General features: G+C 59.3%; 171 protein-coding genes, 4 tRNA genes and 1 pseudogene. 102 read left to right on the plus strand and 74 right to left on the minus strand.

The window, feature by feature from the left end; all coding sequences use genetic code 11:
• Nucleotides 1–97: 97 nt before the first annotated feature.
• Nucleotides 98–301 carry a SlyX family protein gene (locus tag VOY09_RS09990; RefSeq protein ID WP_322894920.1) on the plus strand — a complete coding sequence of 68 codons (204 nt, stop codon included), beginning with the start codon at nt 98–100 and terminating at the stop codon, nt 299–301.
• 18 nt (nt 302–319) lie between these two features.
• Here the strand turns inward: VOY09_RS09990 and dnaE are convergent, their stop codons facing one another.
• Nucleotides 320–3,895, minus strand: coding sequence for a DNA polymerase III subunit alpha (dnaE, locus tag VOY09_RS09995; protein ID WP_322894863.1), 3,576 nt, complete (start codon nt 3,893–3,895; stop codon nt 320–322).
• An 88-nt stretch (nt 3,896–3,983) separates the two neighbouring features.
• Here dnaE and VOY09_RS10000 point away from each other — a divergent pair, with 88 nt between their 5' ends.
• The 8 genes from VOY09_RS10000 (at nt 3,984) to VOY09_RS10035 (ending at nt 13,551) form a co-directional block, all read left to right on the plus strand.
• Nucleotides 3,984–4,280: a metalloregulator ArsR/SmtB family transcription factor gene (locus VOY09_RS10000; RefSeq protein ID WP_322894921.1), complete on the plus strand. Its 297-nt coding sequence runs from the start codon at nt 3,984–3,986 to the stop codon at nt 4,278–4,280.
• Between the two features lie 167 nt (nt 4,281–4,447).
• Nucleotides 4,448–5,803, plus strand: coding sequence for a xanthine dehydrogenase small subunit (gene xdhA, locus VOY09_RS10005; RefSeq protein WP_322894922.1), 1,356 nt, complete (start codon nt 4,448–4,450; stop codon nt 5,801–5,803).
• Nucleotides 5,800–8,148, plus strand: a complete 2,349-nt coding sequence (xdhB, locus tag VOY09_RS10010; protein ID WP_322894864.1) for a xanthine dehydrogenase molybdopterin binding subunit — start codon at nt 5,800–5,802, stop codon at nt 8,146–8,148. The genes xdhA and xdhB overlap by 4 nt, the downstream gene beginning before the upstream one ends.
• Complete coding sequence (gene xdhC / locus VOY09_RS10015) at nt 8,145–8,882, plus strand: xanthine dehydrogenase accessory protein XdhC (RefSeq protein ID WP_322894865.1); 738 nt, start codon at nt 8,145–8,147, stop codon at nt 8,880–8,882. Before xdhB ends, xdhC begins: the two co-directional genes overlap by 4 nt.
• The gene (locus VOY09_RS10020; protein ID WP_322894866.1) at nt 8,879–10,402 is read left to right on the plus strand and encodes an ABC transporter ATP-binding protein; all 1,524 of its coding nucleotides are present in this window, start codon (nt 8,879–8,881) and stop codon (nt 10,400–10,402) included. The genes xdhC and VOY09_RS10020 overlap by 4 nt, the downstream gene beginning before the upstream one ends.
• A 51-nt stretch (nt 10,403–10,453) precedes the next feature.
• The gene (locus VOY09_RS10025) at nt 10,454–11,533 is read left to right on the plus strand and encodes an ABC transporter permease (RefSeq protein ID WP_322894868.1); all 1,080 of its coding nucleotides are present in this window, start codon (nt 10,454–10,456) and stop codon (nt 11,531–11,533) included.
• Nucleotides 11,533–12,447 (plus strand): ABC transporter permease, encoded by a 915-nt coding sequence (locus VOY09_RS10030; RefSeq protein ID WP_322894869.1) that lies wholly within the window; start codon nt 11,533–11,535, stop codon nt 12,445–12,447. Before VOY09_RS10025 ends, VOY09_RS10030 begins: the two co-directional genes overlap by 1 nt.
• 27 nt (nt 12,448–12,474) lie before the next feature.
• Nucleotides 12,475–13,551: a BMP family ABC transporter substrate-binding protein gene (locus VOY09_RS10035; protein WP_322894870.1), complete on the plus strand. Its 1,077-nt coding sequence runs from the start codon at nt 12,475–12,477 to the stop codon at nt 13,549–13,551.
• A 50-nt stretch (nt 13,552–13,601) separates the two neighbouring features.
• On the opposite strand, the gene VOY09_RS10040 is transcribed toward VOY09_RS10035, so the two are convergent.
• Entirely contained in the window at nt 13,602–15,167 is a 1,566-nt protein-coding gene (locus VOY09_RS10040) for an alanine/glycine:cation symporter family protein (protein WP_322894871.1), read from the minus strand.
• Nucleotides 15,164–15,604 carry a universal stress protein gene (locus VOY09_RS10045; protein ID WP_322894872.1) on the minus strand — a complete coding sequence of 147 codons (441 nt, stop codon included), beginning with the start codon at nt 15,602–15,604 and terminating at the stop codon, nt 15,164–15,166. The genes VOY09_RS10040 and VOY09_RS10045 overlap by 4 nt, the downstream gene beginning before the upstream one ends.
• Before the next feature lie 314 nt (nt 15,605–15,918).
• Between VOY09_RS10045 and ettA the strand changes: the two genes are divergently transcribed.
• The 3 genes from ettA (at nt 15,919) to VOY09_RS10060 (ending at nt 18,448) form a co-directional block, all read left to right on the plus strand.
• Nucleotides 15,919–17,574 carry an energy-dependent translational throttle protein EttA gene (gene ettA, locus VOY09_RS10050; protein ID WP_322894873.1) on the plus strand — a complete coding sequence of 552 codons (1,656 nt, stop codon included), beginning with the start codon at nt 15,919–15,921 and terminating at the stop codon, nt 17,572–17,574.
• Nucleotides 17,575–17,792: 218 nt separating this feature from the next.
• Nucleotides 17,793–17,999 (plus strand): cold-shock protein, encoded by a 207-nt coding sequence (locus tag VOY09_RS10055; RefSeq protein WP_007205742.1) that lies wholly within the window; start codon nt 17,793–17,795, stop codon nt 17,997–17,999.
• Between the two features lie 239 nt (nt 18,000–18,238).
• Entirely contained in the window at nt 18,239–18,448 is a 210-nt protein-coding gene (locus VOY09_RS10060; RefSeq protein WP_322894875.1) for a cold-shock protein, read from the plus strand.
• Nucleotides 18,449–18,500: 52 nt separating this feature from the next.
• Here the strand turns inward: VOY09_RS10060 and VOY09_RS10065 are convergent, their stop codons facing one another.
• The gene (locus tag VOY09_RS10065) at nt 18,501–19,187 is read right to left on the minus strand and encodes an arylesterase (protein WP_322894876.1); all 687 of its coding nucleotides are present in this window, start codon (nt 19,185–19,187) and stop codon (nt 18,501–18,503) included.
• Between VOY09_RS10065 and VOY09_RS10070 the strand changes: the two genes are divergently transcribed.
• The 3 genes from VOY09_RS10070 to VOY09_RS10080 are packed head-to-tail and all read left to right on the plus strand — an operon-like array spanning nt 19,186 to nt 22,933.
• Nucleotides 19,186–19,875, plus strand: a complete 690-nt coding sequence (locus VOY09_RS10070) for an ABC transporter ATP-binding protein (RefSeq protein WP_322894878.1) — start codon at nt 19,186–19,188, stop codon at nt 19,873–19,875. The two genes, VOY09_RS10065 and VOY09_RS10070, sit on opposite strands and share 2 nt — an antisense overlap.
• Nucleotides 19,872–22,388: an ABC transporter permease gene (locus tag VOY09_RS10075; RefSeq protein ID WP_322894880.1), complete on the plus strand. Its 2,517-nt coding sequence runs from the start codon at nt 19,872–19,874 to the stop codon at nt 22,386–22,388. The genes VOY09_RS10070 and VOY09_RS10075 overlap by 4 nt, the downstream gene beginning before the upstream one ends.
• Entirely contained in the window at nt 22,385–22,933 is a 549-nt protein-coding gene (locus tag VOY09_RS10080) for a gamma-glutamylcyclotransferase family protein (protein ID WP_322894882.1), read from the plus strand. The genes VOY09_RS10075 and VOY09_RS10080 overlap by 4 nt, the downstream gene beginning before the upstream one ends.
• A gap of 191 nt (nt 22,934–23,124) precedes the next feature.
• On the opposite strand, the gene gltX is transcribed toward VOY09_RS10080, so the two are convergent.
• Nucleotides 23,125–24,450: a glutamate--tRNA ligase gene (gltX, locus tag VOY09_RS10085; protein WP_322894884.1), complete on the minus strand. Its 1,326-nt coding sequence runs from the start codon at nt 24,448–24,450 to the stop codon at nt 23,125–23,127.
• 140 nt (nt 24,451–24,590) lie between these two features.
• Between gltX and VOY09_RS10090 the strand changes: the two genes are divergently transcribed.
• Nucleotides 24,591–25,505, plus strand: a complete 915-nt coding sequence (locus VOY09_RS10090; protein WP_322894885.1) for an MBL fold metallo-hydrolase — start codon at nt 24,591–24,593, stop codon at nt 25,503–25,505.
• On the opposite strand, the gene VOY09_RS10095 is transcribed toward VOY09_RS10090, so the two are convergent.
• Nucleotides 25,506–27,167 carry an NAD+ synthase gene (locus VOY09_RS10095; protein ID WP_322894886.1) on the minus strand — a complete coding sequence of 554 codons (1,662 nt, stop codon included), beginning with the start codon at nt 27,165–27,167 and terminating at the stop codon, nt 25,506–25,508.
• 149 nt (nt 27,168–27,316) lie between these two features.
• On the opposite strand from VOY09_RS10095, the gene VOY09_RS10100 reads away from it, so the two are divergent.
• On the plus strand, nt 27,317–28,729 hold the full coding sequence (locus tag VOY09_RS10100; protein ID WP_416236759.1) for an MORN repeat-containing protein: 1,413 nt from the start codon (nt 27,317–27,319) through the stop codon (nt 28,727–28,729).
• Here the strand turns inward: VOY09_RS10100 and VOY09_RS10105 are convergent.
• Nucleotides 28,726–30,249 carry a cryptochrome/photolyase family protein gene (locus VOY09_RS10105; protein ID WP_322894887.1) on the minus strand — a complete coding sequence of 508 codons (1,524 nt, stop codon included), beginning with the start codon at nt 30,247–30,249 and terminating at the stop codon, nt 28,726–28,728. The genes VOY09_RS10100 and VOY09_RS10105 overlap by 4 nt on opposite strands.
• A complete protein-coding gene (locus tag VOY09_RS10110) occupies nt 30,246–30,911 on the minus strand; it encodes an SDR family NAD(P)-dependent oxidoreductase (protein WP_322894888.1) in 666 nt (221 codons plus the stop codon). Before VOY09_RS10110 ends, VOY09_RS10105 begins: the two co-directional genes overlap by 4 nt.
• A 244-nt stretch (nt 30,912–31,155) precedes the next feature.
• Here VOY09_RS10110 and VOY09_RS10115 point away from each other — a divergent pair, with 244 nt between their 5' ends.
• A complete protein-coding gene (locus VOY09_RS10115; protein WP_322894889.1) occupies nt 31,156–32,712 on the plus strand; it encodes a 2-isopropylmalate synthase in 1,557 nt (518 codons plus the stop codon).
• A gap of 70 nt (nt 32,713–32,782) precedes the next feature.
• Here VOY09_RS10115 and VOY09_RS10120 read toward each other — a convergent pair whose 3' ends face one another.
• Nucleotides 32,783–33,037: a hypothetical protein gene (locus VOY09_RS10120; protein ID WP_322894924.1), complete on the minus strand. Its 255-nt coding sequence runs from the start codon at nt 33,035–33,037 to the stop codon at nt 32,783–32,785.
• Here VOY09_RS10120 and VOY09_RS10125 point away from each other — a divergent pair.
• Genes VOY09_RS10125 through VOY09_RS10150 form a run of 6 tightly spaced genes read left to right on the plus strand, consistent with a single transcriptional unit; the run spans nt 33,003 to nt 39,524 of the window.
• Complete coding sequence (locus VOY09_RS10125; protein ID WP_322894890.1) at nt 33,003–34,040, plus strand: rod shape-determining protein; 1,038 nt, start codon at nt 33,003–33,005, stop codon at nt 34,038–34,040. The genes VOY09_RS10120 and VOY09_RS10125 overlap by 35 nt on opposite strands.
• 23 nt (nt 34,041–34,063) lie before the next feature.
• A complete protein-coding gene (gene mreC, locus VOY09_RS10130) occupies nt 34,064–34,987 on the plus strand; it encodes a rod shape-determining protein MreC (RefSeq protein WP_322894891.1) in 924 nt (307 codons plus the stop codon).
• Nucleotides 34,980–35,519 carry a rod shape-determining protein MreD gene (locus tag VOY09_RS10135; protein WP_322894892.1) on the plus strand — a complete coding sequence of 180 codons (540 nt, stop codon included), beginning with the start codon at nt 34,980–34,982 and terminating at the stop codon, nt 35,517–35,519. The genes mreC and VOY09_RS10135 overlap by 8 nt, the downstream gene beginning before the upstream one ends.
• Nucleotides 35,516–37,456: a penicillin-binding protein 2 gene (gene mrdA / locus VOY09_RS10140; RefSeq protein WP_322894893.1), complete on the plus strand. Its 1,941-nt coding sequence runs from the start codon at nt 35,516–35,518 to the stop codon at nt 37,454–37,456. Before VOY09_RS10135 ends, mrdA begins: the two co-directional genes overlap by 4 nt.
• Nucleotides 37,453–38,592: a rod shape-determining protein RodA gene (gene rodA, locus VOY09_RS10145; RefSeq protein WP_322894894.1), complete on the plus strand. Its 1,140-nt coding sequence runs from the start codon at nt 37,453–37,455 to the stop codon at nt 38,590–38,592. Before mrdA ends, rodA begins: the two co-directional genes overlap by 4 nt.
• Nucleotides 38,592–39,524: a glyoxylate/hydroxypyruvate reductase A gene (locus VOY09_RS10150; protein WP_322894895.1), complete on the plus strand. Its 933-nt coding sequence runs from the start codon at nt 38,592–38,594 to the stop codon at nt 39,522–39,524. Before rodA ends, VOY09_RS10150 begins: the two co-directional genes overlap by 1 nt.
• A gap of 68 nt (nt 39,525–39,592) precedes the next feature.
• Here the strand turns inward: VOY09_RS10150 and VOY09_RS10155 are convergent, their stop codons facing one another.
• Entirely contained in the window at nt 39,593–40,375 is a 783-nt protein-coding gene (locus VOY09_RS10155) for an SseB family protein (protein WP_322894896.1), read from the minus strand.
• A 4-nt stretch (nt 40,376–40,379) separates the two neighbouring features.
• On the minus strand, nt 40,380–41,249 hold the full coding sequence (locus VOY09_RS10160; RefSeq protein WP_322894897.1) for an NAD(P)-dependent oxidoreductase: 870 nt from the start codon (nt 41,247–41,249) through the stop codon (nt 40,380–40,382).
• Between the two features lie 282 nt (nt 41,250–41,531).
• Between VOY09_RS10160 and VOY09_RS10165 the strand changes: the two genes are divergently transcribed.
• The 5 genes from VOY09_RS10165 to VOY09_RS10185 all read left to right on the plus strand — a co-directional run bounded on the left by VOY09_RS10165 (nt 41,532) and on the right by VOY09_RS10185 (nt 46,025).
• The gene (locus VOY09_RS10165) at nt 41,532–42,185 is read left to right on the plus strand and encodes an ABC transporter ATP-binding protein (protein ID WP_322894898.1); all 654 of its coding nucleotides are present in this window, start codon (nt 41,532–41,534) and stop codon (nt 42,183–42,185) included.
• Nucleotides 42,169–43,701 (plus strand): capsule biosynthesis protein, encoded by a 1,533-nt coding sequence (locus VOY09_RS10170; protein WP_322894899.1) that lies wholly within the window; start codon nt 42,169–42,171, stop codon nt 43,699–43,701. Before VOY09_RS10165 ends, VOY09_RS10170 begins: the two co-directional genes overlap by 17 nt.
• Nucleotides 43,701–44,534 carry a 3-deoxy-8-phosphooctulonate synthase gene (kdsA, locus tag VOY09_RS10175; protein WP_322894900.1) on the plus strand — a complete coding sequence of 278 codons (834 nt, stop codon included), beginning with the start codon at nt 43,701–43,703 and terminating at the stop codon, nt 44,532–44,534. Before VOY09_RS10170 ends, kdsA begins: the two co-directional genes overlap by 1 nt.
• A gap of 65 nt (nt 44,535–44,599) precedes the next feature.
• Nucleotides 44,600–45,886, plus strand: a complete 1,287-nt coding sequence (locus VOY09_RS10180; RefSeq protein ID WP_322894901.1) for a mechanosensitive ion channel domain-containing protein — start codon at nt 44,600–44,602, stop codon at nt 45,884–45,886.
• Between the two features lie 64 nt (nt 45,887–45,950).
• Nucleotides 45,951–46,025 (plus strand) — tRNA-Gln (locus VOY09_RS10185).
• 128 nt (nt 46,026–46,153) lie between these two features.
• On the opposite strand, the gene VOY09_RS10190 is transcribed toward VOY09_RS10185, so the two are convergent.
• A complete protein-coding gene (locus VOY09_RS10190; protein ID WP_322894902.1) occupies nt 46,154–46,342 on the minus strand; it encodes a hypothetical protein in 189 nt (62 codons plus the stop codon).
• A 507-nt stretch (nt 46,343–46,849) separates the two neighbouring features.
• Here VOY09_RS10190 and VOY09_RS10195 point away from each other — a divergent pair.
• The 6 genes from VOY09_RS10195 (at nt 46,850) to VOY09_RS10220 (ending at nt 52,571) form a co-directional block, all read left to right on the plus strand.
• Nucleotides 46,850–47,275, plus strand: a complete 426-nt coding sequence (locus VOY09_RS10195) for a hypothetical protein (protein WP_322894903.1) — start codon at nt 46,850–46,852, stop codon at nt 47,273–47,275.
• A gap of 9 nt (nt 47,276–47,284) precedes the next feature.
• Nucleotides 47,285–47,794 carry an ImmA/IrrE family metallo-endopeptidase gene (locus VOY09_RS10200; RefSeq protein WP_322894904.1) on the plus strand — a complete coding sequence of 170 codons (510 nt, stop codon included), beginning with the start codon at nt 47,285–47,287 and terminating at the stop codon, nt 47,792–47,794.
• Nucleotides 47,795–47,802: 8 nt separating this feature from the next.
• Nucleotides 47,803–48,885 carry a beta family protein gene (locus VOY09_RS10205; RefSeq protein WP_322894905.1) on the plus strand — a complete coding sequence of 361 codons (1,083 nt, stop codon included), beginning with the start codon at nt 47,803–47,805 and terminating at the stop codon, nt 48,883–48,885.
• 123 nt (nt 48,886–49,008) lie between these two features.
• Nucleotides 49,009–50,505 carry an RNA-directed DNA polymerase gene (locus VOY09_RS10210; RefSeq protein ID WP_322894906.1) on the plus strand — a complete coding sequence of 499 codons (1,497 nt, stop codon included), beginning with the start codon at nt 49,009–49,011 and terminating at the stop codon, nt 50,503–50,505.
• A gap of 324 nt (nt 50,506–50,829) precedes the next feature.
• Nucleotides 50,830–52,200, plus strand: coding sequence for a primase-helicase family protein (locus tag VOY09_RS10215; protein ID WP_322894907.1), 1,371 nt, complete (start codon nt 50,830–50,832; stop codon nt 52,198–52,200).
• Nucleotides 52,200–52,571 carry an HNH endonuclease gene (locus tag VOY09_RS10220; RefSeq protein ID WP_322894908.1) on the plus strand — a complete coding sequence of 124 codons (372 nt, stop codon included), beginning with the start codon at nt 52,200–52,202 and terminating at the stop codon, nt 52,569–52,571. Before VOY09_RS10215 ends, VOY09_RS10220 begins: the two co-directional genes overlap by 1 nt.
• A 237-nt stretch (nt 52,572–52,808) precedes the next feature.
• Here the strand turns inward: VOY09_RS10220 and VOY09_RS10225 are convergent, their stop codons facing one another.
• From VOY09_RS10225 to VOY09_RS10245, 5 genes are all read right to left on the minus strand, one after another.
• The gene (locus VOY09_RS10225) at nt 52,809–53,387 is read right to left on the minus strand and encodes a hypothetical protein (RefSeq protein ID WP_322894909.1); all 579 of its coding nucleotides are present in this window, start codon (nt 53,385–53,387) and stop codon (nt 52,809–52,811) included.
• A gap of 381 nt (nt 53,388–53,768) precedes the next feature.
• Nucleotides 53,769–53,942, minus strand: coding sequence for a hypothetical protein (locus tag VOY09_RS10230; protein WP_322894910.1), 174 nt, complete (start codon nt 53,940–53,942; stop codon nt 53,769–53,771).
• Nucleotides 53,936–55,141, minus strand: a complete 1,206-nt coding sequence (locus tag VOY09_RS10235; protein ID WP_322894911.1) for a DUF6538 domain-containing protein — start codon at nt 55,139–55,141, stop codon at nt 53,936–53,938. Before VOY09_RS10235 ends, VOY09_RS10230 begins: the two co-directional genes overlap by 7 nt.
• Nucleotides 55,142–55,201: 60 nt before the next feature.
• Nucleotides 55,202–55,399 (minus strand): hypothetical protein, encoded by a 198-nt coding sequence (locus VOY09_RS10240; protein ID WP_322894912.1) that lies wholly within the window; start codon nt 55,397–55,399, stop codon nt 55,202–55,204.
• Nucleotides 55,374–55,559, minus strand: coding sequence for a hypothetical protein (locus VOY09_RS10245; RefSeq protein ID WP_322894913.1), 186 nt, complete (start codon nt 55,557–55,559; stop codon nt 55,374–55,376). The genes VOY09_RS10240 and VOY09_RS10245 overlap by 26 nt, the downstream gene beginning before the upstream one ends.
• A gap of 353 nt (nt 55,560–55,912) precedes the next feature.
• Between VOY09_RS10245 and VOY09_RS10250 the strand changes: the two genes are divergently transcribed.
• From VOY09_RS10250 to VOY09_RS10270, 5 genes and pseudogenes are all read left to right on the plus strand, one after another.
• Complete coding sequence (locus VOY09_RS10250) at nt 55,913–56,515, plus strand: hypothetical protein (RefSeq protein ID WP_322894914.1); 603 nt, start codon at nt 55,913–55,915, stop codon at nt 56,513–56,515.
• Nucleotides 56,512–57,465 carry a hypothetical protein gene (locus VOY09_RS10255; RefSeq protein WP_322894915.1) on the plus strand — a complete coding sequence of 318 codons (954 nt, stop codon included), beginning with the start codon at nt 56,512–56,514 and terminating at the stop codon, nt 57,463–57,465. The genes VOY09_RS10250 and VOY09_RS10255 overlap by 4 nt, the downstream gene beginning before the upstream one ends.
• A 181-nt stretch (nt 57,466–57,646) precedes the next feature.
• Nucleotides 57,647–57,721, plus strand: a tRNA-Gln gene (locus VOY09_RS10260).
• Between the two features lie 731 nt (nt 57,722–58,452).
• Nucleotides 58,453–59,623: pseudogene (locus tag VOY09_RS10265) on the plus strand (IS3 family transposase).
• A gap of 876 nt (nt 59,624–60,499) precedes the next feature.
• A complete protein-coding gene (locus VOY09_RS10270) occupies nt 60,500–61,375 on the plus strand; it encodes a hypothetical protein (protein WP_322895369.1) in 876 nt (291 codons plus the stop codon).
• 165 nt (nt 61,376–61,540) lie between these two features.
• Here VOY09_RS10270 and VOY09_RS10275 read toward each other — a convergent pair whose 3' ends face one another.
• The 6 genes from VOY09_RS10275 to VOY09_RS10300 all read right to left on the minus strand — a co-directional run bounded on the left by VOY09_RS10275 (nt 61,541) and on the right by VOY09_RS10300 (nt 68,204).
• Entirely contained in the window at nt 61,541–62,602 is a 1,062-nt protein-coding gene (locus VOY09_RS10275) for an ROK family protein (protein ID WP_322895370.1), read from the minus strand.
• 26 nt (nt 62,603–62,628) lie between these two features.
• Entirely contained in the window at nt 62,629–63,669 is a 1,041-nt protein-coding gene (locus tag VOY09_RS10280) for a sn-glycerol-3-phosphate ABC transporter ATP-binding protein UgpC (RefSeq protein WP_322895371.1), read from the minus strand.
• Nucleotides 63,669–65,162 (minus strand): argininosuccinate lyase, encoded by a 1,494-nt coding sequence (gene argH / locus VOY09_RS10285; protein WP_322895372.1) that lies wholly within the window; start codon nt 65,160–65,162, stop codon nt 63,669–63,671. Before argH ends, VOY09_RS10280 begins: the two co-directional genes overlap by 1 nt.
• A gap of 2 nt (nt 65,163–65,164) precedes the next feature.
• The gene (locus tag VOY09_RS10290) at nt 65,165–66,022 is read right to left on the minus strand and encodes a carbohydrate ABC transporter permease (protein ID WP_322895373.1); all 858 of its coding nucleotides are present in this window, start codon (nt 66,020–66,022) and stop codon (nt 65,165–65,167) included.
• Nucleotides 66,022–66,768 carry a sugar ABC transporter permease gene (locus VOY09_RS10295; RefSeq protein WP_323811278.1) on the minus strand — a complete coding sequence of 249 codons (747 nt, stop codon included), beginning with the start codon at nt 66,766–66,768 and terminating at the stop codon, nt 66,022–66,024. Before VOY09_RS10295 ends, VOY09_RS10290 begins: the two co-directional genes overlap by 1 nt.
• 194 nt (nt 66,769–66,962) lie before the next feature.
• Nucleotides 66,963–68,204 (minus strand): extracellular solute-binding protein, encoded by a 1,242-nt coding sequence (locus VOY09_RS10300; protein ID WP_322895375.1) that lies wholly within the window; start codon nt 68,202–68,204, stop codon nt 66,963–66,965.
• A gap of 283 nt (nt 68,205–68,487) precedes the next feature.
• Between VOY09_RS10300 and VOY09_RS10305 the strand changes: the two genes are divergently transcribed.
• Genes VOY09_RS10305 through nagB form a run of 4 tightly spaced genes read left to right on the plus strand, consistent with a single transcriptional unit; the run spans nt 68,488 to nt 73,828 of the window.
• The gene (locus VOY09_RS10305) at nt 68,488–69,741 is read left to right on the plus strand and encodes an ROK family transcriptional regulator (protein WP_322895376.1); all 1,254 of its coding nucleotides are present in this window, start codon (nt 68,488–68,490) and stop codon (nt 69,739–69,741) included.
• Nucleotides 69,742–69,759: 18 nt separating this feature from the next.
• On the plus strand, nt 69,760–72,114 hold the full coding sequence (locus VOY09_RS10310; protein WP_322895377.1) for a PIG-L family deacetylase: 2,355 nt from the start codon (nt 69,760–69,762) through the stop codon (nt 72,112–72,114).
• Between the two features lie 4 nt (nt 72,115–72,118).
• A complete protein-coding gene (locus tag VOY09_RS10315) occupies nt 72,119–73,006 on the plus strand; it encodes a DMT family transporter (protein ID WP_322895378.1) in 888 nt (295 codons plus the stop codon).
• Between the two features lie 33 nt (nt 73,007–73,039).
• The gene (nagB, locus tag VOY09_RS10320) at nt 73,040–73,828 is read left to right on the plus strand and encodes a glucosamine-6-phosphate deaminase (protein WP_322895379.1); all 789 of its coding nucleotides are present in this window, start codon (nt 73,040–73,042) and stop codon (nt 73,826–73,828) included.
• A 327-nt stretch (nt 73,829–74,155) separates the two neighbouring features.
• Here the strand turns inward: nagB and VOY09_RS10325 are convergent, their stop codons facing one another.
• The 3 genes from VOY09_RS10325 to VOY09_RS10335 form a co-directional block, all read right to left on the minus strand.
• Complete coding sequence (locus VOY09_RS10325; RefSeq protein WP_322895380.1) at nt 74,156–74,437, minus strand: SH3 domain-containing protein; 282 nt, start codon at nt 74,435–74,437, stop codon at nt 74,156–74,158.
• A 107-nt stretch (nt 74,438–74,544) separates the two neighbouring features.
• Entirely contained in the window at nt 74,545–75,015 is a 471-nt protein-coding gene (locus VOY09_RS10330; RefSeq protein ID WP_322895381.1) for a CIA30 family protein, read from the minus strand.
• Between the two features lie 60 nt (nt 75,016–75,075).
• Nucleotides 75,076–76,671 (minus strand): alpha/beta fold hydrolase, encoded by a 1,596-nt coding sequence (locus VOY09_RS10335; RefSeq protein WP_322895382.1) that lies wholly within the window; start codon nt 76,669–76,671, stop codon nt 75,076–75,078.
• A 203-nt stretch (nt 76,672–76,874) separates the two neighbouring features.
• Between VOY09_RS10335 and VOY09_RS10340 the strand changes: the two genes are divergently transcribed.
• From VOY09_RS10340 to VOY09_RS10350, 3 genes are all read left to right on the plus strand, one after another.
• A complete protein-coding gene (locus VOY09_RS10340; protein WP_322895383.1) occupies nt 76,875–77,414 on the plus strand; it encodes a sigma-70 family RNA polymerase sigma factor in 540 nt (179 codons plus the stop codon).
• The gene (locus VOY09_RS10345; RefSeq protein ID WP_323811279.1) at nt 77,414–78,100 is read left to right on the plus strand and encodes an anti-sigma factor domain-containing protein; all 687 of its coding nucleotides are present in this window, start codon (nt 77,414–77,416) and stop codon (nt 78,098–78,100) included. The genes VOY09_RS10340 and VOY09_RS10345 overlap by 1 nt, the downstream gene beginning before the upstream one ends.
• A gap of 134 nt (nt 78,101–78,234) precedes the next feature.
• Nucleotides 78,235–78,795, plus strand: coding sequence for a fasciclin domain-containing protein (locus tag VOY09_RS10350; RefSeq protein WP_322895385.1), 561 nt, complete (start codon nt 78,235–78,237; stop codon nt 78,793–78,795).
• Between the two features lie 72 nt (nt 78,796–78,867).
• Here the strand turns inward: VOY09_RS10350 and doeB are convergent, their stop codons facing one another.
• Together doeB and VOY09_RS10360 are read right to left on the minus strand one after the other, a co-directional pair.
• Nucleotides 78,868–79,887, minus strand: coding sequence for a N(2)-acetyl-L-2,4-diaminobutanoate deacetylase DoeB (gene doeB, locus VOY09_RS10355; RefSeq protein ID WP_416236768.1), 1,020 nt, complete (start codon nt 79,885–79,887; stop codon nt 78,868–78,870).
• A complete protein-coding gene (locus VOY09_RS10360; RefSeq protein WP_322895387.1) occupies nt 79,845–81,029 on the minus strand; it encodes a M24 family metallopeptidase in 1,185 nt (394 codons plus the stop codon). Before VOY09_RS10360 ends, doeB begins: the two co-directional genes overlap by 43 nt.
• A 169-nt stretch (nt 81,030–81,198) precedes the next feature.
• Between VOY09_RS10360 and VOY09_RS10365 the strand changes: the two genes are divergently transcribed.
• Together VOY09_RS10365 and gabT are read left to right on the plus strand one after the other, a co-directional pair.
• Nucleotides 81,199–82,578 carry an aspartate aminotransferase family protein gene (locus tag VOY09_RS10365; protein WP_322895388.1) on the plus strand — a complete coding sequence of 460 codons (1,380 nt, stop codon included), beginning with the start codon at nt 81,199–81,201 and terminating at the stop codon, nt 82,576–82,578.
• A 63-nt stretch (nt 82,579–82,641) separates the two neighbouring features.
• The gene (gene gabT / locus VOY09_RS10370) at nt 82,642–83,955 is read left to right on the plus strand and encodes a 4-aminobutyrate--2-oxoglutarate transaminase (RefSeq protein WP_322895389.1); all 1,314 of its coding nucleotides are present in this window, start codon (nt 82,642–82,644) and stop codon (nt 83,953–83,955) included.
• A 45-nt stretch (nt 83,956–84,000) separates the two neighbouring features.
• Here gabT and VOY09_RS10375 read toward each other — a convergent pair whose 3' ends face one another.
• The 3 genes from VOY09_RS10375 to VOY09_RS10385 all read right to left on the minus strand — a co-directional run bounded on the left by VOY09_RS10375 (nt 84,001) and on the right by VOY09_RS10385 (nt 89,277).
• Nucleotides 84,001–86,292 carry an arginine/lysine/ornithine decarboxylase gene (locus VOY09_RS10375; RefSeq protein ID WP_322895390.1) on the minus strand — a complete coding sequence of 764 codons (2,292 nt, stop codon included), beginning with the start codon at nt 86,290–86,292 and terminating at the stop codon, nt 84,001–84,003.
• 331 nt (nt 86,293–86,623) lie between these two features.
• Nucleotides 86,624–87,016, minus strand: coding sequence for a Cu(I)-responsive transcriptional regulator (cueR, locus tag VOY09_RS10380; protein ID WP_322895391.1), 393 nt, complete (start codon nt 87,014–87,016; stop codon nt 86,624–86,626).
• A complete protein-coding gene (locus tag VOY09_RS10385) occupies nt 87,016–89,277 on the minus strand; it encodes a heavy metal translocating P-type ATPase (RefSeq protein ID WP_322895392.1) in 2,262 nt (753 codons plus the stop codon). Before VOY09_RS10385 ends, cueR begins: the two co-directional genes overlap by 1 nt.
• 143 nt (nt 89,278–89,420) lie before the next feature.
• Here VOY09_RS10385 and VOY09_RS10390 point away from each other — a divergent pair, with 143 nt between their 5' ends.
• Nucleotides 89,421–89,615 carry a heavy-metal-associated domain-containing protein gene (locus VOY09_RS10390; RefSeq protein WP_322895393.1) on the plus strand — a complete coding sequence of 65 codons (195 nt, stop codon included), beginning with the start codon at nt 89,421–89,423 and terminating at the stop codon, nt 89,613–89,615.
• Here VOY09_RS10390 and VOY09_RS10395 read toward each other — a convergent pair.
• The 3 genes from VOY09_RS10395 to VOY09_RS10405 all read right to left on the minus strand — a co-directional run bounded on the left by VOY09_RS10395 (nt 89,607) and on the right by VOY09_RS10405 (nt 91,656).
• A complete protein-coding gene (locus VOY09_RS10395) occupies nt 89,607–90,335 on the minus strand; it encodes a DsbA family protein (protein ID WP_322895394.1) in 729 nt (242 codons plus the stop codon). The two genes, VOY09_RS10390 and VOY09_RS10395, sit on opposite strands and share 9 nt — an antisense overlap.
• A gap of 29 nt (nt 90,336–90,364) precedes the next feature.
• A complete protein-coding gene (locus VOY09_RS10400) occupies nt 90,365–90,940 on the minus strand; it encodes a L,D-transpeptidase (RefSeq protein ID WP_322895395.1) in 576 nt (191 codons plus the stop codon).
• A gap of 134 nt (nt 90,941–91,074) precedes the next feature.
• On the minus strand, nt 91,075–91,656 hold the full coding sequence (locus tag VOY09_RS10405; RefSeq protein ID WP_322895396.1) for a L,D-transpeptidase: 582 nt from the start codon (nt 91,654–91,656) through the stop codon (nt 91,075–91,077).
• A gap of 183 nt (nt 91,657–91,839) precedes the next feature.
• Here VOY09_RS10405 and VOY09_RS10410 point away from each other — a divergent pair, with 183 nt between their 5' ends.
• The 9 genes from VOY09_RS10410 to VOY09_RS10450 all read left to right on the plus strand — a co-directional run bounded on the left by VOY09_RS10410 (nt 91,840) and on the right by VOY09_RS10450 (nt 98,226).
• The gene (locus VOY09_RS10410) at nt 91,840–92,127 is read left to right on the plus strand and encodes an STAS domain-containing protein (RefSeq protein WP_322895397.1); all 288 of its coding nucleotides are present in this window, start codon (nt 91,840–91,842) and stop codon (nt 92,125–92,127) included.
• The gene (locus tag VOY09_RS10415) at nt 92,127–92,498 is read left to right on the plus strand and encodes a response regulator (protein ID WP_322895398.1); all 372 of its coding nucleotides are present in this window, start codon (nt 92,127–92,129) and stop codon (nt 92,496–92,498) included. The genes VOY09_RS10410 and VOY09_RS10415 overlap by 1 nt, the downstream gene beginning before the upstream one ends.
• On the plus strand, nt 92,498–94,534 hold the full coding sequence (locus VOY09_RS10420; protein WP_322895399.1) for a chemotaxis protein CheA: 2,037 nt from the start codon (nt 92,498–92,500) through the stop codon (nt 94,532–94,534). The genes VOY09_RS10415 and VOY09_RS10420 overlap by 1 nt, the downstream gene beginning before the upstream one ends.
• Nucleotides 94,518–94,985, plus strand: coding sequence for a chemotaxis protein CheW (locus tag VOY09_RS10425; protein WP_322895400.1), 468 nt, complete (start codon nt 94,518–94,520; stop codon nt 94,983–94,985). The genes VOY09_RS10420 and VOY09_RS10425 overlap by 17 nt, the downstream gene beginning before the upstream one ends.
• A complete protein-coding gene (locus VOY09_RS10430) occupies nt 94,982–95,884 on the plus strand; it encodes a protein-glutamate O-methyltransferase (protein ID WP_322895401.1) in 903 nt (300 codons plus the stop codon). The genes VOY09_RS10425 and VOY09_RS10430 overlap by 4 nt, the downstream gene beginning before the upstream one ends.
• Nucleotides 95,885–95,887: 3 nt before the next feature.
• Nucleotides 95,888–96,274 (plus strand): response regulator, encoded by a 387-nt coding sequence (locus tag VOY09_RS10435; RefSeq protein ID WP_322895402.1) that lies wholly within the window; start codon nt 95,888–95,890, stop codon nt 96,272–96,274.
• Nucleotides 96,271–96,630 (plus strand): chemotaxis protein, encoded by a 360-nt coding sequence (locus tag VOY09_RS10440; RefSeq protein ID WP_322895403.1) that lies wholly within the window; start codon nt 96,271–96,273, stop codon nt 96,628–96,630. The genes VOY09_RS10435 and VOY09_RS10440 overlap by 4 nt, the downstream gene beginning before the upstream one ends.
• Before the next feature lie 82 nt (nt 96,631–96,712).
• Entirely contained in the window at nt 96,713–97,699 is a 987-nt protein-coding gene (locus tag VOY09_RS10445; protein WP_322895404.1) for a chemotaxis protein CheB, read from the plus strand.
• The gene (locus tag VOY09_RS10450; protein WP_322895405.1) at nt 97,699–98,226 is read left to right on the plus strand and encodes a chemotaxis protein CheD; all 528 of its coding nucleotides are present in this window, start codon (nt 97,699–97,701) and stop codon (nt 98,224–98,226) included. Before VOY09_RS10445 ends, VOY09_RS10450 begins: the two co-directional genes overlap by 1 nt.
• A gap of 32 nt (nt 98,227–98,258) precedes the next feature.
• Here VOY09_RS10450 and VOY09_RS10455 read toward each other — a convergent pair whose 3' ends face one another.
• From VOY09_RS10455 to VOY09_RS10470, 4 genes are all read right to left on the minus strand, one after another.
• Complete coding sequence (locus tag VOY09_RS10455) at nt 98,259–100,130, minus strand: acyl-CoA synthetase (RefSeq protein WP_322895406.1); 1,872 nt, start codon at nt 100,128–100,130, stop codon at nt 98,259–98,261.
• 110 nt (nt 100,131–100,240) lie between these two features.
• Complete coding sequence (locus VOY09_RS10460) at nt 100,241–102,031, minus strand: ABC transporter transmembrane domain-containing protein (RefSeq protein WP_322895407.1); 1,791 nt, start codon at nt 102,029–102,031, stop codon at nt 100,241–100,243.
• 88 nt (nt 102,032–102,119) lie between these two features.
• Nucleotides 102,120–102,193: transfer RNA gene (locus tag VOY09_RS10465), tRNA-Gly, on the minus strand.
• Between the two features lie 149 nt (nt 102,194–102,342).
• Nucleotides 102,343–103,905 (minus strand): bifunctional metallophosphatase/5'-nucleotidase, encoded by a 1,563-nt coding sequence (locus tag VOY09_RS10470; protein WP_322895408.1) that lies wholly within the window; start codon nt 103,903–103,905, stop codon nt 102,343–102,345.
• A 139-nt stretch (nt 103,906–104,044) separates the two neighbouring features.
• Between VOY09_RS10470 and VOY09_RS10475 the strand changes: the two genes are divergently transcribed.
• Together VOY09_RS10475 and VOY09_RS10480 are read left to right on the plus strand one after the other, a co-directional pair.
• Nucleotides 104,045–104,377: a DUF952 domain-containing protein gene (locus VOY09_RS10475; protein WP_322895483.1), complete on the plus strand. Its 333-nt coding sequence runs from the start codon at nt 104,045–104,047 to the stop codon at nt 104,375–104,377.
• Entirely contained in the window at nt 104,374–105,426 is a 1,053-nt protein-coding gene (locus VOY09_RS10480) for a quinone-dependent dihydroorotate dehydrogenase (protein ID WP_322895409.1), read from the plus strand. The genes VOY09_RS10475 and VOY09_RS10480 overlap by 4 nt, the downstream gene beginning before the upstream one ends.
• Here VOY09_RS10480 and VOY09_RS10485 read toward each other — a convergent pair.
• The 3 genes from VOY09_RS10485 to VOY09_RS10495 are packed head-to-tail and all read right to left on the minus strand — an operon-like array spanning nt 105,403 to nt 107,655.
• Nucleotides 105,403–106,731: an MATE family efflux transporter gene (locus tag VOY09_RS10485; RefSeq protein WP_322895410.1), complete on the minus strand. Its 1,329-nt coding sequence runs from the start codon at nt 106,729–106,731 to the stop codon at nt 105,403–105,405. The genes VOY09_RS10480 and VOY09_RS10485 overlap by 24 nt on opposite strands.
• The gene (locus VOY09_RS10490; protein ID WP_322895411.1) at nt 106,724–107,218 is read right to left on the minus strand and encodes a PaaI family thioesterase; all 495 of its coding nucleotides are present in this window, start codon (nt 107,216–107,218) and stop codon (nt 106,724–106,726) included. Before VOY09_RS10490 ends, VOY09_RS10485 begins: the two co-directional genes overlap by 8 nt.
• On the minus strand, nt 107,215–107,655 hold the full coding sequence (locus VOY09_RS10495; protein ID WP_322895412.1) for a PaaI family thioesterase: 441 nt from the start codon (nt 107,653–107,655) through the stop codon (nt 107,215–107,217). Before VOY09_RS10495 ends, VOY09_RS10490 begins: the two co-directional genes overlap by 4 nt.
• 126 nt (nt 107,656–107,781) lie before the next feature.
• Between VOY09_RS10495 and VOY09_RS10500 the strand changes: the two genes are divergently transcribed.
• The 8 genes from VOY09_RS10500 to VOY09_RS10535 all read left to right on the plus strand — a co-directional run bounded on the left by VOY09_RS10500 (nt 107,782) and on the right by VOY09_RS10535 (nt 117,743).
• Entirely contained in the window at nt 107,782–108,150 is a 369-nt protein-coding gene (locus VOY09_RS10500) for a MerR family DNA-binding transcriptional regulator (RefSeq protein WP_322895413.1), read from the plus strand.
• A gap of 160 nt (nt 108,151–108,310) precedes the next feature.
• The gene (locus tag VOY09_RS10505; RefSeq protein WP_322895414.1) at nt 108,311–108,712 is read left to right on the plus strand and encodes a MerR family DNA-binding transcriptional regulator; all 402 of its coding nucleotides are present in this window, start codon (nt 108,311–108,313) and stop codon (nt 108,710–108,712) included.
• A 44-nt stretch (nt 108,713–108,756) separates the two neighbouring features.
• Nucleotides 108,757–110,535, plus strand: coding sequence for an acyl-CoA dehydrogenase C-terminal domain-containing protein (locus VOY09_RS10510; RefSeq protein ID WP_322895415.1), 1,779 nt, complete (start codon nt 108,757–108,759; stop codon nt 110,533–110,535).
• Nucleotides 110,536–110,844: 309 nt separating this feature from the next.
• Nucleotides 110,845–111,480: a glutathione S-transferase gene (locus VOY09_RS10515; protein WP_322895416.1), complete on the plus strand. Its 636-nt coding sequence runs from the start codon at nt 110,845–110,847 to the stop codon at nt 111,478–111,480.
• Between the two features lie 12 nt (nt 111,481–111,492).
• Nucleotides 111,493–112,704: an acetyl-CoA C-acetyltransferase gene (locus VOY09_RS10520; RefSeq protein ID WP_322895417.1), complete on the plus strand. Its 1,212-nt coding sequence runs from the start codon at nt 111,493–111,495 to the stop codon at nt 112,702–112,704.
• A gap of 12 nt (nt 112,705–112,716) precedes the next feature.
• Entirely contained in the window at nt 112,717–114,915 is a 2,199-nt protein-coding gene (locus tag VOY09_RS10525; RefSeq protein WP_322895418.1) for a 3-hydroxyacyl-CoA dehydrogenase NAD-binding domain-containing protein, read from the plus strand.
• Between the two features lie 99 nt (nt 114,916–115,014).
• On the plus strand, nt 115,015–116,643 hold the full coding sequence (locus VOY09_RS10530) for an AMP-binding protein (protein WP_322895419.1): 1,629 nt from the start codon (nt 115,015–115,017) through the stop codon (nt 116,641–116,643).
• Between the two features lie 83 nt (nt 116,644–116,726).
• Nucleotides 116,727–117,743, plus strand: a complete 1,017-nt coding sequence (locus VOY09_RS10535) for a hypothetical protein (RefSeq protein ID WP_322895420.1) — start codon at nt 116,727–116,729, stop codon at nt 117,741–117,743.
• 3 nt (nt 117,744–117,746) lie between these two features.
• On the opposite strand, the gene upp is transcribed toward VOY09_RS10535, so the two are convergent.
• The 5 genes from upp to VOY09_RS10560 are packed head-to-tail and all read right to left on the minus strand — an operon-like array spanning nt 117,747 to nt 122,233.
• Nucleotides 117,747–118,379, minus strand: coding sequence for a uracil phosphoribosyltransferase (gene upp, locus VOY09_RS10540; protein WP_322895421.1), 633 nt, complete (start codon nt 118,377–118,379; stop codon nt 117,747–117,749).
• A complete protein-coding gene (locus tag VOY09_RS10545; protein WP_322895422.1) occupies nt 118,376–119,365 on the minus strand; it encodes an adenosine deaminase in 990 nt (329 codons plus the stop codon). Before VOY09_RS10545 ends, upp begins: the two co-directional genes overlap by 4 nt.
• Nucleotides 119,362–120,537, minus strand: coding sequence for a phosphopentomutase (locus VOY09_RS10550; RefSeq protein WP_322895423.1), 1,176 nt, complete (start codon nt 120,535–120,537; stop codon nt 119,362–119,364). Before VOY09_RS10550 ends, VOY09_RS10545 begins: the two co-directional genes overlap by 4 nt.
• Nucleotides 120,537–121,838 carry a thymidine phosphorylase gene (locus tag VOY09_RS10555; RefSeq protein WP_322895424.1) on the minus strand — a complete coding sequence of 434 codons (1,302 nt, stop codon included), beginning with the start codon at nt 121,836–121,838 and terminating at the stop codon, nt 120,537–120,539. The genes VOY09_RS10550 and VOY09_RS10555 overlap by 1 nt, the downstream gene beginning before the upstream one ends.
• A 2-nt stretch (nt 121,839–121,840) precedes the next feature.
• Nucleotides 121,841–122,233 carry a cytidine deaminase gene (locus VOY09_RS10560; RefSeq protein WP_322895425.1) on the minus strand — a complete coding sequence of 131 codons (393 nt, stop codon included), beginning with the start codon at nt 122,231–122,233 and terminating at the stop codon, nt 121,841–121,843.
• Nucleotides 122,234–122,424: 191 nt separating this feature from the next.
• Between VOY09_RS10560 and VOY09_RS10565 the strand changes: the two genes are divergently transcribed.
• From VOY09_RS10565 to VOY09_RS10585, 5 genes are all read left to right on the plus strand, one after another.
• Entirely contained in the window at nt 122,425–124,704 is a 2,280-nt protein-coding gene (locus VOY09_RS10565) for an NADP-dependent malic enzyme (RefSeq protein ID WP_322895426.1), read from the plus strand.
• Nucleotides 124,697–125,494 (plus strand): hypothetical protein, encoded by a 798-nt coding sequence (locus tag VOY09_RS10570; protein WP_322895427.1) that lies wholly within the window; start codon nt 124,697–124,699, stop codon nt 125,492–125,494. Before VOY09_RS10565 ends, VOY09_RS10570 begins: the two co-directional genes overlap by 8 nt.
• Nucleotides 125,495–125,650: 156 nt before the next feature.
• Complete coding sequence (locus VOY09_RS10575; RefSeq protein ID WP_322895428.1) at nt 125,651–127,543, plus strand: propionyl-CoA synthetase; 1,893 nt, start codon at nt 125,651–125,653, stop codon at nt 127,541–127,543.
• A gap of 92 nt (nt 127,544–127,635) precedes the next feature.
• The gene (locus tag VOY09_RS10580) at nt 127,636–128,943 is read left to right on the plus strand and encodes an FAD-binding oxidoreductase (RefSeq protein ID WP_322895429.1); all 1,308 of its coding nucleotides are present in this window, start codon (nt 127,636–127,638) and stop codon (nt 128,941–128,943) included.
• A 110-nt stretch (nt 128,944–129,053) separates the two neighbouring features.
• Nucleotides 129,054–130,049 carry a hypothetical protein gene (locus VOY09_RS10585; RefSeq protein ID WP_322895430.1) on the plus strand — a complete coding sequence of 332 codons (996 nt, stop codon included), beginning with the start codon at nt 129,054–129,056 and terminating at the stop codon, nt 130,047–130,049.
• A 20-nt stretch (nt 130,050–130,069) separates the two neighbouring features.
• On the opposite strand, the gene VOY09_RS10590 is transcribed toward VOY09_RS10585, so the two are convergent.
• Complete coding sequence (locus VOY09_RS10590; RefSeq protein ID WP_322895431.1) at nt 130,070–130,834, minus strand: NAD kinase; 765 nt, start codon at nt 130,832–130,834, stop codon at nt 130,070–130,072.
• Nucleotides 130,835–131,017: 183 nt separating this feature from the next.
• On the opposite strand from VOY09_RS10590, the gene glyA reads away from it, so the two are divergent.
• Entirely contained in the window at nt 131,018–132,313 is a 1,296-nt protein-coding gene (gene glyA / locus VOY09_RS10595; RefSeq protein ID WP_322895432.1) for a serine hydroxymethyltransferase, read from the plus strand.
• Between the two features lie 39 nt (nt 132,314–132,352).
• Here the strand turns inward: glyA and VOY09_RS10600 are convergent, their stop codons facing one another.
• On the minus strand, nt 132,353–132,721 hold the full coding sequence (locus VOY09_RS10600) for a hypothetical protein (RefSeq protein ID WP_322895433.1): 369 nt from the start codon (nt 132,719–132,721) through the stop codon (nt 132,353–132,355).
• A 77-nt stretch (nt 132,722–132,798) separates the two neighbouring features.
• Here VOY09_RS10600 and VOY09_RS10605 point away from each other — a divergent pair, with 77 nt between their 5' ends.
• Nucleotides 132,799–133,536 carry an alpha/beta fold hydrolase gene (locus VOY09_RS10605; protein ID WP_322895434.1) on the plus strand — a complete coding sequence of 246 codons (738 nt, stop codon included), beginning with the start codon at nt 132,799–132,801 and terminating at the stop codon, nt 133,534–133,536.
• A 65-nt stretch (nt 133,537–133,601) separates the two neighbouring features.
• Nucleotides 133,602–133,715 carry an entericidin A/B family lipoprotein gene (locus tag VOY09_RS10610; protein ID WP_322895435.1) on the plus strand — a complete coding sequence of 38 codons (114 nt, stop codon included), beginning with the start codon at nt 133,602–133,604 and terminating at the stop codon, nt 133,713–133,715.
• Between the two features lie 264 nt (nt 133,716–133,979).
• On the opposite strand, the gene VOY09_RS10615 is transcribed toward VOY09_RS10610, so the two are convergent.
• The 4 genes from VOY09_RS10615 to VOY09_RS10630 all read right to left on the minus strand — a co-directional run bounded on the left by VOY09_RS10615 (nt 133,980) and on the right by VOY09_RS10630 (nt 137,802).
• Nucleotides 133,980–134,351: a hypothetical protein gene (locus VOY09_RS10615; RefSeq protein ID WP_322895436.1), complete on the minus strand. Its 372-nt coding sequence runs from the start codon at nt 134,349–134,351 to the stop codon at nt 133,980–133,982.
• A 341-nt stretch (nt 134,352–134,692) separates the two neighbouring features.
• A complete protein-coding gene (gene lepA, locus VOY09_RS10620; RefSeq protein ID WP_322895437.1) occupies nt 134,693–136,492 on the minus strand; it encodes a translation elongation factor 4 in 1,800 nt (599 codons plus the stop codon).
• A gap of 77 nt (nt 136,493–136,569) precedes the next feature.
• Nucleotides 136,570–137,388 (minus strand): DUF3800 domain-containing protein, encoded by an 819-nt coding sequence (locus VOY09_RS10625; RefSeq protein ID WP_322895438.1) that lies wholly within the window; start codon nt 137,386–137,388, stop codon nt 136,570–136,572.
• A gap of 117 nt (nt 137,389–137,505) precedes the next feature.
• A complete protein-coding gene (locus tag VOY09_RS10630) occupies nt 137,506–137,802 on the minus strand; it encodes a hypothetical protein (protein WP_322895439.1) in 297 nt (98 codons plus the stop codon).
• 52 nt (nt 137,803–137,854) lie between these two features.
• On the opposite strand from VOY09_RS10630, the gene VOY09_RS10635 reads away from it, so the two are divergent.
• The 4 genes from VOY09_RS10635 (at nt 137,855) to hrpB (ending at nt 142,082) form a co-directional block, all read left to right on the plus strand.
• Nucleotides 137,855–138,085: an arginine transporter gene (locus VOY09_RS10635; RefSeq protein WP_322895440.1), complete on the plus strand. Its 231-nt coding sequence runs from the start codon at nt 137,855–137,857 to the stop codon at nt 138,083–138,085.
• Nucleotides 138,086–138,129: 44 nt separating this feature from the next.
• The gene (gene meaB / locus VOY09_RS10640; protein WP_322895441.1) at nt 138,130–139,119 is read left to right on the plus strand and encodes a methylmalonyl Co-A mutase-associated GTPase MeaB; all 990 of its coding nucleotides are present in this window, start codon (nt 138,130–138,132) and stop codon (nt 139,117–139,119) included.
• 153 nt (nt 139,120–139,272) lie between these two features.
• Nucleotides 139,273–139,557, plus strand: a complete 285-nt coding sequence (gene rpmB / locus VOY09_RS10645) for a 50S ribosomal protein L28 (RefSeq protein WP_322895442.1) — start codon at nt 139,273–139,275, stop codon at nt 139,555–139,557.
• A gap of 119 nt (nt 139,558–139,676) precedes the next feature.
• A complete protein-coding gene (hrpB, locus tag VOY09_RS10650) occupies nt 139,677–142,082 on the plus strand; it encodes an ATP-dependent helicase HrpB (RefSeq protein WP_322895484.1) in 2,406 nt (801 codons plus the stop codon).
• A gap of 51 nt (nt 142,083–142,133) precedes the next feature.
• Here hrpB and argF read toward each other — a convergent pair whose 3' ends face one another.
• Nucleotides 142,134–143,039 (minus strand): ornithine carbamoyltransferase, encoded by a 906-nt coding sequence (argF, locus tag VOY09_RS10655; protein ID WP_322895443.1) that lies wholly within the window; start codon nt 143,037–143,039, stop codon nt 142,134–142,136.
• A gap of 14 nt (nt 143,040–143,053) precedes the next feature.
• Entirely contained in the window at nt 143,054–144,241 is a 1,188-nt protein-coding gene (locus VOY09_RS10660) for an aspartate aminotransferase family protein (protein ID WP_322895444.1), read from the minus strand.
• A 254-nt stretch (nt 144,242–144,495) separates the two neighbouring features.
• Here VOY09_RS10660 and VOY09_RS10665 point away from each other — a divergent pair, with 254 nt between their 5' ends.
• Nucleotides 144,496–145,650 (plus strand): sialidase family protein, encoded by a 1,155-nt coding sequence (locus VOY09_RS10665; RefSeq protein ID WP_322895445.1) that lies wholly within the window; start codon nt 144,496–144,498, stop codon nt 145,648–145,650.
• On the opposite strand, the gene VOY09_RS10670 is transcribed toward VOY09_RS10665, so the two are convergent.
• The gene (locus VOY09_RS10670; protein WP_322895446.1) at nt 145,647–146,450 is read right to left on the minus strand and encodes an ABC transporter permease; all 804 of its coding nucleotides are present in this window, start codon (nt 146,448–146,450) and stop codon (nt 145,647–145,649) included. The two genes, VOY09_RS10665 and VOY09_RS10670, sit on opposite strands and share 4 nt — an antisense overlap.
• 85 nt (nt 146,451–146,535) lie before the next feature.
• Between VOY09_RS10670 and VOY09_RS10675 the strand changes: the two genes are divergently transcribed.
• The 4 genes from VOY09_RS10675 (at nt 146,536) to VOY09_RS10690 (ending at nt 149,774) form a co-directional block, all read left to right on the plus strand.
• Nucleotides 146,536–147,147, plus strand: coding sequence for an SH3 domain-containing protein (locus VOY09_RS10675; RefSeq protein WP_322895447.1), 612 nt, complete (start codon nt 146,536–146,538; stop codon nt 147,145–147,147).
• A gap of 141 nt (nt 147,148–147,288) precedes the next feature.
• A complete protein-coding gene (locus VOY09_RS10680) occupies nt 147,289–147,897 on the plus strand; it encodes a GcrA family cell cycle regulator (RefSeq protein ID WP_322895448.1) in 609 nt (202 codons plus the stop codon).
• A gap of 64 nt (nt 147,898–147,961) precedes the next feature.
• A complete protein-coding gene (rimO, locus tag VOY09_RS10685; protein ID WP_322895449.1) occupies nt 147,962–149,362 on the plus strand; it encodes a 30S ribosomal protein S12 methylthiotransferase RimO in 1,401 nt (466 codons plus the stop codon).
• 139 nt (nt 149,363–149,501) lie between these two features.
• Nucleotides 149,502–149,774, plus strand: a complete 273-nt coding sequence (locus VOY09_RS10690; RefSeq protein WP_322895450.1) for a hypothetical protein — start codon at nt 149,502–149,504, stop codon at nt 149,772–149,774.
• Between the two features lie 67 nt (nt 149,775–149,841).
• On the opposite strand, the gene VOY09_RS10695 is transcribed toward VOY09_RS10690, so the two are convergent.
• The gene (locus tag VOY09_RS10695; RefSeq protein WP_322895451.1) at nt 149,842–150,939 is read right to left on the minus strand and encodes a class II histone deacetylase; all 1,098 of its coding nucleotides are present in this window, start codon (nt 150,937–150,939) and stop codon (nt 149,842–149,844) included.
• Nucleotides 150,940–151,007: 68 nt separating this feature from the next.
• A complete protein-coding gene (locus VOY09_RS10700; protein WP_322895452.1) occupies nt 151,008–151,241 on the minus strand; it encodes a hypothetical protein in 234 nt (77 codons plus the stop codon).
• Nucleotides 151,242–151,344: 103 nt separating this feature from the next.
• Between VOY09_RS10700 and VOY09_RS10705 the strand changes: the two genes are divergently transcribed.
• Nucleotides 151,345–152,064 carry a M48 family metallopeptidase gene (locus VOY09_RS10705; RefSeq protein ID WP_322895453.1) on the plus strand — a complete coding sequence of 240 codons (720 nt, stop codon included), beginning with the start codon at nt 151,345–151,347 and terminating at the stop codon, nt 152,062–152,064.
• Here the strand turns inward: VOY09_RS10705 and trhA are convergent.
• Nucleotides 152,061–152,699, minus strand: a complete 639-nt coding sequence (gene trhA / locus VOY09_RS10710) for a PAQR family membrane homeostasis protein TrhA (protein ID WP_322895454.1) — start codon at nt 152,697–152,699, stop codon at nt 152,061–152,063. The two genes, VOY09_RS10705 and trhA, sit on opposite strands and share 4 nt — an antisense overlap.
• Nucleotides 152,700–152,844: 145 nt before the next feature.
• Between trhA and VOY09_RS10715 the strand changes: the two genes are divergently transcribed.
• The 4 genes from VOY09_RS10715 to VOY09_RS10730 all read left to right on the plus strand — a co-directional run bounded on the left by VOY09_RS10715 (nt 152,845) and on the right by VOY09_RS10730 (nt 154,907).
• Nucleotides 152,845–153,204, plus strand: a complete 360-nt coding sequence (locus tag VOY09_RS10715) for a diacylglycerol kinase (RefSeq protein WP_322895455.1) — start codon at nt 152,845–152,847, stop codon at nt 153,202–153,204.
• 76 nt (nt 153,205–153,280) lie between these two features.
• The gene (locus tag VOY09_RS10720; protein WP_322895456.1) at nt 153,281–153,547 is read left to right on the plus strand and encodes a DUF6455 family protein; all 267 of its coding nucleotides are present in this window, start codon (nt 153,281–153,283) and stop codon (nt 153,545–153,547) included.
• 95 nt (nt 153,548–153,642) lie between these two features.
• Entirely contained in the window at nt 153,643–154,221 is a 579-nt protein-coding gene (locus tag VOY09_RS10725) for a nitroreductase family protein (RefSeq protein WP_322895457.1), read from the plus strand.
• Nucleotides 154,218–154,907, plus strand: coding sequence for an EI24 domain-containing protein (locus VOY09_RS10730; RefSeq protein ID WP_322895485.1), 690 nt, complete (start codon nt 154,218–154,220; stop codon nt 154,905–154,907). The genes VOY09_RS10725 and VOY09_RS10730 overlap by 4 nt, the downstream gene beginning before the upstream one ends.
• On the opposite strand, the gene VOY09_RS10735 is transcribed toward VOY09_RS10730, so the two are convergent.
• Nucleotides 154,894–155,181 carry a DUF1467 family protein gene (locus VOY09_RS10735; protein WP_322895458.1) on the minus strand — a complete coding sequence of 96 codons (288 nt, stop codon included), beginning with the start codon at nt 155,179–155,181 and terminating at the stop codon, nt 154,894–154,896. The two genes, VOY09_RS10730 and VOY09_RS10735, sit on opposite strands and share 14 nt — an antisense overlap.
• Nucleotides 155,182–155,220: 39 nt before the next feature.
• A complete protein-coding gene (gene mce / locus VOY09_RS10740) occupies nt 155,221–155,625 on the minus strand; it encodes a methylmalonyl-CoA epimerase (RefSeq protein ID WP_322895459.1) in 405 nt (134 codons plus the stop codon).
• Between the two features lie 169 nt (nt 155,626–155,794).
• On the opposite strand from mce, the gene VOY09_RS10745 reads away from it, so the two are divergent.
• The gene (locus tag VOY09_RS10745) at nt 155,795–155,974 is read left to right on the plus strand and encodes a hypothetical protein (protein ID WP_322895460.1); all 180 of its coding nucleotides are present in this window, start codon (nt 155,795–155,797) and stop codon (nt 155,972–155,974) included.
• A 140-nt stretch (nt 155,975–156,114) separates the two neighbouring features.
• On the opposite strand, the gene VOY09_RS10750 is transcribed toward VOY09_RS10745, so the two are convergent.
• Both VOY09_RS10750 and carB read right to left on the minus strand, forming a co-directional pair.
• Complete coding sequence (locus VOY09_RS10750) at nt 156,115–156,258, minus strand: hypothetical protein (RefSeq protein ID WP_322895461.1); 144 nt, start codon at nt 156,256–156,258, stop codon at nt 156,115–156,117.
• Nucleotides 156,259–156,892: 634 nt separating this feature from the next.
• Nucleotides 156,893–160,225, minus strand: a complete 3,333-nt coding sequence (gene carB, locus VOY09_RS10755) for a carbamoyl-phosphate synthase large subunit (protein ID WP_322895462.1) — start codon at nt 160,223–160,225, stop codon at nt 156,893–156,895.
• A gap of 211 nt (nt 160,226–160,436) precedes the next feature.
• Between carB and aspS the strand changes: the two genes are divergently transcribed.
• Both aspS and VOY09_RS10765 read left to right on the plus strand, forming a co-directional pair.
• Nucleotides 160,437–162,215 carry an aspartate--tRNA ligase gene (gene aspS, locus VOY09_RS10760; protein WP_322895463.1) on the plus strand — a complete coding sequence of 593 codons (1,779 nt, stop codon included), beginning with the start codon at nt 160,437–160,439 and terminating at the stop codon, nt 162,213–162,215.
• Between the two features lie 70 nt (nt 162,216–162,285).
• Entirely contained in the window at nt 162,286–163,404 is a 1,119-nt protein-coding gene (locus VOY09_RS10765; protein WP_322895464.1) for a beta-ketoacyl-ACP synthase III, read from the plus strand.
• On the opposite strand, the gene arsH is transcribed toward VOY09_RS10765, so the two are convergent.
• On the minus strand, nt 163,401–164,111 hold the full coding sequence (gene arsH / locus VOY09_RS10770; RefSeq protein ID WP_322895465.1) for an arsenical resistance protein ArsH: 711 nt from the start codon (nt 164,109–164,111) through the stop codon (nt 163,401–163,403). The genes VOY09_RS10765 and arsH overlap by 4 nt on opposite strands.
• A 105-nt stretch (nt 164,112–164,216) precedes the next feature.
• Between arsH and VOY09_RS10775 the strand changes: the two genes are divergently transcribed.
• A complete protein-coding gene (locus VOY09_RS10775) occupies nt 164,217–164,798 on the plus strand; it encodes a thymidine kinase (RefSeq protein ID WP_322895466.1) in 582 nt (193 codons plus the stop codon).
• Nucleotides 164,799–164,844: 46 nt separating this feature from the next.
• On the opposite strand, the gene VOY09_RS10780 is transcribed toward VOY09_RS10775, so the two are convergent.
• Nucleotides 164,845–167,037 carry a primosomal protein N' gene (locus tag VOY09_RS10780; RefSeq protein ID WP_322895467.1) on the minus strand — a complete coding sequence of 731 codons (2,193 nt, stop codon included), beginning with the start codon at nt 167,035–167,037 and terminating at the stop codon, nt 164,845–164,847.
• 84 nt (nt 167,038–167,121) lie between these two features.
• Here VOY09_RS10780 and fsa point away from each other — a divergent pair, with 84 nt between their 5' ends.
• From fsa to VOY09_RS10800, 4 genes are all read left to right on the plus strand, one after another.
• On the plus strand, nt 167,122–167,775 hold the full coding sequence (fsa, locus tag VOY09_RS10785) for a fructose-6-phosphate aldolase (protein ID WP_322895468.1): 654 nt from the start codon (nt 167,122–167,124) through the stop codon (nt 167,773–167,775).
• Nucleotides 167,776–167,888: 113 nt separating this feature from the next.
• On the plus strand, nt 167,889–168,584 hold the full coding sequence (locus tag VOY09_RS10790; RefSeq protein WP_322895469.1) for a DUF484 family protein: 696 nt from the start codon (nt 167,889–167,891) through the stop codon (nt 168,582–168,584).
• Entirely contained in the window at nt 168,581–169,495 is a 915-nt protein-coding gene (locus VOY09_RS10795; protein WP_322895470.1) for a tyrosine recombinase XerC, read from the plus strand. The genes VOY09_RS10790 and VOY09_RS10795 overlap by 4 nt, the downstream gene beginning before the upstream one ends.
• A gap of 42 nt (nt 169,496–169,537) precedes the next feature.
• Nucleotides 169,538–170,233: a CDP-alcohol phosphatidyltransferase family protein gene (locus VOY09_RS10800; protein WP_322895471.1), complete on the plus strand. Its 696-nt coding sequence runs from the start codon at nt 169,538–169,540 to the stop codon at nt 170,231–170,233.
• An 85-nt stretch (nt 170,234–170,318) separates the two neighbouring features.
• On the opposite strand, the gene ileS is transcribed toward VOY09_RS10800, so the two are convergent.
• The 5 genes from ileS to rpsD form a co-directional block, all read right to left on the minus strand.
• Complete coding sequence (ileS, locus tag VOY09_RS10805) at nt 170,319–173,306, minus strand: isoleucine--tRNA ligase (protein WP_322895472.1); 2,988 nt, start codon at nt 173,304–173,306, stop codon at nt 170,319–170,321.
• Nucleotides 173,307–173,484: 178 nt separating this feature from the next.
• Entirely contained in the window at nt 173,485–174,252 is a 768-nt protein-coding gene (locus VOY09_RS10810) for an extensin family protein (protein ID WP_322895473.1), read from the minus strand.
• Entirely contained in the window at nt 174,252–175,178 is a 927-nt protein-coding gene (locus VOY09_RS10815; protein ID WP_322895474.1) for a prephenate/arogenate dehydrogenase family protein, read from the minus strand. Before VOY09_RS10815 ends, VOY09_RS10810 begins: the two co-directional genes overlap by 1 nt.
• Nucleotides 175,178–176,263, minus strand: a complete 1,086-nt coding sequence (gene hisC / locus VOY09_RS10820; protein ID WP_322895475.1) for a histidinol-phosphate transaminase — start codon at nt 176,261–176,263, stop codon at nt 175,178–175,180. The genes VOY09_RS10815 and hisC overlap by 1 nt, the downstream gene beginning before the upstream one ends.
• A gap of 270 nt (nt 176,264–176,533) precedes the next feature.
• Complete coding sequence (gene rpsD, locus VOY09_RS10825) at nt 176,534–177,154, minus strand: 30S ribosomal protein S4 (RefSeq protein ID WP_322895476.1); 621 nt, start codon at nt 177,152–177,154, stop codon at nt 176,534–176,536.
• Nucleotides 177,155–177,608: 454 nt separating this feature from the next.
• On the opposite strand from rpsD, the gene VOY09_RS10830 reads away from it, so the two are divergent.
• Complete coding sequence (locus VOY09_RS10830) at nt 177,609–178,076, plus strand: DMT family transporter (RefSeq protein ID WP_322895477.1); 468 nt, start codon at nt 177,609–177,611, stop codon at nt 178,074–178,076.
• Entirely contained in the window at nt 178,073–178,495 is a 423-nt protein-coding gene (locus VOY09_RS10835; RefSeq protein ID WP_322895478.1) for a DMT family transporter, read from the plus strand. Before VOY09_RS10830 ends, VOY09_RS10835 begins: the two co-directional genes overlap by 4 nt.
• Nucleotides 178,496–178,507: 12 nt before the next feature.
• Here VOY09_RS10835 and VOY09_RS10840 read toward each other — a convergent pair whose 3' ends face one another.
• The 5 genes from VOY09_RS10840 to VOY09_RS10860 form a co-directional block, all read right to left on the minus strand.
• Nucleotides 178,508–179,344 (minus strand): NAD(P)-dependent oxidoreductase, encoded by an 837-nt coding sequence (locus VOY09_RS10840; protein WP_322895479.1) that lies wholly within the window; start codon nt 179,342–179,344, stop codon nt 178,508–178,510.
• 20 nt (nt 179,345–179,364) lie between these two features.
• The gene (locus VOY09_RS10845) at nt 179,365–180,567 is read right to left on the minus strand and encodes an FAD-binding oxidoreductase (protein WP_322895480.1); all 1,203 of its coding nucleotides are present in this window, start codon (nt 180,565–180,567) and stop codon (nt 179,365–179,367) included.
• A gap of 77 nt (nt 180,568–180,644) precedes the next feature.
• On the minus strand, nt 180,645–183,950 hold the full coding sequence (locus VOY09_RS10850; protein WP_322895481.1) for an error-prone DNA polymerase: 3,306 nt from the start codon (nt 183,948–183,950) through the stop codon (nt 180,645–180,647).
• 60 nt (nt 183,951–184,010) lie between these two features.
• The gene (locus VOY09_RS10855; RefSeq protein ID WP_322895486.1) at nt 184,011–185,477 is read right to left on the minus strand and encodes a DNA polymerase Y family protein; all 1,467 of its coding nucleotides are present in this window, start codon (nt 185,475–185,477) and stop codon (nt 184,011–184,013) included.
• Nucleotides 185,446–186,123, minus strand: coding sequence for a hypothetical protein (locus tag VOY09_RS10860; RefSeq protein ID WP_322895482.1), 678 nt, complete (start codon nt 186,121–186,123; stop codon nt 185,446–185,448). Before VOY09_RS10860 ends, VOY09_RS10855 begins: the two co-directional genes overlap by 32 nt.
• Before the next feature lie 192 nt (nt 186,124–186,315).
• On the opposite strand from VOY09_RS10860, the gene VOY09_RS10865 reads away from it, so the two are divergent.
• A tRNA-Ser gene (locus VOY09_RS10865) sits at nt 186,316–186,405 on the plus strand.
• Nucleotides 186,406–186,717 lie beyond the last annotated feature (312 nt).

The raw sequence follows: 186,717 nt of genomic DNA on the forward strand, positions 1-186,717 counted from the left end.
CCCTGCGATCCCGCTTTCGCTTCTTATTTCCCAAAATACTCAAAGACTGGCCTCGCCACAGGCTTTGCGCGCGCGCCAAGGCGGTGTATCAGGCGGCATGAGCAATATCGAACATCTCGAAGAAAAAATCGCCCATCTGACGCGCAGCGTCGATGATCTGTCCGATATCGTCGCGCGGCAGGACAAGGAACTGACGCTGCTGACACGCCGGGTCGCGTTGTTGATGGAGCGCGAAGCGTCGCGTGATCTCGATGCTGGCGGCAGCGTTGCCTTGGCCGATCAGCGCCCGCCGCATTGGTAAGGTGGACCCAGGTCCACCTTACGCGTCTTCTACCTCGATCACGCCAGTCAGACTGCGCAAAGCGCCTTTGATCTGCGGATTGACCGGAAACGGCTCGCCCAGATCAATCTCGACCTCGCCGGGCAGGTCATCGCCCATCAGGCAGACAAAGACCGATCCGCGCGCCGCGCGCACGCCATCGCGGGCGGCATTGGCGAGGATACTGGCGACCGTCGCAATTGCATCCGGCCGGTCGATGAACACCCGCAACCCGGCCGATCCTGCATCCGCCACGACAGAATCGATCGGCGACACCGACCGGCCCAGCAATTTGAGCTGATCCGCCTCCATCGTCGCCTCGCATTGCAGCACGATCTGGGATCCCGTCTCCAGATGTTCGCGGGCGAGCTCCAGCGTGTCGGAAAACATCGTCACCTCATATTGCCCGGTCGGATCGGATAATTGCACAAAGGCAAAGCGGTTGCCGCGCGCCGATTTGCGTTCCTGCCGCCCCGACACGGTGCCCGCCATCTTCACAATCGTCGCACCTTTTTCAGCGCGCGCGATCACCTCGTCCAGCGTCATCACCTGTTTGCGCTTCAGCGCAGACATGTAGTCATCCAGCGGGTGCCCGGACAGATAGAAGCCGATCGCCTTGAATTCCTCGGCCAGCCGCTCCGCAGGCAGCCAGTCATCGCCAAAGGCGAGGCGCGGTTCCGGCAGATCCTCGCCCGCGTCACCGAAGAGCGACACTTGGTTGGAGGATTTCTGGTCATGGATCGCCGCCGAATAGGCAGTCAACGCATCCAACGACAACATCACCCGCCGCCGGTTCGGGTCGAGCCCATCGAAAGCCCCGGCCCGTGCCAGCATTTCCAATGACCGTTTGCCGACGCGTTTCAGATCACAGCGGCGGGCAAAATCATAGAGGCTGACAAAGGGTTTGTGGGCTGCATCTCCGGGGCTTTCGCCACTGTGTTGCGGTCCCGGAGCAAGTCCGAAACTGCGTGGCTCTGCGTCGCCATCGCGCCCCGCGACGATCAGCTTCATCGCCTCGACCCCGACATTTTTCAAAGCACCCAAAGCATAGACCAATTTCTGATCCTGCACGTCGAACATCGCCTGCGAACGGTTCACGCAGGGCGGGATGTAATCGATCCCCAGCCCCTTTTTTACCTCTTGAAAATAGACGCCCAGCTTGTCGGTCAGATGGATATCGCAATTCATCACCCCGGCCATGAATTCGACAGGATGGTTCGCTTTCAGCCAAGCCGTCTGATAGCTGACCACGGCATAGGCGGCGGCGTGGGATTTGTTGAAACCGTAATTGGCGAATTTTTCCAGAAGGTCGAAAACCTCGCGCGCCTTTTTTGGCTCGACCCCGTTGTTCTTGGCCCCAGCCTCGAATTTAGGGCGTTCCTTGGCCATCTCCTCGGCAATCTTCTTACCCATCGCGCGGCGCAGCAAATCGGCCCCGCCAAGGCTATAGCCCGCCATGACCTGCGCGATTTCCATCACCTGTTCTTGGTAAACGATGATGCCTTGGGTTTCCTTCAGGATATGGTCAATTGAGGGATGGATCGATTCCAGCTCCTTGATCCCGTTCTTCACCTCGCAATAGGTCGGGATATTCTCCATCGGGCCGGGCCGATACAGCGCCACCAGCGCGACGATATCCTCGATACAGGTCGGCTTCATGCGCTTGAGCGCATCCATCATGCCGGAGCTTTCCACCTGAAACACCGCGATGGTCTTGGCGCTGGCATAAAGCGCATAGGATTTGTCATCATCGAGTGGGATCGCCCCGATGTCATATTCAAACCCCACGGGTGGCTGATAGAGCACATCACCATCCGCTGCGATATTCAGGCTGCGCCCGGCCTTGCGGATCAATTCCACCGCATTCTGGATTACCGTCAAGGTTTTCAGGCCCAGAAAGTCGAATTTGACCAGCCCGGCCTGTTCGACCCATTTCATGTTGAATTGCGTGGCAGGCATGTCGGACCGCGGGTCCTGATACAAAGGCACCAGCTCATCCAGCGGTCTGTCGCCGATCACCACACCTGCGGCATGGGTGGATGCGTTGCGCAGCAGCCCCTCAACCTGTTGGGCGTAGGTCAGCAGGCGCTGCACGACCTCTTCATTCTTCGCCTCTTCACGCAGGCGCGGTTCATCGGCCAAAGCCTTTTCGATGCTGACGGGTTTGACGCCCTCAACCGGGATCATCTTGGACAGACGGTCCACCTGCCCATAAGGCATCTGCAACACACGGCCCACGTCGCGCACGGCAGCCTTGGACAAGAGCGCACCGAAGGTGATGATCTGGCCAACCCGGTCGCGGCCATATTTGTCCTGCACATAGCGGATGACTTCTTCGCGCCGGTCCATGCAGAAATCGATGTCGAAATCGGGCATGGACACACGTTCAGGATTCAGGAAGCGTTCGAACAGCAAGGAATAGCGCAAAGGGTCCAGATCGGTAATCAACAGCGCATAGGCCACCAGGGAGCCGGCCCCGGACCCACGCCCGGGACCAACCGGAATGCCGTTATCCTTGGCCCATTTGATGAAATCGGCCACGATCAGGAAATAGCCGGGGAACCCCATGCCTTCAATAATGCCGAGTTCAAAATCGAGCCGTTTTTCATAGTCCTCCACAGGTGCCGCATGCGGGATCACGGCAAGCCGTGCTTTCAGCCCTTCCTGTGCCTGCCTGCGCAATTCGGCGACCTCGTCATCAGCGAATTTTGGCAGGATCGGCGCGCGTTTATAGGCTTTGAAGGCGCAACGCTTGGCAATCTCAATCGTATTGTCCAAAGCCTCTGGCAGATCGGCAAACAACGTCGCCATTTCACGGGGCGATTTGAAATAATGCTGCGGCGTCAGGCGGCGGCGGGGTTCTTGTTGATCGACATAGGCACCATCCGCGATGCAGATCAGCGCATCATGCGCCTCATAAAGGGCCGACTTGGGGAAATAGACATCGTTGGTCGCCACCAGCGGCAGCCCCTTGGCATAGGCCATTTCGATATGGCCGCGCTCTGACATGCGCTCCGCATCGGGCAGGCCGCCGTCGCCGGGGTGGCGTTGCAATTCAACATAAAGCCGTTCGGGATAGATCGACGCCATCTGATCAAACAGCATATCCGCCTTGGCCTGCTGGCCATGCCGCAACAAACGCCCGATGGGGCCATCAGGCCCGCCGGTCAGGCAGATCAGACCGGCGCTGTATTGCGCCAGTTCCGCAACAGTGACCTGCGGCAATTGCCCGGCGGCATCCAGATAGGCGCAGGAATTCAGCTTCATCAGGTTGAGATACCCAGCCTCATTCTGCGCCAGCAGGACGATGGGCGCAGGTGCCTCTGGCCGTTTACCCGGCTCGGGGGTCGTATAGGTCAGATCAATCTGGCAACCGATAATCGGCTGCACGCCCGCCTTGGATGCATATTCGGAGAATTCCAGCGCGCAGAACATATTGTTGGTGTCGGTCACGGCGACCGCCGGCATCCCCATGCCCGCCGCCAAAGGGGCCAGCGATTTGACTGGCACCGCCCCTTCGAGCAAGGAATATTCGGTATGTGTGCGCAGGTGGATGAATCGGGGATGATCTGTCATCGGCCAAAGGTAGCGGATGGGCGCGCAGGCACAAGGGCGTCCGGGCATCACGCTTGACTTGGAACGCCATCACCTGACACTCAGCCGGATGACTGACAAACTCGATTCCTTCTTTGGTGCGATGGCCGATCCGACGCGCCGCGCTGTGTTGCAACGCCTTGCCGCTGGCCCGGCCAGTGTCAGCGAGTTGCACAAGCCGCATAAAATGGCGCTGCCAACCTTCATGCGGCATCTCAAAGTGCTGGAGGACAGCGGCGTTGTCAGGTCCGTGAAACGAGGCCGGGTGCGGACTTGTCAGTTAGAGACTGAACCTTTGATCGAGGTGCAAGGCTGGCTCGCCTGGCAGCGGGCGATCTGGGAAAACCGGGATGCGCCCCTGCCCTGAGATCCGCCCAATGTTTGAGCGAAAGCAACGCTGTGTGGCATTCCGCGCCGAAAACCCTTGCAAAGCGGCCTGCCTGCCGGTTTGATACGCTCTAATCTCGGGCAGATGTCTACGCCGCATCGACATTTGGCACCCCTCGGGTCTGGTAAGGCGGCAGGTCTATGACAATGGAAGTGACGTTTCTTCTGAACGGGGAAACCGTCTGCGTTGCGGCGCAGCCGACGACGACCCTGCTCGACTGGCTGCGCAACGTGCGCGGGCTTTGCGGCACCAAGGAAGGTTGCAACGAAGGCGATTGCGGTGCCTGCACGGTGATGGTGACGGATGCAGGCGGGGCGAAATCGCTGAACGCCTGTATCCTGCTGCTGCCGCAATTGCATGGCAAGGCGGTGCGCACGGTGGAAGGGATCAGCGGCCCGGATGGCGCGCTGCATCCGGTGCAACAGGCGATGATTGATCACCACGGATCGCAATGCGGGTTCTGCACGCCGGGTTTCGTGGCGGCGATGGCGGCCGCGCATCTGGCGGGCCGGACAGATCATGACGATGTGCTGGCGGGAAATCTGTGCCGCTGCACAGGTTACGCGCCGATCATCCGCGCGGCCAAGGCGGCAGAGGATGCCCCGGTGCCGGGTTGGATGCAGGACAAGGCACCTGTGGTCGCGGCGGCAGCCTATGCGCCGGAAACACTTGATGAATTGGCGACGTATTTTGCTGCCAATCCGAATGCGACGCTGGTTGCCGGGGCGACAGATGTCGGCCTGTGGGTGACCAAGCAACTACGCGATCTGGACAAGCTCGTGTTCCTGCACCGTTGCGCGGATTTGCAGCACGTGACTTTGACTGATGAGGTGATCCATATCGGCGCAGGCGTCACGATGGCGCAGGTGTTGGGGATGATGGGTGAATATCACCCATCCTACGCGGAACTGATCCGCCGCTATGGCTCTGACCAGGTGCGCAATGCCGCGACGATTGGCGGTAATGTCGCCAATGGGTCGCCCATCGGGGATAACCCCCCGGCGCTGATCGCGCTCGGGGCGACGCTGCATCTGCGGCATGGAGAAACGACGCGCGAGATGCCGATTGAGGATTTCTTTCTGGAATACGGCAAGCAGGACCGCCAACCCGGCGAATTGGTGACCGGCGTCACCCTGCCCCGCCATGCGCCCGACCTGCGCTGCTACAAGATATCGAAACGGTTCGATCAGGATATCTCTGCTCTTTGCGGGTGTTTCAATGTCACAGTCGCGGATGGGATTGTGACCGCTGCCCGGATCGCCTTTGGCGGGATGGCGGGGATACCTGCGCGTGCCAGCAAGGTGGAGGCAGCGCTGCTCGGACAGCCTTGGACCCAGGCGACAATTGATCTGGCGGCCAAGGCTTTCGCCGAAGATTTCACGCCGATGACCGACATGCGCGCCTCTGCCAGCTACCGGCTGCAAACGGCACAGAACCTACTGCGCCGCTATTTCGCGCAAAGCCAGGGTCAGGCCGCCAATGTGCTGGAGGTCAGCGCATGAGCATCGCCAAACCTCTGCCCCATGATGCCGCGCATCTGCATGTCACCGGCACAGCGCGCTATATCGACGATATCCCGACGCCTGCCGGCACGTTGCATCTGGCCTTTGGCCTGTCGGAGATCGCCAAAGGTGTGATCACCGCGATGGGCCTTGATGCAGTGCGCGCGGCCAAAGGCGTTGTCGCGGTCCTGACCGCGGCTGATCTGCCTTTTGCCAATGATGTGTCACCCTCGGCCCATGATGAGCCGCTTTTGGCAGTTGAGCATGTGCATTACCTCGGTCAGCCGCTCTTTCTCGTGGTGGCCGATAGCCATCTGGCCGCGCGCAAGGCGGCGCGGTTGGGCAAGGTCACGATTGATGCGCAAGAGCCGATCCTGACCATTGATCAGGCCATGGTCGCGGACAGCCGGTTCGAGGATGGCCCGCGCATCTGGACCAAGGGTGATGTAGATGCGGCGCTCACCGCTGCGCCGCGCCGCTTGTCGGGCCGGATCGATATGGGCGGACAAGAGCATTTCTACCTCGAAGGGCAAGCCGCCCTCGCCCTGCCGCAGGAAGGCGGGGATATGGTGGTGCAAAGCTCCACCCAGCATCCGACCGAAATCCAGCATAAAGTGGCAGAGGCTTTGGGCCTGCCGATGCATGCGGTGCGCTGCGAAGTGCGCCGGATGGGCGGCGGTTTTGGCGGCAAGGAAAGTCAGGGCAATGCGCTGGCAGTGGCCTGTGCGGTCGCGGCGCGGCTGACCGGCAAGCCCTGCAAAATGCGCTATGACCGTGATGATGATATGATGATCACCGGCAAGCGGCATGATTTCCGCATCAGCTATGATGTCGGCTTTGATGATGACGGCCATCTGCTGGCGGTGGATTTCATCCAGATCGCGCGCTGCGGCTGGGCGCTGGATCTATCCTTGCCGGTGGCGGACCGGGCGATGTTGCATGCGGATAATGCCTATCATCTGCCGGTGGCGCGGATCACCTCGCACCGGCTCAAGACCAATACGCAATCGGCCACAGCCTTTCGTGGTTTTGGCGGACCGCAGGGGGTTTTGGGGATCGAGCGGGTGATGGATCATGTCGCGGCAGAGCTGGGGCTTGATCCGGTGCTTGTGCGACAGCGGAATTTCTATGCGCCAATGGCGGATGGGGGGCTGTCTGCCCCCCACGGTGCTGCGCACCTTCCCCCCGAGGATATTTCCACTCGGACGATGGAAAGGCAGACCACGCCTTATCACATGCCGGTGACGGATTTTATCCTGCATGGGCTGACGGAACGGTTGCTGGAGACGGCGGATTACCATGCGCGTGTGGCCGCAATTGCGCGCTGGAATGCGGATCAGCCGGTGTTGAAGCGAGGGATCGCCTTTAGCCCGGTGAAATTCGGGATTTCGTTCACGCTGAGCCATCTCAATCAGGCGGGCGCTTTGGTGCATGTCTATCAGGATGGCTCGGTCCATATGAACCATGGCGGCACCGAGATGGGGCAAGGTCTGTTTCAGAAGGTCGCGCAGGTTGCGGCAGCGCGGTTCGGGATCGACGTGGCGGCGGTCAAGATCACCGCGACGGATACGGGCAAGGTGCCGAATACCTCGGCAACGGCTGCGTCCTCGGGGAGTGATCTGAACGGGATGGCCGTAGCCAATGCCTGTGATATTATCCGCAACCGGATCGCCGCCTGTCTGGCGGAACTGCATCAGGCGCGCATTGAGGATGTGCATTTTGCCGATGGGAAAGTACATATCGGTGGCGAGGTGATGACCTTCGCCAAAGCCGCCCAAACAGCCTATTTCCAGCGCGTCAGCCTGTCGGCGACCGGGTTTTACAAGACACCGGGGTTAAGCTGGGACCGGATCAAAGGCGCAGGCACGCCGTTCTTTTATTTTGCCCAAGGTGCGGCGGTGACCGAAGTGGTGATCGATACGCTGACCGGCGAGAACCGGATTTTGCGCGCTGATCTGTTGCATGATGCGGGGGCATCGCTGAACCCCGCAATTGATATTGGACAGGTCGAGGGGGCTTATGTTCAAGGGGCGGGCTGGTTGACGACCGAGGAACTGGTCTGGGACGACAAGGGCCGTCTGCGCACCCATGCGCCTGCAACCTATAAAATCCCCGCCTGTTCGGACCGGCCTGATGTCTTCAACGTGGCGCTATGGGATCAGCCCAATCCGGCACAGACAATCTATCGGTCCAAAGCGGTGGGGGAGCCACCGTTCATGCTGGGGATTTCCGCGTTCCTCGCGCTATCGGCAGCGGTGCAGGCCTGCGGGCCGCATTATCCTGATTTGCAGGCCCCTGCCACGGCAGAGGAAATTCTGCGCGCTGTGCAAAGGGCGCGCGGATGATCCCGATCCGCATCACCGTGGCCAGCACCGCCGGATCGGCCCCGCGCGAGGCAGGCACACAGATGCTGGTCTGGCCCGACCGCACCGAAGGCACGATTGGCGGCGGCGCATTGGAGTGGGACGCGATGGCCGAGGCGCGGCGGATGCTGGCGGAGGGTCGCAGCAATCATCGGGCGGTGATCCCGCTGGGACCTGCCTTGGGGCAATGCTGCGGCGGGTCGGTGACCTTGCTCTGGGAACAGACAGCGGCGCTGGATGAGCCTTTGCGCCGGCCACTGTGGATTTATGGCGCAGGCCATGTGGGCCGGGCGATTTTGCATGTGATGCAGCCTTTGCCCGATTTTGCGATCACATGGGTCGATGTCGCGGCGGACCGGTTTCCGCAGACGGATGTGACGACGCTTGTCGCTGTCGATCCGGTGCAGGCTGTGCGCCATGCGCCGGATGATGCAGCACATCTGATCCTGACTTATTCGCATGCGCTTGATCTGGCGCTGTGCCATGCCATCTTGCAGCGCAGTTTCGACTCTGTCGGGTTGATCGGATCGGCCACCAAATGGGCGCGGTTTCGCACCAGATTGGCGGCTTTGGGGCATGCGCCGGCCCAAATCGCGCGCATTGCCTGTCCGATTGGTGACACATCTTTGGGCAAACATCCCGCAGCCCTTGCGCTTGGCGTGGCAGCCGCCATGATCAGACCGCAGACGCACCAAAGCAAGGAAAGCCGCGCATGACGACCCCTTTGTTGCGCCTTGACGGGCTGACCAAAGCCTATCCCGGTGTTGTCGCGAACAAGGATGTGTCCTTCGCGATCCAGCCGAGTGAGATCCATGCGTTGCTGGGCGAAAACGGCGCAGGCAAATCGACCTTGGTCAAGACGATCTATGGCTTGGTGAAACCTGACGCAGGGCAGATGCATCTGAACGGCGCATTGTTTGAACCCGCCGATCCTCGTGCGGCCCGGGCGGCGGGGGTCGCCATGGTGTTTCAACATTTCTCGCTGTTTGACGCGATGAATGTGGCCGAAAATATCGCCCTTGGCATGGAAAACCCGCCGCCCCAGCGCGAGATTGCCGCACAGGTGCGGCAGGTGTCGGATCACTATGGCCTGCCTTTGGACCCGACGCGGATTGTGGGTGAACTGTCAGCCGGGGAACGGCAAAGGGTCGAGATCATCCGCTGTCTGTTGCAGGACCCTAAGCTCTTGATCATGGATGAGCCGACATCGGTCCTGACCCCGCAAGAGGTGACGATCCTGTTTGCAACCCTGCGCCGCTTGCGCGAGGCGGGGACAGCGATCCTTTATATCTCGCATAAGCTGGAAGAAATCCGTGCGCTTTGTGATGCGGCCACGGTGCTGCAGCTGGGGCAGGTTGTGGGCACCTGCGATCCACGGGCGACCTCGACCCGCGAAATGGCAGAGCTGATGGTCGGCAGCAGCCTGCACGTGCCGCACAAGGCCGCGCGCCCGGAAGGCAAGGTCATCCTGACACTGCAAGGGCTGAGCGCGAATGCGCCGCACCGCTTTGGCACCGCTTTGCGCAATATTGATCTGACCGTGCGCCGCGGCGAGGTACTGGGGATCGGCGGTGTCGCTGGCAACGGGCAGGATGAATTGGTCGCGGCCCTGTCGGGCGAAATCCGCACCGGACGTGATATGGTGATGATGGCAGGCAAAAGCATCGGGCATCTGGGCCCGAATGCGCGCCGCCGTCTTGGCCTGCTGGCGGCACCCGAGGAGCGGATGGGCCATGCCGCCGCCCCAGATATGACGTTGACCGAAAATGCGCTTCTAACAGCGGTGGCGCGGCAGGATTTATCAAAGCGCGGTTTTGTCCGCTGGGGCAAGGCGCGGGATTACGCCAGCGCGGTGATCAAGGCCTTTGACGTGCGCACACCGGGGCCGGGCAATACGGCGCGGTCACTGTCGGGCGGCAATCTGCAGAAATTCGTGATCGGGCGCGAGATCATGCAGGACCCTTTGGTCTTTGTGGTCAACCAGCCGACCTGGGGGGTTGATGCCTCTGCCGCGGCGGCGATACGGCAAGCCCTGCTGGATCTGGCAGACAAAGGTGCGGCGGTCATCTGCATCTCTCAGGATCTGGATGAATTGATGGAAATCTCTGATCGTTTTGCCGCTTTGAACGGCGGACGGTTGACCGCGCCGCGCCCGGCGCAGGGGCTGAGCGTGGAGCAGATCGGCCTGATGCTGGGCGGTGCCCATGATATGGAGGTGGCGCATGTCGAGGGCTGACTTTTATGCCTCCGGCGGGGATATTTATGCTCGGAAGATGGAAGGGGTCGCATGATCCGGCTTGAGAAACGCACGGCACCTTCGCGGTTCTGGACTTATGCGGCCCCCGTGCTGGCGGTGCTGCTGACCATGGTCTGTGGCGGGTTGCTGTTCGCGGCGCTGGGCAATGATCCTTTCGTGACGATCCGCACGATTTTCTGGGACCCGCTGTTTTCGGAATTTGCCTGGTATTACCGCCCGCAACTGCTGATCAAAGGCGCGCCACTGGTGCTGATTGCCATCGGTCTTTCCTTCGGCTTCCGCGCGGGCGTGTGGAATATCGGGGCAGAGGGGCAATATATCCTCGGCGCGATCTGCGGCGCGGCGGTCGGGCTGGCGTTTTATCCCACGGAATCCGTTTTCATCTTGCCTTTGATGATCTTAGCCGGCGCTTTGGGTGGCTGGGCCTGGGCGATGATCCCCGGTGTGTTGCGGGTGAAATTCGGGACCAATGAAATTCTGGTCTCGCTGATGCTGGTCTATGTCGCGCAGAACCTGCTTGCCTCGATGGCTTTGGGCGCTTTGCGCAACCCCGAAGCGATGGGTTTCCCCGGCAGCCGCAATCTTGCACGTTATCCATCCGCCACAAGCTGGATCAATGAAAGCGCGGGGCTGCATTGGGGCGTCGTCTTTGCGCTGATTGCGGTAATTTTTGCCTATATCACCCTGTCGCGGCATATTTTCGGATTTCAGGTGCGGTTGTCGGGGCAAAGCCCGCGGGCGGCAAGATTTGCCGGGGTGAACCCCGGCCTACTCGTGCTGATCTGCATGGGGGTTTCGGGGGGGCTGGCCGGGCTGGCGGGACTGTTTGAGGTGGCGGGGCCATCGGGGTTGATCAGCATTGATTTCAACGCAGGCTATGGGTTTACCGCGATCATCGTCGCCTTCCTCGGTCGCTTGCATCCGGTAGGCATTGTCTTGGCAGCTGGGCTGATGGCGCTGACCTATATCGGCGGCGAGATTGCGCAATCGAACCTGCGCCTGCCTGCGGCGGCAATTCAGGTGCTGCAAGGCATGCTGTTGTTCTTTCTGCTGGCGGTGGATGTGCTGACGCATTACCGCGTCAGACTGACGGCCAGAGGGGTGGCGTGATGGATCTGTCGGCAATCAATCCGATCCTGCTGCTCGCCTCCTTGATGGTGGCGGCGACGCCGATCCTGCTGGCGGCGATTGGTGAATTGGTGGTCGAGCGTGCGGGCGTGCTCAACCTTGGTGTCGAAGGCATGATGATCACCGGCGCTGTCTGCGGGTTTATCGTGACGATCAATGCCGGATCGCCGATGCTGGGCTTTGCGGGCGCGGCCCTTGGCGGGGCTTTGCTGGCGTTGATCTTTGGCATCTTGACGCAGGTTCTGCTGTCCAACCAGGTCGCGACCGGGCTGGCGCTGACCCTGTTCGGGATCGGCCTCGCCGCGCTCTTGGGCCAAGGCTATATCGGGATCAAGGCACCCGTGATCCCGAAATGGCCGGTGCCGGGGCTGAGCGATCTGCCTTTCATCGGGCCAGTGCTGTTCAACCATGACCCGATTGTCTATCTCGGTATCGCCATTATCGCGGGCACCTGGTGGTTTCTGAAATATAGCCGCGCCGGGCTGATCCTGCGCGCAGTCGGCGAAAACCATGATGCGGCCCATGCTTTGGGCTATCATGTGATCCGTGTCAGACTGCTCGCGATCATGTTCGGCGGCGCCTGTGCGGGGCTTGGCGGTGCGTATCTGAGCCTTGTGCGCGTGCCGCAATGGACCGAAGGCGTGACCGCGGGCGCGGGCTGGATCGCGCTCGCCATCGTGGTTTTTGCCAGCTGGCGGCCATGGCGGCTTTTGCTGGGTGCTTATTTGTTTGGCGGTGTGACCGTCTTGCAGCTTAATCTACAAGCGGCAGGGTCTGCTCTGCCCGTCGCTTATCTTTCCATGGCACCTTATCTGGCAACCATTGTGGTTCTGGTTATGATGCGATCCGGACGGGCACCGGGGTCACTTGCCCAATCGTTCCACGCCTCACGTTAAGGCTTATCGACCACCAAGGGGATTATTATGACACTCAAAACATTACTTGCAGGCACCGGCATCGCTGTGGCGCTGGCCACCGGCGCTTTTGCGCAGGACGACCCGACGACGGTCGGTTTCATCTATGTTGGCCCCGTCGGCGACGGCGGCTGGACTTACGAACATGATCAGGCGCGCCAAGCAGTCGAAGAGCATTTCGGCGATGCCGTCGAAACTGTCTATGTCGAAAGCGTGCCGGAAGGCCCCGATGCCGAACGCGCCATCACATCCATGGCGCTGCAAGGCGCTGATCTGATCTTTACCACATCCTTTGGCTTCATGGATGCGACGGTCAATGTCGCCGAACGGTTCCCCAATGTGAAATTCGAACATGCGACCGGCTATAAGACCGCTGAAAACGTGTCGGTCTATAATGCGCGTTTCTATGAAGGGCGCGCCATCCAAGGTCATATCGCGGGCCAGATGACCGAGAGCAATATCATCGGCTATATCGGCTCCTACCCGATCCCCGAAGTGGTCCAAGGCATCAACTCTGCCTTCCTTCACGCGCGCGCGGTGAACCCCGATGTCGAATTCCGCATCGTCTGGGCCTATACATGGTTCGATCCCGCGAAAGAGGCTGAAGCCGCCTCTGTCCTGATCGAACAGGGCGCAGATGTGATCCTGCAACATACTGATTCCACCGCACCGCAAGCGGCAGCACAGGCGGCCGGCGATGTTGTGACCTTTGGTCAGGCATCGGATATGGCAGAATTCGCGCCCTTCCCGCGTGTCTCCTCGATCATCGACAATTGGGCACCTTACTACATCGAACGCACGCAGGCTGTGATCGACGGGACTTGGGAAACCAGCGATGTCTGGCACGGCATCCCCGAGGGCATGGTCGGCATCGGTGAGATCACCGATGCGGTGCCTGCCGAGGTGAAAGCCTCTGCCGAAGAGATGATCGCGGCGATTGATGCTGGCGAATACCATCCCTTCACCGGGCCGATCAATTATCAGGACGGGACGGTCTGGCTGGAAGACGGCGAGGTCGCCGACGACGCCACATTGCTTGGCATGAACTTCTTCGTCGAAGGTATTGTGGGCGACATTCCGCAATAAACGATCTGACATGATGGAAAGGCCCCGCAATCTGCGGGGCCTTTCTTGTTTTAGATCTTGGTCTTGATGATCGCGCCAGACCGCAGACGGGTGCGATAGCTGTGCAACTCACGCTTCACGATCGGCATCAGGAAATAGAGCGCGATGATATTCACAATCGCCATCGAGAACAGCATCGCATCCGAAAAGTCGATCACCGGCCCAAGGCTGGCCGCCGAACCGATCACGATGAACACACAGAAGATGATCTTGAAGATCAGCTCTTTCATCGCACCTTCGCCGAACAGATAGGTCCAGGCCTTCAGCCCGTAGTAAGACCAACTGATCATGGTGGAAAAGGCGAACAGCACCACAGCCACCATCAACAGGATCGGGAACCACGAAAACGCCGTGGCATAGGCTGCCGAGGTCAGGGCCACACCGCTGACATCGCCTGCCGTCGTGATCTGGCCCAATTCGGCGTTCCAGATATACAGCCCGGTTTCAGGGTCCTGCGCCAGCACGCCGCTGATCACGATCACCAATGCGGTCATGGTACAGATCACGACCGTGTCGATGAAAGGTTCCAGCAAGGCGACATAGCCTTCGCTGACAGGCTCCTTCGTGCGCACAGCAGAGTGGGCGATAGCAGCAGAACCGATCCCCGCCTCGTTCGAAAACGCCGCGCGCCGGAAGCCTTGGATCAAAGCGCCGGTAAAGCCGCCGACAATGCCAAGCCCGGTAAAGGCCCCGACAAATATCTGTCCAAAAGCCCACATGATCTGATCATAGTTGATCAACAGGATCATGATCGACACTAAGACGTAGAAAATGCCCATAAACGGCACGATTTTACTGGTCACGCGCGCGATGGATTGCAGTCCGCCTGCGATCACCGCAAAGGTCAGCAGCGCAAGCACCACGCCGGTAATCCAGCCCGGATAATCCCCGACGACATTTGCAATCTGCGCATGAGCCTGATTGGCCTGAAACATATTACCGCCGCCCAAAGCGCCCAGAATGGTGAAGATCGAAAACACCACCGCCATGGCCCCACCCAAAGGCAGGCCCCGTTCCTTGAACCCTTTGACCATGTAATACATCGGCCCGCCGGAGACAGAACCGTCAGGATATTCATTGCGGTATTTCACACCCAAGGTGCATTCGGTGAACTTCGTTGCCATGCCAAACAGGCCCGCGACAATCATCCAGAACGTCGCCCCTGCCCCGCCGATGCTGACAGCGACCGCGACGCCTGCGATATTGCCAAGACCGACCGTGCCGGACAAGGCTGTTGCCAGCGCCTGAAAATGGCTGACCTCCCCCGCGTCATTCGGGTCTGAATAATCACCTTTCACAAGCTTGATCGAATGGACAAATCCGCTGAACTGGATCGCACCGAAGTAAATTGTAAAGACCAGCGCGCCGACCACCAACCACAGGGCGATCCATGAAAAATCCGTTCCTGGAAACGGCGCAAAAATAAATGACACATACCAACCGGTATAATCGGCAAAGATCGTGTTGATCCGCTGGTCCAGACCGACAGCCTCTTGCGCAGTGGCCATTGCAGGCAGGAAAAAGGCGATCAGCGCCGCCACGATGTAATTGACTTTCGACATGATGTTTCCCCTCATGGAATGATCGTGACAGGCACAGAGGACGCGGCAGCCAATCGGCCAGCGACGCCGCCGAAGATGCGCGCCTTCAAGCCCCGCGCGCCGACCCGGCCAATGATGATCTGCTTGGCGGCCTTTTCACGGGCCAGACTGTCCAGAATCTCGGCTGCATCGCCGTGGCGCACCACGCCTTCGATGTCGAAACCTTCTGCCTTTGTCATGGTCAGTGACGGGTCAAGGACACGTTCCCGCGCCATCGCGATTTCCGCTTCACGGCGCTGGTGCCGCTTGGCGTTTTCCTCGGCGGTCTGAAAGGCGAAGGGCGACCATTCGATGACGTAACATATGATGATGGCGCAATCGCCATCGGCCTTGGCGCGGTCCTTGGCAAAGGCTAACGCACGCGCCCCCGCCTCTGACCCGTCAAGGCCGACGATAAAGGTAGTCTTTTCCATGTTTGTTTCCCCGTTTGTTATTGAACCGGATCGGAATGCACGGTCGTCCGCACTTGCAGGTTCTGTTGCCTGCATCCTTGCAACCATAAGGGATTTTGCGATTATGCATCACAAAAACTGATCCTTGTTTGATTTTCAGGAAATCCGATGAGAATCATGGCGAAAAACGGCCTGATCGCGTCACAGGTCGCCGTGATTCAGCGATTTTTTCTTCTGGTCGCCCCGCGTATACTGATCAGCAAGACCGATTGCCCCCGGCGCGTCGTTCCGATATCGACGTGTTCAATCCAGACCTGACAAAGCGGAGCAGCCCAATGGCAGCCTATCAATTCGTCTATTTCATGGACGGCGTGTCCAAGACCTATCCCGGCGGCAAAAAGGTGTTCGAGAACATCCGCCTGAATTTCCTGCCCGGCGTGAAAATCGGCGTCGTCGGTGTGAACGGCACCGGTAAATCCACCCTGATGCGGATCATGGCCGGTCAGGACAAGGATTTCGCGGGCGAGGCTTGGGCCGCTGAGGGCGCGCGCGTCGGCTACCTGCCGCAGGAACCCGAACTCGACCCTGCCCTGACAGTGCGTGAAAACGTCATGCTGGGTGTGGCGGGTAAAAAGGCCATTCTCGACCGCTATAACGAAGTGGCGATGAATTACTCCGAAGAAACCGCCGATGAAATGGCCGCCCTTCAGGATGAAATCGACGCGCAGAACCTGTGGGATCTGGACGCGCAGATCGACATCAGCATGGAGGCGTTGCGCTGCCCCCCGGACGATGCCGATGTGACCACCCTGTCTGGCGGTGAAAAGCGCCGCGTTGCCTTGTGCAAGCTGCTGCTCGAAGCGCCCGACATGCTGCTGCTGGACGAGCCGACCAACCATTTGGACGCCGAAACCATCGCCTGGCTGCAACAGCATCTGATCGATTACAAAGGCACGATCCTGATCGTCACCCACGACCGCTATTTCCTCGATGCGATTACCAGCTGGATTCTGGAACTCGACCGTGGCTCCGGCATCCCGCATGAAGGCAATTATTCCAGCTGGCTGGAGGCCAAGGCCAAACGGCTTGAACGCGAAGCCAAGGATGACAAATCCAAGCAACGCACATTGGAACGCGAACTCGAATGGATGCGGCAAGGCGCCAAGGCCCGGCAGGCGAAATCCAAGGCACGGATCAGCGCCTATAACGATCTGGCCAACCAGTCTGAGCGTGAAAAGATGGGCCGGGCGCAGATCATCATCCCGAACGGTCCGCGTCTGGGCAACAAAGTGATCGAGGTGGCGAATCTCAAAAAGGCGATGGGCGATAAGCTGCTGGTCGAAAACCTCAGCTTTGATCTGCCGCCCGGCGGGATCGTCGGCGTGATCGGGCCGAACGGTGCCGGTAAATCGACGCTGTTTTCGATGCTGACCGGACAGGCCCAGCCGGATGAAGGCACCGTCGAATACGGCGATACCGTCAAACTGTCCTATGTCGACCAGTCCCGCGACGCGCTGAACCCCGATGCAACCGTCTGGGAAGAGATTACTGGCGGTGCGGAAATCATCATGCTGGGCGATGCGCAGATGAACAGCCGCGCCTATTGTTCGGCCTTCAACTTCAAAGGTGGCGATCAACAAAAAAAGGTCGGCCTGCTGTCAGGCGGTGAGCGCAACCGAGTGCATATGGCCAAGCTGTTGAAATCAGGCGGTAATGTGCTACTCCTCGATGAGCCGACCAACGATCTGGACGTTGAAACGCTGCGCGCGCTGGAAGATGCCTTGGTCGATTTCGCTGGCTGCGCCGTGGTGATCTCGCACGACCGTTTCTTCCTTGACCGCATCTGCACGCATATCCTTGCCTTCGAAGGCGACGCGCACGTAGAGTGGTTTCAAGGTGGTTTCACCGATTATGAAGAAGACAAAAAGTCCCGCCTGGGTGCCGACGCGCTGGAACCCAAGCGGATGAAACACAAGAAATTCGTCCGCTGAAACGGGCCGTTTCACCTGCCGGTCGGTGCGTTGCAGAAGGCACCGACCGCAGGGTTCTAAAGTTTTGCTTGATTTGTGACAGGCTTTCCGTCATGTTGGTCCGGCAAACGTTATTCTTTTCGACCCACTGTTCTCCTTTCGGCTACAGTCCCTCGATCAAGTTCTGACTAAGCCAAGCTGCCGCAATCTCGTGGGCAGCACTATGAAGGAAAAATACGATGGCCAATGGCACCGTAAAGTGGTTCAACGCAACTAAAGGCTTCGGCTTTATCGCTCCCGAAGGTGGATCCAAGGACGTTTTCGTCCACATCTCCGCTGTTGAGCGTTCCGGCCTGACTGGCCTGAAAGATGACCAGAAGGTCACTTTCGACATCGAATCCGGCCGTGATGGCCGCGAATCTGCGATCAATCTCGCACTCGCATAAGCGATAGTATTCGAAAGAACGGCGCGCATATCCTGCGCGCCGTTTTTTTATGCGCGCTGTCCTGCCGGATACAGCACCCTGTTCGGAAAATTCATTGATTTTATAGCGAATCGTGGCAACATCACGATGCGACGGCAATAAATCGACCACTGTCTCCTTTCGGCCCAGTCATTCGATCTTACTTTGACCGAGCCGGTCCGCTGCATAAAGCGAGCGGAAAAGATAGGAAAGACAAGGACATGGCTTCAGGCACTGTCAAATGGTTCAACACCACTAAAGGTTACGGCTTTATCGCGCCCGATGGCGGCGCAAAGGATGTGTTCGTGCATATCTCGGCAGTCGAACGCTCCGGCCTGACCGGGTTGAAGGACAACCAGAAGGTCAATTTCGACATCGAAAACAGCCGTGATGGGCGCGAAAGCGCTGTGAACCTGACACTGGCCGACTAATCCCGGCCAAGCAGGCAATGATCAGGCTTCCGGCTGATCCCAGCCGGTGGCCCTATTGCGTGACGCCGACGATCACATCCAGGACCATCGGCCCGATCGCGGCCACGATCATCTGCACCCCTTCGGCGCTGGGATGAATGCCATCCGCCTGCATGAACTGGCGCATCGCACTTTGGGTTTCGCCTTCAGCGCGCAAAGCGGCGAACATATCGGGATAAAGCGGAATGCCATATTCCGCCGCCAGATCGACATACATACCTTCGAAATCACGTTTATATTCAGGGCCGTAATTCGTCCCGACCGCCAGCCCGACTAGCAGCATATCGACACCTGCCTCTTGCCCCGCCGCCAAAATCGCATCCAGATTGGCGCGACTGACCGCCGGATCAAGCCCGCGCAGATAATCATTGCCGCCCAAGGCCACGATCATCGCATCGACATCCGGCGTCAGGGTCCAATCGACCCGCGACAACCCGCCGGCTGTGGTATCGCCCGACACACCCGCATTCACGATTGTGACATCCGCGCCCTGATCCCGCATCCATGTTTCCAGTTGCGGCACAAACCCCTGCGCCTGATCCAACCCGTAACCCGCTGTCAGACTGTCACCCAAAGCGGCAATCGTCACAGTTTCGGCATGTGCGGCTGTCATGGTCAGCAAAACCGCCCCGCTCAGGTTGCGCATCCCGCGCAATGCCCCATATCCAGACCTGACCCCGCGACCAAAGGCTGCATGCATGACCGACCCTGTTCTGACGATCACCGACGCCAATTTATCCTTGGATGGCAATGCAGGCAGGGTGGATATTCTGCATGACATTTCGCTGACTGTTGCGAAAGGCGAAACGCTGGGTCTGGTCGGGCCGAGTGGATCGGGCAAATCATCTCTCCTGATGTTGATGGGCGGGCTGGAACAGGCAACATCGGGGCGGATCATGGCTCTTGGCCAGGATCTGACAGCGATGAACGAAGACCAGCTTGCGCGCTTTCGTAGGGATCATATGGGGGTGGTGTTTCAATCTTTCCACCTGATCCCGACAATGACCGCGCTGGAAAACGTCGCAACGCCGCTGGAACTCGCCGGTCACCGCGATGCGTTTACCCGGGCTGAGGCGGAATTGCGCGCCGTGGGTCTGGGTGATCGGATAAACCATTACCCCAGCCAGATGTCGGGTGGCGAGCAGCAGCGTGTGGCGCTCGCCCGCGCCTCTGCCCCGCGCCCGCAGATCCTGCTCGCGGATGAACCAACCGGCAATCTGGACGCGACCAATGGCGCGGCGATCATCGACATGCTGTTCGATCTGCGCGACCGGCATGGCGCGACGCTGATCATGGTGACCCATGCGGCCGAACTAGCCGCGCGTTGTGACCGCACTGTGCATCTGCGCGATGGCAGGATCGAAACTTTGGCAAAGGCTGCGGAATGAGCCTGCGCATCGCATCCCGATTTGCGTTGCGCGAATTACGCGGCGGTCTGCGCGGTTTTCGCGTGTTTCTGGCCTGCCTCGCGCTGGGTGTCGCCGCCATTGCCGCTGTCGGCACCGTGCGCGCAGGGATCGAGGCCGGGTTGACCCGCGACGGCGCTGCCTTGCTCGGTGGCGATGCCGAGGTGGAATTCACCTATCGCTTTGCCCGCGATGAAGAACTGGCATGGCTGGAAAGCATTTCCGACGATATTTCTGAAACCGTCGATTTCCGCTCTATGGCGGTGGTTGACCGTGATGGCATGACAGAGCGCGGCCTGACCCAGATCCGCGCGGTGGATGATGCCTATCCGCTGATCGGGCAGGTGCAACTGGACCCCGCGATGCCGCTGGATCAGGCATTGGCAAATCAGGGCGGCGTCATGGAACGGGTGCTGGCGGACCGTCTGGGGCTGGTCCCCGGTGACAGCTTTCGTTTAGGCGATGCCGATTTCACCCTGCGCGCCATTCTGGAACGGTTCCCGGATAATGCCGCCGCCGGTTTCGGCCTTGGGCCACGGACAATCGTGCTGACCGAAAGTCTGGCAGGTTCCGGCCTGATCGTTGAAGGCACGCTGTTTTCCACACAATACCGGCTGGATCTGCCCGAAGGCGCGGACCTCGCCGCCTTGGAACAACAGGCCGAAAGCCAGTTCCGCGATGCCGGGCTGCGCTGGCGCGACAGCAGGCGCGGCGCCGGTGGTGCGGAACAATTCGTCGACCAGATCGGGTCCTTTCTGATCCTTGTCGGGCTGTCAGGTCTGGCCGTGGGCGGTATCGGCGTCTCTTCCGCCGTACGCGCCTATCTGGCGGGCAAGACCAGTGTGATTGCCACGCTCAAGACCCTTGGGGCGACGCGGACCATTATCTTCCTGACCTATTTCATCCAGATCGGTGTGCTGACCTTGGCCGGTGTGGCACTCGGCCTGTTGCTGGGCGCAGCCCTGCCCGTCCTCTTCGCGCCGCTGATCGAGGCGCGATTGCCGGTGCCCGCTGTTTTCACCATCTACCCCGGCCCTCTGATCGAGGCTGCAGTTTACGGCATTCTGGCCGCGCTGATCTTCACCCTCTGGCCCCTCGCCAAGACCGAGGATATCCGCGCCGCGACCTTGTTCCGCGATGCTTTCGCTGCATCGCGGAGCCTGCCCGGCTGGCCTTATCTGCTGGTGATCGCGGGGCTGGTGGCCCTGCTGATCGGGGCGGCTGTCTGGTTCTCCGGCACCTTGCTCCTGACGCTCTGGACCGCAGGCGGGATCACCGGGTCGCTGGCGATCCTGATCCTTGCGGCCTTGGTGATCCGCTGGATCGCGCGGCGTTTGCGCAATACCGCGCGGGGCAATACCGCCTTGCGCATGGCGCTGGGGTCCATCGGCGCGCGCGGCGGCGAGGCAACGTCGGTCGTCCTCTCGCTGGGTCTTGGACTGACCGTGCTGGCCGCCGTGGGCCAGATCGACGGCAATCTGCGCAATGCTTTCGCCGATGATCTGCCCGCCGTCGCGCCGAGTTACTTCTTTGTCGATATCCAGCCCGATCAAATCGACGGTTTCCGCACGAGGCTGGATCAGGACACGGCTGTCAGCCGTTACGATTCTGCGCCAATGCTGCGCGGGATCATCACCCAAATCAACGGCCAGCCCGCGACCGAGGTGGCAGATGGCCATTGGGTCGTGCGCGGTGATCGCGGCGTGACCTATGCCGGGGCGCAGCCAACCGGCACCGACATCACCGAAGGCGCATGGTGGCCAGACGACTACGATGGCCCGCCGCAGATCAGCTTTGCCGCCGAAGAAGGGGCCGAGATCGGCTTGCAATTGGGCGATATGCTGACTGTGAATATCCTTGGCCGCGATATTACCGGCGAAGTCACCAGTTTCCGCAATGTCAGCTGGGAAGATGCAGGTATCGGTTTTGTGCTGGCGATGAACCAAAGCGCGCTGGAAGGCGCGCCGCATAGCTGGATTTCCACCGTCTATGCCACGCCAGAGGCAGAGGCGGCAATCCTGCGGGACCTCGCGACAGCCTATCCCAATATCACCGCGATCCGGGTGCGTGATGCGATTGATCAGGTGATTGATCTGGTCGGCGGGATTTCCGCCGCGACCCGCTATGGCGCGCTGATCACGCTGGTCACAGGGTTCCTTGTGCTGATCGGTGCCGCAGCGGCGGGAGAGCGGACGCGGACTTACGAGGCCGCCGTGCTGAAAACGCTGGGCGCATCGCGGCGGTCGATCCTCGCCAGTTTCGCGCTGCGCTCTGCCCTGCTAGGGCTGGCGGCGGGGATTGTTGCGTTGGGTGCAGGCATCTTGGGCGGTTGGGCCGTCTCCACCTTTATCATGGATACCGGCTATACCGTAATCTGGGGCAATGCTTTGCTGATCATCGGTGGCGGTATCATGGCCTCGCTGCTGGCAGGTCTGGGCTTTGCCCTGCGTCCATTGGCGGCAAAACCCGCGCAAGTCTTGCGGGCGCGCGAATGAGCGATCCGGCATTTTTCGGCTATGGCTCTTTGGTCAATCTGGCGACCCATAACAATACGAATGCCTTGCCTGCGCGGCTGGCCGGTTGGCGGCGGGTCTGGGTCACGACGGGCTTGCGGAATGCAGCATTTCTATCGGTAGAACCGGTCCCGACGTCGGTGATTGACGGGATCATCGCGCAGGTGCCGGGCGCGGATTGGGCCGCCCTTGACCTGCGCGAGGCGGCCTATGATCGTTATCCCGTCACCGTCCTGCAGGGCGGGACCGCGCGGGATGTCGCGGTCTATCAGGTCAGCCCGCATGTCCAGGCCAAGGACCGGGCAGATGCCCCGATCCTGCGCAGCTATCTGGATGTCGTGGTGCAGGGTTTTTTGCAGGTCTATGGTGAGGCCGGTGTGACAGATTTCTTTGCCACCACAGCGGGTTGGCGCAGCATTCGTGACGACCGCGCCGATCCGCAATACCCACGTCACCAGCGCCTCTCCTCGTCAGAAACGGCGCTGGTGGATCATTATGTAGAACGGATGATGCAAGACGAAATATAGCCTTTGCCACAATCGGCTGCCGCCGCATGACAAGGCAACTTATCCTTGAACAGCACCATTGAGATGCGGGGTAAATTCGGTTGAGCGCGGCCTGATCCACATCATCAGGATACGGACTAACACATTGATAAAAAAACATAATAGCAAATTGCCAATTGGCAACTTTCTCGTTTTCCTGCTGTCCAAGACCTCTATTGCGCGCGTGGTTTGACCTGTAGCAAGGGCATGACATCAGCCATTTCTGGCCCGCGTTCCAATCCGGTGACCGCCTTGCGCAACGGCATGAACAGGGTTTTGCCTTTGCGGCCTGTCGCCTCTTTCACCGCATTGGTCCAGTTGGACCATGTGTCCGCTGCATAGGGTGGCTCGCCCAGCAGAGTGAGAGCCTGCGCAATGAAGTCACGATCCTCATCCGCGATCAATGGTGTCGCCCCGTCGCGGAACATCGCCCACCAGCCTGCGACATCATCAAGCTTGGTGATATTGTCGCGCACCAGATGCCAAAACGGCGCAGCAAGCGGCGTCGGCACACCCGCCGATGTCAGGACATCGGCCACGTCAGTCGCGCTCAGGCTCGCCAGATAGCGGGCGGTCAGCGGATCAAGATCGTCAGCATCGAATTTCGTTGGCGCAGAGCCGAATTTCGACAGATCGAAACCCGCCACAACCTCGGCCACATTGGCGCGCAGTTCCACCGGATCGGCGGAGCCCAGCCGCGCCATCAGCGACAGGATCGCCTGCGGCGCGACACCTTTGGCGCGCAGATCGCGCAGGGACAAGGTGCCAAGGCGTTTCGACAAAGCCTCGCCATTCGGCCCGGTCAACAGTGAATGATGCGCGAAACGCGGGACAGTCCCGCCCAGCGCCTGAATGATCTGGATCTGGGTCGCGGTATTGGTCACGTGATCAGACCCGCGCACGATATCGGTGATGCCCATTTCGACGTCGTCCACAGGCGATGCGAAAGTATACAGGATCTGCCCGTCACCCTTGATCAGGATCGGATCGCTGACCGAGGCGGCGTCAATGGAAATGTCACCGATAATCCCGTCAGGCCATTCGATCCGTTCCAGATCTAGCTTGAAACGCCAATGCCCCTGACGCCCTTCGGCGCGATAGGCGTCTTTTTGCGCCTCGGTCAGATCCAGCGCCGCGCGGTCATAGACCGGCGGTTTGCCCATATTGAGCTGCTTTTTCCGCTTCAGATCCAGCTCTACCGGCGTCTCAAAGCATTCATACAAACGCCCCATCTCGATCAGCCGCTGCTTGGCTGCGGCATAGCGGTCAAGACGGCGGGATTGATATTCCATCCGGTCCCAGGTCAGGCCCAACCATGTCAGATCAGCTTTGATCCCTTCGATATATTCATCCTTGGACCGTTCGGGATCGGTATCGTCGATCCGCAGCACGAAAGTGCCACCATTCTGCCGGGCAATCGCATAGTTGAACAGCGCGGCACGCAGGTTGCCGATATGCAGATAACCGGTGGGCGATGGGGCGAATCTTGTCGTGGTCATAGGGTGATCTCCTGTTCGGTCCCGCTTTGTCATGCCGGGGGCATTTTGTCCATGCGCCGGGCTTTGTTCACAAAAGCGTGGGTTGGCGATGATGCAGGCCGAGCTAACTTTGCGGCACTTTAACCAGAAAGGATATCGTCATGCTGATTTCCCGCCGTCAGGCGCTTTTGTCCGGGGCCGCACTGCCCTTGGCCGCAGGCGCCCCGTCGCTGCTGCAGGCGCAAGCCGCTGCACCGACATCCACCCTGCCCACCCATCGCCATTTCACGCTGGGCGAATTTCAGGTCACGACCTTGCTGTCAAGCTCGCGCCGGGTCGAAAACCCGCAAGAGATTTTCGGCATGAATGTCGATGCTGACACCTTTGCCGAGGTCAGCGCCGAAAACTTCATCCCCACCGATGCGGCGCAATTCTTTTTTACACCGACCCTGCTGAACACCGGGTCGGAGCTGATCCTGTTTGATACCGGCAATGATGCCGCCGGGATCACCGCCGCGCTGGCCGCTGCCGGGCATACGCCGGATGAGATCACCCATGTTGTCATCACCCATATGCACGGCGACCATATCGGCGGCCTGACTGACGAATCCGGTGCGGAAACTTTCGCCAATGCCGCCTATGTCACGGGTCAGGCGGAATTCGACCACTGGGCCGCCGCCGAAAACGAAGGATTCGAGGCCAAGGTGCGGCCGCTGGCGGAAAAATTCACCTTCCTCGGCGATGGCGATGCCGTGCGCGGTGGTGTAACGGCGATGGCGGCATTCGGTCATACGCCCGGTCATATGGGCTATATGCTGGACAGCGGTGACCGGCAGTTGCTGCTGATGGTCGATACCGCCAACCATTATGTCTGGTCGCTGGCCTACCCCGATTGGGAAGTGCTGTTCGACATGGACAAGGAAGCCGCCGCCGCGACACGCCGTAGGGTGCTGGACATGGCCGCGACGGACCGCATTCCGTTGATCGGCTATCACATGCCTTTCCCCGGTCTGGGCTTTGTCGAAACCCGCGATGACGGGTTCCACTTTGTCCCGCATAGCTATCAGCTGATCTGATCAGCTCGGGTCGCGCCAGCGGTTGACGATCGGGTAACGCCGGTCCAGCCAGAAGGCGCGATCCGACAAACGCGGGCCGGGGGCAGACTGAAAGCGTTTATATTCGCTGATATAGACCAGATGTTCGATCTTTTTTACCGTCTCGCGGTCATAGCCTGCGGCGACACATTCCGCGACTGACGCGTCATCATCCACCAGCATCGTCAGGATACCATCCAGCACGTCATAGGGCGGCAGGCTGTCTTCGTCCTTTTGATCGGGGCGCAATTCAGCGGACGGCGGTTTGTCGATAATCGCGGTCGGAATCACCTCATCCGCCGGCCCCTGCATCCAGTCGCGGTGGTTTTCATTGCGCCAGCGGCAGGTCGCGAAGACGCGGGTTTTATACATATCCTTGATCGGGTTATAGCCACCCGCCATATCGCCATAGATCGTGGCATAGCCCACTGCGACCTCGGATTTATTGCCGGTGGTCAGCAGCATTTCCCCGAATTTGTTCGATTGCGCCATCAGCAACAGGCCACGGATGCGGGACTGGATATTCTCTTCGGTCAGATCAGCGGGCAGATCGCCGAACAAAGGCGCCAGCGCATCCGTCACTGCCGCGCGCGGCCCGGCGATACTGACGGTGTCATAGCGACAGCCCAAGGCCTGCGCCGCCGCCGCCGCATCGTCCAGTGATGCCTGCGAAGTGTATTCCGACGGCAGCATCACGCAACGCACATTCGCAGCGCCCAGCGCATCAACGGCGATCGCGGCGACAATCGCGGAATCGATACCGCCCGACAGGCCCAGCAGCACCCTTTTGAAACCGGTCTTGCGCATGTAATCGCGCAAAGCATTCACCATCGCGCGGTAATCCTGTTCGATGCTCCCCGGCAGCAGCGCCTTTACGCCGTCAAGTGCCACCCAGCCATCGCCGGTATCTTCAAAATCCACATGCGCGATGGCATCGTCAAACACGGGCGATTGCACCGCCAAACGGCCACCCCGGTTCAGCACAAAAGACCCGCCGTCGAACATCTGGTCATCCTGACCGCCAGTCATGTTCAGATAGACCAAAGGCACGTCATTTTCGACCACGCGGGCGATCATCGTCTGCAACCGGATTGCATATTTGTCGCGGAAATAAGGTGAGCCATTGGGGACGACCAAAATCTCCGCCCCGCTTTCGACCATGGTTTCGCAGACATCAGGATACCAGGCATCCTCGCAAATCGGGGTGCCGATGCGGGGGCTGTCGCCAAAAGTAACCGGGCCGGAAATATCGGCGCTTTTGAACAGCCGTACCTCGTCAAAAACATTAAAATTGGGCAGGAAATGTTTGCGGAACCGCGCGGTGATCTTGCCACCCGCCAGATAGACATAGCAATTATAGAGCCTGCCTTCGTCAAACATCGGCAGGCCGATGCCAAGGGCGGGACCATCCGCGCAATCCTGCGCCAGCGCGTCCAGATGGCGGGCAGCATCCGCGACAAAGGCTGGTTTACGCACCAGATCCTGCGTCTGATAGCCGGTCAGGAACATCTCGGGCAGGATAACCAGATCGCTGCCCGCGTCTTTGCCCGCTTGCCACGCCTGCCGCGCCAGCGCCGCATTGCCCGCCAGATCGCCGACGGTCGGGTTCATCTGTGCCATCGTCAGGCGAAATCTGCGCGTCATCATTCTGGTCCTATGCTGCTGGCCCTGATGTAGCAGAAAGACCGTCAGGGGAAAGCACCTTGCAGAGTTTCGCCGCCCTGCCCTTTCTTTGCGTTGTCAGCACTGGCCCTCTCTCTTAAGCTGGCGGCGAAACTGGATCGGAGACCGGAATGAAAACGCTCAGACCATCACATGGCTTGGCCATTGCCATCGCCCTGATGACGACCGGCCTGCAGGCGCAGACGGTCGAGACCAAGCAATATGATGACGGCGGCGTTTACGAGGGCACCTTTGTCGATGGCAAACAGGATGGCACCGGCACCTACAGTTTGCCTAATGGCTATGAATATACCGGCGATTGGGTCGATGGCGAAATCCGCGGACAAGGTGTGGCGCGGTTTCCCAATGGGTCGGTCTATGAAGGCAGCTTTGTCGCAGGCAAGCCCGAAGGTCAGGGCAAGATCACCTTTGCCGATGGCGGCACTTATGAAGGTGACTGGCTGGATGGCAATATCACCGGATCAGGCATCGCGACCTATGCCAATGGTGTGGTTTACGAAGGTGAATTCCGCAATGCCGCCCATCACGGCACCGGCACGATGACCAGCCCGGAGGGCTATCGCTACGCTGGCGCATGGGTCAATGGGGTGAAAGAAGGGCAAGGCACGATCACCTATCCTGACGGCGCTGTCTATGAAGGCAGCCTGCGCGCGGGTGAACGCGATGGCACCGGCACGCTGACGATGGCCGATGGGCTGATCTACAGCGGGTCATGGATTGACGGTCAGATCCATGGCACCGGCACGCTGACCCAACCCAATGGCGATGTCTATGAAGGCAATCTGGTCGCGGGCCGCCGCGAAGGCGAAGGCCGGGTTACCTATGGCAATGGCGATATCTATGAAGGCAGCTTTGTCGCTGACCGCCGCGAAGGCATGGGCACATTCCGCGGCGTCGATGGCTATGTCTATACCGGCGCTTGGGCCGGTGGCCAGATTTCCGGCATGGGCGAGGTGACCTATCCCGATGGGTCGGTCTATGTCGGCAGCTTTGCCAATGATCTGGCCGATGGCAAAGGCAAGATCACCTATCCTGATGGGTCCACCTATGAAGGTGACTGGGTCGCCGGTGTGATCAGCGGCACAGGTGTCGCGACCTACGCCAATGGGCTGGTCTATGAAGGTGAATTCGTAAACGCGCAGAACCACGGCCAAGGCAAGATGACCTATGCCGATGGCTATGTCTATGAAGGCGAATGGGCCGAAGGGCAGCGCAACGGGAATGGCACCGCCACCTATGCCGATGGCACGGTCTATGCCGGCGAATTCCTCAACGGCCAACGGTCCGGTCAGGGCGAAATCACCCTGCCCGATGGGTTCAGCTATATCGGCGGCTGGCTTGATGGGGAAATCAGCGGCTATGGCATCGCGACCTATGCCAATGGCGATGTCTATGAAGGCAATTTCAGCCGTGGCCGTCGTGACGGCGAAGGCACGATGCGCTATGCCAGCGGCGAGGAAAGCACCGGCATGTGGTCAGACGGGGCCTTTGTCACGCCCGCCGCTGGCGAAGCGGCGGATTAAACTGCCTGCCCGTCTTCCATCCGCGCCAGAAAATCCGCGGCCTCTGACAGCACCTGATCGCGGCGGGATGCCTCCATCTTGTCCCAGACCGCATACATATTGCCCATGCGGGGATTGCCCTTGAACCGGTCGCGGTGCCGGTCAAGGAAATGCCAGTAAAGCAGGTTGAACGGGCAGGCATCCGGCCCGGTCTTGTCCTGCACGCGATATGCGCAAGACCCGCAATAATCCGACATTTTATGGATGTAGTTACCAGATGAGATATAGGGTTTCGATGCGATGATCCCGTCATCGGCAAACAGGCTCATCCCGATCACATTCGGCGCCTCGACCCATTCATAGGCATCGACGTAAACTGCCAGATACCATTCATGCACTTCGGCCGGATCAATCCCGGCCAGCAGCGCGAAATTGCCGGTGACCATCAGGCGCTGGATGTGATGCGCATAGCCTTCGGTCTTGGTCTGGTCCACCGCCTTGGCGATGCAGTTCATCTTGGTTTCCGCGCCCCAATACATGCCGGGCAGCTTGCGGTTATGGCCCAGCGCGTTGCGGGTGACATAGTCGGGACCTTCGCGGAAATAGATACCGCGCACATATTCGCGCCAGCCGATGATCTGGCGGATGAACCCTTCCACCGCATTCAAGGGCGCATGGCCGTCGCGATAGGCGGCCTCGGCCGCCTGACAGACCTCCAGCGGGTCCAGCAGCCCGGCATTGAGGTAAAGCCCGACGACTGAATGATAGAGATAGCGATTGTCATTCAGCATCGCATCCTGAAAATCGCCAAACTTCGGCAGACCACCCTTAATCCAATGCGCCAGATGGCTGCGGGCTTGAGCGGTATCGGTGGCAAACCAGAAGGGGTGCAGATCGCCGAAATTATTGTCAAAACGGCTGGCGACGAGGGTCAGGACCTCTTCCACCACCTCATCAGGGGTGAATTGCATCGGCCCCGCGTAATCCACACTGTCAGGGGCCGGTTTGCGGTTGTCGTGATCGTAGTTCCATTTCCCACCTTCGGGCTGATCACCATCCATCAGCAAGCCGGTCTTGCGGCGCATATCGCGGTAGAAATATTCCATCCGCAATTGTTTGCGATCCTTCGCCCAGCCATCAAATTCCTGATGCGAGGCCAGAAAACGATCATCGGGTAGACTGTGGGATTTCAGTGGCATGTCCCCCAAGGCCTCGATCAACCGCCATTCGCCGGGTTCAGTATAGACGACGCCAGCGGCATCATATTCGCTGGCGCGCCGGATCAGTTCGCCGGTGATTGATCCGGCGTTGTCGGGGTCATCCAGCTTGGTATAGGCAACCCGCCAGCCATCATTGCGCAGGCTCTCCGCGAATTTGCGCATCGCGGCAAAGGTAAAGGCGATCTTCTTGGGGTGGTGCGGGACATAGGACGCCTCATCCCCGACCTCTGCCATGACCACGACATCGCTGGCCTTGTCGCATTTGCGCAGCGCCGAGAGATTGGGTGACAACTGATCACCCAGAACCAGAACCAACCTCACCAAGCCACCTCTTTTCCAGCGAAATCATAGAAATGCCCATTTTGCGCAGCTGTCAGCCCGGCAATGACATCGAGCAGATGCGAAGCCGCTTCCGCGGCGGACATCGTCTTGTGCCGCCCGGCGTATTCGGCGGTAAAAGGCGTCTCCACCGTGCCGGGATGCAAAGCCACACAAGCGGCCTGTTTATGGCTGCGCCCCAGTTCAATCGCGGCCCCCCGGATGATCTGGTTCAACGCAGCTTTAGAGGCGCGATAGGAATGCCAGCCGCCGATATTGTTATCCCCAATCGAGCCCACGCGCGCCGATAAGGTCGCGACGACCGCCGGGCGATCCTTGGCCAGCAACCTTGGCACATGGCGCAGGATCAGCGCAGGCCCGATGGCATTCACCGCCATGACCTGCGCCATATTGGCGGCCTCAATCGCCGACAGCGATTTCTCCGGCCCGGCACCTTCAGGTGCCAGAATACCCACCGCCACAAAGATCAGATCGAACGGCCCGTCCAGAGCCGCGAGATGCTGATCGACCGAGGCCGGATCAGTCACATCAAACCCGTCCTCGCGGCGCGACAGGCCAGTCACCGCCACGCCGCGTCGGTGTAACTCCTGCGCCACAGCCGCGCCGATGCCGCCAGAGGCACCAATGATCAATGCATTTTCCATGAAGGTCAGGATAGGCCGCCCGCCCTGCGTGACCAGCCCTTTGCCTCGCTTTGTGCCAAATACTCACTTTATGGACTTTTCAACAGGCGCGAGGTTTGTATAGTCACAGCCATGATCACCACGGCACACATCTCTGGCACTGCCCCCGCCCTGCTACTTCTTAGCAGCGCCTGAGCGTGCCTGTCGGCGCGACCGCTCGGATGGGACAGCGCCGGACAATGCCAAAGATCAAAGGAATACCCAAATGACCAAAGATAAAGTGTTGATTTTCGACACCACATTGCGCGACGGCGAACAAAGCCCGGGTGCGACCATGTCCCATGCCGAAAAGATCGAGATCGCCGAATTGCTTGACGATATGGGCGTCGATATCATCGAGGCGGGTTTTCCCATCGCGTCTGAAGGTGACTTCAACGCCGTCAGCGAAATCGCCAAACGTGCCAAAAGATCCACTATCTGCGGGCTGGCGCGCGCCAATTACAAAGATATCGACCGCTGCTGGGAGGCGGTGAAACACGCGTCCTCGCCGCGCATCCATACCTTCATCGGCACCTCGCCACTGCACCGCGCGATTCCTAACCTCGACATGGATCAGATGGCCGAACGTATCCACGACACTGTGACCCATGCCCGCAATCTGTGCGATAATGTGCAATGGTCACCTATGGATGCAACGCGGACGGAATGGGATTACCTTTGCCGGGTCGTCGAAATCGCGATCAAGGCCGGGGCCACCACGATCAACGTGCCCGACACTGTGGGCTACACCGCCCCCGAAGAAAGCGCCGATCTGATCCGCAAGCTGATTGCCACTGTGCCCGGCGCGGATGAGGTGATCTTTGCCACGCATTGCCATAATGACCTTGGCATGGCGACGGCGAATGCCTTGGCCGCCGTGATCGGCGGCGCGCGCCAGATCGAATGCACGATCAACGGTCTGGGCGAACGCGCCGGCAACACGGCCTTGGAAGAGGTCGTGATGGCCCTGAAGATCAGGGGCGATATCATGCCTTATGAAACCGGGATCGACACTCGCAAGATCATGAATATCTCCCGCCGTGTCGCCACTGTGTCTGGCTTTGCGGTGCAGTTCAACAAGGCCATCGTCGGCAAGAACGCCTTTGCTCATGAAAGCGGCATCCATCAGGACGGCATGCTGAAAAACGCCGAAACGTTTGAGATCATGCGGCCAGAGGATGTCGGCCTGTCCGGCACCAGCCTGCCTTTGGGGAAACATTCGGGCCGTGCGGCGTTGCGCGCGAAGCTGTCGGAACTCGGCTTCGATCTGATCGACAACCAGTTGAACGATGTTTTTGTCCGGTTCAAGGATCTGGCGGATCGCAAGAAAGAAGTCTTTGACGATGATCTGATGGCTTTGGTCACCCAGAACGACAGCGGCGAAGACCGGGTCAAGCTGACATCCTTGCGCGTTATCTGCGGCACCGAAGGTCCGCAGCAGGCGGATATGGTGCTGAATATCGACGGCGTAGATAGCACGACAAAAGCCACCGGCGACGGCCCTGTTGATGCGACCTTCAACGCAGTCAAGGCCCTGTTCCCGCATGGCGCGCGGCTGCAGCTGTATCAGGTGCAGGCCGTGACTGAGGGCACAGACGCGCAAGCCACCGTGATCGTGCGGATGGAAGAGGACGGGCGCATCGCCACCGGCCAGTCCGCCGATACGGACACTGTCGTCGCCAGCGCCAAAGCCTATATCAATGCGCTGAACCGGTTGCTCGTGCGGCGTGAAAAGTCAGCGCCGGGGCATGATACCAAAGGTGTCAGCTACAAGGACAGCTGATCTCTTGCGACTCGGCAACGCGATACAGGCGGCACCGGAAACGGTGCCGCCTTTTTCATTGCCAGTCACATCATCGCATGGCCAAAACAAGTAATGTTGCAAATATGATATTTTTATCCACTTTTAACCCACATAAAATCCATAAAAATTGCAAAATAACAACAAGCGACATGCCGCCAAAATGCCTGAATTGGAGGGCTTCTCTCCGCAGGCGCATGTCTCTATAACACCCACCAACCGGGCGCAGCGGGACGGCGCGGGATAGTGTACAATAAATGGAAGGCCACGGGATGTTTGGCTTGCGCGGGATTTTTTCCTCGGACATGGCGATCGATTTGGGCACAGCCAATACGCTGGTCTATGTAAAAGGCAGGGGGATCATTCTGTCCGAACCCTCGGTCGTGGCCTATCAGGTCAAGAACGGCGTCCGCAAAGTGCTGGCCGTGGGCGAAGATGCCAAGCTGATGCTGGGCCGCACGCCCGGCAGTATCGAGGCGATCCGCCCGATGCGCGACGGTGTCATCGCAGATTTCGACACCGCAGAAGAGATGATCAAGCATTTCATCCGCAAGGTGCATAAACGGTCGACCTTCAGCAAACCCAAGATCATCGTCTGTGTGCCGCATGGCGCGACACCGGTCGAAAAACGCGCGATCCGGCAGTCTGTGCTATCCGCCGGTGCCCGCCGCGCCGGGCTGATCGCCGAACCGATTGCCGCCGCGATTGGCGCCGGCATGCCGATCACCGATCCGACCGGCAATATGGTCGTCGATATCGGCGGCGGCACGACCGAGGTCGCGGTTTTGTCCTTGGGCGATATTGTCTATGCACGGTCAGTCCGTGTCGGTGGCGACCGGATGGATGAGGCGATCATCAATTATCTGCGCCGTCAGCATAATCTGCTGATCGGGGAATCCACCGCCGAGCGGATCAAGACCAGCATCGGCACCGCACGGATGCCCGATGATGGCCGTGGCCAGTCGATGATGATCCGGGGCCGTGACCTGCTGAACGGTGTCCCGAAAGAGACCGAGATCAATCAGGCGCAGGTCGCCGAAGCGCTGGCCGAACCTGTCCAGCAAATCTGCGAGGCGGTGATGACCGCGCTGGAAGCTACCCCACCCGATCTGGCCGCTGATATCGTCGACCGTGGTGTGATGCTGACAGGCGGTGGTGCGCTGCTCGGTCAGCTGGATCTGGCCCTGCGCGAACAGACCGGGCTGGCGATTTCGGTGGCGGATGAGTCGCTCAATTGCGTGGCTTTGGGCACCGGGCGGGCGCTGGAATATGAAAAACAACTGCGTCACGTGATCGATTACGACAGTTAACCAAAGCCAGAGGATTTTTGCCCTTGGCACGCGACAAGACCAGCGCCGATTTCTTCGCCCCCGTCCGCAGATTGCTGGTGGGGGTGTTGGTGTTGGCGCTGTTGGGCGTTTTCGCGGTCTGGCGCATTGACAGCCCCCGCGTCGAACGGGTCCGCATCGCCGTGATCGATCAGGTCTTGCCCGGGTTTGACTGGGTGATGGCACCGGTCCACAGCATGACCAATATGATTGTGGATTTCCAAAGCTATCAAAGGTTAGCCGCGCAAAATCAGGATCTGCGGCGGGAATTACAACAGATGAAAGCCTGGCGCGAGGCGGCGTTGCAGCTTGAACAGGAGAATGCAAAGCTGCTGGATCTGAACAATGTCCGCCTTGACCCCAAGCTGACCTTTGTCACCGGGGTCGTGCTGGCGGATAGCGGGTCACCGTTCCGGCAATCTGTCTTGCTGAATGTCGGCGCACGCGACGGGATTATCGATGGCTGGCCGACGATGGACGGCATCGGCCTTGTCGGGCGGATCGCCGGTGTCGGGCGCGAAACCAGCCGGGTATTGCTGCTGACCGATACATCCAGCCGGATTCCGATCACCATTCTGCCGTCCGGGCAACGGGCGATCCTTGCAGGTGACAACACATTGAACCCGCCGATAGATTTTCTGGAAGACCGCGCCGTCGTGCGCCCCGGCGACCGTGTCGTGTCATCGGGCGATGGCGGCGTGTTCCCTGCCGATCTGCTGGTTGGTCAGGTGGCGCTCGGCACGGACAATCGCCTACGGGTGCGTCTCGCGGCGGATTATCAGCGGCTGGAGTTCCTGCGCGTCTTGCGGGCGCAACCGCATGAAATCATCAATGATCCTGGGCGGCTTCTGACACCGGGGGCAGAATTCTTTGGCCCCGGCCTGCCCGACCCCGCGGCCTTATCCGCAGCCGAGGCGGCAGATGGCTGAGCTTGACGAGGCCCGCCTTTGGATCAGACGCGCAAGTTTTGTGGTATTGGCCTGTACGATCACGATTGCTCAGCTTGTGCCGCTGGACCTGCGGCCCGCGACATGGGCCCCGCCGGACCTGTTGCTGGCGCTCACCTGCGTCTGGGTCGCCCGCAGACCGGATTATCTGCCGGTTTATATCGTTGCAGCGGTCTTTTTTACGACAGATTTGCTGTTGCAGCGCCCTCCGGGGCTCTGGGCGGCGCTGGTCGTGCTGCTGACCGAGGCGATCCGCAACCGTCACCGTGACCTGCGCGCCATGCCGTTTCTTGCCGAATGGGGCTTTGTCGCGCTCGGATTGACGGTGATCACATTGGCGAACCGCTTTGTCCTTGCTATCGTCGTGACACCGCAGGCCCCGATCGGGATGACGCTGATGCAATTGGGTGCCACGATCCTGATCTATCCGGTGGCTGTGGTCGTGACAAAATATATCTTCGGCGTGGAGCGGCCCGCGCCGGGGGATCTGCGAAAGATTGGACAACGTTTATGAAGCGCCCTCCGAAGGATATCATTGCCAGTTCACGCATCATCGGGCGGCGCGCGCTGGTCGTGGGCGGTGTGCAGGCCGGTATCATGGGCGCCATCGGCTGGCGCTTGCGCGATATGCAGGTAGAACAGGCCGATCAATATCGCATGTTGGCCGAGGAAAACCGCATCTCGATGCGCCTGCTGCCGCCCGCGCGGGGCATGATCTTTGACCGCAACGGGATCGCCATTGCTGCCAATGAACAGAATTACCGCGTCGTCATGGTCCGCGAAGATGCGGGTGACATCGGTGAGGTTCTGGCGCGACTGACCGAGATCATCGATATCCCGCCCGAGGTTTTGACCCGCGCGATGGAGGAAATGCGTCGCCGCGCGCCCTTTGTCCCGGTCACAATTCTGGAACGTGTGTCCTGGGATGACGTGGCGCAGATCAATCTGAACACCCCCGTTCTGCCCGGCATTCAGGCCGAAGTTGGGCTGAGCCGTTATTACCCGATGGGCGAGGATATGGCCCATGTCGTCGGCTATGTCGGCCCGGTCAGCGATTATGATCTGAGCCAGATCGAAGATCCCGATCCGTTGCTGCAGATCCCCAAGTTTGAATATGGCAAGACCGGCGCCGAGAACCGTCTGGAAGAGGAATTGCGCGGCTCTGCCGGTAACCGCCGGATCGAGATCAGCGCCGCCGGCCGGATCATGCGCGAGTTGGACCGGCAGGAAGGCGTCCCGGGCAAGGATGTGCAGCTGACCATCGACAGCCATCTGCAAGCCTATGTGCAGGCCCGGCTGGAAGGTGAATCCGCCAGTGGGATTGTGATCGATCTGGAAAATGGCGATCTGCGCGCGGTCGTGTCGGCCCCCTCCTTTGACCCCAATATGTTCGTGCGCGGTATCTCGGTCGCAGATTGGCGCGCCCTGAATGAGAATATCTACCGGCCGATGGCCGCCAAAGCGGTGCAAGGGACTTATCCGCCGGGGTCAACCTTCAAGATGGTCACGGTGATGGCCGCGATGGAGGCAGGGATCATCACCGCCAATGATACCGTCTATTGCCCCGGCCATGCCGATGTGTCCAATATCCGCTTTCACTGCTGGCGGCGCGGTGGCCATGGCAACATGAACATGCATGAAGCGATGAAGCAAAGCTGTGATGTCTATTTCTATGATATCGCGCAGCGCGTCGGCATCGACAAAATGGCGGAAATGGCGCGTAGATTGGGCTTGGGCCAACGCTATGACCTGCCGTTGTCGGCCGTGGCGTCGGGCCTTGCGCCGGACCGCGAATGGAAATCGACGGTGCGCGGCGAAAACTGGCGCGTCGGCGATACGGTCAATGCCTCCATCGGACAAGGCTATGTGCTGACCTCACCATTGCAGTTGGCAGTGATGACGGCGCGTCTTGCGACGGGCATGGAAATCACACCGCGGCTGGTCCGGCTAATCGACGGTGTCGAACAGCCCAGCGGTATCGGGCCCAGTCTGGGGTTGAACGAAAACACGCTGCGGAGGGTGCGGGCCTCGATGGATGCGGTCTGCAATGAAGATCGCGGCACCGCTTACGGGTCCCGGATTGTGGCCGAGGGCCGCAAGATGGCGGGCAAGACCGGCACCAGCCAGGTGCGGCGGATCACGATGGAAGAACGCGCCGCTGGCGTGACCAGCAACGAGGATCTGCCATGGGAACGCCGGGACCATGCGTTGTTCGTGTGCTATGCCCCCGTCGAAAACCCCCGCTATGCTGTGTCGGTTGTCGTCGAACATGGCGGTGGCGGATCAGCAGTCGCAGCACCCATCGCACGTGACATCATCTTGCAAGCGCAATATGGCGGGCCGCCACCGCTTGAAGCCTATCCTGCAAATCTGCGCGACCAGATCGCCGAGCAACAGCGCCGGATCGCCGCCCGCATCCCGGCAGGGATGCGCAGTCAGAGCCGCGCATGAGCTATCTGGAATATAACACCAAATTCGTCCCCAGCGGGATGCGCAAGCTGCTGTATCTGCATTGGCCGCTGATCATGTTGCTGACGGCGGTCGCCTGTGCCGGTTTCCTGATGCTCTATTCCGTCGCCGGCGGTTCGGTCGACCCGTGGATGGAACCGCAGGTCAAACGTTTCGCGCTGGGTCTGGTGGTGATGATCGGCGTTGCCATGGTACCGATCTGGTTCTGGCGCAATATGGCCTTTGTCGCCTTTGGCGGATCGGTCGCGTTGTTGCTGGGGGTCGAGTTTTTCGGCGATGTCCGCATGGGTGCGCAGCGCTGGATCGACCTTGGTTTCATGCGCCTGCAACCGTCAGAGCTGACGAAGATCACTTTGGTCATGTTTCTGGCCGCTTATTATGAGTGGCTGCCGCTGAACAAAAAATCGCATCCGTTCTGGGTCTTGGTGCCGGTGATCGTGATCCTTGTGCCGGTGGCGCTGGTCTTGCAGCAACCCGATCTTGGGACTGCGTTGCTTTTGTTGATGGGCGGCGGCGCGATCATGTTTCTGGCCGGTGTGCATTGGGCCTATTTCGTAACAGTCGTCGGCGCGGGCGTCGGCACCGTCGTGGCCGTGTTGCAAAGCCGTGGCACCCCATGGCAGTTGTTGCAGGACTATCAGTATCGCCGGATCGACACTTTTCTGGACCCCAGCAATGATCCGCTTGGCGCAGGCTATAACATCACCCAAGCCAAGATCGCCCTGGGATCAGGCGGCTGGACCGGACGCGGGTTTATGCAAGGCACCCAGTCACGGCTGAATTTTCTGCCCGAAAAGCATACCGATTTCATTTTCACCACCTTGGCCGAGGAATTCGGTTTTGTCGGTGCCATCACTTTGCTGGCGCTTTACGCGCTGATCATCATTTTCTGTATCGCGTCTGCGATGACAAACAAGGATCGCTTTGCATCCTTGCTAACCTTGGGGATTGCTGTGACGTTCTTTTTGTTTTTCGCCGTCAATATGGCCATGGTGACCGGGCTGGCGCCGGTTGTTGGCGTGCCTTTGCCGATGGTCAGCTATGGTGGCTCTGCGATGCTAGTCCTGATGGCCGCTTTTGGTTTGGTGCAAAGCGCCCATGTCCATAGGCCGCGCTGATGCTGAAGGTTCTGTTTTCCGCCAAGCCCACAGCCTGGGACGCCTATGAAGCGCCGCTGAATGCCGCCTTTGCAAAGGCCGGTCTGGATGTCGATCTGTCCCGCGATCATGCGCCTGAAGCGACGGATTATATCGTCTTTGCCCCCAATGGCCCGGTCACTGATTTCGCGCCCTATACCAAGACCAAAGCGGTGCTGAGCCTTTGGGCCGGGGTGGAAACCGTGGTGGGTAATGCCTCGCTGACCCAGCCTTTGTGCCGGCTCGTTGACACGAGCTTGACGCAAGGCATGGTCGAATGGGTGACAGGCCATACATTGCGCCATCATCTGGGGATGGACCGGCATATCCACGGGCAGGACGGCATCTGGCGCGACGATACCTATCCGCCAATCGCCGATGACCGCCCGGTGACAATTCTGGGGATCGGTGCCTTGGGCGCGGCCTGCGGTCAGGCGCTGTCCGCGCTTGGGTTTCCAGTGACAGGTTGGAGCAGGTCACCCAAATCAGTGCCGGATTTGCGCTGTCTGCACGGCGATGATGGGCTGGTGCAAGCGCTAACCGGCGCACAGATTGTGATCCTGCTGCTGCCCTTGACGCTGGAAACCACCGATATCCTGAATACAGACAGGCTGGCCCTGCTGGCGCGCGGCGCTTTCGTGATCAATCCCGGTCGTGGCCCGTTGATCGACGATGCGGCCCTGTTGAAGGCGTTGGATATCGGTCAGGTCGCCCATGCGACGCTCGACGTGTTTCGGGTCGAACCTTTGCCTGTGGAACATCCGTTCTGGGCACATGCCAGCGTCACGGTGACCCCGCATATCGCCGCCACGACGCGGCCCGAAACGGCGGCAGGGATCATCGTGGACAATATCAAGCGCGGTGAGGCCGGTGAACCCTTCCTGAATGTCGTGGATCGCGGGCTCGGGTATTAGGATCAGGTTCACTGCGGAACCTGATGCGCGCCGTACGGGCATATTTTCACGCGGACGACGCGAGAAAATCATCGCAATTTGGGTGGCTTTGCCGGGTCCATACCGGGCGCGGACGGGGCCTGGTTTTTTTGCGGTGCGGGCTGGGGCAGATCGAAACGCAACCCGACCTTTGCCAGACGGGCGGCCATCGGGTCGCTGGCGCGCAGGAACAGGACATCCATCATGCCTGCCTCGATCCCCGAAAATGTCAGCGCCTCGCCTGCGGCAGAGGCCAGCGCCTTTTCCGCGCCGGGTGCGGCATCGATAAAGGCCAGCACGTGACCCTGCGCGCCGGTGTCATAGGTTGCGGCCACAAGATAAGCCGTCTGCGCCAAACCAGCAGCAATCGCCAGTTTGCGGCCCAGTCCGGTGACCACGCTTTGCGGCAGATGACGCGGGGCGGCGACAGACGTCAACCGTGCCTCAGTTTCGGAGGGGGCATGCAACAGGGTCTGCGCCAGCCAATCCACCGCATCGGCGGGGATCAGCATGGCAGAAGGCGCAACTTCAAGGTTCAGCCCAAGCCCCACGCCCTGCCCGGCCAGCATCTGCACCAGCGCGCGCCCCGGCAAGGCAGCATAGGGCGCGATCCGGCCCACGAAATCAGACAGCCGTTCTTCACCGTCGAAGATCAGCGCATATTTACCGCCTTCGACATCGAAAAGTGCGGGCGTGATCTGATCGCCCTCGGCTTCTTCGCCCAAGAGCAGAAATATCTCACTATCGGCAAGCCGTTCGTAAAACCGCAGGCGGGCGGCATCGTCATCCGGTGCCGCCTCCATCGCCGCATGGGCGGCATCAAGATCAGTCATCGCGTCACAAAGCCTGCAGGCGTTTGAACAGGGCCGACGTATCCCAGCGCCCACCGCCCATTTTCTGCACGTCCTTGTAGAATTGATCGACCAGCGCGGTCACCGGCAGGCTCGCGCCATTTTCATCGGCTGTATCAAGGCAAATCCCCAGATCCTTGCGCATCCAATCCACGGCGAAACCATGCGTGAAATGATCATCCAGCATCGTTTCAAACCGGTTGTTCATCTGCCAGCTACCGGCAGCCCCCTGGCTGATCACCTCGACCACGGCGCGGCCATCAAGCCCGGCCTTATCGGCGAAATGCAGCGCCTCTGACAGGCCCTGCACCAGACCCGCGATGGCGATCTGGTTGCACATCTTGGTCATCTGTCCGGCACCGCTGTCACCGATCCGACGGGCGAGTTTGGCGTAAACCTCGATCACCGGGCTGATCTGGTCGTAATGTGCCTGATCGCCCCCACACATGATCGACAATTGCGCGTTTTCCGCCCCCGCCTGCCCGCCCGAGATCGGTGCATCGACAAAACCCAGCCCTTGATCCTTGGCTGCGGCGTAAAGTTCGCGGGTCACCTTGGCTGAAACGGTGGTATGATCGACAAAGATCGCGCCCTTCGTCATCGTGCTGAAGGCGCCGTCAGCTCCGGTGCAGACGGCGCGCAGATCATCATCATTGCCGACACAGGCCAGCACAATTTCTGCCCCTTCTGCCGCTGCCGCTGGCGTGTCGGCGGCCCGCCCACCGTGCTGGGCAACCCAGGCTTCGGCTTTGGCACGGGTCCGGTTGTAGACGGTTACATCATGTCCCGCTGCTGCGAGATGACCGGCCATAGGATAGCCCATTACACCAAGGCCCAGAAAAGCGATTTTTGTCATAGTCATAAGTCCTGTCCAATATTTGACGGATGGTAGAGCCAGACTGGCGAGGTCAAGCATACCAGATCACGAAAATCCCCCTGCATCATGTCAGACCATCGCAGAAGGGCAAGACGACTTCCGCCAACGTCGTGCAGGCTTGCCTTTAAATCACGTTATTGTCGTTGTATTCATGCCGCATTTCGCTGCTATAGCGGGAATTATGCAGAATGATCAGACCTTGTTAATGTCTTTTCAGCAATCATGCGGCAAAGACGCGTTACTCGTTACAACAGGATAGTCATGCTGGAATTTGCCAATGTCAGCAAATCTTTCTGGACCGGCACGCAGCGCAAGGTGATCCTTGACCGCGTGTCCTTTCGCGTTGAGCTGGGCAATTCACTGGGCATCCTGGCCCCCAATGGCACAGGCAAAACCACGCTGATCAATATGATGGCGGGTCTGGAAAAGCCTGACGAGGGCACGATCACCCGCGGCTGCCGGATTTCTTTTCCGTTGGGTTTCATGGGCGGCGTTGTCAACAAGCTCAGCGCGATGGAAAACAGCCGCTACATCGCCCGGCTCTACGGTCTCGACCCCGATTATGTGGAGGCGTTCTGCCGCTGGCTTTGCGGGATTGACGAATATTTCGACATGCCCGTCGGCACTTATTCCAGCGGGATGCGGCAAAGGTTCACCTTTGCGCTGATGCTGGCGCTGGAATTTGACATTTACCTGATCGATGAAGGCATGCCTGCCGCGACAGATGTGGAATTCAATCGCAAGGCCGGTGATATCCTGCGCGAACGGCTGGAAACCACGACCATTGTCATCGTATCGCATCAGGCAGCGACGCTGGAACGGTTTGCAAAATCTGCCGCCGTGTTGCGCAATGGCCAGCTTTATATGTTCGACAATCTTGAAGAAGCGAAGGCACTTTATGACTACCAAGCCTAGGGTCCAGAGGTTCCGTATCCGCACCGATGAAACAGTGCCGCCGACGCCAGCAGATGCCGCGACCGCCGCTGACGCGCCAGCGACAACGCCATTGCAGGACCAACTTGATGCGATCGCACAGGAAGGTTTGACTGCGCGCCAACTGCGGCTGGCCCGTCGTGTCGCACAAAAACAGGGGCTTGTGGTCGGATCGGATTATGACGCCGTCCGGCAGTTACGCCTTGCCGGCATTGACCCTTTTGCGAAACACTCGGTCCTGGATCTGGTGCATACCAAAGGTGCAGATTCCGGCCGCGTGCAACTGCCTGAAACGATCACCAAAACCAATACCCTGCCCGAAGCGAAAGCCGTGCAGCGGGCCAACAAAAACGCATCCGAAATCATCAAAATTCAGCGCGACATCGCGCGTCGCAGGCGGCGCAAGCTGGCACTCTTGGCCACGCGGCTGGCCATCTTCATCTTCCTGCCGACATTTTTGGCAGGATGGTATTACTACAAGATCGCGACCCCGATGTATGCCACGAATGCAGAAATTGTGATCCAGCAAGCGCAGCCGCAGCAGGGCGCATCAGGCTTTTCAAACCTGTTTCAAGGCACATCCATGGCCACGCAACAGGACAGTATCGCAGTGCAATCCTATCTTGCGTCACGCGAAGCCATGTTGCGGCTGGACAATGATCACGGGTTCAAAGCACATTTCAGCGATCCTTCCATTGATCCGATCCAGCGGCTTGCCCCTGACGCCACGAATGAAGAGGCGTTCAAGCTTTTCAAAAACCACGTCACCATCAGCTACGACCCGACTGAAGGTCTGATCCGGATGGAGGTGGTCGCCGCATCGCCACAAAAAGCCTATGATTTTTCGCAGGCGCTGATCAGCTATGCCGAAGAACAGGTTGACCAATTGACCAGCCGCTTGCGGTCGGACCAGATGGAAGGGGCCCAACGCAGCTACGAAGCCGCTGAAGAACGCCGAGCCGAGGCATTGGCGACCTGGCTGGCGATCCAGCAGGATGTGCAACAGATCAATCCAGTCGCAGAAACCAACACCCGGCTTGGCCAGATCGCATCATTAGAGGCTGATCGGCAAAGATTGCAGCTTGTCCTGCAATCACGGCTAAACGTCGCGCGTCCCAGCGATTTGCAGGTAGAGGCTTTGCGCGACCAGATTACCAATATCGATAACCTGATCGTCACGCTGCGCGAGGAATTGGTTGGGACAGGCGGGGATCAGGCATCGCTGGCCGCGCGCAGCACCGAATTGCTGACAGCAGAAGAAAACTACACCTTTCAGACCGTCATGGTCCAGCAAGCGCTGACCCAGATGGAAACCGCGCGGATTGAAGCGAACCGGCAGGTGCGCTATCTGTCAGAAAGTGTGCGACCGGTGGTGCCTGATCAGGCCAGCTATCCCCGCGCCTTTGAAAATACCATTCTGGCATTGCTGATTTTTTCAGGCATCTATCTGATGATTTCGCTTACTGCCTCTATCCTTCGTGAACAGGTCAGCTCTTAATGCATGAAATAGACATCGGAAAACTGAAGGTCAGCAATGACCAACCCTTGCTGCTGATTGCAGGCCCCTGCCAGTTGGAAAGTCTGGATCACGCCCAGATGATCGCGGGCCAAATGGCCGAGATCTGCGCCAAATACGGCGCGCAATTCATCTTCAAGGGCAGCTATGACAAGGCAAACCGCACATCGCTCAGTGGCAAGCGCGGCCTTGGCATGGATGAAGGCTTGAAGGTTCTGCAATCGGTCAAGGACAGTATCGGCTGCCCGGTGCTGACCGATATCCACAGCCCCGATCAATGCGCCACTGTCGCCAGCGTCTGTGATGTGCTGCAGATCCCGGCGTTCTTGTGCCGCCAGACAGATTTGCTGATCGCCGCAGGCGAAACCGGTGCCGTGATCAATATCAAAAAGGGTCAGTTTCTGGCCCCTTGGGATATGCCCAATGTCGTGGCCAAGATCGAAAGCACCGGCAACCGGCGTATTCTGGTGACCGAACGAGGCACATCTTTCGGCTATAACACGCTCGTCGCGGATATGCGCGCGCTGCCCACGATGGCGAAGATAGGCTATCCGGTGGTCATGGACGCGACCCATTCGGTCCAGCAACCGGGGGGGCAAGGCGGGTCTACCGGCGGGCAGCGCGAATTTGCGCCTGTGATGGCGCGGGCAGCCGTATCGCTGGGGATTGCGGCGGTCTTTATCGAAACCCACGAAGACCCTGACAATGCGCCATCAGACGGGCCAAATATGATCCCCCTCGATCAGATGGATAAGCTGGTCAAAAGCCTGATGGCCTTCGACGCGCTGGCCAAGGCTGACCCGATCCGGATCTGATGAATGGGGCTTTCCCTTGGGCAGGGTGGTTTCTAAGCTTCGCCCTGCCTGTCAGGATTGATCCCATGCGTGTCATTTTCTTTTGTCTGCTGATGTTGCTGACTGCGGTGCCCGCCACGGCCCAAGACGCGACTGGCACCATCACGACGCAAAACACCGCCATACAGGATCTGGCCATCGCCACCCGTATGCGCGAAATCATGGCGGAATTGGGCGATTACGGCGATGTCATGGTCACCGTCAATGAAGGTGTGGTCACCCTGCGTGGCACCACGACATCCATGGTCGAGGCTTTGGCGCTGCAACCGCTCGCCAGCCGCATCGAAGGTGTCGTCGCGGTGCGCAATGAGGTGACCGAAACGACCGATATCGCCCGCCGCCTGAATCCGGCGGTGACCCGCTTCACCGCGCGGCTGGAACAATTCATCGTCTTTCTGCCGCTGGCCCTGATCGCCGGTCTGGCATTCGGGCTGGTCGTGCTGCTGGGCTTTGCCATCGCGCGGATGAAGCAACCGTGGGAACGGCTGGCCCCCAATACCTTTGTCGCGGAAATCTACCGGCAATTGCTGCGGGTGCTGTTCATCGTGATCGGGATGGTGATCGCGCTGGACATCGTCAATGCCACGGCCTTGCTGAGCACTATTCTGGGGGCGGCCGGTATCATCGGTCTGGCCTTCGGCTTTGCCGTGCGGGAAACGGTCGAAAATTTCATTGCATCGGTCATGCTGTCGTTCCGGCAACCCTTTCGGCCAAATGACACGATCGAGATCAATGGCGAGCAGGGGAAGGTGATCCGGCTGACCAGCCGCGCGACGATCCTTTTGTCCTTTGATGGCAACCATATCCGCATCCCCAATGCGACGGTCTTCAAAAGCCGGATTATCAATTTCAGCACCAATGCTGAACGGCGGTTCCGCTTTGAAATCATGGTGGACCGCGATGCCGATCTGCGGGCGACATTGACGCTGGTGAACCAGACAGTGCAGGCCCTGCCCTTTGTTCTGGCCGACCCCAAAGCGCAGACATGGATCGAAGCGCTACAGCCCCGTGGCGTGGACCTCATCGTCACCGGCTGGATCGACCAGAACGCCACCTCCCTCGCCATGGCGCGCGGCGAAGCGCTACGCCAGGTGAAACTGGCCATTGACACGGCAGGAGCAGTAATGCCCGACATCGGTCAGACGCTCACCCCAGTCAGCGACACGCCAAAAGCAGTCACCCTGCCATCCGAAACGACGCAAGTCACGCATGTCGACGCCGATCAGGATGCCGCCCTCACGCGTATCGTCGAGGCGGAACGTCAGCTCGACAGCGCAGAAGATCTGCTGCGCCCGGACAGCCCGAAGGAATAGTCCGGATTTTGACAAAACGGGGCTTGAACAGGTGCATTCTTCGCAGTAGACAGCCCCACGCTGATGGGATGTAGCCAAGTGGTAAGGCAACTGTTTTTGGTACAGTGTACCGTAGGTTCGAATCCTACCATCCCAGCCAGCTGACCTTCCACCCAGAAACGTTGATGAACACAAGACCGTTTTGGCGGCGATGTTCTGACTGTTTCGCCCCAGATGCTGCCCCAGTGCGACCGGGCCATGACAGCCCAGTCGTCGTTGCTTCCATAGTCATCGTGCTGCCGTGTGGACCCTCAGGATCAGCGCGAACTCAGGCTCTCCATAGACACCCTCCAGCGGACCTGTGATCGAGTAGCCACCCACGCAGTCGTCGAAGACTTCATGGACCTTGAACAGGTGCTCGGGCCAGCCGTCGAAGGCCTTGATCACCACCACATCCCCTTCCCGAATGTCAGTCATGGGGTTTTCTCCACGCTGCCAAGACCGCGACAGTGACGATGAGAGTGACCACAGGGTGTGATCGGCCTGCCAGCCATACCAGAGTGGACAGGACTGCCTTGGGTGGTGGTGACAAAAGAAAACCCCCGGCGAGAACGCCGAGGGCTGATATGATACGCATTGGAAAACCTCCTGTGATTGGTATCATTTCAGATACAGAGGCTTGCGCGGTTTTCTGTGTGGGGGTTGAACGGAAGCCAAGCAGCCGCATCAGGACAACGTGAGCTGCCATCGCTAGAACCAGAAACTGACACATTGGCTCTTAATTCTGCTGCGCGCTCCATGGTCACAGCAGGAAAAGTTCGTTTCCTCTTTATTGCCTCCTCAGGACTGTCAGGGCGACAAATTCTGGCACTGGCCAAATCGATATGTTGCTGGCACCCTGCATAATGCAGACGTTGACAGGAACAAAGTAAGAACTCATATGTACAGCACTCTTTGGAGAGGCTTCCAGGCACGGGCGACAAAATGAAAGTAGCAACTTATTTAGTGGTCTTTGTTGGCGGTGTGGTCTTCTGCTATCTTATGCTCTCCATCGGCGTGGTCGATGTTGTTGATGGGATCCCAGGGGCTCAGCAAGAGCCAGCGTTGTCATTGCCTACGTACTTAAGCTTCATTTCTGCGATGATGACTGCTGTCACAGTTGTCCTCGCAGCAGTCGCGATAGGGATTGGTGTGGTGGCGGCATTTACTGTGAAAGAAATTCGCGAGCGAGCGGACGAAACAGTTAAGACGGCCAAGGAACAAGCTGACGCTGCAAAAGCGGATGCATTAGCCCTTGTGGAAGCCGCGCTTTCCGAGGATGCAATCAATGCACGTTTGTTAGCGTTTCAACGTCCGACCGTTGCCGAACTCGAAGAGAGTTTTGACCTAGACGACACGGGGAACAGATAGGAGGATGTAATGTCAAAAGAAGTCCAATGCTTATCAACGGAACAGAAAGAGATTCTTTCAAGATACAGCACTCAACGCCCGATACAGCTTGGTAAACTCGCAAAAGAACTTGGTGTAGAGATCAAGGTTGCCAGTCTGGGTACCGGAATATCCGGGCAAATCTCTCGTGAAGGCAATGGGTATGTCATTCGCGTAAATCGGAATGAAGCCAGAGAACGACAGCGGTTCACTATCGGACATGAATTGGCACACTTCCTCCTCCACCGAGAGATTATTGATCGGTCTCCGACTGGCATCACCGACACGGTATTGTATCGCTCTGGTGCACCTCAGCAAATCGAATATGAAGCAAACCGTCTCGCGGCGGAAATTGTCATGCCCATGGACCTCATCGAGCAAGAAGTAAGGGATGGCTTTGGAGGTATGGTGACTGAAGCAACGATTGAAGCACTTGCCAATCGGTTTGAAGTGTCCAAAGCTGCAATGGAGATCAGACTCTCACAACTTATACCAGCGTAGTTAATCTAATGGCTTTAGACGGAAAAACCTATGTACCCACGCTTGCCATACGAGCAAGCGAAATGAATGGGCTTCAATTTCTGCCAAAGGCGACGAAAGAACGGATGACGCCGTGTATTCTGCTCGGTCCCTGGGCAAATTCAGGTACCTTAGATAAGTCAATCGAGCGTGTCGAAAAGGCCTTTCGAAACCAAAGTTTCTTTTTGGACATTGACCGCGACTATGAGTTTACAAACCTCGAAAGTCCAGCACAGCAACGACTAGTCGAGCTGCTAGACCCTGCCGGGGCGTATTCGAACTGGTGCGACTTCGTATCAAAACACGAATGGGTCATGCCTTGTATTCAGACACGAGGGCAGTCAGAGGCCGATATCCGCAAACAGGTTGAGCGATATCAGGTGGCAGGGCGTTCATACTGTCTTAGGCTTTACATGAATCGCTTTCCACCTAACGTGAGCGACGTGATCGCTGCGCTTGCAGCGTTAGGCTCTGCCGACTTTACCGTTATTCTAGAAGGTGGATGGACCAGAGATCCTTTAAGCCTCGCCGTTTGGTTCGATGGAGTGATCGGAGGTCATCTGGACCCGATTGACGCTGACGTTCCGATTGTTCTTTCGTGCACTTCCATGCCAAAAATGTTCACAGACTTTGATGGAGGCATATCTCGCGTCCCATTCTCAAACCACAAGCTAGTCGATCAAATTCGGCAGGCCAGAGGGAACCGGCGCTCTCGTATCATTTACGGGGATTGGGGCAGCACTCGCCCCCGTGAACCCTCCGGCTTTGCATCCCGTCCTCTAGACCGGATCGACTACCCGACAGAACACAATTGGTGCATAGCCCGAAATCGACGAGACGAATGGGACTTCCAGCGAGCTGCAGAGGCTGTTGTGTCCAGCCCTGAATGGGAAGGTGATTTAGGAATATGGGGCGAGGAAATGATCGAAGCCACTGCAATCAATGAAGAACTGGGAATTGACACACCACAAAAAAACGTCGCGGCTAGGACGAATATCCACCTCCATAGGCAAGCATTCTATGGGCAAGTGAATATTGGCGGAATGAATCTCGATGAAGACTGGGAGGACTAAGGCGGTCATTATCTGAGCGAGCGGTAAACTCCGTTGAGCCGCACAAAATTTTGCAGTCCATCATCGCAACCATTTCGCACATAAATAGCCCTTTGACGAGTATAGCGGAGACCTCGTACACCCATGAAAAAGTTGAAAAATCTTAGTGCGGCAGAAGCCAAAGAGCATTTCCTGAAGGGCAGCAGCTACTTCAACGGCGACTTCCCCGACTATATTAGCTTCGAGCCGATCCTGAATGGTGTCGCGGACGTCTTGGGAACAGGATATTTTACTGAACACAAGCTCAGCCAACCCGACCTGCTGTCCGGTGTGAATTACAGCTTCGTTGCCAACAAAGATGGGCGCTTTGCATGGCGTCCCTATGAGCTGATGCACCCAGCAATCTATGTCTCACTGGTGAACCTGCTCTGCACACAGGAAAACTGGTCGATCGTAACCGGACGGCTGGTGGAATTCGAAAAGGGGGTCGTGACGTGCTGCAGCAGCCCCGTGCTGTCGCTGGATCACCAGACAGATCAGGCAGCACAGGTCAGCCACTGGTGGCAGGCCGTCGAACAGCGGTCCTTGGAGCTGTCGCTAGAGTTCAGTCATGTGCTGCATACCGATGTCACCGACTGCTACGGATCAGTCTATACCCACGCCATCGCTTGGGCCCTGCATGGTCGTGACACCGCCAAAGAGGCAAAGGGCAAGAACGGCCTGCTGGGCGACAAGATCGATAACTTCATTCGTGCTGGTCGGTACGGCCAGACCAATGGGATTTCTCAGGGCTCAGTACTCATGGACTTCATCGCGGAACTCGTCCTTGGCTACGTCGATGAAACGATCACCGAGGAGTTGGGCGAGGCAAAAGATTTTCGTATTCTTCGATACCGCGACGACTATCGAATTTTTACCAACAGCGATGTTCGGGCAGAAGAAATCCTGAAGGTGATCAGTGACAAGTTGCGGTCCGTGGGCATGCGGCTCGGCGTTGAAAAGACCTATATTTCCACCAACGTGATAGAAGGCTCGATCAAGCCCGATAAGCTGGCAGGGATCGACTTACAGGATCTCGGTGTATCGAATGCGCAGACCTTGCAGAAACAACTTATTCGATTGCACACGTTCGGCAGGCTCCACCCGAATAGCGGTGCGCTGCGGCGGCTGGTGGGCGAGCTTCACACCAAGATCATTGAACAAGAAGTAAAGCCAAAAGACCTTGAGGTTCAGGTAGCTATCGCTACTGACATCGCTGTCGTGTCGCCACTCGCATTTCCGGCCATCGCTGGCATACTCAGCCACATGATATCGTTGGCTCCGGAAGGTAAGAAGTCTGACTTATGGGGCAAGGTCTATAAGAAGATGAGGAAGGTGCCATACAATGGATACCTCGAGGTCTGGCTACAGCGCGTCACCAAGCCGAAGGCTGTTGGTATCGACTACCTCAGCACGGAAAACCTCTGCCGCATCGTAAATGGCGACGATGTCGATCTGTGGAACAATGAATGGATAAGCAACATGGCCCTCGTCGAAGCACTCCAGCCGAAAAAGATCTTGGTCAAGGATGTTGCGACAGCGCCGGAAGTCATGACACCGGATGAAGTCGAGCTATTCAAGCAAAATGCGTGGCTATACTGACGGGCGTGGGGGCAAGGTTTCCGACGCAAAATTGTCCTTCTATATAGCCCCAACCCTCCAGGGGACGCTAAAGCTAGAGATACACGAAAACGTCTTTGGATGCGAGTAAGCCAATGCCAATCATACGAACTGATCGGCTGGCTATTTTGCGGGTGCCACGGGAGCCAGAGACTGGGCTCTGACAAGAGCAGTAACACCTTCATGCTAGGCAAGGACCGCCATGCATATCGACAATCACGCAGCATCTCTGCCTGCCGGGTTCATCGGCCACATCATAAACAAAAGGGGGCCTACATCACGTATAGCCTATCGGAACATCAATGAATGAATTCCACGACTCCACTATCCAATCTCACGCCAGAGCAGGACCAACTTACGAGACTGCTGGCGGCGCGGTACATCCGACAAGAAAACCGCTTCTATCACATCGATCAGCCTACTCAGGCCTTATCACGCCGGGACGTCGAGCAATCCTTCATAAACATGGTCGGGAGGGAGCTACCTGACATCGATCGGTCCCCCGACACCATGAAAGCCGTCTTCAAGATCGGGATCGAACATCAGCACACCGACCAAAGTCGCAGCATACCAGTCTGGGGCGGCCAGCTACGGAGCTATCCCGGCGATGAAGCTCGTCTTATCTGGAACCCGAACGGCACAGTCAGCATCAACACATGGCGAAAACCACAATATCGTCGACGAGGTGTGAACCGAGCGAGATATGGTCACTTCGGGCCGCTGTTTCGGACCCTGTTCCCCAATCCCAAGGAAAGGCGGCAGGTCTTGGACTGGGTGGCTTGGACGTTGCAAAACGAAAATGACCGACCAAGCTGGTCCTTGCTGCTTTACTCCAAGGCCAAGGGCACCGGGAAAAGTACCTTCTGTGATGTGTTGAAGCATTTGCACGGCGTCGAAAACAGTACAGCGCAGAACAACGTCGATAACCTTGTCACCCGATTCAACACGGAGGTCTTGGTCAGTCGCCTAGTGATCTGCGAGGAGCTTTCGCTACGGTCAGAATCGAGGCAATCGAACGCACTCAAGACTTTCATTACCGATCGAGATGTACTCTCAGAAAGGAAGGGACGGGAACCGGTGCGCCTTCCCCTGATCTCGTGCTTCGTATTTACCACCAACCATCTGCCTACATGGATGGAGAGTGGGGAACGGCGATACTATATCGTCCAGACTGACCATGATGGCCACTCATCGGGACCAAGAGCTGCCGACTTCTCTGCGGTGGTGGCGGGGGTGTACGAGGCGCTGGCGGACCCCGACGAGGTGGCGGCCCTTTATAACGCTCTCATGCACCGTCGGGTCAGCGATACCTTCAACGCAAAGAGCCTGAACACTGAGCGGGACGGTACTGCCATCATGCGCCAGCTACTGGGAACGTCTGGTGAAACCATTCTAGACCAGTTGGACGAATACCTAGGGGACTTGGGGTTGGATGTGATTCCGCAGGCCACTGTGCAGGAATACATCACCAAGGAACTAAGACAGAACGGCAATCGCACCCGTCATATGATGCAGGAACTCGGCTGGACCCAGACACAGGTGAAGTGGGATGGAAAGGACTATGCTCGGGCCCTCTGGATGAAACCCGGCTTCCATGTTGCCGACGGGAATATCGTTAGGCCGGACGGAACGACGGAAACTATCGCGGCTCACCTGTCGAAGGAGGACTTTGAATAATGACCGATTATTTTATGTTCCTCGATGACTCTGAACAGCGCTGGATGGATATCCATGAGAACCATTCCGCCGAGGCCGAGGCGTTGGCCAACCGTCTCGTGAGCGAGGGGACACGCACCGACGAAGGTTGCATCGTCACCAACACCGCCACGGTGAGAAAGGTACGTTTCCAAGGTGACCAATACTCTGCCTACCGCTTCATTTATTGCGCTTTGAATGGGGAGGTGCCGAGCTATCACGATGTCATCCGCCACCGTTGCCATAATCGGCTCTGCATTAATCCTGATCATCTTCAGAAGGGGACGCGAGCGGATAACCAGCGCGACGACTGGGATTACTGGGCCAACGGGATAGACCAACGATACCTATAGCTGTTCCAATGCCTATCCGGGTGAAAAGTGGCACACCCGTCACACCCTCAGGAGGCGGCCTTCGGGCCTCTTCCCATCACCATGTAAGTTCACCTCACCAGTCATCGGCTGTAGTAGGATTAATGTTGGCTGAGTGGACAAAACGGTCATTAGCTGCAAGTGTTGTAGGCTGCCTACCGTACGGCAGTACGGATACAAGCTCGTTGCGTGCTTCCGCGTCCAGTGTCAGTCAAGCAATCAGCGCAATCGCGCAATGCCCAGGACTTGCGGTGCGACTACCGAAACGACAAGCTCCGCCAGTACACCCATTGTGGCCGCACTGGCTCTGTTAAACTCGACGTTTGGCATCGGGCAGGATAGCTGAGGTTCTCCCTGCGGCATCTCATCCATCAGCAGTCGCATTTTCACAGTCTGTCTTGGGTTAATATGCTTAAGTTTCACCGTGCATTCCTCTGCATCGGTTCTTTCGATACTCCAAAGGTACAGATATCCAGCTGGTAGATCGACAAAATGACCGGGGATCAAGTAAGTGGTGCCCGGGAGTTGCACAACAATCTCTGCGTTTTCAACTGCGCTACGCCCGGTATTCGTAATTTCTAACGTCATCAGCGTCGGTTCGGGAAGCTCCTCGTCGCGATAGAGCACTTTGAGGTCTCGCGATAGGTCAGGGTCGTCATTCTTAACCAGCTTTTCTATATCATAAGAATAAGTAAGCTTTTTCGTTTCAAACTGCTTCTTTGCCAGCAGCCAAGTTACGACGATGCCCAAGAGGGTCGCCATGACACCCGCCAATGCAATGTATTCTGCGTTTCCCAATCGGCACTCCTTAAAGATTACTTGCACGGCCTGTTCTTGCGCCGCTCATTGAATGCCGCATACTTGACCTGATAACGTCGGATCAGCCACTAACATTAAATGTAGTCAGGATGGTAGTTGAATGTTTATCGACTGCCGATTGTAAGGTTTGGTTTATCGGCAAATCTTGCGCGTGGGACGCGCCTGACAGACCAAAGTTGGAACCCGACTGATGCAGCCGCAGCATGGTGGCGGCCGTTCGAGGGCACGTCAGGCTCGAAGCAGACTCTTGCTCCCCCGGGCTAGCGACGCAGCTTAGCCTCCTCAACATGCCTGAGACTGCCGGTCAGAAGAAAAAAGAAAAGTGGGGGACCCCGGCAGCCGAAGCCACCGAGGTGTGTTTCATTTCAGCCTCCTATGGACCACGTAGTCAGCCAGAACCTGCCAGTAGTGGTCAGCGTCCCGAAAGCCTTGCTCCTGTGCTGCTTGGTCTTCGGCAGCAGGTCGGCGTAGTTGGCCTTCGTACTGCATGATCGCCGCCCGCTCCTCGAAGGCATCGATGTCAGGGATCAGCATGGCAGCCGTATCCCGTCCACGATAGCCCGCTTCTGCTCGTCACTGATGCCAGCAGAGTAGATGCCATAGGTCAGCCGGTTTTCTGACCGGGCAGACTGGTGACCCACTAGCGATGCAGTGAAGTGTTCAGGCACTCCTGTCCGTTCGCATTGGGTGATGAACCATTTACGAGTCGAGTGGAACACCAGCCCCGGACGATCTATCGCCAGCCCAGCTCTGAACTTGGCGAACTCCTTGGTGACCACCGATACCGTCAGATCAGGAAACAGCCGATCGTCTGGCATTGACGGCAACAGGTCAGCCAGTGCCCCGTGAAGAGGCACCACCCGCTCCGCAGCATCGGTCTTGAGTAGCCGGACCCGGTTTGGTCGAACCTGAGCGAACCAGCCCAGATTGCCTTTCCACACCAAGTCCTCCCGAAGCAAGCCTGTCGCTTCCCCCGACCGCATTCCTGTCAGCAGGCAGAAAAGTAGGACGCGCCCTATGACAGGGTTAGCGGCCCCCAGCATACGATCGACCTCCTCGTCCGTGGGGACAGCGTAGGAGGCCACCCTGCCCTTCTGGTCCACCCTGATCGCCGAAAAGTCTAGCTTGGGACTGTGGCCATCGTGGTAGGCCCAGTCGAGAAAGTGATAGACCTGCGAGAGGATGCGCTTCTGGGTCTGTGCCGTGATTTTCACCCGGTCGGCTTTTGAAATAAGCTGTTCCAGACCAAGTGACCGATTCCGAAACGACTTGCCGACGTGTGGTGAAAGCTGCGCCACCAATGACGCGAACCTCCGACCGTCCTCTCTGGACAGTGACCCGATCTGCCGTGTCCCATACAGCGACACCATCAGCCCGATGGAAAACCGGACCGACTTGAAGCCACCGGGACGCAGCTCGTCTGATCGACGCCGCAGGTAGTCAGCAGCAAGCTCCTTGATCGTCCTCCGACCGATGATCGGGTTCGACGGAGCGAAGACCGGGGCAGCCACCTTGATCGGCTGAGGACGTTCCAGCACGATGCCTTCACGGGCCTTGGCCACGATCTCCTCGAACTTCGAGTTGACCTCTGCCGCCCGCATCTTCGCTGTCTTGGTATCCCCAGTTTTCAGGGACTGTTTCAGCGCCTGCCCCAGCATCGGCTGCAGGTCGCGTGGGTAGTTGCGGCGATACAGCCACGTCTGCTGTTTCAGATACGCGTAAGGAATACGCATGACTCCTCCTTTGGGGCATCCGCCCCAGCTTGATTGTTGAGTTGAATTTTTTGATTGAGTTCAGCGACTTTGATGGTCTGGAGAGATCCCAGCCACCAAGGAGAGTTCAGGTTCGCCATACTCTCCCGCCAGCGGCCCCGTGAGGGCCACCCCTGTCACGCAGTCGTCTAGCACCTCGTCCACGCGGAACAGATGTTCTGGCACGTCGTCGAAAGCCTGAATGGTCACGATATCACCGGGACGGATCGTCAAGGTCATTGCCAGCCCCCCAGTTCGCCACCAGCGTCAGGATCACTGCAGCAGTCACGGCTGGATGGGTTCGGCAGGCAGCCCATAGGACGGTAGCGATTGCTGCCTTGGGGAAGGGCACAAAAAGAAAGCCCCCGGCGAGAACGCAGAGGGTTGCAAGGGTCTTCATAGCTAAGCTCCTGTGATTGCTTCTATTCTAGATACACGAGGCTGCTCGGTTTCTTGGGCCGCGATTAGAATGGCTGAGGCACGTCTGGGAAAATACAAGGCTGCTTCTGGTAGCTTCGCTAATGGCAGGGCATACTATGAAAGGTAGAAGCGAGCGGAAATTATGTAGCCCGATCCCCCTCGGAAAACCGCTTGGAAGAAGCAGGCAACTTGAAGAAGCCCTTCGGCAATGGCATGGGGGTGTAGTAGCACCGCTTCTTGGTGGCTCGGACCGACCAAAGCGCCCCTGATAAGTATGAGCCTTACCGTCTTTTGGTTAAAAGAAAGCCGTCAGCATTGAAGACATCTAGGGTAATGGACGAGCTGAAAGAACGGCGATTCTTCGCGCTTGAAAGATCAGCGGGTCGACCAGCACAGATACTCAGAGAGCTACTTCAGCAGTTCGATCAGCCAATGCTAAGGTACTCCTATCTACGCCCCGGATCGATCAGTGCTCTCAAGTCGCTAAGTGGTATCCACGGCTTTGGCGAATTCCCGTTGCACACGGACGGTGCACATTTGCATCACCCACCAGACTTTCTAGTTTTGATGGCACCGAAAGTAAGGACCACGCCCACGCTGATATGCGATCCGCAGAGTGTGATTGACTTAAATTCCGAGGAAGCCAAGCAAGCTGTCTTTTCTGTGAAACGCCAACGTAGGACTTACCATGTGCAGTTCCGAGTATCCAAAGGCGGTGTCAGCAGCATCCGATACAATCCAGACATCATGATCCCCAAGAACATCGCTGCTCAGGATATTCAGGCAAGAATGCTCGAACTTAGAAAGCATGCGATCAAAGTGCAGTGGGAGAAGTTCGCATTGCTTATCTTGGACAATCGTTTCATGCTTCATGGTAGAGGACAAGTAAGTGGAACTGCATCCTACATGAGACGTCTTGAGGTAAGATTACCATGAGTTGGACGACTGAGGCGTATCTCTCTAAAGCACAGTCCTATTGGGGCAAGGGAACCAACAAGGAAAGAGGAAGCGACGATTACATTTTCGCCGTCTCTATGTGTGTCGAGTTGACCATCCGTGGTGTGCTTTGCAGCTTTAACCCTGCTCTCAACGCTGCGATGGACGAGGAAAGCATCCTTTTTTCAGTAGGGGTTAATCCAAACAGGCCTGCAAAATCTGTTGATTTAGGTACAGCTTTTAGTCGTTTAATCCGGCTCGTGCCACAGGTCACCGAACAGGAGCAAGCCGCGATCAGGGCGCTAATAGACATAAGAAACCGAGAACTACATTCGGATGAGGCAGCGTTCGAAGGAATGGCCTCCGATACCGTGATGCCAAGCATTCTGTCGTTCTTAGTGCGCGTTGCTGATGCAATTGGACACGATCTGGAACAGCTGCTTACGCCGTCGGATGCGATGCAAGCCAGAGGAACTTTCGAAGCACTGTCGAAAGATCGTTCGCGGCGAGTGAGTGAATTGATAAGAATCCAGAAGGACCGCTTCTTTGGTCAGTCAGAAGTAGAAAGAAATCGCCTCTACGAGGAAAATGCGCCGAAATTTTCATCGGCTGTTATGAATTCAGGTCACCACGTGAAAGCGTTGAAGTGCCCGTCGTGCGGCGGGTCGGGGATACTTGGTGGGAGTCCGGCTGGGCGCTCATCAGCGTTACTTGACGACGACGGTATTTTCCATGAAATCCGAATTATTCCATCTGTCTTTTCTTGCAAGATTTGCAGTTTAGAGATTAAGGGGCTTGATGAGCTTATTTCCGCGAAGATGCCGCATGAATTCATCTCGAGAGATGATGTTGACGCGGTGGCACACTTCGGTATCGATGTAATGGAGTACGTCGACACAGACGAAATCATTCGTGAATACAATTACGAGCATGAATATATGGACGAGTAGTCCGCACCGCATTTCCCTCGAACTGGTTCGTTGTCCAAGCCGTTCATCACCAACGTCTGGTGTCAATAAAGTAACTTACGGGGGGAGGGTACCGTGGCTAATGCCCCAACCGATGCCCCAAGGTGTGGCTTCGCCCCTCCGTGAACAGGTGCATTCTTCGCAGTAGACAGCCCCACGCTGATGGGATGTAGCCAAGTGGTAAGGCAACTGTTTTTGGTACAGTGTACCGTAGGTTCGAATCCTACCATCCCAGCCAGCTGACCTTTCTGTGTGTGATATCCGGCGTGAATTGGAACCCATCCAGCCTTAGATGGAAACTTTGACGGGCAAGAATGGGATCAGTATCATTTTTCAGGTGTTTTCCACGGAAAACCTCTGCCAATTTGTGTTCTCGGGCACTTCGAAAAACAGGGCATAAACGCAGCGGCCCCATCAGGCTCTCAGATCGGGTGGTACTGCCGCAAGCGAGAGACGCCGAGCGCAACTCCATTGCTCCAAATTTCAAGACATTCGCAAAAGTAAGCGCAAAAACTATGCAACGGGCTTTTTGAAAACGTTGCGGAGCTCAGTTGACTTTTAACCAAGCGGCCCCGAGTTCTTCGTGGTAACAGTATCGTCCATACGAAGGGCGGAAACCGGACCTTAGCTGCGTCTGCACAGCTTCTGTGCCAGAATTGCAAAAGCTGCCATTCAAGCCGTAGCAGACCGAAGTCCCTATGTTGCGCTGCGCACCAAGATCGACTTTGCGCTGAAAGCATCATTTGCAAACCCCTTCCTGTCGCCAGATCAGACTATGATTTTAGCTACGGTGCCGCGATCAAGCTGTCGCTCGCCAGGAGCGCAGCATGAAACGGGAATAGCCATGCGGCTAGTCCGGTCATTCAGGGGGATGCGCTAGCCAAATCACTGAGCTACCCCCCGAAATTCGGACACTGACATAAGCTACGATTTGCAGTTTGCTGATCTTCAGTACGAAGGAGATCAGAGATGTCGAAACGCAAACAACATGCGCCCGAGTTCAAAGCGAAGGTGGCGCTGGAAGCCCTGAAGGGCGAGGAAACCGCTGCTGAGCTGGCGAGCCGTTTCGGGGTGCATCCAACGATGATCCATCAATGGAAGCGTGCCCTGCTCGAGGGTGCGTCGGGCGTGTTCGAACGCGGCGGCCGGAACAAGCCCGAGGTCGACGCGGAGCAGGTGAAGGAACTGCACGCCAAGATCGGGGAGCTGGCGGTGGCCAACTCTTTTTTGGAAAGAAAGCTCAAGCCGTGGGGCGGGAAGTGAGGCGCGGCATGGTGGAGCCTGATCATCCAGAGCTGTCGATCGGCCAGCAGTGCAAGCTGTTGTCGATCGCACGATCATCCTTTTACTACGTGCCCAAAGTTACTACGTGCCCAAAGGCGAGCCCGAGCAGAACCTCAGCCTGATGCGGCTGATCGATGAACAGTTCTTGGAAACGCCATTCTTCGGCGTCCAACAAATGACCTTGCACCTGCGCAACGACGGTCATCTGGTGAACGAGAAACGGGTACGTCGGCTGATGCGCCTTATGGGGCTGATGCCGATCTACCAGAAGCCCAACACAAGCAGGCCGGGACGCGGGCATAAGACCTATCCCTACCTGCTCAGGGGGCTGAGGGTAGATCGCCCGAACCAGGTCTGGTGCTCGGACATCACCTATCTGCCGATGCGGCGCGGGTTCCCGTATCTCGTCGCCATCATGGACTGGCACACCCGCAAGGTCTTGGCCTGGCGCATCTCGAACACGCTGGAGGCCGAGTTCTGTGTCGAGGCGCTGAACGAGGCCATCCACAAGTTTGGTCCGCCCGAGATCATGAATACCGATCAGGGCAGCCAGTTCACATCTTTCGCTTGGACGGACCGTCTGCGCCGGACCGGCGTGCGCATCTCGATGGATGGCAAGGGTCGCTATCTCGACAATATCTTCATCGAGCGGCTCTGGCGGACCCTGAAATACGAATGCGTCTATCTGCACGCTTGGGAGACCGGGTCGCAAGCAAAGGCAGGCATCACGAAATGGATGACCTTCTATAACCACCAACGCCCACACTCAGCTCTTGGCGGCAAGCCACCAGCCGTGGTCTATTGGCTGAGAAAAAACGAAACCCAACCCGATCAGCAGGTGCAAAAAGTAGCTTAATCAACGCCAGATACTGTCCAGCCGATGGGGAGTAGCTCAAAACCCTCATATCAAGGAACCGTTCCGGGACCCTATCATGAACGCAGGGAAATTCGACGGCCCGACAGCGCGATCACCATGCACGCCATTCACAAGCTCGAATGGTATACACTGAGATAGAGGATCTACTAAAAAAGAGCCTACTGCATAGCTAAATTTTCAAATGAGCCAAACAAATAAAAAGGCCATTAGCACAATGATTGCAATATAAAATGAATATCTGTTACGCCATGTCGTGGTTCGCCAGCAATGGCCACATCTGTTTGTGCCGAACTTCAACCCACAACCGCACCTATCACATTTAAATACTCTATAATAAAAAATATTTTGCATGTAATTGGCCCATTATAAATAACTTGGTTGAAGTGTTATAGTGGGTGTTTGAAGTTAAAATGCTACCGCTCACAACACTAAAAACACATCTTCACCGTTTTTGTACACCTTCCGTTCCACCCATTTATCTCGATAGGCAGTACAGCGGTGATACTCGTAAACTACAACCTTGAAATATATTTGAAACTTAAATTGGACGCACGCCCCAAAATTGAAGCCTACGTCAAAGAATACGCCTAAATGCAGCACGCAAACGCTACAGATCCTAATTTACCTGCGCTACATCACGAAAAGCTAAAAATTTTCGACGTACTCTCTTATCACCTCACCGCCATTTATAATCGGCACCGCATCAAATGTACGAGCATACTTCAACATATGATCGACATCTACGGAAGCATGAAGTCATCTAAGCCCAAAAATGATCTGTGATCAGCATGAAAATATGCTAGGGTTCATAATAAAATCATCCATTATTATATGAAATAACTTACGGAAATCAATGTGATACCTCCGATTTATCAGGCTGAAGAGATGGCCCAGATGCCTGTTTTCTTGAAGGCGATTTCGCAAGAGGCACAGGATATCCTGACCACCCACTCCAAGATCCCGAACGAGGTGCGTTTCGTCGCTGATATGCGCCGTTGGGTGCTGATACACATGGCCATTGCGATACATTTCGAACATAAATGTGACCCTCAAAAACCGCGACTTTCACCCAAGACGCTTTATCAATCTATTCAGAGCACTGGAATTGCGAGCCGGAATACTGTTCATGCATTCCTGCAGGCGTTGACCAGGGTGCAGCTAACCGAGCTTCCGCCGAGTGAAAAGATTCGGCATCATGCGCCAAAAATATCTAGAAAAACTGAAAGACTTATCGGACTGTATTTCGATATCCATCTGCGGGCGCTAGACACTTTGGATGGCTGCCAGCGCAGCCTGTACTTACGGCAAAATCAGTCAATGCTGTCGCGCCTGCAACCAACTTTTGCGCGCGGCGTCTGTCTTTCGCCACAATGGTTTGACCCTCCCGAAGATATCCGTTGCTTCTCTTATAGCGCCTCCGGCAGCAGCATCCTGCACGAGTTGCTTCTTGCAGCAGGATCAGAACCGCCCGACCGGAACGGTCGGATATGGATTGATCCCATCGCAACGCCCGGTTTCGCACAACGCTATCAGGTTTCGACAGCGCATGTTTCGCGCATGTTAATGAAAGCAAATGATAGGGAAGCCATCGGATGGAGTCGCCCCGGCAGGCGCGGTGATTGCTGGATTTCAGAACGGCTGAGAAAATCTTACCTGCGGTGGCAGGCGGAGAAGCTGTCAACCCTGTCCGTTGCATTTCGCGAGGCAAGCAAGACGTCCATTTCGATGTAAGGTCTCCATGAGGCGGATGTATCGACTTGGCAGCTAAAAGGGCGACCGTCGCAAAAATACCCTGTCGATGGCTTCGATAACAGAAACGAATGAGTTCTGGCCGCTAAGAGATGTCCACAATCTCCGCCACGACCTTCATCGGAAGTCATCCTTCATGGCTGGTACCTATGGATACGCCCCCGCCAAGACATCGGCGTAAGTCAAACGTGCCGCGCGTACTGCTCCAATGACACCCGCCCGGTTGCCAAGTTGGCTGACCCGGCAGTCAGGCACCGGCATGCCGTTCGGCATGATACGTGCAAGTTCTGCCGTAATCCTCTCAAGAAGCGCGGGCTGTGATCCGATACCACCGCCAAAGACGAACAGAGCCGGGTTGACGACGGAGTCGACGGCGAGCACCGCTTGCGCGGTTCGCTGTGCCAATCGTTCCATGACGAGATTGAAAGCGGGATCATCGTCCGTATTCTTGCTGATCTCGCGCAACGTGTGGCCCGGATGACGCCCCCCGCTCGCACGGTAATCGGCAACCAGCGCTGCACCTGATACGACGCTTTCCAAGGCCCCACAGGCATGTGTCTTTTGATCGCTTGGATCTGCTCCGATAGGCAGTGCTGCAATCTCTCCTGCAGCTCCCTGTGCCCCGCGTAGGATCCGGTCGCCCCAAGCCAGACCCATACCGATGCCGGTACCAAGCGCCACGAAGGCCAGCCCACCGGTCAGAACATCGGCCGAAGAACCGTGGCCCAACCAGGTCTCGCCCAAGGCCGCGAAGTTCACATCATTCTCTACCACGACTGGCATGTTCAGACGTTCTGATAATACTGCCCGCATGTTGTGACCAGCAAAACCGCTCAGGTTCGGTGCGCGGTCGAGCATCCCCGTCACCGGATGAACCGCACCCGGCAGGCCAAAACCAGCGGCACGCACGACCCCCGGGGTTCCGGCCGTCATCTGTGCCAGATGTGCGGCTATCAGATCCAGAACTGCGTCCCCGCCACTAGCTGGTGTTTCGGACCTACATTCGGCCAGGACGTCACCGTTTAAGTCGGTCAGGACAGACTGAACCTTGGTGCCGCCTATATCCGAGCCAAAAAGATACCCTGCTTCTGCAACGAAACGCCCTGTCTGATCCAGCCAGCCAGCCGCCGAAAGGTCCATATCAGGCCGGGCGGCGGCGCCACGTAACTGCGTTACCAACCCGTCCCCCAGCAGGTGGGCGGGCTGCATCAACGGAATGTTCATTCGCGGAACACTCATGCGCGACCCAAGGCTTTTTCGGTGACAGCATCGAATAAGTGAACCTGACCACGCGGAGCCTTGGCCGTCACCGTTGATCCGATTACGACCCCGCCATGCGGCGGCGCGGTAGCAATGATAGACCGGCCAGCGATTTCGAAATGCACAAGCGTCTCGGGGCCAAGTGGCTCCACGGCAGTGACAGTGCCGGTCAGCGTCAGTCCCGGCTGCGCGATGTCGCTGCCTACCAGCAAGTCATGCGGGCGCACGCCGGCCAAAACAGACGGATCGCCCTCGGCCAAAGACACGAGTCCGTCGGCTTGACTCGCGGGTACGATATTCATTGAAGGTGTCCCGATAAAGCGGGCGGTGAAAACGTCGACCGGGTTGTCGTACACATCCATCGGCGGTGCGGCCTGCAGGATATGTCCATCCTTCATCACAACGATCCGGTCTGCCATCGTCATCGCTTCTACCTGATCGTGGGTGACATAGGCGATGGTTGTGCCAAGGCGGCGGTGCAGATCCTTGATCTCGATACGCATCTGCGCGCGCAATTGTGCATCGAGGTTGGACAAAGGTTCATCGAACAGGAATCCGACGGGATCGCGCACCATGGCGCGGCCGATAGCAACCCGCTGGCGCTGCCCGCCCGAAAGCGCTGACGGACGACGGTCCAATAGCGGCGTCAGCCCAAGAAGTGCGCCAGCCGCCTCTACCTTTTCAGTCTTCTCGCCCTTGGACAGCTTGGAGGTATATAGACCGAATGCGATATTCTGGCGCACCGTCATATGCGGGTAGATCGCATAGTTCTGGAAAACCATCGCCAGGTTACGCTCCTTTGGATCGACTTCGTTGACGACGCGGTCGCCAATCCGGATCTCGCCACCAGTGACCTCTTCCAGCCCTGCAATCATGCGCAAGGTCGTCGATTTGCCACAGCCGGATGGACCGACGAACACCACGAATTCACCATCTGGAATGAGAAGGTCGATGCCGTGAATAACACGGGTCTTGCCATAGGCCTTCACGAGACCACGAAGTTCAAAAGTAGCCATCAGCGGGTCTCCATCAAGGCGATAAATGCGGTATCCAATGCCTCGCGGGCAGCAGTTTCGCGCCGGGCATAGGTCTGGGCTGTCGTTTCATAATCCGCCAAGGCGTCACGATAGACCTCCAATGCGTCGCGCATCGGGACCTCACCCGGGCCGCCAAAGCGGTTGCGTACCCTCACGAAATAGTCAGGCGATACGACCTCGGCGAATGCGTCAGCCTGCATCTGCGTTTCCCGCCCCACGGTGTTGCGGAACGCCGTGCAGAACGGACCGTACCCCCCAGAAGCAAGGCTTTCACCCGCGCTGACCACCGCTTTCGCAGTTTCCGCGGCGATTTCGTGCGCTTGTCGGAACGAAACGCCTTCCTCTCGAACCATGGTATCAGCAAGCTCGGTAATCGTGATACAGGCGCGGTCAATTGTATCGGCGACACGGGCATCATTGATCCGCAGCGCAGGCACGAAGGCCGCCATCAAGCGGATCACCCGGCTGCCCGTCTCGAAGGCGCTGTAACCTGCGGCCTGACTTTCGCCTTCGCTGTCGTTCATATCGGTGAACGGCGTATTATGCATGATATCTTTCATCATCCGCGCACGGCCCACAGTCTGCGACGCAAGATGGCGCATATGTTCGATCGGCACCGGATTGCGTTTCTGCGGCATGATCGATGATATCTGCACAAAGGCATTGGGCACATAGATCTGCCCCACCTCAAAGCTGGACCAGACCTGAAAGTCCTGCACCAGGCGGCCAAGATGTAGAAACAGCAATTCCACCGCCGCATAGGTTGCCGTGATATAGTCGACAGCCGCAATGCAGCTGTAAGAATTGCGCTGAGGTGCCGCAAAACCCAGCAAATCAGCCATTAACTGCCGGTCAATCGGAAATCCGGAGGTCGTAATTGCCGCGGCTCCCATAGACGAAAGGTCCACAACCTTGCGCGCCTCGTCCAGCCGGGCGATGTCTCGGATCAGCACCTCTATCGCCGCAGACAAATAGTGGCCAAAGGTGGTCGGCTGTGCAGGCTGCCCGTGGGTATAGGCAACGATCAGGGTCGCGCTTTCCCGGTTGGCAGTGTCGATCAGAGCCGCCAGCAACGAACGACATTCTGCCAGTAATCCGTCCAGCCGGGCCTTCAGCGAGATCTTGAAAAGCGTGTGATCAATATCGTTGCGCGATCTGGCGGTGTGGAGTCGCCCGCCGGTATCGGCCCCCACGCGCGCTTTCAGTTCGGTCTCACGCAAAAAGAAATAATCCTCCACCTCGCCGGTATAGCTCAGGGTAGCAGGATCAATATCGCGGTCGATCTCGATCAACGCACGGGCAATGCTGGCTGATACATCCCGGGGCAGAATCCCAGTACGGTCCAGCATCACAAGATGCGCGCGGTCGATCCGACGGAACCCTTCGGCATGGTCATGGCGCGCATGATCGAAGAGGGGCCCAAGAACCGTGTCTTTGTAAACCGGGTCTGGAAAGGTCGTGTTGTCGGTCATTTTCATCCCTTTAGTCCCGCGAGCATGACGCCGCGCACGATGTAGCGTTGCAGAGCAAGAAACACGAGCAGAGTAGGAATCGTCGCAATGGCCGCCCCTGTCATGATCATCTCCCACTGGATCGCTTGTTCGACGGCAAAACTCGTCAGCCCAACCGGCAATGTATAAAGTTCTTTCGACGTGGTCGAAATCAGCGGCCAGAAAAAGGCCGTCCAATTTCCCAGAAAGGTGAAGATGGCCAAGGCCGACAATGCCGGTGTCACCAGCGGCATGGCGATCTTCCACCAGATGGTAAACTCGTTCAGCCCATCCATCCGGGCGGCCTCGATGAAATCATCTGGCACAGTCTCAAAAAACTGCTTCATCAGAAAAGTGCCGAATGCTGTCATCATCCCCGGGAACATGATGCCCCAGTAGCTGTCGAGCCAACCGAAATTTGCCGACATCAGATACCATGGGATCACAAGCATCTCGGTCGGGATCATCAGGGTCGACAGGATCGCGATAAACACGAACATGCGCCCGCGGAACCGGAATTTGGCAAGCGTGTAGCCCACAAGACTGTCGAAAAAGACGTTGGACGCAGTCACGCAAATCGCCACAAAGGCAGAGTTTAAAAACCAGCGCAGAAATTGCGCTTCGGTCAGAACTTCAATGTAATTGGCCAATGTCGGGTTCTGCGGGATCAGCCGCAGGTCATAGATCTGGCCAGCAGTCTTCAGTGAGGTCGAGAACATGAACAGGATGGGTGTGATCATCAGCATCCCGCCGATGAACAACACAGTCCAGAGCACGATCCGGCCCGGTTTGATCCGCGCAAAAGGCAACGGGGTGGTTATCGCCGTGTCGGTTACAGCCATCAGCGTGTCCTCAGAATCCAGAGTTGCAGCAGCGAGATGATCAGCAGGATCGTGAACAGCACCACCGTCTGCGCCGCCGCCGCCCCCATCTGGTAGGAATTGAACGCGGTCTGATAGATCATCAGCACCAGCGGCTTGGTCGACCCCAGCGGTCCGCCCGGGTCATTGGTCGTCATGTTGTAGACCTGATCGAAGATCCGCAGAAATCCGATCGAAGAAAAGACAACAAGAAAGATCGTCGTCGGCTTCAATAACGGGAGGGTGATCTTGCGCAGGATCGCGAAATCGCCGACGCCGTCGATCTTCGCCGCCTCGTAATATGTCTGTGGAATGGACCGAAGGCCGGCCATGAAAATGATGATCTGAAAGCCGAGGCCCGCCCAAATGGCCGTCACCATGATAGATGGCAGCGCCCATGTGGTTGAACGTAAGAAATCAAGCTGGCCCATGCCCACCGCTCCCAGGACCGAATTGATGACCCCGGTGGGTGCAGGCTGATAGAACCAGCGCCAGACCCATCCCATTGCCGATGCAGTCGTGATAAACGGCAAGAAGTAGAGCGCCCGCAAAAACGTATGCCCAAACCGGATGCGATCAAGGAAATATGCAATAATGAACGACAGGAACAGACTGATTGGTGTTCCGATGATCAGATAGGCAAAGGTATTGCGAAATACTTTCCAGAACTCGGCCGAGGCGAACATCTCGCGGTAATTCTGTAAACCGATATATTCCGGTGGCGACATCAGGTTCCAGTTGGTGAAAGACAGCCGGAAAGCATCAATCGTCGGGTAAAACCTGATGACACTATAGAATAGCACGGGTAGGGCCAAGAAGGCCCAGACCCAGATTGCACGGCGCATACGCATCGAGAGGCGCGGCGCAGATTGCGGTGATATTTGCGTCATCGCCATGTCAGCGCGGCTCCTCTTTTTGCAACTTATCGCGCGCGGTCGATGATTGCCTGTTCGGCGGCTGCGGCCTCGGCGAGGGTGTCCTCAACCGACTGACCCTGCAAGAAGACCCGGTTCGCCATATCCATTGTCACCTGACGCTGTGCCTGCTCATCCACAAAAGTGGTGGTATGCGCATATTCCAGCCCTTTCAGGAACGGCGCATAGATTGGGTCAGCAAGGTTGGCCTCGGTCAGTGCGACCTCGGGTCGGGCAGGCAGTTCACCCACAACCTCAAGCCAGAGCTGCATCGCCTCGGGCGAGGACAGATATTGCAAGAACTTGGCAGCAGCTTCCAGTTCTTCACCTTCGGCACCCGCACCAATACCATTCGCGAAATACGAAGCATAGTTCGACCGCAGACCCTCGGCATTGGCAGGCAATTCAGCCACGCCCCATTCAAATCCTTCAATGTCGCGGAACGACCCCAAACGGAAAGTACCATCAATGGTCATAGCGGCACGACCGGCGCGGAACGCAGCCTGCCCTTCGTCCATGAAACCGGTATAACCGACTTCATGTTTGGTGGTCAGGTCCGTGTACCACTGCGTTGCGGCCAAGCCTGCCTCACTGTCATAAGTGACAGTGGAGTAATCGGCACTGTAAGGCTCGCCGCCGAACTGCCGCACCAGCACTTCACGCCACCATTGATGGTCCTGACCACCCATCTCGACGGTAAGGCCGACCGTCGTGTAATTACCGCCACTGTCCTTTACCGCCAGCCGCGAGGCGTAGTCGACCAATTCGTCAAGTGTCTCCGGCGGGTTATCGATCCCGGCTTCGGCAAACAGGTCCTTATTGTAAAACAGCGCCAGCGACCGCACGGCGGTCGGCAAGCCATAATAATCATCGCCCCGCTTCATCGCAGTGACAATGGGAAAGAAATCGGCTTCGATTTCTTCGGTAGGAAATACGTCGGTCGGCAAAGGCTGCAAAACGCCGCCATTCACGAAATTGTCCGTCCAGCCATAAAACATCTGGAGCACGTCGGGGCCGTTGCCGGACATATTCGCCGCCACGACGCGGGTCTGATAGTCGGCATAGGGGAACGTGACGTGGTTGACGGTGATGTCAGGATTCGCCTCTTCGAATTGCTCGATAAGCTGGTCGACCGCGGCCACGCGTGTATCGAATATATACTGCCAATAGTCGATTTCGACCGCATTAGCGGCTGTTGACGAGACGATGATCGTCCCTGCCATCAAGGTCGCTTTGGTGATGTAATTCATGTTTTCCTCCGTTGGGTGGGATTGACCCTGTCGCGTGATGCAGCGTTCCTTTGCCGACGATTGTCTTGTTTTAACGGCCTCCCCCCAAACGCCGCTGCAAGGGGATTGACGATCAAGCTGGACCGACACGACCCCTGCCGTCAATAAAATAATTTACTTGAGTTATTAAATTTGTCATGTCAGCTTCAACCTGACCCGGGCTGGACAAGGAATCTACCCGCGTGTCTGCTCCTGATGCAGGTTATCGTGACGGCACGATGCCAATGACCCAAAGGACCCGGACATGACAGTTTCACCCTTTTCGGACACGGCCCCGGCCGCCAGTGCGCCGCCGTCCGCAACGCCGCGTCCGACGCGCACCGCCAAAGGCAAGAACCCCGGTCGTAGCCGGGAACACAACCGCCGCGTTGTTCTGGAACTTCTGCGCCGCAGCGGGCCGATGGGTCGCAAGGCCTTGGCTGATCTGGCGCATATTTCGACTCAGGCTGTGACCAATATCATCGACGAATTGATGAACGACGACATGCTTCTGGATTTGGGCCGCAAGCGGACCGGGCGGGGTATGCCGCCGATCCAGTATGCAATCAATCCGAACGGAGCGATCACCATTGGTCTAGAGATTGCCGTAGGCTCACTGACCGCCGTGGTGTTAGACCTCGGCGGTAACATGCGCGCCAAGGAAGTGACGACTTTGCCCGACATGACGGCCAACATCGTGCTTGACCTGATAGGCGATATAGTCGCCCGCCTTCGCGCAAAGTTTCAGGCTCAGTTAATGGGCATCGGCGTTGTGATGCCCGGACCGTTCGAGATCGAGGGACTGACCGGCGTCGGCCCGACGACCTTGCCCGACTGGTCTGGTGTCGATGTCGCAGCTTTGCTGAGCAAGCGGTGCGGCGTGTCTGTCACCGTTGACAACGACGCCAACGCCGCCGCAGTGGGCGAGATGCTGTTCGGTCAGGGGCGGTCGGTGTCCGAATTCTGCATGCTCTACTTCGGCGCAGGGGTCGGCATGGGTGCCATGGTGGCGGATCAACCGCTCAAGGGAGCCTTCGGCAACGCAGGCGAGATCGGCCATATCGTTGTGGTGCCCGACGGGCTGCCCTGCCAGTGCGGGCAGAAAGGCTGCCTTGAACGCTATGTCTCGCTGCATGCGCTTTCAGAATGGATGACAAAGGATGGCGTGACGCCAGACAGTGCGGCCTTGCTGCGTTTGCATGGGGGACAAGATCCTGCGCTTGAAGCATGGCTTGACCGCGCCGCACCACACCTGTCTTGGATGATTGGCCTGCTTGAAAATATCTTTGATCCGCAGACCGTCATTCTGGGCGGCAAGATGCCGCAGCCGATCCTGGACGATCTGATTTCCCGATTGGCCGTTCCCACCAGTGTCGCCAACCGACGCGACCGCGTCTTGGCCCGGGTACAACGCGGCCAGACCGGAGAGGAGTCCGCCGCACTTGGGGCTGCGGCTTTGCCCTTCTTCAACGCCATCACCCCGCAACTTCACCAGATCGAGGATCAGGCCATTGTCTGATCCCAGCCAAGGATTGCCATGACTGCCCACCAAGACCGCCTTGCCCGCCGCGAAGCCGCACCTGCCTTGTTGCGCTTGTCGCGTGCCCTATCACGCTTAAACAGCGTCCTGACCGTGATGAACACGGGGGCGCATCCCGACGACGAGCAAAGTGGTCTGTTGGCCTGGCTGCGCTTCGGTCAGGGGCTGCGGGTCGTTGTCGCCTGTTCCACCCGGGGCGAAGGTGGACAGAACACATTGGGGCCTGAACGCGGTGGCATGCTGGGCCTGATCCGCACCCGCGAGATGGAAGAGGCCGCACACGTTCTGGATTGCGATGTGGCATGGCTGGGTTTCGGACCAGACGACACAGTGCATGATTTTGGCTTTTCCAAGGATGGTGACGATACGTTTCATCGTTGGAACGAAGTAGTGATTGTCGAGAGACTTGCGCGCGCTTATCGGCACTATCGTCCGGATATCGTTCTGCCGACCTTTCTGGATGTGCCCGGTCAACATGGTCATCACCGCGCGATGACCCGTGCCGCAGAACAGGCCATTGCCTTGGCCGCCGATCCAGACAAATTGACGGACCATCCCGCCCCGCCCTGGACCGTGACGCATCATTATCTGCCCGCGTGGTCAGGCGGGGGTGGCACCTACGACGACGCGCTGCCCCCTCCGCCAGCAACGCTGACGATAACCGCCGCACCGCAAGATCCGACCACCGGCGCCACCTACACCGAGATAGGCCAGTGGTCGCGCGCGCGCCACGCGTCGCAGGGGATGGGGCATTGGTCTGACAAACCTCAGGTCACCTGGCAACTGCACCGCGTCAACGGGGGTGTTGAACAGCTTCTTGCCGAATCCCTGCCCCACACGGTCGCAGACCTCGCCCAGCTTGCTGGCCCGGCGTCGCAGGCACTCATCACTGCCGCCGATGCGATTACCAAAGCCCAGTCTGCGTTCCCGGACACCAAGGCAGTTCAGACAGCACTGGCGCAGGCTGATGCGGCGATGGAATCCGCGCAGCAGATGGCGAACCTGGATTTCCAGAACGCCCATGGCCACCGCCTTGCCCGCAAGCGCCGTGAAATCGGTCTGGCGCTGGCAGAGGCGGCTGGCCTGTCATTGATCGCGGCGCCACAAAGCGCAGCACTTGTACCTGGTGGTAGCGGAACTATTCATGTCGTTCAGACGACACCTTTTAGTGCCACAGACGTCAGCATTTCGCTGAAACTTCCCGTCGGTGTCTCCGGAGGGACCGCCTCAATGACAGATCGCGCTGCTGATCTGACGCTACAGGTCGATCCGGATGCACCCTTCACCACGCCATTCGTTGCAGGTTTCGATCCACTCGGCGGAAACGGCCATAGCTGGCTCGTGTTGTCAGCGAACATCGCCGGTCGACAAATCCAGATCAATGCTGATCTCGAACACCCGCTGACTATCGTGCCAGTCCAAGATGTTGCGATGCACCCTGCACGCTTCATCCGCCGCACAGGCGACGCCGGTCCGCTGACAGCGACTGTGACCGGGACGCCTGATTTCGACATTCCGCAAGGATGGGACCTGGTACAAGAGGGCACCGCCCTCACCATCACTCCACCCGCCAATCTGGGCCCGGGACTTGTTGCGCTGCCCGCGCATATCGGCGGGCGAGAGGCGCAGGCGACAACAACGGCTGCTTATCCGCATATCGGCACATTGCGGTATGCAGCACCAGCCAGCATGCAAATCCTGACACTGGATCTGACACTGCCAGAACAAGCCCGGATCGCCTATATCGGATCAGGAGATTCCGTAGGGCATTGGCTGTCGCGTCTGGGTCTTGACGTCACGCTGCTGGACGATATCGCCCCGCAAGAAGATTTCGCCGCCTATACCACCGTCCTGATTGGCGTTGTGGCATATGGAAACCGACCTGATCTGAACGCCGCCACCAACCGCCTGCACGCCTTTGTCGAAAATGGCGGGCATCTGGTCACGCTTTACCAGCGTCCCGATCAAGGCTGGGACAGCGCCACGACACCACCGCGCAGACTGAAGATCGGCACACCCTCTCTGCGCTGGCGCGTGACAAACCCCGCAGCAGAGGTCACGATCCTTGATCCTGACCACCCGCTGTTGACAGCGCCAAATGTCATCACGCCTGCGGACTTCGACGGCTGGGACAAAGAGCGCGGGCTTTATTTCGCAGCCGACTGGGATACAGCCTACATACCATTGCTCGCGATGTCGGACGCGGATGAAACCCCTCTGAAAGGGGCGCTGGTGTCTGCACCGATAGGCAAGGGGCGACATACCCACACCAGTCTTGTGCTGCATCACCAGATGGACCGCATGGTGCCGGGCGCATTCCGGTTGATGTGCAACCTTATCCAGCCCATCTGATCACATGGGAAAACCGGATTCCCCGCAGGCCCGCGATGGCGTGCTCTGGCTGTTGTCGGATATGACGCTCGTGACCGGCATGACAGTTTTGGTGAAATTCACCGGAGCAAATTTCGCCGCGATCCAGATTGTTTTTCTGCGTGCTGCGGTGGGTCTTGTGCTGATCCTGCCGCTGGTGTGGACCAGACGCGCTGATCTGTGGGCCATGCACGCGCCTTGGCGAAATGCATTTCGTGTCGGATGTAACGCCATAGCGCTGAGCGCCAATTTTATCGCCTTAACGGCGCTGCCGTTGGCCATGGTCAATGCAATTGGCTACGTGCGCCCCATCATCACCATGCTGCTTGCTGTCGCTTTGTTGCGGGAAACGATCTCTCTTGTACGTTGGATCGGATCGGCCGGAATCGTATGCGGCGTCGCCATTGCCGTCGTGCCGGATCTGCGCGGCAGCTTGGGCGGCAGTATCGCCATGACCGGTCTGGTTGCCGCGGTGGCCTCGGTCCTGTTCGGATCTCTGGCAGTGGTCCAGACCCGCGCACTGCGGCGTGAAAGCCCGACAGTGATGATGCTATTCTACACGCTTGGTTTGACTGTGTTGACGGCAGGACCCGCAATCCTGCTCTGGCAGCCGGTCAACGCCAGTGATTGGCCTGCTCTCATTGCCATAGGCGTCCTCGGCCAAGCCGGCCAATATTGCTTTCTGCGCGCCTATCGTGCGCAAGAGGCCGCAGTGTTGGCGCCAATATCCTACGGATCGATCCTTTTCGCCACGGTCGCAGGATGGGTCTTTTTCGCCGAACGCCCCTCAGCGCATTTGATCGGAGGTGCGGCGATCATTCTGCTCTGCCTGTTCTGGATCTGGCGACGGGATCGCCCCGTTACTGTTCACTGACTTAATTTCCCTTTCCCCGACAAGAGAGTCCTGATGAAAATCCTGATCTATTCCGATGCAGCCACTGCCAGCGCCGAAACAGCACGCAGGATTGCGGCAAAATTGGTATCCTCTCCCTGTGCCGTGCTTGGTCTTGCGACGGGTGGTACGATGAAGCCGGTCTATGCCGCACTGCTCGGGCAACTGGGGCGGGGCCCTGCCACTTTCACCAGTTTCAATCTCGACGAATATGTGGGTCTGCCCCCGACACACCCGCAAAGCTATGCACATTACATGCGAACCCATCTGTTCGATGCCCTTCAGCTGCCCGCAGACCGAGCGCATTTGCCGCGCGGAGACGCTGCCGACCCTATGGCAGAGGCCGATCGTTACGAAGCGGCAATTCGGGCCGCCGGCGGAATAGATCTGCAACTGCTGGGGTTGGGTGCAAACGGGCATATCGGCTTTAATGAGCCCACATCTTCCCTTGGCTCTCGCACCCGCGTCAAGACGCTGACGCGCAAGACCGTCGCCGACAACGCACGGTTCTTCGCCTCTGGCGAGACTGTGCCTCGACTTGCCATCACCATGGGTATTGCAACGATCCTTGATGCCAAAGAGATCCTCCTTTTAGCAACCGGGTCTGGGAAATCCCGAGCTGTTGCGCAGATGATCGAAGGACCGCTGTCGGCGGCTTGCCCTGCTTCGGCGCTCCAACTTCATGCCCGGGTCACGATCCTTATCGATGCTGCTGCTGCCGAGGATCTTCAGCTGCGCGACTATTACGAAACCGTCCATCCAGGTGGCCTAGATGACAGCATGATCAGGCCAGTGGGGGTGTGATACTTGCGAAACCAGGCCTGCGGAACTTCAACCAGTGACCTTCTGCCGGTTTCTGAACAACGCTCCAGATATTCACAAACTCTAATTTAAGTTCAATTTGATGATGAACGCCTTCTGCGCGTCCGTGAATTTGGATACTTTCATCGCAATCAGCTCCTCTCCCAGCCAAGGAAAAATCTGGCGGAAAACTCTAACCATAAACGAGGACGCGTTCAGGGATCATTGCAATCTGATCGGGCGCACCGAGGGCGGCATGAATACCAAGTTTCACGCCATCTGCGACAGTGCAGACCCTCGTCACGCCGCATAAGAACCCGCTGCCTCAATCTAAGGCGCGGTCAGATAATCGGCAGAGACATATCCCGTGATACCTGGCGCTGTGGCCAATGAGACGCGGCACCACCGCTGGCCCAATTCGGTCACGCAATTTTGCCGGTTCAACGGCGTACCGTCCGGCAGGCCCAGGATCACATCATAGGCAAGGCTCGGACCGGCCCGCAGTTTCAACAGATCGTCAGGTCCCGTGCCTGTCACCGTGGCGTTGCCGCTGGCAGTACAGCCCGCAGCAAGCACGAAAGCGGATAAAGAAGAGATGATGGTCCAGCGCATTATTCTGCCTCGATCTATGTGTGAGCCATGACTATCGCATTCAGGTCATTGGTGGTGAAGCGAAAAACACCCGCTCTGCGCGGATCCGCACAGTGGCGGTAGGTCTCTCACCGGTAGAACCGCAACCCCGCAACAGCGACATCCGCTTGAAAAGCCCGGCCAATCGCCAGCAGGCCGATCCGGGTCAGGGCCTGCGGGTCAAATCGCATGTCGTGCCGATGTGCGGCAAAAGCGGTGAAAGGCAGACGCATTGTCGCCCAATCTGGCCCCGCCACGACCTCAGCACGAAACGACTGCCAAGGCCGCGTCAGATCCGTCGTGCGCAGGCGAATGTCATAGCTTTCATCATTGCCGGTCAGGTCCAGCGCCAGACCCTCCCATCCTTCGGCTGAGATACTGTCCGGCAGATCGGTGGCGATCTGCACAAACCCGCCATAGTTGTCGAGCGATACCTGCCCGCGCAACACATGCGCCAGACGGCCCTTGACCAGTTCCTGCGTCATCTGACCTTGCGACACCCCGCCCATCACGCTGTCGGCGACATAATCCCAGTTTGCGGTGATCTCTTGTTCGGTCATGGTGATCCTTTCCGACAGTGACGCGGCAGGTAAAGACCGAAGCCCCGGCAATAGCAACCGTCACACCATCCCGTGTTCTGCCCCCGCAAGCCCCGCGCGCATGCCCGCAGCAAAGGCATAGCGGAAGATCAGCGCGCTATGGCTCAGCGGCAGGCTGTGCCCGGCATCACTGACCAGCCGGAAATGTCCATCCGGCAGGCTGGCCACCATCGCCTCGACCGCGCGGCGCGAAACGGTCTGGCTGTTGGCACCGTGCAGCGCGATAAAAGGGGCAGCGATCCCGGCCAATTCAGCCTGCCAATCATCATTGGTGATCAGCATGTCGCGACGAAATCCGATGCCGCGCTGCTGCCAGACCAGCGAAAACACGTCTTGCAGGGCGATGGCTCTGGCAGGGTTCTCCATCACCGCGCGGTCAAAGGCACAATCGCCAAACACGAATTGCGGAATCAGATCGACACCTTTGCGGGCGATCTGCGACAGACCCAGCATGACGATCTTATCCATAAGCGTGGGCAGGTTCTGCGCGGCCCAGGCATTGACGCGGTGGCGGCGCGGCATGTCCGCGGTCTGCGCCCAGTTTTTCATCGGCGGGGTCGTGGGGGCGGCGATCACGGCGGCAACGCGGTCAGGCTGGGTCAGCGCGAAACGCGCGGCAAAGCGCGTGCCGACATCATGGGCGATCACCACGGCCCGTGCGATGCCCAGCGCATCAAGCGTCTGCACCGCATGGGTCATCGCGCATGTCAGACTGTCCCCATCAGGCGGCATCGGCGTATGACCATAACCGGGCCGTTCCAGCGCAATGATATCAAGGCCCAGCGCATGGGCCCCTGCCTGCACCTCTGGCAAGGCAGCGATGCCGAACAAAGCACCATGGAACAGCAACACCGGCATCCCGCCCGGCAGCCCAAAGCGGTGGAAGCCGACCTCTCCGGCAGGATTGATCCGCAAGGCGGTACCGACTGCGCGCCGTTTGACACTGGCCTGCGGATTGGCGGTGCGGTCTGCTGTCAGCGACAAGGCATAGGCCAGCGACACCAGTTGCACCTGCGACCGCACGCCGGCCTTGGCAAGGATCGCCTTAACCTGCTGGCGGACCGTACCGGGGGCCCGATGCAGATCACTTGCAATCAGATCAACCGTTTTTCCTTCAAGCAAGCCGAAATAGACCCGGGTTTCACCCGCCGATAATCCGATCGTATCCGCAAGCTGCTGCTGGACGCGATCATCCAGGCCCCGGCGCACCTCATGCAGGGTGATCAACCCACCTTCTTCATGGGTCACGCCAAGCAACAGTATCGTGTCTCCCTCGGGCGTGGCGACAACGACGGGGACAGGATCACCGGAAAAATCCTTGCGGGCCAGAAATTGCCTGGCGGCTTGCGGCGTTTCCATGATCTCGGACAGCGCGCTGCCGGGCTCTGTCCCCAGATTCTGCGCCGCGGCGGCATTCTGGCTGATCACCAGCCCAGCGCTGTCGACGACCAGCACAATCGCCGCTGGTGGCACCGGAAAATCCGCGACCGCCGCAGTATCGCCAGGCAGGTTCGAAACCGCCTGCGCCATGGCCTGCCCGCCGCTGGCATCTGACATCGCGGCAGCAAGCTGATCCACCAAGATATCAAAGCTCTCATGTGGTTTGGTATATTTCACATGATTGTCCCTTCTGCCGCAATCCGGCCCCCTTTCCGAAATGATTGTTTCCCAGAATTGCGATTTAGGGAATGTCTAATCTGCCGGTGCCGCTGACCGACGCAGAATGTTGCAGCTGCGACAATCACGCATATCTTTGCCTGCTGGGTTTCGCGCCCAGGAATGATCTGCTAAACCACCAAGAACCCGAACAAAGGTGTCAGATGACGACCCGAGATGACGTTGAACAGATGATCCTGCGGGTAGGTCTTGGCGACAGGGCGGCCTTCTCTGCGCTTTATGATGCGACCTCGGCGAAACTATTTGGCGTATGCCTGCGTATCTTGAATGATCGGGCCGAAGCCGAAGACGCGCTACAGGATGCATTTGTCAGGATTTGGCAAAAAGCAAATACCTACGCCGTCAATGGCTACAGCCCGATGACCTGGTTGATTACGCTGACACGCAACCTCGCTATCGACAAGCTGCGCGCCCGCAAAGGCGGGTCTGTGGATATCGACGAGGTGCATGATCTCAAAGACACCGGCCCCACGCCCGAAGCAGCGGCAGTGGCCGCGTCCGAACGGTCGCGGCTTGATGGCTGCCTGAGCGAATTGGATGCTGACCGGGCAGAGGCTGTCCGCGGTGCCTATCTGGACGGCTATAGTTACGACGAACTGGCAACGCGTTTTGCGGTGCCGCTGAACACGATGCGAACCTGGCTGCGCCGCAGCCTGATCAAACTGAAAGAATGTCTGAGCTGATGGCAAGTGCCGACGATCATAACGACGATATCGCCCTTGCCGGCGAATATGCGCTGCATCTGATGGACGCAGACAGCCGTCGTGCGTTTCAGGCAAGGCTGGACGCAGAACCGGCACTGCGCGCTTTGATCTTGGAATGGGATGAACAGCTTGTCCCGCTGGCCGAGAACTTTGCCCCTCAGACCCCGCCCAAAACGATCAAGGCGCAGATCGAGGCACGTCTGTTCCCGCAGGCGGCAAAACCCGGCTGGTCGCTCTGGCGGCTTTTGGCGGGGTCCGGTCTGGCCGCAGCGCTGGCTGTCGTCGTGCTGTTGACCTTGCCGCAGGACCCGACCACGGCCCCCTTCACCCCCAGCCTGAGCGCCCAGATCGCAGCCGAAGATCAGTCGCTGATCGTATTAGCCAGCTTCGCGCCCGAAACTGGCGTGCTGCGGATCGACCGGCAGGCCGGTGCGGCCATCGACGGGCGCGTGCTGGAATTGTGGTTGATTGCGGACGGGGCCGAAGCCCCCGTTTCGCTGGGCGTCCTGCCGACGGAACCGCAGACAGATATCACCCTGCCCGCAACACTGATCCCGGCGATCACAGGCGGCACGCTGGCGATCAGCGACGAACCTGTCGGCGGATCACCGACCGGCGTGCCGACAGGCGATGTGCTTGCTGTGGGCGCTGTCGTTTCTCTGTAAACGCCTTTTCACATTCCTGCGGAAGATGCGGGGTTGCGAAAAAATACAAACAGCGGTGAAACTTATCCAGATCAGCGGGCGTGGGTCTTTGTATCGCCGGACAAGAGTTCGGCTGAACACATAGGAACCAGATCATGCTGAAGACTTCTTTTGCTGCCGTCACTTTCGCAATCGCTGCCACATCGGCATTTGCGGACAATCACGCCAATGAGAACCCGATGGTTGGTGGTGCTGCGATGTTCGCCAATAAAAATATCGTCGAAAACGCCGTGAATTCTGCCGATCACACCACGCTGGTCGCCGCCGTGCAAGCCGCCGGTCTGGTCGAGACTTTGCAGTCCGAAGGGCCGTTCACCGTCTTCGCCCCGGTCAATGACGCTTTCGCCGCCCTGCCCGAAGGTACCGTTGAATCGCTGCTGCTGCCCGAAAACGTCGATCAGCTGACCACGATCCTGACCTGCCATGTGGTCGGTGCCAGCGTGATGTCGGATGCGATTGCCGGGATGATCATGGATGCCGATGGCACCTATCCGGTTGAAACACTGGGTGGCTGCATCCTGCAGGCGACGATGACCGACGATATGATCCAGTTGACCGACGAGAATGGCACAACAGCCACCGTCACCATCGCCGATGTCGCGCAGTCCAATGGCGTGATCCACGTCATCGACGCCGTCATGACACCCGCGATGTAAGCCCGTTTTTCACCAGTAGCATGGTAAAAAGAGATGACCCTGCCGACGCAAGTTGGCAGGGTCGTTCCGTTTTCAGACCATCTCTGCCACCAGCGCGACAAAGTCACCGACCTTGACCAGCCCCGGCACATGCCGCGCGGTCAGGATGCCATCGCGCAAGGCATGGCAGGCGACCGACGGCACGCCGGTGCGGTCAGCGGGCCAGATCCGAGCGATGGTGTCGCCCGCCTTCACCATATCCCCCAGATCGACCACATAATCGATCAGCCCGGCATCTTTTGAGAACACAAAACAACTGTCGTCCGGCATATCCAGCTGGATCGTCTGATCAATCTGCAAGTCCCCCGCCAATATCCCCGCATGGATCAGCAGATTGCGGATTCCCTTGCGCGCAATACTGGCAGAGCGCGCGGTGGATGTCCCAGCCCCGCCGAGTTCTGTCGTCACAAACGTCTTGCCCTGGCTTTCCACCTCGGTATCGAACATGCCGACCGCATCAATTTCCAGCATCCGCACCGAATAGGGCGCGTTGAAGGCCTGCATCGCTGCCATACAGGCCGCCTCCTGCGCTTTGTCCGGCAAGATATGTGCAGCGGCGAAGGGCAGGAAATCCAGCGTGCTCCCGCCGGAATGAAAGTCCAGCACGATATCGGCCAACGGCACCAGTTCGGTGGCGATGTAATGGCAGATTTTTTGCGTCACGCTGCCATCCGCCCGCCCCGGAAAGCTGCGGTTCATATTGGCCCCGTCGATGGGCGAACAGCGGGTGCCCGCGGCAAAGGCAGGCAGGTTCATCATCGGCAGGATGATCACACGGCCAGTAATTTCCGCCGGCCGCAAGCTCACCGCGAGGTCCTGCAAGGCGACCGGCCCTTCATATTCATCGCCGTGATTGGCCCCGGTCAACAGCGCAGTCGGACCCGCGCCATTGGCAATCACCGTGATCGGGATCATCACCGACCCCCATGCGCTGTCATCGCGGCTATAGGGCAGCTTCAGGAAACCATGATGCACGCCCTGCGCATCCAGCGGGATGGTGGGTGTAATGCTCATGCTTTCACCACCAATGCGCGGGGCGTGTTGCAGAAACATTCATAGCCCGTCTCGGTGATCAGGATCGGTTCGGTAATCTCCAAGCCCCCATCATCCAGCCAGAGCGCGGGCATGAAATGAAACGTCATCCCCGGTTCCAAGACAGTCGTATCGCCCTTGCGGAACGATATCGTGCGTTCGCCCCAATCGGGCGGATAGCTGATCCCGATGGCATAGCCGCAGCGGCTGTCCTTGACATAGCCCGCCTTGTTCAGCGTGGCATTGAACGCATTGGCGATATCCTGCGCCTGATTGCCGGGGCGGGCCTGTTCCAACCCGGCCTCGACCGCATCCAGCACGGCAGCCTCTGCATCGCGGTATTTGTCAGGCACCTGACCCAGAAACAGCGTCCGCGATTGCGGGCATTGATAGCGCCTGTGCGCGCCCGCGATCTCGAAAAACGTGGCCTCGCCGGTTTTCATCGGGCGGTCGTCCCATGTCAGATGCGGCGCTGTCGCATCCATGCCCGACGGCGCCATCGGCACAATCGCGGGGTAATCGCCCCAATGGCCATCCGCGCCCCGGATCCCCGTGGCATAGATATCGGCGATCAGGTCATTCTTGCGTAATCCGGGCTCCGCCAGTTCCACGATCCGCGCATGCATGGTTTCCACGATCCGGGCCGCGCGGCGCATATAATCAATCTCACGATCCGATTTCACCGCGCGCTGCCAGTTCACCAGCCCCGTGCAATCGCTGATCCGCGCCTGCGGCATCCCCGCCAGCAAGGCGGCATGGGCTGCGGCGGAATAATAGTAATTATCCATCTCCACCCCGATCCGGGCCTGTTCCAACCCCAGTTCGGTCAAGAGCTTCGCCAGTTCCTGCATCGGATGCTTGGCCGGGTTCTGCACGAAAGTATCGTCATAACCACGGATATTGGCGTCATCTTCCATGAACACCGTGCGCCGCGCGCCCAACGTATCCATCGCGCGGCCCCACCAGATCGGGTCACCTTCCTGCGTCAGGATCGCGCCCTGGAATACATAGAACGACCAGCCATCATAGCCCGTCAGCCAAGAGATATTGGATGGATCAGTGACAAAGATCGCATCCAGCCCGCGTGTCGCCATCTCGGCCCGGGTCTTGGTGATGCGGCGCAGATATTCGCTGGTCGGGAAATTGGCTTCGAATGTGGTCATCAGGCACCTTTGGTCAGAATATTTCCGACAAGGCTGGGCTGTTTCGCCGCAAGGGGCAAGACGCGAACAACGGCATCGCATGTCGTTTTTAGGCCAAATGCACCGGGCTTGGGGCTAGAGACTTCACCCCGATCCCCCTAGACTGCCATGAAACGTGAAGGAGAAGACGATGACCGACCAGCTTGCCAATGACCAGTTGAGCCAATGGGACCATGACCATTTCTTCCATCCCTCGACCCATCTGGGCCAGTTTGCCCGGCGCGACATCGGCAACCGGATCATTCAGTCGGCCTCTGGTGTCCACATCACCGACCGTGAAGGACGGACATCACTGGACGCCTTCGCCGGGCTTTACTGCGTCAACGTCGGCTACGGCCATCCCGAGATTGCCGAGGCGATTGCCAAACAGGCCCACGACCTCGCCTATTATCACGCCTATGTCGGCCACGGGACAGAGGCCTCGATCACCCTGTCGCGGATGATCGCCGAGCGTGCGCCCGAAGGGATGAACCACGTCTATTACGGCCTCAGCGGGTCGGATGCGAATGAAACCAATGTCAAACTGGTCTGGTATTACAACAATGTGCTGGGCCGGCCGGAAAAGAAAAAGATCATCTCGCGCTGGCGCGGCTATCACGGATCAGGCCTTGTCACCGGGTCGCTGACCGGGCTGGAATTGTTTCACAAGAAATTCGACCTGCCGCTGACACAGGTCCTGCATACCGAAGCCCCCTATTTCTATCGCCGCGCAGATCGCGACATGGACGAGGCTGCCTTTTCCGCCGATTGCGCGCAAAAGCTGGAAGAGCTGATCCTGCGCGAAGGCCCCGACACCATCGCCGCCTTCATTGGTGAACCGATGCTGGGCACCGGCGGGATCGTGCCACCCCCTGCGGGCTATTGGGAAGCGATCCAGAAAGTCCTGACCAAATACGACATCCTGCTGATCGCGGATGAGGTCGTGACCGGCTTTGGCCGCCTTGGCACGATGATGGGGTCGGATCATTACGGGCTGAAACCCGATCTGATCACCATCGCCAAAGGGCTGACATCGGCCTATGCGCCTTTGTCAGGCTCCATCGTGTCGGATAAGATGTGGGACGTGCTGGAAAAAGGCACCGATGAATTCGGCCCCTTCGGCCATGGCTGGACCTATTCGGCACATCCGATCTGTGCCGCTGCCGGTGTTGCCAACCTCAAACTGCTGGATGATCAGAACCTGATCGCCAATGCAGGTTCAGTCGGTGCATATCTGAACGAGACCATGGCCGCGGCTGTGGGCAATCACACAAATGTCGGCGATGTGCGCGGTGAAGGCATGTGGTGCGCCGTTGAACTGGTCAAAGACCGCGATGACCGGGTGTTCTTTGACGCCGCCGACAAGGTCGCGCCCCGCGTTGTCGCCGCCATGCTCGACCGTGGCGTGATTGCGCGCGCCATGCCGCAGGGCGATATCATCGGCTTTGCCCCGCCTTTCCCGCTGACCCGCGCGCAGGCGGATGAGATTGTGACTGTCACCAAGGATGCCGTGACGCAGGTGCTGGGATAGATTGACAGGGGTGGGCGTGATCAGCTTAGGATCACGGCAACAACCTCAATAAAGGATCACGCCGTGAACAAGCCCCTGCCGACCCCCATCGCGGTGCAAACCAACGCCGATCTGATCGCAAGGCGCGAGGCGGCGGTGCCCCGCGGCGTTGCCTCTGCGGCCCCGATCTATGCCAAACATGCCGAGAATGCCGAACTTTGGGATGTCGAAGGCAACCGCTACATCGATTTTGCCGGTGGTATCGCCGTGCTGAACACCGGCCACCGGCACCCCGCCGTGGTCGCCGCCGCCAAAGCGCAGGAAGATCACTATACCCACACCAGTTTTCAGGTCGTCCCATATGAGCCCTATATCGCGCTGGCCGAAAAGCTGAACGCGTTGGCCCCCGGCGATCAGCCGAAAAAGACACTGCTGGTCACAACCGGGGCTGAAGCTGTCGAAAACGCCGTCAAGATCGCCCGCGCCGCAACAGGCCGCCCCGGTATCATCGCCTTCACCGGCGGCTATCACGGGCGCACCCTGCTGACGCTGGGGATGACCGGCAAGATCAGCCCGTATAAAAAGGATGTCGGCCCCTTCCCCTCTGACATCTTCCGCGCGCCTTTCCCGAATGCGCGCGACGGGATCACCGTGCAGGACGCGCTGACCGGGTTGCAAAACCTGTTCCTGACCGATGCGCAGCCTGACCGCATCGCCGCGATCATCATCGAACCTGTCTTGGGCGAAGGCGGCTATACCCCCGTCCCGTTTGACATGATGCACGCCCTGCGCGACATCTGCGACCAGCACGGCATCCTGCTGATCGCGGATGAAATTCAGGCAGGTTTCGGCCGCACCGGCACATGGTTCGCGATTGAACATTCCGGCGTCGTGCCGGACCTGATCACCGTGGCGAAATCCATGGCTGGCGGTTACCCCATCGCCGGTGTGATTGGCCGCGCAGATATCATGGACGCGATGATCCCCGGCGGTCTTGGCGGCACCTATGGCGGCAACCCAGTCGCCTGTGCAGCAGCCTTGGCGGCGATCCAAGCGATTGAAGATGAAGGCTTGCTCGCCCGTTCCACCGCCCTTGGCGACCATTTCCGCAAACGCTTTGCCGAAATCGGCGCGCATGTCGCCCCTGAGCGGATCTGCGATATCAGGGGCCTAGGCGCGATGCTGGCGGTGGAATTTGTCACTGATCTGGACAGCAATGCCCCCGACGCAGCCCTGACCAAGGCCGTGGTCGCCGAGTCGCTGCAACGTGGACTGATCCTGTTGTCCTGCGGGATGCATGGCAATGCGCTGCGGATCATGGTGCCGCTGACCGCATCCGACGCGATCATCGACGAAGGTCTGGCAATCTTTGAAGAGGCGCTGAAAGCCGCGATCTGACGGCAGCAAAGTAAGGTGGATGAAAATCCACCTTACCTGCCCATCTTACGCCTTCACACAATCCGCGTAATAGCGTTTCACGCCATCCGCGCCCTTTTCCACCACCAGCCCGTGAATATCATTCTCGAACCCCGGGCAAAGCCGTTCAAATTCGCGGTTGAACTTCAGATATTCCACGATCTTGGCGTTGAACACCTCCCCCGGGATCAACAGCGGAATGCCGGGTGGATAAGGTGTGACCAATGCCGTGGTGATCCGCCCGACCAGATCATCAATCTCGACCCGCTCCGTCGTGCGCCGCGCGATATGGGCAAAGGCATCATTGGGCTTCATCGCCGGTTGCAGATCGCTCAGATACATCTCGGTCGACAGGATCGCGACATCATATTTCGCATAGAGCTGATGCACATGCTGGCACAGATCGCGCAGCCCCATCTGCTCATATTGCGGATGCTTGGCGATGAATTCCGGCATCACCCGCCACAAAGGCTGATTGCGCCCGTAATCATCCTTGAACTGCTGGAGCGCGGCCAGCAGCGAATTCCACCGCCCCTTGGTGATCCCAATCGTGAACATGATGAAGAAACTGTAAAGCCCGGTCTTTTCCACCACGACCCCGTTTTCCACCAGATATTTGGTCACGATGGATGCGGGAATCCCCATCTCCTCGAACCTGCCATCAAGGTTCAGGCCGGGTGTCACGATAGTGGTTTTAATCGGGTCCAGCATATTGAACCCGCGCGCCATATCGCCAAACCCATGCCAGGAATCTGTCCCGTCCGAGGCTTGCACACCATCCGCATCGGTCTTTTTCAGCACCCAGTCGCGCGGCTCGCCGATGCCTTCCTCGACCAGATCATCCGGCCCCCAGACCTGAAACCACCATTCATCGTCGCCGAATTCCGCGTCAACCTTGCGCATCGCCCGGCGGAAATCGAGCGCTTCCATGATGCTTTCTTCCACCAGCGCCACCCCACCCGGCGGTTCCATCATCGCCGCCGCCACATCGCAGCTCGCGATGATGCTGTATTGCGGGCTGGTGCTGGTGTGCATGAGGTAAGCCTCATTGAACAGATGCCGGTCCAGCTTGGTATCCTGACTATCCTGCACCAACACATGGCTCGCCTGCGAAATCCCCGCCAGCAATTTGTGGATCGACTGCGTCGCATAGGTCACCGCATGGCGCGGGCGTTCGCGCTTGCGGCCCATGGAATGGAAATCGCTATAGAAGGTATGGAACGCGGCATGCGGCAGCCAGGCCTCGTCGAAATGCAGGTTCTCGACATAGCCGTCCAGCAGGCCCTTGATGGTTTCGGTGTTATACAGCACCCCGTCATAGGTTGACTGGGTCAGCGTCATCACCCGCGGCTTGACCGTATCGGCATCGACATGCGCCAGCAGTGGATTGGCGCGGATCTTTTCCTTGATCGCCTCGGGCGAGAATTCGCTTTGCTGGATCGGGCCGATAATGCCGTAATGGTTGCGCGTCGGTTTCAAAAACACCGGGATCGCGCCGGTCATGATGATACTGTGCAGGATCGATTTGTGGCAATTGCGGTCCACGACAACAACATCACCGGGCGCAACAGTATGGTGCCAGACCATCTTGTTACTGGTCGATGTGCCGTTTGTGACAAAGAAACAATGATCCGCGTTGAAAATCCGCGCCGCATTGCGTTCCGACGCGCCAATCGCGCCGTTATGGTCCAGCAACTGACCCAATTCCTCGACCGAGTTACACACATCCGCGCGCAGCATGTTTTCACCGTAAAACTGGTGATACATCTGGCCAATCGGGCTTTTCAGAAAGGCCACGCCACCCGAATGGCCGGGGCAATGCCAAGAATAAGACCCATCCTCGGCATAATCCAGCAGCGCCTTGAAAAACGGCGGCTGAATACCTTCCAGATATTTCTTCGCCTCATGCACGATATGGCGCGCGACGAATTCCGGCGTATCCTCGAACATATGGATAAAGCCGTGCAATTCGCGCAGGATATCATTGGGCAAATGCCGGCTGGTCTTGGTTTCGCCATGCAGATAGATCGGCACATCTTCGTTCTTGCGCCGCACCTCCTGGATGAAATGCCGCAGGTTCAGCACGGCAGGGTCAAGGTCCGGACCGGGGCTGAATTCCTCATCATCAATCGACAGAACGAATGCACTGGCGCGCGATTGCTGCTGCGCGAATTGCGACAGATCGCCATAGCTGGTGACGCCGACAACCTCGAATCCCTCTTTTTCGATTGCATCGGCCATGGCGCGGATGCCGAGGCCGGATGTATTCTCCGACCGGAAATCCTCATCAATGATAAAGATGGGGAAACGAAATTTCATGGGATTCTCCTGTACGGCATGGCGGTGCTGTGGCCTACATGACAGAGCTGTCCTGCCGCGTCAAAGCAAGCCTGCGCGACAATCCACGCAACGTTCGCCGCGTTAAGACTGTAGACATATATCTCTGCTAACCTCTCCCCGACCAGTCCGCCACCCGCCCACGATTCTGCCAGCACACCGCGAAAACCTCAGACCTTCCCCGCGGGGAAGATATTGATCCGGCGGGCGGCCTGAACGATAGCAACCGCCGCACCTTCCCCGCGGGGAAGGTCTGCTCGCTTTGTAAGAAATACTCCCGCGCGGCGCGCTCCGCCCCGGGCACCGGGGCGGATCACTTCACTACTGACGCCAGATCCTTCAGAATGGGGCAATCCGGGCGGCTGTCGCCATGGCAGGCATCCACCAGATCGGCCAGCGTTTCACGCATCGCGCGCAGCCCGGCGATCTTGGCATCGATCTGCGTCAGATGCTCCTGCGCCAGCGCCTTGACCTGCGCGCTTTCGCGGGTTTCATCCTCGTAAAGCGCCATCAGCACGCGGCAATCCTCGATTGAGAACCCCAAGGACCGCGCCCGGCCCAGAAACGCCAGTTTATGCAGGTCGCTGGGCCGAAACGCACGGTAGCCGTTGTCATGGCGCAAGGGCCGGATCAGCCCGATATCTTCGTAATAGCGGATGGTTTTCGCAGGCAGCCCCGATTTTTCTGCCACTTCGCCGATATTCATCATCTGTCCTTTCGTTCATCCAGCACCGGACGCAACCGGCGTAACCGCAGCGCATTGGACACGACCGAGACCGAGGATATCGCCATCGCCGCCGCAGCAAAGACCGGCGACAAAAGCAAACCAAAGGCCGGATACAGCACCCCCGCCGCGACCGGCACCAAGGCCACATTATACCCAAAGGCCCAGCCAAGGTTCTGGCGGATATTGCGCATCGTCGCTTGTGACACCGCCACCGCATTGACCACGCCGCGCAGATCGCCCGACATCAGCACCACATCGGCGGTTTCAATCGCCACATCGGTGCCGGTGCCAATCGCGATGCCGATATCGGCATGGGCCAAGACGGGCGCATCATTGATCCCGTCCCCGACAAAGGCAATGCTGCCCACCCCGCGCAATTGATCCAGTGCCGCAACCTTACCATCCGGCAAGACACCCGCGATCACATGGTCAATGCCGATCTCGCGCGCAATTGCCTCTGCTGTCTCACGCTTGTCGCCGGTGATCATCGCCACCTTGATGCCTTTCGCCTGCAAGGCAGCGATTGCAGCGGCAGAGCCTGCTTTGACCGGATCAGCCACCGCGATCACCCCCGCGACCTGCCCGTCAATTGCGACAAACAGCGCGGTGCGCCCGCGCCGTGCCAGATCAGTTTCAACAGCGGCCAATGCCCCTGCTGCAATCCCTTCGCGCGCCAGCAACCTGTCCGCGCCGATCAGAACCCGCCGTCCATCGACCTGCGCCAGCACACCATAGCCCGCAATCGCCTCAAACTCGCTGACTGCGGCGTCACCCAGCTTTTCCGCCTGTGCAGCAGCGACAATCGCACCGGCAATCGGATGTTCCGACTTCGCCTCCACCGCTGCCGCAAGGCGCAGAACCTCGGCGCGGTCGAACCCATCGGCCAGCACCAGATCGGTCAGATGCGGCTTGCCCGCCGTCAGCGTGCCGGTCTTGTCAAAGGCAATCACCGCCACATCGCTCAACTCTTGCAGGGCCGCCCCTTTGCGGAACAGCACGCCCATTTCCGCCGCACGTCCGCTGCCCACCATGATCGATGTCGGGACTGCGAGCCCCATCGCACAGGGGCAGGCGATGATCAGCACCGATACCGCCGCCACCAGCGCCAGCGTCGGGTCAGCGCCGAATATCAGCCAGATTGCCACAGTCAGCAAAGCCAACCCCAGCACCGCAGGCACGAACCACATGGTGACACGGTCCACGACACCCTGGATCGGCAGTTTGCTGCCCTGCGCCTCTTCGACCATGCGGATGATCTGCGCCAGCGTGGTGTCAGCCCCGACACGGGTTGCGGCGAATGTTAGGCTGCCCGCACCATTCACCGTGCCGCCGGTCAGCGAGTCACCTGTGGTCTTGACCACAGGCAAAGGTTCGCCGGTCATCATGCTCTCATCCACCGGGCTGGTGCCTTCGGTGATGATGCCATCCACCGGCACCCGTTCACCGGGACGCAAGGTGATGACATCGCCCACCACCAGCGTATCAACATCAACCGAGACCACGACACCATCACGCAGCACCCGCGCCTCGCGCGCCTGCAGGCCGAGCAATGCCTGAATAGCCGCCCCCGTCCGCCCTTTGGCCCGCGCTTCCAGCAAGCGACCGAGCAGGATCAACACGACAATCACCGCCGCCGCCTCGAAATAGACGGCCCGGACATCAGAAGGGATGACCGCAGGCAAAAAGGTCACCAGAACCGAATAGCTCCACGCCGCCCCGGTGCCCAGCGCGACAAGGCTGTTCATATCCGGCGCGCCCTTGACCAGCGCAGGCAGGCCCTTGGCAAAAAACACCCGCCCCGGCCCGAACAGCACCAATGTGGTCAGCACAAACTGGATCAGCCAGGATGTCTGCATCCCGATGGTATCGGCAATCAGATGGTGAAAGGCGGGCACCAGATGCGCGCCCATTTCCAGCACGAAAACCGGCAGCGCCAGCAGGGCGGCAATCAGCGCCGCCCGGGACAGCGCCCGCGCTTCATCCGCCTTGCGATCAGCGGTGATGCCGGATTGATCCGCGACCACGGGCTTTGCCGGATACCCGGCCTCGGTGCTGGCCGCAGCCAGACGGTCAGGCGTCAGCGATTGATCCTGAAGAATGATCGTCGCGGTCTCCGTCGCCAGATTGACCGCGACTGATTGCACCCCCGGCACTGCGGCCAAGGCACGGTCAACGCGCCCCACGCAAGACGCGCATGACATGCCTTCCACCGCCAGAGTGATTGTTTTCGCCTGTGCCATCGGATGCGCCTTTTACTAGGATCACCCTTACATGGGGATTCCAGTCACTGGAAGCTCAAGACCTGTCGGCAGAAATTTTTCGGACAGCACTTTTGCGGCGCGGCAGGCCTGCTATGAAGGGTGCAAGACGAAAGGACGATGCTATGAAATTCCACGTACCCGATATGAGCTGCGGCCATTGCACGACCGCAATCACGCAAAGCCTTCAGGCGGCAGATTCGGGGGCGCAGGTAAAAACCGACCTGACGACACGCGAGATCGCGGTCGCAACCACGCTCGCGCCAGAGGCTGTCATCGCCGCGCTCAAGACAGCGGGCTATAGCGCTGAATTAATCTGATCCCTCACGGGCCAGATCGACAAGCGTCGCCATTTGATCCGCCGCGATCATACCCGGTGCCAGATTGTCGCCGATCACGAAAGACGGCGTGCCGGTGAAACCAAGCGCGCGCGACAATCCGGTGGATGTCTGCAGATGCTCGGTGATTTCGGGCGCATCCATATCGCGGCGCAGCTGATCCACATCCAACCCGACCGAAGCGGCAACGCGCATCACGCTTTGTTCTTCGGCGCGGCCTTCCATCGTCATCATGGCGTTGTGAAACGCCTCATACATTCCCTGTTCGCGCGATGCGAGCGCTGCGCGCGCCGCAAAGACAGAACCTTCGCCCAACACCGGCCATTCGCGCATTACGACACGGACATTCGCATCAGCCGCCAGCAGCGCATCAATCTCTGTCTTCGCATTCCGGCAATAGGGACAATTGTAATCAAAAAATTCTACAATCGTGACATCGCCGTCAGGATTGCCGATCACCGGTGCGTTGCTGTCATTTTCCAACAGATCACGCTGATCTGACAATGTCGCCCGCGCGGCCTCTGCCTGGGCTTCCTGCTGTTGCTGTTCGAGCATCTGCAAAGCTTCAACAATGATCACGGGGTTTTCGCGGATCGTTTCCAGAACCAAGGCTCTGACGTCATCTTCGGACAGATTTTGCGCTGCACCGGCAAGCGGTGCAACACAAAGCGCGGCAGTGCCAAGAAGGCGTGCAAATGTCATTCTGGTTCCTTCCGGGCGGGACGCGTCGATCAGATCAGGCGGACTTTGGTGCCGACAGGGGCGCGTTCGTAAATCTCGGCGATCTGTTCATTGTAAAGACCGATACAGCCATTCGACGACCGACGCCCGATCTTGCGCGTATCCTGCGTGCCGTGGATACGGTAATATTGCCAGGACAGATACAGCGCATGCGAGCCCATTGGATTCTCTGGATCGCCACCGGGAATAAGCGCTGGCCATTCCGGATTGCGTTCGCGCATCGCCGGTGTCGGTGCCCAGCTTGGCGCGACGCGTTTGTCGATCACCTCGGTATATCCGGTCCGGGTCAGGTCATCGGACAAGGGCACAGAGGTCGGATAAATCCGCATATCGCCATCGGGGGTCCAATGCTGCAGGAACATCGATTTCGTATCCGCAAGGATCGCACCGACGCCGATGGCATCGAAGTGATCGCGCCATTCATGCACGCGGAAAGCGGCGATATTGCGATCCACCGGGGCTTGCTGGGTCTGGGCGCGCAGCACGGCAGGTGTGAACAAAGCGGCAGCACCCGCCCCAAGCAGGATCGCACGACGTGACGGGGACATAAACTTTTTGTTTTGCATGATGAGCCTCTTTTATCTTTGACGCAGATATTACGGATTCTGCCTGAGTTGGGTAGTGCTTAGCTGTCAGGACAATTTATTACCATGAAACCTTGGCAGGTTTGCAACGCTACACGCAGATTTGAACGGCCTGATCAGGTGCTGGCGTAAAGATAGACACGCGTCTGCACAGACACCCGATCATAGAGATCAATGATCTGGTCATTCACCAATCGCGCACAGCCGTTCGACACCGCCTGCCCGATGGTTTCCGGGCGGTTGGTGCCATGGATGCGCAGCATCGTATCACCGCGATCCGCCTGATAAAGATAAAGCGCCCTTGCCCCCAACGGGTTATCTGGCCCACCGGGCAGACCGTCGCGCAGCGGCGCATAATGTGTGGGATCACGCGCGATCATCGCCGGTGTCGGCCGCCACGATGGCCAGGCGCGCTTTGCCCCGACAAAGAACCGCCCCGCCTCGTAAAGACCGGGCCTGCCGATGCCAACATCATAGCGGATCGCCCGATTCCCCGGCAACGTCCAGTAAAGCGCAAATTCCGATGGCGCGACGTGGATTTCATAGGGGGGAAACCCGGCATAGACCGGCACCTCGCGCGGTTGCAGCGCAGGTGGCGACAGGTCAACAAGACGGTCCAGATCCGCAAAAGACTGACCAAAAGCCGGACCAGCCAGCGCGGCAGCGGCCCCTGTCATCATGAAATGGCGTCGTTTCAAGGGATCTCGCTTTCGGCTGACGGGGTATTCCGGCCCATGCATTGCATATCGGACGGCGGATGGCAGTCACAAAGCATTGACCGGGACATATTCTGCCAAAAATCCTGGGCGCGTTTACAGGATCTTAAGTGAAGGCAGCGCATAAGCTGATGAATTGCCATCAGCGATGAAGGATGCTGCACCATGACGGCCACACCCGCGACATTTGTCTTGCCCGCCGCGCTGACGTTTGACGCCTGCGACGACCTCTATTCTGTCTTGCTGAAATCACAGGGCGCGGATCTGGTCCTTGACGGCAGCCATGTCACCCGGATCAGCGGGCTGGCCGCGCAATTGCTGGCCACCGCCAGTATGACCTGGGCCCTGGCGGGCCGCCATCTGACGATTGCCAATCCATCAGGCGATCTGCGGCGGGGGCTGGAAATTCTGGCGCTCTGGCCGCTGCCGCAGCAGAATGCGGGGGCCGTCTGATGGCGACGCGCATCCTTGCGATTGACGATTCGCGGACCATCCGGACGCTGCTGACCCAGACCCTGCAGAATGCCGGGTTCGAGGTGACGACCGCTGTCGACGGCGTCGAAGGCGTGCTGAAATTCCAGCAGGACGATGCCGATCTGGTGATCACCGACGTGAACATGCCGAACAAGGACGGCTTCGGCGTGATCGAGGACATCCGCAACGGCCCGACCAACTGCACAGTGCCGGTTCTGGTCCTGACCACGGAAAGCGGCGCCGCCTTGAAAGACCGCGCGCGCAAGGCCGGTGCGACGGGCTGGATCGTCAAACCCTTTGACGACGACACATTGATTGCCGTGATCCGCCGCCTGACAGGGGCCGCATGATGACCGGCGATACAGCGATGCGCGATGTGTTTTTCGAGGAATGCGAAGATCTGATCGCCGCCCTGTCCGAAGGCCTGACCGCCATGCATGACGGCCACACCGATGATGAAACGGTCAATGCGGTCTTCCGCGCCGTCCATTCTGTCAAAGGGGCGGCAGGTGCCTTCGCGCTGGATGATCTTGTCAGCTTTGCGCATCGGTTTGAAACCGTGCTGGATGCGGTCCGGTCCCATCGTCTGTCGCTTGATGACCGGCTGCTGCATGTGCTGCAGCGGTCGGGTGACGTGCTTGCGGATCTGATCGACTCTGCCCGCGACGACCAGCCCGCAAATGCAGCGCAGGTTGACCCAGTTCTGGCGCAATTGCAGTCCTTTCTGGGCGACACCCCCCAAGCGACCGAAGAATTCGTGTTCGAGGCTGTGACGCTGTCGTTTGATCCCCCCCCGCAACCGGCATCAACGCATATCGTGTCATTCAGACCCAGCACGGCATTTTATACCAGTGGCAATGATCCTGTGCTGATCATCAACGCCCTGTGCGCGCTTGGCCCGGCACGCGTCACAGTGGATACGGCGCACCTGCCGCCGACGCTGGACGCATTGCGCTGGCAGGACGGTTTGCTAGGCTGGCAGGTCGAGGTGGATGGCCTCGCGACCGACCTGCCGATCCTTGAGATATTTCAATTCGTCGATGACCTGTGTGCTTTGCATATCGCCCTGCGCGACGATACCAGCCCCGGCGACCCGACGCAGACAGAACCCGCGCCGCGTCCCGACACGCAGTCCGAGGCGACAGACCGGAGCAGTAAACGCCCTGCAACATCGCTGCGGGTTGATCCCGAAAGGGTGGACCGGCTGATCAACGCCGTTGGCGAATTGATCATCAATCAATCGGTGATCTCGCAACGCCTTCAAGAGGCGCATTTGCCCAATACGGCGGAATTGTTTTCCGATCTGGACGATTACAAACTGCTGGCGCGCGAAATTCAGGAAGGCGTGATGGCGATCCGCGCACAGCCGGTCAAGCCGCTGTTCCAGCGGATGTTGCGCATCGCCCGAGAGGCGGCGGATGTCACCGGCAAACTGGTCGAATTCACCACTGATGGCGATGCGACGGAAGTGGACAAAACCGTCGTCGAACGGCTTGCCGATCCGCTGACACATATGATCCGCAACGCGATCGACCATGGTATTGAAACGCCCGAAAAACGTGTCGCGGCGGGCAAGCCGCGGCATGGCAATCTGCGCCTGTCGGCACGGCAACGCTCTGGCAGCATCGTGATCGAAATTGCCGATGACGGCGCGGGCCTTGATCGCCCGCGCATCCGCGATATCGCCATTTCAAAAGGTCTGATCGCCGAAGACGCACAATTGACCGAGACTGAAATCGATCACCTGCTGTTTGCCCCGGGCTTTTCAACGGCGAAGGCTGTGACAAATCTGTCGGGCCGCGGTGTCGGGATGGATGTGGTCAAAACCACGATCACCGCCCTTGGCGGCCGGGTCGCCATTGCCAGCGTCACGGGGCAAGGCACCACCTTCGCGATCACCTTGCCTCTGACGCTCGCCGTGATGGACGGGATGATCATCAATCTTGGCGGGCAAACCATGGTTGTCCCGATTGCCAGCATTCTGGAAACGATACGCCCAAAATCCGCTGATCTGTCCCAGATCGGGCTGAATACCACGCTCCTGCGGATCCGCGGCGAATATGTGCCCGTGATTGATCTGGCCGAACGGATGGGGCACGCAACGCCGCCTCGCGACATGACCGAAAGGGTGCTGTTGCTGATCCAGACCGACAGCATGCCGCAATGCGCCCTGGCCGTGGACGATATCTTTGACCAACGTCAGGTCGTCGTCAAAAGCATGCAGGGCAATTACGGCGAAATCACCGGCATTTCCGGTGCAACAATTCTGGGCGACGGCAAAATCGCCTTGATCATCGACCCAGAGGCCGTCGCCCAAGGCAACAGCAGCTATCCCATCACCACCGGCCACCCCAGAAAGGATGTTTCTTATGTCGCAACTTGCTGAACTGAAACAAAGCGATCGGCTTGAATTCGTTACCCTGGTCGCAGGTGGACAAAACTTTTGCATCGAGATCACACAGATCCGCGAAATCAGGCGCTGGACGCCGGTCACCGTTCTGCCGCATTCACCGGATCACGTTCTGGGCGTGATCAACCTGCGCGGCGCCGTCATACCGATCATCGACCTTGCCGCGAAACTCGGCTTTCCCAAGATTCAACCGTCGGAACGGCATGTGATCATCATCATCGCCGTCGAGGATCGGATCATCGGTCTGCTGGTCGAATCCGTATCGGAAATCCTCGGGATTGATGCCGACAACCTGCGCGAAACACCGCGCGGGCCGGAAGATACGACCACCCGCGCTATTCTGGGCATTATTCCGTTAGGCGATGACATGACAAAGGTGATCAGCCTGCAGGCCTTGCTGGCACCGGCCAGTCCGGTGGCAGCATGACTGTCGCGCAACCTGCCGCCGGGGCTGACCAGATCCCCGGGGATTACCATTTCACCGATGCTGACTTTCAGACCATCGCCGCGATTGCGCATAAACGCTACGGGTTGCATTTGCAGGCATCGAAAAAACCACTGGTCTATTCGCGCCTGACCAAGCGATTGCGCGCCCTTGGCCTGCCGCATTTTGAAAGCTATTGCGCCTTGTTGTCCGACGCGCAGGATCAGGACGAACATGCGCATCTTCTGTCAGCCTTGACAACGAATGTGACCCATTTTTTCCGCGAAAGACATCACTTCACCTATCTGCGCGAAAAAATTCTGCCCGCTCTGATCCAAAGCGCGAAAGGTGGCAATGCCGTGCGGATCTGGTCATCCGCCTGTTCGGCAGGCCAGGAGGCTTATTGCATCGCAGCGATGATCCGCGATGCCTGCCCAGAGGCAGGCCGGCTCGACATCAAAGTGCTGGCAACCGATGTCGACCCGCAGATCATCCAAAAGGCAAGGCGCGGTCATTACGACCCGGATCAGGCAGATGCGATCCCGCAGGAATACCAATCCTTGATGATCGAGGGTGCAGTGACCGCATCCGGGTTTCAGATCAAGGCGGAGCTGCGGAGCCTTGTCACCTTTGGTGAGGTGAACCTGATCGCCGACTGGCCAATGCGCCGCCGTTTTGATGTCATATTCTGCCGCAACGCCGCCATCTATTTTGACAAGGATACCCAGACCCGGCTTTGGCAGCGGTTTGCCGATGTGCTGAACGACGGCGGACATCTGATGATTGGCCATTCCGAACGCCTGACCGGGCCCGCCGAGGCGCATTTTCGCAGCGCCGGGATCACCACCTACCAAAGATTGCCCCGTGCCACTGGCCGTCAACCTGTTGAAATCAAGGATTGAACCATGAGTCTGAAAGATAGTTTACGCGTCATGATCGTGGATGACATGGGTGTCAGCCGTGGCCTTCTTGTGCAGGCGATCGAAGAAATGGGCATCTGGAAAAATCAGGCGGAAAATGACGGGCGCGCCGCGCTGAACAAATTGATTGCCGATCCGGTCCACCTTGTCTTGTCGGATTACAACATGCCGGGGATGGATGGTCTGGAATTGCTGCAGGCCTTGCGGCAACATCAGCCGACGGCGCGGATCGGGTTCATTCTTGTGACTGGCAACCCGACCCCTGACATTGTCGCAAGGGGCAAGGCGCTGGGATTGAACAACATGATCAAAAAGCCCTTTTCGACCGCGAGCCTGAAGCAATGCATCGAAAGTGTCGTGGGCCGCCTATGAAAAAGGCACCCATCGCACCACCGTCAGACCTTTATGCCCTGCTCGGCAATACCGGCACGGCGCTGCGCCGGATCAGCGCGGTGATCGCGCGACTGGAAGACGCATCTTTAGAGCAGATCACCGGCGGTGCGGACAGTCACCGCGCAGATCAGGCGCTTCAGGATTTTGATCTGGTGCAGCAATCATTATCGGATCTGGCCGCTTTGCTGGATGACTTAGGCCGGTCGGGCTTGCCCGCAGCGCCACAAGATCAACAGGCTCTGATCGCCCAGATGCGGCTGGCGTGGTTGCGCGACATTATCGGCGGCACCGCACCCACGCCTGATCGCGGCAGCGCCCGGATCGCAATTTTCTGATGGCCCGGTGCGCGCCTTGGTATCCGTTTCAACCAGCCCGCTGCCGGGGCAGCGTGGCAGCCATGCAAGGAAGGATCAGACCATGCGGATCTTGATTGCACATCGTTCCGCAATGGCGTTGCACAAGCTCCAACAGCGGCTTGGACAGGGCGAGGTTGAGATTGTGCGGGCCGCCACAGCCCTGACAGAGGTCTATGATTTTGCCGAACATCATGCCCCAGATTGCGTCGTCTTGCCGGTCGAGATGGCCAATTGCGATGAATTTGAATTGCTGGCCACCCTGCTGCGGATCCTTGGGATCGGTTGCGTCATTCTTCAGTCGGACAGCAATCAGGCATTGCCCGCTGCGGCCATCACCGCAAACCCCGGTATCCGGTTGCTTGCTGCCGATGCCTCTGACGCGACGCTGTTTGCCGCCCTTGGCCGGACGCAGGCTGAACAACGCCCGCAGATCGCGAGCCCACATCCCGCGTCCACGCAGCAGGCAGACCCGCGCCGGGTCATTCTGATCGGATCATCCACCGGCGGGATTGACGCGCTGATGCAGGTCCTGCGCCATTTTCATCCCACGACACCGCCTGCCGTGATCGTCCAGCACACCGGTGCCAATTTTTCCGACAGCCTGATCCGCTTGCTCGGGACTGCGACCAAGGCCAAGGTAACCGCCGCAACCCAGAATGCGATCCTGCAGACCGGCCATATCTATGTGGCGACGGGCGACAGCCACCACGTCCGGCTGATCGAGGGGGTGCCACCGCGAATCCGCCTTGATCAGGCGATGCGTATCTCGGGTCACCGGCCATCGGTGGATGCTTTGTTTCACTCGGCCACCGGATTTGCACAGCATGTGACGGCGGCAATCCTGACGGGCATGGGCCGCGATGGCGCAGATGGGCTGGCCGCCCTACGCGCGGCGGGCGCGCGCACCATCGGGCAGGACGCGGCGACATCGGTCGTTTACGGCATGCCGCGGGTGGCAAAATCGCTGGGCGGTGTGGAAACTGAGCTGCCAATCCAGAAAATCGGCCCTGCCCTCGTGCAACTGGCCATGCAACGGAAACGCCGCTGATGGAGAATGTGACCACCTGTCCGCTGACGATCACGGTTGTGCAGGGCGATTTCGCCGTATCGGCAGACCCCGCCGTCATGATGTCGACCGTCCTTGGGTCTTGCGTGGCCGTCTGCCTGTTTGACAGCCAGAAAAGGGTTGGCGGCATGAACCATTTTCTGCTGGCAACCGGCGGTGACGCCGACACAGAAGATCTGAAATATGGCGTCAACGCGATGGAGCTTTTGATCAACCGGATATTGCAGATCGGCGGCGACCGGCGCAGGCTTCAGGCAAAGGTTTTTGGCGGCGCGCGGATGACAATTCACGCCCGCGACATTGGTCAGTCCAATGCCGACTTCGCCATGGAGTTTCTGGACCGCGAAGGCATCGCCTGTCTGAGCCAAAGCGTCGGCGGCACCCTGGCGCGCCGCGTCCAGTTTGTGCCCACAACGGGGGCCGCGAGGCAAATGCAGATCGCTGGCGCACCGCCTGCGCCAACCATCATTGCGCCACCACGCCCCGCGCCAGATATCACGTTGTTCTGATGCGGAATCTGTTCAGCCCCTGCATCTGGCCGTTATTTTTCAACCAGATCCCAAGGCACAGTATAGGCCCCCAATGCAGCACCGATCTTGTCTTTCATCACCGGATCATTGGCTTTCACCTGTGCCACCAGACCGCGTTTCTTATCCTCGGTCACATCCACAACCTCTGCCGCGACCTCGGCAAGGGCCGCCGTATAGACCCGCTTAATGGCCCGTTTGCGCAGATCCGGTTTAAAGATCTTGCCAACGGCTGTCTTTGGCAATTCCGGCAGGATTTCCAGATGTTTGGGATGGGCAGCGCGTTCGTGAATATGCTCTTTGGCATAATCCAGCAGTGCTGCTTCGGTCACATCGGCACCCGCCACCAGTTCAAGGTACACGCAAGGCACCTCGCCCGCATGGGCATCGGGCTGGCCGATGGCCCCGGCAAAGGCAACGGCGGGGTGACCGGCCATGGCCTCTTCAATCTCGGCAGGGTCGATGTTGTGACCGCCGCGGATAATCAGATCCTTGGCCCGCCCGGTAATCCACAGATAGCCATCGGCGTCGATCCGGCCCAGATCGCCGGTCCGCAGATGATCGTTGTAGAACAGATTGCTGTTCTTGTCGGCCTCGGTATAGGTCTTTCCGCTGAACACCCCGGGGCTAGACACACAGATCTCGCCAATTTCATCGACACCGCATTCCATGCCAGTCGCGGCGGCGACGATTTTCACATCGGTATAGGGGAACGGAATCCCGATCGAGCCGACCCGCTTTTCGCCTTCGGGCGGGTTGATCGAGACCAGACAGGTCGCCTCGGTCAGCCCGTAACCTTCGCAGATCGTGACACCGGCAGCGGCCTCGAACCGTTTATAAAGCTCCAGCGGCAAAGGGGCAGAGCCACAAAACGCCAGTTGCAGGGAGGAGATATCAGCATTCACCTTGCGCTGCATCAGCGCCGACATCGCCGTCGGCACGGTGATCATGAAGGTCACCTTATGCTTTTCGATCAGTTTCCAGAAATTATCGAACACACCTTCGCCGCGATAGCCCTGCGGTGTCGGGAATACCACCTGCGCGCCGGAGCCAAGCGAAGCGCCCAGCGACACAATCGTCGCAAAGACATGGAACAAGGGCAGCGGGCAGATTTGGACGTCTTTTTCGGTGAACAACAGCCGCGCACCCAGCCAGGCGTTATAGACGATCCCGGAATAGCGATGCTGAACGACTTTCGGCATGCCGGTCGTGCCGCCGGTGTGGAAATAGGCGGCGACCCGATCTTCACTGCTGTCGGCAAAGGACAAAGTTGTCGGCTTTTTCGCCAGTTCGGCGTTGAAATCCAGCACGCGGGCCTTGTGTTTGACCGGGTTCTTGGGCCGGATCAGCGGCACGATCAGCTTTTTGATCCCGGTCAGATAGCGGTGCAGATCAACCTCCAGCACGGTGGTGACACCAGGGGCAAGGCGCACGGCCTCGGCGGTCTTCTGCGCCACATCCGTCTTGGGAAAGGCACGCAGGGTGACCACAACCTTTGCCTTGGTTTCGCGCAGGATCGCGGCGATCTGTTCGGCATCGAGCAGCGGGTTGATCGGGTTGACGATCCCCGCCACCTGCCCGCCCAGATAGGTCAGGATGGTTTCCGTCGCGTTGGGCAGGATGAAGGCGACGACATCGGTTTCACCAATTCCAAGGTCGCGGAACAGATTGGCGGCTTGCGCTGTCTTGGCCTGCAATTCCGACCAGCTCAGCGTTTCGCAAAAGGCATCGGGGTCCGACAAGAGGCTGAAACTGACCGCCTTGCGCGCGCCATGGGCCGCCGCCGTCTGCGACAACAGCGCAAAGGTGGTTTTCGGCAGGTCCCGCGCATCCCAGGCCATTTCGTTCTGGATCGCATCACGATCCGCGATTGTTGCATAACTCATGCCGGATTTCCTCCCCGTTGGTGTTGTTCAGCGCCGCGTGACGCCGTCCCCTCAGACCAAAGCGTGGCCAAAGTCGGGAAATCTTGCAAGTATGACGCTACGAAAACAGCCTATTCCGCGGCCATACCTTCGGTAAACTGCAACCGCGCGAGCCGCGCATATAGCCCGCCCTGCGCCACCAGCGCGTCATGCGTGCCTTGCGCGACGATCCGGCCCGCGTCGAAAACCACGATCCGGTCGGCCTTTTTCACGGTGGCAAGCCTGTGTGCCACGATCAGCGTGGTGCGCGATTTCGCCAGATCCTCGACCGCGCGCTGCACGGCAAATTCGCTTTCGGCATCCAGCGCGCTGGTCGCCTCGTCCAGCAACAGCACCGGCGCATCGCGCAGGATGGCGCGGGCAATGGCGATCCGCTGTTTTTGCCCGCCCGACAACATCACGCCGCGTTCACCGACATAGCTGTCATAACCTTCGGGCAGCGCTGTCAGGAAATCATGCGCGGCGGCGGCTTTCGCGGCGGCCTCAACCTCGGCATCGCTCGCATCGGGTCGGCCAAAGCGGATATTTTCGCGCGCCGTATCGGCAAAGATCACCGGGTCCTGCGGCACCAGCGCGATATGTTTGCGGAAATCGGCACGGTTCAGATCGCGCAGATCGACACCATCGAGTTTGACCGCCCCTTGTTGCGGGTCATAAAACCGCTGCACCATCTGGATGATCGTGCTTTTCCCCGCGCCGGAGGGACCGACCAGCGCCACGGTTTCCCCCGGCGCGATCTGCAGATTGATCCCGTCCAGCGCCGCAATCGACAGCCGCGACGGATAGCTGAAATGCAGGTTTTCAAAACTCAACGCGCCGCGCACCGGGGCGGGCAGCACCTGCGCGGGCACCGGATCGGTGACACTATCCTCAACCGTCAGCAATTCGACTAATCTTTCTGTCGCCCCCGCCGCGCGCTGCAATTCGCCCCAGACTTCGGACAAGGCGGCAACAGCGCCACCCACCATGATCGTGTAGATCATGAACTGGACCAGACCACCTTCGGTGATCTCACCGGCGGAGACATCACGCGACCCCATGCGCAGAAACAGCACGATGGCAGCAAAGACCATGAAGATCACCACCGCCGTCAACAATGCCCGCGTCAAAATGCGGCGCCGGGCTGAACGATAGCTTTGTTCGGTCACATCATCGAATTTCGCGCGGCTCAAAGCCTCATGGGTAAAGGCCTGCACCGTCTGCGCCGAGGTGAGCAATTCCGAGGCATCGCCGCTGGATTCCGCGATCAGGTCCTGATTTTGCCGCGACAGGTTGCGCACCCGGCGGCCCAGAAACAGGATCGGGAACAAGACCACCGGGATCGGCCAGAGCACCATCGCGCTCATCTTCACAGAGGTCAGCAGCATCAGCACGACACCGCCGAAAAAGATCAGGATATTGCGCAGGGCGATCGATGCCGAACTGCCGATCACCGACAGGATCAGCGTGGTATCGGTGGTGATCCGGCTCAACACCTCGCCGGTCATGATGCGTTCGTAAAAGGCGGGGCTCATGCTGATCATGCGGTTGAACACCGCCTTGCGGATATCCGCGACCACGCGTTCACCCAGCCGCGTTACCAGATAATAGCGCAAAGCGGTGCCAAAGGCCAAAAGCACAGCAAAGGCCAAAGCCGCGCCAAAATATTGCTGCACCTCCGGCCCGCCCAGCCCGAAATTATCCACCACCAGCCGCGCGACCAAAGGCAGGGTCAAGGCCACCATCGCGGTAAAGACCAGCGCAAAACCCGCGCCGATCAGGTTCCAGCGATAAGCCGTGATAAAGGGCCACAAGGCACGCAGCGCGCCGACCTTCTTGCTGGCGGGACGCTCTTCGGATTTGCTGTGCGACGTGTCGGCCATCGGCGGTCCTTTCCTGTCAGCGACCGACATAAAACCACAACGACGCCTGCACAAGCCAAAGGCAACCGCGACATGATGACTGAAGCATTGGAGCGGGCGGCGGGAATCGAACCCGCGTCTCTTGCTTGGAAGGCAAGGGTCTTACCATTACACAACGCCCGCGCTGTCCCCCGATTAAGTCACAGCGCCCGCCCCGTCAAGCAAGCCACCTCATCGTCCGAGCATAAATATCCCCGCCGGAGGCTTAAAAGTTTAAAAAAAACGCGCCGCAGGCAATCCACGGCGCGTCTGTGATCAGCACGGGGGCTGATTTATTTCATCGTGATACGGCCATCGGTGTAGGGAACGAAATCGCCCTGCTCTGCGATATATTCCGCCAGCACATCGGCCAGATCGGGGCCGAAATCATAGGCATTCGCCGCATCCTCGAACATCTCATACCCATCGCCGCCGTTGCGGACGTAGTTGTTCGACACCGCACCATAGGTCATTGCCGGATCAAGCGGCGCATCGCCGACCATCACATCCGAGATCCGCGCGCCCACAGGCGCTGCCGCATCCACGGTAAAGCTGATCCCTGCCACTTGCGGGAAACGACCGGCCCCTTCTTCGATCTGCCCGACACCGTTTTCCAGCGCCGCCAAGATCGCCTCGCCCGTCACCTCAAAGGTCGACAGCGTGTTCTGGAACGGCAGCACGGTCAGCACATCGCCCATCGTGACCTCACCCGCCGCGATAGAGGCGCGGATACCACCACCATTCTGGATCGCGATCTGCACGCCTTGGTCCGCAACCCGGTCCAGCATTGCATCGGCGATCAGCGTGCCCATGGAACATTCCATCGCGCGGCAAACGGTGCGGTCACCTTCGATGGCCTCGGTGGTGCTGCCAACAACCTCGGTTTTCATCTCTTCAATCGGCCCGGCCAGTTCGGCGATCCGCGCAACAGCGGCTTCATCCTCGGCGACGCTGGCATCGAGCAGGATCGTATCGCCGCTGGCAGAGGTCACATTGCCTTCGTCATCAAAGACCAGCGTCAGATGGCCGACATACTTGGAATAAGCATAGGCCTGCACCACCGGCACCGCGCCGACCATCGATGGATAGGGCATCGCGCCCTCTTCGGTATTCGACATCAGCGTATGCGAATGGCCGCCGACGACCGCATCGATCCCCGGCACAGATTCGGCAATCTCCAGGTCTTTGTTCACGCCGACATGGTTCAGCGCGATGATCTTGGTGACGCCTTCTTCCTGCAAGGTCGCGACATCGGCCGACAGGCTTTCGATCTCTGGCGTGAAGATCACCGCATCCGACGGGCTGGAGGTTTCGGGCGTGTCAAAGGCCAGCGCCGAAATGATCCCGATCTTTTCGCCGCCGACCTCAAGCACGATATGGTTGTCAACGCGGCCCGCCAGAATGTTGGAGCTGGACACATCGATATTGCCGGAAATCACCGGGAAATCGACCAGATCGATCAGTTTCAGCAAACCGTCATCGCCATCGTCGAATTCATGGTTGCCGATGGCCATCACATCATAGCCGACGATGTTCATGAACTCGGCTTCGACATCGCCCTTGTAGGTCGTATACATCAGGCTGCCCTGATATTGATCGCCCGCATCCAGAACGATGACGTTCTCGCCTGCCAGTTCTTCGCGCAGGGCATTGATCTGGGTGATCACGCGGGCCACGCCACCGAAACATTCACCGGCGGCATTATCCTCTGCGCCGCAGGTCGAATCTGTGCCGCTGATCGGCTCAATCCGGCTGTGCAGATCGTTGGTGTGGATGATATGCAACGTATAATCGGCCTGTGCCGCCGTCGCCATCAGCGCCAGCGTGCAGGTGGTTGTCAAAAAGCGCAAAGTCATAGGTAATCCCCTTCAGGTTGATAATCATCAGCATGGCCATACCGCCCCGGCAAAGTCAAAGCCCGTGAGCCGACCGCAGGCAATGGATCGCCATCGCAAGATGCTTGACCATTTTTTACGCAACCTGCATGACGGTTTCATGTTGATCTACAAAATATTCCGGGCCAGTGAATGGGCCGCTTTGCAGCGCGATGGCCGCAGTGCAGGCGCGCCTGTCGATCTGTCCGATGGCTATATCCATTTCTCGACCGCTGCGACGGTTGCGGAAACCACTGCGAAATATTTCGCAGGTGAAGACGGGCTTGTGCTGCTCGCGGTCGAGGCAGACAGGCTCATCCCGCTGAAATGGGAACCCGCCCGCGGTGGCGTGCTGTTTCCGCATCTTTACCGCGATCTGACGCTGGAAGACGTGGTCTGGGTCCGCGATCTGCCCTTGGTGGATGGTGTGCATGTGATGCCGGATCTGGCATGAAAGCGCTGGAACAGATCGGGCTCAAGGCCCTACGCCGGATTGATCCGGAAACCGCGCATGGCTTGGCATTGAAAGCCCTGCGCGCAGGCTTCGGACCAAAGAGCGGGCCATTCACCTCCCCGCGTCTGCGCTGTGATCTGGCCGGGCTGTCCTTGCCCAACCCCATCGGTCTTGCCGCGGGTTTCGACAAAAACGCCACCGCGATCGCACCCTTGTCCCGCAGCGGTTTCGGATTTCTGGAGGTCGGTGCCGCCACCCCCCGCCCGCAGGACGGCAATGCCAAACCCCGTCTGTTCCGCCTGACGCAGGACCGCGCCGCGATCAACCGTTTCGGGTTCAACAACGAGGGAATGCAGGCGATTGCAGGCAGGCTCGCCCAGCGCCCCAAGCACACCGTGATCGGGCTGAACCTTGGCGCGAACAAGGACAGTAGTGACAAAGCCGCCGATTTCGCCACGGTGCTGGCCAATTGTGGCGCTCATGTGGATTTCGCGACGGTCAATGTCTCTTCCCCCAACACCGAAAAGCTGCGCGATCTGCAAGGCAAGGCGGCGCTTTCTGCCCTGCTCGCCGGCGTGATGGAAACTCGCGCGGATATGGCCAGGCCCATCCCGATCTTCCTCAAAATCGCCCCGGACCTGAGCGCCGATGAAATCGCCGAGATTGCGGAAGTCGCCCAAGCCGCAGGTATCTCTGGCATCATCGCCACCAACACCACGCTGGATCGGACCGGATTGCACGGCCCGCATGCGGCGGAAACCGGGGGCCTGTCTGGCCAGCCATTGTTCGAAAAATCGACCCGCGTGCTGGCGCAACTCTCTGGCCTGACCGACTTGCCGATCATCGGCGTGGGTGGTGTCAGTAGTGCAGAGCAAGCCTATCAGAAAATCCGCGCCGGGGCGTCAGCGGTGCAGCTTTACACCGCACTCGTCTATGGCGGCTTGTCGTTGGTCGATGAAATAACCCGTGGGTTGGATGCCCTATTGCTGCGCGACGGTTTCGCCACGCTTGCCGATGCGGTCGGATCAGGTCGCGCGGATTGGACCTGAGGCAGCGGCCTCCAGCCCTGGATATTTCATACCAAGCGTCACGCCCCGCGCGACAAAGCTGATCAGCATCCCGATCCACAGCCCGTGATTGCCGTAAAGCGCCATCAAGGGAATCACGCTCGCGAAATACACAATCGCCGAGACAATCATCATATTGCGCATATCCGCCGTCCGCGTCGCGCCGATGAAAATGCCGTCCAGCATCCATGCCGCGACCCCCAACAGCGGGGCCGCAACCATATAGGGCAGAAAGATGCGGGCCATGTCCTGCACATCCGGGGCCGTGGTCATCAGGTCAATCACGACACCACCAAACAGCGCGAAACAGGCCGCCATCACCACACAACAGCCCAGCCCCCAGACGCTGGTCATCAGCGCCGCGCGCCGCAATGTCCCACGCGCCTGTGCGCCCAGCGCCTTGCCCACCAGCACCTCTGCCGCGAAGGCGAAACCGTCGAGCACGAAGCCGGTGAGATGCAGGAATTGCAGCAAGATCTGGTTGGCGGCCAAGGCAACATCACCGAAACCAGCACCATAGAACAGGAAGCTGACGAAAATCGCCTGCAACAGCACTGATCGGATCAGGATATCGCCATTCACCGCCGCCATGTGCCGCAGCCGGACCAGATCAAACACCCGCGCCACACTGCGCCACGCGGTCCCGGCGAATGCACCCCGGCAAAGCCACAGGCCAAGGATCAAGCCCGACCATTCCGCGATGAAGGTGGCCCACGCCACCCCGGCCACACCCCAGCCGAAACTGAGCACGAACAGCAGATCCAGCCCGATATTTGCGCCGTTCATCAACCCTTGGATCAACAGCACCCCGCGCGTGCGTTCCTGCGCAATCAGCCAGCCGGTGATGCCATAAAGCGCGATTGTGGCGGGGGCAGACCAGATCCGGATCGCCATATAGTCGCGGGCAAGGCTTTCGACCTCGGCACTCGCCGGCGCAATCAGAAACGCCCCGTTGAAGATAAGCACCTGTAGGGCAATCATCACCGCCCCGGCCCCCAGCCCGATCAGCAAAGCGCGCGACAGCAGGGCCTGCACTTCATCGCTGTCGCCTGCCCCGCTTGCCTGTGCTGCAAGACCCGTCGTGCCCATGCGCAGAAAGCCGAAAATCCAGTAAACAGCGGACAGGATCACCGCCCCCAGCCCCACAGCACCAATCGGGGCCGCCTGCCCCAATTGCCCGACAACACCGGTATCGACGAGACCCAGAATAGGCACCGTCGCATTCGCCAACACAATCGGCACCGCGATCCGTAACACGCGCCGATGTGAAAGCTGAATGTCAGCCATTGCGCGGGGGCATCAGGAAATGCCCCGTCGCCTGTGCAAACAGGCGCGACCGATTATCCTGCCATGTTTCCACATGGACAGAGGCATAGCGCCGCCCCGACCGGTTCACCCTCGCCCGCGCATAGGCGTCGCGCGGCAGGCCGGTGCGCAGATAATCGACTGTGAAATCAATCGTCTTGGGCAGGGTGATGGCAGGGGCATCCTCGGTCATCTTGCCCGCCTCCATATCTTCCCAGATCATCGCCCAGGTCAGTTCCATGATTGCCGTGACCTCTAGAAAAGCCGCCGTCGCCCCGCCATGCAGGGCGGGCAGCATCGGGTTGCCGATCAGCTTGTCCGCATAGGGCAGGATCGCGGTCAGTTCATCGCCGCGCCGGTCGATCTGGATGCCGAGGAATTGCATATAGGGCACGCGTGCCACCAGTTTCTGCAGCATCGCATCGCGGCGTTGCTTGATCACCTGCACGGGTTCGGGACGCTGGATCATGATTTCGGCCTTTCGATGGTAAAGGCCCCGGTGGCTGATGCCACAGGCCGGGCGGTATCACTGTCCATCGCTGTGGCGCGCACGAAAGCGACTGATCGCGTCACATGATAGCATTCCGCCACAGCGGTGATCCGGTCACCCGGCGTGGCCGGGCGCATGTAGTCAATCCGCAGATCCAGCGTCGCTGTCGCCAAAGGGGCCGCCGGATGCGCCATCACCGCCGCCCCGGCGCAAGTATCCATCAAGGCCGACACAGCCCCGCCATGAATGACGCCGGTATCCGGATCACCGATAAAACGCGCGTCGTAATCCATGGCAATCGTCGCACGGCCATCGCCGATCTCGGTCAATTGCATGCCCAAAGCCTGCGCATGCGGGATCGAGGCGATGAATTGCGCCGCAATCTTGTCACGGCGGGCGGCCTGATCATCGGACATGCTGTTACCCTTACTATGGACCTACCCCAAAGGGTTAGCGCCCATCGGCGGGCTTTGCAAACGTGATTGATCCCTGCATTGCCCCTGCCTATGGTAGCGGCTACGCTATGCACTTGGAGGAATGTCATGCCCAATCCGCGCCTGTCGTTCAAAGAGATGTGTGCCAAATTCGACGTCACTCCACGGACGTTGCGGTATTACGAATATATCGAATTGCTGACACCGGAAAAAGAAGGCCGGGCGCGATTCTATGGCCCGCGTGAACTGGCCCGGATGACGCTGATCCTGCGGGGCCGCCGCTTTGGCTTTGCACTTGAAGATATCCGACAATGGCTGCTGATCTATGAAAAAGAAGGCACCACAGCTCAGATGCATGAATGGGTGGCGCTGGCCGACCGCCAGATGGAAGAATTGCGTCAGCAACGCGCGCAGCTTGATGAAACCATGGCCGAATTGCAGCGCCTGCGCGACGATACTGCCAAAACCCTGGCCTGACCGCAGCCTTCGATAATTGCGCGAAACCCCATGCATTTTTGCTGACCTTTCGTCACCCGTTTTGTGACGTCACGTCATGTTTACGTTAACGTCACCTTTGCTTGTAAGGTTGGGACACGATCCGCACTTGCGATGGCATAGCCCCGCATGAGGAAACCCGATGATGACCGATGTAATGAATATACGCGATATGTGTGCCGCCTTTGACGTCACCCCACGCACCTTGCGTTTCTATGAGGCCAAGGAACTGCTGTTTCCGATCCGTCAGGGTCAGAAGCGCCTGTTCACCAAACGCGACCGCGCCCGGCTCAAACTGATCCTGCGCGGCAAGCGGTTTGGCTTCTCGCTCGAAGAAATCCGGCAATTGCTGGATCTTTATCACATGGATGACGGGCAAGAGACGCAATTGTCCAAAACCTACGAACTCGCCGAAAAGCATCTGGCGGATATGGAAGCCCAGAAAGCCGAATTGGACGAAGCCATCGGTGAGTTGAAAGCGCAGATGGAATGGGGCGCTGAAAAGCTCGCCCGCCTTGCCAAAGACAAATCGGTCGCCGCCTGACGCGGAGACCCATCCACACGACACGACCTTAGGGAGAGAGATCAATGCCAATTTACAATGCCCCCGTAAAAGATATCCAGTTTGTGCTGCACGATCTGTTGAAAGTCAGCGAACAGGATATTCCGGGGTTCGACGACCTCGACCGTGATTTCACCGCTGCCGTGGTGGAAGAGTCGGGCAAAGTCGCGACCGCCGTGCTGCACCCGCTGAACGTGGTCGGCGACAAGGAAGGCTGCGTGCTGGAAAACGGCGTTGTCCGCACCCCCACTGGCTTCAAAGATGCGTTCGAGCAGATGAAGGCCGGCGGCTGGACATCGATGGATTGTGACCCCGCATATGGCGGCCAAGGCCTGCCTTATGTGATGAACACCGCCGCACAGGAACCTTTCGTGTCCGCCAATATGGCCTTCAACATGTATCAGGGCCTAACGCATGGTGCCTATTCCGCGATCTATGCACATGGATCGGATGAGCAGAAACAAAAATATCTACCCAAGCTGACCACCTGCGAATGGACCGGCACGATGAACCTGACGGAACCGCATTGCGGCACCGATCTGGGCCTGATGCGCACCAAAGCCGTGCCGCAGGACGATGGCAGCTACAAGATCACCGGCCAGAAAATCTTTATCTCTTCGGGCGATCACGATCTGGCCGACAACATCATCCATCTGGTGCTGGCGAAAATTCAGGGCGGTCCTGACGGGATCAAAGGCGTGTCCTTGTTCATCGTCCCCAAGATCATGGTCAATGACGACGGCAGCCTTGGCGCGCGCAACGGCGTCAGCGTCGGCAAGATCGAAGAGAAAATGGGCATCCACGGCAATTCGACCTGCGTGATGAACTATGACGAAGCGACAGGTTTCCTGATCGGTGAAGAACACAAAGGCATGCGCGCCATGTTCACCATGATGAACGAAGCGCGTCTGGGTGTCGGCCTGCAAGGTTACGCGCAAGCCGAAAGCGCCTATCAGAACGCCGTCGCCTATGCCAATGACCGCCTGCAAGGGCGCGCTGTCACCGGTGCCGAAAACCCCAATGGCCCTGCCGATCCGCTGATCGTGCATCCTGATATCCGCCGCAACCTGATGGATCAGAAAAGCTTTGTCGAAGGTGCCCGCGCCTTCACCTATTGGGGCGCTTACCTGATCGACCGCGCGCATCGCAACAACGACAAAGACGCCGATGGCCTGATTTCCCTGATGACCCCCGTCGTCAAAGGTTTCCTGACCGACAAAGGCTTTGAATACGCCACTGCCGCGCAGCAGGTCTATGGCGGTCACGGCTATATCGAAGAATGGGGCATGTCCCAATACGCCCGCGACGCGCGTATCGCGATGATCTACGAAGGTGCCAACGGTATTCAGGCGCTGGATCTGGTGGGCCGCAAACTCGGCCTTGACGGCGGCAAGCACGTCATGGCGTTTTTTGAGATGATCAAAACCTTCATCAAGGAAAACGAAGGCAATGAAGCGCTGAACAAGGATTTCCTTGGCCCGCTGAAAGCCGCCTCCAAAGACCTGCAAGCCGCTGGCATGTATTTCATGCAAAATGGAATGAAGAACCCGAACCATGCGTTAGCAGGTTCTTATGATTTCATGCATATGATGGGGCATGTCTGCTTGGGCTTGATGTGGGCGCGGATGGCCAAAGCGGCAATGGAAGCCTTGGAAGCCGGTGCCTCTGACACCGAGTTCTATGAAACGAAGATCGCAACCGGGCGTTACTATATGGCGCGTCAACTGCCTGCGACCGGTATGCATCTCGCACGGATCAATACCGGTGCGGATACGGTTATGGCGCTGAAGGCGGCGAATTTCTAAGCCAAATGGCGGGTGCCGGGGAAAATACAGGCCCCGGCGCCTGCGGTCGGCAAAGACGCCTCCGGCGGGGGAGTATTTGGTACAAAGCGAAGGCAAGAGTCCCCCGAACCTGAGAGAGTTCCCCGCGTCCGGGGCGCAGCAACACAGGCCAGGGTCCTTTCGCTTTGTACGGTCATCGGCTCTCCAGCCTGTACCGTGCAGTAATCCTGCGCGTTATAGGTTAAGGAGCAATGAACAAAGCAAGGGCCCCCTCGCTTTGTTCCAAATACTCATCTGGCCCCGCAGGGCCAAAAGCAGAAAAGAGATTACATGCCCATGAAACTCCATTGCTTTGGCGAAAGCGGAAACGCCTACAAAGTCGCCCTGACCCTGACCCTGACCGATCAGGATTGGGAGCCGGTCTTTGTCGATTTTTTCAACGGTGCGACCCGCAACCCGGAATTCCGCGCGCTCAACGTCATGGGCGAGGTGCCGGTGCTGGAAGACGGCGATCTGGTGCTGACACAATCGGCGGTCATTCAGGATTACATCAGTTCCAAATCCGGCAAGCTCGGGGGCCGGTCCGCGGCTGAACGGCGCGAAGTGTTGCGCTGGATGTTTTTCGACAACCACAAGGTCAGCGGCATCGCCGGGCCCTTGCGGTTCAACCTGCATTTCCTGCCAGAGGCGAAACGCAATGCCCATGTGAATTCGTTTCTTGCCATGCGCCTCGCCTCGGCGCTCAAGGTAATAGAAACCCATCTGACCGGGCGCAACTGGCTGGCGGGCGAGGATATCACCATCGCCGATATCGCCTGTGCCGGATACCTTTTCTACACCGAAGAATTCACCTTCAACCGTGCGGATTATCCGCAGATCGACCGCTGGCTGGACGCAATCGCTGCCCGGCCCGGCTGGAAACACCCTTATGACATGATGCCGCGCGCCCTATCCGGCGCGGCCTGAACGGAGGAAAGAATGACCGAAGCCTATATCTATGACGCGATCCGCACGCCGCGCGGCAAAGGCCGCGCCGATGGCAGCCTGCACGAGGTGACATCCGCGCGCCTGTCCGCCGGTGTGCTGAACGCGCTGAAAGAGCGTAACAATCTCGAAGGCCACGCCGTCGAGGACGTGATCTGGGGCAACGTCACCCAAGTCGGCGAACAAGGCGGCTGCCTTGCACGCACGGCGGTGCTGGCGTCCGATCTGGATCAATCCATCCCCGGCCTTGCGATCAACCGTTTCTGCGCAAGCGGGATGGAGGCTGTGAACCTTGCCGCGAACCAAGTGCGCGGCGGGGCAGGCCAAGCGTATATCGCCGGTGGGGTAGAGATGATGGGCCGCGTGGCGATGGGGTCGGACGGTGCGGCGATTGCCGTTGATCCGTCGATTGCGATGGACAGTTACTTCGTCCCGCAAGGCATTTCCGCCGATATCATCGCGACCGAATACGGTTTCAGCCGCGATGACGCAGACCAGCTTGCCGTCGAAAGCCAGCGCCGCGCCAAGGCCGCTTGGGATGACAAACGTTTCGCCAAATCCATCGTCACCGTGCGTGATATCAACGGCTTGGCCATTCTGGACCATGACGAATACATGCGGCCAGAGACGAACATGCAGACCCTCGGGTCACTCAACCCCGCATTTCAGGCGATGGGCGAGGTGATGCCCGGTTTCGACAAGATCGCGCTGATGAAATATCCGCATCTCGAGCGGATCAACCACATCCACCATGCGGGCAATTCATCGGGTATCGTGGATGGTGCCGCAGGCGTCTTGGTCGCGTCGAAAGAATGGGGCGAGGCGATGGGCCTGAAACCCCGTGCTGTGATCCGCGCCACCGCCAAGATCGGCACCGATCCCACCATCATGCTGACCGGCCCCGTGCCCGTGACCGAGAAAATCCTGCGTGACAGCGGCATGTCGATCAGCGACATCGACCTGTTCGAAGTGAACGAAGCCTTCGCATCCGTCGTGCTGCGTTTCATGCAGGCTTTTGATGTCGATCATGACAAGGTCAACGTGAACGGCGGGTCCATCGCCATGGGTCACCCGCTGGGTGCCACAGGCGCGATCATCATCGGCACTTTGCTGGATGAGTTGGAGCGCACCGGCAAATCCACCGGCCTTGCGACGCTGTGCATCGCATCCGGCATGGGTGCGGCCACAATCATTGAACGCGTGTAAGGGGGGATCAAGATGACTGATTTCACAAGCAAAACAGATGCCGATGGCGTGGCCATCATCACCTGGGACACTGTCGGCAAATCGATGAACGTGATGAACCAGCAAGGGTTCACCGATCTGGACGCGCTGATTGATCAGGCGCTCGCCGACGATGCCGTGAAGGGCATCATCATTACCTCGGGCAAGGAAGGCTCCTTTGCCGGTGGCATGGACCTGAACATCATCGCGCGCATGAAAGACAGCGCAGGCGACGATCCGGCACGCGGGTTGTTCGACGGCGTCATGGCAATGCACGGCGTGCTGCGCAAGATCGAACGCGCGGGCATGGACCCCAAGACCAACAAAGGCGGCAAACCGATTGCTGCCGCCCTGCCCGGCACGGCGCTTGGCATCGGCCTTGAAATCCCGCTCGCCTGTCACCGGATCTTTGCTGCCGATAACCCCAGGGCGAAAATCGGCCTGCCGGAAATTCAGGTCGGCATCTTTCCGGGTGCCGGTGGCACCACGCGGCTGGCCCGCAAACTAGGCGCCATGGGCGCATCGCCGCTGTTGCTGGAAGGTAAGCTGAACGACCCGCAAGCTGCCAAGCGCGCTGGCGTGATCGATGAGGTCGTGCCAGCGGACGAGTTGATCTCTGCCGCCAAGGCATGGGTGCTGTCCGGCCCGTCGATCGTGAAACCATGGGATGAAAAAGGCTATAAAATGCCCGGCGGCGCGCCTTATCACCCCGCCGGCTTCATGACCTTCGTGGGTGCATCCGCCATGGTCAACGGCAAGACGATGGGCGTCTACCCTGCCGCTAAGGCCTTGCTCTCTGCCGTCTACGAAGGTGCTTTGGTCCCATTTGACACCGCGCTGAAGATCGAGGCGCGCTGGTTCACCAATGTCCTGATGAACCCAAGCTCATCCGCCATGATCCGCAGCCTGTTCATCAACAAGGAAGCCTTGGAAAAAGGGGCCAACCGCCCCGATGCGCCCGATCAAAAGGTCAAACAGGTCGGCGTGATCGGCGCAGGCATGATGGGGGCTGGTATCGCGCTGGTCTCGGCCCTCGCGGGCATCAAAGTCGTGCTGATCGACGCCAAACAGGAAGCCGCCGACAAAGGCAAATCCTATACCGCCGATTACATGGATAAAGGCATCGCGCGCAAAAAGGCGACCGAGGACAAGAAAACCGCCGTTCTGGGCCTGATCAACGCAACCACCGATTATGATGCGTTGAAAGACTGCGATCTGATTGTGGAGGCGGTGTTTGAGGATACCTCCGTCAAGGCCGAGGTCACCAAAAAGGTGCAAGCCGTCACCGGCCCCGATTGCATCTTTGCCACCAACACTTCCACCCTGCCGATCACCGAACTGGCGAAAGCCAGCAATGATCCGGCGAAATTCATCGGCATCCATTTCTTTTCCCCCGTGGACAAGATGCTGCTGGTGGAAATCATCAAAGGCAAGCAAACCAGTGATGTCGCGGTCGCCAAAGCGCTCGATTTCGTGCGCCAGATCCGCAAGACGCCGATTGTGGTCAATGACGCGCGGTTCTTCTACGCCAACCGCTGCATCATTCCTTACATCAACGAAGGCATCCGCATGGTGAAGGAAGGGGTCTCCCCCGCCCTGATCGAAAATGCCGCCAAACTGGTCGGCATGCCGCTGGGTCCGCTGCAATTGGTCGATGAAACCAGCATCGACCTTGGCGTGAAAATCGCCAAGGCGACCCGCGCCGCGATGGGCGACGATTACCCCGATGGTGAGGTGGACGAGGTACTGTTCTGGATGGCCGATCAGGACCGTATGGGCCGCAAATCCAACGCCGGTTTCTATGCCTATGATGACAAAGGCAAACGTCAGGGCCTGTGGGACGGTCTGACCGCGCAATACCCTGTTGCGGACGACCAACCCGATCTGGTCACCGTCCAGCACCGCCTGCTCTTCGCGCAAGTGCTGGAGGCCGTGCGCGCATTGGAAGACGGCGTGCTGACCGACATCCGCGAAGGCGATGTGGGTGCCATCCTTGGCTGGGGCTTTGCGCCTTGGTCGGGTGGGCCGTTCAGCTGGCTGGACATCATCGGCGCGCCTTATGCGGCGGAACGCTGTGATCAGCTGACCGAACAGTTTGGCGACAGGTTCAAAACACCGGACCTGCTGCGTGACATGGCCGATAAAGGCCATGAATTTTACAAACGCTTTGACAAAACCGCCAAAGCCGCCTGACGACAATGGGCGCATCCCTGATCGGGGATGCGCCTATAATTCTGCTTCCCAAGTCACCCGCCCACAGCAATTCTCACCCGACACGGGGGAGGATCACAGATGGGCTGGATGCGCGACGAAACGGGCCTTGGCAAATGTGCCGCCAACCATGTGCCGCTGACGCCCCTGTCGCATCTGCAACGCGCCGCAAGGATTTTTGCGGGTCACGACGCGCTGATCTATGGCAGCACCCGCTGGACCTATGCGCAATATCACAGGCGGGTGTCGCAACTCGCCTCTGCCTTGGTCAAGGCGGGTGTGCAACCGGGCGATGTTGTCGCCACCCTGCTGCCCAATATCCCCGCGCAGTCCGAGGCGACATTCGCCGTCCCCGCCTGTGCGGCTGTGCTGAACACGATCAACATCCGGCTCGACGCTGACACAATCGCCTATATCCTCGACCACGGCGAAGCAAAGGTGCTGCTGGTGGACAGCCAGTTCCTGCCACAAGCCCTTGCCGCGATGGAGCGGATGGATGGGCCTGCCCCCCTGCTGATCGAAGTCCCCGATGATCAGGCCGGGGTCCACGCCACCGGCAGCGGCCAGTTATACGAGGATTTTCTGGCCACCGGCGATCCTGATTTCCCATGGATCATGCCGAAAGACGAATGGGAAAGCCTTGCGCTGAATTATACTTCCGGCACCACCGGGCGGCCCAAAGGGGTCGTCTACCATCATCGCGGCTCCTATCTGATCACGCTCGGCAATGCGGTGAAATGGCAGATGCCGCTTTTCGCGCGCTACCTGCAGATCGTGCCGCTGTTTCATTGCAACGGCTGGAACCACACATGGATGCTGCCCGCGCTGGGGGCCGCCGCGATCTGCAGTCGTGATATCACGGCAAAGGCAATCTATGCCGCCATCGCCGATCACGGGGCCACGCATTTCGGCGGCGCGCCGATCGTGCTGAACCTGCTGGTCAATGCCAAACCAGAGGATCGCCGCGCCTTTGACCATATCGTCAACGTCTTCACCGCAGGCGCACCGCCTGCCCCCGCGACCCTGTCTGCCATCGGCAAACTGGGGTTTCATGTCACCCAAGTCTACGGCCTGACCGAAACCTACGGCCATGTGACTGAGTGTATCTGGGACCCGGCATGGGATGCCCTGCCAGAGGATGAACAAGCCGGGATCAAAGCCCGGCAAGGTGTCGGATCGCCGGTGATGGAGGATGTCACCATCATGGATGACGATATGACCCCGGTGCCGCATGACGGCACAACGCAGGGCGAGATCGTCATGCGCGGCAATGCGGTGATGAAAGGCTATCTGAAGAACCCCGCAGCCACCGAAAAAGCCTTCGCCGGTGGCTATTTCCATTCCGAAGACCTCGCCGTCCAGCACCAAGGCGGGGCGATGCAAATCGTCGACCGCGCCAAGGATATCATCATCTCGGGCGGCGAAAACATCAGCTCGGTCGAGGTTGAGGCGGCGCTGATGCATCACCCTGCCGTCAACCTCTGCGCCGTTGTCGCCCAGCCGGATGACAAATGGGGCGAAACGCCCTGCGCCTTTGTCGAATTGAAAGACGGCGCCACCGCGACCGAGGCAGAGATCATTGCCTTTGTCCGCGACCGTCTTGCCGGGTTCAAATGCCCCAAACGGGTGCTGTTTCAGGACCTGCCCAAAACCGCGACTGGCAAGATCCAGAAATACGAACTTCGCCAGATGCTGCGGCATGGCGGATAGGCGGGCGTTTTCACCCCCGCCCTTTCGCGCATGACAACATCTGCCAGCCAGCGTAAGGTGGCAAAAAAGGGCAGATTGGGCAGATGACAGCTCTTGATCGATATGTGCGGTTGGAAAGCGACGGGCTCTGGCGGCCCGGCCCGGATGAACAGCGCCGGCAGGTCACGATATCCTTTGGCGACGCCACTTTGGTGATCGCCGATGGTGCGGCGCGGCCTTTGGCGCATTGGTCCTTGCCTGCGCTGATCCGGCTGAACACAGGCGAGCGTCCCGCCCTTTACGCCCCCGATGACGAAGCCAGTGAAGAACTGGAAATCGCCGATGATATCATGATCGACGCGATTGAAGAGGTGCGCAAAGCCTTGGCCAAATCACGCCCGCAGCCCGGCAAGCTGCGCCATTGGATCACCGCGGGGGTGATTGTGCTGGCCGTGGCTCTGGCCGTGTTCTGGTTGCCCGGCGCGCTGATGCGCCAGACTTTGGCGGTGCTGCCAACCTCGAAACGGGTCGAGATCGGGGCGACGATGCTGGCCCATATCCAGACCAAAACCGGGCAGGTCTGCCGCGATACCACCGCGCAGGATGCCGCAGGCAAACTCGCCGCGCGGATCTTTGGCGCGGGCACGGCGCTGAATATTGTCGTGGTGCCCGATCTGCCGCAAGGCGCGCTGGCGGTGCCGGGTGGGTTGATCGTGCTGGATGCCGGGCTGTTGCAGGCCGCCGATGACCCCGCAGCCGTGGCCGGTTTCGTACTGGCCAGCCGCGCGGCGATTGGCAACGGCGACACGCTGGAACCTGTGCTGCAAGAGGCAGGCCTTGCCGCGACCTTCGGCCTGCTGACCACCGGCGATCTGCCGCGCGAGGTGGTGCAACGCCATGCCGATGACCGCCTTGCCAACCCCGCGCCCGACGCCAGTATCAGCGACCTGCGGCAGGCCTTTGCCGCCGCCGACCTGCCCTATCGCCCCTACCTGACCCTTGCCGCCGCGCGCAATGTGACGCCGCCCGATCTGGGGCAGGACCCGCTGGACGGCCAGGCCACGCCGCCGATCATGACCGACAGCGAATGGATCAGCCTGCAGAATATCTGCAACAATTAGGCGTTATTTCGTACCGAACATCCGGTCACCGGCATCGCCCAGACCGGGCACGATATAGCCTTGTTCATTCAGATGGCTGTCAATCGCTGCTGTCACAATCGGCACATCGGGATGCGCCGCTTGCATCCGCGCGATGCCTTCGGGGGCGGCCAGCAGGCACATGAAGCGGATATTCTTCGCCCCCGCCTGTTTGAGCAGATCAATCGCCGCGACCGATGAATTGCCGGTCGCCAGCATCGGATCGACGGCAATGACCAGCCGATCCTCTAATTCCGTCGGCACTTTGAAGTAATATTTCACCGGTTGCAGCGTTTCTTCATCGCGGTATAGCCCGACAAAGCCGACCCGCGCCGCTGGCACCAGTTCCAAGATCCCGTCGAGCAACCCATTGCCCGCCCGCAGGATCGACACCAGCACCAGTTTCTTGCCATCGATCACCGGCGCATCCATCGGCTGCAACGGTGTCTCGATCCGGCGCATGGTCATCGGCAGACCGCGCGTGACCTCATAAGCCAGCAATTGGCTGATCTCGCGCAGCAATTGGCGAAACACCGGGGTCGAGGTTTCTTTCTGCCGCATCAGCGTCAGTTTATGCTGCACCAAAGGGTGCGTCACATGGGTCACATGGTCGGTCATTGGGTGGGCTCCAATCGTTTGGCGATTTTGGCGCGGGTGGCATCATCGCAGAAAGCAGCGGCAAGGGCGATCTGGTTCAGCGCTGTGAAATCAGCCTCCTCCCAGCCAAAGGTCCGGTGCAGCATGTCATATTCGGCTGTCATGGTGGTGTGAAAGAACGGTGGATCGTCGGTGGAGACGGTGACTTTCACCCCCGCATCGCGCAAGCGTTTGATCGGATGGCTTTGCCAATCCGGCACGGCCTTGAGCACCACGTTGGAACCGGGGCAAACCTCCAGCACGATATCCTTTTCAACGATCTCGCGCAGCAATCCCGCATCATTAATCGCGCCGATCCCATGACCGATGCGGGCCACTTTCAGATCGCGGATGGTTTCCGCGACCATCGCCGCCCCACCCCATTCACCCGCATGACAGGTCAGCGGCAAGCCCGCCTCGCGGGCCATGTCGAAAGAATAGGCATAGTCACCGGGCCGCCCGGCCATTTCACCGCCCGCCATGCCGTAACCCACGACAAACCCGCCATAGGTTTCAGCGGCGCAACGGGCGGCGGGAATACAGGCCTCTGGCCCGAAATGACGGATGCCGGTGACGATCCCGCGCATCGTGATGCCAAACCGCGCCTCGCCTTCATCCGCCGCATCGGACATCGCAGCAAGGTAATCCTTCCACGCCGCCAGATCACCACCGCCACAGAAATCGGGCGAGACGAATGTTTCCATATAGACCACGCCATGACTGGCGGTCTCTTCCAACACGGCCAAGGTCAGGCGGCGAAAATCATCGGGGCTTTGCAGGGTCGTGCAAGCCGCCTCATAAACCTTCAGGAAATGATCGAAATCGCGGAAGTCATAGCCACCTTGGGGCGTGAAAATCCCGCTGATATCGATCTTTTTCTCTGCCGCCAGCATGCGGATGAAATCAGGCGGCGCAGAGCCTTCCAGATGGGTGTGGAGTTCAATCTTTGGCAAATTCTGAAAATTCATAAAAAACTCTTTCCTGCGCCGCGATAAGGCACGGCCAAATGATCCGCGATACTGGCCGCGACATCGCAAAACGCGACCTGCCCCAAGGCCCGCGCGCCCAAACCATAGGCCAGTACCGGCACCCTTTCGCGGGTGTGATCGGTGCCGGTCCATGTCGGGTCATTGCCATGGTCGGCGGTGACGATCAACAGATCATCCGCCCGCAATCGCGGCAAAAGCGCGCCCAAAGCGGCATCAAACCATTCCAGATGCCGGGCATAACCGGCCACGTCGCGCCTGTGGCCATAAAGGCTGTCGAATTCCACCAGATTGGTGAAGATGAAATCACCATTCGCCGCCGTGTCGACCAGACCCGCCAGATGCCCCATCAGGGCTGCATCATCGCCTTTGTGCAACGTATCGATGCCCTGCATCGAAAAGATATCCCCGATCTTGCCCACGCCATGCACCTTGCCACCCGCCGCCTGTACATCATCGCAGATGCTCGGTCCGGGTAAGGCAATCGCGTAATCATGCCGGTTGGCGGTGCGGGTAAAACTGCCGACCTGCCCCACGAAAGGCCGCGCGATCACCCGCCCGATCTTCATCGCATGCAGATGCGGGGCCAGATCGGCGCAAAGCTTATAAAGCCGCTCCAGCCCGAAATGCACCTCATGTGCCGCGATCTGCAACACGCTGTCGGCAGAGGTATAGCAAATCGGCCAACCTGTGCGCAGATGCGCCTCACCCTCGACCCCGATGATCGTGGTGCCCGACGCGTGGCAATTGCCCAAAATCCCCTCCGTCCCCGCCAGCTGGCAGATCAGCGCGGTCAGGTCAGGCGGGAAGGCAGGCGTGGCATCCGGGAAATGGTGCCAGTCCCATGGCACAGGCACGCCCGCCAATTCCCAATGGCCCGATGGCGTATCCTTGCCGCGCGACACTTCCGTCGCTGCCCCCCACGCGCCAGTCGGCACAGCCCCCAGCCCCGGTGCCGTCAGGCCAGAGGCAAGCTGCAAAGCCGCCCCCAGACCCAAAGCATCCAGATGCGGCAGATGCAGCGGCATAGCCTGCGCGATATGGCCGATGGTATTGGCCCCGGTATCGGGCAGATCGCCGTTGAAAAACTGCGCCGCATCGGGCGCGCCACCGATCCCCACGGAATCGATCACAATCAAAAATGCCCGCGGCATCAGCCGATCCTTTCGATGATCAATGGCCCGGTCTCTGGCGCAGCACCAATCGTGACCGCCGCCTGCACCGCCCGCGCCGCCTGTTCTGCGGCCTCTTCAGACGCGGCATGCAAGGTGCAAAGCGGCTGACCTTTTTCCACATAATCGCCCAGACCGACCACATCGGTCAGCCCGACAGACGGGTCAATCCGGTCGCTTTCCACCCGCCGCCCGCCACCCAAGGCGACGACAACCATGCCCAAAGCCTGCCCATCCATCGCCGCGATGTACCCCGATTGCGGGGCGACAACAGCGCCCACGACAGGCGCTTGCGGCAGATGCGTGCGCCAATCCTCGGCCATGTCAGGCGGACCGCCCAAGGCGGCAATCATCCGCGCGAACCTTTCCATCGCGGCACCGGAGGTCAGCGCGCGGGCGACAGCGCCCTGCGCATCCGCTTCGCTTTGCCCCTGCATCATCAGCAATTGCACACAGATCGCCTGTGACAGCGCGACCAGACGCGGCGCGGCCTCCAGATTGCCCGCGAGAACCTCCATACAGACAGCCACCTCCAGCGCATTGCCCAGCGCGGGGGCCAGCGGTGCATTCATATCGGTGATCACGGCAGAGGTCCGGCAGCCCGCGCCATTGGCGGTATCGACCAAAGCCTGCGCGAGCGCGCGCGCTTCACCTTGTGTTTTCATGAAAGCGCCCGATCCGCATTTCACATCGAGGACCAAACCATCCAGCCCGGTCGCCAGTTTCTTGGACAGGATCGAGGCCGTGATCAGATCAATGGAATCCACCGTCGCCGTCACATCGCGGATCGCATAAAGTCTGCGGTCCGCAGGTGCGATCTGTCCCGTGGCACTGACAATCGCGCAGCCGACATCGCGGGTGATCCGGCGCAAAAGCGCCTCATCCACCTGGCATGACAGACCCGGAATCGCCTCCAGCTTATCCAGCGTGCCGCCGGTATGGCCCAGCCCACGGCCAGAGATCATCGGCACATAGGCCCCACAAGCCGCCAGAATGGGCGCTGCAATCAGCGACACGCAATCCCCGACCCCGCCGGTCGAATGTTTGTCCAGCACCGGCCCCGGCAGATCCCAGGACAGCACATCGCCACTGTCGCGCATGCCGATGGTCAGCGCCACACGCCCCGCATCAGACAGACCGTTCAGACAGACCGCCATGGCAAAGGCACCCGCCTGCGCATCGCTGACCGCACCGCTGGCAAGGCCCTGCGCAAAGGCCGCCAAATCCTCTGGCGCGGGGGTCTGTCCCGCCCTGACCGCCGCGATGATCGCGCGCGCGTCCAAGCTCAGACGCGGCTCATGTAATCAGCGTCAAAACTGCCAGGCAACAGTTCCGCCACCGTCGTTTCCAGCACGATCCCGTCCATCGTGGCCAAAGTCACCACGACATCACCATCCGCGAATTCCGCGATCTTCTGACGGCAACCGCCACAGGGGCTGACCGGTTTGGGACTATCCGCAATCACGGCCACGGCAGCAATCCGCGTATCCCCGCCGGCGATCATTGCCGCGATCGCCCCCGCCTCGGCACAGGTGCCTTCGGGATAGGCCACGTTTTCGACATTGCACCCAGCATAGATCGCCCCCGATGTCGTGCGGATCGCGGCACCCACCTTGAACTTGGAATAGGGGACATAGGCGTTTTCGCGCACAGCGCGGGCTTGATCGATCAGGGACATGGAAACCTCCTGTTTGGTTCCGGCCAGATTGCTGCGCGGCGCGGCGCAATGCAAGACCCGGCACCCCCCGCCTTGTCACATGATTGACGGGAAAGATTTGCAAGATCAGCCGAAGCGTGATTAATCGCAGGGCAGCGTTCCCTTGCGGCAGGGAAATGGTTTAACATTAAACCATATTTTTGGAGGATACGATGGCAGACGAAACAGCAAACAGCCAACGCCAGGCAGCGCTTGATTATCACCAGTTCCCGAAACCCGGCAAACTGGAAATCCGCGCGACCAAACCTTTGGCCAATGGCCGTGACCTTGCGCGCGCCTATTCCCCCGGCGTGGCCGAGGCTTGTCTGGAAATCAAAGCCAACCCCGACACCGCCCGCGATTACACATCACGCGGCAATCTGGTCGCCGTGGTCACCAATGGCACCGCCGTGCTGGGGCTGGGCAATATCGGCGCGCTGGCCTCCAAACCCGTGATGGAAGGCAAGGCGGTCCTGTTCAAGAAATTCGCAAATATCGATTGTTTTGATATCGAGTTGAATGAGGCTGACCCCTACAAACTCGCCGATATCGTCTGCGCGCTGGAGCCGACCTTTGGCGCAATCAATCTGGAAGATATCAAAGCCCCGGATTGTTTCATCGTCGAACAGATCTGCCGTGAACGGATGAATATCCCCGTTTTCCATGACGATCAGCACGGCACGGCGATTGTCGTCGGGGCTGCCGCGCTCAACGCGCTGCACGTGGCAGGCAAGAAATTCGCGGATATCAAGATCGTTTCCACCGGCGGCGGGGCGGCGGGCATTGCCTGCCTCAACATGCTGCTGAAACTGGGTGTGAAACGTGAAAATGTGTGGTTATGTGATATCGACGGTCTGGTCTATCATGGCCGCGAAAGCGAAACATCGCCGCAAAAGGCCGCCTTCGCGCAAGGCACCACGCCGGCCACATTGGCCGATGTGATCGCCAGTGCGGACCTGTTTCTGGGCCTGTCCGGCCCCGGTGTGCTGACGCCCGACATGGTCGCGCGCATGGCCGCGCGCCCGATCATCTTTGCGCTGGCCAACCCCAGCCCGGAAATCGACCCTGCCGCCGCCCGCGCCGTCACCCCCGACGCAATCATCGCGACCGGGCGCTCTGATTACCCCAATCAGGTCAACAACGTCCTGTGCTTCCCCTTCATCTTCCGCGGCGCGCTCGATGTGGGGGCGACCGAAATCAACGATGAAATGAAGATCGCCTGTATCGAAGGTATCGCGGCGCTGGCCCGCGCGACGACAAGTGCAGAGGCTGCCGCTGCCTATAGCGGTGAAAAACTGACCTTTGGCGCGGATTACCTGATCCCGAAACCTTTTGATCCCCGCCTGATGGGCGTCGTCGCCGGGGCCGTGGCCAAGGCCGCGATGGAAACCGGCGTCGCCGTGCGCCCGATTGATGATCTGGTCGCCTATAAGGTCAAGCTCGACGGCTCCGTCTTCAAATCCGCGATGATCATGCGCCCGGTGTTTCAGGCCGCGCGCACTGCCGCGCGCCGCATCGTCTTTGCCGAGGGGGAGGATGAACGCGTGCTGCGCGCGGCCCAGGCGATCATGGAAGAAACCACCGAAACCCCGATCCTGATCGGCCGTCCCGATGTGATCGAAACCCGCTGCGAACGCGCGGGTCTGAAAATCCGCCCCGGTGTGGATTTCAACATCGTGAACCCCGAAAACGACCCCCGCTACCGCGATTACTGGGAAACCTATCACAATCTGATGGCGCGGCGCGGTGTCACGCCCGATCTGGCCAAGGCGATCATGCGCACCAACACCACCGCCATCGGTGCGGTCATGGTGCAGCGCGGCGAGGCAGATAGTTTGATCTGCGGCACTTTCGGTCAATATCTCTGGCATCTGAAATATATCACCGAGATTCTGGGCACGGCCTCATTGCATCCTGTCGCCGCCCTGTCGCTGATGATCCTTGAAGACGGGCCATTGTTCATCGCCGATACGCAAGTCCATCCGGAACCGACACCCGAACAGATCGCCCAGACCGTGATCGGTGCCGCGCGTCATGTGCGCCGTTTCGGGCTGGAACCCAATATCGCGCTTTGTTCGCACAGCCAGTTCGGCAACCTTGATTGCGACACCGGGCGGCGGATGCGTGCGGCCCTTGCGATCCTTGACAGCCAGCCGCGTGATTTCGCTTATGAAGGTGAAATGCATGTCGATGCGGCGCTGAACATGGATCTGCGCCACCGGATTTTCCCTGACTCTCGCCTGCAAGGCGCGGCCAATGTGCTGGTCTTCGCCAATACCGATGCGGCATCCGGCGTGCGCAACATCCTGAAAATGAAAGGCGCGGGGCTCGAGGTTGGGCCGATCCTGATGGGCATGGGCAACCGCTGCCACATCGTCACCCCCGCCATCACCGCGCGCGGCTTGCTGAACATGTCCGCCATCGCGGGCACGCCTGTCGCGCATTATGGCTGATCTGACGCCGGTCTTTTTGTGCTTCAAATGGGGCAAGGGCTATCCTTGCCGCTATACCAATATCCTGTATCGCGCTCTGCGGGACGTGATGCAGAGCCCGTTCCGTTTCGTCTGCCTGACTGATGATGCCGATGGTCTGGCAGAGGGGATTGAGCCGATCCCCCTGCCCGCTTTCGCGATGGACCGCGCGGATTGGCAAAACGGCATGTGGCCGAAACTGACCGCCTTTGCGCCCGGCCTGTTTGCCCCCGGCACACCTGTCATCATGATGGATGTCGATGTCGTCGTCCTGCGCGATCTGACCCCGCTGTTTGATCATCTGCGCGCCAAAGGCGGGTTGCATATCATCCGCGAAATCCCCGACACATTGCCGCGCTGGTTTCCCAAGGTGTTTGGCAAGCCTTTGCTGTCCAATTCATCTGTCGTGGGCTTCATCGCGGGCACACAGGACCACCTGTTCGAGATGTTCCGCGACAAAAGCTATGCCGAACTCGCGCATATCGGCAATGACCAGAATTTCATCCACCATCACGCCCATGACCGGCAAAGCTGGCCTATCGGCTGGATGATCAGTTTCAAAAAAGACCTCGCCTATCATGTCCCGGTCAATCTGGTCCGCCCGATAAGGCGGCCAGACACCTTTGTCGTGATCTTTCACGGCGTCCCGAACCCCGAGGATATGACCAAAGGCCCGTTCAAACGCTGGGGATCGCCCGAAAAATTCGGCTATTTCCCGGTGCGCTGGATCAAGGAATATTGGACAAAACATTCGCGGCCAACGGATCGTTAAAAGATACTATGCGCTCCGCGCGGGGAGTATTTCCAACAAAGCGAGGGGTTGTCAATTTCTTGACACCACCCACCGCTCCCGGCGCTTGCTTTGTTGCGCCACCTGCCCCTCACGCGTAACAAGATTGCGACAGCGGTTTTGGGAGGAGCGCGAGGAATGGGCTATGCAGAGCTTTATGCAGGTTGGAGGCAGGACCCCGAGGGGTTCTGGATGGCACAGGCGAAAGCTATCGATTGGGTGAAAGCGCCGCAAAAGGCGCTCGATGTCAGCCGCGCGCCGCTTTATCATTGGTTTGCCGATGCGCAGGTGAATACCTGCTATAACGCCGTGGACCGCCATGTCGCGGGTGGGCGCGGCGATCAGGCGGCGATCATCTATGACAGCCCCGTCACCGATACCAAACGCACCGTCACCTATGCGCAATTGCTGGAAAACGTGTCTTCGCTCGCCGGGGCGCTCCGCGCGCAGGGCGTCGAAAAAGGCGACCGCGTCATCATCTACATGCCGATGGTGCCAGAGGCATTGGAGGCGATGCTGGCCTGCGCGCGTTTGGGGGCTGTCCATTCAGTGGTTTTCGGCGGCTTTGCCGCCCATGAACTCGCCGTGCGGATCGACGATGCGACGCCCAAGGCGATCATCGCCGCCTCTTGCGGGATCGAACCGGGGCGGGTCATCGCCTATAAGCCGCTGCTGGACGCTGCCATTGCGGCGGCCAAGCATAAGCCCGCATTCTGCGTCATCCTGCAACGCGATCACGCCAAGGCCGATCTGGTGCCGGGCCGAGATCATGACTGGTATCAGGTGCAAGAGGGCGTGACCCCTGCCGAATGCGTCCCCGTCGCGGGGGATCACCCGGCCTATATCCTCTATACCTCCGGCACCACCGGCGCGCCGAAAGGCGTGGTGCGCCCGACAGCCGGGCATCTGGTGGCGCTGAACTGGACGATGAAGGCGATCTATAACGTCGATCCGGGCGATGTGTTCTGGGCCGCGTCGGATGTGGGTTGGGTCGTCGGCCATTCCTATATCTGCTATGCGCCCTTGATCCACGGCAACACGACGCTGGTCTATGAAGGCAAGCCCATCGGCACGCCTGATGCCGGCACCTTCTGGCGGGTGATCCAGGAACATAACGTCCGCTCCTTCTTCACCGCCCCCACCGCCTTTCGCGCGATCAAGCGGGAAGACCCGACCGGCGCGATGATCAAGGACTATGACATCTCCTGCCTGCGGGGCCTCTATCTCGCGGGCGAACGCGCCGACCCCGATACGATTGAATGGGCGCAGCGCGTCATGAACGTCCCCGTCTATGACCATTGGTGGCAGACCGAAACCGGCTGGCCCATCGCCGCCAACCCTGCGGGGGTTGAGGCGCTTCCGGTCAAGATCGGCTCCCCCACCGTCGCCATGCCCGGCTATGACGTGCAGGTGCTGGATGAGGCGGGCCATCCTGTCGCCCCCGGCACGCTCGGCGCGATTGCGGTGAAACTGCCCTTGCCGCCCGGCACATTGCCGACGCTCTGGAATGCCGAAGACCGCTTTGTGAAATCCTATCTGACCACCTTCCCCGGCTATTATGAAACCGGCGATGCCGGGATGATCGACGATGACGGCTATCTTTATATCATGGCCCGCACCGATGACGTGATCAACGTCGCGGGGCATCGCCTGTCCACGGGCGCGATGGAGGAAATTCTGGCGGGCCATCCCGATGTCGGCGAATGCGCCGTGATCGGCGTGGGGGATGAATTGAAAGGGCAACTACCGCTTGGCCTTGTCTGCCTGAACAAAGGCTGCGACCGGCCCCATGCGGAAATCGTCAAGGAAGTCATCAATGCTGTGCGCGACCAGATCGGCCCTGTCGCCGCCTTCAAACTGGTCGCCGTGGTGGATCGCCTGCCCAAAACGCGGTCGGGCAAGATCCTGCGCGCGACGATGGTCAAGATCGCGGATAATCAGGATTTCAAACTGCCTGCCACCATCGATGACCCCGCGATCCTTGATGAGATCAGAGCCGCCCTGCAACCTCTTGGCTATGCCAAGGGCTAAACCCGCTGCGGCCCTTTCGCCCCTTGCAAACCGGGGGCGGCGCAGATCATAAGTGATGCGCCGCCTGTCGCGGTGTGAAAGCGGAGCGTTCTATGGCCATCGAAACCTTTGCCAAATCTGGCGAAACCAAACACACCACCAGCTATTACGCCGCCAGCGCCAATCCGTCGCCAGACCGGCCGAAACTGCAAGGCGACCACCAGATCGACATCTGCGTTGTGGGTGCGGGCTATAGCGGGCTGTCCGCCGCCCTGCATCTGGCCGAAAAAGGCTATAAGGTCGCGATCATCGAAGGCGCGCGTGTGGGCTGGGGCGCATCGGGCCGCAACGGCGGGCAGATCGTCAACGGGCTGAACGCCAGCTTGCAAACGATCAAGAAACGCTATGGCCAGGACACCGCCAATTTCGTCGCGGGCCTCGTGCAGGAAGGTGGCGAGATTATCCGCGAACGTGTCGCCACCTATGACATCCAATGCGATCTCAAACAGGGCAATATCTTCACCGGCCTGACCGCCGCCCATATGCGCGAACTCGAAGAACGCCGCACCCTCTGGGCCAGCTACGGCCTGCACAATCAGGACATGCTGTCGAAATCCGAATTGCGCAACCATATCGGGTCCGACGTCTATGCAGGCGGCATGATCGACCACACCGGCGGGCATATGCACCCGCTGAACCTGTGTCTGGGCGAGGCTGCGGCGTTCGAATCCCTTGGCGGTGTGATCTATGAACAATCCCCCGTCATCAGCGCCGATACCGACGCCGCCAAACCCGTGGTCCGCACCCGCGACGGCACGATGACCTGCAACACGCTGCTGCTGTGTGGTAATGCCTATCTCGGCCATGTGATCCCCGCCCTGACCGCGCGGGTGATGCCGGTGTCCACCCAGATGATGGCGACAATCCCCTTGGGCGACGTGGCCGATGAATTGCTGCCAACGGATAAATGTGTCGAGGATGTCCGCTACATCCTCGATTATTTTCGCCTGTCTGCCGACAAACGGCTGATCTTTGGCGGCGGCACCGTCTATGGCGGCACCGATCCCGCGGATGTCGAGGCGAAACTGCGCCCCGCGATGGAAAAGGTCTATCCGCAACTCAAAGGCGTGAAGGTCGAGCACGCCTGGAGCGGGAATTTCGCCCTGTCCTTCAGCCGCGTGCCGCAGATGGGGCGGCTGGGGAACAACACCTATTTCGCGCATGGCTATAGCGGGCATGGGGTGACGGGCTCGCACACCTTCGGGCGCATCCTGTCCGAAGCCGTCGCCGGCGACCGCGCCCGTTTCGACGTGTTCGCCAAAGTGCCGTGGTATCCGTTCCCGGGCGGGCGGATGTTCCGGGTGCCGTACTCGATGATGGGGTCGTGGTATTATGCGTTAAGGGATCGGTTGGGGGTTTAGGGAACCTTCCATTAAATATGTAGAGCCAGTTTAAGGCGACTATTCCCCGTGACATTTTCTTATCGCAGGTGTACGATCTTAACAGCTTAATCAAGAGCGGCGGATGTGAAATGTACCAGTGGCAAACACTTTGGTCGCTTTCAGGGCCTGAGTTACCTGATGAAGCAATTTCAGTCGCACAGAATATTCATATTAGACCAAGAAATGCATCAGAAGCGGCGACACATTCATCATCTCCCCTCAGTCCAACTGTATCCGTCCCTGGGGGATTGTATGTAGTAAATCATCCTCCAAGGGACGAAGTCCATGGAAGCCACAGGCTGCAAGTTGATGTAAAGGCCAAAACAGAGGATGAAGCCATATCGGAGGCCGAAAAAACTTGTGAGCGTTTAACAGCCAGTTTGTCGCTTGCCGTTTCTGGCACCCCATATTTCTTTGAGCTACTTAGAATAAGAAGAGTTGACCAAAAAGAAGAGTATTCCGGATGGTCTCAGGCAGTCCGATTTTCACAGCTTGTTGCACCTACTCCCTTAAAGGATAGTAAGCTCAAGCTCAGTTTGGATATAGCTTGGTCAATAGAAAACAATGAAACCGCAAACAATGCCTTTCTGCACCTTTCTACAGCGTGGCAACTACAAGCTACCTCTGGTTCGAAACCTCTACAGCGTTCAATTTTGCAGCATTACGTACTTTGCATCGAGGCAATAGTGAATGGTGCAATGGGCCAAGTAAGGAAAGGTAAAAAGGAAGAAATAAGAATTGCGGAGCAGAAATATTCAAACGAGTTCGCTGAGAACTTGGGGAACCGCGTTGACAAGGCAAAAGCAATTCGAGAAGCTTCCACAGCACTTAGGGAAATTAGTTTGGTCAATATGATCCCAAGTCTTGATGCAATTTGTCCTATGCTTGGAATCCCAAGCAATATTTGTGCTTCAGCCAAAGACTTGTATAGATTTAGATCACGAAATTTGAGCCATCCGGGCAAGAAACAGGATGCCGAGATGAAGAAGTGGCTCAACTCAGGTCCTAAAACCTTTGAACACTGTTTGGCAGATACGGTGGCAAGGGCATTTCTTTTATCTTATTGTCAGCGACTCTCAAGGTAGTACTTTAGTTCAGCCCCCCCTCAAGCAAACTGCTCCCTAATCAACCGCTCCTCCAGCCCATGCCCCGGATCAAACAAAATCCGATGCCTGATCCCCGGCTCTGACCTGATCTCCACGCTCACCACATCGCGCACCGATTTCCCGTCCGCATCCGCCATCACCGGCCGCTTGCCGGGATCGATCACGTCAAACCGCACCACCGCTTTTTTCGGCAACAGCGCCCCCCGCCAGCGGCGCGGGCGGAAGGCGGCCATGGCGGTCAGGGTCAGCACATCCGACCCGATCGGCAGGATCGGGCCGTGGGCGGAATAATTATAGGCCGTGGACCCCGCCGGTGTCGCCAGCAGCGCGCCATCGCAGACCAGTTCCGGCATCCGCAGCTTGCCATCCACGGTGATGCGCAGCTTAGCGGCCTGCGGGCCTGCGCGCAGCAGGCTGACCTCGTTGATCGCCAGCGCCTCGTGCATGGCACCATCCACGGTCAGGGCGGTCATGTGCAAAGGGTTGATCACCTCTTCCTCGGCCACGGCCAGCCGCGCGGGCAGGTCCAGCTCGTGATAGGCGTTCATCAAAAACCCCACCGTGCCACGGTTCATCCCGTAAACCGGCACGTCCAGCCCTTGGGTGCCATGCAGCGTCTGCAACATGAACCCGTCACCGCCCAGCGCCACGATCACATCGGCCTTGGCCTGCGGCACATCGCCATAAGCCTCTGACAGGACCCGCAGGGCGGTCTGGGCCGTCGGGACAGAACTGGCAACAAAGGCGATCTTGAGACGTGACATGGTTGATTTCCCCCACAATTCCTCAATGTGTGGGGGGATCAAAGCCGAAACGCAAGTCGCCGATACGAAACTTGCGCTGCCGTTCTCATAAAGATCATGGTCGTTTTGATACTTTAGAACGCGGGGCATCTGCGGTAAGAGGTGCCAATTCCCCACCCGGCACCTGCAAAGAGGATGCAATCCATGAATGCGACTATCCGCGACAAAGGCTTTTTCACCGAAACCCTCGCCACCCGCGACCCCGTGCTGCATGACGCCATGCAGGCCGAGCTGAAGCGCCAGCGCAAAGAGATCGAGCTGATCGCCTCGGAAAACATCGTCTCTGCCGCCGTGATGGAGGCCCAGGGCGGCGTGATGACCAACAAATACGCCGAAGGCTATCCGGGCCGTCGCTATTACGGGGGCTGCGATCATGTCGATGTGGCCGAAAATCTGGCCATTGACCGTGCTTGCCAGCTTTTCGACTGCGGTTTCGCGAATGTGCAGCCGAACTCCGGGTCACAGGCCAATCAGGCAGTGTTTCAGGCCCTTTTGCAGCCCGGCGATACGATCCTTGGCATGTCGCTGGATGCGGGCGGTCACCTGACCCATGGCGCCAAGCCAAACCAATCCGGCAAATGGTTCAACGCGATCCAATATGGCGTGCGCCGTCAGGATAACCTGCTGGATTATGACGAGGTCGCGCGCCTCGCCACCGAACACCAGCCCAAGATGATCATCGCCGGCGGCTCTGCCATCCCCCGCATCATCGACTTCGCGAAAATGCGGGAGATTGCGGATAGTGTCGGTGCCTATCTGCTGGTCGATATGGCGCATTTCGCGGGGCTGGTCGCGGCGGGCCATTACCCATCCCCTTTCCCGCATGCGCATGTGGCGACGACGACGACCCACAAAACCCTGCGCGGCCCGCGCGGTGGGATGATCCTGACCAATGACGAGGCTTTGGCGAAGAAATTCAACTCCGCCATTTTCCCCGGCATTCAGGGTGGCCCATTGATGCATGTGATCGCCGGTAAGGCCGTGGCCTTTGGCGAGGCTTTGCGGCCCGAGTTCAAGACCTATCAGGCGCAGGTGATCAAGAACGCCCAAGCGCTGGCGGATCAGTTGATGAAGGGCGGTCTGGATATCGTCACCGGCGGTACCGATACCCATCTGATGCTGGTCGATCTGCGCCCCAAAGGTGTCACCGGCAATGCGACCGAGAAAGCCTTGGGTCGCGCCCATATCACCTGCAACAAGAATGGTATCCCGTTTGACCCCGAAAAGCCGACTGTCACATCGGGCATCCGTCTGGGCACGCCCGCAGGCACGACCCGTGGCTTTGCCGAGGCAGAGTTCCGCCAGATCGCCGATTGGATCGTGGAAGTGACCGAAGGTCTGGCCGCCAATGGCGAAGACGGCAATGGCGAGGTCGAGGCCAAGGTCCGGGCCGAGGTTGAGGCGCTTTGCGACCGTTTCCCGATCTATACCAACCTGTGATGTGATCCGTAGGGTGGGTCAATGACCCACCCTACCCCGTCAGATCAGCCCGCGCTGCACGACGACGACCAGCACGACCAAAGCCGTGATCAAAAGGCCAAAGGCGATCGAGGCCGCGACACCCAAAGCCGCTGTGCGGCGTCTTTGCCCGATATCGGCCCGTTCCAGAAAATAGACCGCATTATTATAGGCCGCCTCTAACCGGGGGCGGTCGATCATCCGTTGCAGCTTGGGGTTATCGGCCAAAGCCTGCGCCTGGGCGAAATAGACCAATTCGCGCCGCAGCCCGCGCGGCAGCAGACGGCGGGCCTTGCGCACCTGCGCTTCGAACGTGCGGGCGCGCACGCCCAATCTTTGGTCGAGCAATGCGCGGATCTTTTCGACCTTGATGTGAATGTCTGATGCCATGGGCCTGCGGTAAATCCAAACTCCGCGGGTCTCAATCCCTCTGGTCACCGAGGGAAAGGAAGGTTAGCAACAGATGCATGTTAAACACGGTCCATCATGACGGCCCTGAGGCTGTCCCGCTTTTGATCGCGCATGGCTTGTTCGGGTCGGCCCGCAATTGGGGGGTGATCGCGAAAAAGCTGTCGGAAACCCGGCCTGTGATCACTGTGGATATGCGCAATCATGCGGATAGCCCTTGGTTTGATACACATTCCTATGAGGATATGGCCGCTGATCTGGCGCAGGTCATGGACAGGCCGATGGATGTGCTGGGCCATTCCATGGGCGGCAAGGCGGCGATGGTGCTGGCGGTCCAACATCCGGGTCTGGTGAACAAGCTGATCGTCGGCGATATCGCGCCGGTGGGCTATAGCCATAGCCAGAACGGGCTGATCGCCGCGATGCGCAGCGTCGATCTGTCGCAGATCAGCACGCGGGCCGAGGCCAAGACGCAATTGGGCGCACAGCCCCCCGGCGTGGCGGAATTTCTGCTGCAAAGTCTGGATATGAAGGACCGCCGCTGGCGGCTGAACCTTGATGTGCTGGAGGCGGAGATGGACAAGATCATCGGCTTTCCGCAGATCAGCGGGACATTTGAGGGGCCAGTGTTCTTTCTGTCCGGGGGGGAATCGGATTACGTCACCGCCGACCATCGCCCGGCGATCAAGGCGCTGTTCCCGCAAGCGCGCTTTGCCAAGATCCCCGGCGCCGGGCATTGGCTGCATGCGGAAAAGCCGCGTGAATTCATCGGGTCTGTCATGGCGTTTCTGGATTGAGCCTGATCTTGCGCGACGCCGCATGGTCGCTTAAGATTTTGAGATCAACCATGAAAGTGACGCCGATGATCCGCCTGCTTGTGCTTGCCGCATTTCTGACCCTGTCCGCCTGCAACACCGTGCAAGGCGTGGGCCGCGATATCACGACGGCCGGGCAAGCCATCGAGAATGCGCTTTAGCCGCTGGTCAGACGAACAAAGGCGAGGTCAGGATCGCGCCCAGACAGCTGCCGCCGACGATGACGATAAATCCATAGGGTAGATAAGACATGGCGACCTCCTGTGCTGTGCCGGAGGTGTAACGCATGAACATGACAATTCGGTCGGTGGGGTGAGGAATTTTGTGGGGGACCTTCCCCGCGGGGAAGGTTTTTGGTGGGCGTGGGGTGTGCCTTTAGGCGCACCATGAGGTGGCGGTCATGTGGTGCGCAGCGAGTGCGCACCCTACACCTGTGATCGCTTAACCTCCGCAAGAGCGCGGGTTTCTTGTTCGCCTTCCCAAAAATACCAAGAGCAAAAGAGGCCAAATGAAACCACTACGGCTAAACCGTGATCAAACACTCCTATAACAACAAAATATACAACAATTGATACGATACTACATTTCAACAGTTTCCACGGCTTTTCAAAACTTAACCTAATATTGTGCGCAAGCACTAATAGCGAAGCCATAAAACAGAAAAATACAGGCGATATATTCGAAAAGTATTGAAAAATAGCAACCAAAAATAGAACTAACGCAAGCCACTCCATCGCAACATAAACTCCAAAGCGCAAAGTCCTGCCAGCTAGCCTAAACATCATGCGCCGGTTCATCAGCTACCTATCTTCAACGCAGAAATAGACGTCTCTTGCGGGATGAGGGCTTTGCCGAATTGCCGCATCATTGTTTTCTCCACGTTATGCTTGTTCAAAAGTTTACGCTTTCGCATCGCACCACTTTTGTAGCACGTAATCTTCCCCGCGGGGAAGGTTTTCTGCTTGTCCGTAGGGTGTGCCTTTAGGCGCACCGGATGGTGGCGGGGTGATGTGGTGCGCAACAAGTGCGCACCCTACGGTGGCTTCAGTTGGGAGCGCCGTAGGGTGTGCCTTTAGGCGCACCGAAGGATCGTCCAACACCAATACCACCGATAGGTTAAATTCCCGTAAACGGAGGCTCAGCTATCCATCTTCAGCGCGGAAATAAACGCCTCTTGCGGGATATCGACCTTGCCGAATTGCCGCATCTTCTTTTTCCCGGCCTTTTGCTTGTCGAGCAGCTTGCGTTTACGCGTCGCGTCGCCGCCGTAGCATTTGGCGGTCACGTCCTTGCGCAGGGCTGACAGGGTTTCGCGGGCGATCACCTTGCCGCCGATGGCCGCCTGAATCGGGATTTTGAACATGTGGCGGGGGATCAGGTCTTTGAGCTTTTCCACCATCGCGCGGCCGCGCATTTCGGCCCGGTCGCGGTGGACCATCATCGAGAGCGCATCGACAGGTTCGTCGTTGACCAGCACGGACATCTTGACCAGATAATCCTCTTGATACCCCGTCAAAACGTAGTCGAAAGAGGCATAGCCCTTGGTCACGGATTTCAGCCGGTCGTAGAAATCGAAGACGACTTCGTTCAGCGGCAGGTCATAGACCACCATCGCGCGGCTGCCCGCATAGGTCAGGTCCTGCTGCACGCCGCGCCGGTCCTGACAGAGTTTCAGCACATCGCCCAGATATTCGTCAGGCACGAGGATCGTCGCCTTGATCCGCGGTTCTTCGAGGTGATCGACATGGGTCAGGTCGGGCATATCGGCGGGGTTGTGCAATTCGCGCATCTCGCCGTCGCGCATATAAAGGTGGTAGACCACGGAAGGTGCTGTGGTGATCAGATCGATGTCATATTCGCGTTCGATCCGGTCGCGGATGACTTCGAGGTGGAGAAGGCCGAGGAACCCGCAGCGGAAGCCGAAACCGAGGGCGGCGGAGGTTTCCATCTCAAAGCTGAAGGAGGCGTCGTTGAGGGCGAGTTTTTCGATGGCGTCGCGCAGGTCCTCGAACTGGGCCGAATCGACGGGGAAGAGGCCGCAGAAGACCACGGGTTGCGCGGGTTTGAAGCCGGGCAGCGCGTTTTCGGTGCCTTTCTTCTCGGTCGTGATCGTGTCGCCGACGCGGGTGTCGCGGACCTGTTTGATCGAGGCAGTGATAAAGCCGATTTCGCCGGGGCCGAGGATTTCCACGTCCTGCATCTTGGGGCGGAACACGCCGATCTTGTCGATCTGGTGGATCGTGCCGTTGGACATGAATTTGACGCGGTCGTTTTTCTTCATCGTGCCGTCGATGACCCGGACCAGCACGACAACGCCGAGGTAGCTGTCATACCAGCTGTCGACCAGCATCGCCTTGAGCGGCGCATCGCGGTCACCTTTGGGGGCGGGCAGCAGGTTGACGATGGCTTCCAGCGTTTCATGGATGCCGACACCGGTTTTCGCAGAAACGCGGATCGCGCCGGAGGCGTCGAGACCGATGACATCCTCGATTTGGGCGGCCACCTGATCGCATTCGGATGCGGGCAGGTCGATCTTGTTCAGCACCGGCACGATTTCATGGCCCGCGTCGAGCGCGTGATAGACATTGGCGAGCGTCTGCGCCTCCACCCCTTGGGTGCTGTCGACGACAAGCAAGGACCCTTCGACGGCGCGCATGGAGCGGGAGACTTCGTAAGCGAAATCAACGTGGCCGGGGGTGTCGATCAGGTTCAGCACATAGGCTTTGCCATCATCGGCGGTATAATCGATCCGGACGGTGTTGGCCTTGATCGTGATGCCACGCTCACGTTCGATATCCATGCTGTCGAGCATTTGTTCTTTCATCTCGCGCGCGGATACGGTGTTGGTCGACTGGATCAGGCGGTCAGCCAGCGTCGATTTACCGTGGTCAATATGCGCCACGATCGAGAAATTGCGGATATGCGAAAGGTCTGTCATAGCAGGGATATGCTGCGGATTAAGGGCGTCGTCAATGCGGCAAATCTCAAGGCGGCGTCAGCCCGGACCTGTCATTTTCAGCGGCTTGCCTGATCAAGCTTGGCCCGCAACTCTGCGAGACTTGCGAATGGCCCGTTAACATGCGCGTCAATTTCCTTGCGCGGCCTCTTTTCAAGGTGGCTGCAGGCTTTGAAGCGGTTCAGATGGCTGCCGAAAATCTTGTTGAGATAAACGTAATCGTCATATTGTTCCGGCGCGCATTCCAGCGCCTTCAGCCGCCCGACAAGCGTGGCAATCCAGTCAGCCGCCTGCATATTTTGGTTCAGATAGCTTTCAACCTCAAACGGCGGGCTGGCCAATCTGTTGCACGGCGCAGTGCCAAACATAGTTTTTGCCGCTGTTTCAAGCAGTTCCTTGCGCGCTGAATGCCGATCCATAACCACGACAAAGCTTGTGTCACGTTGGTCGCAGAAGGTATTCAACCGCCTCAGCGCATGGGAAAAGCATGTCGTGTAAAGGCCTGTCGGGTTCAGAGTGTCACTGAGTCCCCTTCGTTTTTCCCGACCGTAAAAGAAGAGGTTGCCACCCAGTTCGTCCACCTTACTCATGACACGATGCAGCAACCTGCGCGCTTCGGGGTAATTTTGCATGACCTTGGGACGGATGAATGATGTTCCCTTCTTCTCCCACTTTGCAGCCATCTTGTCAGTTCCGGCCAGATCGGCGGCAAAGTTCGCTTCTTTTTGTTTCAGGAAAAAGGTGGCGAACGGGCGAATCGCATTCTCTGGCAAAATGATGCCTGCAACGCCAAAAACCGGGCTTTCGTTGTGCTTGTTGCTGTCGCGGGACACGAAAGGGCCGATATGGCCAAACTCATCTAAGTAAACGAAATACATAAGCTCAGAAGCCCGCGCTGTTCGCGCGGGCCCTGGAATGAGCGCGGAGCAAGCCCCGCCTCTCGTGACGACTAGCTAACATTACACCTAAATCCTTTCAAGAGCGTAAACCGCAGATCACAGAGCGCACAGACCTGATTTAAGCGCAAATTTCATCGAAATCGTCAATGCGATGCTTTTAAAAGACAACCAGTTTCGATCAATATCATTGTTGGATGGGTCATGTTCGCAAAGATGGGCCGCTTCCGTCAGTCGCAACCTTGCACATAAGCCAACTTCGGCTTCGTGAATTGCAATGCGCGCGCCGACCCGGCATATTGCGCGCAAGAACAGCGGGCAAAGCCCTGCAACAGGCAAAAGCGGATAAAGGGCGGGCAGGATGCGGATTTTTCTGGTGTTAGGTGCGGTGGCCACATTGGCGGCCTGTGGCGGCGGTCGTGCGACCGGCGATGTGAGCAGAGCCTGCATGAGCGCAGGACGCACAGCGGCCTCGCCGCAATTATGTTCCTGCGTGCAACAAGTCGCCAATCAATCGCTGTCAGGCCGTGAACAGGCCCGTGCGGCGACATTTTTCGCCGATCCGCAGCGCGCACAGGATACCCGCCAGTCGGACAATCCCAATGACGAGGCTTTCTGGCGGCGCTATCGCGCCTTTACTGACCGGGCCGCAACGGTCTGCCGTCCGGTCGGCGCGTAACCTGCGGGGCTAGACAGCCGTGTCCTGCCGGATATGAAGGTGGGATGACAAAAGCCCCCTCTCCAACCGATCTGGCGGCACGTATCCGGGCAGGCGAAAGACGTGCGCTGGCGCAAGCGATCACGTTGGTCGAAAGCGGGCGGGATGATCATCGCGCGGCGGCGATTGAGCTTCTGACGGCGCTTGGCACGGAAAAGCAGGCATTGCGGATCGGTTTGTCGGGGACGCCGGGAGTAGGAAAATCGACGTTTATCGAAACATTCGGGTTGATGCTGACCGGGCTTGGCAAACGCGTGGCGGTGCTGGCGGTTGATCCATCCTCTGCCCGCTCGGGTGGGTCGATCTTAGGTGACAAGACGCGGATGGATCATCTGGCGCGCGATCCTTTGGCCTTTATCCGCCCCTCGCCAAGCCAGACGCAATTGGGCGGTGTCGCGCGGCGCACGCGCGAGGCTGTGGCTTTGTGCGAGGCTGCGGGATACGATATTGTCCTGATCGAGACAGTGGGCGTCGGCCAGTCCGAAACGGTCGTGGCGCAGATGGCGGATTTATTCGTGCTGTTGCTGGCCCCTGCCGGTGGCGATGAATTGCAGGGCGTCAAGCGCGGCATCATGGAAATGGCCGATCTGATTCTGGTGAACAAGGCGGATGGTGATCTGAAATCACAGGCGATGCGGACCTGTGCCGATTACGCCGGTGCCTTGCGGTTGCTACGCAAACGCGCGCAGGACCCGGATGGGTTTCCCAAGGCGATGACGGTGTCGGCGCTGGAACAGCAGGGCATCGCCAAGGCCTGGGACGAGATGCAGGAACTTGCCACATGGCGGCAGGACAATGGCCTCTGGGACCAGACCCGCAAGGATCAGGCCAGTTTCTGGTTCACCGAGGATCTGCGCCAAGGTCTGTTGCAAATCCAGATGCGCGATCCCGCCACCAGCGCGCGGATCAAAGCCGCGACCGAGGCTGTGGCCAATGGCACCCTGTCGCCCACGGCAGCGGCGGCGCAGGTGCTTGACCCGTTGCGCGAAGTGTAACAGTTTCACATGCAAATCGGGTTGACGGGGGCCGGGAATCCGCCTATCTCGCGCTGATCTTATAAACGACCCTGCGTTGCGGGGTTCAACCCCGTATGCTGGATGTCCCGCCCGATTGGTCTGGTGATCTCCCTCAGAACAAGGAAAACGCTCATGTCGCGCCGTTGCGAATTGACTGGAAAAGGCCCGATGTCTGGCAACAATGTCAGCCACGCCAACAACCGCACCCGCCGCCGGTTCCTGCCGAACCTGCAGGACGTGACTTTGAAGTCCGACGTTCTGGACCGGACATTCAAGTTCAAAATCTCGAACGCTGCCCTGCGCACTGTCGATCACCGCGGTGGTCTGGATGCGTTCATGGCAAAAGCGAAAGAGGCGGAATTGTCGCCCGACGCGCTGAAGGTCAAGAAAGAGATTGCCAAAGCGACTGTCGCTTAAGCAAGTCTGCTGCTCTGCATTGGACCCGGTAGCTGTGTGCTGCCGGGTTTTTGCGTTTGCGTGGCGGGGCAAGCCCCGCCCTACTTGACCGCGTCTTGCTGCAAGGTCACACCGCGCTGATGACCCAATTGCCGATTGATCCTGTCCTGCCTGCTCTGATGACCGCTTTGGCGGATCACGGGCGTGCTGTGCTGCAAGCGCCGCCCGGTGCCGGTAAGACAACGCGCGTGCCGCTGGCGATGCTGGAGGCCGGCCTGACGGCAGGTAAGATAATCATGCTGGAACCGCGCCGCCTTGCCGCGCGGGCTGCGGCGGAACGGTTGGCGGAATCTTTGGGTGAGGTGGTGGGCGCGACTGTCGGTTACCGCATGCGCGGTGACAGCAAATCGGGTCAGCGGATCGAGGTGGTGACCGAAGGTATCCTGACCCGGATGGTGCAATCGGACCCCGAATTGACCGGCGTCGGTGCGGTGATCTTTGATGAATTTCACGAACGGTCGCTGAATGCTGATCTTGGGCTCGCCTTGTGTTGGGAAACCCGGCAGGTGTTGCGCCCTGATCTGATCCTGCTGGTGATGTCGGCGACATTGGATGCGGAACCTGTGGCGACAATGCTGGATGATGCGCCGGTCGTGACATCGGAAGGCCGTGCTTATCCGGTGACGTTGCATTTTCTGGACCGCGCCTTGCCCAAAGGGAGCCGGATTGCGCAGGCGACTGCTGATCTGGTGGTGCAGGCAGTGGGTGAAACCACGGGCGGCGTGCTGGTCTTTCTACCGGGTGAGGGCGAGATCAGGGCGACTCAAGCCGCCTTGTCTGGCCGGTTGCCCGCCGATTGCGTGATCCGCCCGCTTTATGGCGCTTTGCCGTTCAAAGATCAGCGCGCGGCGATTGCGCCGGTCGCGTCAGGGCGCAAGGTGGTCTTGTCGACCTCCATCGCCGAAACCTCGCTGACCATCTCCGATATCCGCGTTGTTGTCGATGCAGGCCGCGCGCGGCGGTCGCGGTTTGATCCGGGGTCAGGCATGTCGCGGCTGGTGACGGAACGCGTCAGCCGGGCCGAGGCCACGCAACGCGCCGGGCGCGCGGGGCGGGTGGCACCAGGGGATGCCTATAAGCTCTGGACCAAAGGCGAGGATGGCGCCCTGCCCGCCTTTGCCCCTGCCGAGATCGAAGCGGCGGATCTCGCCAATCTGGCGCTGGAACTGGCGGTCTGGGGCAGCGATGATCTGGCGTTTCTCACACCACCCCCGCCCGGTGCTTTGGCCGAGGCGCGCGCGCTGTTGCAAAGCCTTGGCGCGCTGGATGTCCATCTGCGGATCACGGCGCATGGGCGCGCGCTGGCGGCGCTGCCGCTACACCCGCGTCTGGGGCATATGGTGCAGATGGCAGGCGCGCAGGCGGCCCCCTTGGCGGCGCTTCTGGCGGCACGTGATCCGCTGCGCGGCGCGCCGGTCGATCTGGCGCTGCGGATTGCGGCGCTGGCGGGGCGCTATGACGGGCCGGGGCAGGTCAATCACGCGGCACTGGCGCAGATCAAGGGGGATATTCCACGGCTGGTCAAAGGCTTACCCAAGATCGCGGCGATGTCCTTGGCGGAACAGGCGGCATTGGCCTACCCTGACCGGATCGGTCTGCGCCGCAAGGGGGATGCACCGCGCTATCTGCTCTCTGGCGGCAAGGGCGCGGTGCTGGATGCGGCGGATGCTTTGGCGGGGCAAAGGTTGATCGTGGCCACGGATCTGGACGGCGACAAACTGGAAGCGCGCATCCGGCAGGCGGTGGCGATCTCTGACGCGGAATTGCGCGGGCTGTTTGGGGATCAGATCGCGTGGCATGACCTGTGTCTGTGGTCACGGCGCGACAATAAGGTGCTGGCGCGCAAACAGGAACGCTTTGGCGCGCTGGTGCTGGATGACCGGATCTGGTCGGATGCGCCGGATGCGGCTGTGGCAGGCGCGATGCTGGACGGGGTGCGGCAATTGGGGCTGAAGCTCTCGCCCGCCGCAAAGCGCTTTCAGGCGCGGGTGGCGCTGGTGGATGACCTGCCTGCGATGGATGATGAGACGCTGCTGGCAACGCTGGACGACTGGCTGTTGCCGCATCTGTCCGGCGTGCGTTCTGCCGAAGACTGGAAACGCTTTGACGCGCTGCCTGCGCTGCGCGCGATGCTGGGCTGGGACCAGATGCAGCGGCTGGATGCTGCCGCCCCTGCCAGTTTTGAAACCCCTTTGGGCCGCAAAATCCCGATTGATTATGACGATGCGATCCCCAGCATCACGCTGCGCCTGCAGGAAATGTTCGGCGTGACCCGCCACCCGATGGTGGGGCGTGTGCCGTTGCGGATCACGCTGCTGTCACCGGGTCAAAAGCCGGTACAGGTGACGCAGGATATTGTGGGGTTCTGGGCCACGTCCTACGCCGATGTACGCCGCGACATGCGGGGGCGCTATCCGCGCCACCCATGGCCAGAGGACCCCACGCAAGCCGATCCGACACTGCGGGCCAAACCACGCGGCACGTAACGTCATCGTCCGAGCCTAAATATCCCCGCCGGAGGCCAGAATCTTTTTGGCTTAACGCCCCAGACAATAGCGCATGATCGCTTTTTGCGCATGCAGCCGGTTTTCGGCCTCGTCAAAGATCACCGAATGCGGGCCGTCCATGACGCTGCTGGTGGCCTCATCCTCGCGATGGGCAGGCAGGCAATGCATGAACAAAGCGTCAGGTTTCGCGCGGGCCATCAGGGTGTCGTTCACCTGATAACCACGTAACTGGTTGTGGCGGCGTTCACGGGCGGATTGCGGGTCGTGCATGCTGACCCAAGTATCGGTCACCACCAGATCGGCGCCCTGCACGGCCTCATGCGGATCGCGCACGACGGTATAGAGGCCGTCGAGTGCGGGTTCGGGGTCCAAGGGTGGCGGGCCGGTGAAGACCAGATCGAAATCGAATTGCTTGGCGGCGTGGGCGAAGCTGGCGAAAACGTTGTTGCCGTCACCCGACCAGACCACCTTTTTGCCTTTGATCGGGCCGTTATGTTCCTCGAACGTCATGATATCGGCCATGATCTGGCACGGATGAGTGCGGTTGGTCAGCCCGTTGATCACCGGCACCGTCGCATATTCCGCCATGTCGAGCAGGGTCTGTTCCTCGAACGTGCGGATCATGATCAGATCGACATAGCGCGACAGCACGCGCGCTGTGTCGGCGATGGTTTCGCCATGGCCAAGCTGCATATCGGCACCGGAGAGCACCATGGTCTGGCCGCCCATCTGGCGCACACCCACGTCGAAGGACACCCGCGTGCGGGTGGATGGTTTTTCAAAGATCAGCGCGACCATATGGCCTGCGAGCGGCTGATCGGCATCGAGCGTGCCTTTGGGCAGGCCGGCGCGGGCGTCTTTGATCTTGCGCGCGTTCTGGATGATGTCGGACAGATCGGCGGCGGGCGTCGTGTGGATATCTAGAAAATGTTTCATAATCTTTGTCTTTATTATGCAGCGGCTTCATCGGCGCGCAATTGGGCTGCGGCGGCGTCGAGCCGGATCACGGCCTCGGCGATGTCATCATCGCCGATGTTCAGCGCGGGCAGCAAGCGCACGACATTATCTGCGGCGGGCACGGTAAGGACGCCATTGGCATAGCCAGCCTTGACCAGATCGGTGTTTGTCGCCTTGCATTTGAGACCCAGCATCAGGCCGGAGCCGCGCACATCCTCGAATATATCGGGGTAGGAGGCGATCAGTCCTTCCAGCTTTTGCCGGAACAGACCGGATTTGCGGTTCACCTCGGCCAGAAATTCATCTGTCGCGACAATCTCCATCACCTGCGCACCCACGGCGCAGGCGAGCGGGTTGCCGCCATAGGTCGATCCATGGGTGCCTGCGGTCATGCCGCTGGCGGCGTTTTCTGTGGCGAGCACGGCACCGAGGGGGAAACCGCCGCCGATGCCTTTGGCCACCATCATGATATCGGGGGTGATGCCGGACCATTCATGCGCGAACAGCTTGCCGGTGCGGCCCATGCCGCATTGCACCTCGTCCAAAATCATCAGGATGCCGTGTTGGTCGCAAAGATCGCGCAGGCCTTTCAGGCAAGCATCGGGCAGTGGGCGGATGCCACCTTCGCCCTGCACGGGTTCGACCATGATCGCGGCGATCTTGTCGCTGACGGCGGCTTGCAGGGCGTCGTGGTCGCCGAAGTCGAGATGGGTGAAGCCGGGGAGAAGAGGGCCAAAGCCTTTGGTCATTTTCTCTGACCCGGCGGCGGCGATCCCGGCGCTGGACCGGCCATGGAAAGAGCCGGTGAAGGTGATGATTTCGGTCCGGTCAGGCTGGCCTTTGTCATACCAGTATTTGCGGGCCATCTTGACGGCGAGTTCGCAAGCCTCGGTCCCGGAATTGGTGAAAAACACCGTATCGGCAAAGGTCTTGTCCACCAGCATATCAGCCAGTTTCTGCTGCGCAGGAATGTTGTAAAGGTTCGAGACATGCCAGAGCGCATTGGCCTGCGTCGTCAGCGCCGCGACAAGTGCGGGATGCGTATGGCCCAGTACATTGACCGCGATGCCTGCGCCAAGATCCAGAAAGCGGCGGCCATCAGCCTCGGTCAGCCAAGAGCCGGACCCGGCGGTAAAGGTCAACGGGGCACGGTTATAGGTCGGCAAGACAGATGCGATCATCGGATCATCCTTTTAAAGCTGCGAGATTGGTGCAGGACCAATGCCGCGAAGTCAATTTATTTGGGGGAAGGGCAGACGTAGTTCAGGCGCGCGCAAAAATGCGTCGGCGTCGGAGGTTCTGAGTCAGATGATACGTCATGGAATCAGCTTATGGCCTCTGCCGCGCAAAGAGAAGCCAGAACAATCACGGCGCTGAAATTTTATCTGGATAGCGCGAATCGTGTTATTCTTGCGCCAAAATGATGGGGGACGTGATGGCGCAGGTTACCGTTCTCGTTGGCACCACCAAAGGCGCGTTTCTGCTGACAGGCGATGCGGATCGTCGCGACTGGGCCTGTAGCGCCCCGATGTGCGATGGCTGGCCGATCAATCATGTTATCGGCGATCCTGAAACCGGCATGATCTGGGCCGCAGGTGGTGGCGACTGGCATGGCGCGGGCATCTGGCGATCCGTTGATCAGGGGGCGACATGGGAATTAACCAAGCTGACCAAGGGCCAGATGGATGAATGGGCGGCCAATGACGCGGTTTTTGCCGCGATGATTGGCTGGACCGATGCGCCTTTGCCGTTTGGCGATGCGTTCAGCCAGATCTGGTCGCTGGCCTATGCGGATGGCGTTTTATACGCGGGCACCAAGCCTGCGATGCTGATCAAAAGCAGTGATCACGGGCAAACATGGGACAAGGTGGAGGGGTTGACGGATCACCCGTCAGCCGCTGACTGGCATGGCGGCGCGGCGGGGCTGGTGCTGCATTCCATCGTCACAGACCCGGCCAATCCGCGCAAGATATGGGTCGGGATTTCTGCTGCTGGCGTCTTTGCGAGTGAGGATGGCGGTGCCACATGGGACCGGCGCAACCGGCTGTCCAATACCACCGCTTGCGATCACCATGACCACCCCGCAGCACCCCGCGATGGTCAGACCGGGCCTTGCGTGCATAATATGATGCGCGCGCCGGGGGCGGGTGATGTGCTGTATCAGCAGAACCACCATGGTGTCTGGCGGTCTGCCGATGGTGGGCGCTCTTGGGATGACGTCAATGACGGTTTGCCGTCGACATTCGGCTTTCCGATCCGGGTGCATCCGCGCGATCCTGATGTAGTCTGGACCCTGCCGTTGAACGGTGACAGCGCGGGGCGCTATCCGCCGGATGCCGCGGCGGCGGTCTGGCGGAGCCGCGATGGCGGGCAAAGCTGGCAGGCTTTGCGCGACGGGCTGCCGCAGCAAAGCTGCTATTTCACTGTACTGCGGCAGGCGATGGGGGGCGATACGCGTGATCCGGCGGGGGTCTATTTCGGCACCAACAGCGGGTCGGTCTTTGCCAGCCGCGATGAGGGCGATAGCTGGCAAGAGATTGCAAGGCACCTGCCCACGGTGCTGGCGGTCGAGGTGCTGGACCGGGCCTAAGCCTTGAGCCGATAGCCGGATTTCATCCAACGATGGCACACCGCCAGAATGACGATGCAAGCGCCGCCGACAACGGCCAGCCCCAGCCATGGGCTGCTGTCGCTGACCCCGATCATCCCGAAACGCACGCCGTCGATGATGTAGAAAAACGGGTTCGCGTGGCTGAGCGTTTGCAGAAAAGGCGGCAGCGCGTCGATGGAATAGAATGTCCCCGACAGAAAGGCGAGCGGGGTGACCAGGAAATTGGTGATCGCGGAAAGCTGGTCGAATTTCTGCGCATAAATGCCTGCGATCATCCCCAGACCACCCATCAGCACAGAGCCAAGCAGGACGAAAGTGATTGCCCAGCCTGCGTGGATCAGCCCGACATCCAGAAACAGCGCCGCACCGATGGCGATGACCACGCCCACCAGCAGGCCGCGCGCGACGGCACCGCCGATATAGCCTGCGACCAGTTCGGAGGCCGACAAGGGCGGCATCAGCGTATCGACGATATTGCCCTGCACCTTGGCCGAGGCGATGGAGGAGGATGTATTCGCAAAAGCGTTCTGGATCACCGTCATGGTCAAGATGCCGGGGACCAGAAAGGTCATGAAATCGACCCCCATCACATCGCCGCGCTGCGATCCGATGGCGATGGTAAAGATCATCAGAAACAGCCCGGCGTTGATCAACGGGGCCATCACCGTCTGCAACCAGACATTCAAAAAGCGCCGGATCTCGCGGATCATCAGCGTCCAGGCACCCAACCAGTTCACATGGCCAAAGCGGCGCACACCCATTTCAGTTTTACTTGTCATTCAATCGGTCCTTTGTCTTGGGGCAGACATATCCTATCCTGACCGGGTGACCAGTGGCGATCTGGTCTTGCGAAAGGATGACATGATGCGTTTGCTGCTGATGTTGACCCTGACGATCTGGCCTTTCTGGGCCGTGGCGGACGCGAAACCGCCGATATTGCCCGCGCTTTACGAGGTTCTCGGCGTCGCCCCTGACGATCAGTTGAATATCCGCGCGGCCCCTGATGCCGGGTCTGACATCATCGGTGCGCTGGCTTTTGACCGCACGGCGGTCGAGGTGATCGCCTTCAGCATCGAGGGCGGCTGGGCCTTGGTCAATCATGGCGAAAGGTCAGGCTGGGTCGCAGCCCGGTTTCTGCAGCGCAGCGCCACGATCCCCGGCCCGTTGGGATTTTCCACGCGCAACCTGACCTGCTATGGCACTGAACCGTTCTGGTCGATGCAGATCACCGACACAGATGTGCAGTTGTCCACGACGGAAGGCACCGCCATCTATCCGATCACGGATGCCTATTTTGCCCGCGAACAGCGTTTCTTCGGCACAAATACCGCATTTTTCGACTGGGTCGCCAATACTGTGCCCGTGCGGTCACATATCCTGCCCGGCATCTGCTATGACGGGATGAGCGACCAGGCCTTTGGATTGCATTATATTGATGATGCTTTCGGTCATAAGGGCTGTTGCAGCCTCTATTGACCGGTGCCGCGCAAGCGAAGTTCGTCAAAAGACTCCGGACTGCCTTCACATCAGCCGCGGCAATGACTAGTATGGGTGGCTAGACATGGCTTGGCGCGATCCCTCTCAGGCATCCCGGCCAGCGAAACCGAAGGAATTCATATGTCCTGGACAGACGAGCGCGTCGAGACGCTCAAAAAGATGTGGGGCGACGGCCAGTCCGCCAGCCAGATCGCCAAGGAATTGGGCGGCGTGACCCGCAATGCCGTGATCGGCAAGGTCCACCGGCTGGGCCTGTCCAACCGTGCCGGTACGGCAGCAGCGCCCGCCGTCAAACCGGCGGTCAAGGAAAAGGTCGCCGAAACCGTGGAAGCGCCAGCGGCAAAACCTGCCGCGGCCAAGCCTGCGCCAAAGGTGAAGGCCAGCACGGCTGTCGCGGTCAAGGAAGAGCTGGAGCTTGACGAGAACGGCATCCCGATTTCCGCTGCCCGCCGCGCGATCATTCCCGCAGGGCAGCCTTTGCCGCCGCAGCCATCGGCCAACGAGATCAGCCCCGAGGCTTTGGCCAAAGTCAGCGAGATCGAAAAGACCGCCAAACGCCTGACCTTGATGGAATTGACCGAAAAGACCTGCAAATGGCCGGTCGGTGATCCGGCGACCGAGGATTTCTGGTTCTGCGGCCTGCCGGTGCAGCAAGGCAAACCCTATTGCGAGGCGCATGTCGGCGTGGCGTTCCAGCCGATGTCGGCCCGGCGCGACCGCCGCCGTTAAAATCCTGCGTAAGGTGGGGCAAGACCCACCTTACCTGCGCCCCTTTGTCGGTCTATAGGGGGCTATGACAACGAATCCACCCAACCTCCGCCCCGATCTTGCGCGCGCGCAAGTCACTGACACCGCCCGCAGCGGCCAGCCGACCATCGGCATGGTCAGTCTGGGCTGCCCCAAGGCGCTGGTCGACAGTGAACGTATCCTGACCCGGCTGCGCGCCGAAGGCTACGCCATTTCCGCCGATTATGCCGGGGCCGAGGCGGTGATCGTCAACACCTGCGGATTCCTGGACAGTGCCAAGGCCGAAAGCCTTGATGCAATTGGCGAGGCGTTGCGCGAGAATGGCAAGGTCATCGTGACCGGCTGCTTGGGTGCCGAACCTGATTACATCCGCGAACATCACCCCCGCATCCTCGCCGTGACCGGCCCGCATCAATATGAACAGGTGCTGGATGCTGTGCATCTGGCCGTGCCGCCCAGCCCCGATCCCTTCATCGACCTTTTGCCTGCGACGGGCGTCAGCCTGACGCCGCGCCATTACAGCTATCTGAAGATCTCCGAAGGCTGCAATCACAAGTGTAAATTCTGCATCATCCCCGATATGCGCGGGCTTCTGACCAGCCGCCCCGCCCATGCCGTCCTGCGCGAGGCGGAAAAGCTGGTGCAGGCGGGGGTGCGTGAATTGCTGGTCATCTCGCAGGATACCAGCGCCTATGGTCTTGACCGCAAATATGATCTGAACCCTTGGAAAGATGGCGAGGTCCGCAGCCATATCACCGATTTGACCCGCGAATTGGGCAAGCTTGGTGCCTGGGTCCGGTTGCATTACGTCTATCCCTATCCGCATGTGCGCGACCTGATCCCGATCATGGCCGATCCGTCGAACGGCGTGCTGCCCTACCTCGACATCCCGTTCCAGCATTCGCATCCCGATGTACTGCGGCGCATGGCGCGGCCTGCGGCGGGGGCGAAAACGCTGGATGAGATTGCGGCCTGGCGCGCGATCTGTCCCGATATCACCCTGCGCAGCACGTTTATTGTCGGCTATCCGGGCGAAACAGAGGAGGAGTTTCAGCATCTGCTGGATTGGCTGGATGAAGCGCAACTGGATCGTGTCGGGTGTTTTCAATATGAAAACGTTGCTGGCGCGCGGTCCAATGCCCTGCCCGATCATGTCGCGGCAGAGGTCAAGCAGGACCGCTGGGATCGTTTCATGGCCAAGGCGCAGGCGATTTCGGCGGCCAAGCTGGAAGCCAAAGTCGGCAGAACCTTGCAGGTCATCGTGGATGATATCGACGCGGATGGCATCGCCACCTGCCGGACCTGGGCCGATGCGCCTGAGATTGACGGGAATCTGTTCATTGATGAAGGGGCGGAGGGGCTGAATGTCGGCGACATCGTGCAGGTCGAAGTTGAAGAAGCGGGCGAGTATGATCTGTGGGGCGCGTTGAAACAGGCTGTGCCGTAGCGCGATTTGGACGTTCGGCACGGGTTTTCTTTATCAAATTTTCTTGTGGCTTTCGTGATCACGCTGGCGGGAACATATTCCGGTGGGGGCCGTTGACTGGACAGCTGCGCATGACGCAGGTCCTAAAAGGAGAAAAATGATGAACAAGATTTTTGCAACAACCGCCCTCGCCCTGTCCGTGTTCGCTGGTGCCACTGCTGCCACAGCGCAAACGCTTGAATCCCAGACCGGTGCTGATGAAGTGACATGCGCAGAATTCCAGGCCATGGAACTGATCGATCAGGAAACCATGCTGGGCGAGATCGTCGCTCTGTCCGAAGGTCGTTCGATCGACAATACGGACCCTGCGACAGTTGACGTGCTTTGCACAGGCAATGACGAGATGACCCTGGTGGAAGTGCTGGAAGACTAATCTTTTTCCGCTATGACAGCCAACCGACCAAGGCGCGCCCTGCAAAGGGTGCGCCTTTTTCTTTGCGTTACAATTGCGCGGCCATATCGGCGATCACCCCGTCCAGATAGGCATCAAAACCCGCATCCGGCTGGCGCAGCGGAAAGACCTGCGCGAAGGGGTCGGGGGCGTGGACCGCGCTGCCGGACATTTCCTGTAGCACCGCATGACCGCAGAATGGCACATAGGTTTCGGAATAGCCGCCCTCATGCACCATCACCAGCCGACCGTTGCAGTGATCGCGGGCCAGATCCATCACCTGCCGGGTCATCCTGGCAAAGGTTTCCGCCATGGCCAGCATCCGCCCCAAAGGATCAATCGCCGCCGCATCATAGCCACAGGCGATGATCAGCACGTCAGGCGCGAATGCGCGGATCGCAGGCAGGGCCAATCTTTCCATCGCGGCCAGATAGCCCCGATGCCCGGTGCCGGGGGGCAGCGGGATGTTCAGATTAAACCCGGCCCCCGCCCCAAGACCACGATCCGCGAAACCACCTGTGTCCATGGGGTAATTCCGATCCTGATGGATCGACACTGTCAGAACATCGGCGCGGTCATAGAAGACTGCTTCGGTCCCGTTGCCGTGATGCACGTCCCAGTCCAGCACAGCGAAACGTTGCGCCAGCCCGGCAGCGCGTGCGGCTTCAATGGCGATGGCGATGTTGTTGAGCAGGCAAAAGCCATTGGGATAATCCGGCAGGCAATGATGGCCGGGCGGGCGCGACAGGGCATAGGCATTGTCCAGCTCGCCCTGCAACACCGCCATAAGGGCCGCCTTGGCCAGCCCTGCCGATTGGGCCGCGATCTCAAACCCGCCGGGGCCGAAAGGCGTGCGCCGCCCCAACTCACCGCCGCCCGCATCGGACAGAGCCTTGAACTGATCCAGATAATGGGCGGGATGGACCCGTAGCAAATCATCATTTGTCGCCGCCTCTGCGCCGCGCAGCACCAGATCGCGGGCGAGGCCGGTCACCTCGATCAGGTTTTTCAGACGCCTTTTGGTTTCGGGGCTTTCGGGCAGACCGCCATCCAGCGGCTGCACCAACCCGCCCACCGGCAACATGCCCGCATAATTGCCGCCGCCATGCCAGAAACAGCGCTCATCCCAGAAAAACCCCGTCGCCATCGCACCACCTTTCGCATCGTCAGAGTAAAAATATCCCCGCCGGAGGCCGCCCTGACAACGTCAGGGCGTCAGGCCTTGCGCAGCCGGTAAATCCCTTCGGGCAGATCAAGCGCTGCCTGCAAATCGCGCAGCTGGGTCATCGACATGGTGATCCGCACATCTTTGTCGCTGCGCGGATCATATTGGGTCAGGGTCACGCAATCATCAAAGGCATTGATGATCACATCCTCGCGCAGGGGCGGCCCGCCCTCATCAACAAGGGTGACCACGGTCGCGTCATAATCGTGTTCAATACTAAACATGAATCCACCCTAGCGGGACTGCGCCGGGCAAGCAATCGTGACTGGCAGCGGCGGGGCGACCTGCTATTCTTTCCGACAATCCCGCCCTGTATCGGAGTTGCCTATGCGTCGTCTCGCCGTCCTCTTTGCCTTTGGTCTGGCCGCTTGTGCGCCGATGGACATGGCCCCGCCTCCTGCCCCGACAGCGGCGGTGATCCTGCAACCGACCGATGCGGGCGGGCGGGTGTCGCCGGATCAGGCGATGCGGAATTTCCAGATTGCTGTGGCGCGGATCGAGCCTTTGGCCGAACAATTGTGCCGTCAGCGCGGCAATAACAGCAATTGCGATTTCCTGATCCTTGTCGACGACAGGCCCGGCGCGCCGATGAATGCCTATCAGACGCTGGACCGCAATGGCCGCCCGGTGATCGTTTTCACCGAAAGGCTGCTGAATGACGCGCGCAATGTCGATGAGATCGCCTTTGTTCTGGCGCATGAGGCCGCGCATCACATCGAAGGCCATATCGCGCGCCAGCAACAGACGGCAGTGATAGGCGCCACGCTGGTCGGCGGTCTGGCCGAGGCAATCGGCGGCACCTCTCCCGATGCGATCCAGACAGCACAGCGCTTGGGCGGCACGGTCGCCGCCCGCGCCTATTCCAAGAATTTCGAGCTTGAAGCAGATGCCACCGGCACAAGGATCGCCCATGCTGCCGGGTTCAACCCGTTGCGCGGCGCGGAATTCTTTTTCCGCATTCCTGATCCGGGCAACCGGTTCCTTGGGACGCATCCGGCGAATGCCGACCGGCTGCGCGTTGTCAGGCAGGTCGCAGCGACCCTTTAGGCCTGCGCCGCCACCCCTGTCGCGATGGCGATAAAGAAACAGGCAGAGGCGATGACAACAAAGCCATGCCAGATTGCCGTGGAATAACGCAGCCTTGTGGCTGCGTAGAACGGCACACCTGCGGTATAAAGCAAGCCGCCAATAGCGATCAGCACCATCGTTGACACAGGTACCAATGGCCAGAGCGACCAGATCAAAGCAAGGCTCAGCCAGCCCATGATCAGGTAGAGCGCCGGGCCAAACCGCCCCGGTGCGCGCCAGAAGAACAGCTTCAGCACGATACCGATCACCGCCAAAGCCCAGACCACGCCCAGCACCAGATAGGCAAAGCCACTGCCGATCAGCACCACCAAGGGCGTATAGGTCCCTGCGATTTTCAGATAGATCGCCGCATGGTCAAACCGGCGCAATGTCGGGCGGAGGCCGTGCCAGGGGGCCAGATGATAGGCCGCCGAAGCAACGAATGTCGCGATCAACGTCGCGCCATAGACCGCAATTGCCGCGACCTGTGCCGGGCTTGCCGTGCCCGCCGACCAGATGATCAGCACCACGGCACCCGCCACGGCCCCGATCACGCCCACAGCATGGACGGTCCCATCGGCAATGCGTTCGGATCGGGCTGGGGTCGGATACATCGGGCAGGCTCCTGTCTTTTTGACAGGACATCGGGCCGGGGGGGCTTGCGGTCAAATGTTCCGTCAGGTCAGAAGCAGCCTTGGCAGAACGCGGCGCTTCCCGCAATCTGGCCAAAAGTCGCAGCGACAAGGAAAGGCAACCGCCATGTGGCATCAGATCATGCGGGTCCGGCAAAGGGCGATCTGGTCCTGGCAAGGCTTTGTCCATGTCTGGCGGACCGAAGGGTCGCTGATGCAATGGCTGGTGGCGAATGCGATCTTCGCAGTGCTGGCCTTTGTGCTGCCTTTATCGGGGGCGGAACGGGGCATGCTGCTGATGGGCGGGATCTTCGTTCTGGCGCTGGAATGTATGAACACCGCCATCGAACGTGTGGTCGATGACATCAGCCCCGCCCGACGCGAGGCCGCAAAACAGGCCAAGGATTGCGGCTCTGCCGCCGTGGCGGTTGCCGGGATCGCCGTCGGGGTCGGATGGGTCTGCGTGATCGGCGGGCTGATATTGTAGCGGACCCCCCATTTGATCCATCGCAAAGACCGCACCTGTGCCCCGTGGCAGTCTCGCAGGCAGTGCATGGAGGTTCATGATGCAAACACCGGGCGACATACGCGACCATTTCCTGCGGGTGGTGAAAATGTCGGATGCCTGCGATGTCGACCTGTCCACCGCTCTGGACAGAGGCGATATCGCCGCTGATGATTATGCCGATATGGTCACCCGCTGCCGTGGCTGCACGCAGATCGGCAGTTGTGACAAGCTGCTGGCGGCGAAGCCCGACCTGCCGGAAGCGCCCGATTATTGCGTCAACGGCGCGGCATTCGCAGACCTGCGCGATCTGCAAAGGCGCTGACCTCCGTTCCCGGCGGTGGCGTTCTGACCGCCTGCCGGTTGTCAGCGCGGCTGCGACCACATATCTGTGGGCTGCCTTACGCCGCAGGAGCCGCTATGCCCGATCCGAATCCCGAAGCCATGTCCTTTCTGCTGACGCGCCGGTCGCGTCCGGCCAAGACCCTGACCACGCCAGTGCCGGACCGGGCGGCGATCAGCATTCTGCTGGCCGCCGCCGCGCGCACGCCCGATCATGGCAAGCTGGAGCCATGGCGGTTCATCGTGCTGGGCAAACCGGCGCTGGCGCGGTTGGCGGGGCTGATCCCGGTGCGGGGGGCGGCTTTGCAGATCGACCCGGACAAGATCGCCAAGGCGCAGGATCAATATGGCTCTGCCGATCTGGCGATTGCGGTGGTCAGCAGCCCGAAACCTTCGGATAAAGTGCCGCAGATCGAACAGATCTATTCCGCTGGCGCGGTTTGTCTGGCACTGCTGAATGCGGCCTTGGCCTCGGGCTGGGGCGCGAATTGGTTGTCGGGCTGGGCCAGTCATGACCGCGATTTCATCCGCGACGGGCTGGGGCTGGAAGATCACGAGAGCATCGCCGGGTTTATCCATATCGGGACCGAGACCAGCGCGCCGCCCGACCGCCCGCGCCCTGATCTGGGTATGATCACAACATGGGTGGCGGCATGATCCTGTCGTCATTCATGCTGGCGCTGGGGCAGATGTCTGACCCGCGGTTCCGCAGCGTGCTGTGGCGTGGCATCGGATTGACCATCGCCTTGCTGGTCGCGATCTATGCCGGTGTTTTGTGGTTGATCGAGGCTGTCGCCTCTGGCCCGGTCACCCTGCCCGGCGTGGGCGAGGTGACATGGATCGGCGATCTGCTCAGCTGGGGGTCGCTGGGCGTGATGATCGTCTTGTCAGTGTTCTTGATGGTGCCGGTCGCATCGGCCATCACATCCTTGTTTCTGGATGAGGTAGCAGAGGCGGTGGAGGAAAAACATTTCCCCACATTACCCCCGATGCCCGGCCCCAGTTTCAGCGAAGGTCTGCGCGATACATTCGGTTTTCTGGGTATCCTGATCGGCGCGAACCTGATGGCCTTCGTACTTTATGCGCTGCTGCCCTTTGCCGCGTTCTTTATCTTTTACGCGCTCAATGGGTTTTTGCTGGGGCGGGAATATTTCCAACTGGCCGCGATGCGCCGGATCGGGCGCGCGGGTGCGCAAGCGTTGCGCAAGAAACACCAAGGCACGATCTGGTTGGCGGGATGTCTGATGGCGGTGCCGCTGTCATTTCCGTTCATCAATCTGGTAATCCCGGTCCTGGGGGCCGCGACATTCACCCATCTGTTCCACCGGCTTAATCGGCGCTGACCTCTGCCGGGCCCATCCGGTTGAACATGTCGATATCGCGCACTGATATCGCGCCCGACAGGATCACGCCCGCGATGATGCACCAGATCGGCACGGCCCACATGGTTGTGATCTTGGCCTTGCGCCCGATCTGCGCGTCAGCGGGGGCAGAGGAATGCGTGCCCGGCACCACCTCGCCCGCGTCGCCCTGGCTGACCATGCGCAAAGGCAGGACGATGAAAAACACCATCGACCAGATGACCATGAACAAAACGATGCCTGATGTGACTGCCACTTGCTTTCCTTTCGGGGTTACCCGTCAGATACGCCGATTTCAGACCTGTTCAAGCTCGATCAGGCAACCGTTGAAATCTTTGGGGTGCAGGAACAGCACTGGTTTGCCATGCGCGCCGATCCTTGGCTCCCCCCCGCCCAGCACGCGCGCGCCCTGATCCAGCAGATGATCGCGGGCGGCGATGATGTCATCGACCTCATAGCAAATATGATGAATGCCGCCCGAAGGGTTCTTGTCCAGAAACCCTTGGATCGGTGAGCCGTCGCCCAAAGGATAAAGCAATTCGATCTTGGTATTGGGCAGGGTGATAAAGACCACTGTGACCCCGTGATCCGGTTCATCCTGCGGCGCGCCGACATCGGCGCCCAGCATCTGGCGATATTGATCGCTGGCCGCGATCAGATCCGGCACGGCGATGGCGACATGGTTCAGACGTCCGATCATGGCTTTTCTCCCTTGGTTGCCGGTCTTTATGCCGCAGCGCAGGCCGGCCTGCAACGCGCCTGTCTGTTCAGGACCTGTTCATTCTGGCCTGCTCTGATCATGGGACTGCCACCAAAAGGACGAATCACTATGGATGGAACGGTGAGGTGACAGGTGCATTCTGCCCCCTTTGGCCGTCACCCCCTACGGGGAGACTGTGCTGCTGAAAGGCGCAGACGGGTTTCTGGCGAAACCTGTTGCCAATCTGGCCGCGTTTCAGGCGGCGATTTTGTGCCACCTGCCAAAACCCCGTCTGGTGCGTGGCGACAGTGCCCACCCGAGCAGCCTCGCTACGGCACCTCCGGGCTGATGCTAGCCCTGCAGCGACCGCACGCCGATATCGCCTTCTTCACGCGCTTGCATGGCCAGCACGGCGGCGACTTCAAAAAGAGGTTGCTTCGGGTAACGGCCCCGAAGCAACCGATCAGACTGACCTACGACTAGATCAATCTATTTCTTCTTTTGCCCCTTTGTCTCATCTTGGCCGAGCACTGAGGCTGCAAGCGACTTCGCTTCGGCAGAGGTTGGTTTTTTTCCCGACAGCACTTTCGATGCAATCGTAGAAAGCCTTGGTGAACTTTGCTTCTTTGCCATGATTGCTTCCTATCCTGTGTGACATGCTTTTGAGCAGTGGACGCAGCCATTGCTTTGACGATAGTGCTTTTTTGCTTCTGTCACCGCCGGCGCGCATGACCCAAATGAGCCGAGATAGGTCCGGTTCTCCGAGGCGGGAAGCCAAGCGCATCCCTCCTTATGAACCTCATGATCACCGTTTTTTTTGCGCGTTCTTGTTAACATAGTAATATGGCATATTGCTGCCCTTTCATCAGATTGAATGACGAAGGGCCCTTGACATATTGTCCGCTCTTGGATTCAAAGAGAGGTGTCTACCAACATTTCAAGTGCCCCTCGCCGGGTTACATGATGAGGAAACAAGACGTCGCCATGGCTGTAACCATCGGCGGCGTCGCCTTACTTCAACACCTGAAAGTGATATGACGACACTCCAATCGGGTGGTCAACAGAAATATAGCGTATTTTGGGGAAAAACGACGCTTGACACAAAATCATGCGTTATCCCCATAGATATACACCGAATTCGAACCGGGTCAACATATATTTGACTCTCACAGACTAGGGGTGGTGGATAAAAACCTGATAATCGCAACTGGCGGTACGATGAATGCTAGATCTTAACGACGAATCGTAGCACCGCCTGCATTATCGATTACCCCTGCAGCGACCGCACCCCGATATCGCCCTCCTCACGCGCCTGCATGGCCAGCACGGCGGCATGGCTGGCGGCGGCGGTGGTGAAATAGGGGATCTTGTCGTAAAGGGCGACGGCGCGGATATCGCGGCTGTCCTCGACCGCTTGCGAGCCTTCGGTGGTGTTGAAAACCAGCGCGATATGGCCGTCTTTCAGACGGTCGACGATGGTCAGCCCGCCTTCGTAGACTTTGTTGACGATTTCGCAATCGATCTGGTGTTCCGTGAGCCAAGCGGCGGTGCCGCGTGTCGCCACGATCTGAAATCCGAGCGAGAGGAGGATTTTGCCCGCTTCCACCATATCCGCTGTCTTGTCCTCATCGCGGATCGAAATGAACACGGTGCCTTGCGTGGGCAGGTTGGTGCCAGCGCCCATCTGCGCCTTGAGGAAGGCACGGGGGAAGGAGCGGTCCCAGCCCATGACTTCACCGGTGGAGCGCATTTCGGGACCAAGGATCGTATCGACACCGGGGAAACGGGCGAAGGGAAGCACCGCCTCTTTCACCGAGAACCACGGCGTGTTTGGATCGGCGAGCGTGAAAGCATCGCCCAAAGGCAGCACATCCATCGGGTTTTCCGTGACCGGATAAGGCGCGCGCAGCGGGAAGTTGGACAAAGGCTCGCCCGCCATCAGCCGTGCGGCGATGGAGGCGATAGCGCTATCCGTCGCTTTGGCCACGAATGGCACGGTGCGGGATGCGCGGGGGTTCACCTCGATCAGGTAGACTTCTTCGTTTTTCACGGCGAACTGGATGTTCATCAGGCCCACGACCTGCAAGGCCAGTGCCAGCTTTTCGGTCTGGCTGCGGATTTCGGCGATCATTGCCGCCGACAGCGAATAGGGCGGCAGGGAACAGGCGCTGTCGCCGGAATGCACACCCGCTTCTTCGATATGCTGCATGATGCCGGCGACATGGGTGTTTTTGCCGTCGGACAGGCAATCCACGTCCACCTCCACAGCACCCGACAGATAGCTGTCGAGCAGAACGGGGCTGTCGCCGGAGACGACTACGGCTTCGGAGATATAGCGTTCCAGCTGCGCCTGATCGCGCACGATCTCCATCGCGCGGCCGCCCAGCACATAGGACGGGCGGATCACGAGGGGGAAGCCGATGGTTTTGGCAATCTCGAACGCTTCAGCATCTGAATGGGCAATGCCGTTGACGGGCTGTTTCAGCCCGAGCTTTTCGACCAATTGCTGGAACCGCTCCCGGTCTTCGGCCAGATCGATGGCGTCGGGGGTCGTGCCAAGGATCGGAATGCCCGCGTCATGCAAGGCATTGGCGAGCTTCAGCGGTGTCTGGCCGCCGAATTGCACGATCACACCGTGCAGCACACCGTTTTCCTGCTCAACCCGCAGGATTTCCATGACGTGTTCAAAGGTCAGCGGTTCGAAATAAAGCCGGTCCGAGGTGTCATAATCGGTCGATACCGTTTCGGGGTTGCAGTTGATCATGATCGTCTCATAGCCCTGATCGGTCAGGGCATAACAGGCGTGACAGCAGCAATAATCAAATTCAATCCCCTGCCCGATCCGGTTCGGGCCACCGCCGAGGATGACGACCTTTTTACGGTCAGACGGACGCGCCTCGCATTCCACATCGCCCATGACGGGGGTTTCATAGGTGGAATACATATAGGGTGTCTGCGCCTCGAATTCCGCGCCGCAGGTGTCGATGCGTTTGAACACGGCGGTGACGCCAAGATTGTGGCGGGCGCGGCGGACGTTGTCTTCGGTCCTGCCGGTCAGCGTGGCAAGGCGGGCATCGGTAAAGCCCATCATCTTAATCTTGCGCAGGCCGGTTTCCGTCACAGGCAGGCCGTTTTTGCGGATCTCAGCCTCTGCCTCGATGATTTCGCGGATACGGGCGAGGAACCAAGGGTCGAATTTGGTCACCGCATGGATGTCATCATCGGACATGCCGTGGCGCATGGCTTGCGCGATCACGCGGATGCGGTCGGGGGTTTGCTGGGCCAGCGCCTTGGTGATGGCTGCGGCATCGGGCGCGCCGGGGATGGTGATTTCGTCAAAACCGGTCAGGCCGGTTTCTAAGGAGGCCAGCGCCTTTTGCATCGATTCGTGGAAGGTGCGGCCAATCGCCATCGCCTCGCCCACGGATTTCATGGCGGTGGTCAGGTGCGGTTCGGAGCCTGCGAATTTCTCAAAGGCGAAGCGGGGGATTTTGGTGACGACATAATCGATGGTCGGTTCGAACGATGCGGGCGTGACGCCGGTGATGTCGTTGTCGAGCTCATCGAGGGTATAGCCCACGGCGAGTTTCGCGGCGATTTTCGCAATCGGGAAACCGGTGGCTTTGGAGGCGAGTGCCGATGACCGCGACACCCGCGGGTTCATCTCGATCACCACCATCCGGCCATCGGCGGGGTTGATCGCCCATTGCACGTTCGACCCACCCGTCTCGACCCCGATTTCGCGCAGAATGGCGATGCTGCCGTTGCGCATGATCTGATATTCCTTGTCGGTCAGCGTCAGCGCGGGCGCGACGGTGATACTGTCGCCAGTATGCACGCCCATCGGATCGACGTTCTCAATCGCGCAAACGATAATGGCATTGTCGGCTTTGTCGCGCACCACCTCCATCTCGAACTCTTTCCAGCCGAGCAGGGATTCATCGACGAGGATCTGACCAACGGGGGACGCTTCCATGCCCGTGCGGCAATAATATTCATATTGTTCACGGTTATAGGCGACGCCGCCGCCCGTGCCGCCAAGGGTAAAGGCCGGGCGGATGATCGCGGGCAGGCCCACATATTCGATGGCGTCGATGGCCAGTTGCAGGCCCGCCTTGATGTCGCGCTTGCCGTTGTCCATCTTTGGGGCGGTGATGATTGTGGCTTTGGGGTTTTCGATCCCGAGCCGGTCCATCGCTTCGCGGAACAGCTTGCGGTCCTCGGCCATTTCAATGGCTTCGCGTTTCGCGCCGATCATCTCGACCCCGAATTTTTCCAGCACGCCCATATCGGCCAGCGCCAGCGAGGTGTTCAGGCCAGTTTGCCCGCCCATGGTGGGCAGCAATGCATCGGGGCGTTCTTTTTCGATGATCTTGGCGACGATTTCAGGTGTGATCGGTTCGATATAGGTGGCATCGGCCAGACCCGGATCGGTCATGATCGTGGCGGGGTTGGAGTTGACGAGGATGACGCGATAGCCTTCCTCGCGCAGCGCCTTGCAGGCTTGCGCACCGGAATAGTCAAACTCGCAGGCTTGCCCGATGATGATGGGCCCCGCGCCGATGATCATGATGGATTTGATGTCGGTCCGCTTTGGCATCGCCCTGCCCCCTGATGTGCAAATTGTCGTGGGTTATAGGGATGGCGCGCGCAGGTGCAAGGCTTAGCTTGGCGGATATGGTGTAAAGTCAAAATCAGCAGATTTTGACGCCTCCGGCGGGAGTATTTTAACCAAAGCGAAGCAATGGTTGACATAGGTCGGGCAAAGGGGTGTATCGGGCCTGCCCGTATTTTCGCCAAAGGACCATCCCATGCACGCCTATCGCAGCCATACCTGTGCCGATCTGACCGCCGCCGATGTCGGCAAAACCGTGCGCCTGTCCGGTTGGGTCAATCGGGTGCGCGATCACGGCGGCATCCTGTTCATCGATCTGCGCGACCATTACGGCATCACGCAAGTGTTGTGTGACCCTGATTCTGCGGTCTTTGCCGAGGTGGAAAAGGTGCGGTCGGAATATTGTATCCGCATCGATGGCGAAGTCGTGGCGCGCAGCCCTGAACTGGTCAATGCCAAGCTGCCCACCGGCGAGGTCGAGGTGTTCATCCGCGATATCGAAGTGCTGGGCGCGGCCAAGGAATTGCCGCTGATGGTGTTCGGCGATCAGGAATATCCCGAAGAAACGCGCCTGAAATACCGCTATCTCGACCTGCGGCGCGAGGCGATGCAGAGCAATATGAAACTGCGCTCTGACGTTGTGGCCTCCATGCGCCGGCGGATGTGGGACAAGGGGTTCCGCGAATATCAGACGCCGATTATTACGGCGTCCAGCCCCGAAGGTGCGCGGGATTTTCTGGTGCCGTCGCGTCTGCACCCCGGCAAATTCTATGCGCTGCCGCAGGCGCCGCAGCAGTTCAAGCAGCTGATCATGGTCAGCGGCTATGATAAGTACTTCCAGATCGCGCCCTGTTTCCGCGATGAAGATCCCCGCGCGGACCGGTCGCCCACCGATTTCTACCAGTTGGATCTGGAGATGTCGTTCGTCACTCAGCAGGATGTGTTCGACACGATCCAGCCGGTGATCGGCGGGATTTTCGAGGAATTCGGCGGCGGGCGCAAAGTGGACCAGACCTGGGAGCAGATTTCCTACAAGGACGCCGCCCTGTGGTACGGCACCGACAAGCCCGATCTGCGCAACCCGATCAAGATGCAGGTTGTGTCGGATCATTTCCGTGACAGCGGTTTTGCGATTTTTGCCAAGCTGCTGGAGCAGGACGGTACCGAAATCCGCGCGATTCCGGCGCCCACCGGCGGGTCGCGCAAGTTTTGTGACCGCATGAATGCCTTTGCCCAGAAAGAAGGGTTGCCGGGGATGGGGTATATCTTCTGGCGCGATCAGGGTGAGGGGATGGAGGCCGCAGGCCCGCTCGCCAAAAACATCGGGCCGGAACGCACCGAGGCGATCCGCCAGCAATTGGGTCTGGGGCTGGGCGATGCGGCATTCTTCCTTGGCGGCAAGCCCAAGGCGTTTGAGGCTGTGGCGGGGCGTGCGCGCACTGTCATCGGTGACGAGTTGGGCCTGACCGACACGGACCGTTTCGCCTTTGCCTGGATCGTGGATTTCCCGATCTATGAAAAGGATGCGGAAACCGGCAAGATCGATTTTGAGCACAACCCGTTTTCCATGCCGCAAGGCGGGATGGAGGCGTTGCAGGGTGATCCGATGGATGTGCGGGGCTATCAATATGATCTGGCCTGCAACGGCTATGAGCTGGTGTCGGGTGCGATCCGCAACCACAAGCCAGAGATCATGTTCAAAGCCTTCGAGATTGCGGGTTACGGCGAGGAAGAGGTGCGCAAGCGGTTCGGTGGCATGGTCAATGCGTTCCAATATGGCGCGCCGCCGCATGGTGGCTGTGCGGCAGGGATTGACCGGATCGTCATGCTGCTGGCCAATGCGTCCAACATCCGCGAAGTCATCATGTTCCCGATGAACCAGCGTGCCGAAGATTTGATGATGGGCGCGCCATCCGAGCCGATGAACGAACAATTGCGCGAATTGCGCCTGCGCGTGCTGCCGCCCGAAAGCTGAGGACGCGGGGTCGCGGTGGACATTGCTGTCGCCGCGACCCTAATCTAATCTGCGCATCAGGGGGGCCTTCATGCATCACGCAGCGATTACCGGAACCGGTGTGTTCACGCCGTCACAAGTGATTACCAATGATGAATTGGTCATCGCCTTCAACGCCCATGCCGATCTGTGGAATGCCGACCATGCGGATGCGATTGCCGCGGGCGAGGTGGCGGCCAAGCCGCATAGTTCCGCCGATTTCATCCTTGCCGCTTCGGGGATCGAGCAGCGGTTCGTGCTGGATAAATCCGGGCTGATGGACCCTGCCCGCATGTTCCCGCGCCTGCCACAGCGGCCGGATGACGCGCCGGGCTATATGGCGGAAATCGGGGTTGATGCCGCGCGCAAGGCGCTGGCGATGGCGGGTGTGGATGCGGGCGATGTCGATCTGGTGATCTGTGCCGCGTCCAATATGGAACGCGCCTATCCGGCGATTGGTGTGGAAATTCAGCAGCTGCTGGGTGCCGGTGGTTTTGCCTTTGACATGAATGTCGCCTGTTCCAGTGCCACTTTCGGCATCCAGACAGCGGCGGATATGATCCGTGCCGGGTCGATCCGCCGCGCGCTGGTGGTCAACCCCGAGATTTGCAGTGCCCATCTGGAATGGCGCGACCGCGACTGTCATTTCATCTTTGGCGATGTGGCGACGGCGACCTTGCTTGAACGCGATGAAGGGCTGGAAGGGCCGCATTTCAAGGTGATCTCCACCCGCTGTGCGACGCAATTCAGCAATAATATCCGCAACAACAACGGCTATCTGCGCCGCACCCATGATGCGATGGACGACCGCCGCGACATGCAATTCATGCAAAACGGGCGCAAGGTGTTCAAAGAGGTGCTGCCGCTGGTCAGCGACCATATCGCCGCCCATCTGGCGGATGCTGGCGTGGTGCCGGATGATTTGCGCCGCCTTTGGCTGCATCAGGCGAACAAGACGATGAACGATTACATCGGCCGCAAGGTGCTGGGCCGCGTGCCGGAACCGGCAGAGCAGCCCAATATCCTGCAGGATTACGCCAACACGTCATCAGCGGGGTCGATCATCGCTTTTGCGCAGAATTCCAATGATCTGGTGGCGGGCGACAAAGGGCTGATCTGTTCGTTTGGCGCGGGCTATTCGGTGGGGTCGGTCATTCTGGAACGCGCCTAACCGCTGACGCGGTCATGCACGTCCTGCAGGGTTTCGACCCGTTCAGAATAGCGATCCGTCAGCATTTTGTCGCGGCTGCGTGTCATCAGGGTGAAGCGGGCGAGTTCCTCCATCACATCGACGATCCGGTTGTAAAGGGGGGAGGGTTTCATCCGCCCACCCTCAAACTCTTTGAACGCCATCGGGACAGAGGATTGGTTGGGGATCGTGATCAGCCGCATCCAGCGCCCCAATATGCGCAACTGATTGACTGTGTTGAAAGATTGCGACCCGCCAGAGACCTGCATCACCGCCAAAGTCTTGCCCTGCGTCGGGCGGATGCCGCCAATGGGCGACAGCGGCAGCCAGTCGATCTGCGCTTTCATGATCGCTGTCATCGCACCATGCCGCTCGGGGCTGGACCAGACCATGCCTTCGGACCAGAGCACCAATTCACGCAATTCGGCAACCTTGGGGTGGGTTGCATCGACGCCATCATCGGGCAGCGGCAGGCCTGCGGGGTCGAACATCCGCGTCTCGCAGCCCAAGGCGCGCAGCACGCGCGCGCCCTCTTCCGCGCAGAGGCGGGAATAGCTGACCGGGCGGAGCGATCCGTAAAGCAACAGGATGCGCGGCGGATGGCCCGGATCACCCGGCCCGGCCAAAGCGGCATGATCCAGCGGCTGCAAGGCACCGGGCATGATGTTGGGAAGATCTGTCAGGTCCATGGCTTGCATCCTTTCGTCTTGGTCAGGACCTAGCAGATTGCAGCGGGAGGAAAAGACCTGTCCGTCCCTCTTGCCATCACGTCTGTCACGGGGCTAATCAGCCGCATGGCAAAGCTCTATTTCAATTACTCGACCATGAACGCGGGCAAATCGACTGTCCTGTTGCAGGCGTCGCATAATTACATCGAACGCGGCATGCAGACCTATCTGATGATCGCGCAGCTCGACAATCGCGCGGGGCATGGACGGATCGGCAGCCGCATCGGGATTGGTGCCGATGCCGACACCTTTGCCCCCGGTGAAGATCTGTTCGCCAAGATCCAGGCGCGGCTGGCTGCTGGCCCCTGTGCCTGCGTTTTCATCGACGAGGCGCAGTTTCTGGATAAAGATCAGGTCTGGCAACTGGCGCGCGCGGTGGATGATCTGAACGTGCCGATCATGACATTCGGGCTACGGGTGGATTTTCTGGGGGAATTGTTTCCCGGCTCAGCCGCGCTGCTGGCACTGGCCGATGAAATGCGCGAGGTCCGCACGATCTGCCATTGCGGCAAGAAGGCGACGATGGTGGTGCGCAAGGATGCCGAAGGGCGGGTGTTATCCTCGGGCGATCAGATCGTGATTGGGGGAAATGATCGCTATGTCTCGCTCTGTCGGCGGCATTGGCGGGCGGAGATGGGTCAGGATTAAGAACTTTTATGCCTCCGGCGGGGATATTTGGGCTCCGACGATTGGGTTAATAAAAGCTTTGTGGGTCGATGTCGATGGCGAGGCGCAGGTTGCTAGGCAAGCGGAACTGCGCGACCCATTGCGTCAGAGCAGCCTGCAAAGGCGCTGATTTATCTGCCTTGACCAGCAGCCGCACCCGGTGGTTGCCCCGCACGCGGGCGATGGGTGCGGGGGCCGGACCGTAGACCTGCGCCCCGATTTGGTGCAAAGGGCCATCGCGGCGGGCCATATCATTGCCAAGGTCAAACACCGCTTTCAGATCAGGGCCGCTGAGGATGATCCCTGCCATCCGCCCGTAAGGCGGGACACCGGCGGCGCGCCGCTCTTCCGCTTCGGCGGACCAGAAGCTTTCCTCATCCCCGTTCAGGATCGCGCGGATCACCGGATGGTCAGGCTGATAGGTCTGCAGCAACGCCACGCCGGGGGTGGCAGCGCGCCCCGCCCGCCCCGCGACCTGGCGCATCAGCTGAAAGGTCCGTTCCGCCGCACGCAGATCAGAGCCTTGCAGACCCAGATCGGCATCAATCACGCCGACCAAGGTGAGCAGCGGGAAATTATGGCCTTTGGCAACCAATTGCGTGCCGATGATGATATCGGTCCCGCCTTGCGCGATTTCGGCGATATGCGCCTTCATGGCGCGGGCAGACCCGTAAAGGTCGGATGACAGCACAGCGATCCGCGCCTTGGGGAACAGTGCTGCCACCTCTTCGCCCATCCGTTCCACACCGGGGCCAACAGCGGCGAGCTTATCCGCCGCACCGCAGGAGGGGCAGATCACCGGAATCGGCTTTGTCTCACCACATTGGTGGCACATCAGCCGGTTCTGGAACCGATGTTCGACCATCCGCGCATCGCAATGATCACAACCGATCTGATGCCCGCAGGCCCGGCAGAGCGTGACAGGCGCATAGCCGCGCCGGTTGAGGAAAATCAGCGATTGTTCGCCTTTTTCCAGCCTGTCGGCGATGGCAGCGCGCAAGGTCGATGACACCCAGCGCCCATGCGGCACCTCTTCCACCCGCATATCAATCGCATCCATCTGCGGCATGACCGCCGCACCGAAGCGGGACGTCAGGTCAAGCCGCTGATACTTGCCCGCCTGCGCATTGGCCCAGCTTTCCAGACTGGGCGTGGCCGAGGCCAGCACCACCTGCGCGCCACACAAAGCCGCGCGCAGCACCGCCATGTCGCGGGCGTTATAAAGCACGCCATCTTCCTGTTTATACGACGTGTCATGTTCTTCATCGACGACGATCAGGCCAAGATTCTGGAATGGCAGAAACAGAGCCGAGCGTGCGCCGACGATCAGTTGCGCATCACCCTGCCCGACCATCCGCCAGCAGCGGCGGCGTTCGGTCATCGTCACGCCGGAATGCCATTCGGCGGGTTTGCGGCCAAACCGCGCCTCGACCCTTTCGATGAATTCACCTGACAGGGCGATTTCGGGCAGCAGCACCAGCGCCTGACGGCCCAGGCGTAAGCATTCCGCGACAGCCTCCAGATAGACCTCGGTCTTGCCGGACCCGGTCACGCCTTTCAGCAGGGTCGTGCCATAGCAATCATCGCGCAAACGTTTGCGCAACGCCTCGGCCCCTGCGGCCTGATCAGGGCTCAGCGTCTTGCCGCCAAACTCCGGATCAAGCCTTGGATAGGCCGTATCGCGCGGCGCATCTTCTTCCACCACCGCGCCCTGTGCCACCAGACCTTTGACCACCGACGGGCCGACATCTGCCGCCTCGGCCAGTTCTTTCAGGGTAAACGCCAGCCCGCCGTAATCTCGCAGCACTCCTAGCACTTTGTCGCGGGCAGCGGTCTTGCGGTCTGGCTCGCCGCCGCCCAGCCGATAGACCTTGCGCATGGACGGCGCATCGCCCAGACCCGGCGCGCGGGTGCCAAGGCGCAGCATCGCAGGTAGCGGCGTCAGCGTGTAATCCGCCGCGCGGGTCAGGAAATCGCGCATTTCATCGCGCATCGGCGCAAGGTCCAGCACCCGGATGACCGAGCGGATCTTGGCAAGGTCATAATCGCCCTTGCCCGGCCCCCAGACAACACCCAGCACTTTCCGCGGCCCCAAAGGCACCTCGACAAAAGCCCCCAGATGGCATCCCCCTTCCGGCGCTTTGTAATCCAGCACCCGGTCGAGCGGTTGCGTCGTCAGCACACCGACCAGATCGCCTTGATGAAAATAGCTGTCTGTCATAACCGCCTTTTGAGGGTTCACGCATCGCCTGTGGTCAGGTAAACGCTGGGACAGCAAACACCAACCCATCCCCGGAGGGAAGTTATGAAGTTTTTCGTAGACACAGCCGATATCGACCAGATCAAGGAATTGCACGATCTCGGGATGGTGGATGGGGTGACAACCAACCCATCGCTGATCGCCAAATCCGGCCGCAACATTCTGGAAGTGACCAAGGAAATCTGCGATTTGGTTGCAGGTCCGGTCTCCGCCGAAGTCGTGGCATTGGACGCTGAAACCATGCTGGCCGAAGGCCGCAAGCTGGCCAAGATCGCCGATAATATTGCGGTCAAAGTGCCGCTGACCTGGGCCGGTCTGAAAACCTGCAAGACATTGTCGGACGAAGGCATCATGGTCAATGTGACCCTGTGCTTCTCGGCCAATCAAGCCTTGCTGGCGGCCAAAGCCGGCGCGACCTTCATCAGCCCCTTCATCGGGCGCTTGGATGATATCAACATCGACGGTCTGGAACTGATCGAGGATATCCGCACGATCTATGACAATTACGGCTTTGCCACGCAGATCCTTGCCGCCTCGATCCGCACCGCGAACCATATGTCCGATTGTGCCAAGATCGGCGCCGATGTGGCCACGGCACCGCCTGCGGTGATCAAGGCGATGGCCAATCACATCCTGACCGACAAAGGTCTGGCAGGCTTTATGGCCGATATCGAAAAAGCCGGCATCACGATTTTGTAAGCCGCCCGTAGGATGGGTGATATCACCCATCCTGCCTCCACCACCCGTAAAAAAGTTGCGGCACTGCCCTGCCAGACCTGTTAATGTGTCACAAAACAAAAGCAGAGCAGCCCATGACCAAACCAGCACTTGCCGATGATCTTCGCGCGAAAATCATCGCAAACCCCGATTTTTTACTGGACGATCCCGATCTGATGCGCGCCCTTGTGGGGGCCAATGACGATGCCAAAGGCAATAATATCGTCGATCTGCGCGCCATCGCGATGGACCGGCTTGAGGCGCGGTTTGACAAGCTTGAAGACACCCATCGCAATGTGATCGCCGCCGCCTATGACAATCTTGCCGGCACCAATCAGGTGCATCGCGCGATCCTGCGGATGATGGATGCGGCGACTTTTGCCGGATTTCTGACCGATCTGGCGGGCGATGTCGCCAATACTCTGCGCGTCGATGCGATCCGTCTGGTGCTGGAGGTCAATGACCCCGACCATCAAAGCGATCTTGGCCCGGTCGTGGCTTCGGTTGCGTCGGGTTTTGTCAGTGATTACATCACGATGGCGCGCAATCTGCCCGCACGGCAGGTCACGTTGCGCAAATTCACCAATGTCGGTGCCAGCCTTTACGGCGAAAACGCGAGCGAGATCAGATCCGAAGCCTGTCTGAAGCTCGACCTTGGCACCGGGCGTCTGCCCGCGATGCTGGTGATGGGCAGCAAGGATGCACAACTATTCAGCCAGAGCCAAGGCACTGATCTGATGGCGTTTTTCACCGGCGTGCTGGAACGGGTGCTGCGCCGCTGGCTGGGATGATCGCGCCTGCGCTGACACAGGCGCTGGATCATTGGCTGGACCAGCAGCGCGCATTGGCCGGGGCAGCCCCCAATACGATCAAGGCCTATCAGGCCGATGTGCTGGGCTTTCTGACCTTCATGACACAGCATCATGGCGGCGCGACGGGGCTCGCCCCTTTGGCCCGGATCAGCGTCGCCGATATGCGCGCCTGGATGGCGCATGAACGCAGTCGCGGCGTGGCGGCGCGGTCATTGGCGCGATCTTTGTCGGCGGTCAAATCCTTCTACCGCTGGCTGGCCCAGCGCGAAGGGTTTGAACCGACAGCGGTCTTATCGACAAGATCGCCGAAATTCAGCGCAAAACTACCCCGCCCGCTCAGCCCGCCAGCCGCCAGTGACATGATCGATCAGGTCGGGCTGCAATCGCGCGAGGCTTGGGTCGCCGCCCGCGACGGCGCGGTGATTACCCTGCTTTACGGCTGCGGTCTGCGGATATCAGAGGCTTTGTCACTGACCGGCAAGGATACCCCCCTGCCACCGGTGCTGCGGATCACCGGCAAAGGTGGCAAGGAACGGATTGTCCCGGTGCTGGATGTCGCCCGGGATGCTGTCGCCGAATACATCCGGCTTTGTCCTTATGAGGTGACACCCACAGCCCCCTTGTTCCGCGCGATCCGTGGTGGCCCACTTGCCCCCCGCGCGATCCAGAAAGTCGTGGAACAGGCCCGCCTGCAACTGGGTCTGCCTGCAACGGCCACACCGCATGCCTTGCGCCATTCCTTTGCCACCCATCTGATGGCGGCGGGCGGCGATCTGCGCAGCATTCAGGAATTGCTGGGCCATGCGTCGCTGTCTACAACCCAGGCCTATACTGCGGTGGATAGCGCGCAACTGATGGCTGTCTATGACCGCGCCCATCCCAAAGCCTGAGTTTACGATTGCCCCGCAGTGAAAATTAGCTATGACAGTTTGATGAATCTTCGTGCCAAAGCCCTTTCCGTTCACCTGCTCACCGCCTCGGGCGCTGTCTTTGCGATGCTGGCGATGCTGGCCGCGGTCGAACAGAAATGGGATCTGATGTTTTTGTGGCTGGTGGTCGCGTTCTTTGTGGACGGGATCGACGGCCCCTTGGCCCGCAAATATGAGGTCACGCGCAACGCACCGGTCTTTGACGGTGTGCTGCTGGACCTGATCATCGATTACCTGACTTACGTCTTCGTGCCTGCCTATGCCCTGTTCAAATCCGGCCTGTTGCCCGGCTGGACCGGATGGTTCGCGATCATTGCGATCACTTTTGCCTCGGCGCTCTATTTCGCCGATACAAGGATGAAAACAAAAGATTATTCCTTCTCCGGCTTTCCGGGCTGCTGGAACATGCTGGTGCTGGTGATCTTTTCGCTGGAACCGAATTTCTGGATCTCGCTGGTGTTGGTGTCATCTCTGGCCGTAGCGATGTTCCTGCCGCTGAAATTCGTCCATCCGGTGCGCACCAAACGCTGGCGGATGGTGACTTTGCCGATGGCGCTGGCCTGGACCTTGTTTGCCGGTTGGGCCGCCTGGGTGGATTTCCATCCACAAAGCTGGGCGCATACAGGGCTGGTCGTGACCTCGGTCTATCTGCTGTTCGCCGGGATTTCGCAGCAGATCATGTATGGCAAGGACGGCTAAGACAAAAACTTTGATGCCTCCGGCGGGGATATTTATGCTCTGACGATGTGAAAAGGGGCAGCGTTTTCGCCGCCCCTTTCCCGTTTTAGCTCAAAGCCTCATCGCAGCGCCCGCAGACGCCCGGATGGCTATGAGTGCCGACATCCGGTAGGATTTTCCAGCAGCGTTCGCATTTCTCGCCATCCGCGCGGGCAAAGACCACGGCGATATCAGCCACATCGTCCAGCTTGAACGCGCCGTCTGGTGCGGCATTGGTGCTGATCGTGATGCCGGACGTGATGCACAGATCATCAAAGGCAGTGGTTTCCAGCACCTTCGCCACATCGGCACTGACATAGACGGTGGGGGCCGCCTCCAGCGATGCGCCGATGACCTTGGCGGTGCGTTCGACCTCTAACGCGCCGGTCACGACACGGCGGGCGCGGCGCACTGTCGCCCATTTCGCGGCCAAAGCATTGTCGCGCCAATCGTCCGGCGTTGCGACGAAATCTTCCAGATGGATCGAACTGTCATCGCCGGGGAACCGTTCCAGCCAGACCTCTTCCATCGTGAAACACAGCATCGGTGCCAGCCAGCGGGTGATCCGGTGGAACAGGATATCCAGCACGGTCCGTGCCGCCCGGCGGCGCGCCGTATCGCCATCGCAATAAAGCGCGTCCTTGCGCACGTCGAAATAGAAGGCAGAGAGATCGACAGTGGCGAAGGTAAAGACCGCCTGAAACACGCCCTGGAAATCATAGCGCGCGTAACCTTCGCGCACGGTGACATCCAGTTCCGCCAGCCGGTGCAGCACCCAGCGTTCCAGTTCCGGCATATCTGCCGGGGCGACTCGGTCAGCCTCGCTGAAATCAGCCAGCGAGCCCAACATAAAGCGCATCGTGTTGCGCAACCGACGATAGCTGTCGGCGACGCCTTTGAGGATCTCATCCCCGATCCGCAGATCAGCCGTGTAATCCGACTGCGCCACCCAAAGCCGCAGGATGTCCGCGCCATATTGCTGCACGACCTTTTCGGGCGCGATGGTATTGCCGATGGATTTGGACATTTTCATGCCCTTCTGATCCAGCGTGAACCCATGCGTCAGCACGCCGCGATAAGGCGCATGGCCTTTGGTACCGCAGGCCTGCAACATCGAGGAATGGAACCAGCCGCGATGCTGGTCGGTACCTTCGAGATACAGATCGGCCATCCCATCCGTCGACCCATCGGCGCGGTCGCGCAAAACGAAGGCGTGGGTGGAGCCGGAATCGAACCAGACGTCGAGGATGTCGAACACCTGATCGTAATCATCAGGGTTCACGCTGCCGGTCAGGAAACGTTCCTTGGCACCTGCTTTATACCAAGCGTCCGCGCCTTCTGCCTCAAAAGCTTCCAGCACGCGGGCGTTCACAGCTGCATCGCGCAGCAGGAAATCCGGGTCGCCGGGTGCGGCCCCTTTCTTGGTGAAACAGGTCAGCGGCACGCCCCAGGCGCGTTGCCGAGACAGGACCCAATCAGGCCGCGCCTCGATCATCGAATACAGCCGGTTCCGGCCCGTCTTGGGCGTCCATGTCACCAATTCATCGATGGACCGCAAAGCGCGTTCGCGGATCGTCGTGCCATAGGTGTCGTTGCCGTCGCCCAGCGGCTGATCGACCGCCACGAACCATTGCGCCGTATTGCGATAGATCACCGGCGCTTTGGACCGCCAACTATGGGGGTAGGAATGCTTGATCTTCCCGCGTGCGAGAAGTCCACCGACTTCGACCAGCTTGTCGATGACGGCGGTGTTTGCATCGCCTTCCTTGCCATTGGCTTTCAGGATCAGCTTGCCGCCAAAGAAGGGCAGCGTTTCGCGGAAAGACCCGTCGTCCATCACATTATAGGTGATGACCTGCTGCAACATGCCAAGGTCACGATAAAGCTCATATTCCTCCATCCCGTGGGACGGGGCGCAATGCACGAAACCGGTGCCTTCTTCATCGGTGACGAAATCAGCAGCGCGGAAATCGCGCGGTCCGTCCCATTCGCCATTGGCCCCTTCGGCCCCATGCAGTGGGTGGGTCAGTGTCATCCCGGCAAATTGGGCCGGGGTCACATCGCGCACGCGCCGCCATTGACCCTCTTCCAACCGGGCGCGGGCAAAGGTCTGTGCTGCCAGCTTATCGGCAAGGATATAGCGTTCGCCTTTCCTGACCCAGCTTTCCGCGGGCGTGTCCACAACCTCGTAAAGGCCATAGTCAAAGCCAGCACCATAGACGACAGCCTTGTTCGACGGGATCGTCCAAGGCGTTGTGGTCCAGATTACCACATAGGCACCCACCATATCGTCATGGGTCTGCGCCACAGCCTCGGCCACGGATTCGCGGTCGCTGTCCGTCGCTTCTTCATCTGACAAGGCGACATCGGGCAGATCAAAACTTGCCACCCGGAATTTCACCCAGACGGTAAAACTTTCCTTGTCATGATATTCCACCTCGGCCTCGGCAAGTGCGGTCTTTTCCACCGGCGACCACATCACGGGCTTGGACCCTTGATACAGCGTCCCATTCATCAGGAATTTCTGGAATTCCTCTGCAATCACTCGTTCTGCATGAAACGCCATCGTCAGATAGGGGTCGTCCCAATTGCCGGTGATGCCAAGGCGTTTGAATTCCTCGCGCTGGATATCGACCCAGCCTTCGGCAAATTTGCGACACTCCTGCCGGAAATCGACGACATCCACGGCGTCTTTATCCTGCCCCTTGGCGCGGTATTTCTCTTCGATCTTCCATTCGATCGGCAACCCGTGGCAATCCCAGCCCGGCACATAGCGCGCATCGCGGCCCATCATCTGCTGGCTGCGTACGACCATATCCTTCAGGATCTTGTTCAGCGCATGGCCGATATGCAGGTTGCCATTCGCATAGGGCGGGCCGTCATGCAGGGTGAAGGGTTTGCGCCCTTCGGCCTTGGCGCGGAGTTTGTCGTAAACCCCGATCTGCGCCCAGCGCGCCAGCCAATCGGGTTCGCGTTTCGGCAGGCCCGCGCGCATCGGGAAATCGGTTTGCGGCAGGTTCAGGGTATTTTTGTAATCAGTCGTCTCGGCGCACATGTGTCGCGTCCTTTGGTCAATCGTGAATGTAAGGAAAGATGAGGCGCGGTGCGCAATCGCTTGCACCATAGTCCCGGTCGGTCTGAAAGATCAAACCGCCGGGCAAGTAATGCGTAGGATCATCATGCTGGTCATGGCCGCGCTTATAGAACCCAAGCCACGCAGGGTAAACCCGTGATCAGCGGCAATAGGTGCCGTTGCGATACCGTGCCGTGTCAAAGTGGAAATGGTCATGGTGAAACCGGTTCGCTTCGGGCCCAAGCACGGTGCCGAACGGCCCGCAAGCCGCCTGCCACATGCGGCGCAACAAAGGCCCATGGGTTGCGTTGTTCCACCCGCGCAGCACAGTGATATCAGAGCCATCGCGCAAGCCGATTGCGGCAATATCGATGGCGCGACCCAGCGCATGTTCTGACATCCGCCCGGCGGTGGCATTGTTGCGGTTGCGGCAGGCGTAATGCGATCCGACGCGCAGGCTGTCGATGCCGCCGCCCAGATCGCCGATGGCGGGCACAGCACCTTCGGTCACCCAGTCTTTCAGGGCCTCTGCCGTGCCGCAATCCATCGTCGCCTGCGGCACCAGCGTCACCCCAGCGACAGCCTTGACCCGCACCGCATCGGTGACACCGCAGGCACCCGGCCCTTCGACAACGCCCAGCACCTCGCCTTGCAGCGATACATCACCACAGATCTGGCCACGCTGGCGGGCAATCTGCTGTTCCTGCGCGACGGAGGCGACGCTGGCAGGACGCGGCACCGGGCGCAAAGATTGCTGGACGGCCAAAGCACTGGTTTGAGGCGAGACGATCTGGGGTGGTCTGTTGCCGATACTCTCCGGCCGCGCGACAGGACGCAGAACTGAGGCGGGCACGGCAGTGCTGCCCTCATCCTCCTGCGCCGCCAAAGGGCTGACCCAAAGGGCAAGACCGATGGCCAGCGCGCGCATCATCCCCGCTTGGTCGCCGGTTTGCGGCCAAAGTTCGGGGCATCGGTATCCTGCCCCGCCTCGATAATCGACCGGCGGATCGACCTTGTGCGGGTAAAATAGGCATGCAGATGATCACCATCGCCGAGCCGGATCGCACGCTGCAGGGCGAATAATTCCTCGGTAAAGCGGCCCAGAATTTCCAGCGTCGCATCCTTGTTGTGCAAGAACACATCGCGCCACATGGTGGGGTCAGAGGCCGCGATCCGGGTGAAGTCCCGGAAACCGGCGGCGGAATATTTGATCACTTCGCTATCGGTCACCCGGCGCAATTCATCCGCCACGCCGACCATCGTATAGGCAATCAGATGCGGCGTATGGCTGGTGACAGCGAGCACCAGATCATGGTGATCGGCGTCCATCTCATCAACATTGCTGCCAATTTCGCGCCACAGATCCGCCAGACGCGCGACCGCCGCCGGATCGGTGCCCGCGACCGGCACCAGAATGCAGAACCGATTGTCGAATAATTCGGCAAAGCCGGACCGTGGTCCCGAGTGTTCGGTCCCTGCCAACGGATGGGCGGGGATGAAATGCACCCCTTCCGGCACAAAAGGGCTGACCGCATCGATCACGGCCCGTTTGACCGATCCGACATCGCTCAGCGTGGCCCCCTTTTTCAGATGTGGCCCGATTTCACGCGCAACAGCCTCCATCGCGCCGACCGGCACGCAAAGCACGACCAGATCGGCATCCGCCACAGCCTCGGCCGCCGTGTCGGTCACGAGATCGCAAAGGCCAATCTCACGCGCGATGGCGCGGCTTTCAGCCGACCTTGCATAGCCTACGATCTGTCCCGCCAGACCGCCCCGCCGCATCGCATGGCACATGGATGACGCAATCAGCCCCAACCCGATCAGCGCAACCTTGTCATAGATCACTGCCATCAACGCGAGCCTTTGAACTGCGCGACGGCATGCACCACCCGGCGACAGGCCGATTCGTCACCCACGGTGATCCGCAGACATTGCGGCAGACCGTAACCCGCCACCTGCCGCACGATGATCCCCTGTGACCGCAGATAGGCATCACAGGCCTGCGCCTCTTCCGCGCTGGCGAAACGGGCGAGGATGAAATTGGCACTGGACGGGTCCGACGGCACGCCCAATTCAGCCAGCCCCGCGGCCAGCCAGTCGCGCCAGCGGGCGTTTTCCACCCGGCACCGCTCGGTATGGGCCGCATCGCGCATTGCGGCCTCGGCAGCGGCAAGGGCGGCGGCAGACAGGTTGAACGGCCCACGCAGGCGGTTCAGCACATCGATCACCGCCTGCGGGCCGTAAGCCCAGCCGATCCGCAACCCGCCCAGACCGTAAATCTTGGAAAAGGTCCGCGTCATGATGACATTGTCACGCGCATCGACCAAAGACCGGCCCGCATCAAACCCTTCGACGAATTCGGCATAGGCCCCGTCCAGCACCAGCAACGCCTGTGGCGGCAGGCCGGCCGCCAGACGGGCGACCTGATCCTCGGATATCATCGTTCCAGTTGGGTTGGCCGGATTGGCCAGATAGATCAGCCGTGTCTTATCCGTGCAGGCGGCCAGGATCGCATCGACATCGACGACACGGTCGCGTTCCGGCACGACGACAGGGGTCGCGCCACAAGCATGGGCATAGATCGGATACATCGAAAACCCGTGTTCGGTGAACATCACCTCATCACCCGGCCCGGCATAGGCTTCGCCTAGCAATTTCAGAATCTCGCCTGATCCCACGCCACAAATCACACGGGCCGGATCAACCTCCCAGACATCTGCAATCGCGTCGCGCAGTGAGGCATGATCAGTGGACGGATAACGGTGCAATTCATGCGCGGCACGGGCAAAGGCCTGCATCGCCGCGGGGCTCGCGCCCAAGGGGTTCTCGTTCGAAGAGAGTTTCAGAACATTGCTCTGCCCTTCCAGCTGCGATGCCCCGCCCACGTAAAGCGCGATATCGAGAATGCCGGGTTGCGGTTGAATGCCATTCGCCATGCTTAGGTCTTCCGTATGAAATCAGGGCCGTTCTAACGCCGCGACAAGGCCGTGACCAGAGACAAGACAATTCGCGCAACAAGAGATTAAAGATATGTGCACGCAGCGCACGGCACTTCATGCACATCCGCGCCGCAGGCCGTGAATGACGCTGATCTTCCCCGCAGGGAAGGTTGCCTGGCTTTGTTCAAAATCCGGATCAACAATACAAAAACAAAAGGCCGCCCCAGTGGGACGGCCTTCCGAAACTGCAACAGATATGCAGTAAAATCAGTTCTTGGCGTAGAATTCGACCACGAGGTTCGGTTCCATCGTCACCGGATAAGGCACATCGGCCAAAGTCGGTGTACGCACGAATGTCATGACCATCTTGTTGTGATCGACTTCCATGTAATCGGGCACATCACGCTCTGGCAATTGTGTTGCAACCAGCACGATTTCCAATTGCTTGGATTTCTGACGGACTTCGATCACATCGCCTTCTTTCACACGGTAGGAAGGAATGTTCACGCGCTGGCCGTTCACGGTCACATGGCCGTGGTTCACGAACTGGCGTGCGGCAAAGACTGTGGGAACGAATTTCGCACGGTAAACAACCGCATCCAGACGCCGCTCCAGCAGACCGATCAAGTTTTCACCGGTGTCGCCTTTGACACGTTCCGCTTCGGCATAAATGCGACGGAACTGTTTTTCGGTCAGGTCGCCATAGTAACCCTTCAGCTTTTGCTTGGCGCGCAGCTGTGTGCCGAAGTCGGACAATTTGCCCTTGCGGCGCTGACCATGCTGGCCGGGGCCGTATTCACGACGGTTGACGGGGGATTTTGGGCGACCCCAGATGTTTTCACCCATCCGGCGATCAATTTTATATTTGGCAGCGGTACGCTTTGTCATACGCTGATCTCCTTCATTCAGTTGCGAAGGGCGTTGTCCTTTGCGTGGATTTTGCCACGCCGACAGGGTTCCGCTTGCGCGGTCCACCAACACCAATGAAAGGGCCGGTTACAGACCTGTCCGGCCTATGTCAACGGGCAGTGTAAAACCAAAGTCGTTAAAATATGCGTTTTATGACAAATTCTAACCACATCTCCCGGTCATCTAGGGCGTGGGACAGCAAGACCGATCTCACGCGCATTGTTTGTTAATGATTGTGGTGGTGGTGTGGTCTGGTGAACAAGCGGCGCCTGTTACGCATTGCTATTGTTGGTAATGTACTTTGCAAGTGCCACTTGCCACCGACGCGAGTGTGGTTGCTATTGTTGTCCCACCCGCCCGCCGCCGCAATGATTTTGCGCCAGGCGCGCGGATAGCGATTGCCTTTCCCTGGACCAGTCGCGAGATATTGCGCATGTCTGATCTGGTCCGGTCCCCACGTCTTTTGCATTTTGCCGCCGCCTTTGGGGCCGGTGGTCTGCTGTCGCTGATGGTCTTGTTCAACGGCACGCTGGCCGCCTATGGGTCATTGTTTTTTGCCTCTTGGGTGCCACATCTGACAGGTACCTGCCTTGCGGTTGTCATCCTGCTCGCCCTGCGCCCCGGACGTGCCAGCCCAAAGCGACCGCCGCTCTGGGCCTATCTGGGCGGGATCGCCGGCGGCGTCACTGTCATGCTGACCTCGGCCACAATGAACAGCGCGCTGGCATTGTCGGGCACCATCGCGCTTGGGCTGGCCGGGCAGATGGTGTTCAGCCTGATCGCCGATATTCGCGGGTTGTTCGGATTGCCGCAAAGGATGCCAAAACCGCGCGATTATCTGGCACTGGTGCTGATCATCGCGGGCAGTCTGGTGCTGATCTTTTTCGGTGGCGTGGCATGATTTTTGCGGCTCTCGCCATTCTGGCAGGCGTGCTGGTGTCGCTGTCGCGCCAGATCAACGGGCGGCTGGCTTTGTCCACCTCGGCGCTGGAATCGTCGTTCTGGAATCACTTTGTCGGGCTGGTTTTCATCACGTTGGCGGCGCTTGTGTTTGGCGGGCTCTTCGCCGGTGCGCCGCAGGATGCGCCCTATTGGGCCTATCTGGGCGGGCCGGTCGGTTTTGTCTTTATCGCCGCCGGATCCTGGCTGATCCCCCGGATCGGGGCGGCGCAGACCGCGCTTTTGATTATCGCGGGGCAGATGATTTCGGGCGTGGTGATCGACATCATCATGGGCACGGCGGGAAATCCTTTGGCGCGCATCGCCGGGGTGGCGCTGATCCTTGCGGGCATGTGGGTGTCGCGGTCGGCCAAAGACTGACCGCGACCAGCCTCAGGTCGTCTTTTTATCGTTCACCACGCCAAGGGCGGCGACACCGGAATTGCCCAGTTCAACGGTGGCGAAAGGACCGCCGATGCACAGATTTGCAAGGTCCTTGTTGTCCAAAGGCGGGGTCTTGGCAAAGACATCCTTGGCGAATTCTTCGGCGTTATCCTTGGGCCGGTAGCCCAGATGCCCGGCCTTGCTGTTATCCACCACGGCACGGTCATTGTTGGAAATGCCCCAGACCTTGGTGAACCCCACGACAGGGCTGTCGATCGACCGTTCCACCAGATGGATCAGATCATCATAGGACAGCCAAGTGCCGATGCTGCGGGCATTCGTGGCCTGCGCGCAGGAGAAAATCCGCATACAGACCGATTCCACACCGCGTTTGTCCCAGTACAAACTCGCCAGATCCTCGGCAAAGCACTTGGCCAGACCGTAATAGGTGTCTGGCCGGTGCGGCGCATCCAGCGTGATGGTGTCGGTTTTCAGATGCATCCCCACGGCATGGACCGAACTGGCATAGACAACACGTTTGACGCCATTGCGATAGGCAGCTTCCCAGACGTTATAAGCGCCAATGATATTGGACTGAAGGATATCGTCCCAAGGTGCCTCGTCCCCGATGGCTCCGAAATGCACGACCATATCGGCACCTTTCAGCACCTCTTCCATCGCGGACAGATCGGTCAGATCAGCCTGCGTATATGACTCGCCCTCATAAAGTTTGCCGATATCATGAATAATATCGGTAGAAACGAGGTGATCCGCCATCCGCGTCAGCGGTTCGCGCAGGTAGGACCCAAGCCGGCCTGCGGCCCCTGTCAGCACAAGTTTCTTCATCATCTTTCCTTTCAACATGATCAGATCACCGCTTTTTCGGTGAACCTTTCACCCTTTTCGATGCGGGCATAGCTGAATGGGGTCAAGTCCAGCGTGCGATATGCGCCATAGGTGATCCATTCCGCCATCCCGCGCCCCATGGCGGGGGCTTGCTGGAAACCATGCCCGGAAAACCCGTTCACAAAGATGAAATTGCCGATCTTCGTATGCGGCCCGGCAATCACATTCTGGTCCAGCGTGTTGTAATCATAATGCCCTGCCCATGAATTTCGCAGTTTGACCGCCTCGAACTGGGGGATGCGGGTCGCGATGATGGGCCAGACGTGATCCTCCCAGATCGCATGATCCTCGGTGAAATCAGCGGGATCAACGGCATGGTCATCCTCGGGCGGACACCCGGCCATGTAATATTGACCATCGGTGCGGACATGGACCCCTGACGGGTCAATCGTCAGCGGCAGATCACGGTCCAGCGGTTCGGCAGCATCAAAAATGAACGTATAGCGTTTGCGCGGTTCCACCGGGATGCTGATCCCCGCCATCGCTGCTACCTGCGCGCCGCGCGTACCGGCGGCGTTGACGAGTGTGCCGCAGGCGATGGTTTCGCCACTGGCCAGTGTTACGCTTTCGACACGGGTGCCGGATGCGTTGCGGGTGATGGCGGTGACCTCGTTGGTGATATATCCCACGCCACGCTCTTTCGCGGTGCGTTTCCACCAATCAAACAGGGTATTGCCATCAAAATATCCCTCATCCACCAGATTATGGTTCCCCGCGATGATATCGTCGAGCTGGTAGAACGGATAGGCGGCGGCAATTTCATCGCGTGTCATGTGCCTTGTGCCAGCCCCGCAAGCGGCCTGCACGGCCTGCGCCGCGCGCAGGCTTTCGGCAAAGGCTGGGGTATCGGCCAGATAGAGATAGCCGAAACTATGCAGGCGCGGCTGTGGCACGCGGGGGTCATTGCCCATGTAACGTGGGAAATTCTTCACAAATTCCGCGCCGAATTGCGAAATCTGCACATTGATCGCGGCGCTGAATTGCTGGCGGATGCAGGAATTGGTCAGCGATGTCGCCGCCTGCGCATAGGTCGGGTCGCGTTCCACCACCAGAACCGATCCGTCGAAATCGGGATTATTGGTCAGAAACCAGGCCACCGATGACCCCAGCATCGCGCCACCGATGATCACCACGTCATAGCTGGATTTGGCGGGGGTCTGCATGTTTTTCTGTCTCGGCTTGAATGATCACCGGGGCAGCTTTGCCGGAAACACCGATCTGCGCAAGATCAGCCACAGCGCTAATGAAAATCGCGCGATTTTGGGATCACCCGCACATCGCGCGGATGCCCGCCGCGCGCGCCCGCGATAACAGGGCGGCGCACCTCATCCGCGCGGGCAAGGGGCGGGTCCATCGCATCATCCGACAAACGGTCCAGCGCATCGCTGCGATCGGTCAGCATATGGGCGACCACATGGATCACCGCACCGTCGCGCTGCACCACGCCTTGCACATCGATCAGGCGGGATTGCATCACGGTTTTGCGGTTCGCTTCCATCACCTTGGGCCAGATCACCAGATTGGCGACACCGGTTTCATCCTCCAGCGTGATGAAACAGACGCCTTTGGCGCTGCCCGGGCGCTGGCGGATCAGCACCAGCCCGGCCAGTTTCACCCCCTGCCCATGCCGCATCTGCGCCAGATCAGCGGCGGGGCAATAGCCTTGTTTCGCCATGCTGCGGCGCAAGAACCCCATCGGATGCGCCTTCAGCGACAAACGCAAAGTCTGGTAATCGGCGACCACCTGTTCACAGATCGGCATCTGCGGCAGGTCAAAGCGCATCTCTGCCCCCTCATCCCGGGTCTGCGCGAAAAGCGGCAGATCGGGCGCATCGCGCAGGGCGCGCGCATCCCACAAGGCCTGCCTGCGGTCGAGTATCATCGACCGCATCGCATCCGCCGCCGCCAGTTTGCGCATGGTGCCTGCATCGAGACTGGTGCGGTCCTTCAAATCCTTGAGGTCGGTAAAGGGACGTGCGCGCGCATCCATCATTCTTTGCGCCATATCGCGGCGCATCCCGTCGATCTGGCGCAGGCCCAGCCTGACCGCGAACACATCAGGGCTAAGCGGTTCCAGCGTTGTATCCCAGTCAGAGAAATTCACATCCGCCGCCCGCACGATCACGCCATGTTCGCGGGCATCGCGCACGATCTGGGCGGGGGCGTAAAACCCCATCGGCTGGGAATTCAGCAAGGCGGCGCAGAACACATCGGGGTAGTGGCATTTGATCCAGCTGGAAATATAGACCAGCAGCGCGAAACTGGCGGCATGGCTTTCGGGGAAACCGTAATCGCCGAAACCTTTGATCTGGTTGAAACAGCGCGCGGCGAATTCGGGATCATAGCCGCGCCTGATCATGCGACCGACCATCTTTTCCTCCAACATGCCGATGGTGCCATGCGACCGGAAGGTGGCCATGGCCTTGCGTAGTTCATTCGCCTCTTTGGTGGAAAATTCAGCGGCGACCATGGCGATCTTCATCGCCTGTTCCTGAAAGATCGGCACGCCCAAGGTTCGTCCCAGCACTTTTTTCAGCTCATCCGGATCATGGTCGGGTCCGGGGGTGGGGTATTCCGTCACCTCTGCTCCCGACCGGCGGCGCAGGTAGGGATGCACCATATCGCCTTGAATGGGGCCGGGGCGGACGATGGCGACCTGAATGACCAGATCGTAAAACTTGCGCGGTTTCAGCCGTGGCAGCATATTCATCTGCGCCCGGCTTTCGACCTGAAATGTACCGAGACTGTCGCCTTTGCAGAGCATATCATAGACGGCAGAATCTTCCTGCGGGACTGTGGCCAGATCGAACCGCTTGCCATGATGCGCGTCGATCAGATCAAAGGCTTTGCGGATGCAGGTCAGCATCCCCAAGGCCAGAATATCGACCTTCAAGATCCGCAATTCATCGATGTCATCCTTGTCCCATTCGATGAAACTGCGGTCCGGCATGGCACCATTGCCGATCGGCACGGTTTCGGTCAGCGCCCTTTCGGTCAGGATGAACCCGCCGACATGCTGGCCCAGATGGCGCGGCATCCCGATCATCTGATCCGCCAGCTTGATCGTGCGCGCCATCAGGGGGTCTTTCAGATCAATCCCCGCCTCTGCCGCTTGCGCCGCACCGATCTCACGGCCCCATGATCCCCAGATGGTTTTGGCCAATGCGGTAGTAATATCCTCGGACAGGCCCATGACGCGCCCCACCTCGCGCACGGCCATGCGCGGGCGATAATGGATCACGGTGGCGCAAAGTGCGGCCCGGTGGCGACCGTATTTTTCATAGATGTGCTGGATCACCTCTTCACGGCGTTCATGTTCGAAATCAACGTCGATATCGGGCGGTTCCTTGCGTTCCTCGCTAATGAATCGTTCAAACAGCAGATCATTCTTGGCCGGGTCGACGGCGGTGATGCCCAGCACATAGCAGACAGCCGAATTGGCGGCTGATCCGCGCCCCTGACACAGAATTGGCGGGTTACATTCATGGCGGGCAAAATGCACGATCTGGTGGATGGTCAGGAAATATTGGGGGATATCCAGCTTGGCGATCAGAGCCAGTTCCTTGCGCAACGTGTCCTTGAGCGTAGCGGGCACACCATCCGGATAGCGCGCTGCGGCCCCTGCCCATGTCAGCTCTTCCAGATAATCCTGCGGGCTACGCCCTTCAGGGACAGTTTCGCGGGGGTATTCATAGGCGAGATCGCTCAGCTTGAACCGGCAGGCATCGGCCACATCACGACTGGCACGGATCGCATGTGGCCAGTCAGCGAATAATTGCACCATCTGGGCGGGTGATTTGAGGTGCCGTTCGGCATTGGCGGCCAGCAGAAACCCCGCCTTGGCAATGGTGGTCCTGTGCAAGATGCAGGTCATCACATCCTGCAGCGGGCGGCGGTCAGGCGCGTGGTAATGCACATCATTGGTGGCCAGGATCGACAGCCCGTTTTGGCGCGCCAAAGCATCCAAGCAGTTGATCCGCGCGCGATCATCGCCACGATAAAGATAGCTCGCCGCGATATGGCGCATCCCTTTCAAGGCGCGCACGAGACGCGGCAGGCCTGCCGCAAAATGCGCCAGATCCGCCCCCGGCACGGCAATCAACTGCACGCCTTCACTATGGCCCGCCAGATCATCAAGGCTGATGTCACAGGCCCCTTTGGTCTGCCACGCGCCTTCCACATCATGCATCTTGCCTTTGGACAACAGAGCGCACAGCCGCCCATACGCAGCGCGGTCGCGCGGATAGGCCAGAAACACCTCGCCCGAGCGCAGTTGCAACCGGCAGCCGATCACCGGCCTGATCTGCGCCTTGCGCGCCGCCGCATGCAGGCGCACCACCCCGGCCATGGAATTCAGATCTGCACAGCCCAAAGCATCATAGCCCAAAGCCCAGGCCGTGCTCGCCAGATCGACGGCATCAGAGGCCCCGCGCAGAAACGAAAAACAGGTGGTCACCCCGAGTTCGACAAAATCGGCGCGCGGATTGGGCGCAAACGCCTCGCCCTCCAATTCCCGTTTGGGGTGCTGATGGTCATTTTGTGGCATGACATCCCCGCTTCTTATTTCGCCAAATACTCCCGCCGGAGGCAGCGCAACCTATCCGCATCACGCAAACATCCCATGGACAAACCAGCGCGGATCACCGCCGCGACCATCGGCATGCAACCCTTCACGGTAGAGCCATAACCGCCGCCCCGCCTGATCCTCGATCTTGAAATAATCGCGCAACCGCGTGCCGGGGCGGTCCTTCCACCATTCCGGCGCGATCCGTTCGGGGCCAGCATAGCGCGCCACGCGATGCACCTGCCGGCGCCATTGGAATTGCGCGGGCGGGCCTTCGGGCACGGCATAAAGCACGCGGATTTCCTCGGGCGGGGCCAGCAGGCGGATCGGGCGTTCGCTGGCGGGCGCGGGCATCACCGCGGGCGGCGTGGCCAAAGCGGGCAAGCGCGCCTCGGCCCGTTCGGGGATATGGCTTGCGCGCAAGATGGGGCGGGCGACAGCGCGGTCGCCAAAACGCGCGGCCAGCCGGTCGAGCAATTGCGCCAGTTGCAGATCATCATCCGACCCGCCCTCCAGATCATTCTGGATATTCTGCATCCGCGCCAGATCGCCCGCCGCCAGCGTGATCAGGTCAAAGCCGAAACCGGGGTTGATCTGTGCAACCTTATCGCGAAACAGGCTGTGCAGATGCACAGGGTCGCGTGACGGGGCAGACATGGCGACATCGACATGGCTGACATCGCCATCGGTGCGATACACGGTCAGATGCAACCGCCGGCAGCCTTGGCCTGCCTGATGCAGCAGATCACACAGATCGGCACAAAGCGCGGGCAGATAGGGGGTGGGGTCGAAGATCGGTTCGGGCAGACGGCTTTGCACGACAAAACGCGGCGCGGCATCGACGCTGGACACTGGTTCTGCAAGGCTCCCCAGCGCCTGATCCAGCCGCAAGACCGGATTGGCCGCAAGGGCCGCCTTGGCGAAACGGCGGGTCAGCGACAGGCGCGGCACATCGATCAGCGCACCGATGGTTTTCAGCCCCAGACGGCGCAACAACAGCACGGTGGCAGCGTCCAGCCGCAAACCCGTGACCGGCAGCGCGCCCAGTTTCACCGCCACCTGATCCGCGCCACAGATCGCGCGGACCGGCCCGAACCGGGCCAAGGCCCAGGCCGCGCCCCAGGTCGGGGCCACGGCGAGCTGTGACGTCAGGCCGAGCAAGGACAATTGCGTTTCCATCTCGACCAGCATCGCGGCCTCACCACCCAGCAGATGATCGGATCCGGTGGTATCCAGAATGATGCCATCCTCGCCATCGCGCACGCTCCACGGACACCAGCGCCGCGCCCAAAGCACCAGACGGTCCAGCGCCGCACGGTCGCCCGCCTGATCAGCATAGGCGACCTGCAAATCCGGGCAGATCGCGCGCATATCAACGACCCGCGATCCGGGCATCACCCCTTCCAGCCGGGCTGTGCGATTGGCGGCATGGACCACCGGGCCATGCTGCGCCGCGCGCGCCAGCACGAAAGGCACGTCATCCGGCGGCGCGTTGCCTTGCCGGTCCATCACCCGCGTCCAGCGGTCCATCGCCAGCTGCGGCAACCAGATCGACACGATCCGTCGCCCGGTCATAGGTCGCCACCCATTGGCCCGGTTTGGACCGGCGCGAGCGGAACAGTTCCAGCGCCCAGCGCGGCGCCCCCGGTGCCTGAGCATCGTGCGGATGCGGGGCGGACGGCAAGGCACCGATGCGCCAGCGGTCGCGCGCCGCACTTAGATTCGGGCTGGCGGCACGGCGGATCAGCCAACAGGGGACCGCTGCCGCCTCTGACCGCAAGGCCAGCCGCTTGGTCGCGGTGAAATCCAGCGCTGCGGGATCGCCCCAGACCTCGCCAATGACAGCGCCTAAGGCCTGACAACGTAGCCCTTCCTCCATCGCCCAAAGCAGATCGGCCGCACGCGACAGGCTGACCATGATCAGAGGCCGCGTCATCCTCATACCTGCCAGAGACGGACCGCCGGTTTCCTTGCGCGACAACCGGTCCTGCACCCACAAAACCGGCCGTTGCCCGGCAGGCAGAGAGGCCAGCACAAACCCCAGCACAGCCGCATCCCAGGCCGTTTCGGCAAAAGCCTCTGACAAAACAGGCTGCGCCAGCGCCGGATGATCCCCCTGCCCTGCCAAAACTTTTGGTATATGCAGCAAACCCATACACGTCAGACCTAATCTTTTGCCAAAATGTTCATGCTTTGTTCTATTTCATTCTGATGATTCTGACAATTGGCCTGCGCGACCTGCCACAGGATGACGCAGGGTTTGCAGTTCCGGCAGACCGCAGAACAAACGACATGACCTGTAATTTCCGCTTGTTCTTGGCGCTTCATTGCTGCTAGACCCCGCGGCGGAGATGTGGCCGAGTGGTCGAAGGCGCTCCCCTGCTAAGGGAGTAGGCGGGAAACCGTCTCGAGGGTTCGAATCCCTTCGTCTCCGCCACATGGCCTAACCTATTGATTTGCAACCCTGTATTTGGCAGTGGTACACAGGCTAGGGAGGTACATGATGGACCTCATCAAGAACACGCCCAGCGCCTCAGGTTCACAGGAGCCTGACATGCAGTATCTGACAAAGCCACGTGGGCATGGGTACTCTCTTCGCATGACTACACCGGAAATCCTAGTCGGGACTGAAAATCCTTGGACAGGAAAAACATTCGGGCGAGAGATCAAACGTAAGCGGTAGCTGGACAGCACGATCAGCTTAGCTTGACGGCTTGAAGTTCCACGGGAGCAGGTCGTCGAGACCGCT

Source organism: Yoonia sp. 67-2 (genome assembly GCF_035117555.1).
GTDB lineage: Bacteria > Pseudomonadota > Alphaproteobacteria > Rhodobacterales > Rhodobacteraceae > Yoonia.

Coding starts and splice junctions, on each gene's coding strand:
- VOY09_RS10720 (WP_322895456.1), top strand. CDS start 153,281: ATGATGCAAACACCGGGCGACATACGCGACCATTTCCTGCGGGTGGTG.
- VOY09_RS10660 (WP_322895444.1), bottom strand. CDS start 144,241: ATGATCGCATCTGTCTTGCCGACCTATAACCGTGCCCCGTTGACCTTT.
- VOY09_RS10410 (WP_322895397.1), top strand. CDS start 91,840: ATGACGGCCACACCCGCGACATTTGTCTTGCCCGCCGCGCTGACGTTT.
- nagB (WP_322895379.1), top strand. CDS start 73,040: ATGAAAATCCTGATCTATTCCGATGCAGCCACTGCCAGCGCCGAAACA.
- VOY09_RS10040 (WP_322894871.1), bottom strand. CDS start 15,167: ATGAGGGGAAACATCATGTCGAAAGTCAATTACATCGTGGCGGCGCTG.
- VOY09_RS10590 (WP_322895431.1), bottom strand. CDS start 130,834: ATGTCACGTCTCAAGATCGCCTTTGTTGCCAGTTCTGTCCCGACGGCC.
- VOY09_RS10505 (WP_322895414.1), top strand. CDS start 108,311: ATGATGACCGATGTAATGAATATACGCGATATGTGTGCCGCCTTTGAC.
- VOY09_RS10790 (WP_322895469.1), top strand. CDS start 167,889: ATGACCAAACCAGCACTTGCCGATGATCTTCGCGCGAAAATCATCGCA.
- VOY09_RS10275 (WP_322895370.1), bottom strand. CDS start 62,602: ATGCAGCCCGCCCACCTGCTGGGGGACGGGTTGGTAACGCAGTTACGT.
- VOY09_RS10250 (WP_322894914.1), top strand. CDS start 55,913: ATGGACGAGCTGAAAGAACGGCGATTCTTCGCGCTTGAAAGATCAGCG.
- VOY09_RS10075 (WP_322894880.1), top strand. CDS start 19,872: ATGAGCCTGCGCATCGCATCCCGATTTGCGTTGCGCGAATTACGCGGC.
- VOY09_RS10080 (WP_322894882.1), top strand. CDS start 22,385: ATGAGCGATCCGGCATTTTTCGGCTATGGCTCTTTGGTCAATCTGGCG.
- VOY09_RS10635 (WP_322895440.1), top strand. CDS start 137,855: ATGAGCGCAGGACGCACAGCGGCCTCGCCGCAATTATGTTCCTGCGTG.
- gltX (WP_322894884.1), bottom strand. CDS start 24,450: ATGACCACGACAAGATTCGCCCCATCGCCCACCGGTTATCTGCATATC.
- VOY09_RS10375 (WP_322895390.1), bottom strand. CDS start 86,292: ATGAAATTTCGTTTCCCCATCTTTATCATTGATGAGGATTTCCGGTCG.
- VOY09_RS10235 (WP_322894911.1), bottom strand. CDS start 55,141: ATGCGTATTCCTTACGCGTATCTGAAACAGCAGACGTGGCTGTATCGC.
- VOY09_RS10585 (WP_322895430.1), top strand. CDS start 129,054: ATGTACCAGTGGCAAACACTTTGGTCGCTTTCAGGGCCTGAGTTACCT.
- rpmB (WP_322895442.1), top strand. CDS start 139,273: ATGTCGCGCCGTTGCGAATTGACTGGAAAAGGCCCGATGTCTGGCAAC.
- VOY09_RS10090 (WP_322894885.1), top strand. CDS start 24,591: ATGCTGATTTCCCGCCGTCAGGCGCTTTTGTCCGGGGCCGCACTGCCC.
- VOY09_RS10045 (WP_322894872.1), bottom strand. CDS start 15,604: ATGGAAAAGACTACCTTTATCGTCGGCCTTGACGGGTCAGAGGCGGGG.
- kdsA (WP_322894900.1), top strand. CDS start 43,701: ATGCATGAAATAGACATCGGAAAACTGAAGGTCAGCAATGACCAACCC.
- VOY09_RS10280 (WP_322895371.1), bottom strand. CDS start 63,669: ATGGCTACTTTTGAACTTCGTGGTCTCGTGAAGGCCTATGGCAAGACC.
- VOY09_RS10460 (WP_322895407.1), bottom strand. CDS start 102,031: ATGGCCGACACGTCGCACAGCAAATCCGAAGAGCGTCCCGCCAGCAAG.
- argF (WP_322895443.1), bottom strand. CDS start 143,039: ATGAAACATTTTCTAGATATCCACACGACGCCCGCCGCCGATCTGTCC.
- xdhB (WP_322894864.1), top strand. CDS start 5,800: ATGAGCATCGCCAAACCTCTGCCCCATGATGCCGCGCATCTGCATGTC.
- VOY09_RS10055 (WP_007205742.1), top strand. CDS start 17,793: ATGGCCAATGGCACCGTAAAGTGGTTCAACGCAACTAAAGGCTTCGGC.
- VOY09_RS10305 (WP_322895376.1), top strand. CDS start 68,488: ATGACAGTTTCACCCTTTTCGGACACGGCCCCGGCCGCCAGTGCGCCG.
- VOY09_RS10625 (WP_322895438.1), bottom strand. CDS start 137,388: ATGTATTTCGTTTACTTAGATGAGTTTGGCCATATCGGCCCTTTCGTG.
- VOY09_RS10470 (WP_322895408.1), bottom strand. CDS start 103,905: ATGACTTTGCGCTTTTTGACAACCACCTGCACGCTGGCGCTGATGGCG.
- carB (WP_322895462.1), bottom strand. CDS start 160,225: ATGCCAAAGCGGACCGACATCAAATCCATCATGATCATCGGCGCGGGG.
- VOY09_RS10315 (WP_322895378.1), top strand. CDS start 72,119: ATGGGAAAACCGGATTCCCCGCAGGCCCGCGATGGCGTGCTCTGGCTG.
- VOY09_RS10310 (WP_322895377.1), top strand. CDS start 69,760: ATGACTGCCCACCAAGACCGCCTTGCCCGCCGCGAAGCCGCACCTGCC.
- mrdA (WP_322894893.1), top strand. CDS start 35,516: ATGAAGCGCCCTCCGAAGGATATCATTGCCAGTTCACGCATCATCGGG.
- VOY09_RS10695 (WP_322895451.1), bottom strand. CDS start 150,939: ATGGCGACGGGGTTTTTCTGGGATGAGCGCTGTTTCTGGCATGGCGGC.
- VOY09_RS10340 (WP_322895383.1), top strand. CDS start 76,875: ATGACGACCCGAGATGACGTTGAACAGATGATCCTGCGGGTAGGTCTT.
- VOY09_RS10120 (WP_322894924.1), bottom strand. CDS start 33,037: ATGTCCGAGGAAAAAATCCCGCGCAAGCCAAACATCCCGTGGCCTTCC.
- VOY09_RS10475 (WP_322895483.1), top strand. CDS start 104,045: ATGTTGATCTACAAAATATTCCGGGCCAGTGAATGGGCCGCTTTGCAG.
- VOY09_RS10365 (WP_322895388.1), top strand. CDS start 81,199: ATGACCGACCAGCTTGCCAATGACCAGTTGAGCCAATGGGACCATGAC.
- VOY09_RS10360 (WP_322895387.1), bottom strand. CDS start 81,029: ATGACCACATTCGAAGCCAATTTCCCGACCAGCGAATATCTGCGCCGC.
- rimO (WP_322895449.1), top strand. CDS start 147,962: ATGACAACGAATCCACCCAACCTCCGCCCCGATCTTGCGCGCGCGCAA.
- VOY09_RS10195 (WP_322894903.1), top strand. CDS start 46,850: ATGAAAGTAGCAACTTATTTAGTGGTCTTTGTTGGCGGTGTGGTCTTC.
- VOY09_RS10210 (WP_322894906.1), top strand. CDS start 49,009: ATGAAAAAGTTGAAAAATCTTAGTGCGGCAGAAGCCAAAGAGCATTTC.
- VOY09_RS10850 (WP_322895481.1), bottom strand. CDS start 183,950: ATGCCACAAAATGACCATCAGCACCCCAAACGGGAATTGGAGGGCGAG.
- VOY09_RS10565 (WP_322895426.1), top strand. CDS start 122,425: ATGGCAGACGAAACAGCAAACAGCCAACGCCAGGCAGCGCTTGATTAT.
- VOY09_RS10510 (WP_322895415.1), top strand. CDS start 108,757: ATGCCAATTTACAATGCCCCCGTAAAAGATATCCAGTTTGTGCTGCAC.
- VOY09_RS10160 (WP_322894897.1), bottom strand. CDS start 41,249: ATGACAAAAATCGCTTTTCTGGGCCTTGGTGTAATGGGCTATCCTATG.
- VOY09_RS10300 (WP_322895375.1), bottom strand. CDS start 68,204: ATGAATTACATCACCAAAGCGACCTTGATGGCAGGGACGATCATCGTC.
- VOY09_RS10700 (WP_322895452.1), bottom strand. CDS start 151,241: ATGTTTAGTATTGAACACGATTATGACGCGACCGTGGTCACCCTTGTT.
- VOY09_RS10550 (WP_322895423.1), bottom strand. CDS start 120,537: ATGCCGCGGGCATTTTTGATTGTGATCGATTCCGTGGGGATCGGTGGC.
- VOY09_RS10245 (WP_322894913.1), bottom strand. CDS start 55,559: ATGAAGACCCTTGCAACCCTCTGCGTTCTCGCCGGGGGCTTTCTTTTT.
- dnaE (WP_322894863.1), bottom strand. CDS start 3,895: ATGACAGATCATCCCCGATTCATCCACCTGCGCACACATACCGAATAT.
- VOY09_RS10495 (WP_322895412.1), bottom strand. CDS start 107,655: ATGTCCGATGATCAGGCCGCCCGCCGTGACAAGATTGCGGCGCAATTC.
- VOY09_RS10165 (WP_322894898.1), top strand. CDS start 41,532: ATGCTGGAATTTGCCAATGTCAGCAAATCTTTCTGGACCGGCACGCAG.
- cueR (WP_322895391.1), bottom strand. CDS start 87,016: ATGAATATCGGCGAAGTGGCAGAAAAATCGGGGCTGCCTGCGAAAACC.
- rpsD (WP_322895476.1), bottom strand. CDS start 177,154: ATGACAAAGCGTACCGCTGCCAAATATAAAATTGATCGCCGGATGGGT.
- xdhC (WP_322894865.1), top strand. CDS start 8,145: ATGATCCCGATCCGCATCACCGTGGCCAGCACCGCCGGATCGGCCCCG.
- VOY09_RS10135 (WP_322894892.1), top strand. CDS start 34,980: ATGGCTGAGCTTGACGAGGCCCGCCTTTGGATCAGACGCGCAAGTTTT.
- VOY09_RS10670 (WP_322895446.1), bottom strand. CDS start 146,450: ATGACAAGTAAAACTGAAATGGGTGTGCGCCGCTTTGGCCATGTGAAC.
- VOY09_RS10035 (WP_322894870.1), top strand. CDS start 12,475: ATGACACTCAAAACATTACTTGCAGGCACCGGCATCGCTGTGGCGCTG.
- meaB (WP_322895441.1), top strand. CDS start 138,130: ATGACAAAAGCCCCCTCTCCAACCGATCTGGCGGCACGTATCCGGGCA.
- VOY09_RS10325 (WP_322895380.1), bottom strand. CDS start 74,437: ATGCGCTGGACCATCATCTCTTCTTTATCCGCTTTCGTGCTTGCTGCG.
- VOY09_RS10030 (WP_322894869.1), top strand. CDS start 11,533: ATGGATCTGTCGGCAATCAATCCGATCCTGCTGCTCGCCTCCTTGATG.
- VOY09_RS10610 (WP_322895435.1), top strand. CDS start 133,602: ATGATCCGCCTGCTTGTGCTTGCCGCATTTCTGACCCTGTCCGCCTGC.
- VOY09_RS10095 (WP_322894886.1), bottom strand. CDS start 27,167: ATGACGCGCAGATTTCGCCTGACGATGGCACAGATGAACCCGACCGTC.
- VOY09_RS10450 (WP_322895405.1), top strand. CDS start 97,699: ATGGAGAATGTGACCACCTGTCCGCTGACGATCACGGTTGTGCAGGGC.
- VOY09_RS10345 (WP_323811279.1), top strand. CDS start 77,414: ATGGCAAGTGCCGACGATCATAACGACGATATCGCCCTTGCCGGCGAA.
- VOY09_RS10290 (WP_322895373.1), bottom strand. CDS start 66,022: ATGGCTGTAACCGACACGGCGATAACCACCCCGTTGCCTTTTGCGCGG.
- VOY09_RS10330 (WP_322895381.1), bottom strand. CDS start 75,015: ATGACCGAACAAGAGATCACCGCAAACTGGGATTATGTCGCCGACAGC.
- doeB (WP_416236768.1), bottom strand. CDS start 79,887: ATGTTTCTGCAACACGCCCCGCGCATTGGTGGTGAAAGCATGAGCATT.
- VOY09_RS10115 (WP_322894889.1), top strand. CDS start 31,156: ATGACCAAAGATAAAGTGTTGATTTTCGACACCACATTGCGCGACGGC.
- VOY09_RS10675 (WP_322895447.1), top strand. CDS start 146,536: ATGCGTTTGCTGCTGATGTTGACCCTGACGATCTGGCCTTTCTGGGCC.
- VOY09_RS10170 (WP_322894899.1), top strand. CDS start 42,169: ATGACTACCAAGCCTAGGGTCCAGAGGTTCCGTATCCGCACCGATGAA.
- VOY09_RS10215 (WP_322894907.1), top strand. CDS start 50,830: ATGAATTCCACGACTCCACTATCCAATCTCACGCCAGAGCAGGACCAA.
- VOY09_RS10220 (WP_322894908.1), top strand. CDS start 52,200: ATGACCGATTATTTTATGTTCCTCGATGACTCTGAACAGCGCTGGATG.
- VOY09_RS10070 (WP_322894878.1), top strand. CDS start 19,186: ATGACCGACCCTGTTCTGACGATCACCGACGCCAATTTATCCTTGGAT.
- VOY09_RS10580 (WP_322895429.1), top strand. CDS start 127,636: ATGGCCATCGAAACCTTTGCCAAATCTGGCGAAACCAAACACACCACC.
- VOY09_RS10065 (WP_322894876.1), bottom strand. CDS start 19,187: ATGCATGCAGCCTTTGGTCGCGGGGTCAGGTCTGGATATGGGGCATTG.
- hrpB (WP_322895484.1), top strand. CDS start 139,677: ATGACCCAATTGCCGATTGATCCTGTCCTGCCTGCTCTGATGACCGCT.
- VOY09_RS10780 (WP_322895467.1), bottom strand. CDS start 167,037: ATGACAGACAGCTATTTTCATCAAGGCGATCTGGTCGGTGTGCTGACG.
- VOY09_RS10350 (WP_322895385.1), top strand. CDS start 78,235: ATGCTGAAGACTTCTTTTGCTGCCGTCACTTTCGCAATCGCTGCCACA.
- VOY09_RS10815 (WP_322895474.1), bottom strand. CDS start 175,178: ATGGCAGTGATCTATGACAAGGTTGCGCTGATCGGGTTGGGGCTGATT.
- VOY09_RS10000 (WP_322894921.1), top strand. CDS start 3,984: ATGACTGACAAACTCGATTCCTTCTTTGGTGCGATGGCCGATCCGACG.
- VOY09_RS10715 (WP_322895455.1), top strand. CDS start 152,845: ATGTGGCATCAGATCATGCGGGTCCGGCAAAGGGCGATCTGGTCCTGG.
- VOY09_RS10400 (WP_322895395.1), bottom strand. CDS start 90,940: ATGCAAAACAAAAAGTTTATGTCCCCGTCACGTCGTGCGATCCTGCTT.
- VOY09_RS10415 (WP_322895398.1), top strand. CDS start 92,127: ATGGCGACGCGCATCCTTGCGATTGACGATTCGCGGACCATCCGGACG.
- VOY09_RS10535 (WP_322895420.1), top strand. CDS start 116,727: ATGACAGCTCTTGATCGATATGTGCGGTTGGAAAGCGACGGGCTCTGG.
- VOY09_RS10150 (WP_322894895.1), top strand. CDS start 38,592: ATGCTGAAGGTTCTGTTTTCCGCCAAGCCCACAGCCTGGGACGCCTAT.
- VOY09_RS10180 (WP_322894901.1), top strand. CDS start 44,600: ATGCGTGTCATTTTCTTTTGTCTGCTGATGTTGCTGACTGCGGTGCCC.
- VOY09_RS10110 (WP_322894888.1), bottom strand. CDS start 30,911: ATGGAAAATGCATTGATCATTGGTGCCTCTGGCGGCATCGGCGCGGCT.
- trhA (WP_322895454.1), bottom strand. CDS start 152,699: ATGTATCCGACCCCAGCCCGATCCGAACGCATTGCCGATGGGACCGTC.
- VOY09_RS10765 (WP_322895464.1), top strand. CDS start 162,286: ATGCATCACGCAGCGATTACCGGAACCGGTGTGTTCACGCCGTCACAA.
- VOY09_RS10500 (WP_322895413.1), top strand. CDS start 107,782: ATGCCCAATCCGCGCCTGTCGTTCAAAGAGATGTGTGCCAAATTCGAC.
- VOY09_RS10525 (WP_322895418.1), top strand. CDS start 112,717: ATGACTGATTTCACAAGCAAAACAGATGCCGATGGCGTGGCCATCATC.
- VOY09_RS10200 (WP_322894904.1), top strand. CDS start 47,285: ATGTCAAAAGAAGTCCAATGCTTATCAACGGAACAGAAAGAGATTCTT.
- VOY09_RS10605 (WP_322895434.1), top strand. CDS start 132,799: ATGTTAAACACGGTCCATCATGACGGCCCTGAGGCTGTCCCGCTTTTG.
- VOY09_RS10190 (WP_322894902.1), bottom strand. CDS start 46,342: ATGACTGACATTCGGGAAGGGGATGTGGTGGTGATCAAGGCCTTCGAC.
- VOY09_RS10255 (WP_322894915.1), top strand. CDS start 56,512: ATGAGTTGGACGACTGAGGCGTATCTCTCTAAAGCACAGTCCTATTGG.
- VOY09_RS10125 (WP_322894890.1), top strand. CDS start 33,003: ATGTTTGGCTTGCGCGGGATTTTTTCCTCGGACATGGCGATCGATTTG.
- VOY09_RS10575 (WP_322895428.1), top strand. CDS start 125,651: ATGGGCTATGCAGAGCTTTATGCAGGTTGGAGGCAGGACCCCGAGGGG.
- VOY09_RS10520 (WP_322895417.1), top strand. CDS start 111,493: ATGACCGAAGCCTATATCTATGACGCGATCCGCACGCCGCGCGGCAAA.
- VOY09_RS10205 (WP_322894905.1), top strand. CDS start 47,803: ATGGCTTTAGACGGAAAAACCTATGTACCCACGCTTGCCATACGAGCA.
- VOY09_RS10240 (WP_322894912.1), bottom strand. CDS start 55,399: ATGACCTTGACGATCCGTCCCGGTGATATCGTGACCATTCAGGCTTTC.
- VOY09_RS10155 (WP_322894896.1), bottom strand. CDS start 40,375: ATGACTGATCTTGATGCCGCCCATGCGGCGATGGAGGCGGCACCGGAT.
- VOY09_RS10440 (WP_322895403.1), top strand. CDS start 96,271: ATGAAAAAGGCACCCATCGCACCACCGTCAGACCTTTATGCCCTGCTC.
- VOY09_RS10705 (WP_322895453.1), top strand. CDS start 151,345: ATGCGTCGTCTCGCCGTCCTCTTTGCCTTTGGTCTGGCCGCTTGTGCG.
- VOY09_RS10430 (WP_322895401.1), top strand. CDS start 94,982: ATGACTGTCGCGCAACCTGCCGCCGGGGCTGACCAGATCCCCGGGGAT.
- VOY09_RS09990 (WP_322894920.1), top strand. CDS start 98: ATGAGCAATATCGAACATCTCGAAGAAAAAATCGCCCATCTGACGCGC.
- VOY09_RS10730 (WP_322895485.1), top strand. CDS start 154,218: ATGATCCTGTCGTCATTCATGCTGGCGCTGGGGCAGATGTCTGACCCG.
- VOY09_RS10425 (WP_322895400.1), top strand. CDS start 94,518: ATGTCGCAACTTGCTGAACTGAAACAAAGCGATCGGCTTGAATTCGTT.
- argH (WP_322895372.1), bottom strand. CDS start 65,162: ATGACCGACAACACGACCTTTCCAGACCCGGTTTACAAAGACACGGTT.
- upp (WP_322895421.1), bottom strand. CDS start 118,379: ATGACCGACCATGTGACCCATGTGACGCACCCTTTGGTGCAGCATAAA.
- VOY09_RS10775 (WP_322895466.1), top strand. CDS start 164,217: ATGGCAAAGCTCTATTTCAATTACTCGACCATGAACGCGGGCAAATCG.
- VOY09_RS10435 (WP_322895402.1), top strand. CDS start 95,888: ATGAGTCTGAAAGATAGTTTACGCGTCATGATCGTGGATGACATGGGT.
- aspS (WP_322895463.1), top strand. CDS start 160,437: ATGCACGCCTATCGCAGCCATACCTGTGCCGATCTGACCGCCGCCGAT.
- VOY09_RS10615 (WP_322895436.1), bottom strand. CDS start 134,351: ATGAACCGGCGCATGATGTTTAGGCTAGCTGGCAGGACTTTGCGCTTT.
- VOY09_RS10485 (WP_322895410.1), bottom strand. CDS start 106,731: ATGGCTGACATTCAGCTTTCACATCGGCGCGTGTTACGGATCGCGGTG.
- fsa (WP_322895468.1), top strand. CDS start 167,122: ATGAAGTTTTTCGTAGACACAGCCGATATCGACCAGATCAAGGAATTG.
- VOY09_RS10835 (WP_322895478.1), top strand. CDS start 178,073: ATGATTTTTGCGGCTCTCGCCATTCTGGCAGGCGTGCTGGTGTCGCTG.
- VOY09_RS10600 (WP_322895433.1), bottom strand. CDS start 132,721: ATGGCATCAGACATTCACATCAAGGTCGAAAAGATCCGCGCATTGCTC.
- VOY09_RS10060 (WP_322894875.1), top strand. CDS start 18,239: ATGGCTTCAGGCACTGTCAAATGGTTCAACACCACTAAAGGTTACGGC.
- VOY09_RS10385 (WP_322895392.1), bottom strand. CDS start 89,277: ATGGCACAGGCGAAAACAATCACTCTGGCGGTGGAAGGCATGTCATGC.
- VOY09_RS10855 (WP_322895486.1), bottom strand. CDS start 185,477: ATGGACCGGCAAGGCAACGCGCCGCCGGATGACGTGCCTTTCGTGCTG.
- ettA (WP_322894873.1), top strand. CDS start 15,919: ATGGCAGCCTATCAATTCGTCTATTTCATGGACGGCGTGTCCAAGACC.
- VOY09_RS10800 (WP_322895471.1), top strand. CDS start 169,538: ATGAATCTTCGTGCCAAAGCCCTTTCCGTTCACCTGCTCACCGCCTCG.
- hisC (WP_322895475.1), bottom strand. CDS start 176,263: ATGGCGAATGGCATTCAACCGCAACCCGGCATTCTCGATATCGCGCTT.
- VOY09_RS10665 (WP_322895445.1), top strand. CDS start 144,496: ATGGCGCAGGTTACCGTTCTCGTTGGCACCACCAAAGGCGCGTTTCTG.
- VOY09_RS10455 (WP_322895406.1), bottom strand. CDS start 100,130: ATGAGTTATGCAACAATCGCGGATCGTGATGCGATCCAGAACGAAATG.
- VOY09_RS10020 (WP_322894866.1), top strand. CDS start 8,879: ATGACGACCCCTTTGTTGCGCCTTGACGGGCTGACCAAAGCCTATCCC.
- VOY09_RS10025 (WP_322894868.1), top strand. CDS start 10,454: ATGATCCGGCTTGAGAAACGCACGGCACCTTCGCGGTTCTGGACTTAT.
- glyA (WP_322895432.1), top strand. CDS start 131,018: ATGAATGCGACTATCCGCGACAAAGGCTTTTTCACCGAAACCCTCGCC.
- VOY09_RS10795 (WP_322895470.1), top strand. CDS start 168,581: ATGATCGCGCCTGCGCTGACACAGGCGCTGGATCATTGGCTGGACCAG.
- lepA (WP_322895437.1), bottom strand. CDS start 136,492: ATGACAGACCTTTCGCATATCCGCAATTTCTCGATCGTGGCGCATATT.
- VOY09_RS10230 (WP_322894910.1), bottom strand. CDS start 53,942: ATGCTGATCCCTGACATCGATGCCTTCGAGGAGCGGGCGGCGATCATG.
- ileS (WP_322895472.1), bottom strand. CDS start 173,306: ATGTGCGCCGAGACGACTGATTACAAAAATACCCTGAACCTGCCGCAA.
- VOY09_RS10100 (WP_416236759.1), top strand. CDS start 27,317: ATGAAAACGCTCAGACCATCACATGGCTTGGCCATTGCCATCGCCCTG.
- mce (WP_322895459.1), bottom strand. CDS start 155,625: ATGATCGGACGTCTGAACCATGTCGCCATCGCCGTGCCGGATCTGATC.
- VOY09_RS10680 (WP_322895448.1), top strand. CDS start 147,289: ATGTCCTGGACAGACGAGCGCGTCGAGACGCTCAAAAAGATGTGGGGC.
- VOY09_RS10845 (WP_322895480.1), bottom strand. CDS start 180,567: ATGCAGACCCCCGCCAAATCCAGCTATGACGTGGTGATCATCGGTGGC.
- VOY09_RS10395 (WP_322895394.1), bottom strand. CDS start 90,335: ATGACATTTGCACGCCTTCTTGGCACTGCCGCGCTTTGTGTTGCACCG.
- VOY09_RS10295 (WP_323811278.1), bottom strand. CDS start 66,768: ATGTCGCCACCGGAATATATCGGTTTACAGAATTACCGCGAGATGTTC.
- VOY09_RS10545 (WP_322895422.1), bottom strand. CDS start 119,365: ATGAATTTTCAGAATTTGCCAAAGATTGAACTCCACACCCATCTGGAA.
- VOY09_RS10480 (WP_322895409.1), top strand. CDS start 104,374: ATGAAAGCGCTGGAACAGATCGGGCTCAAGGCCCTACGCCGGATTGAT.
- VOY09_RS10420 (WP_322895399.1), top strand. CDS start 92,498: ATGACCGGCGATACAGCGATGCGCGATGTGTTTTTCGAGGAATGCGAA.
- VOY09_RS10445 (WP_322895404.1), top strand. CDS start 96,713: ATGCGGATCTTGATTGCACATCGTTCCGCAATGGCGTTGCACAAGCTC.
- VOY09_RS10860 (WP_322895482.1), bottom strand. CDS start 186,123: ATGGGTTTGCTGCATATACCAAAAGTTTTGGCAGGGCAGGGGGATCAT.
- VOY09_RS10840 (WP_322895479.1), bottom strand. CDS start 179,344: ATGAAGAAACTTGTGCTGACAGGGGCCGCAGGCCGGCTTGGGTCCTAC.
- VOY09_RS10390 (WP_322895393.1), top strand. CDS start 89,421: ATGAAATTCCACGTACCCGATATGAGCTGCGGCCATTGCACGACCGCA.
- VOY09_RS10725 (WP_322895457.1), top strand. CDS start 153,643: ATGCCCGATCCGAATCCCGAAGCCATGTCCTTTCTGCTGACGCGCCGG.
- VOY09_RS10515 (WP_322895416.1), top strand. CDS start 110,845: ATGCCCATGAAACTCCATTGCTTTGGCGAAAGCGGAAACGCCTACAAA.
- VOY09_RS10530 (WP_322895419.1), top strand. CDS start 115,015: ATGGGCTGGATGCGCGACGAAACGGGCCTTGGCAAATGTGCCGCCAAC.
- rodA (WP_322894894.1), top strand. CDS start 37,453: ATGAGCTATCTGGAATATAACACCAAATTCGTCCCCAGCGGGATGCGC.
- VOY09_RS10690 (WP_322895450.1), top strand. CDS start 149,502: ATGAACAAGATTTTTGCAACAACCGCCCTCGCCCTGTCCGTGTTCGCT.
- arsH (WP_322895465.1), bottom strand. CDS start 164,111: ATGGACCTGACAGATCTTCCCAACATCATGCCCGGTGCCTTGCAGCCG.
- VOY09_RS10570 (WP_322895427.1), top strand. CDS start 124,697: ATGGCTGATCTGACGCCGGTCTTTTTGTGCTTCAAATGGGGCAAGGGC.
- VOY09_RS10750 (WP_322895461.1), bottom strand. CDS start 156,258: ATGGCAAAGAAGCAAAGTTCACCAAGGCTTTCTACGATTGCATCGAAA.
- VOY09_RS10490 (WP_322895411.1), bottom strand. CDS start 107,218: ATGATCCAGCGTCCCGAACCCGTGCAGGTGATCAAGCAACGCCGCGAT.
- xdhA (WP_322894922.1), top strand. CDS start 4,448: ATGGAAGTGACGTTTCTTCTGAACGGGGAAACCGTCTGCGTTGCGGCG.
- VOY09_RS10560 (WP_322895425.1), bottom strand. CDS start 122,233: ATGTCCCTGATCGATCAAGCCCGCGCTGTGCGCGAAAACGCCTATGTC.
- VOY09_RS10830 (WP_322895477.1), top strand. CDS start 177,609: ATGTCTGATCTGGTCCGGTCCCCACGTCTTTTGCATTTTGCCGCCGCC.
- VOY09_RS10810 (WP_322895473.1), bottom strand. CDS start 174,252: ATGCGCGCGCTGGCCATCGGTCTTGCCCTTTGGGTCAGCCCTTTGGCG.